Annotated in this window: 226 protein-coding genes, 2 tRNA genes, 1 other RNA gene, 4 pseudogenes and 1 other annotated feature (2 of these 234 running past the window's edge); of the genes and pseudogenes, 124 read left to right on the top strand and 109 right to left on the bottom strand. The window is 54.3% G+C overall.

The features are described 5' to 3' along the window. The 7 genes from urtE to ACQ0PY_RS11585 form a co-directional block, all read right to left on the bottom strand. Positions 1-16 carry the start of an urea ABC transporter ATP-binding subunit UrtE gene (urtE, locus tag ACQ0PY_RS11615; RefSeq protein ID WP_043000729.1) on the bottom strand. The gene continues 683 nt to the left of window position 1, outside the view, so only the first 16 of its 699 coding nucleotides appear in the window; its start codon is at positions 14-16; the stop codon falls past the left edge of the window. A 9-nt stretch (positions 17-25) separates the two neighbouring features. After that, a complete protein-coding gene (gene urtD, locus ACQ0PY_RS11610; RefSeq protein WP_044268069.1) occupies positions 26-823 on the bottom strand; it encodes an urea ABC transporter ATP-binding protein UrtD in 798 nt (265 codons plus the stop codon). Further along, the gene (gene urtC, locus ACQ0PY_RS11605; protein WP_044326677.1) at positions 823-1896 is read right to left on the bottom strand and encodes an urea ABC transporter permease subunit UrtC; all 1074 of its coding nucleotides are present in this window, start codon (positions 1894-1896) and stop codon (positions 823-825) included. Before urtC ends, urtD begins: the two co-directional genes overlap by 1 nt. Continuing rightward, positions 1896-3470 (bottom strand): urea ABC transporter permease subunit UrtB, encoded by a 1575-nt coding sequence (gene urtB / locus ACQ0PY_RS11600; protein ID WP_109740232.1) that lies wholly within the window; start codon positions 3468-3470, stop codon positions 1896-1898. The genes urtC and urtB overlap by 1 nt, the downstream gene beginning before the upstream one ends. 167 nt (positions 3471-3637) lie before the next feature. Then, positions 3638-4909, bottom strand: coding sequence for an urea ABC transporter substrate-binding protein (urtA, locus tag ACQ0PY_RS11595; protein WP_043000733.1), 1272 nt, complete (start codon positions 4907-4909; stop codon positions 3638-3640). Between the two features lie 225 nt (positions 4910-5134). Continuing rightward, complete coding sequence (locus tag ACQ0PY_RS11590) at positions 5135-6238, bottom strand: cobalamin-independent methionine synthase II family protein (protein ID WP_109740231.1); 1104 nt, start codon at positions 6236-6238, stop codon at positions 5135-5137. Between the two features lie 151 nt (positions 6239-6389). Further along, entirely contained in the window at positions 6390-6791 is a 402-nt protein-coding gene (locus tag ACQ0PY_RS11585; RefSeq protein ID WP_109740230.1) for a rhodanese-like domain-containing protein, read from the bottom strand. A 73-nt stretch (positions 6792-6864) separates the two neighbouring features. On the opposite strand from ACQ0PY_RS11585, the gene ftrA reads away from it, so the two are divergent. The 3 genes from ftrA (at position 6865) to ACQ0PY_RS11570 (ending at position 8163) form a co-directional block, all read left to right on the top strand. Continuing rightward, a complete protein-coding gene (gene ftrA / locus ACQ0PY_RS11580; protein WP_109740229.1) occupies positions 6865-7857 on the top strand; it encodes a transcriptional regulator FtrA in 993 nt (330 codons plus the stop codon). 103 nt (positions 7858-7960) lie between these two features. Then, positions 7961-8056 (top strand): protein MgtS, encoded by a 96-nt coding sequence (gene mgtS / locus ACQ0PY_RS11575; RefSeq protein WP_000901367.1) that lies wholly within the window; start codon positions 7961-7963, stop codon positions 8054-8056. Next, the gene (locus tag ACQ0PY_RS11570; protein WP_224267578.1) at positions 8056-8163 is read left to right on the top strand and encodes a hypothetical protein; all 108 of its coding nucleotides are present in this window, start codon (positions 8056-8058) and stop codon (positions 8161-8163) included. The genes mgtS and ACQ0PY_RS11570 overlap by 1 nt, the downstream gene beginning before the upstream one ends. Before the next feature lie 433 nt (positions 8164-8596). Here ACQ0PY_RS11570 and ACQ0PY_RS11565 read toward each other — a convergent pair whose 3' ends face one another. Together ACQ0PY_RS11565 and dcp are read right to left on the bottom strand one after the other, a co-directional pair. After that, positions 8597-9763 (bottom strand): serine hydrolase domain-containing protein, encoded by a 1167-nt coding sequence (locus ACQ0PY_RS11565; RefSeq protein WP_109740228.1) that lies wholly within the window; start codon positions 9761-9763, stop codon positions 8597-8599. 124 nt (positions 9764-9887) lie between these two features. Beyond that, the gene (gene dcp, locus ACQ0PY_RS11560) at positions 9888-11933 is read right to left on the bottom strand and encodes a peptidyl-dipeptidase Dcp (RefSeq protein ID WP_109740227.1); all 2046 of its coding nucleotides are present in this window, start codon (positions 11931-11933) and stop codon (positions 9888-9890) included. Positions 11934-12071: 138 nt separating this feature from the next. On the opposite strand from dcp, the gene ydfG reads away from it, so the two are divergent. The 3 genes from ydfG to ydfZ all read left to right on the top strand — a co-directional run bounded on the left by ydfG (position 12072) and on the right by ydfZ (position 13978). Beyond that, positions 12072-12818, top strand: coding sequence for a bifunctional NADP-dependent 3-hydroxy acid dehydrogenase/3-hydroxypropionate dehydrogenase YdfG (gene ydfG, locus ACQ0PY_RS11555; RefSeq protein WP_043000738.1), 747 nt, complete (start codon positions 12072-12074; stop codon positions 12816-12818). Between the two features lie 86 nt (positions 12819-12904). Next, a complete protein-coding gene (locus ACQ0PY_RS11550; protein WP_043000739.1) occupies positions 12905-13591 on the top strand; it encodes a GntR family transcriptional regulator in 687 nt (228 codons plus the stop codon). 183 nt (positions 13592-13774) lie between these two features. Then, positions 13775-13978, top strand: coding sequence for a putative selenium delivery protein YdfZ (gene ydfZ / locus ACQ0PY_RS11545; protein WP_042319125.1), 204 nt, complete (start codon positions 13775-13777; stop codon positions 13976-13978). A gap of 49 nt (positions 13979-14027) precedes the next feature. Here ydfZ and ACQ0PY_RS11540 read toward each other — a convergent pair whose 3' ends face one another. The 4 genes from ACQ0PY_RS11540 to ACQ0PY_RS11525 all read right to left on the bottom strand — a co-directional run bounded on the left by ACQ0PY_RS11540 (position 14028) and on the right by ACQ0PY_RS11525 (position 18915). After that, complete coding sequence (locus ACQ0PY_RS11540; protein ID WP_109740226.1) at positions 14028-15494, bottom strand: mannitol dehydrogenase family protein; 1467 nt, start codon at positions 15492-15494, stop codon at positions 14028-14030. 213 nt (positions 15495-15707) lie between these two features. Then, positions 15708-17045: an MFS transporter gene (locus tag ACQ0PY_RS11535; RefSeq protein WP_043000741.1), complete on the bottom strand. Its 1338-nt coding sequence runs from the start codon at positions 17043-17045 to the stop codon at positions 15708-15710. A gap of 58 nt (positions 17046-17103) precedes the next feature. After that, positions 17104-18318 (bottom strand): starvation-sensing protein RspA, encoded by a 1215-nt coding sequence (rspA, locus tag ACQ0PY_RS11530; protein WP_043000742.1) that lies wholly within the window; start codon positions 18316-18318, stop codon positions 17104-17106. Positions 18319-18588: 270 nt separating this feature from the next. Continuing rightward, positions 18589-18915, bottom strand: a complete 327-nt coding sequence (locus tag ACQ0PY_RS11525; RefSeq protein WP_044268057.1) for a YnfA family protein — start codon at positions 18913-18915, stop codon at positions 18589-18591. A gap of 152 nt (positions 18916-19067) precedes the next feature. On the opposite strand from ACQ0PY_RS11525, the gene ACQ0PY_RS11520 reads away from it, so the two are divergent. Next, positions 19068-19409 (top strand): DUF1283 family protein, encoded by a 342-nt coding sequence (locus ACQ0PY_RS11520; RefSeq protein WP_043000744.1) that lies wholly within the window; start codon positions 19068-19070, stop codon positions 19407-19409. Between the two features lie 33 nt (positions 19410-19442). Continuing rightward, positions 19443-20003 carry a spermidine N1-acetyltransferase gene (gene speG / locus ACQ0PY_RS11515; protein WP_043000745.1) on the top strand — a complete coding sequence of 187 codons (561 nt, stop codon included), beginning with the start codon at positions 19443-19445 and terminating at the stop codon, positions 20001-20003. A gap of 16 nt (positions 20004-20019) precedes the next feature. Here speG and ACQ0PY_RS11510 read toward each other — a convergent pair whose 3' ends face one another. Continuing rightward, complete coding sequence (locus ACQ0PY_RS11510; protein WP_044258857.1) at positions 20020-20730, bottom strand: YnfC family lipoprotein; 711 nt, start codon at positions 20728-20730, stop codon at positions 20020-20022. Between the two features lie 600 nt (positions 20731-21330). On the opposite strand from ACQ0PY_RS11510, the gene ACQ0PY_RS11505 reads away from it, so the two are divergent. The 11 genes and pseudogenes from ACQ0PY_RS11505 to ACQ0PY_RS11455 all read left to right on the top strand — a co-directional run. Further along, the gene (locus ACQ0PY_RS11505) at positions 21331-23919 is read left to right on the top strand and encodes an autotransporter outer membrane beta-barrel domain-containing protein (protein ID WP_109740626.1); all 2589 of its coding nucleotides are present in this window, start codon (positions 21331-21333) and stop codon (positions 23917-23919) included. 170 nt (positions 23920-24089) lie between these two features. After that, positions 24090-24398: a DUF1161 domain-containing protein gene (locus ACQ0PY_RS11500; protein WP_150547209.1), complete on the top strand. Its 309-nt coding sequence runs from the start codon at positions 24090-24092 to the stop codon at positions 24396-24398. Between the two features lie 270 nt (positions 24399-24668). After that, positions 24669-27103 (top strand): annotated as a pseudogene (gene ynfF / locus ACQ0PY_RS11495) (selenate/tellurate reductase subunit YnfF). A 10-nt stretch (positions 27104-27113) separates the two neighbouring features. Next, the gene (gene dmsB, locus ACQ0PY_RS11490; protein WP_043000749.1) at positions 27114-27731 is read left to right on the top strand and encodes a dimethylsulfoxide reductase iron-sulfur subunit DmsB; all 618 of its coding nucleotides are present in this window, start codon (positions 27114-27116) and stop codon (positions 27729-27731) included. A gap of 1 nt (position 27732) precedes the next feature. Next, entirely contained in the window at positions 27733-28590 is an 858-nt protein-coding gene (locus tag ACQ0PY_RS11485) for a dimethyl sulfoxide reductase anchor subunit family protein (RefSeq protein ID WP_109740224.1), read from the top strand. Between the two features lie 42 nt (positions 28591-28632). Beyond that, positions 28633-29247 carry a Tat proofreading chaperone DmsD gene (gene dmsD, locus ACQ0PY_RS11480; RefSeq protein ID WP_044254600.1) on the top strand — a complete coding sequence of 205 codons (615 nt, stop codon included), beginning with the start codon at positions 28633-28635 and terminating at the stop codon, positions 29245-29247. Positions 29248-29540: 293 nt separating this feature from the next. Continuing rightward, positions 29541-30251, top strand: coding sequence for an osmoprotectant ABC transporter permease OsmY (osmY, locus tag ACQ0PY_RS11475; protein WP_043000752.1), 711 nt, complete (start codon positions 29541-29543; stop codon positions 30249-30251). A 28-nt stretch (positions 30252-30279) separates the two neighbouring features. Next, positions 30280-31182 (top strand): osmoprotectant ABC transporter substrate-binding protein OsmX, encoded by a 903-nt coding sequence (osmX, locus tag ACQ0PY_RS11470; RefSeq protein ID WP_043000753.1) that lies wholly within the window; start codon positions 30280-30282, stop codon positions 31180-31182. 9 nt (positions 31183-31191) lie between these two features. Further along, positions 31192-31839 carry an osmoprotectant ABC transporter permease OsmW gene (osmW, locus tag ACQ0PY_RS11465; protein WP_043000754.1) on the top strand — a complete coding sequence of 216 codons (648 nt, stop codon included), beginning with the start codon at positions 31192-31194 and terminating at the stop codon, positions 31837-31839. Continuing rightward, positions 31839-32984, top strand: coding sequence for an osmoprotectant ABC transporter ATP-binding protein OsmV (gene osmV / locus ACQ0PY_RS11460; protein WP_061070154.1), 1146 nt, complete (start codon positions 31839-31841; stop codon positions 32982-32984). The genes osmW and osmV overlap by 1 nt, the downstream gene beginning before the upstream one ends. Before the next feature lie 2 nt (positions 32985-32986). Further along, a pseudogene (locus tag ACQ0PY_RS11455) lies at positions 32987-33112 on the top strand (hypothetical protein); the annotation flags it as partial. Here ACQ0PY_RS11455 and bioD read toward each other — a convergent pair. The 3 genes from bioD to ACQ0PY_RS11440 all read right to left on the bottom strand — a co-directional run bounded on the left by bioD (position 33068) and on the right by ACQ0PY_RS11440 (position 36137). Beyond that, a complete protein-coding gene (gene bioD / locus ACQ0PY_RS11450; RefSeq protein WP_109740223.1) occupies positions 33068-33763 on the bottom strand; it encodes a dethiobiotin synthase in 696 nt (231 codons plus the stop codon). The pseudogene ACQ0PY_RS11455 and the gene bioD sit on opposite strands and share 45 nt — an antisense overlap. Before the next feature lie 125 nt (positions 33764-33888). Further along, on the bottom strand, positions 33889-35109 hold the full coding sequence (gene mlc / locus ACQ0PY_RS11445) for a sugar metabolism global transcriptional regulator Mlc (protein WP_109740222.1): 1221 nt from the start codon (positions 35107-35109) through the stop codon (positions 33889-33891). A 128-nt stretch (positions 35110-35237) separates the two neighbouring features. Next, complete coding sequence (locus ACQ0PY_RS11440) at positions 35238-36137, bottom strand: LysR family transcriptional regulator (protein WP_044254605.1); 900 nt, start codon at positions 36135-36137, stop codon at positions 35238-35240. 121 nt (positions 36138-36258) lie between these two features. Between ACQ0PY_RS11440 and ACQ0PY_RS11435 the strand changes: the two genes are divergently transcribed. Continuing rightward, positions 36259-37512, top strand: coding sequence for an MFS transporter (locus tag ACQ0PY_RS11435; protein WP_043000759.1), 1254 nt, complete (start codon positions 36259-36261; stop codon positions 37510-37512). A 53-nt stretch (positions 37513-37565) separates the two neighbouring features. Here ACQ0PY_RS11435 and ACQ0PY_RS11430 read toward each other — a convergent pair whose 3' ends face one another. Then, positions 37566-37658: a KPN_01571 family protein gene (locus ACQ0PY_RS11430; RefSeq protein WP_224267594.1), complete on the bottom strand. Its 93-nt coding sequence runs from the start codon at positions 37656-37658 to the stop codon at positions 37566-37568. Positions 37659-37790: 132 nt separating this feature from the next. On the opposite strand from ACQ0PY_RS11430, the gene ACQ0PY_RS11425 reads away from it, so the two are divergent. From ACQ0PY_RS11425 to ACQ0PY_RS11410, 4 genes are all read left to right on the top strand, one after another. Continuing rightward, a complete protein-coding gene (locus ACQ0PY_RS11425; RefSeq protein ID WP_109740221.1) occupies positions 37791-39275 on the top strand; it encodes a carboxypeptidase M32 in 1485 nt (494 codons plus the stop codon). 149 nt (positions 39276-39424) lie between these two features. Beyond that, entirely contained in the window at positions 39425-39751 is a 327-nt protein-coding gene (gene asr / locus ACQ0PY_RS11420; RefSeq protein WP_109740220.1) for an acid resistance repetitive basic protein Asr, read from the top strand. Between the two features lie 94 nt (positions 39752-39845). Further along, on the top strand, positions 39846-39929 hold the full coding sequence (gene ydgU / locus ACQ0PY_RS11415; RefSeq protein ID WP_099434124.1) for a small membrane protein YdgU: 84 nt from the start codon (positions 39846-39848) through the stop codon (positions 39927-39929). 101 nt (positions 39930-40030) lie between these two features. Then, positions 40031-40852, top strand: a complete 822-nt coding sequence (locus ACQ0PY_RS11410; protein ID WP_044254610.1) for a trypsin-like serine peptidase — start codon at positions 40031-40033, stop codon at positions 40850-40852. A gap of 39 nt (positions 40853-40891) precedes the next feature. Here the strand turns inward: ACQ0PY_RS11410 and mdtI are convergent, their stop codons facing one another. The 3 genes from mdtI to ACQ0PY_RS11395 form a co-directional block, all read right to left on the bottom strand. Then, a complete protein-coding gene (gene mdtI, locus ACQ0PY_RS11405) occupies positions 40892-41221 on the bottom strand; it encodes a multidrug/spermidine efflux SMR transporter subunit MdtI (protein WP_043000763.1) in 330 nt (109 codons plus the stop codon). Next, positions 41208-41570 carry a multidrug/spermidine efflux SMR transporter subunit MdtJ gene (gene mdtJ / locus ACQ0PY_RS11400; RefSeq protein WP_044265333.1) on the bottom strand — a complete coding sequence of 121 codons (363 nt, stop codon included), beginning with the start codon at positions 41568-41570 and terminating at the stop codon, positions 41208-41210. The genes mdtI and mdtJ overlap by 14 nt, the downstream gene beginning before the upstream one ends. A 110-nt stretch (positions 41571-41680) precedes the next feature. Beyond that, positions 41681-41851 (bottom strand): protein YdgV, encoded by a 171-nt coding sequence (locus tag ACQ0PY_RS11395; RefSeq protein ID WP_080343303.1) that lies wholly within the window; start codon positions 41849-41851, stop codon positions 41681-41683. 136 nt (positions 41852-41987) lie between these two features. On the opposite strand from ACQ0PY_RS11395, the gene ACQ0PY_RS11390 reads away from it, so the two are divergent. Next, positions 41988-43022, top strand: a complete 1035-nt coding sequence (locus ACQ0PY_RS11390; RefSeq protein WP_109740219.1) for an AI-2E family transporter — start codon at positions 41988-41990, stop codon at positions 43020-43022. A 48-nt stretch (positions 43023-43070) separates the two neighbouring features. On the opposite strand, the gene pntB is transcribed toward ACQ0PY_RS11390, so the two are convergent. Continuing rightward, positions 43071-44459, bottom strand: coding sequence for a Re/Si-specific NAD(P)(+) transhydrogenase subunit beta (pntB, locus tag ACQ0PY_RS11385; RefSeq protein WP_043000766.1), 1389 nt, complete (start codon positions 44457-44459; stop codon positions 43071-43073). Positions 44460-44469: 10 nt separating this feature from the next. Continuing rightward, positions 44470-45999 carry a Re/Si-specific NAD(P)(+) transhydrogenase subunit alpha gene (gene pntA, locus ACQ0PY_RS11380; protein ID WP_044254616.1) on the bottom strand — a complete coding sequence of 510 codons (1530 nt, stop codon included), beginning with the start codon at positions 45997-45999 and terminating at the stop codon, positions 44470-44472. 526 nt (positions 46000-46525) lie between these two features. On the opposite strand from pntA, the gene ydgH reads away from it, so the two are divergent. The 3 genes from ydgH to folM all read left to right on the top strand — a co-directional run bounded on the left by ydgH (position 46526) and on the right by folM (position 49820). Then, positions 46526-47470 (top strand): DUF1471 family protein YdgH, encoded by a 945-nt coding sequence (gene ydgH / locus ACQ0PY_RS11375; protein WP_043000768.1) that lies wholly within the window; start codon positions 46526-46528, stop codon positions 47468-47470. A 186-nt stretch (positions 47471-47656) separates the two neighbouring features. Continuing rightward, positions 47657-49039, top strand: a complete 1383-nt coding sequence (locus ACQ0PY_RS11370; protein ID WP_044265337.1) for an amino acid permease — start codon at positions 47657-47659, stop codon at positions 49037-49039. A 58-nt stretch (positions 49040-49097) separates the two neighbouring features. Further along, positions 49098-49820 carry a dihydromonapterin reductase gene (folM, locus tag ACQ0PY_RS11365; protein ID WP_054176678.1) on the top strand — a complete coding sequence of 241 codons (723 nt, stop codon included), beginning with the start codon at positions 49098-49100 and terminating at the stop codon, positions 49818-49820. On the opposite strand, the gene ACQ0PY_RS11360 is transcribed toward folM, so the two are convergent. Then, positions 49817-50152 (bottom strand): GlpM family protein, encoded by a 336-nt coding sequence (locus tag ACQ0PY_RS11360; protein ID WP_042319174.1) that lies wholly within the window; start codon positions 50150-50152, stop codon positions 49817-49819. The genes folM and ACQ0PY_RS11360 overlap by 4 nt on opposite strands. Before the next feature lie 126 nt (positions 50153-50278). Between ACQ0PY_RS11360 and rstA the strand changes: the two genes are divergently transcribed. The 3 genes from rstA (at position 50279) to tus (ending at position 53330) form a co-directional block, all read left to right on the top strand. Next, positions 50279-51025 carry a two-component system response regulator RstA gene (gene rstA / locus ACQ0PY_RS11355; protein ID WP_109740218.1) on the top strand — a complete coding sequence of 249 codons (747 nt, stop codon included), beginning with the start codon at positions 50279-50281 and terminating at the stop codon, positions 51023-51025. Further along, positions 51026-52327 (top strand): two-component system sensor histidine kinase RstB, encoded by a 1302-nt coding sequence (gene rstB, locus ACQ0PY_RS11350; protein ID WP_044254624.1) that lies wholly within the window; start codon positions 51026-51028, stop codon positions 52325-52327. It abuts the gene before it with no gap. Positions 52328-52400: 73 nt separating this feature from the next. Next, positions 52401-53330 carry a DNA replication terminus site-binding protein gene (tus, locus tag ACQ0PY_RS11345; RefSeq protein ID WP_044265348.1) on the top strand — a complete coding sequence of 310 codons (930 nt, stop codon included), beginning with the start codon at positions 52401-52403 and terminating at the stop codon, positions 53328-53330. On the opposite strand, the gene fumC is transcribed toward tus, so the two are convergent. Together fumC and fumB are read right to left on the bottom strand one after the other, a co-directional pair. Beyond that, positions 53327-54730, bottom strand: coding sequence for a class II fumarate hydratase (fumC, locus tag ACQ0PY_RS11340; RefSeq protein ID WP_043000774.1), 1404 nt, complete (start codon positions 54728-54730; stop codon positions 53327-53329). The genes tus and fumC overlap by 4 nt on opposite strands. A 140-nt stretch (positions 54731-54870) precedes the next feature. After that, positions 54871-56517, bottom strand: coding sequence for a class I fumarate hydratase (gene fumB, locus ACQ0PY_RS11335; RefSeq protein ID WP_044254633.1), 1647 nt, complete (start codon positions 56515-56517; stop codon positions 54871-54873). A 217-nt stretch (positions 56518-56734) separates the two neighbouring features. Between fumB and manA the strand changes: the two genes are divergently transcribed. Both manA and ACQ0PY_RS11325 read left to right on the top strand, forming a co-directional pair. After that, positions 56735-57910 (top strand): mannose-6-phosphate isomerase, encoded by a 1176-nt coding sequence (gene manA / locus ACQ0PY_RS11330; protein ID WP_109740217.1) that lies wholly within the window; start codon positions 56735-56737, stop codon positions 57908-57910. A gap of 101 nt (positions 57911-58011) precedes the next feature. Continuing rightward, complete coding sequence (locus ACQ0PY_RS11325) at positions 58012-59493, top strand: YdgA family protein (protein WP_044254638.1); 1482 nt, start codon at positions 58012-58014, stop codon at positions 59491-59493. Between the two features lie 26 nt (positions 59494-59519). Here ACQ0PY_RS11325 and ACQ0PY_RS11320 read toward each other — a convergent pair whose 3' ends face one another. Further along, positions 59520-60548, bottom strand: a complete 1029-nt coding sequence (locus tag ACQ0PY_RS11320; RefSeq protein ID WP_043000778.1) for a Mal regulon transcriptional regulator MalI — start codon at positions 60546-60548, stop codon at positions 59520-59522. Between the two features lie 176 nt (positions 60549-60724). Between ACQ0PY_RS11320 and malX the strand changes: the two genes are divergently transcribed. From malX to add, 3 genes are all read left to right on the top strand, one after another. Continuing rightward, positions 60725-62317 (top strand): PTS maltose transporter subunit IICB, encoded by a 1593-nt coding sequence (gene malX, locus ACQ0PY_RS11315; RefSeq protein WP_044254641.1) that lies wholly within the window; start codon positions 60725-60727, stop codon positions 62315-62317. 10 nt (positions 62318-62327) lie between these two features. Then, entirely contained in the window at positions 62328-63500 is a 1173-nt protein-coding gene (locus ACQ0PY_RS11310; protein WP_109740216.1) for a MalY/PatB family protein, read from the top strand. A 102-nt stretch (positions 63501-63602) separates the two neighbouring features. Beyond that, complete coding sequence (gene add, locus ACQ0PY_RS11305; protein ID WP_043000781.1) at positions 63603-64604, top strand: adenosine deaminase; 1002 nt, start codon at positions 63603-63605, stop codon at positions 64602-64604. A gap of 40 nt (positions 64605-64644) precedes the next feature. On the opposite strand, the gene ACQ0PY_RS11300 is transcribed toward add, so the two are convergent. Next, entirely contained in the window at positions 64645-65685 is a 1041-nt protein-coding gene (locus ACQ0PY_RS11300; RefSeq protein ID WP_043000782.1) for an oxidoreductase, read from the bottom strand. A gap of 240 nt (positions 65686-65925) precedes the next feature. Between ACQ0PY_RS11300 and blr the strand changes: the two genes are divergently transcribed. The 12 genes from blr (at position 65926) to gstA (ending at position 76380) form a co-directional block, all read left to right on the top strand. Then, positions 65926-66051 carry a division septum protein Blr gene (blr, locus tag ACQ0PY_RS11295; protein ID WP_043001937.1) on the top strand — a complete coding sequence of 42 codons (126 nt, stop codon included), beginning with the start codon at positions 65926-65928 and terminating at the stop codon, positions 66049-66051. A gap of 283 nt (positions 66052-66334) precedes the next feature. Then, positions 66335-66550, top strand: a complete 216-nt coding sequence (ydgT, locus tag ACQ0PY_RS11290) for a transcription modulator YdgT (protein WP_043000783.1) — start codon at positions 66335-66337, stop codon at positions 66548-66550. A 78-nt stretch (positions 66551-66628) separates the two neighbouring features. Then, positions 66629-67069 carry a DUF2569 domain-containing protein gene (locus ACQ0PY_RS11285; protein WP_043000784.1) on the top strand — a complete coding sequence of 147 codons (441 nt, stop codon included), beginning with the start codon at positions 66629-66631 and terminating at the stop codon, positions 67067-67069. Positions 67070-67145: 76 nt separating this feature from the next. Further along, complete coding sequence (gene rsxA / locus ACQ0PY_RS11280) at positions 67146-67727, top strand: electron transport complex subunit RsxA (protein ID WP_003029144.1); 582 nt, start codon at positions 67146-67148, stop codon at positions 67725-67727. Next, the gene (gene rsxB, locus ACQ0PY_RS11275) at positions 67727-68305 is read left to right on the top strand and encodes an electron transport complex subunit RsxB (protein ID WP_043000785.1); all 579 of its coding nucleotides are present in this window, start codon (positions 67727-67729) and stop codon (positions 68303-68305) included. Before rsxA ends, rsxB begins: the two co-directional genes overlap by 1 nt. Beyond that, on the top strand, positions 68298-70541 hold the full coding sequence (gene rsxC / locus ACQ0PY_RS11270) for an electron transport complex subunit RsxC (RefSeq protein WP_109740215.1): 2244 nt from the start codon (positions 68298-68300) through the stop codon (positions 70539-70541). The genes rsxB and rsxC overlap by 8 nt, the downstream gene beginning before the upstream one ends. Continuing rightward, positions 70542-71600, top strand: coding sequence for an electron transport complex subunit RsxD (gene rsxD, locus ACQ0PY_RS11265; RefSeq protein WP_043000788.1), 1059 nt, complete (start codon positions 70542-70544; stop codon positions 71598-71600). 3 nt (positions 71601-71603) lie between these two features. After that, entirely contained in the window at positions 71604-72224 is a 621-nt protein-coding gene (gene rsxG, locus ACQ0PY_RS11260) for an electron transport complex subunit RsxG (RefSeq protein ID WP_044254656.1), read from the top strand. Positions 72225-72227: 3 nt separating this feature from the next. Further along, the gene (locus tag ACQ0PY_RS11255; protein ID WP_044254659.1) at positions 72228-72926 is read left to right on the top strand and encodes an electron transport complex subunit E; all 699 of its coding nucleotides are present in this window, start codon (positions 72228-72230) and stop codon (positions 72924-72926) included. Then, positions 72923-73558 carry an endonuclease III gene (gene nth / locus ACQ0PY_RS11250; RefSeq protein ID WP_044328194.1) on the top strand — a complete coding sequence of 212 codons (636 nt, stop codon included), beginning with the start codon at positions 72923-72925 and terminating at the stop codon, positions 73556-73558. Before ACQ0PY_RS11255 ends, nth begins: the two co-directional genes overlap by 4 nt. 605 nt (positions 73559-74163) lie before the next feature. Beyond that, positions 74164-75669, top strand: a complete 1506-nt coding sequence (gene dtpA / locus ACQ0PY_RS11245) for a dipeptide/tripeptide permease DtpA (protein ID WP_043000792.1) — start codon at positions 74164-74166, stop codon at positions 75667-75669. Between the two features lie 105 nt (positions 75670-75774). Continuing rightward, positions 75775-76380 carry a glutathione transferase GstA gene (gstA, locus tag ACQ0PY_RS11240; protein WP_043000793.1) on the top strand — a complete coding sequence of 202 codons (606 nt, stop codon included), beginning with the start codon at positions 75775-75777 and terminating at the stop codon, positions 76378-76380. Positions 76381-76428: 48 nt separating this feature from the next. Here the strand turns inward: gstA and pdxY are convergent, their stop codons facing one another. From pdxY to anmK, 5 genes are all read right to left on the bottom strand, one after another. Then, positions 76429-77289, bottom strand: a complete 861-nt coding sequence (gene pdxY, locus ACQ0PY_RS11235) for a pyridoxal kinase PdxY (RefSeq protein ID WP_043000794.1) — start codon at positions 77287-77289, stop codon at positions 76429-76431. 66 nt (positions 77290-77355) lie between these two features. Further along, the gene (gene tyrS, locus ACQ0PY_RS11230) at positions 77356-78630 is read right to left on the bottom strand and encodes a tyrosine--tRNA ligase (protein ID WP_043000795.1); all 1275 of its coding nucleotides are present in this window, start codon (positions 78628-78630) and stop codon (positions 77356-77358) included. A gap of 126 nt (positions 78631-78756) precedes the next feature. Beyond that, positions 78757-79413 carry a pyridoxamine 5'-phosphate oxidase gene (pdxH, locus tag ACQ0PY_RS11225; protein WP_043000796.1) on the bottom strand — a complete coding sequence of 219 codons (657 nt, stop codon included), beginning with the start codon at positions 79411-79413 and terminating at the stop codon, positions 78757-78759. Between the two features lie 58 nt (positions 79414-79471). Then, entirely contained in the window at positions 79472-79795 is a 324-nt protein-coding gene (gene mliC / locus ACQ0PY_RS11220) for a C-type lysozyme inhibitor (RefSeq protein WP_044254665.1), read from the bottom strand. 92 nt (positions 79796-79887) lie between these two features. Then, positions 79888-81009: an anhydro-N-acetylmuramic acid kinase gene (gene anmK / locus ACQ0PY_RS11215; protein WP_044265368.1), complete on the bottom strand. Its 1122-nt coding sequence runs from the start codon at positions 81007-81009 to the stop codon at positions 79888-79890. Positions 81010-81280: 271 nt separating this feature from the next. On the opposite strand from anmK, the gene slyB reads away from it, so the two are divergent. Then, complete coding sequence (gene slyB / locus ACQ0PY_RS11210) at positions 81281-81748, top strand: outer membrane lipoprotein SlyB (protein ID WP_043000799.1); 468 nt, start codon at positions 81281-81283, stop codon at positions 81746-81748. Positions 81749-81792: 44 nt separating this feature from the next. Here slyB and slyA read toward each other — a convergent pair whose 3' ends face one another. Further along, positions 81793-82233 (bottom strand): transcriptional regulator SlyA, encoded by a 441-nt coding sequence (slyA, locus tag ACQ0PY_RS11205; protein ID WP_080343305.1) that lies wholly within the window; start codon positions 82231-82233, stop codon positions 81793-81795. Positions 82234-82455: 222 nt separating this feature from the next. Between slyA and ACQ0PY_RS11200 the strand changes: the two genes are divergently transcribed. From ACQ0PY_RS11200 to ACQ0PY_RS11190, 3 genes and pseudogenes are all read left to right on the top strand, one after another. Further along, on the top strand, positions 82456-82665 hold the full coding sequence (locus ACQ0PY_RS11200; protein ID WP_043001939.1) for a DUF1656 domain-containing protein: 210 nt from the start codon (positions 82456-82458) through the stop codon (positions 82663-82665). A 2-nt stretch (positions 82666-82667) separates the two neighbouring features. Beyond that, entirely contained in the window at positions 82668-83525 is an 858-nt protein-coding gene (locus ACQ0PY_RS11195; protein ID WP_043000800.1) for an efflux RND transporter periplasmic adaptor subunit, read from the top strand. Continuing rightward, positions 83526-85599, top strand: a pseudogene (locus ACQ0PY_RS11190) (FUSC family protein). Here ACQ0PY_RS11190 and sodC read toward each other — a convergent pair. The 3 genes from sodC to ACQ0PY_RS11175 all read right to left on the bottom strand — a co-directional run bounded on the left by sodC (position 85542) and on the right by ACQ0PY_RS11175 (position 87327). Beyond that, positions 85542-86063 carry a superoxide dismutase [Cu-Zn] SodC gene (gene sodC, locus ACQ0PY_RS11185; RefSeq protein WP_043000802.1) on the bottom strand — a complete coding sequence of 174 codons (522 nt, stop codon included), beginning with the start codon at positions 86061-86063 and terminating at the stop codon, positions 85542-85544. The pseudogene ACQ0PY_RS11190 and the gene sodC sit on opposite strands and share 58 nt — an antisense overlap. Positions 86064-86141: 78 nt before the next feature. Beyond that, entirely contained in the window at positions 86142-87038 is an 897-nt protein-coding gene (locus ACQ0PY_RS11180; RefSeq protein WP_043000803.1) for an aldo/keto reductase, read from the bottom strand. Between the two features lie 49 nt (positions 87039-87087). Next, a complete protein-coding gene (locus tag ACQ0PY_RS11175; RefSeq protein WP_043000804.1) occupies positions 87088-87327 on the bottom strand; it encodes a DUF1289 domain-containing protein in 240 nt (79 codons plus the stop codon). Between the two features lie 101 nt (positions 87328-87428). Between ACQ0PY_RS11175 and ACQ0PY_RS11170 the strand changes: the two genes are divergently transcribed. From ACQ0PY_RS11170 to ACQ0PY_RS11150, 5 genes are all read left to right on the top strand, one after another. Continuing rightward, positions 87429-88028, top strand: coding sequence for a TetR/AcrR family transcriptional regulator (locus tag ACQ0PY_RS11170; protein WP_109740214.1), 600 nt, complete (start codon positions 87429-87431; stop codon positions 88026-88028). Between the two features lie 57 nt (positions 88029-88085). After that, positions 88086-89183, top strand: a complete 1098-nt coding sequence (locus ACQ0PY_RS11165) for an alkene reductase (RefSeq protein ID WP_044265372.1) — start codon at positions 88086-88088, stop codon at positions 89181-89183. Positions 89184-89281: 98 nt separating this feature from the next. Beyond that, the gene (gene gloA, locus ACQ0PY_RS11160; RefSeq protein WP_043000807.1) at positions 89282-89689 is read left to right on the top strand and encodes a lactoylglutathione lyase; all 408 of its coding nucleotides are present in this window, start codon (positions 89282-89284) and stop codon (positions 89687-89689) included. Positions 89690-89792: 103 nt separating this feature from the next. After that, positions 89793-90440, top strand: coding sequence for a ribonuclease T (gene rnt / locus ACQ0PY_RS11155; protein WP_043000808.1), 648 nt, complete (start codon positions 89793-89795; stop codon positions 90438-90440). Positions 90441-90585: 145 nt separating this feature from the next. Beyond that, positions 90586-95259 carry an ATP-dependent helicase gene (locus tag ACQ0PY_RS11150; RefSeq protein WP_109740213.1) on the top strand — a complete coding sequence of 1558 codons (4674 nt, stop codon included), beginning with the start codon at positions 90586-90588 and terminating at the stop codon, positions 95257-95259. Between the two features lie 65 nt (positions 95260-95324). Here the strand turns inward: ACQ0PY_RS11150 and grxD are convergent, their stop codons facing one another. Beyond that, entirely contained in the window at positions 95325-95672 is a 348-nt protein-coding gene (gene grxD, locus ACQ0PY_RS11145; RefSeq protein ID WP_042319226.1) for a monothiol glutaredoxin 4, read from the bottom strand. A gap of 335 nt (positions 95673-96007) precedes the next feature. On the opposite strand from grxD, the gene ACQ0PY_RS11140 reads away from it, so the two are divergent. After that, positions 96008-96841 carry a C40 family peptidase gene (locus ACQ0PY_RS11140; protein WP_043000810.1) on the top strand — a complete coding sequence of 278 codons (834 nt, stop codon included), beginning with the start codon at positions 96008-96010 and terminating at the stop codon, positions 96839-96841. Positions 96842-96967: 126 nt separating this feature from the next. Continuing rightward, the gene (gene sodB / locus ACQ0PY_RS11135) at positions 96968-97549 is read left to right on the top strand and encodes a superoxide dismutase [Fe] (RefSeq protein WP_109740212.1); all 582 of its coding nucleotides are present in this window, start codon (positions 96968-96970) and stop codon (positions 97547-97549) included. Between the two features lie 46 nt (positions 97550-97595). Here the strand turns inward: sodB and ACQ0PY_RS11130 are convergent, their stop codons facing one another. Next, the gene (locus ACQ0PY_RS11130) at positions 97596-98762 is read right to left on the bottom strand and encodes an MFS transporter (protein ID WP_044265379.1); all 1167 of its coding nucleotides are present in this window, start codon (positions 98760-98762) and stop codon (positions 97596-97598) included. Between the two features lie 167 nt (positions 98763-98929). Then, positions 98930-99019 carry a cytochrome bd-I oxidase subunit CydH gene (gene cydH / locus ACQ0PY_RS11125; protein WP_086512609.1) on the bottom strand — a complete coding sequence of 30 codons (90 nt, stop codon included), beginning with the start codon at positions 99017-99019 and terminating at the stop codon, positions 98930-98932. A gap of 293 nt (positions 99020-99312) precedes the next feature. Here cydH and purR point away from each other — a divergent pair, with 293 nt between their 5' ends. Next, a complete protein-coding gene (gene purR / locus ACQ0PY_RS11120; RefSeq protein ID WP_044265381.1) occupies positions 99313-100338 on the top strand; it encodes an HTH-type transcriptional repressor PurR in 1026 nt (341 codons plus the stop codon). Here purR and punR read toward each other — a convergent pair. Next, entirely contained in the window at positions 100335-101267 is a 933-nt protein-coding gene (gene punR / locus ACQ0PY_RS11115) for a DNA-binding transcriptional activator PunR (RefSeq protein ID WP_109740211.1), read from the bottom strand. The two genes, purR and punR, sit on opposite strands and share 4 nt — an antisense overlap. Positions 101268-101378: 111 nt before the next feature. Here punR and punC point away from each other — a divergent pair, with 111 nt between their 5' ends. Together punC and cfa are read left to right on the top strand one after the other, a co-directional pair. Further along, entirely contained in the window at positions 101379-102584 is a 1206-nt protein-coding gene (gene punC, locus ACQ0PY_RS11110) for a purine nucleoside transporter PunC (RefSeq protein ID WP_109740210.1), read from the top strand. A 291-nt stretch (positions 102585-102875) separates the two neighbouring features. Then, positions 102876-104024 carry a cyclopropane fatty acyl phospholipid synthase gene (gene cfa, locus ACQ0PY_RS11105; RefSeq protein ID WP_043000816.1) on the top strand — a complete coding sequence of 383 codons (1149 nt, stop codon included), beginning with the start codon at positions 102876-102878 and terminating at the stop codon, positions 104022-104024. Between the two features lie 41 nt (positions 104025-104065). Here cfa and ACQ0PY_RS11100 read toward each other — a convergent pair whose 3' ends face one another. Beyond that, complete coding sequence (locus ACQ0PY_RS11100) at positions 104066-104707, bottom strand: riboflavin synthase (protein ID WP_043000817.1); 642 nt, start codon at positions 104705-104707, stop codon at positions 104066-104068. Positions 104708-104926: 219 nt separating this feature from the next. Here ACQ0PY_RS11100 and mdtK point away from each other — a divergent pair, with 219 nt between their 5' ends. The 4 genes from mdtK (at position 104927) to ACQ0PY_RS11080 (ending at position 107268) form a co-directional block, all read left to right on the top strand. Continuing rightward, the gene (gene mdtK, locus ACQ0PY_RS11095) at positions 104927-106300 is read left to right on the top strand and encodes a multidrug efflux MATE transporter MdtK (RefSeq protein WP_109740625.1); all 1374 of its coding nucleotides are present in this window, start codon (positions 104927-104929) and stop codon (positions 106298-106300) included. A 151-nt stretch (positions 106301-106451) separates the two neighbouring features. Beyond that, positions 106452-106528: transfer RNA gene (locus ACQ0PY_RS11090), tRNA-Val, on the top strand. 4 nt (positions 106529-106532) lie between these two features. Further along, positions 106533-106609, top strand: a tRNA-Val gene (locus ACQ0PY_RS11085). A gap of 353 nt (positions 106610-106962) precedes the next feature. Continuing rightward, on the top strand, positions 106963-107268 hold the full coding sequence (locus tag ACQ0PY_RS11080) for a monooxygenase (protein ID WP_044265388.1): 306 nt from the start codon (positions 106963-106965) through the stop codon (positions 107266-107268). A 19-nt stretch (positions 107269-107287) separates the two neighbouring features. On the opposite strand, the gene ACQ0PY_RS11075 is transcribed toward ACQ0PY_RS11080, so the two are convergent. Beyond that, complete coding sequence (locus tag ACQ0PY_RS11075) at positions 107288-108085, bottom strand: MBL fold metallo-hydrolase (protein ID WP_043000819.1); 798 nt, start codon at positions 108083-108085, stop codon at positions 107288-107290. Positions 108086-108251: 166 nt separating this feature from the next. Between ACQ0PY_RS11075 and ACQ0PY_RS11070 the strand changes: the two genes are divergently transcribed. Further along, complete coding sequence (locus tag ACQ0PY_RS11070; protein ID WP_090050041.1) at positions 108252-109862, top strand: FAD-NAD(P)-binding protein; 1611 nt, start codon at positions 108252-108254, stop codon at positions 109860-109862. A gap of 83 nt (positions 109863-109945) precedes the next feature. After that, positions 109946-110086: a hypothetical protein gene (locus ACQ0PY_RS11065; RefSeq protein ID WP_090050030.1), complete on the top strand. Its 141-nt coding sequence runs from the start codon at positions 109946-109948 to the stop codon at positions 110084-110086. Positions 110087-110204: 118 nt separating this feature from the next. Here the strand turns inward: ACQ0PY_RS11065 and ACQ0PY_RS11060 are convergent, their stop codons facing one another. Further along, the gene (locus ACQ0PY_RS11060; RefSeq protein ID WP_044265393.1) at positions 110205-110396 is read right to left on the bottom strand and encodes a hypothetical protein; all 192 of its coding nucleotides are present in this window, start codon (positions 110394-110396) and stop codon (positions 110205-110207) included. A 232-nt stretch (positions 110397-110628) separates the two neighbouring features. Between ACQ0PY_RS11060 and ACQ0PY_RS11055 the strand changes: the two genes are divergently transcribed. Genes ACQ0PY_RS11055 through ACQ0PY_RS11040 form a run of 4 tightly spaced genes read left to right on the top strand, consistent with a single transcriptional unit; the run spans position 110629 to position 113728 of the window. Beyond that, positions 110629-111462, top strand: coding sequence for an ABC transporter substrate-binding protein (locus tag ACQ0PY_RS11055; RefSeq protein ID WP_043000822.1), 834 nt, complete (start codon positions 110629-110631; stop codon positions 111460-111462). A gap of 1 nt (position 111463) precedes the next feature. Then, positions 111464-112282: an amino acid ABC transporter ATP-binding protein gene (locus ACQ0PY_RS11050; RefSeq protein WP_090050027.1), complete on the top strand. Its 819-nt coding sequence runs from the start codon at positions 111464-111466 to the stop codon at positions 112280-112282. Next, complete coding sequence (locus tag ACQ0PY_RS11045; protein ID WP_162300702.1) at positions 112279-113061, top strand: amino acid ABC transporter permease; 783 nt, start codon at positions 112279-112281, stop codon at positions 113059-113061. Before ACQ0PY_RS11050 ends, ACQ0PY_RS11045 begins: the two co-directional genes overlap by 4 nt. After that, positions 113051-113728, top strand: coding sequence for an amino acid ABC transporter permease (locus ACQ0PY_RS11040; protein ID WP_109740208.1), 678 nt, complete (start codon positions 113051-113053; stop codon positions 113726-113728). Before ACQ0PY_RS11045 ends, ACQ0PY_RS11040 begins: the two co-directional genes overlap by 11 nt. A 4-nt stretch (positions 113729-113732) precedes the next feature. Here the strand turns inward: ACQ0PY_RS11040 and ydhT are convergent, their stop codons facing one another. The 9 genes from ydhT to ttrS form a co-directional block, all read right to left on the bottom strand. After that, positions 113733-114542 (bottom strand): protein YdhT, encoded by an 810-nt coding sequence (gene ydhT, locus ACQ0PY_RS11035; protein WP_109740207.1) that lies wholly within the window; start codon positions 114540-114542, stop codon positions 113733-113735. Between the two features lie 3 nt (positions 114543-114545). Beyond that, positions 114546-115331, bottom strand: coding sequence for a thiosulfate reductase cytochrome B subunit (gene phsC, locus ACQ0PY_RS11030; RefSeq protein ID WP_109740206.1), 786 nt, complete (start codon positions 115329-115331; stop codon positions 114546-114548). Continuing rightward, on the bottom strand, positions 115328-115996 hold the full coding sequence (locus ACQ0PY_RS11025; RefSeq protein ID WP_044326967.1) for a 4Fe-4S dicluster domain-containing protein: 669 nt from the start codon (positions 115994-115996) through the stop codon (positions 115328-115330). Before ACQ0PY_RS11025 ends, phsC begins: the two co-directional genes overlap by 4 nt. 50 nt (positions 115997-116046) lie before the next feature. Further along, positions 116047-116697, bottom strand: coding sequence for a YdhW family putative oxidoreductase system protein (locus tag ACQ0PY_RS11020; protein ID WP_044254721.1), 651 nt, complete (start codon positions 116695-116697; stop codon positions 116047-116049). Positions 116698-116706: 9 nt separating this feature from the next. Continuing rightward, positions 116707-118809 carry an aldehyde ferredoxin oxidoreductase gene (locus ACQ0PY_RS11015; RefSeq protein WP_043000828.1) on the bottom strand — a complete coding sequence of 701 codons (2103 nt, stop codon included), beginning with the start codon at positions 118807-118809 and terminating at the stop codon, positions 116707-116709. A 20-nt stretch (positions 118810-118829) separates the two neighbouring features. Continuing rightward, positions 118830-119456 (bottom strand): ferredoxin-like protein, encoded by a 627-nt coding sequence (locus tag ACQ0PY_RS11010; RefSeq protein WP_043000829.1) that lies wholly within the window; start codon positions 119454-119456, stop codon positions 118830-118832. A 446-nt stretch (positions 119457-119902) separates the two neighbouring features. After that, positions 119903-120112, bottom strand: a complete 210-nt coding sequence (gene fumD / locus ACQ0PY_RS11005) for a fumarate hydratase FumD (protein WP_044254724.1) — start codon at positions 120110-120112, stop codon at positions 119903-119905. Positions 120113-120205: 93 nt separating this feature from the next. Beyond that, positions 120206-120808, bottom strand: a complete 603-nt coding sequence (gene ttrR / locus ACQ0PY_RS11000; protein ID WP_446894204.1) for a tetrathionate respiration response regulator TtrR — start codon at positions 120806-120808, stop codon at positions 120206-120208. Next, on the bottom strand, positions 120783-122555 hold the full coding sequence (gene ttrS / locus ACQ0PY_RS10995) for a tetrathionate respiration histidine kinase TtrS (protein WP_090050018.1): 1773 nt from the start codon (positions 122553-122555) through the stop codon (positions 120783-120785). Before ttrS ends, ttrR begins: the two co-directional genes overlap by 26 nt. A gap of 179 nt (positions 122556-122734) precedes the next feature. Here ttrS and ttrB point away from each other — a divergent pair, with 179 nt between their 5' ends. Genes ttrB through ttrA form a run of 3 tightly spaced genes read left to right on the top strand, consistent with a single transcriptional unit; the run spans position 122735 to position 127543 of the window. After that, positions 122735-123463 carry a tetrathionate reductase subunit TtrB gene (gene ttrB / locus ACQ0PY_RS10990; RefSeq protein WP_043000833.1) on the top strand — a complete coding sequence of 243 codons (729 nt, stop codon included), beginning with the start codon at positions 122735-122737 and terminating at the stop codon, positions 123461-123463. Next, positions 123463-124485 carry a tetrathionate reductase subunit TtrC gene (gene ttrC / locus ACQ0PY_RS10985; RefSeq protein ID WP_099434105.1) on the top strand — a complete coding sequence of 341 codons (1023 nt, stop codon included), beginning with the start codon at positions 123463-123465 and terminating at the stop codon, positions 124483-124485. Before ttrB ends, ttrC begins: the two co-directional genes overlap by 1 nt. Next, the gene (gene ttrA / locus ACQ0PY_RS10980) at positions 124478-127543 is read left to right on the top strand and encodes a tetrathionate reductase subunit TtrA (protein WP_446894203.1); all 3066 of its coding nucleotides are present in this window, start codon (positions 124478-124480) and stop codon (positions 127541-127543) included. Before ttrC ends, ttrA begins: the two co-directional genes overlap by 8 nt. Positions 127544-127635: 92 nt before the next feature. Here ttrA and ACQ0PY_RS10975 read toward each other — a convergent pair whose 3' ends face one another. From ACQ0PY_RS10975 to ACQ0PY_RS10965, 3 genes are read right to left on the bottom strand one after another with little or no spacing between them, the layout of a single operon-like run. Further along, the gene (locus tag ACQ0PY_RS10975) at positions 127636-128448 is read right to left on the bottom strand and encodes a MetQ/NlpA family ABC transporter substrate-binding protein (RefSeq protein ID WP_044265416.1); all 813 of its coding nucleotides are present in this window, start codon (positions 128446-128448) and stop codon (positions 127636-127638) included. Positions 128449-128469: 21 nt separating this feature from the next. After that, positions 128470-129138: a methionine ABC transporter permease gene (locus tag ACQ0PY_RS10970; RefSeq protein WP_099434103.1), complete on the bottom strand. Its 669-nt coding sequence runs from the start codon at positions 129136-129138 to the stop codon at positions 128470-128472. Beyond that, complete coding sequence (locus tag ACQ0PY_RS10965) at positions 129131-130153, bottom strand: methionine ABC transporter ATP-binding protein (RefSeq protein WP_054176649.1); 1023 nt, start codon at positions 130151-130153, stop codon at positions 129131-129133. Before ACQ0PY_RS10965 ends, ACQ0PY_RS10970 begins: the two co-directional genes overlap by 8 nt. A gap of 285 nt (positions 130154-130438) precedes the next feature. Between ACQ0PY_RS10965 and ynhH the strand changes: the two genes are divergently transcribed. The 3 genes from ynhH to lpp all read left to right on the top strand — a co-directional run bounded on the left by ynhH (position 130439) and on the right by lpp (position 132634). Then, complete coding sequence (gene ynhH / locus ACQ0PY_RS10960; RefSeq protein ID WP_418219699.1) at positions 130439-130669, top strand: protein YnhH; 231 nt, start codon at positions 130439-130441, stop codon at positions 130667-130669. A 7-nt stretch (positions 130670-130676) separates the two neighbouring features. After that, entirely contained in the window at positions 130677-132089 is a 1413-nt protein-coding gene (pykF, locus tag ACQ0PY_RS10955; protein WP_043000839.1) for a pyruvate kinase PykF, read from the top strand. A gap of 308 nt (positions 132090-132397) precedes the next feature. After that, positions 132398-132634: a murein lipoprotein Lpp gene (gene lpp, locus ACQ0PY_RS10950; RefSeq protein WP_001082307.1), complete on the top strand. Its 237-nt coding sequence runs from the start codon at positions 132398-132400 to the stop codon at positions 132632-132634. A gap of 76 nt (positions 132635-132710) precedes the next feature. Here lpp and ldtE read toward each other — a convergent pair whose 3' ends face one another. From ldtE to ACQ0PY_RS10910, 8 genes are all read right to left on the bottom strand, one after another. Continuing rightward, positions 132711-133706, bottom strand: a complete 996-nt coding sequence (gene ldtE, locus ACQ0PY_RS10945) for a L,D-transpeptidase LdtE (RefSeq protein ID WP_109740203.1) — start codon at positions 133704-133706, stop codon at positions 132711-132713. Between the two features lie 97 nt (positions 133707-133803). Next, positions 133804-134220, bottom strand: a complete 417-nt coding sequence (gene sufE, locus ACQ0PY_RS10940) for a cysteine desulfuration protein SufE (protein WP_043000841.1) — start codon at positions 134218-134220, stop codon at positions 133804-133806. Between the two features lie 12 nt (positions 134221-134232). Continuing rightward, entirely contained in the window at positions 134233-135453 is a 1221-nt protein-coding gene (gene sufS, locus ACQ0PY_RS10935; protein ID WP_044254740.1) for a cysteine desulfurase SufS, read from the bottom strand. After that, positions 135450-136721 (bottom strand): Fe-S cluster assembly protein SufD, encoded by a 1272-nt coding sequence (sufD, locus tag ACQ0PY_RS10930; RefSeq protein ID WP_109740202.1) that lies wholly within the window; start codon positions 136719-136721, stop codon positions 135450-135452. The genes sufS and sufD overlap by 4 nt, the downstream gene beginning before the upstream one ends. After that, positions 136696-137442, bottom strand: a complete 747-nt coding sequence (gene sufC, locus ACQ0PY_RS10925; protein WP_043000844.1) for a Fe-S cluster assembly ATPase SufC — start codon at positions 137440-137442, stop codon at positions 136696-136698. Before sufC ends, sufD begins: the two co-directional genes overlap by 26 nt. Before the next feature lie 9 nt (positions 137443-137451). After that, on the bottom strand, positions 137452-138939 hold the full coding sequence (gene sufB, locus ACQ0PY_RS10920) for a Fe-S cluster assembly protein SufB (protein ID WP_044254746.1): 1488 nt from the start codon (positions 138937-138939) through the stop codon (positions 137452-137454). 8 nt (positions 138940-138947) lie between these two features. Next, on the bottom strand, positions 138948-139316 hold the full coding sequence (gene sufA, locus ACQ0PY_RS10915; protein ID WP_044254749.1) for a Fe-S cluster assembly scaffold SufA: 369 nt from the start codon (positions 139314-139316) through the stop codon (positions 138948-138950). A 473-nt stretch (positions 139317-139789) separates the two neighbouring features. Next, positions 139790-140665, bottom strand: coding sequence for a LysR family transcriptional regulator (locus ACQ0PY_RS10910; RefSeq protein ID WP_044328166.1), 876 nt, complete (start codon positions 140663-140665; stop codon positions 139790-139792). Positions 140666-140788: 123 nt separating this feature from the next. On the opposite strand from ACQ0PY_RS10910, the gene ACQ0PY_RS10905 reads away from it, so the two are divergent. Further along, positions 140789-141640: a Vmh family MBL fold metallo-hydrolase gene (locus ACQ0PY_RS10905; RefSeq protein WP_109740201.1), complete on the top strand. Its 852-nt coding sequence runs from the start codon at positions 140789-140791 to the stop codon at positions 141638-141640. A gap of 68 nt (positions 141641-141708) precedes the next feature. Here the strand turns inward: ACQ0PY_RS10905 and ACQ0PY_RS10900 are convergent, their stop codons facing one another. The 3 genes from ACQ0PY_RS10900 to ydiJ form a co-directional block, all read right to left on the bottom strand. Next, positions 141709-141897 carry a YdiH family protein gene (locus tag ACQ0PY_RS10900; RefSeq protein ID WP_042282711.1) on the bottom strand — a complete coding sequence of 63 codons (189 nt, stop codon included), beginning with the start codon at positions 141895-141897 and terminating at the stop codon, positions 141709-141711. A gap of 99 nt (positions 141898-141996) precedes the next feature. After that, entirely contained in the window at positions 141997-142407 is a 411-nt protein-coding gene (menI, locus tag ACQ0PY_RS10895) for a 1,4-dihydroxy-2-naphthoyl-CoA hydrolase (protein ID WP_043000849.1), read from the bottom strand. After that, positions 142404-145460: a D-2-hydroxyglutarate dehydrogenase YdiJ gene (ydiJ, locus tag ACQ0PY_RS10890; RefSeq protein ID WP_109740200.1), complete on the bottom strand. Its 3057-nt coding sequence runs from the start codon at positions 145458-145460 to the stop codon at positions 142404-142406. The genes menI and ydiJ overlap by 4 nt, the downstream gene beginning before the upstream one ends. Before the next feature lie 206 nt (positions 145461-145666). Here ydiJ and ydiK point away from each other — a divergent pair, with 206 nt between their 5' ends. From ydiK to ACQ0PY_RS10845, 9 genes are all read left to right on the top strand, one after another. Beyond that, a complete protein-coding gene (gene ydiK, locus ACQ0PY_RS10885) occupies positions 145667-146779 on the top strand; it encodes an AI-2E family transporter YdiK (protein WP_043000851.1) in 1113 nt (370 codons plus the stop codon). A gap of 186 nt (positions 146780-146965) precedes the next feature. Then, an RNA gene (rprA, locus tag ACQ0PY_RS10880) (antisense sRNA RprA) lies at positions 146966-147073 on the top strand. 196 nt (positions 147074-147269) lie between these two features. Next, positions 147270-147626, top strand: coding sequence for a YdiL family protein (locus ACQ0PY_RS10875; protein ID WP_054176684.1), 357 nt, complete (start codon positions 147270-147272; stop codon positions 147624-147626). Positions 147627-147755: 129 nt separating this feature from the next. Then, positions 147756-148979 carry an MFS transporter gene (locus ACQ0PY_RS10870; protein WP_043000852.1) on the top strand — a complete coding sequence of 408 codons (1224 nt, stop codon included), beginning with the start codon at positions 147756-147758 and terminating at the stop codon, positions 148977-148979. Positions 148980-149225: 246 nt separating this feature from the next. Continuing rightward, positions 149226-150470, top strand: a complete 1245-nt coding sequence (locus ACQ0PY_RS10865; RefSeq protein WP_109740199.1) for an MFS transporter — start codon at positions 149226-149228, stop codon at positions 150468-150470. Positions 150471-150493: 23 nt separating this feature from the next. Beyond that, positions 150494-151360 carry a quinate/shikimate dehydrogenase gene (gene ydiB, locus ACQ0PY_RS10860; protein ID WP_090050002.1) on the top strand — a complete coding sequence of 289 codons (867 nt, stop codon included), beginning with the start codon at positions 150494-150496 and terminating at the stop codon, positions 151358-151360. 33 nt (positions 151361-151393) lie between these two features. Further along, on the top strand, positions 151394-152152 hold the full coding sequence (aroD, locus tag ACQ0PY_RS10855) for a type I 3-dehydroquinate dehydratase (RefSeq protein ID WP_109740198.1): 759 nt from the start codon (positions 151394-151396) through the stop codon (positions 152150-152152). A gap of 144 nt (positions 152153-152296) precedes the next feature. Continuing rightward, complete coding sequence (locus ACQ0PY_RS10850) at positions 152297-153892, top strand: acyl CoA:acetate/3-ketoacid CoA transferase (RefSeq protein WP_109740197.1); 1596 nt, start codon at positions 152297-152299, stop codon at positions 153890-153892. Between the two features lie 13 nt (positions 153893-153905). Further along, positions 153906-155057 carry an acyl-CoA dehydrogenase gene (locus ACQ0PY_RS10845; RefSeq protein WP_042319326.1) on the top strand — a complete coding sequence of 384 codons (1152 nt, stop codon included), beginning with the start codon at positions 153906-153908 and terminating at the stop codon, positions 155055-155057. A gap of 70 nt (positions 155058-155127) precedes the next feature. Here ACQ0PY_RS10845 and ACQ0PY_RS10840 read toward each other — a convergent pair whose 3' ends face one another. Next, on the bottom strand, positions 155128-156018 hold the full coding sequence (locus tag ACQ0PY_RS10840; RefSeq protein ID WP_044254771.1) for an AraC family transcriptional regulator: 891 nt from the start codon (positions 156016-156018) through the stop codon (positions 155128-155130). 328 nt (positions 156019-156346) lie between these two features. Between ACQ0PY_RS10840 and ACQ0PY_RS10835 the strand changes: the two genes are divergently transcribed. From ACQ0PY_RS10835 to fadK, 5 genes are all read left to right on the top strand, one after another. Beyond that, positions 156347-157114, top strand: coding sequence for an electron transfer flavoprotein (locus ACQ0PY_RS10835; protein WP_090049998.1), 768 nt, complete (start codon positions 156347-156349; stop codon positions 157112-157114). A 20-nt stretch (positions 157115-157134) separates the two neighbouring features. Continuing rightward, complete coding sequence (locus ACQ0PY_RS10830; protein ID WP_044265441.1) at positions 157135-158070, top strand: electron transfer flavoprotein subunit alpha; 936 nt, start codon at positions 157135-157137, stop codon at positions 158068-158070. A 56-nt stretch (positions 158071-158126) separates the two neighbouring features. Then, positions 158127-159416, top strand: coding sequence for an FAD-dependent oxidoreductase (locus ACQ0PY_RS10825; protein WP_104446413.1), 1290 nt, complete (start codon positions 158127-158129; stop codon positions 159414-159416). Beyond that, the gene (locus ACQ0PY_RS10820) at positions 159413-159706 is read left to right on the top strand and encodes a ferredoxin family protein (RefSeq protein WP_043000861.1); all 294 of its coding nucleotides are present in this window, start codon (positions 159413-159415) and stop codon (positions 159704-159706) included. Before ACQ0PY_RS10825 ends, ACQ0PY_RS10820 begins: the two co-directional genes overlap by 4 nt. 94 nt (positions 159707-159800) lie before the next feature. Next, the gene (gene fadK / locus ACQ0PY_RS10815; protein WP_109740196.1) at positions 159801-161441 is read left to right on the top strand and encodes a medium-chain fatty-acid--CoA ligase; all 1641 of its coding nucleotides are present in this window, start codon (positions 159801-159803) and stop codon (positions 161439-161441) included. A gap of 37 nt (positions 161442-161478) precedes the next feature. Here the strand turns inward: fadK and ppsA are convergent, their stop codons facing one another. Beyond that, a complete protein-coding gene (gene ppsA / locus ACQ0PY_RS10810) occupies positions 161479-163857 on the bottom strand; it encodes a phosphoenolpyruvate synthase (protein WP_043000863.1) in 2379 nt (792 codons plus the stop codon). Positions 163858-164190: 333 nt separating this feature from the next. Between ppsA and ppsR the strand changes: the two genes are divergently transcribed. The 3 genes from ppsR to hemP all read left to right on the top strand — a co-directional run bounded on the left by ppsR (position 164191) and on the right by hemP (position 166553). Then, positions 164191-165024, top strand: a complete 834-nt coding sequence (gene ppsR, locus ACQ0PY_RS10805; protein WP_043000864.1) for a posphoenolpyruvate synthetase regulatory kinase/phosphorylase PpsR — start codon at positions 164191-164193, stop codon at positions 165022-165024. A 156-nt stretch (positions 165025-165180) separates the two neighbouring features. After that, complete coding sequence (aroH, locus tag ACQ0PY_RS10800) at positions 165181-166227, top strand: 3-deoxy-7-phosphoheptulonate synthase AroH (protein WP_043000865.1); 1047 nt, start codon at positions 165181-165183, stop codon at positions 166225-166227. A 143-nt stretch (positions 166228-166370) separates the two neighbouring features. Continuing rightward, complete coding sequence (gene hemP, locus ACQ0PY_RS10795; protein WP_044254783.1) at positions 166371-166553, top strand: hemin uptake protein HemP; 183 nt, start codon at positions 166371-166373, stop codon at positions 166551-166553. A 4-nt stretch (positions 166554-166557) separates the two neighbouring features. Here hemP and selO read toward each other — a convergent pair whose 3' ends face one another. The 14 genes from selO to thrS form a co-directional block, all read right to left on the bottom strand. Continuing rightward, positions 166558-168000, bottom strand: a complete 1443-nt coding sequence (gene selO / locus ACQ0PY_RS10790) for a protein adenylyltransferase SelO (protein ID WP_044265451.1) — start codon at positions 167998-168000, stop codon at positions 166558-166560. A 61-nt stretch (positions 168001-168061) separates the two neighbouring features. Continuing rightward, positions 168062-168775 carry an EAL domain-containing protein gene (locus ACQ0PY_RS10785; protein WP_044265454.1) on the bottom strand — a complete coding sequence of 238 codons (714 nt, stop codon included), beginning with the start codon at positions 168773-168775 and terminating at the stop codon, positions 168062-168064. A gap of 221 nt (positions 168776-168996) precedes the next feature. Beyond that, on the bottom strand, positions 168997-169461 hold the full coding sequence (locus ACQ0PY_RS10780) for a C40 family peptidase (protein WP_043000869.1): 465 nt from the start codon (positions 169459-169461) through the stop codon (positions 168997-168999). Between the two features lie 77 nt (positions 169462-169538). Further along, on the bottom strand, positions 169539-170288 hold the full coding sequence (gene btuD, locus ACQ0PY_RS10775) for a vitamin B12 ABC transporter ATP-binding protein BtuD (RefSeq protein WP_109740195.1): 750 nt from the start codon (positions 170286-170288) through the stop codon (positions 169539-169541). Continuing rightward, positions 170288-170839 carry a glutathione peroxidase gene (locus ACQ0PY_RS10770; protein WP_044254791.1) on the bottom strand — a complete coding sequence of 184 codons (552 nt, stop codon included), beginning with the start codon at positions 170837-170839 and terminating at the stop codon, positions 170288-170290. The genes btuD and ACQ0PY_RS10770 overlap by 1 nt, the downstream gene beginning before the upstream one ends. A gap of 63 nt (positions 170840-170902) precedes the next feature. Further along, on the bottom strand, positions 170903-171883 hold the full coding sequence (btuC, locus tag ACQ0PY_RS10765) for a vitamin B12 ABC transporter permease BtuC (RefSeq protein WP_043000872.1): 981 nt from the start codon (positions 171881-171883) through the stop codon (positions 170903-170905). 100 nt (positions 171884-171983) lie between these two features. After that, positions 171984-172283 (bottom strand): integration host factor subunit alpha, encoded by a 300-nt coding sequence (gene ihfA, locus ACQ0PY_RS10760; protein WP_001229265.1) that lies wholly within the window; start codon positions 172281-172283, stop codon positions 171984-171986. Between the two features lie 4 nt (positions 172284-172287). Next, a complete protein-coding gene (pheT, locus tag ACQ0PY_RS10755) occupies positions 172288-174675 on the bottom strand; it encodes a phenylalanine--tRNA ligase subunit beta (protein ID WP_044254795.1) in 2388 nt (795 codons plus the stop codon). A 15-nt stretch (positions 174676-174690) separates the two neighbouring features. After that, positions 174691-175674 (bottom strand): phenylalanine--tRNA ligase subunit alpha, encoded by a 984-nt coding sequence (pheS, locus tag ACQ0PY_RS10750; protein WP_044265459.1) that lies wholly within the window; start codon positions 175672-175674, stop codon positions 174691-174693. Between the two features lie 62 nt (positions 175675-175736). Further along, positions 175737-175860 (bottom strand) — a sequence feature (Phe leader region). Then, the gene (gene pheM, locus ACQ0PY_RS10745) at positions 175811-175855 is read right to left on the bottom strand and encodes a pheST operon leader peptide PheM (RefSeq protein WP_001386830.1); all 45 of its coding nucleotides are present in this window, start codon (positions 175853-175855) and stop codon (positions 175811-175813) included. It overlaps the preceding feature by 45 nt. A gap of 120 nt (positions 175861-175980) precedes the next feature. Next, complete coding sequence (rplT, locus tag ACQ0PY_RS10740; RefSeq protein WP_000124850.1) at positions 175981-176337, bottom strand: 50S ribosomal protein L20; 357 nt, start codon at positions 176335-176337, stop codon at positions 175981-175983. 88 nt (positions 176338-176425) lie between these two features. After that, positions 176426-176623 (bottom strand): 50S ribosomal protein L35, encoded by a 198-nt coding sequence (gene rpmI / locus ACQ0PY_RS10735; protein WP_003030583.1) that lies wholly within the window; start codon positions 176621-176623, stop codon positions 176426-176428. Positions 176624-176718: 95 nt separating this feature from the next. Then, positions 176719-177261, bottom strand: coding sequence for a translation initiation factor IF-3 (infC, locus tag ACQ0PY_RS10730; RefSeq protein WP_043000875.1), 543 nt, complete (start codon positions 177259-177261; stop codon positions 176719-176721). 3 nt (positions 177262-177264) lie between these two features. Then, positions 177265-179193 (bottom strand): threonine--tRNA ligase, encoded by a 1929-nt coding sequence (gene thrS, locus ACQ0PY_RS10725; RefSeq protein ID WP_043000876.1) that lies wholly within the window; start codon positions 179191-179193, stop codon positions 177265-177267. A gap of 366 nt (positions 179194-179559) precedes the next feature. Between thrS and yniD the strand changes: the two genes are divergently transcribed. Further along, positions 179560-179667, top strand: a complete 108-nt coding sequence (gene yniD, locus ACQ0PY_RS10720) for a small membrane protein YniD (protein WP_086512613.1) — start codon at positions 179560-179562, stop codon at positions 179665-179667. 123 nt (positions 179668-179790) lie between these two features. Here the strand turns inward: yniD and ACQ0PY_RS10715 are convergent, their stop codons facing one another. After that, positions 179791-180549 carry a DUF481 domain-containing protein gene (locus ACQ0PY_RS10715; RefSeq protein ID WP_043000877.1) on the bottom strand — a complete coding sequence of 253 codons (759 nt, stop codon included), beginning with the start codon at positions 180547-180549 and terminating at the stop codon, positions 179791-179793. A gap of 286 nt (positions 180550-180835) precedes the next feature. On the opposite strand from ACQ0PY_RS10715, the gene pfkB reads away from it, so the two are divergent. From pfkB to ACQ0PY_RS10700, 3 genes are all read left to right on the top strand, one after another. Then, positions 180836-181768, top strand: coding sequence for a 6-phosphofructokinase II (gene pfkB, locus ACQ0PY_RS10710; protein WP_043000878.1), 933 nt, complete (start codon positions 180836-180838; stop codon positions 181766-181768). A 99-nt stretch (positions 181769-181867) separates the two neighbouring features. Further along, complete coding sequence (ghoS, locus tag ACQ0PY_RS10705) at positions 181868-182158, top strand: type V toxin-antitoxin system endoribonuclease antitoxin GhoS (RefSeq protein ID WP_109740194.1); 291 nt, start codon at positions 181868-181870, stop codon at positions 182156-182158. A 106-nt stretch (positions 182159-182264) separates the two neighbouring features. Beyond that, positions 182265-183125: a fructosamine kinase family protein gene (locus ACQ0PY_RS10700; RefSeq protein WP_043000880.1), complete on the top strand. Its 861-nt coding sequence runs from the start codon at positions 182265-182267 to the stop codon at positions 183123-183125. A 208-nt stretch (positions 183126-183333) separates the two neighbouring features. Here ACQ0PY_RS10700 and ACQ0PY_RS10695 read toward each other — a convergent pair whose 3' ends face one another. Further along, the gene (locus ACQ0PY_RS10695; RefSeq protein WP_043000881.1) at positions 183334-183870 is read right to left on the bottom strand and encodes a YniB family protein; all 537 of its coding nucleotides are present in this window, start codon (positions 183868-183870) and stop codon (positions 183334-183336) included. Positions 183871-184007: 137 nt separating this feature from the next. On the opposite strand from ACQ0PY_RS10695, the gene hxpB reads away from it, so the two are divergent. The 4 genes from hxpB (at position 184008) to tcyP (ending at position 187792) form a co-directional block, all read left to right on the top strand. Beyond that, positions 184008-184676 carry a hexitol phosphatase HxpB gene (gene hxpB / locus ACQ0PY_RS10690; RefSeq protein ID WP_043000882.1) on the top strand — a complete coding sequence of 223 codons (669 nt, stop codon included), beginning with the start codon at positions 184008-184010 and terminating at the stop codon, positions 184674-184676. Positions 184677-184820: 144 nt separating this feature from the next. Then, positions 184821-185582, top strand: coding sequence for a 2-dehydro-3-deoxy-D-gluconate 5-dehydrogenase KduD (gene kduD, locus ACQ0PY_RS10685; RefSeq protein ID WP_109740193.1), 762 nt, complete (start codon positions 184821-184823; stop codon positions 185580-185582). Between the two features lie 95 nt (positions 185583-185677). Next, positions 185678-186268 carry a metal-dependent hydrolase gene (locus ACQ0PY_RS10680; RefSeq protein WP_043000884.1) on the top strand — a complete coding sequence of 197 codons (591 nt, stop codon included), beginning with the start codon at positions 185678-185680 and terminating at the stop codon, positions 186266-186268. 132 nt (positions 186269-186400) lie between these two features. Further along, on the top strand, positions 186401-187792 hold the full coding sequence (gene tcyP, locus ACQ0PY_RS10675; RefSeq protein WP_054176635.1) for a cystine/sulfocysteine:cation symporter: 1392 nt from the start codon (positions 186401-186403) through the stop codon (positions 187790-187792). Between the two features lie 51 nt (positions 187793-187843). Here the strand turns inward: tcyP and cedA are convergent, their stop codons facing one another. Further along, a complete protein-coding gene (gene cedA / locus ACQ0PY_RS10670) occupies positions 187844-188086 on the bottom strand; it encodes a cell division activator CedA (protein WP_043000886.1) in 243 nt (80 codons plus the stop codon). A gap of 214 nt (positions 188087-188300) precedes the next feature. On the opposite strand from cedA, the gene katE reads away from it, so the two are divergent. Continuing rightward, positions 188301-190559, top strand: a complete 2259-nt coding sequence (katE, locus tag ACQ0PY_RS10665; protein WP_109740192.1) for a catalase HPII — start codon at positions 188301-188303, stop codon at positions 190557-190559. 51 nt (positions 190560-190610) lie between these two features. Here katE and chbG read toward each other — a convergent pair whose 3' ends face one another. The 7 genes from chbG to osmE form a co-directional block, all read right to left on the bottom strand. After that, positions 190611-191369, bottom strand: a complete 759-nt coding sequence (gene chbG / locus ACQ0PY_RS10660; RefSeq protein WP_043000888.1) for a chitin disaccharide deacetylase — start codon at positions 191367-191369, stop codon at positions 190611-190613. 11 nt (positions 191370-191380) lie between these two features. Next, positions 191381-192736: a 6-phospho-beta-glucosidase gene (locus ACQ0PY_RS10655; protein ID WP_043000889.1), complete on the bottom strand. Its 1356-nt coding sequence runs from the start codon at positions 192734-192736 to the stop codon at positions 191381-191383. Positions 192737-192855: 119 nt separating this feature from the next. Then, positions 192856-193698: a transcriptional regulator ChbR gene (gene chbR, locus ACQ0PY_RS10650; RefSeq protein WP_080721756.1), complete on the bottom strand. Its 843-nt coding sequence runs from the start codon at positions 193696-193698 to the stop codon at positions 192856-192858. A 10-nt stretch (positions 193699-193708) separates the two neighbouring features. Continuing rightward, positions 193709-194056, bottom strand: a complete 348-nt coding sequence (gene chbA / locus ACQ0PY_RS10645) for a PTS N,N'-diacetylchitobiose transporter subunit IIA (RefSeq protein ID WP_043000891.1) — start codon at positions 194054-194056, stop codon at positions 193709-193711. 52 nt (positions 194057-194108) lie between these two features. Then, the gene (gene chbC, locus ACQ0PY_RS10640) at positions 194109-195467 is read right to left on the bottom strand and encodes a PTS N,N'-diacetylchitobiose transporter subunit IIC (RefSeq protein ID WP_044265468.1); all 1359 of its coding nucleotides are present in this window, start codon (positions 195465-195467) and stop codon (positions 194109-194111) included. Positions 195468-195548: 81 nt separating this feature from the next. Next, complete coding sequence (chbB, locus tag ACQ0PY_RS10635) at positions 195549-195869, bottom strand: PTS N,N'-diacetylchitobiose transporter subunit IIB (RefSeq protein WP_042319411.1); 321 nt, start codon at positions 195867-195869, stop codon at positions 195549-195551. 294 nt (positions 195870-196163) lie between these two features. Next, a complete protein-coding gene (gene osmE / locus ACQ0PY_RS10630; RefSeq protein ID WP_043000893.1) occupies positions 196164-196508 on the bottom strand; it encodes an osmotically-inducible lipoprotein OsmE in 345 nt (114 codons plus the stop codon). A gap of 219 nt (positions 196509-196727) precedes the next feature. Between osmE and nadE the strand changes: the two genes are divergently transcribed. Both nadE and cho read left to right on the top strand, forming a co-directional pair. Next, a complete protein-coding gene (gene nadE / locus ACQ0PY_RS10625) occupies positions 196728-197555 on the top strand; it encodes an NAD(+) synthase (protein ID WP_043000894.1) in 828 nt (275 codons plus the stop codon). Between the two features lie 93 nt (positions 197556-197648). Next, positions 197649-198563, top strand: coding sequence for an excinuclease Cho (gene cho / locus ACQ0PY_RS10620; RefSeq protein ID WP_109740624.1), 915 nt, complete (start codon positions 197649-197651; stop codon positions 198561-198563). On the opposite strand, the gene ves is transcribed toward cho, so the two are convergent. From ves to astC, 7 genes are all read right to left on the bottom strand, one after another. After that, positions 198523-199098, bottom strand: a complete 576-nt coding sequence (gene ves, locus ACQ0PY_RS10615) for an environmental stress-induced protein Ves (protein WP_109740191.1) — start codon at positions 199096-199098, stop codon at positions 198523-198525. The genes cho and ves overlap by 41 nt on opposite strands. 167 nt (positions 199099-199265) lie before the next feature. Then, the gene (spy, locus tag ACQ0PY_RS10610; protein WP_044254826.1) at positions 199266-199751 is read right to left on the bottom strand and encodes an ATP-independent periplasmic protein-refolding chaperone Spy; all 486 of its coding nucleotides are present in this window, start codon (positions 199749-199751) and stop codon (positions 199266-199268) included. A 344-nt stretch (positions 199752-200095) separates the two neighbouring features. Next, positions 200096-201064 (bottom strand): succinylglutamate desuccinylase, encoded by a 969-nt coding sequence (gene astE / locus ACQ0PY_RS10605; RefSeq protein WP_109740190.1) that lies wholly within the window; start codon positions 201062-201064, stop codon positions 200096-200098. Then, a complete protein-coding gene (gene astB / locus ACQ0PY_RS10600; protein ID WP_109740189.1) occupies positions 201057-202400 on the bottom strand; it encodes an N-succinylarginine dihydrolase in 1344 nt (447 codons plus the stop codon). Before astB ends, astE begins: the two co-directional genes overlap by 8 nt. After that, entirely contained in the window at positions 202397-203875 is a 1479-nt protein-coding gene (gene astD, locus ACQ0PY_RS10595; RefSeq protein WP_043000899.1) for a succinylglutamate-semialdehyde dehydrogenase, read from the bottom strand. Before astD ends, astB begins: the two co-directional genes overlap by 4 nt. Then, entirely contained in the window at positions 203872-204906 is a 1035-nt protein-coding gene (gene astA / locus ACQ0PY_RS10590) for an arginine N-succinyltransferase (protein WP_043000900.1), read from the bottom strand. The genes astD and astA overlap by 4 nt, the downstream gene beginning before the upstream one ends. Next, complete coding sequence (gene astC, locus ACQ0PY_RS10585) at positions 204903-206123, bottom strand: succinylornithine/acetylornithine transaminase (RefSeq protein WP_109740188.1); 1221 nt, start codon at positions 206121-206123, stop codon at positions 204903-204905. The genes astA and astC overlap by 4 nt, the downstream gene beginning before the upstream one ends. 445 nt (positions 206124-206568) lie before the next feature. Here astC and xthA point away from each other — a divergent pair, with 445 nt between their 5' ends. The 6 genes from xthA to ACQ0PY_RS10555 all read left to right on the top strand — a co-directional run bounded on the left by xthA (position 206569) and on the right by ACQ0PY_RS10555 (position 212760). Further along, positions 206569-207375, top strand: a complete 807-nt coding sequence (gene xthA / locus ACQ0PY_RS10580; protein WP_043001945.1) for an exodeoxyribonuclease III — start codon at positions 206569-206571, stop codon at positions 207373-207375. Between the two features lie 9 nt (positions 207376-207384). Beyond that, on the top strand, positions 207385-208059 hold the full coding sequence (locus tag ACQ0PY_RS10575) for a TVP38/TMEM64 family protein (RefSeq protein ID WP_044254837.1): 675 nt from the start codon (positions 207385-207387) through the stop codon (positions 208057-208059). A 2-nt stretch (positions 208060-208061) separates the two neighbouring features. After that, on the top strand, positions 208062-209225 hold the full coding sequence (locus ACQ0PY_RS10570) for an ABC transporter substrate-binding protein (protein WP_044254841.1): 1164 nt from the start codon (positions 208062-208064) through the stop codon (positions 209223-209225). Beyond that, positions 209198-210733: an ABC transporter permease family protein gene (locus tag ACQ0PY_RS10565; RefSeq protein ID WP_061070201.1), complete on the top strand. Its 1536-nt coding sequence runs from the start codon at positions 209198-209200 to the stop codon at positions 210731-210733. Before ACQ0PY_RS10570 ends, ACQ0PY_RS10565 begins: the two co-directional genes overlap by 28 nt. Beyond that, positions 210733-211365: an ATP-binding cassette domain-containing protein gene (locus ACQ0PY_RS10560; protein ID WP_061070202.1), complete on the top strand. Its 633-nt coding sequence runs from the start codon at positions 210733-210735 to the stop codon at positions 211363-211365. Before ACQ0PY_RS10565 ends, ACQ0PY_RS10560 begins: the two co-directional genes overlap by 1 nt. 87 nt (positions 211366-211452) lie before the next feature. Further along, a complete protein-coding gene (locus ACQ0PY_RS10555; protein WP_109740187.1) occupies positions 211453-212760 on the top strand; it encodes a rhodanese-like domain-containing protein in 1308 nt (435 codons plus the stop codon). 39 nt (positions 212761-212799) lie between these two features. On the opposite strand, the gene ACQ0PY_RS10550 is transcribed toward ACQ0PY_RS10555, so the two are convergent. Together ACQ0PY_RS10550 and ACQ0PY_RS10545 are read right to left on the bottom strand one after the other, a co-directional pair. Beyond that, entirely contained in the window at positions 212800-213417 is a 618-nt protein-coding gene (locus tag ACQ0PY_RS10550; RefSeq protein ID WP_061070203.1) for a CDP-alcohol phosphatidyltransferase family protein, read from the bottom strand. Next, a complete protein-coding gene (locus ACQ0PY_RS10545; protein ID WP_043000908.1) occupies positions 213410-213979 on the bottom strand; it encodes a carboxymuconolactone decarboxylase family protein in 570 nt (189 codons plus the stop codon). The genes ACQ0PY_RS10550 and ACQ0PY_RS10545 overlap by 8 nt, the downstream gene beginning before the upstream one ends. A 78-nt stretch (positions 213980-214057) precedes the next feature. Here ACQ0PY_RS10545 and ACQ0PY_RS10540 point away from each other — a divergent pair, with 78 nt between their 5' ends. Next, on the top strand, positions 214058-214471 hold the full coding sequence (locus ACQ0PY_RS10540) for a pyrimidine (deoxy)nucleoside triphosphate diphosphatase (RefSeq protein ID WP_044327844.1): 414 nt from the start codon (positions 214058-214060) through the stop codon (positions 214469-214471). On the opposite strand, the gene ACQ0PY_RS10535 is transcribed toward ACQ0PY_RS10540, so the two are convergent. After that, the gene (locus ACQ0PY_RS10535) at positions 214431-214691 is read right to left on the bottom strand and encodes a YnjH family protein (RefSeq protein WP_172961335.1); all 261 of its coding nucleotides are present in this window, start codon (positions 214689-214691) and stop codon (positions 214431-214433) included. The two genes, ACQ0PY_RS10540 and ACQ0PY_RS10535, sit on opposite strands and share 41 nt — an antisense overlap. Positions 214692-214943: 252 nt before the next feature. Here ACQ0PY_RS10535 and gdhA point away from each other — a divergent pair, with 252 nt between their 5' ends. Continuing rightward, entirely contained in the window at positions 214944-216287 is a 1344-nt protein-coding gene (gene gdhA, locus ACQ0PY_RS10530; protein WP_043000911.1) for an NADP-specific glutamate dehydrogenase, read from the top strand. Positions 216288-216303: 16 nt separating this feature from the next. Here the strand turns inward: gdhA and topB are convergent, their stop codons facing one another. The 3 genes from topB to ACQ0PY_RS10515 form a co-directional block, all read right to left on the bottom strand. Next, positions 216304-218250, bottom strand: a complete 1947-nt coding sequence (topB, locus tag ACQ0PY_RS10525; RefSeq protein ID WP_043000912.1) for a DNA topoisomerase III — start codon at positions 218248-218250, stop codon at positions 216304-216306. A gap of 4 nt (positions 218251-218254) precedes the next feature. Further along, on the bottom strand, positions 218255-219298 hold the full coding sequence (gene selD, locus ACQ0PY_RS10520; RefSeq protein ID WP_043000913.1) for a selenide, water dikinase SelD: 1044 nt from the start codon (positions 219296-219298) through the stop codon (positions 218255-218257). 116 nt (positions 219299-219414) lie between these two features. Then, the gene (locus tag ACQ0PY_RS10515; RefSeq protein WP_043000914.1) at positions 219415-219966 is read right to left on the bottom strand and encodes an NAD(P)H nitroreductase; all 552 of its coding nucleotides are present in this window, start codon (positions 219964-219966) and stop codon (positions 219415-219417) included. Between the two features lie 165 nt (positions 219967-220131). On the opposite strand from ACQ0PY_RS10515, the gene sppA reads away from it, so the two are divergent. The 5 genes from sppA to yajD all read left to right on the top strand — a co-directional run bounded on the left by sppA (position 220132) and on the right by yajD (position 225659). Beyond that, entirely contained in the window at positions 220132-221988 is a 1857-nt protein-coding gene (gene sppA, locus ACQ0PY_RS10510) for a signal peptide peptidase SppA (RefSeq protein ID WP_099434083.1), read from the top strand. Positions 221989-222043: 55 nt separating this feature from the next. Further along, the gene (ansA, locus tag ACQ0PY_RS10505; RefSeq protein WP_043000916.1) at positions 222044-223060 is read left to right on the top strand and encodes an asparaginase; all 1017 of its coding nucleotides are present in this window, start codon (positions 222044-222046) and stop codon (positions 223058-223060) included. A gap of 10 nt (positions 223061-223070) precedes the next feature. Next, positions 223071-223712 (top strand): bifunctional nicotinamidase/pyrazinamidase, encoded by a 642-nt coding sequence (gene pncA / locus ACQ0PY_RS10500; protein WP_109740186.1) that lies wholly within the window; start codon positions 223071-223073, stop codon positions 223710-223712. A gap of 183 nt (positions 223713-223895) precedes the next feature. Beyond that, positions 223896-225149, top strand: a complete 1254-nt coding sequence (gene chiD / locus ACQ0PY_RS10495; RefSeq protein WP_043000918.1) for a chitinase ChiD — start codon at positions 223896-223898, stop codon at positions 225147-225149. A 165-nt stretch (positions 225150-225314) separates the two neighbouring features. After that, positions 225315-225659 carry an HNH nuclease YajD gene (gene yajD, locus ACQ0PY_RS10490; protein ID WP_042319478.1) on the top strand — a complete coding sequence of 115 codons (345 nt, stop codon included), beginning with the start codon at positions 225315-225317 and terminating at the stop codon, positions 225657-225659. A 54-nt stretch (positions 225660-225713) separates the two neighbouring features. On the opposite strand, the gene ACQ0PY_RS10485 is transcribed toward yajD, so the two are convergent. Together ACQ0PY_RS10485 and msrB are read right to left on the bottom strand one after the other, a co-directional pair. After that, positions 225714-225989 (bottom strand): YeaC family protein, encoded by a 276-nt coding sequence (locus ACQ0PY_RS10485; protein ID WP_109740185.1) that lies wholly within the window; start codon positions 225987-225989, stop codon positions 225714-225716. A 41-nt stretch (positions 225990-226030) separates the two neighbouring features. Further along, positions 226031-226444, bottom strand: a complete 414-nt coding sequence (msrB, locus tag ACQ0PY_RS10480) for a peptide-methionine (R)-S-oxide reductase MsrB (RefSeq protein WP_043000920.1) — start codon at positions 226442-226444, stop codon at positions 226031-226033. Positions 226445-226787: 343 nt separating this feature from the next. Between msrB and gapA the strand changes: the two genes are divergently transcribed. Further along, positions 226788-227783 carry a glyceraldehyde-3-phosphate dehydrogenase gene (gene gapA / locus ACQ0PY_RS10475; protein WP_043000921.1) on the top strand — a complete coding sequence of 332 codons (996 nt, stop codon included), beginning with the start codon at positions 226788-226790 and terminating at the stop codon, positions 227781-227783. Positions 227784-227868: 85 nt separating this feature from the next. Beyond that, entirely contained in the window at positions 227869-228753 is an 885-nt protein-coding gene (locus ACQ0PY_RS10470; RefSeq protein WP_109740184.1) for a D-hexose-6-phosphate mutarotase, read from the top strand. A 106-nt stretch (positions 228754-228859) separates the two neighbouring features. Here the strand turns inward: ACQ0PY_RS10470 and ACQ0PY_RS10465 are convergent, their stop codons facing one another. After that, positions 228860-229714, bottom strand: a complete 855-nt coding sequence (locus ACQ0PY_RS10465; RefSeq protein ID WP_044265497.1) for an aldo/keto reductase — start codon at positions 229712-229714, stop codon at positions 228860-228862. Between the two features lie 250 nt (positions 229715-229964). Between ACQ0PY_RS10465 and ACQ0PY_RS10460 the strand changes: the two are divergent. Beyond that, positions 229965-230318: pseudogene (locus ACQ0PY_RS10460) on the top strand (hypothetical protein). Continuing rightward, a protein-coding gene (locus tag ACQ0PY_RS10455; RefSeq protein ID WP_044265499.1) for a YqhG/Tai3 family protein crosses the window boundary here: on the top strand, positions 230318-230686 show its 5' portion. The gene runs 135 nt beyond the window's last position; 369 of the gene's 504 nt are visible here — the first part of the coding sequence; its start codon is at positions 230318-230320; its stop codon lies off the right edge, out of view. The pseudogene ACQ0PY_RS10460 and the gene ACQ0PY_RS10455 overlap by 1 nt, the downstream one beginning before the upstream one ends.

Genomic DNA, 230686 nt, shown 5'->3' with positions numbered 1-230686 from the left:
CATTTACCTGTAGCATCTGTACTCCTTAGCGCCCAAGATAGACGTCAATCACCTGCTCGTTGGCCTGCACCTCACGCAGACTGCCTTCCGCCAGTACGCTTCCCTGATGGAGCACCGTGACGTGGTCGGCGATGGTTTCTACAAAGCCCATATCATGCTCCACTACCATCAGCGAATGTTTGCCCGCCAGCGTACGAAACAGTTCTGCAGTATATTCCGTCTCTGCATCGGTCATGCCAGCGGCGGGTTCATCCAGCAATAGCAGGTGCGGCTCCTGCACCAACAGCATACCAATCTCGAGAAACTGCTTCTGTCCGTGTGACAACATTCCGGCGCGACGCCCTCTTTCGGTCCGCAGGCGCAGCAAGCCAAGCATCTCATCGATGCGGTCGCGCTGTTCGCTGTTTAGCTTTGCGCGCAGTGACGCCCACACCGATTTATCGTTTTTCATCGCCAGCTCAAGGTTTTCTGCCACCGTCAGCGCTTCGAACACCGTCGGCTTTTGAAACTTACGGCCAATACCCTGACGGGCAATGGCGATCGGATCCAACGCGGTCAGATCGGTTGACTGGTCATACAGCGCCTTTCCGCTTTGCGGACGCGTCTTCCCGGTAATCACATCCATCAGCGTGGTTTTCCCCGCGCCGTTAGGACCAATGACGCAACGCAGTTCGCCAACGCCAATATTCAGCGTGAGATTGGTTAATGCCTGAAAACCGTCAAAGCTGACGTTGATGTTTTCCAGTTGCAGCACCGGGTCCGTCTGCTGGCGATAGCGATCGCCGGGAACCTGGCGGGTAAAAAGGCCTTCATCCGGCTGCATTATTTGTCTCCTTTACGAAACAGGCCAATCACGCCACGGGGTAAAAACAGCGTGACGCCGATGAAGATCAGCCCCAGAAACAGCTGCCAGTATTCCGGCATGATGACGGTGAAGAGGCTTTTGGCACCGTTTACCATCACCGCACCAATGACCGGGCCGATCAGCGAGCCACGCCCGCCGAGCGCCACCCAGATGGCGGCTTCGATAGAGTTAGTGGGCGACATTTCGCTGGGGTTAATGATCCCGACCTGCGGCACATACAGTGCGCCTGCCAACCCGCACAACACGGCAGAGAGCGTCCAGACCAGCAATTTGAAACCTTTCGGGTCATAGCCGCAAAACATCAGCCGGTTTTCCGCGTCGCGCACGGCGGTGAGGATCCGGCCAAACTTACTGCGCGCCAGCGCAAACCCCAGCCACAATGCCAGTACCAGCAACCCTAGCGTCGCCAGAAACAGTCCGATACGGGTGGTGGTGGCAGTGACCGGCAGCCCCAGAAGCGTGGTAAAACCGGTAAACCCGTTGTTGCCGCCAAAACCGGTCTCATTACGAAAGAACAGCAACATACCGGCGAAGGTCAGCGCCTGCGTCATGATCGAAAAGTAGACGCCTTTAATCTTCGAGCGGAAAGCGAAGTAGCCAAAGATCAGCGCCAGTCCGCCGGGCACCAGTACCACCAGCGCCATTGCCCACGCAAAATGCTGGGTTCCCCACCAGAACCACGGCAACTCGCTCCAGGAGAGAAAGGACATAAACGCGGGCAGCCCTTCACCGGAGGCCTGGCGCATCAGATACATCCCCATCGCGTAACCGCCAAGCGCAAAGAAAAGCCCGTGTCCCAGCGACAGCATCCCGGCATACCCCCAGACCAGATCCAGGGCGACCGCCACCACCGCATAGCAAAGAATTTTCCCGGCAAGCGTCAATGTCCACACGGAAATCGCCAGCGGATGATCGGCGGGCAGCAAGGCAAGAAACGGCAGCACCATCAGCGCCAGCAGGATAATCCCCGCCAGCACCCGACTGATACGCGGCGCTTTACGCGCCAGTGTTAAGGTCATTGGCATGGTCATTATTCGGTGACTCTCCCTTTCAGAGCAAACAGTCCCTGGGGTCGCTTCTGGATAAACAGAATGATCAACACCAGAATGACAATCTTCCCGAGTACCGCACCCATCTGCGGTTCGAGGATTTTGTTGAATACGCCGAGACCGAACGCCGCCGCCACGCTACCGGCAAGTTGGCCGACGCCGCCCAGCACCACCACCAGAAAGGAGTCGATGATATAGCCCTGGCCCAGTTCCGGACCGACGTTACCCAGTTGCGACAGGGCGACGCCGCCAAGTCCGGCAATACCTGAACCCAGACCAAAGGCCAGCATATCCACACGCCCCGTCGGAACACCGCAGCAGGCCGCCATACTGCGGTTCTGGGTCACGGCGCGTACCCGCATGCCCAGCCGCGTTTTGTTCAGCAGCAGCCAGGTGAAGAACAGCACCAGCAGCGCGAACCCCAGCACCACAATGCGGTTCCACGGTAGCACCAGACTGGCGTAAACCTGTACGCCACCCGACAGCCACGCCGGATTCGCCACCTCCAGGTTTTGTGCCCCGAAGGTCATCCGCACAAGCTGGATCAGCATCAGGCTGATACCCCACGTCGCCAGCAGAGTTTCCAGTGGACGTCCGTAAAGATGGCGGATCACCCCGCGTTCCAGAATCATTCCCGCGCCTGCGGTAAACATAAAGGCAACCGGCATGGCAACCAGCGGATAAAAGGCCAGCCACTGTGGGACAAACTGCGCCATCGCCTGTTGCACCATCCACGTACAGTAAGCCCCGAGCATCAGCATTTCGCCGTGCGCCATGTTGATCACTCCCAACAGGCCGTAGGTGATCGCCAGACCGAGCGCCGCCAGCAGCAGCACCGATCCAAGCGACAGCCCCATAAACGCCTGTCCAAGCAGATCGCCAATCGCCATTCGCTGTTGGATACGCGCCAGGCTGTCACTGGCCACCGCGCGCACGCTTGCATCCGGTTCATGCGCTTTGTCAGTAAACGGTTGCAGGCGTGCCTGCATTTCCGGATCGCTGGAGTCGCCCAACAGTATGATCGCCTGACGGCGAATCTCCGCCGATGGACTGGTCAGTTGCAGGTTAGCCAGAACGCGGGTCAGGCGTGATTTCACCTCCGCATCAGTTTCCTGTGCCAGGCGCTGTTGGATAAAAGGCAGCATGGACGGCTGTGCGTCGCGCTGTAGCGTACGGGTAGCCGCCAGCCTTTGTGTGACACTGTCACTAATGAGTTGATGCGTCGCCAGCGCGCCGGCAACAAGAATGCGCAGTCGGTTGGTCAGGCGTAGGGGTTTTACCGTTCCCGTTGGGCTACTGGCCGTTCCCAGAGGCACAACCTGCGTTCCCTCGCGGGTGAAAGCCTGTTTTGTGCTGTCGGTGAGCAGCGCCTCCCGGCTCAGCGCCGTCAGCAGCGGCAAACGCTGAGGGTCAGGTGTTGCCGCCCACTGTTCGAGCAGTTGCGCCTGGACGGTACGGCTGGCGGCGACAAACGCGTCGGCATCGCTGGCCTGAACGAACCCTGGCAGAAGCCCGAACGCCAGCAACAAACCGCGAATAAAGCCCATGGCTTTCATGTCAAGATCTCCAGAAGTCACCCTCTGCGGGAGGGATAAGCACGTTGACAAACCTTGCGACGCTTTCGCCTTATCCGGCCTACATCTGCTTAACCCTGCTCTGTGTAGGCCCGATAAGCTTGCGCCATCGGGCATGTCGCCGTCTGCCCCCGCCGAAGCGGTTGATTTTAGTTGCTGGCGGTTTTCACTGGTTGTTCTGATTTCTTGTCATTACCGGCAATGAACGGGCTCCACGGCTGGGCGCGAACCGGTTCTTCAGTCTGCCAGACGACGTTGAACTGACCATTGCCTTCAATCTCGCCAATCATCACCGGTTTATGCAGATGGTGGTTGGTGGCATCCATCGTCAGCGTAAAGCCCGACGGTGCCGGGAAGGACTGTCCGGCCATTGCCGCCCGAACTTTATCGACATCTGTCGTCCCGGCTTTTTCGACGGCCTGCGCCCACATATGCAGACCCACGTACGTGGCTTCCATCGGATCGTTTGTCACCACGGTGTCAGCATTTGGCAGCTTATGGGCTTTGGCGTACGCACGATAATCGGCAACAAATTTCTGGTTGGTGGCGTTATCGACCGATTCGAAGTAGTTCCAGGCGGCAAGGTTGCCAACCAGCGGTTTGGTATCAATCCCGCGCAGTTCTTCTTCACCCACCGAGAACGCGACCACCGGAACATCGGTGGCTTTCAGGCCCTGGTTTGCCAGCTCTTTATAAAACGGGACGTTGGAATCGCCGTTGATGGTTGAAACGACAGCCGTTTTGCCACCTGCGGAGAATTTTTTGATATTGGCGACAATGGTCTGGTAATCACTGTGACCAAACGGGGTGTAGACCTCTTCGATGTCTTTATCCGCAACCCCTTTCGAATGCAGGAACGCACGCAGGATCTTGTTGGTGGTGCGCGGATAAACATAGTCGGTGCCCAGCAGGAAGAAGCGTTTGGCGCTCCCGCCATCCTCACTCAGCAGGTATTCAACCGCCGGGATCGCCTGCTGGTTGGGTGCCGCGCCAGTGTAGAAGACGTTCGGCGACATCTCTTCCCCTTCGTACTGTACAGGGTAGAACAGCAGGCCGTTCAGCTCCTCAAAAACCGGCAATACTGACTTACGCGACACGGAGGTCCAGCAGCCAAACACTACCGCCACCTTATCCTGGCTCAACAGCTGTCGGGCTTTCTCGGCGAACAGCGGCCAGTTCGAAGCCGGGTCAACCACCACCGGTTCCAGCTTTTTGCCTAATACGCCCCCTTTGGCGTTGATCTCATCAATCGTCATCAGGGCCACATCTTTCAGCGGTGTTTCGGAGATCGCCATCGTGCCGGACAGTGAGTGCATAATGCCCACTTTAATGGTATCGGCGGCCTGAACGCTAAAACTGAGTCCCATCGCAGCCACCGAGGCCGAGAGGGCAAACGCTTTGAGTAAGGTACGACGCTGCATAATTTCACTCCTGAAAATAAAAATGCTGTGAGTTCTGGTGCTACCGACAAACAACACGGCGCAAAAAAGAGTTCAGGAGGAATAAGGCAAAAAGGATGCCAGGACGAAGGCAGAAAGGAAAAAGCGTTGGCGTGCGCGGCCTGCAAGGCTTCGCGCGGGGGATGCTCCACAATGTACCCGCGTTGCATTATTTATGTGCAACGCGGTGTGCATTATTGAGGCAACTTACCAGACCTGTTGAGCTATTTCGGTGATAAGTTTGATTTTGTTCCACTGCTGGGCTTCCGTGAGCGAATTCCCCTCTTCCGTTGAGGCAAAGCCGCACTGCGGGCTGAGACAAATTTGCGCGTGGTCGACATATTGTGCCGCTTCCTGCAGGCGTGCTTTTACGCCATCCGGGTTTTCCAGTTCACCATTTTTCGTCGTCACCAGTCCCAGAACCACCTGCTGATGGCCAGGACGGATAAAACGCAGCGGCGCAAAATCGCCAGAGCGATCGTTGTCGTACTCCAGGAAGAAAGCATCGACATTGACGCTGCCGAACAGGATCTCCGCAACCGGTTCATAGCCGCCTTCAGAGATCCAGGTTGAACGGAAGTTGCCGCGGCATACGTGCAGTCCCACCGTCATGTCGGCAGGTTTATCCGCCAGCGCCCGGTTGATCACATCGGCGTAAATTCGCGCCAGCGCGTCAGGGTCGTCACCACGTTCGCGAATTTGCTGGCGCTGAGCATCGGAACAGAGGTAAGCCCACACCGTGTCATCCAGTTGCAAATAGCGACAACCTGCAGCATAGAAAGCGTGGATCGCATCGCGCCAGGTGGTCGCCAGATCGTCAAAATAGTCCTTCAGATCCGGATAGACCGTGGCATCGATATCTTTACGTCCGCCGCGAAAGTGCAACACGCTGGGGCTGGGAATCGTCATCTTCGGCTGGGCGTTACCGCTAATGCTCTTCAGATAGCGAAAATCTTCCAGCATCGGATGATCGCCGAACGCCAGTTTACCCGTGACCCGAACGCCATGTGCTTTGGTCTGTACGCCGTTAAACTGAATTCCCTGCAGTGAGTCATAACGTTCAACCCCTTGCAAACCATCGAAGAAATCAAAATGCCACCAGGCGCGACGGAACTCGCCGTCCGTCACTACATGCAGACCACAGGCGCACTGCTGTTCGACCACACGACGAATGGCGTCGTCTTCAATGGCGCGCAGCTGCGGTGCGCTTAACTCGCCGCGTGAAAACTGCTGACGAGCCACTTTGATATCGTCGGGACGTAAAAAGCTGCCTACGACTTCTGCGCGAAATGGGGCCTGTTGTCTTTGCATGTGATCTCCTTCGTCGTCAGGCAAAGGTTGCCTGACGTGATAGTTTCTTATTTGAACATTTAGACTTCTGGATGTCTATACATCCAAATTGACATACCCTTGTCGGACAGGCAAACGAGATAAATTCATGGCTAATGAAAAAAATTCATCTTCACTCCGCAAGACAGGAAAACGCGAACCCTTCATCTTCCCATCCGGTGATGCCGCCAATCATGACCTTTACCGGTATGCCCAGTCTGGCGAGCTTTAATGCCGCCCGGTCGGCACCGTTACAGTGAGGTCCGGCGCAGTAAACCACGAACAGCGTATCCGCAGGCCACTGCGCCATCCGTTCGGCGGTCATCATGGCGTGCGGCAGATGAATCGCCCCGGGAAGATGACGACGTGCAAACGCCTCCGGTTTTCCCACCACGTGGAGTAAGACGAAATCGGGTTCCCCCTTGCGCATACTCTCATGGACGTCGGCACAATCGGTTTCCAGACTCAGACGCGACAGGAAATGGTTGACCGCAACGGTGGATGCGGCGGCGGGAAACTCAGTGACATGACTCATTCTACTTTCTCCTCAGTGACGATTATGTTTACAATAATTTAACCATCTCTGAGCTGACGTACCGCCTTCGACCATGCCAAAAAACACCAAGATTCTGCCAAAATCGCCGCGCCCGCTTGTGGTCGTACTCGCCTATGACGGACTGTGCACCTTCGAGTTTGGCGTAGCGGTCGAAGTCTTTGGTCTGCCGCGCCCGGAACTGGGCGCAGACTGGTATCGCTTTGCCGTCGCGTCGGTCGATGCCGGTCCACTCCGCGCGACCGGCGGCGTGCGGTTGATGGTGGATGGGGGACTGGAACTGTTGGCTGAGGCCGATATCGTTGTGGTTCCCGGCTGGCGAGGCAGCGACGCGCCGGTACCCGAAGCCTTGTGTACCGCGCTGCGTGCCGCGTGGGCGCGAGGTTGCCGTCTGTTGTCGATCTGTTCTGGCGTGTTTGTACTGGCAGCGACAGGGTTGCTGGACGGGCGCAAGGCCACCACTCACTGGCGCTACACGGACACGCTCCGTCAGCGTTTTCCGGCTATCGAGGTGCTTGATGACGTTCTCTACCATGATGCCGGACTGTTGCTGACCTCGGCGGGCAGCGCAGCGGGGATCGATCTGTGTCTTTATCTGATCCGCGAGGACTATGGTCTTGAGGTTGCCAACAGCGTTGCCCGACGGCTGGTAGTGCAGCCCCATCGCGATGGCGCACAGCCACAGCAGCTTCTGCGCCCCGTTGCCCGGCAGCGTGAAAGTCAGACGCTGGGCCAGTTGTTTGATTTTCTGCATCAGAATCTGACGGTGAATCACGATACCGCCTCGCTGGCCAAACGCGCCGGGATGAGTCCGCGGACGTTTTTGCGTCGTTTTACCGATTGTACCGGCACCACGCCTGCACGCTGGATCCTCAACGAACGCTTATTACGGGCGCGCGATTACCTGGAAAACTCACCGCTCAGCGTGGAATTGATCGCGGAACAAACTGGTTTTGGCAGCGCCGCGTTATTTCGCCACCATTTTCGCCACATGTATTGTCTGTCTCCTTCACAATATCGAAAGAAATTTACGCTTATCGCTAAATAATCACCTAATTCAGCTTTTGTTTAGGTTAAAGCTGCTATTATCTCTTTCACCAACCAAATTAAGGTAAGCGAGGAAACACACTACTCATTAAATGGAGGCAAACATGCTGGGTAATATGAACGTTTTTATGGCCGTTCTGGGAATTATTTTATTTTCTGGATTTCTGGCCGCGTATTTCAGCCACAAATGGGATGACTAATGAACGGAGAAAGTCCTGAACCGATAAGGCCCCTTGTCGCATCACTGCACAAGGGGCCATTTTTTATGGCTGACGGGCAAAAAAAACCGCCGGATAACCGACGGTGAATGCTTGCATGGATAGATTTGTATTTTACTTTTTCCACCGTCCCGCCACTCCCGGCAGCGACAATGGATCACTTACACCTTACCACGCCGATTCTCAATGAATGTTAAACGGCAGGCGCTAAGATTGAGGCGTTTCTCGTTTCCACTCTTTTTTACTCTGGCAAGATGCAGTACGGGAAGACCACGGCTCAACAGAGCGTGTATTCTGTAAGTCTTGCGTTTCGGGACGGGAATTCCAGCGTTTTCTCTGTAATTTCTTGCCCATGAACAGCTGCATATTACCTCCGGTTGTCACTGCTTTAATCCATTAATCAATTTGTTGAAGGGAATGTAGCATATCGAGTGCAGGTTAATGTCAATAAACCGCCTGTTTTGTAAAGGCGGCAACCCACCACGAATTATTGGCAGCGAAAACGTCAACTAGCGGTTTAATTTACCGCGGCGCTAACTGACTGAGAATGGTGTGCCCCAGATAATTACTCCAGTTAAAACTATTTTGCAGAACCACCACCGCATTCTGGTTCTTTTTATCAAAGCCAATATAACTGGAATAACCGCCAATATATCCGACCTGATATGTGATCTGACGATCGGCTAACGTATCGGTTACCCATGCAATATTTGCGGCTTCTTTCTGACGATAAAACTGGGTTCTGGCGACGTCCGCAAATGCACGGGCAAGCCCGGCATTGTCTTGCGTGGCAAAATGCGCTCGCGCATAGCCCGCCAGATCGCGCGCACTGCTGTATAAACTCGCCGCCCCGACCATATTGTGGTTAAACGTCCAGTCAGGCGTCAGTTCACCGCGTCGAATAAACTTGGGCTGATCTCCCGCGTGACCTAATGCGCGATACGGATAGGCGTTGAGCGTCATGGGCTCAAAACTGCTGTTGTTCATCTGTAATGGCTGGAAAATCAGACGATTCGCCAGCGACGGGATCGACTCGCCGGTACGATGCTGCACGATGAAACCGAGCAGCGCGTAACCGATATTGGAATAGTGCGGCACGCGTGCCTCGGGCGCGGTGAAGTCGGCAAGAGAAGTCAGCACCGTATCGTTATCCAGTTGGGTATAGAAATTCTCCCCCGTACTGAAATAGCGCAGGAGATTTTCCAGAGTCAACAGATCCATCGGCTGTCTGGGCAGACCGGAGGTATGCGTCGCCAGTTGCAGCAGGGTAATCTTTCTGGCGTCATCGCTCAGCGGCGTATCTGCTGGCAGTAGCTGCGCCAGCGTGTCGTTCCAGTGCAGCACGCCCTGATTCACCAGCACGGTAGTGATTTCGGCCGTTACCCCTTTACTCAGCGACCCCAGCGCAAACAGCGTGTCCGGGGTGATCGGATATTGATGTCGGCTGTCGGTCACACCGTAACTGTGGAACTCAGCGGGTCCGTTATGTTGAATGACCGCAACCACCATTCCGCTCACCTGCTTTTCCTGCATATACTGGTGGATCATCGGATCGATACCGCGCGCATAGTACCCCACCACCGCCTGCGCACTCTGTTCGGCAGGCATATTCAACTGCGATAAGGTGCTGTTGCTACAACCAGTCAGCAGCAGAGCAGAAGAAAGAAGGAGTGGCGCGGACGCTTTCATGAGCAGAAAGTCGCCTGAAGGATATCAGCGCAGAAAGGCAGGAAAACAGGCATGTACAATACGGACTCCGGAAAAAGGAGCCCGCATTGTACATCAAGTTGCTAATAATGAAGTGTCGATTGTGTTATCCCGCCAGGCCACGATGTTTGAGCATGTGCTCGATCTGTGGCTCACTACCCCGCCATGCCGGGTAAAGGCGTTCTAAATCTTCACTGTTGCCCCGTGATAAAATCGCGTCACGGAACCGCTGGCCGTTATCACGCGTCAGTCCGCCCTGCTCCACAAACCACTGATAGCCGTCATCCGCCAGCATTTGCGTCCACAGATAGGCATAGTAGCCTGCCGCGTAACCGCCCCCAAAGATATGGGCAAAATAGCTGCTGCGATAGCGCGGCGGCACCGCCGGAAGATCGAGTTGCTCCGCCGCCAGCCGTTGTTTTTCAAATGTTTCAACGTCCTGAGGGGGTTCGTCAACAGACAGACGGTGCCAGCCCATATCCAGCAGCGCGGCGCTAAGCAGTTCGCTCATGTCATACCCCTTATTGAACAGGCTGGCCTTACGCATTTTGTCCTGTAACGCCTCTGGCATTTTTTCGCCGGTGACCGCATGGCGGGCATAGCGGTCAAACACCGTCGGATGGCTCGCCCAGTGTTCATTGATTTGCGATGGAAACTCGACGAAATCACGCGGCGTATTGGTTCCCGACAGCGACGCATAGCGCTGTGATGCAAACAGTCCGTGCAGGGTATGGCCGAACTCATGGAACAACGTGATGACATCATCCCAGAGTAACAGCGCGGGCTGTCCTGAGGCGGGCTTCTGATAATTACAGACGTTGTAAATAACCGGCTGGGTTTCGTTGAGCGTCGACTGCTCGACGAAATTGCCCATCCAGGCACCGCCGCTTTTCGAATCCCGGGCAAAGAAATCGCCGTAAAAAAGCGCCAGCCCAACACCGTTATGATCGAAGATTTCCCAGACGCGCACATCCGGATGGTAGACCGGAATATCAAAGCGCTCGATGAATTTGATGCCAAACAGCTGGTTGGCGGTCCAGAACCCCCCTTCGTGCAGAACGGTATTCAGTTCGAAATACGGTTTGAGCTGTGATTCATCTAACGCGTATTTCGCACGCCGCACCTGCCCGGCATAAAAAGACCAGTCCCAGGCCTGCGCGGTAAACCCACCCTGTTCATCGTCAATTACCTGTTGGATATCGGTCAGTTCACTCAGCGCCCGTTGGCGCGCAGCAGGGACGATCGCGCGCATAAAGGCCAGTGCGGCCTCCGGCGTTTTTGCCATCTGATCGGCGATTTTCCACGATGCATAATCGGCAAACCCCAGCAGTTGCGCCTGGCGGGCGCGCAGGGCTACCAGCCGCTGAATCAGCGCACGCGTGTCATTGTCATCGCCTTTTTCGGCACGACGCCACCCGGCGTTAAACAGATTCTCCCGGGTCTGGCGATCGCGCAGTGCACTTAATGCCGGCTGTTGCGTGGTATTCAGCAGTGGTATCAGCCATCCCTCGGCGAGCCCTTTTTCGCTCGCCGCCTGTCGCGCGCTGGCGATCTCTTCCGCGCTGAGCCCCTCCAGTTGATGGGCGTAATCGACTACCAGTCCGCCAGATTTATTCGCCGCCAGCAGGCGCTGGTTAAACTGGCTGGTGAGCGTCGCGGCTTCGGTATTGAGCGCCCGGAGTTGCGCTTTATCGGCATCGCTCAGTTGGGCCCCGGCGAGAACAAAACGCTGGTGTGTCACCTCGATCAGACGCACGGATTCATCGTCGAGCCCCAGCGCATCACGTTGTTGCCAGACGCAATCAACGCGGGAAAACAACGCGCGGTTCAACCAGATATCATTCGCCAGTTCCGCGAGCTCGGCAGAAAACGCCTCATCGAGACGCTGAAGTTCATCATGCGTATGTGCCGCGGTCATGGCGAAGAAGACGCTGGTGACGCGGGTTAACAGCTCACCACTTTTCTCCAGGGCGAGAACCGTATTGGCAAAATCCGGGGCCGCGCTATTAGCAATTATGGCGGCGATGTCCGCGCGCTTTTGCTTGATCCCTTCGTCAAAGGCGGGACGATAGTGTTCCGTTTTAATCAAATCAAAACGGGGCGCCTGATACGGTAACAGGCTGTGGCTAAAGAACGGATTCGTTAACGACATCTTTCACTCCTGAAAACGATTTGTTCAATAGAGTAGGCTTCAGGGTAAAAGACCGCAATCCTGTAAAACCAGGGTTACCCGTGAGAGCGGATCACATGCTATGGTAGTCAAACGTAAAAAGCGTTGAGGAACAGTGAGATGATCGTTTTAGTAACCGGAGCAACCGCAGGTTTTGGTGAATGCATTACACGTCGTTTTGTTGAGAACGGGCATAAAGTCATTGCCACTGGCCGTCGCCAGGAACGCCTGCAAGAGTTAAAAGAGTCGCTGGGTGATAACGTGCTGATCGCGCAACTGGATGTGCGTAACCGCGCAGCCATTGAAGAGATGCTGGCATCGTTACCTGCCGAGTGGCGTGACATCGACCTGCTGGTCAACAACGCCGGGCTGGCGCTGGGTCTGGAACCTGCGCATAAAGCCAGCGTGGAAGACTGGGAAACCATGATCGATACCAACAACAAAGGGCTGATTTACATGACCCGCGCCGTCCTGCCGGGCATGGTCGAGCGTAACCGTGGGCATATCATCAACATCGGCTCTACCGCAGGCAGTTGGCCTTATGCTGGCGGCAACGTGTATGGCGCGACCAAGGCGTTTGTACGTCAGTTCAGTTTGAACCTGCGTACCGACCTGCACGGCACGGCCGTTCGCGTCACGGATATCGAGCCGGGTCTGGTGGGCGGCACCGAGTTTTCTAACGTGCGCTTTAAAGGCGATGACAATAAAGCGGGAAAAACCTATGAGAACACTACGGCTCTGACGCCGGAAGATGTGACCGAAGCGGTCTGGTGGGTCGCCACCCTGCCTGCCCATGTGAACATCAATACGGTAGAAATGATGCCAGTGACGCAATCTTTTGCCGGACTGAGCGTTCATCGCGGTTAATTTGCCTCCCGGCCCGCGGGCCGGGTATAGCTCGCGACAAAAAAGTGGTAGAATTTGTGGGTTAATTTTCTAAAAAGTAAGAGCGAATGACCGTCGAAACGCAACTCAATCCTACACAGCCCGTAAATCAGCAGATTTATCGCATTCTTCGCCGTGACATCGTGCACTGCCTCATTGCGCCAGGCACGCCGCTGTCCGAAAAAGAGGTGTCTGTTCGCTTCGATGTGTCTCGCCAACCGGTGCGTGAAGCGTTTATTAAGCTCGCGGAAAACGGCTTGATTCAGATCCGTCCGCAGCGCGGCAGCTACGTCAACAAGATCTCCCTCTCGCAGGTGCGAAACGGCTGTTTTGTCCGTCAGGCTATCGAATGCGCGGTGGCGCGGCGGGCCGCAGCCCAAATCACCGACAGTCAGTGCTATCAGCTTGAACAGAATCTTAATCAGCAGCGGATTGCGATTGAGCGCAAACAGCTGAATGATTTCTTCGAGCTGGATGACAATTTTCACCAGAAGCTGGCAACCATTGCGGACTGCCAGCTGGCCTGGGACACCATCGAAAATATCAAGGCCACCATCGACCGTGTGCGTTATATGAGTCTTGATCACGTCTCTCCACCGGAAATGTTGCTCCGCCAGCATCTCGATATTTTTTCAGCCCTGGAAAAGCATGACGCCGATGCTGTCGAGAAAGCCATGACTCAACATCTGCAAGAAATCGGCGAGTCGGTCCTGCTGATCCGCCAGGAAAACAGCGATTGGTTCAGCGAAGAGTAATTCCCCTGCCTCATCTCTCGTGAGATGAGGTCTCTCCCTCCCCCCTGCATGTCTACATCAAAAAAGATGTGAGATTGATCAAAAACAAAAAAAATCCTGACTGATAAGCGTATTTATATAGCGCCCGTTACGTGGGACCTGAGCCCACGGGCTTTGACGGTAAGTTAGAAAGGAGAAAATACCATGATGACATACGATCGTAACCGTAACGCAATCACCACAGGCAGCCGTGTGATGATCAGTGGCACCGGCCATACCGGTCGCATTAAAGCGATTGAGACCGAAGGCCTGGATGCGGCGCAAATTCGTCGTGAAAAAACAGTCGAAGTGGAAGGCTGTGAAGGCAAATTTGCCCCGGTAGAACTGATTCGTCTCGGCATGAACTAATGGTGTGAGTGCCGGATAATGCCTTGATTATCCGGCAGTCCTGAGGCATTTACTTCACGTTTGCTGCATACTTTGCCACGGTGGCTTTCGCCCCTTCCGCCAGCAGCGTCTGATACGCGTCTTTCACGGCCTGCGTGAATAACGCGACCTGCGGCAGTTCGTTACCAAAGATTGCCTCAATAGCCAGCAGCGCTTCAACACGGCTTTCGCCTTCCGCACTGTTTTGTACCGCCTGTTGGATCACTGGCAGAAGCGGATCGTTGACTTCAATGGCATTTCCCTGCTCATCCACGCCGCCGACATAGCGCATCCAGCCCGCCACGCCCAGCGCCAGCAAATCAAAACGACTGTTATGTGCCAGATGCCAGCGTACTGAATCGAGCATCCGCTGAGGTAATTTCTGGCTACCGTCCATCGCAATCTGCCAGGTACGGTGACGCAGCGCCGGGTTGCTGTAGCGTTCAATAAGCAGGTCTGCATAGCGGGTGAGATCCACCCCCTGCACTTTCAGCGTGGGCGCCTGCTCGTTGAGCATCAGTGCGCGGGCAGCTACCCGATAATTTTCATCACCCATGCAGTCGTTGATATGCTGATACCCGGCGAGATAGCCCAGATACGCGAGGAATGAGTGGCTGCCGTTGAGCATCCGCAGTTTCATCTCTTCAAACGGGATCACGTCAGAGACCAGTTCTGCCCCGGCTTTTTCCCACTGCGGACGACCGGCAACAAAGTTATCTTCAATCACCCACTGACGGAATGGCTCGCAGGCCACACCGGCCGGATCGCGCACGCCGGTCAGGTTTTCAATTTTATCCAGCGTGTCAGCGGTGACGGCCGGAACAATGCGGTCAACCATCGTCGACGGGAACGTGACGTGTTGTTCGATCCATGTGGCCAGTTCGGCGTCCACGGCACGCGCGTAAGCGGTGACCACGTTACGCATCACGTGACCGTTTTCCGGCATGTTGTCGCAGGACATCACGGTGAAGGCGGCTAAGCCCGCCGCTTTACGGCGCGCCAGCGCTTCAACCACCACACCCGGCGCAGATTTCGGCTGATGTGGGTTTTGCAGATCGGCTGCGATCATCGGGTGATCCAGCATCAATTGTCCTGTCGCCGGGGAATGGCAATACCCTTTCTCAGTAATCGTCAGTGAAACAATCGCAACCTGTGGTTCACACATCGCCGCCAGCACGCTCTCCAGCCCGTCAACCTGAGCATGCAGCGCCTTTTTCACCACCCCCACGACTCTCGCGGTCCAGGCATCGGCAGACATTTCCGCCACGGTATAGAGATTATCCTGCTGTTTGAGATCGGCGATCTGCTGTTCCCCGCCGATCAGGTTCACTTCGCAATATCCCCAGTCGCTGTTGTGCTCCGCCGCCAGGATATCGGTATAGACGCCCTGGTGCGCACGGTGGAAAGCACCAAAACCAAGATGAACAATACGCGGGATCAGTCGGTTGCGATCGTAGTCAGGAAGCGTCGCTTTTGCCGTTAAGAGCTTGTTTTGCATTGTATGACCTACTTTGAATGAAATCAGGACGGTTCCAGAGTAACGCCTGTATGGTTGTATGTTTTGATTTGAATTAATCTTTTTCCAATTGGTATAACATCATTTGAAAGTTATGTGACAGGATGCAATTCCTGATGCTGAGCCTGACGCCCAGGGCAGGATCCCTGGGCTGAGTGATGGCTGCATCCCTGCAGCCATTAGGTGACAATCTTCTTAATCGTGCTTGCGCCACTCCTGGTATTCACGCTTGAGTCGCTGTGGCGCCGTTTCAGGCATCATGAGCAAGCCGATAACAGAAATGATGCCGAGAACAATCACATAGCTTGCTAACCCGTAGTAATGCCCACCGGTCATCTGCAAAATCTTCACTGCCACCAGCCCCAGCACCCCGCTGCCAATCAGTGAACCCAATTGCCAGATTAAAGCGATGCCGCTGCAGCGAATATGCGTCGGGAACAGCTCCGGGAAGAACGATGCCTGCGGTGCGTAGCACATGCTATGACCAAAGCTAATGACGATGATCATCACCAGCTGCGTCAGCCAGAAATTGTCCTGATTAATGGCCAGGAAGAACGGAATAATCATTATGACCTGAATCAGCGCGCCCATGATATACACCGGCTTACGACCAATTTTGTCACAGAGCGCCCCCATCATGGGTATGGCAAGCACTTCGATCACCACCGCGATGATCATGGTTTCCATTAAGATATTGGCATCCAGATTATTGGCTTTGCCGTACGCCAGGACGATTACCGTGAACATGGCAAACGTACAGGCTTCAATCAGTTTTGCGCAGACGCCTTTTACCACAATGCCAGGAAAATCGCGGATGACTTCAATGAGTGGACGGGACTCTTCTGCTTTCGTCTCACGAATCTGCGCAAAGACAGGAGACTCATCGATTCTCAGGCGAATAAACAGGCCAACGATCACCAGCAGCAGACTAAGCAGGAACGGAATACGCCAGCCGTAATCCATCATTGCTTCAGGAGATAAGGTGGCATTGAGCAGTGCAAACAGTGCCATCGGTAACAAAAAGCCGACCGGCGCACCAATTTGTACCCAACTGGCAAAGAATCCGCGCCGTTTAGGTTCGGCATATTCTGCCGTCATCAAGACCGCCCCGGCCTGTTCACCCCCGACACCAAACCCCTGGAGTACGCGAATGAAGATCAACAGAACGGGTGCCCAGACACCGATTTTTTCGTACGTTGGCAATAAGCCAATGCAGAATGTCCCGAGCCCGACAATCAGTATCGTGATAACCAGCGCTTTTTTACGCCCCACTTTATCGCCGATATGTCCAAAGACAATTCCGCCCAAAGGCCTTGCCAGGAAGCCCACCGCATAAGTGGCAAATGCGGCCAGCGTACTGATTAACGGATCGTCACTGGGGAAAAACAGGTGACCAAAGAACAGCACTGCCGCAGTGCCATAGGCAAAAAAGTCATAGTATTCAGCAGCTGTACCAATCGCTGAAGCAGAAGCGACGCGACGAACTACGGGTTTGCTATCAACATCATTTTTAATATCAACGGAACTAACCATAAATAATTACCTTCGTTGGTTCAGAGGTGAACAACATCCGTGTCGTATAAATGTTAACTTACCAGTTCCACAAGGTGCCATCTTCAAGCCGGGCAACCGGCAGATAGGCGGGGTCATAGGGATATTTCGCCGCCAGTTTTTCATCGAACTCGATACCCAGTCCCGGCTTCTCGCCCGGATGCATATAGCCGTTGTCAAAGGTCCAGTTGTGCGGGAAGACTTCCAGCATCTGTTCGGAATAGCCCATGTATTCCTGCACGCCAAAGTTCGGTACCCATAGGTCAAAATGCAGCGCAGCGGCCATACAAACCGGAGAAAGATCGGACGGGCCGTGTGAACCGGTACGCACCTGGTAGAGCGAAGCGAAGTCGGCGATGCGACGCATGCCGGTGATCCCGCCCGCATGGGTGATCGTGGTGCGGATATAATCGATGAGCTGTTCTTCAATAAGCTGCTTGCAGTCCCAGATGCTGTTGAAGACTTCACCGACGGCAATCGGGGTCACCGTGTGCTGACGGATCAATCGGAAGCACTCCTGGTTCTCGGCAGGCGTCGGATCTTCCATCCAGAAAAGGCGATAATCTTCAATGCTTTTACCAAAGCGCGCCGCTTCTATGGGCGTCAGGCGGTGGTGCATGTCGTGAAGGAGATGCTCGTTAAAGCCGAACGTATTGCGCACCGCCTCGAACAGTTTCGGCGTGAAATCAAGATACTTTTCCGTCGACCACAGTTGCTCTTCCGGCCACTGTCCTTTCGTGGCGGGTTCATAGGCCTGCCCTTTTCCCTTTGCCATGCCGTAGGTGGTTTTCATACCTGGCACGCCGCACTGAACGCGAATGGCTTTGAAGCCCATCTCTTTATGGCGTGCATAGTCTTCCAGCACATCATCCACGGTGTGACCGGTGGTGTGACAATAAACCATCACCCCTTCGCGTGATGCGCCGCCAAGCAGTTGATACAGCGGCATGTTGGCGGCTTTCGCTTTGATATCCCACAGCGCCATGTCGACGGCGGAGATAGCAGACATGGTCACCGGGCCACGACGCCAGTACGCGCCTTTATAAAAGAACTGCCAGATATCTTCGATGCGGTGCGCATCACGACCGATCAACTGTGGGCAAAGATGATCTTTCAGGTAAGACGCGACGGATAACTCACGTCCATTCAGCGTGGCGTCTCCAAGACCGGTGATACCGTCCTCGGTCGTAATCTTCAGTGTGACAAAGTTACGTCCCGGACAGGTGACAAAAACCTCAGCCCCTACAATCTTCATTTTTTCTTCCTGGTTCTGTGTGGTGATGGTGAGAATCTACGCAATACATATACTACCATACAAGTATGAACGGTTTATTTTTCAATCTTGATCACAAAAATCACGGGCTATAAAAAGGAGGCTTTTCAGGGAAAACGTCTGGCGGATGCCTGAACAGAGAAACAGCAGACACCTTAATCCATTGAATTTAAATAAGAATAAAGAGGGATTTACGAGAAATGACACATGTCATATACATCAAGAGCATGACACATCTTGCGCAGAGAACGCTTAGCCGCGCCCCCATCCCGCTACAATAATCAGCATTCCGCACAAAGCGATCAGCGCCCCGCTCCAGTCATACAGGCTGAGTTTGACGCCATCGACCACGCGCAGCCAGATCAGTGCGGTACAGACATAAACGCCACCGTATGCGGCATACACCCGACCGCTGGCGGCAGGATGCAGCGTCAGCATCCAGACGAAAAGCGCCAGCGCAACGCCTGCGGGTAACAACAACCAGACGGTGGCTCCCCGCTTCAGCCAGAGCCAGGGAAGAAAGCAGCCGATAATTTCGCAAAGCGCAGTGGCAAAAAAAAGCAGCGTGGTTTTAAGCATCTGAATCGTTCATTGACCTGAGGTTCAGGCATGATACGCCATAATCCCCCGATCTTATCCATAACCTTGCGGCGGGTATGCCCTGCGCAAGGAATGGTGTAGAATTTGCCTGCAAATGATGCTTTTTGCGTCGCTCATAAAAGGAACTTGCCATGAACATTACGCTTCGCAAACGCCTGTGCCTGACGGCAATGCTGCTGCTGGGTGCTGTCGTCTACACCGCGACCGCGCAGGCTGAGACCAGCCGACTGGTGATTGAATCAGGCGATAGCGCCCTGAGCCGTCAACAGGCGGCCATGCAAAAAGAACAGTGGGATGACACGCGCAGTCTGCGTCAGAAAGTGAACAAACGCGCGGAAAAAGAGTGGGATAAAGCGGATGCCGCCTTTGATAACCGCGACAACTGCGAACAGAGCGCCAACCTGAATGCGTACTGGGAACCGAACACCCTGCGCTGTCTGGATCGTCGCACCGGTCGCGTGATTGCCCCTTGATATAACGCGTTAAAAAGACATTAAGGATTAGGTATGACAAGCGCCCTCAGTGTTAAGCTGCGCCCGCTGGAGCGTGAAGATTTACGTTTTGTCCATCAACTCGACAACAACGCCAGCGTGATGCGCTACTGGTTTGAAGAGCCTTACGAAGCGTTCGTCGAGTTGTCCGATCTCTACGATAAGCACATTCACGATCAAAGCGAACGCCGTTTCGTCGTGGAATGTGATGGCGAAAAAGCGGGCCTGGTCGAACTGGTTGAAATTAACCATGTCCACCGTCGGGCTGAATTTCAGATCATTATTTCCCCGGAATACCAGGGAAAAGGTCTCGCCTCACGGGCCGCTAAACTGGCGATGGACTACGGATTTACCGTACTTAACCTCTATAAGCTGTACCTCATCGTTGATAAAGAGAACGAGAAGGCGATCCACATCTACCGTAAGCTGGGCTTTATGGTCGAAGGCGAGCTGATTCATGAATTCTTTATCAACGGGGAATACCGCAATACGATCCGGATGTGTATCTTCCAGCATCAGTACCTGGCAGAGCATCGCTCGCCGGGATCGACGATGCTAAAACCTACCGCGCAGTAACCGCTGCGCGGTCCTCTCAATAGTAATCGATGGTATTTTTGATCGTGTAGTTGTGCTCGACCGCGGGTTTGACGCTTTCATCAACGATCACCAGCGTACAGTCGGTGGGATTGGCATGACGGTCATAGTCGCAGGTCTGTTTAACGTTCCCCAAAGGGTGATCGTTAAGCAGACTCACCGCCGTGTAATCCAGCTTCTTGCGCGGATCGGTCGAGGGTTTCGCGCTGACGGATAACGTCTGCTCCTTGCTGATCGTGGTCTTGCCGAGCGGATACCCTTCCGCATCATAGCGGTACTGGACTTTCATCTCTTTTCCCGTTGCCGCAACGACAAAACCATTATCATCGGTATCCCAGACGACGCCCGCTGACGGCAGTTCCGCCAACTGACATTTCCCCTGCAAACGCACCTTTTTCTCCAGCGTCTCGGCATCGCGATAATAGTTCGCGTCCAGCACCAGCGCTACAGCGGTATTGTTTTCGAGATCGTGCAACTCAAGCGAGTCAAAACAACCTTCTTCAGACAACGTACCGTTGACGCGCTTCGTCACTTCTCCCTTCTCATTAAGCAACGTCTGGCTGAAATCTTTTACCGGCCCGCGTAAGGGATCAAAGTCAAATTCATTAGAAAAGCTGGCCATTTCCGGCGTAAAGGAGAGCGGCGTTGCGCTGTTGTCACATCCCACCAGCGCAACACCAAGCGACAAAAGAAATATCTGTTTTTTCACAGGTTCCCCAAGAGAAAAAGATGATCTTCAGTCATAGTAGCAAAGACTGTCGTTTACTGTATACCTGCGCGAAAGTGGCATAAACAAGGGTAAATCGTGAGCAGAATTCACGGTTTCCTCTCACGTTAATTGATCAAGATCAAACCAATGTGTATCTGTTTTTTACAGTATTCCTAAAAAATACGCCTCGTGGCATTTAAGTAATGATTACCCGTCAAATGACTAGCCGATGAGTCATTCCTTTGACAATGAAAATGACTCATCCTGCCTATCCATTATCTCATTGTATAAGGATAATTATTTGTACAATTCCTATTATTTTAAATAGCCTTAATAAGATATATTACTTGCAAAAAAAACATATAAGATCTTATATAAGAAAATAAACATTATATTAAATAGATAAAACCTATTAAAGGTTCCAATAATTCAAAGATAAAACCATTTCGTTATTTTCAATGATGCAAATAAAATATGCCTTAGATAAACAATATTTATTTACACATATTATATCGCGTTCAACATAAAAGCATTAAGAGATTGTTTTAAAGACGAAATGTTATTTTCAACACCAGGCACTCTCTTATGGAAGAGACAATTATGAAAATTAAATACTTGCACCACCCAAAATCAATGCTCGCAATCGCTGTGGCACTGGCTGTACAAACTGCCGCCGCAGCGAATGTGGATAATATCAATCTGTTAGCTGTTACCCCTCCGACCGGAGGCAACAGTATTGTCCTTGTTAATAATAATGACACACTCACCCTTTCTAACACAGAAAATACTGAGAGTTACTGGAATAACTTCAGTACATTACGTGTTGGAGACGCTAGCGCCGGATCAATGATCATTGACGGGCGGGATATTCTGACAACAACAGGGGCGGAAATTGGCCGTGCGGCGACAGGCTCCGTGACATTAACCAATGGCGCAACCTGGGAACTGAATAATTCGTTAATTCAAATTGGTCTGGAGGGCGGTACCGGCATACTGAATGTACATAACGGTAGCAAAATCACCGGTATTGCTGGATTACGCGTTGGCGAATTTTACGAAACGGGAGAGGGTCTACTTTCCATCGACGGTGCTAATTCATCCGTTGCGACCAACCATATTATTGTTGGGGATCAGAATCACGGTAAATTATTGATTACCAATGGAGGTAAACTCTCAACGACGGAGCACATGAGTATTGGCTACGTCGGCGTGACAGATAATAGTAATCGCAACGGTTTTGGTGAAACATTGGTCGACGGCTCGGGCTCCACCCTGGATGTGGCAACGGCCATCAATCTGGGCGGATTCTCTACAGCGAATAACACCGCGAAGGGGATCCTCACCGTCAGCAATGGGGCAACCGTTAAGTCCGGATCGTTGATCCGTCTCGCCTATGGCAACGGTAGTACCGGGATTTTAAATATCGGCGGCGCGCAGGGCGAAGCCGAACAGGCGGCGGGTAACATTGAGGCGTCTCGAATTTATCTAATGAATAACAGCGGCTTAAGCACCGCTCTTCTGAACTTTAACCACTCAAGTCAGGACTTCGTGCTGGCATCACGAATCTACGGTAATGGTGAAGTCAATCATGTTGGGTCCGGTATCACCACGCTCACAGGAGCCAATACCTACAGCGGCAACACGCTTGTCTCCAGAGGGACGCTGCGCGCAGGTGCGGAGAATACGTTTAGCGCCGCGTCAGATTACACCGTCAGCGAAGGCGCCAGTCTGGATCTCAATGGTTATTCGCAAACCCTGAACTCGCTGGATCTGGCAGGTACAGTAACGCTCTCCTCCCCATCACAAGCCAGAGCGGCCTTTACGCCGACCACGTTAACCATCGCGGGCAACTACGCGGGTAACAACGGTCTGCTGGCCTTGCGTACCGTACTGGGTGATGACCTTTCCGCGACTGATAAAATGATTGTCCGTGGTGACACCAGTGGCACTACACGTGTCAGCGTCACCAACGCTGGCGGCGGCGGTTCGCAGACGGTAGAAGGCATCCCTATTGTGGAAGTGGAAGGTGCCTCTAACGGGACCTTCGTCAAAGAAGGTCGTATCGTCGCGGGTGCTTACGATTACAACATCATTAAAAAGAACAACCAGAACTGGCATCTGACCAGCGAGGCGATTCCGGATCCGTTACCGCCAGATGAACCCGCGCCAGCCTCACCGGAAACGCCAGAGCAGCCTATTCCCCAGCCTGGTGAACATCAGTATCGCCCGGAAACCGGCAGCTATCTGGCGAACACCCTTGCCGCCAACACGCTGTTCACCACCCGGCTTCACGATCGTCTGGGCGAAACCCAGTACACTGACGTCTTTACAGGCGAGCAGAAGGTTACCAGCCTGTGGATGCGTCATGTCGGTGGGCATAACCGCTTCAAAGACAGTTCCGGGCAGATCAGCACCCAGAGCAACCGCTACGTGATGCAACTGGGAGGCGATATCGCGCAATGGAGCACCGACGGTCTCGATCGCTGGCATCTGGGTCTGATGGCCGGTTACGCCAACAGCAAGAGCCGCAGCCACTCCAGCCTGACCGGATACACCTCTCGCGGGGAAATCAGCGGCTACAGCGCCGGTCTGTACGGCACCTGGTATGCCAACGACGCCGATAAAACCGGTGCGTATGTCGATGGCTGGATGCTCTACAACTGGTTTGACAACACCGTGTCCGGACAGGGCCTGGCGTCTGAAAAGTATGACTCGGACGGCATCACCGCCTCTGTCGAAACAGGCTACACCTGGAAACTGGCCGAATTCAGCGAGCGTAACGCGCTGTACATCCAGCCTAAAGCGCAAATCACCTGGATGGACGTGCAGGCTGATACGCACGTTGAGAAAAACGGCACCCGGGTGGTGGATAAAACCGACGGCAACCTGCAAACGCGTCTTGGCGTCAAAGCCTATCTGCAAGGCCATAACGCCATGGATGACGGCAAAGACCGCACCTTCCAGCCGTTCGTCGAAGTCAACTGGATCCACAACACGCAGAATTACAGCGTACAGATGGACGACATCAACAGCGACGTAAAAGGCAGCCGCAATATTGGCGAGCTGAAGGCGGGTGTTGAAGGCCAACTGACGAAGAACATCACCCTGTGGGGTAACGTTGCCCAACAGATTGGCGATAACGGTTATAAAGATACGCAAGGTATGCTGGGGCTGAAATACAGCTTCTAATCCCTTCCCCCATGGCGACATGGAGATTTATCACAAACCCTGACCTTGTCAGGGTTTGTGTGTTTAGGGAGTAAAGCGATCTTTCAGATTCATCAACAAGGTTGGCGGCCATGACAAATGCTTGCACTCGCAATGCTATGCTTATTATGAGCATCTCAACAATGGAGCTGATGATGAAATTATCCCGAGGACTACTGACAGGCATTCTGCTGACCGCCTCCCCGCTGGTTTTTGCCGCCCCTGACTCCTGCGAACTCGTCAAGAGTGATATTGAGCAGCGCATCATCAATAACGGCGTGCCGGAGGCCAACTTCACCCTGAGCATCGTACCAAACGATCAGGCCGATCAGCCGGACTCACAGGTCGTCGGACATTGCGCCAACGACACACATAAAATTCTTTACACCCGGACCAGCAGTGGTAATGCCCCTGCCAGCACCACGCCTTCTCAGGAAGGTGCCAACGCCGAACCCCAATAATTCCGCCTGTTTTTTCCCCTCCGGCAACGGAGGGTTCCCTCACTTTGATATGCATTAATAACCAATACCCATTAAGGGGTAAAATTCATTTCTGTTTAGCATGTCTCTGATATCGATATAGAAAATATTATACAGCGATCTGTTTTGAAGGTGCGGCATCTGCACAACGCCCTCCACACCACGTTGATTAAAACAGAAAAAATGCGAATGGCTGTTCCCCGGACAAGGAAGCAACCAGGCCAGTTTTTGACATTAGCAAAGTGAGCAACCATGAAAATCACCACGCCTGAGGCCCTCATGAAGGCCAATATCAGCCGCCGTAGTCTGGTGAAATCATCCGCTATTGGCAGCCTTGCGCTTGCCAGTAGCGCTTTCACCCTTCCTTTCACCCGTATCGCCCGCGGCGCCGACGGCATGACGCCAGCGCCGGTCGAAGAAAAAGCGGTCTGGAGTTCCTGTACCGTCAACTGCGGAAGTCGCTGCCTGCTGCGTCTGCATGTTAAAGATGACACCGTTTACTGGGTTGAATCTGACACTACCGGCAACGATGAGTACGGAAACCACCAGGTTCGCGCCTGTCTGCGCGGTCGCTCAATACGTCGCCGCATGAACCATCCGGACCGTTTGAAATATCCAATGAAACGTGTTGGTAAACGCGGCGAAGGGAAATTTGAGCGTATCTCCTGGGATGAAGCGCTGGATACCATCGGCGACAACCTGAAGCGGATCCTGAAAGAGTATGGCAATGAGGCGGTTCACGTACTGTACGGCACCGGCGTCGACGGCGGCAACATTACCAACTCCAACGTCCCTTACCGTCTGATGAACTCCTGTGGTGGCTACCTTAGCCGTTATGGCAGTTACAGTACCGCGCAAATCAGCGCCGCCATGAGCTACATGTTTGGCAGTAACGATGGCAACAGCCCGGATGACATTGCCAACACGAAACTGGTGGTGATGTTTGGCAACAACCCAGCGGAAACTCGCATGAGCGGCGGCGGCGTCACTTATTATGTTGAACAGGCTCGCGAACGTTCAAATGCGCGAATGATAGTGATCGATCCGCGCTATAACGACACCGCCGCCGGACGTGAAGACGAATGGCTGCCCATCCGCCCCGGTACGGATGGCGCACTGGCGGCTGCGATTGCCTGGGTGCTGATTACGGAAGATCTGGTCGATAAACCGTTCCTCGACAAATATTGCGTCGGCTACGATGAAACCACCCTGCCTGCCGACGCGCCGCGTAACGCGCATTACAAGGCCTATATCCTCGGTGAAGGCCCGGACGGCATTGCCAAAACACCGGAGTGGGCTTCTCATATCACCAGTATTCCGGCGGATAAAATCATTCAACTGGCGCGTGAAATTGGTTCGGCGAAGCCGGCCTATATTTGCCAGGGCTGGGGACCTCAGCGTCACTCCAACGGCGAGCAAACCGCGCGGGCGATCGCCATGCTGTCGGTGCTCACCGGTAACGTCGGTATCAACGGCGGCAACTCAGGCGTCCGTGAAGGCACCTGGGATCTCGGTGTGGAATGGTTTTCGATGCTTGATAACCCGGTGAAAACGCAAATCTCCGTCTTCACCTGGACCGACGCTATCGATCACGGCACCGAAATGACCGCCACACGCGACGGCGTGCGCGGTAAAGACAAGCTGGATGTTCCTATCAAATTCATGTGGTGTTACGCCAGTAATACGCTGATTAACCAGCATGGCAATATCGCCCACACTCATGACGTGCTACAGGACGACAGCAAGTGCGAAATGATTGTCGGCATCGAACATTTCATGACGGCATCGGCGAAGTACTGCGACATTCTGCTGCCGGATTTAATGCCGACCGAGCAGGAAGACCTGATTTCTCACGAATCCGCCGGCAACATGGGCTATGTGATCCTCGGTCAGCCCGCGACTTCAGCGAAGTTTGAAAGAAAACCGATCTACTGGATGCTCAGTGAAATCGCCCGCCGACTCGGCCCGGACGTCTACCAGACATTCACTGAAGGACGCTCGCAGCATGAATGGGTGAAATACCTGCATGCGAAGACCAAAGAACGCAATCCAGAAATGCCGGATTACGAAGAGATGAAGCAAACCGGTATCTTCAAGAAAAAATGCCCGGAAGAACATTACGTCGCCTTCCGCGCCTTCCGTGAAGACCCCACTGCTAACCCGCTGAAAACGCCGTCAGGGAAAATTGAAATTTACTCTGCGCGACTGGCCACTATCGCCAATACCTGGGAACTGAAGCAGGATGAGATAATCCACCCTTTGCCGCCTATGCACCCGGTTTTGACGGCTGGGACGATCCGATCCGCAAAACGTACCCGCTGCAGCTCACCGGATTCCATTACAAGGCGCGCACTCACTCCAGTTACGGCAACATTGATGTCCTGCAACAAGCTTGCCCACAGGAGATCTGGATTAACCCGATCGATGCCAGTGCGCGTGGGATTCAACACGGCGACACCGTCCGGGTGTTTAACAATAACGGTCAGATGCTGATCCCTGCCAAAGTGACCCCACGCATTCTGCCCGGCGTCACGGCCATCGGTCAGGGTGCGTGGCTCAAAGCCGACATGTTTGGTGATCAAATAGACCACGGCGGCTCCATTAACATCCTGACGTCGCACCGCCCTTCGCCGCTGGCCAAAGGCAATCCTTCGCACAGTAATCTTGTTCAGGTTGAAAAGGTCTAAGGAGTAACCGATGACAACTCAGTATGGATTTTTTATTGATTCCAGCCGTTGCACCGGTTGTAAAACCTGCGAACTGGCCTGCAAGGACTACAAGGATTTAACCCCGGATGTCAGCTTCCGCCGCATTTATGAATATGCGGGCGGAGACTGGCAGGAAGACAACGGCGTCTGGCACCAGAACGTGTTTGCCTATTATCTCTCTATTGCCTGTAACCACTGTGAAGATCCGGCCTGTACCAAGGTCTGTCCGAGCGGGGCGATGCACAAACGGGAAGACGGCTTTGTGGTGGTGGATGAAGATGTCTGCATCGGCTGTCGTTATTGCCATATGGCCTGTCCGTACGGCGCGCCGCAGTACAATGCCGCCAAAGGCCACATGACCAAATGCGACGGCTGTCATGACCGGGTGGCGGAAGGCAAGAAACCGATCTGTGTCGAGTCTTGTCCGCTGCGTGCGCTGGATTTCGGTCCTGTCGACGAACTGCGTCAGAAACACGGCGATCTGGCGGCGGTTGCTCCGCTGCCTGGCGCACACTTTACGAAGCCGAGTATTGTGATCAAACCGAATGCCAACAGCCGCCCGACCGGGGATACCACCGGTTATCTGGCGAATCCGAAGGAGGTGTAAAATGGGAAATGGATGGCATGAATGGCCGCTGGTGCTGTTTACCGTACTCGGCCAGTGCGTCGTAGGCGCGCTGATTGTTAGTGGACTTGGCTGGTTGGCAATGAAAGACGATGCCGCCGCCCGGCAACGTCTGGTTCGCAGCATGTTTTTCCTCTGGCTGGTGATGGGGCTGGGATTCCTGGCGTCAATCATGCACCTGGGGTCGCCGATGCGGGCATTTAACTCCCTCAATCGCATTGGCGCATCCGGGTTGAGCAATGAAATTGCCGCAGGCTCCGTCTTTTTCGCCGTGGGTGGAATCTGGTGGCTGGTCGCCGTTCTGGGTAAAATGCCGCTTGCGCTGGGGAAATTCTGGCTGCTGGTCAGCATGCTACTGGGGATCGTCTTCGTCTGGGCGATGACCCGCGTTTACCTGATTGATACCGTGCCGACCTGGTATACTGGTTATACGACGCTGGCGTTCTTCTTGACGGTGTTGCTCAGCGGCCCGCTGTTCGCAGCATTGCTGCTGCGGGCGTCCCGCGTCACCTTTAATGGTACCCTGTTTGCCAGTATCAGCGTGCTGGCCTTGCTGGTCAGCGTGGCGGTCATCGTCCTGCAGGGCATGTCGCTGGCAACCATTCACAGTTCGGTTCAGCAGGCTTCCGCGCTGGTGCCGGATTACGCCTCTCTGCAGGTATGGCGCGTGGTGCTGGTCGCTGCCGGACTGGGCTGCTGGATCTGCCCGCTGGTGCGCCGTAAAGAGCCGCATGTCGCCGGGTTGCTGTTGGGGCTGCTCCTCGTACTTGGCGGCGAAATCATTGGCCGCGGCCTGTTTTATGGCCTGCACATGACCGTCGGTATGGCGGTGGCAGGTTAACAAATCCGTGCGGGGAAACCCGCACTTTTCAGGATGTTTCAGATGACTGATTTTACTCAACGTGATGATTTTGCGATGACGGCACGCGTGCTGGGGGCGCTGTTTTACTATGCCCCCGACAGCGCCGAAGCCGCTCCTCTGGTGTCAGCGTTAACCGCTGATGACTGGCAGACACAATGGCCGCTGGCAGCGGAAACCCTGTCCCCGCTGGCAACGGACTTTACACGCGTCAGCGATGAGTCACTTCCCGAGGCATTCCAGCGCCTGTTCGTGGGACCCTACGCGTTACCGTCGCCGCCCTGGGGATCGGTCTGGCTAGATCGTGAAAATGTCCTGTTTGGCGAATCGACGCTGGCCCTGCGTCAGTGGATGCGCGACAACGGTATTCACGTCGAGACAGAGCAGAACGAACCCGAAGATCATTTCGGCTCGTTGTTACTGATGGCGGCGTGGCTGGCGGAAAGTGGCCGACACAGCGAATGCGAACAACTGCTGGCGTGGCATCTGTTCCCCTGGTCATTCCGCTTTCTCGACGTGTTCATTGAGAACGCCGGACATCCTTTTTATCAGGCGCTTGGTGAACTGGCCCGCCATACTCTGGCACAGTGGCAGTCTCAGTTATTGATGCCGATCGCGGAAAAAACGCTGTTCCGCTAACGTTTATAAGGCAGGTTTTTCCTGCCTTTTCTGAGACCTGCATTATTTTTAATTGTTACAGCGTCACTTTTCATCAGCGTTTTTAAGACAATTCTTTACATACCCTGCTTATCCTTTACGGCATAAGGCCAAATCGCGTTTGGCGATTAATCGTCTGCGTATCTAATTCACCTTCCCGCTGGAATCCTTCCCACCCTGTTGCTATAGCTCAAAACACCCTGCCAAACCATGGCATAACAACATGCGACGATTTTTCGCCGCCATAACGCATGCAAACAGGGAGACACACTGCAATGCACACATCCACGTTAACCCGCGTGCTGGGCTTTAGTATTGCCATCATTCTGCTACTGGCGCTGCTGGTATGGGGAATTGGCATCGATACCCTCAAATCGCGTCAGGTTGATTTGCTTTATCTCGGTCAACAGCACCTGATTTTAGTCCTTACCTCGATGTTTTTTGCCCTGCTGGTCGGTATTCCAAGCGGTATTTTGCTTAGTCGCCCCGCCGCCCGCGGTATTGCCGAATATGTCATGCAGATCTTCAATATTGGCAATACCCTGCCCCCGCTGGCCGTTCTCGCGCTGGCGATGGTGATTATCGGCATTGGTGACATGCCTGCCATCGTTGCGCTGTTTCTGGCGTCGTTGCTGCCGATTGTGCGTAACACCTGGGCAGGATTGAGTTCTGTACCGTCGTCGCTGATTGAAGCGGCAAACGGCATCGGTATGACGAAATGGCAACGGTTGCGTCAGGTAGAAATCCCCAACGCCTGGCCGGTAATACTTTCCGGGATCCGCATTGCCACGGCGATCAACGTCGGTACTGCCCCGCTGGCGTTTCTGATTGGCGCCAGCAGCTACGGCGAACTGATTTTCCCTGGCATCTATCTTAACGACTTCCCGACATTGATTCTGGGAGCCACCGCCACCGCGCTATTCGCCCTGATCCTCGACAGTCTGCTCGCCTGGCTTGGGCGCGTCCTGAGCCCACATACGGCCTGATGGCAATGATAAGAACAAGGAGCGCTAAATGAATCTCAAGAAAAAATGGCTGGGATGGTTCGCCGCCGCGCTGTTCATCAGCACCCAGGCTCAGGCGGCCCCGATTATTCTTGCCACCAAAAGTTTTACCGAGCAGCACATTCTCTCGGCAATGACCGTTCAGTATCTGCAAAAAAAGGGATTTCAGGTTCAGCCGCAGACCAATATCGCCACAGTGATTTCGCGTAATGCGATGATCAATAAACAGATTGATATGACATGGGAATACACCGGCACTTCACTGATTATTTTCAACCACATCAATAAGCGAATGAGCCCGCAAGAGTCGTACGACACGGTAAAACGCCTTGATGCCAAACTGGGACTGGTATGGCTGAAACCGGCAGATATGAACAACACCTACGCCTTCGCCATGCAGCGCAAACGTGCCGAAGCGGAGAACATCAACACCATGTCGGAGATGGTGGCGAAAATTGAACACATTCGCCAGACCGATCCCGATAACAACTGGCTGCTGGGTCTCGACCTGGAATTTGCCGGACGTAGCGACGGAATGAAGCCGTTGCAGCAGGCTTATCAGATGGATCTCGACCGGCCGCAAATCCGCCAGATGGACCCCGGACTGGTTTACAACGCCGTACGCGATGGCTTTGTTGACGCCGGTCTCATCTACACCACTGACGGCCGTGTGAAAGGGTTTGATCTCAAAGTACTGGAGGATGATAAGGGCTTCTTCCCAAGTTACGCTGTCACGCCGGTGGTGCGTAAAGAGACGCTGGAAGCCCATCCGGGACTTGCTGAGGCGCTCAATACCCTCTCGGCCCAGTTGAACAATGACGTGATCAGTTCGCTGAATGCGAAGGTCGATATCGATCACCAGTCACCTCAGCAGGTTGCTCGTGAATTCCTGCAACAAAAGAACCTGCTGTAAGGAGCGCATATGGATACGATTCACTACATGATGGATAACGCGGGTTATCTGGCGATGCTCACCTATCAGCATCTGTGGCTAGTGGCGCTGGCGGTTGGGTTGGCGATTGTGATTGGCGTGCCTCTGGGGATCCTGATTGTCCGCCACAAATGGCTGGCAACGCCGGTGTTAAGCGTCGCGACGCTGCTGCTGACAATTCCCTCTATCGCCCTGTTCGGGTTGATGATCCCCCTGTTTTCGCTGATCGGTCACGGAATTGGCGCACTGCCCGCCATTACCGCCGTGTTTCTTTACTCGCTGCTGCCTATCGTGCGTAACACCCATACCGCGCTGGACAACCTCCCGCCGGGCTTACGCGAAGCGGGTCGCGGTATCGGCATGACCTTCTGGCAGCGCCTGCGTTGGGTGGAGATCCCGATGGCATTACCGGTGATTTTCGGCGGTATCCGCACCGCCGTGGTCATGAATATCGGCGTCATGGCAATTGCCGCGGTGATCGGCGCAGGCGGCCTGGGATTACTGTTACTGAACGGCATCGGCGGCAGCGACATTCGCATGCTGATTGCCGGTGCATTGATGATTTGTTTTTTAGCGATTGTGCTCGACTGGCTGTTACACCGCCTGCAAGTCGTTCTGACACCTAAGGGGATACGATAATGATAAAACTGGAAAACCTCACCAAACAATTTTCACAGAAAAAGGGTCAGCCGCTGAAGGCCGTCGATAACGTTAATCTGAACGTGCCGGAGGGAGAAATGTGTGTTCTGCTGGGGCCGTCGGGCTGCGGTAAGACCACCACCCTGAAGATGATTAACCGTCTGATTACCCCGAGCAGTGGCAACATCCTGATAAACGGTGAAAATACCAATGAGATGGATACCGTGACCCTGCGCCGTAATATTGGCTATGTGATCCAACAGATTGGCCTGTTTCCCAATATGACGATTGAAGAGAACATCACGGTCGTCCCCCGCATGCTGGGCTGGGACAAAGCCCGCTGTAAAAGCCGCGCCGAAGAATTAATGGAGATGGTGGCGATGGATGCCAAAAAGTTTCTGCATCGCTATCCAAAAGAAATGTCCGGCGGTCAGCAACAGCGTATTGGCGTGATTCGCGCCCTGGCGGCGGATCCGCCGGTCCTGCTGATGGACGAGCCGTTTGGCGCCGTCGACCCCATCAACCGCGAAGTGATCCAGAATCAGTTCCTTGAGATGCAACGTGCGCTGAAAAAAACCGTGATGCTGGTGAGTCATGATATCGATGAGGCGCTGAAACTTGGCGATCGCATTGCCGTGTTCCGTCAGGGACGGATTGTCCAGTGCGCCAGCCCCGATGAACTGCTGGCCAAACCGGCCAACGATTTTGTCGGTTCATTCGTCGGTCAGGACCGCACGCTTAAGCGTCTGCTGCTGGTTTCGGCGGGCGATGTGACCGATCAACAACCGACGCTGACTGCTCAGCCATCCACGTCGCTGAAGGAAGCCTTTGGCATTATGGATGACAACGATATTCGCGCCATTACGGTGGTGGATGGCGAAGGAAAACCACTGGGCTTTGTGAAACGTCGCGAGGCGCGCCAGGCCAGCGGCACCTGCGCAGATATCATTCATCCCTTCCGTATTACCGGTAAAGCCGAAGATAACCTGCGGATTGTGCTCTCCAAACTGTATGAAAGTAATACCAGTTGGATGCCGATCGTTGACGAGGAAGGACGCTACAACGGTGAGATCTCACAGGATTACATCGCCGATTATCTCAGTTCCGGACGTACCCGCCGGGCGTTGAACATTCACGAAGAGTGAGGGTTTGTGAAATGACCGGGGAGTATCGTCTGCTCCCCGGTTTATTGAAGGCCTGGGTGTTTGCGTCTGTCCTGTCGGGGACGTTACGCCATGATTCTGTCGACCGACAGGACGCTACCCAGCATTGACAGGCGAATGTACTGTCCGAGTTCACGCTGCTCGGCACGCGGTAAATAAGGCAGTTCGCCAATCAGCGGTGCTGGCAGTTTTTTGCTCAGTACATCGATAATCTCTGCGTAATGTGCCAGACCCGGATTAATACGGTTAGCGACCCAACCGATCAGCGGTAAACCGTCATTGGCGATCGTCTGAGCCGTCAGCAGCGCATGGTTAATACAGCCTTCCTGAATACCGACCACCATCAACACCGGTAACTGCTCCTGCACCACCCATTCGGACAGTGGACGCAGATCGTTCATCAGGCTGCGCCAGCCACCCGTGCCTTCAACCACGACATGATCAACCTTTTCGCTCAGGCTAGCCAGCCCGTTAGAAAGCAAGGTGTAATTGATTGGGCCACTGTGGGCCACGCTACTTTCATCTTCGCTCAGGGCGATGGGGTTAACCGCCTCATAGGGTAATTCCAACGTCGACACGCTTTGCAGCACCAGGGCATCCCGGTTGCGCAACCCTTCGGGCGTCTCTTTGCTGCTTTTCGCAACCGGTTTATATCCTGCAACGCTTTTCCCCCCCGACGCTAACGCTTGTAGCAATGCGCGGGAAACAACCGTCTTCCCAACAGAAGTGTCTGTACCTGTAATAAAGAAACGCTTCAGCATCACCAACTCCACCGTTATGCTTCGAAAATATAAGCCAGGAAAATAATACAGTGGAGAAAGTCTAAGGTATGCCCGGTGGAATCAGCTTGAGTTAGCGCAATTTTTGGTAGAACAGTTAAAAAATGTTAACCCTGTAATAGACGAATCAACAAAGAACCATTATACATCGCGTCTTTTACCAGCGCGGCTCCCGCCATTGTCCCCTGATTAGAAAACTGTGTGCTCTCAACGACCATATTTTTGCTGTAGGCCGGTAGCGCCTGCTGGCGGATGCTGTCCGCAATCGCCGGAAACAACACGTCTGCAGCTTTACTGAGCGGCGATCCAATCAGTATTTTTTGCGGATTGAACAGATTGACCATAATGGCAAGGATACGGCCAACGTGGGTCCCCACGCCGCTGATAATGTCTTTTGCCAGCAAATCGCCCTGCAACGCCGCCTGACACAGCGAATCGACCGTCAACGGCTGGCCGTGAAGCGAAGAGCTCATGGATTGCGTCAGTCGCAGTTGCGCCAGCTCCAGCACACTTTCCACGCTGGCGATGGTTTCCAGACAGCCGTGGTTGCCGCAGTAGCAGCGTTTTCCGTAAGGATCGACCTGGGTGTGGCCAATCTCCACCAGGCTGCTGCTACCCGCATGCAGTAAATGACCGTCGGTAATCACCCCGGCGCCAACGTTATGATCGATGACCACCTGAATGACATCGCGCGCACCGCGGGACGCGCCAAACAGCGCCTCTGCCATCGTCCAGGCGCTGATATCATGCTGAATGTAGACCGGCACGCCGGTGTGCTGCGCCAGCGTATCACCGAGCGGCATCTCTTTCACATCGGCATAAAACGGCATACGATGCACGATCCCATTCTCGGTATCGATAATGCCGGGTAAGGTAATGGCAATGGAAGTCAGACGTTCGAGCTTCTGCTGATGACGAATAAAAAACTGATCGACCAGCGTGACAATACGCGCCAGCAACGGCGTTTCATCGTTGAGCGGCAGTTCAAGACAGTCTTCCACGACCAGCTTGCTGCTGAGATCGCGCAGGGCGAGAAAGATTTCTCCACGACTGATGCGAAGGGACAGATAGTGCCAGGCTTCGGTTTCCACCACCAGCCCCACTGCCGGGCGTCCGCGACTCCCCGCTTCTTTAATTTCCAGTTCCTGGACCAGATGCGCTTCCAGCATTTCACGCACAATCTTCGTGATACTGGCGGGTGCCAGTTGCGCAAGACGCGAAAGATCAATACGCGATACCGGTCCCAGCTGATCAATCAGCCGATAAACGGCGCCCGCATTGGTCTGCTTTATTTGATCGATGTGCCCAGGCTGACTATCAGCAACCACCTCTGACTCCCTTTATTTTCGCGCTCCGAAATAATCTGTAGGCTATGGTGAAGCACTTCAATACACAACGTCAACTTTTTACTTAGCCGTGTGATTAACTGCACATTTTCAGCCGTTATTAAATGAATTTAAGCGTTCCTGACGGCCTGAATTAATTGCTGACGAAAGCGTAGCGCCGCCTGGCTTGGTTCATGATGCGCCGACCAGACCAGCCACATTTCCGAAACCGCATCGTCTTCCGCAATCGGTACCCAACACATCTCATTGAGCTGCACTTTTTTAAACGAGGCCGGAAGGATCGACACCCCTAATCCGGCAGCGACCAGCCCAATGATCGTCATCGCCTCACCGACCTCCTGGGTAATCACCGGCGTCAACTGGTAACGGCGCATCATGCCGAGAATATCGTCATAAAGACCCGTTCCGACGTGCGGGTCAAAGAAGACAAACGGCTCTTTCGCCAGTTCGGCCAGCGTCACCACCGGCTTTTGCGAAAGCGGGAAAACCCTGGGGATCATCGCCATCAGCGGTTCATGCAAAATCACCTCATGATGCAAGCTCTCTGGCAACGGGGTATTGCGCATCAGGCCCAGATCCAGCGCCCCTTCGCTCAGCGGCGCCAGCTGTTCTCGGGTATTCATCTCGCGGGTCTGCAAATGCATATCCGGGTATTTCTGGCGGAACAGCGACAGGGTATCCGACACCGCGCGGATAAACGGTGCCGACGAGGTAAAACCGATGCGCAACTCTCCGGCTTCCCCCTGATGCAGACGCTCCGCACGGGCGGCGGCATCATTGACCAACCCGAGGATCTGCCGACTGTCGGCGAGAAATTGCTTGCCAGCGGCGGTCAGGGCGACGCTACGGTTAGTTCGCGCGAGCAGGCGCGCGCCGACCTGCTGCTCAAGCATCTGTATTTGCTGGCTCAGCGGTGGCTGCGAAATGTTCAGTCGGGTTGCGGCGCGCCCAAAATGCAGTTCTTCCGCCACGGCAACAAAGTAACGAAGGTGACGCAGTTCAATATTCATATTTTAAACGTATTATTTGAGACTATTAATATATTAGACAGAATAATGAGATTTTCCTACTCTACTCAACAAGGTTATGCCCGTCCCCTCAAAACACGGGTTTGTTGCGCAAGGATTTCCAGTGAGTCGTACTACTACTGTCAATGACGCGACGGCGAGCGATATTGACGACCAACGCATTTCTCAGCCGGTTCAGTTTATTCAACGCGGTACTTCTGCCTTTATGCGCGTCACGCTGGCGCTCTTTTCTGCCGGACTGGCGACTTTCGCCCTGCTGTACTGCGTCCAGCCTATTCTGCCGGTGTTGTCCCATGAGTTTGGCGTATCTCCCGCCAGCAGCAGTATTTCACTGTCGATCTCCACCGGAATGTTAGCCGTTGGCCTGCTGTTTACCGGTCCGCTTTCGGATGCCATCGGGCGCAAGCCGGTGATGGTGACCGCGTTGCTGCTCGCCTCCTGCTGTACGTTGCTCTCGACAATGATGACCAGCTGGCATGGCATTCTGGTGATGCGCGCGCTGATCGGCCTTTCACTCAGCGGCGTGGCGGCGGTCGGGATGACCTATCTGAGTGAGGAGATTCACCCCAGTTTTGTCGCATTTTCAATGGGGTTGTACATCAGCGGCAACTCGATTGGCGGGATGAGCGGACGTCTGATTAGCGGCGTGTTTACCGATTTCTTTAGCTGGCGTATTGCGCTGGCTGCTATTGGCTGCTTTGCGCTGGCATCAGCCCTGATGTTCTGGAAAATACTGCCAGAATCACGCCACTTCCGGCCCACGTCGCTGCGCCCCAAAACGCTGTTTATTAATTTCCGGATCCACTGGCGCGACCAGGGACTGCCGCTGCTGTTTGCCGAAGGCTTTCTGTTGATGGGGTCGTTCGTCACCCTGTTTAACTACATCGGCTATCGTCTGATGCTTTCACCGTGGGAACTCAGTCAGGCTGTGGTCGGTTTGCTTTCCGTCGCCTATCTGACCGGAACCTGGAGTTCACCGAAGGCCGGTTCGATGACGGTACGTTACGGGCGTGGTCCGGTGATGCTCTTTTCCACCGTCGTGATGCTGTTCGGTTTGTTAATGACGTTGTTCAGTTCGCTGTGGCTGATTTTCGCCGGAATGCTGCTCTTTTCAGCCGGATTCTTTGGCGCGCATTCGGTGGCCAGTAGCTGGATTGGGCCGCGTGCGCGTCGCGCCAAAGGCCAGGCCTCTTCGCTGTATCTGTTCAGCTATTATCTGGGGTCCAGTATCGCCGGTACGCTCGGCGGTGTGTTCTGGCATAACTATGGCTGGAACGGCGTTGGGGGATTTATCGCGATTATGCTGGTACTGGCTATTCTGGTCGGCACACGACTGCATCACCGTCTTCACGTCTAGTCTGAAAGAAAAGCCCGGGCTCACCGGGCTTCTCGCCTCTCAACCAACAGTGGTTACCACATTCCTAAGATTGATGAAAAGCCCATCAATTCTCTGACGGCATCCAGTGCCAGAAGAGCAAAGACAACCCAGTGGAGTGGATTCATTTTGCTGTGTGTGTTTATTGTTATTGAACGGGTACGATGTTCCCGTTGGCTACTATAAAAAAGGCTATCGATAAACATAACTACCCATTATGGTGGGGGAACTCACCCCGCCTGTTACGTCGAAGAGGTTACATGGACAACAAAAACTATCAACAACTTACCCGCACCTTCCTGCGTCTCTCTCGCTTCTCGCACCTCTCTGCCATCGCCAGTTGGGATATGTTCGCCATGATGCCACCCGGCGGCAGTGCGGCGCGGGGTGAAGCGCTGGCGGAACTGAGCGTTCTGGAACATCAAATCCTGACCGAACCGAAAGTGGCGCAATGGCTTGCCGCTGCCGCCCAGGAGGATCTCAATGATGTGGAACAGGCCAATCTGCGGGAAATGACGCGTCTGCATACCCAGGCCGCGTTGTTACCGGAGTCGTTGGTGGAGGCCAAATCTCTCGCCGGCAGTCGCTGTGAACACGCCTGGCGCAGTCAGCGCCCCGCCAACGACTGGCAGGGATTCTCTGCGAATTTAAAAGAAGTCGTGAAACTGAGCCGCGAAGAGGCCAGACTGCGCGCCGACGTGAAAGGTAGTTCTCCCTATGACGCACTGCTGGACATTTACGAGCCGGACATGACCAGCGCACAGCTGGACGGCCTGTTTGCCGATCTCAAATCGTGGCTGCCGGATCTGCTCAACCGCGTGGTTGCCCGCCAGTCGCCGCAGTCGCTGATTGCCCCTGTTGGCCCCTTCCCGACTGCCGTTCAGCGCGAACTGGGACTGGAGACAATGTCTGTACTCGGTTTCGATTTTAACGCCGGTCGCCTCGACATCAGCGCACATCCCTTCTGCGGCGGCGTGCCGGAAGATGTGCGCATCACGACGCGCTATGACGAAAACGAATTACTCAGCGCCCTGTTTGGCGTCATCCACGAAACCGGCCACGCCCGCTATGAGCAAAACCTGCCGCGTAACTGGCTGGGTCAGCCCGTCGCCCTTGCCCGCTCCACCGCGATCCATGAATCCCAGAGTCTGTTTTTTGAAATGCAGGTAGGACGAAGCAATGCATTTTTAAGGCGGCTGCTACCTGCCGTGAAGCGTCATTTTGGCGATCAGGCTGCCTTTGAAGAGCAAAATTTCATTGCCTGGAACCAGCGAGTGAAACCCGGTTTTATCCGCGTGGATGCGGATGAAGTCAGCTACCCGGCGCACGTCATTCTGCGCTATGAGATTGAGCGCGCATTGATCAATGGCGATATTGAGGTGGACGACATTCCGGCGCTGTGGGACGAAAAAATGCAGGCCTGGCTGGGCCTGTCAACAAAAGGGAACTATCGCGACGGCTGCATGCAGGACATTCACTGGACGGACGGCGGGTTTGGTTACTTCCCTTCTTACACGCTGGGCGCGATGTATGCCGCACAGTTGTTCAGCGCCGCGAATCGCGCATTGCCGGATCTTAGTCAGCAGATTGCAGGCGGCGATTTCAGCGCCTTGTTTGACTGGCTGCAACAGAACATCTGGCAGCACGGCAGTCGCTTTACCACGGCGCAGTTGATTACTCAGGCTACCGGAGAAGCATTGAGCAGCCGTCATTTCCGCGCCCATCTTGAATCTCGCTATCTGTAAATCCCCTCGCCGGGCCGCTGCGCCCGGCGTTGTACATATCGTTACACGCCGAAACCAATGACTCACGGAAGCGCACAGCATCCAGCGATATAGTGATTTCAACGGCCCCGCAGTGGGGTTGAATGAAAAACCAAATCGAGGGTATGAGAATGAAAAAAGTATTAGCTCTGGTTGTTGCCGCTGCTATGGGTCTGTCTTCTGCGGCGTTTGCGGCTGACACTACATCAACTGCACCGGCTGCAGCGCCTGCTGCAAAAGCGGCGCCGGCCAAAACCACGCATCATAAAAAACATCACAAAGCGACTACCGAGAAAGCGCCAGAACAAAAAGCGCAGGCCGCGAAAAAACACGTGAAAAAAGCCAAAGCCACGACTGAGCAAAAGGCCCCTGAACAGAAAGCTCAAGCCGCTAAAAAGCACACCAAAAAACACAGCCAGAAACCGGCCGCTAAGACTGCCGCTCAACCGGCTGCTTAAATCCTGACTGTGTAAACTGGCGCGAACCCTTGCGCCATTCTTCAACGGCGCTGAACGCTTTCCCGGTTTAGCGCCGTCCTTTTCGGAGGGTAACATGGTGCGCCGTTATCGCTTTGAGTTCATCCTTATCACGCTTATTTTATGTGCGCTCATAGCCGCCCGCTTTTATCTTTCCTGATCGTAGTACTCTGATTTTTCTCTCACTTTTACGCCGTTACGTCTATAGTAATTACTGAGGGTTCTCTTTTAATAATCATAATTACCCACACAGAGTGTGATATGCGTAAAACCGTTACTGTATTACTGGGTTCGTTGTGCTTTTCATCGGGTATTGCGCATGCGGATAAGCCTGACGCGGATACCGGGACCAGTGAAATCAAAACGTTATTTTTTGGTCAGGACGATCGCGCGCCGGTAAGCGATCCTACTCAATCGCCGTGGGATGCCATCGGACAACTGGAAACCGCCAGCGGTAACCTCTGCACCGCAACGCTCATCTCCCCGCATCTGGCGCTCACTGCCGGACATTGCTTGTTAACGCCGCCAAAAGGGAAACCGGATAAAGCCGTCGTCCTGCGTTTTGTCTCGAAAAAAGGTCTCTGGCGTTATGAAATTCACGGTATTGAAGGCCGGGTGGATCCCGGTCTGGGAAAACGTCTGAAGCCCGATGGCGACGGCTGGATTGTGCCACCAGCAGCCGCGTCATGGGACTTTGGACTGATCGTTCTGCGCTATCCCCCTTCCGGCATCACGCCGTTACCGTTGTTTGAGGGCGATAAAGCGGCACTAACCGCCGCACTCAAAGAGGCCGGACGCAAGGTCACGCAGTCGGGGTATCCGGAAGATCATCTGGATACGCTCTATTCTCATCAGGATTGTATCGTCACCGGCTGGGCGCAAAGTTCGGTGTTATCTCACCAGTGCGACACGCTGCCGGGCGACAGCGGTTCACCGCTGATGCTGAAAACCGAGGCGGGCTGGCAGTTAATCGGCGTTCAGAGTTCCGCCCCGGCGGCGAAAGATCGCTGGCGCGCAGATAACCGGGCGATCTCGGTGACGGGATTTCGGGAAAAACTGGATGCGCTGGCCGGGGAACAATAAGGCGCATTGTACTGCCCGCGAATCGCGGGCAGCGATACATCAGGCCAGTTTAATCATCACCATGCCCGCCAGCAGCAGCACAACGCCGATCCAGCCTTTATGATTCAGACGTTGCCCGAACAGTATCCATCCGGCAGCCAGCGTCGCGGCGATACCAAATCCCCCCCACAGCGCGTAGGCAACGGACAGGTCAATGCCCTTTACCGCCTGTGAAAGCGCACTGAAGGCGGCGAGTACCGCGACCAGCGAGAGAATGCCGTACAATTTCCGACGAAAGCCGTCAGAGAATTTTAAAAAGACGTTGGCGATAATTTCCAGCACGATCGCCATCCCTAACCAGGCGGCGTGAACCCATTCAAACTGTTGCATGGGTCACCTCTTTCGTTGACTGACGCGCCTTGCGGGTACCGGATTTGATCAACACGATCCCCACTACCAGCGTCGCCAGACCGGCAATTTTCATGATCGACAGCGGCTCATCAAATAACAACACGCTAAACAGCGTAATAAATAAAATACCGATCCCTTCCCACAATGCGTAAGCCACACCGAGGGCGATTTTTTTAACGGCAAAAGAGAGGAAAATATACGAGGCGGCGATCATCACCAGCATTAAAATAAACCCGCTGTTGTCATCGCTTACGCTTGCCCATTTCATCGACAATGTGCCGGTAATTTCAGCGGCAATCGCCAGACCTAATAAAATCCAGTAAAACATGGTGCTTCTCCTGCTTGAGAATATAATCCTGTGGGCTTGCACAACGCTGCAAACCAGAAAATAAAATCAGTTAGCCAGACGCGTAGCGTCAGCTCGAACAGAAGAAGGGACTAAAGCGCGTTGCGCCAGTGCTGCTCACCTGCAAGCAGGAAAGAGGAGGAAGTGCGAAGAAGAATTTGTGTAGAAAAAAACGTCCTGAACATATTGTCCATAATATTACAATTATCCGCAGTGTTGCTTCTCGTCATCGCGGATGATAATTGTCCTCGGTAGTTGAACACGCCTGATTTGTATCATAGGCCAGGAATTAACTCAAAACCTTTTCACTTCTTTACCCGAATCGTTTGATTTTTCACAGGACGATTCGACCACAATCACATTATTATACGCGGCAAGCAGAAAAATACAGGACGCTCCATGGCAAAACCAATCATCACGCTGAACGGTCTTAAGATCGTCATTATGCTGGGAATGCTGGTGATCATTCTTACCGGTATCCGCTTTGCGGCGGATATTATTGTGCCATTTATTCTGGCGTTATTTATTGCCGTCGTCCTCAGCCCGCTGGTACAGCGGATGGTGAAACTGCGCGTTCCGCGCGTGCTGGCGATATCCTTGCTGGTGATCATCATCGTCATGGTGATGGTGTTACTGCTGGCTTACCTCGGAACGTCCCTCAACGAACTGGCGCGCACCCTGCCCCAGTATCGTTCCTCACTGGTCATTCCGCTGAAAAACCTCGAGCCCTGGCTGGTCCGCTTAGGCATCGGCGTCTCCGTGGATGAGATGGTGAAGTATATTGACCCCAACGCGGCGATGACCCTGATCACCAATTTGCTGGCGCAATTAACCAATGCCATGTCATCGATATTTTTACTCCTGCTGACAGTGGTCTTTATGCTGCTGGAAGTGCCGCAACTCCCCACTAAATTCCAGCAGATTATGGTCCGTCCGGTCGAGGGGATGGCCGCCATTCAGCGCGCCATTGATAGCGTATCGCACTATCTGGTGCTGAAAACGGCAATCAGTCTGGTCACCGGGCTGGTGGTCTGGGGCATGCTGTCGGCACTGGACGTTCGATTCGCCTTTATCTGGGGGCTGTTGGCCTTTGCACTCAACTACATCCCAAACATTGGTTCAGTGCTGGCGGCGATCCCGCCCATCATTCAGGTGTTGGCGTTTGGCGGCCTGTACGATGCGCTGGTGGTGCTGGCGGGCTATCTGATCATCAACCTGGTGTTCGGCAATATCCTTGAACCACGCATCATGGGACGCGGTCTGGGGCTCTCTACGCTGGTGGTGTTTCTGTCGTTGATCTTCTGGGGTTGGCTGCTGGGTCCGGTGGGGATGCTGCTTTCGGTACCGCTGACCATTATCGTCAAGATTGCGCTGGAACAATCCATTGGTGGGCAAAGTATTGCCATTCTGTTAGGCGATGCAAATAAAAAGTGACCGACGTAAAAACGGCCTCCGCAGAGGCCGTTTCAACAGAACAACGGATTACAACGCTTTCAGAATCGCATCCACGCTGGCTTTGGCATCGCCAAACAGCATATGGGTGTTCTCTTTGAAGAACAGCGGGTTCTGCACACCGGCGTAGCCGGTATTCATCGAACGTTTGAAGACAATTACGTTCTGCGCTTTCCACACTTCCAGCACCGGCATCCCAGCGATAGGACTGTTTGGATCGTCCTGCGCCGCCGGGTTCACGGTATCATTCGCGCCAATAACCAACACGGTGTCGGTATCGGCGAAATCATCGTTGATCTCGTCCATTTCCAGCACGATGTCGTAAGGCACTTTCGCTTCCGCCAACAGTACGTTCATGTGACCAGGCAGACGACCTGCCACCGGGTGGATGCCGAAACGTACCTTGATACCGCGCGCGCGCAGCTTCTCGGTAATTTCCGCGACCGGATACTGTGCCTGCGCCACCGCCATGCCGTAGCCCGGGGTGATGATCACCGTATGCGAGTTTTTCAGCATATCCGCAGTCTCTTCTGCGCTGATCTCACGGTGTTCGCCCACTTCTTCATCACCACTGGACGCCGTACCATCGGTACCAAAGCCCCCTGCAATCACGCTGATGAACGAGCGGTTCATCGCCTTACACATGATGTAAGACAGAATCGCACCGGAAGAACCCACCAGCGCACCGGTCACGATCAGCAGGTCGTTGCTCAGCATGAAGCCCGCCGCCGCTGCCGCCCAACCCGAATAGGAGTTCAGCATGGAGACCACGACCGGCATATCCGCCCCGCCAATGGACGCCACCAGGTGCCAGCCAAACGCCAGCGCAATAATGGTCATCACCAGCAGTGCCAGGACCTGCAAGCCAACGCTTTCGGTACGGACAAAAACCACCAGCAGCAGGAAAGAGACCACCAGCGCCGCGAGGTTCATTTTGTGACGGTTCGGCAGCATCAGCGGTTTAGAAGAGATCTTGCCGCGCAGCTTACCAAATGCCACCACTGAACCGGTAAAGGTCACCGCACCGATAAAGATGCCAAGGAACACTTCGGTTAGGTGAATATTAACCAGAATCGGCTCAAGGCCCGCTTCGTGATACAGATAGCTGTTGAAGCCGACCAGTACCGCAGCCAGGCCGACGAAGCTGTGCAGAATCGCCACCAGTTCCGGCATTTCGGTCATTTCAACTTTCTTCGCCAGACGAATACCAATCGCGCCGCCGATGATCATTGCCACCAGGATCCAGGCAACGTTGCCGGTGTCCGGGCCAAAAATCGTGGCAATCAGCGCAATCGCCATCCCGGCGATACCGAAGTTGTTACCCTGCTGAGACGTTTCATGTTTTGAAAGTCCCGCCAGACTGAAAATAAACAGGATCGCGGCAACAATGTATGCAGCTGTAACTAATCCTCCAGACATGTGTTACCCCTTAGTTTTTCCGGAACATTTTCAGCATGCGCTGAGTCACGGTGAAGCCACCGAAAATATTGATGCTGGCAATCAGGACCGCGATGAAGCTCAGGAAGCTAACCCAGCCCCCCTGGCCAATCTGCAATAGCGCGCCAACCACGATGATCCCCGAAATGGCGTTGGTCACGGACATCAGCGGCGTATGCAGAGCATGAGAGACGTTCCAGACCACGTAGTAGCCTACCACGCAAGACAGTGCGAACACCGTAAAGTGACCGAGGAACTCTTTCGGCGCGACGTCTGCCAGCCAGCCGAACAGAATGATCACCAGTGCCATCAGCGCGTATTTACGCCACGGCGATGCCGGTTTTTCCGGCTCTTTTGCAGCCGGTGCGGCTTTCGCAGCGGCCTGCGGTTGAGCAGATACCTGAATCGGCGGCGCCGGCCAGGTAATTTCGCCGTCACGCACGACCGTGACGCCACGCACGACGACGTCGTCGAAATCAACGGTGATATTGCCGTCTTTCTCTTTGCACAGCAGTTTAAGCAGGTTAACAAGGTTGGTGCCGTACAGCTGTGAAGACTGTGTCGGCAGACGCCCTGGCAAGTCGGTATAACCGATCACCTTAACGCCGTTGGCCGTGGTTGTGACCTGATTGGCGACGGTGTATTCGCAGTTCCCGCCGTTTTGCGCCGCCAGATCGACAATCACGCTGCCCGCTTTCATGGAATCAACCATTTCGCGGGTGATCAGTTTCGGTGCTGGTTTACCCGGAATCAGCGCGGTGGTGACAATAATGTCGACCTCTTTTGCCTGCGCAGCAAACAGCGCCATTTCCGCTTTGATAAACGCTTCAGACATCACTTTAGCGTAACCGTCACCGCTTCCCGCTTCCTCTTTGAAATCCAGTTCGAGGAATTCAGCGCCCATACTCTGGACCTGTTCTTTCACTTCCGGACGGGTGTCAAAGGCACGCACAATCGCGCCCAGGCTGTTCGCAGCGCCTATGGCGGCCAGACCAGCAACACCGGCCCCGATCACCATCACTTTGGCTGGAGGGACTTTACCCGCAGCGGTGATCTGCCCGGTAAAGAAGCGGCCAAACTCGTGTGCGGCTTCCACAATCGCCCGATAACCGGCAATGTTTGCCATCGAGCTTAATGCATCCAGCGACTGCGCACGTGAAATACGCGGTACAGAATCCATTGCCATCACCGTCACATTACGCTCGGCGAGCTTTTGCATTAACTCTGGATTCTGCGCAGGCCAGATAAAGCTGACCAGCGTGGTGCCCGGATTGAGTAACGGAATTTCTGCATCTTCCGGTGCGTTAACCTTCAGAATGATCTCTGATTGCCAGACAGCGCTGCTATCGACAATTTCCGCGCCCGCTTCTACAAAAGCTTTATCGTCAAAACTCGCCAGTCCACCCGCGCCGCTCTCAACCGCGACGGTGAAACCCAACTTCAGCAGTTGCTCAACCGTTTTCGGCGTCGCTGCTACGCGGGTTTCATTGGTAAACCGTTCTTTTGGTATGCCAATTCGCATAATGTTCCCTTCCATCGGTATTTTTGATGATGGTTTGTCAGTTAACGTGGAATTGCGCAGGCAATTTCACGCAGGAGGTATAGGTTACCCCGGAAAAATAAAACAGTAACAAACTCTCTATAACGTACTGAAAATAGCGCTTGTGATCTAGCGCCAAAAAACAGTATTTGTCGGGTTATCAGCAAAACAGGAACGATTCAGCCTTCTGACCGGGATAATGACCTTCAATTCGTGGTGAAAGGCCCATAAATCGCTCATACGATGCGGCAAAACATGATTAAGCGCCACGGCAGATCAACTAATTAACATTAAATTAACTTATAAAATTCAGTACGTTCATCAGTTTTTACTGTGAAATGACCATTTTTTCGACATATCATAATTTGTTATCGACCTTGTGACCTCATCTGCTGTGTCGATTGAAAAATCACGCAGACAGTCACCGGGTTTAAATGCAATAATCAGCCACGTTTCTAGTCAATAACAATACCAGTACCTGGTTTGCGCAAGGCGAAGGATTATTTTTATGAAGCTTAAGAACACACTCCTGGCGTCCGCACTTCTTTCTGCGACGGCTTTTTCCGTAAACGCAGCAACAGAATTGACGCCGGAGCAAGCGGCAGCACTGAAACCTTACGACCGTGTCACGGTCACAGGCCGTTTTAATGCGATTGGCGATGCGGTGAAGGCCGTTAACCGCCGCGCAGATAAAGAAGGCGCCGCCTCATTTTATGTTGTCGATACATCTGATTTTGGTAACAGCGGTAACTGGCGTGTTGTTGCAGACTTCTACAAAGCCGACGCCGAGAAAGCGGAAGCCAGCAAGAACCGCGTGATCAATGGCGTGGTTGAATTGCCAAAATCAGAAGCCGTCATGCTGGAACCGTATGATACCGTTACGGTACAGGGTTTCTACCGCAGCCAGCCGGAAGTGAATGATGCCATCACCAAAGCGGCAAAAGAAAAAGACGCTTACGCCTTCTACATCGTGCGTCAGATCGATGCGAACCAGGGCGGTAACCAGCGCATTACAGCTTTTATCTATAAAAAAGATGCGAAGAAACGCGTGGTGCAGAGCCCTGACGCGATCCCGGCGGATTCCGATGCCGGTCGCGCAGCGTTAGCTGCTGGTGGAGAAGCGGCGAAAAACGTCGAAATTCCTGGCGTTGCAACTACCGCGTCGCCGAGTTCTGAAGTTGGACGTTTCTTCGAAACGCAATCCACGAAAGGTGGGCGTTACACTGTCACTCTTCCGGATGGCACCAAAGTTGAAGAGCTGAACAAAGCCACGGCGGCCATGATGGTGCCGTTCGACAGCATCAAGTTCACCGGCAACTACAGCAGCATGACTGAAGTCTCTTACCAGGTTGCCAAGCGTGCAGCGAAGCAAGGGGCTAAGTATTACCACATTACCCGCCAGTGGCAGGAACGTGGTAACAACATGACCATCAGCGCCGATCTGTATAAATAAGGCTCTCCGGTCATAAAATAAGGCGGCTTTATGCCGCCTTTCGCTTTATCAGGCACAAATTTTCCTCTGATCATTGCATGCAGTCTCTTCTCTCCGTAAAATCCCGCGCCTTAGTGGCTTTCACCATTTTTATGCGCTTTGCCACAATAATTATTCTCCATCGATCGTTTGTACCACGGGATAACCATGGAAAAGAAACTGGGACTGAGCGCTCTCACCGCGCTGGTTTTAAGCTCAATGCTTGGCGCAGGTGTTTTCAGTCTGCCGCAGAATATGGCCGCTGTCGCCAGCCCGTCGGCGTTACTTATTGGCTGGGCGATTACCGGGGCCGGGATATTGCTGCTGGCGTTTGCCATGCTAATCCTGACCCGTATCCGTCCCGAACTGGATGGCGGCATCTTCACCTATGCCCGCGAAGGTTTCGGTGAGCTGATCGGGTTCTGCTCGGCCTGGGGCTACTGGCTGTGCGCGGTGATTGCCAACGTCTCCTATCTGGTCATTGTCTTCTCTGCTCTCAGTTTCTTCACCGATACGCCGGAGTGGCGTCTGTTTGGCGACGGCAATACCTGGCAGGCGATCGTCGGTGCGTCGATTCTGCTGTGGGTGGTGCATTTTCTGGTGCTGCGCGGCGTACAAACGGCGGCCAGCATCAACCTGGTGGCAACGCTGGCGAAATTGCTGCCGCTCGGTCTGTTTATCCTTCTGGCCTTTATGGCGTTTAAGCTTGAGGTTTTCAGCCTCGACTTTACCGGCCTCGCGCTGGGTGTCCCGGTCTGGGAACAGGTTAAGAACACGATGCTCATCACGCTGTGGGTATTCATCGGTGTGGAAGGCGCGGTCGTCGTCTCGGCGCGGGCGCGTAACAAACATGATGTCGGTCGCGCCACGCTGTTAGCGGTGCTCTCTGCGCTTGCCGTTTATCTGCTGGTCACTCTGCTCTCGCTTGGCGTAGTTGCCCGCCCGGAACTGGCGGAGATCCGTAACCCGTCAATGGCAGGTCTGATGGTCAAAATGATGGGGCCGTGGGGTGAGATTATCATTGCGGCGGGTCTGATTGTCTCCGTTTGTGGAGCCTATCTGAGCTGGACGATTATGGCGGCGGAAGTCCCGTTCCTTGCCTCAACGCATAAAGCCTTCCCGCGGATTTTCGCCCGTCAAAATGCGCAAGGCGCGCCATCGGCTTCACTGTGGCTCACCAACCTCTGCGTTCAGGTCTGTCTGGTGCTGATCTGGCTAACTGGTTCGGATTACAACACGCTGCTGACCATCGCCTCAGAGATGATTCTGGTCCCCTATTTCCTCGTCGGCGCCTTCCTGCTGAAAATCGCCACCCGTCCGCTTCATCAGGCGGTAGGTGTCGGTGCATGCATTTATGGCTTATGGTTATTGTATGCTTCCGGGCCGATGCACCTGCTGCTCTCCGTGGTGCTTTATGCTCCGGGTCTGCTGGTGTTCCTGTATGCTCGTAAGACGCATACGCATGATAACGTTTTGAACCGACAGGAAATGGTTCTGATTGGTCTGTTGCTGGTTGCCGCCGTACCGGCGACCTGGCTGCTGGTGGGGTAAACGCATCCCATCGTTTGACGCTAATAGCCTGATTCGCAGGCCCATAAGGAGTTTTTCGATGGGAACCCAACACCCTCTGCCCATTTTAGTGACCGGTGGTGGCCGCCGTATCGGCCTCGCTATTGCCTGGCACTTTATCAACCAGAAACAGCCGGTGATCGTCAGTTACCGGACGCATTATCCGGCGATTGACGGGCTGACCAAAGCGGGCGCCCTGTGCATTCAGGCTGATTTCTCCACCAATGAAGGCATTCTGGCCTTCGCCGATACGGTAAAAGAACGCGCCAGCGGTCTGCGCGCCATCGTCCACAATGCCAGCGCATGGATGGCAGAGAAGCCGGGAACACCGCTCTCTGATGTCCTGGCCTGTATGATGCAAATCCACGTCAATGCCCCCTATCTGCTTAACCATGCGCTCGAAGGCATGCTACGCGGGCATGGTCACGCCGCCGCTGACATCATTCACTTTACCGACTACGTTGTGGAGAAAGGCAGTGACAAGCATATCGCTTATGCCGCCAGTAAAGCGGCGCTGGATAATATGACCCGTTCATTTGCCCGCAAGCTCGCGCCAGAGGTGAAGGTCAACGCCATTGCCCCTTCGCTGATCCTGTTTAACGAGGGTGATGACGCCGAGTACCGCCAGCAGGCGCTAAACAAATCGCTGATGAAAACGGCTCCGGGGGAAAAGGAGGTGATCGATTTAATCGATTATCTGCTAACCAGTTGTTTTGTGACGGGTCGTAGCTTCGCCGTAGACGGTGGCCGTCATCTGCGTTAGTGCAGTTTGACCCAGCAAAAGATCAGCAGCCAGGCGCTCAGGCACCAGCAGATCACTGCCCCGCCCAGCGCCACTGGCAGCTTCAGAAAACCGGTGAAATACCACAGCGAAACGAGATAGACAAAATAGGGAATAATCGACCACATGCTGAAGACAATGGTCGTTCTTAGCGCGTCAATGCCCCGCTCGCTGGCCACGATATAATGGGCAATCAGCGCGAATGTCGGGAACAGCGGGATGAGTCCTGCGATGTAGTAATTCTTCGTTTTTGCCAGCAACCCAATCAACACCACCACCAGCGCACCCAGCGCGGCTTTAATCACGAGTCCCATTACCTTGCCTTTACACATCAATAACATCAGCAACCAGCATAACGGAAGCATCACCGTTTAGGAAAGATTAATGGAAGGTAACGCCCCGGCGGTGTATGTTGACGTTTTTGATCGGCAATCAAGACGATGAACACGATTGTATTTGTTGAAGACGATCCTGAGGTCGGCGCGCTCATTGCGGCCTATCTGGCTAAACATGATTTCGATGTGATTGTCGAGCCGCGTGGCGATCTGGCTGAAGCGCGGATCCTCCAGGTTCAGCCGGACCTGGTATTGCTGGATATTATGCTCCCCGGTAAAGACGGCATGACCCTCTGTCGTGACCTGCAAGGGCAATGGCAGGGCCCGATCGTCCTCCTCACTTCGCTGGACAGCGACATGAACCACATCCTGGCGCTGGAAATGGGCGCCTGCGATTACATTCTGAAGACCACGCCGCCAGCGGTCTTGCTGGCCCGTCTGCGGCTGCATCTGCGACAGAGCGATCAGTCAGGCCATAGCAAAGGGATTCAGCCTGCCGCCGTCACGCCGCATAAAACGCTGCGCTTTGGTTCCCTGACTATCGACCCCATCAACCGTGTCGTTTTGCTCAGTGGTGAACAGGTTATACTTTCCACCGCGGATTTCGAACTGCTATGGGAACTCGCCACGCACGCCGGTCAGATTATGGACCGCGATGCGCTGCTGAAAAATCTGCGCGGTGTAAGCTACGATGGCATGGATCGCAGCGTCGATGTCGCCATTTCGCGTCTGCGTAAGAAACTGCTCGATAATGCGGCTGAACCCTATCGTATTAAAACGGTACGCAATAAAGGCTATCTGTTTGCCCCGCACGCCTGGGATGATGTGCCATCACAGCATTCGGGGATGTAAATGAAGAAACTGTTCGTGCAGTTTTATCTCCTGCTGTTTGTCTGCTTTCTGGTGATGACCCTGCTGGTCGGGCTGGTGTATAAATTCACCGCAGAGCGGGCTGGCAGGCAGTCGCTCGATGACCTGATGAAAAGCTCGCTGTATCTGATGCGCAGCGAGCTACGCGAGATCCCGCCGCGCGACTGGGGTAAAACGCTCAAAGAGATGGACCTCAATCTCTCTTTTGACCTGCGCGTTGAGCCACTGACAAAATTCACGCTGGATGATCAGAGTATGCAGCGTCTGCGTGAAGGCGACATCATTGCACTCGACGATCAGTACACCTTCATTCAGCGCATTCCGCGCAGTCATTACGTGCTGGCCGTGGGTCCCGTACCCTATCTCTATTTTCTCCATCAGATGCGCCTGCTGGATATCGCGCTGATGGCGTTTATCGCCATCTCACTGGCTTTTCCGGTGTTTATCTGGATGCGTCCTCACTGGCAGGAAATGCTGCGACTGGAGGCCGCTGCCCAACGGTTCGGTAAAGGTCATCTCAGTGAACGACTGCATTTTGACAGCGGCTCCAGTTTTGAACGGCTGGGCATTGCTTTTAATCAGATGGCGGACAATATCAATGCGTTGATTGCCAGTAAAAAACAGCTGATCGACGGAATTGCCCATGAATTGCGCACCCCGCTGGTTCGCCTGCGCTACCGACTGGAGATGAGTGAAAATCTCACGGAACAAGAATCTCTGGCGCTCAATCGCGATATCGGACAGCTCGAAGCCTTAATTGAGGAGCTGTTAACCTACGCCCGCCTCGACAGGCCGCAGAATGAACTGCATCTTAGCGAGCCGGATCTCCCGGCCTGGCTCACAGCGCATATTGATGATGTGCAAAGCGTGAATCCTGATCGGACATTGCAGGTTCCGCATCTCGCCCGGGGCAACTACGGTGCGCTGGATATGCGACTGATGGAGCGCGTGCTGGATAATCTGCTGAACAACGCGCTGCGCTACTGCCAGTCCACGGTGCAGATAAGCCTGCAGCTCAGCGATCGTTTCGCCACGCTGACCGTCGACGATGACGGGCCGGGCATTGCCCCGGAAGCCAGGGAGACTGTTTTTGAGCCTTTTGTCCGTCTGGATCCGAGTCGGGACCGCGCCACCGGCGGGTGCGGTCTGGGTCTGGCGATTGTCTATTCCATCGCCCAGGCGATGGGTGGCACGGTGAGCTGCGGGGAAAGTGAACTGGGTGGTGCTCGCTTCAGCTTTTGTTGGCCGATCTGGCACACACTTCCGGAATTAACCGCTGGCTGACGCTATTCGCACGGTAGTCGCAGGCGAGATAACGTGCTATACATTGAGTATGTTGTAACTAATGAGGTGCGCAATGGCCCGTTACGATCTTGTCGACAGACTGAACACCACATTTCGCCAGATGGAGCAGACGCTTGCTGAACTAACGCAAGCGCTCGGAGAACATCATCTGATGATTGCCCGTGTCTTTTCGCTGCCGGAGGTGACCAAAGAGGCCGAGCACGCCCCGCTGGATACCATTGCGGTAAAGCAGCATCTGGGTAAGGAGGCCGAAGCGCTGGCGCTGGCGCACTATCGCCACTTGTTTATTCAGCAGCAGTCCGAAACCCGTAGCAGTAAAGCGGCGGTGCGTCTGCCGGGCGTGCTGTGCTATCAGGTGGGTAGTGCCAGCCAGGCGGCGCTGGAAAATCAGGTACAGCGCATCAATCAGTTGAAAACCACTTTTGAGCATATTGTCACCGTGGAGTCCGGTTTGCCGTCTGCGGCGCGCTTTGAATGGGTCCATCGCCATCTGCCGGGGCTGATTACGCTCAATGCCTATCGGACGCTGACGGTGATAAACGATCCGGCGACGTTGCGTTTTGGCTGGGCGAATAAACATATCATCAAGAATTTGCAACGCGATGAGGTACTGGCGCAACTGGAAAAGAGTCTGAATACGCCGCGCAGCGTACATCCCTGGACCCGCGAGGAGTGGCAGGCAAAACTGGAGCGTGAATATCAGGATATCGCCGCCCTGCCACAACAGGCAAAACTCAAAATTAAGCGTCCGGTCAAAGTCCAGCCCATCGCCAGGGTCTGGTACAAAGGCGAGCAAAAGCAGGTACAGCATGCCTGCCCGACGCCGCTTATCGCGTTGATCAATACGGAAAACAGCGCAGGTATGCCGGATATTGGCGAGCTACTGAACTACGATGCCGAAAACATACAGCATCGATTTAAACCGCAGGCGCAGCCGCTGCGTCTGATAATTCCGCGGCTGCACCTGTATGTGGCGGATTAACGACCTGGTTTCATACTGCCGACCATCTGCTCTGGCCGCACCCAGCTGTCAAACTCCACTTCGGTGAGATAGCCCAGCGCCAGAGCCGCAGCTTTCAGCGTCAGCCCCTCTTTATGTGCTTTCTTGGCGATTTCCGCCGCTTTGTCGTAGCCGATATGGGTATTCAACGCGGTGACAAGCATCAGTGATTCATTGAGCAACTGATTAATCCGCTCACGATTGGGTTCGATACCGACCGCACAATGCTCGTTGAAACTTTCCATACCGTCCGCCAGCAGACGCACCGATTGCAGGAAGTTGTGGATCACCATCGGACGGAAGACGTTCAGTTCGAAGTTACCTGATGCGCCGCCGATGTTAATCGCCACATCGTTCCCCATCACCTGACAACACAGCATCGTCAGCGCCTCACACTGGGTCGGGTTAACCTTGCCCGGCATGATCGAGCTGCCCGGTTCATTTTCCGGGATGGCGATTTCGCCAATGCCACAGCGTGGCCCCGACGCCAGCCAACGCACATCGTTGGCGATTTTCATTAGCGACGCCGCCAGCCCTTTCAGCGCGCCGTGAGCATGAACCAGCGCATCACAGGTCGCCAGCGCTTCGAACTTGTTCGGCGCGGTGACAAAGGGAGCCTGGGTGATGGCCGCCAGTTCATCGGCGACGCGACGGGCATATTCCGGATGCGTATTCAGCCCGGTGCCGACCGCTGTTCCGCCCAACGCCAGTTCCGCCACGTGCGGCAGACTGTTTTCAATGTGCCGCAGGTTATGTTCTAACATCGCCACCCAGCCAGAAATCTCCTGTCCCAGCGTCAGCGGCGTGGCGTCCTGGAGATGAGTACGGCCAATTTTGACAATATCGGCGAAAGCGTCTGATTTCTCGTTCAGCGTCTTCAACAACACCTGCAACTGCGGAATCAAATGATTGCGCAACGCCAGCAGCGCAGCCACATGCATTGCCGTCGGGAAGACGTCGTTCGAACTCTGGCTCTTGTTGACGTCATCATTTGGATGGACTTTGCGCTCCATGCCGCGAACGCCGCCCAACAACTCACTGGCCCGGTTTGCCAGCACTTCGTTCATATTCATGTTGCTTTGCGTACCCGACCCGGTCTGCCAGATAGCCAGAGGGAATTCCTCCGCGTGTTTATCTGCCAGCACCTCATCCGCGGCCTGCATAATGGCGGCAGCTTTGTCGGCGGCCAGCAACCCTAAATCGTCGTTAACCTTTGCCGCTGCGCGCTTGGTGAGCGCCAGCGCGTGGATCAGCGAGACGGGCATTTTCTCGGTGGAGATCCGAAAATGCTCAAGTGAACGTTGGGTTTGTGCCCCCCACAGTTTATCTGCCGGGACATCAATCGCGCCCATCGAATCTTTCTCGCTGCGTACCGTTACCATGACCTGCTCCTTAGATAATGAATTGATTAGGTTATGTTCGACATTGCCCACATGCTTGCGGTCTTATGAGTATCAACGATGACAGCACCACCGTTTGGTGGTTTGTGCGATAAAAAAACCGCCCCGAAGGGCGGCTGACGTTACTTAACGCAGCGTGCGCACTGCGACGTCTGAATCTGCTGGAAGAAGTCGTTTCCTTTATCGTCAACGAGAATAAAGGCCGGGAAATCTTCGACTTCGATTTTCCAGATCGCTTCCATTCCCAGTTCCGGATACTCCACACACTCCAGGCTCTTGATGCTGCCCTGCGCCAGTACGGCCGCCGGACCACCAATGCTGCCGAGGTAGAATCCGCCGTGTTTTTGACAGGCGTCAGTCACCTGCTGACTGCGGTTACCCTTCGCCAGCATGATCATACTCCCGCCCTGCGACTGAAGCTGATCAACATACGAATCCATACGCCCGGCGGTGGTCGGACCGAGTGAACCGGAGGCATAGCCTTCTGGCGTCTTCGCCGGACCGGCGTAGTAAATCGGGTGATCTTTTACATACTGCGGCAGCCCTTCGCCATTATCCATCCGCTCTTTTAATTTAGCGTGCGCGATATCACGAGCAACAATGATCGTGCCGTTCAGGGAAAGACGGGTCGACACCGGGTATTGCGACAGCTGTTCGAGGATCGCTTTCATTGGACGATTCAGGTCAACGCGAACCGCTTCCCCTTCGCCCGCTTTACGCAGTTCTTCAGGAATGTATTTACCCGGATTGTGCTCCAGCTTCTCGATCCAGATGCCTTTACGGTTGATCTTCGCTTTGATGTTGCGATCTGCCGAGCAGGAGACGCCCATCCCGACCGGACAGGATGCGCCGTGGCGCGGCAGACGGATCACGCGAATATCGTGGGCAAAGTATTTGCCGCCAAACTGCGCGCCTAAACCAAGGTTTTGCGCCTCCGTCAGCAGTTCATTTTCCAGCTCGACGTCACGGAACGCCTGACCATGTTCATTCCCTTCGGTCGGCAGTTCGTCATAGTATTTCGCCGACGCCAGCTTCACGGTTTTCAGGTTCGCCTCTGCCGACGTCCCACCGATCACAAAGGCGATGTGGTATGGCGGACATGCTGCGGTTCCCAGCGTCCGCATCTTCTCAACCAGGTAGTTTTTCAGTTTGCCCGGTGTGAGCAGCGCTTTGGTTTCCTGATAGAGATAAGTCTTGTTTGCGGAGCCGCCGCCCTTCGCGATGCAAAGGAATTTGTATTCATCGCCATCGACGCTGTAGAGGTCAATCTGCGCCGGCAGGTTGGTGCCGGTGTTCACCTCTTTATACATATCCAGCGCGGCGTTTTGCGAGTAGCGCAGGTTATCTTCGATGTAGGTGTTGTATACCCCACGCGCCAGCGCCGCCTCATCACCACCACCGGTCCAGACGCGCTGGCCTTTTTTGCCGACAATAATCGCCGTGCCGGTATCCTGGCAGGTTGGCAAAATACCCTTCGCCGCGATGTCAGAGTTACGCAGGAACTGCAGTGCCACATATTTGTCGTTTTCGCTGGCGTCCGGGTCGCGCAGAATATCAGCAACCTGTTGTTGGTGTGCGGGGCGCAGCATAAATGAGGCATCATGGAAGGCCTGGCGCGCGAGCAGTGTTAACGCTTCCGGATCGACTTTAAGGATCTCTTGTCCTTCAAATTCGGCGACGGAGACGTATTCACTGGTCAGCAGGGTGTATTCGGTATCATCCTTTTTAAGGGGAAAAGGATCCTGATAATGAAAGGGTTTGTTTGACATTGTTCTCTCACTTACTGCTCGGTCTGATTTTCTTAGGCTTCAGGGCAGATGTTCCATTGCCCTCGTTAAAAGCGAGTTACACTATCCTACACAATTTTTTAACAAAAACTGAGACAAGTACGACTTTTTGCGCCCACAGGTTACTTCCCACAGGTTTCTTGCTTTAATAGTCGAATTAAGTTCCCACTGATTTCCAACTTGCAACAGGGCATTGAACATGCAAAAACTCATCAACTCCGTGCAGAACTACGCCTGGGGAAGTAAAACGGCGCTGACGGAACTCTATGGTCTGGCGAATCCGCAGCAGTTACCTATGGCAGAGCTGTGGATGGGCGCCCACCCGAAAAGCAGTTCGAAAATTGAAGATGCCAGCGGTCAGGTCGTCTCGCTGCGTGATGTGATTGACGGCAATCAATCCGCGCTGCTGGGTGATGCCGTGGCAGAGCGCTTCGGCGAATTGCCGTTCCTGTTCAAAGTGCTTTGCGCCGCGCAACCGCTGTCCATCCAGGTGCATCCGAACAAGCGCAATTCTGAAATTGGCTTCGCTAAAGAGAACGCCGCCGGTATCCCGATGGATGCCGCAGAGCGCAACTACAAAGATCCCAATCACAAGCCGGAGCTGGTCTTCGCGCTGACCCCGTTCCTTGCCATGAACGCGTTTCGCGAGTTCTCTGAAATCGTTTCGCTGCTGCAACCGGTGGCTGGCGCACACACTGCCATCGCTCATTTTCTCGAACAGCCCAACGCCGAGCGGCTGAGCCAGTTGTTTGCCGCTCTGTTAAGTATGCAGGGTGAGGAGAAATCCCGTGCGCTGGCGATTCTGAAAGCGGCGCTGGAAACCCAGCAAGGCGAGCCGTGGCAGACCATCCGTCTTATCGCGGAGTTTTACCCGGACGACAGCGGCCTCTTCTCACCTCTGCTACTGAACGTGGTGAAGCTCAATCCAGGTGAAGCGATGTTCCTGTTCGCCGAAACGCCACATGCCTATCTGCAAGGTGTGGCGCTGGAAGTGATGGCCAACTCCGATAACGTGCTGCGCGCGGGTCTGACGCCGAAATACATCGACATTCCGGAACTGGTTGCCAATGTGAAGTTTGAAGCAAAACCGGCGAACCAGTTGTTGACCACGCCGGTGAAACATGGCGCGGAACTTGATTTCCCGATCCCGGTTAATGATTTCGCGTTCTCCCTGCACGACCTGTCTGCGCAAGAAACCGCGATTGACCAGCAAAGCGCCGCGATACTCTTCTGCGTTGAGGGCGAAGCTATCCTACGCAAAGGCGAGCAGCGCCTGGTGCTGAAACCGGGAGAATCGGCATTTATCAGCGCCGAAGAGTCGCCGGTGAGCGTCAGCGGCGTGGGCCGTGTGGCGCGGGTTTACAACAAACTCTAGCAACTTACTGAATTTTGTAGTTACTCTTGCTAAGCTTGTAATCGGCTTATGACTTTGCCAGGCGGTCTCTACCGCCTGGTTTCATTTTATGGATAAACAATATGAAAAAATCGCTGGTAGCTGCAGGTGTGATTGTCGCACTCGGCGTCGTCTGGACGGGCGGTGCGTGGTACACAGGTAAAAAGCTGGAAACCCATCTTGCTGAGATGGTCGACCAGGCCAATGCGCAGATTAAACTCACCGCGCCGGAAGCAAACGTGGAACTCGCTTATCAGAACTATCAGCGTGGCATCTTCAGCAGCCAGTTACAGTTGGTGCTCAAGCCGGTGGCCGGAAAAGAAAATCCCTGGCTGAAAGCTGGCCAAAGCGTGGTGCTTGACGAATCCGTCGATCACGGCCCCTTCCCGTTCGCGCAACTGAAAACCTTTAATCTTCTGCCGTCGATGGCCTCGGTGAAGACGACCCTGGTCAACAATGACGTCAGCAAACCGCTCTTTGAGATGGCGAAAGGTGAAACGCCTTTTGAGATCAATTCGCGAATCAGCTACAGCGGCGATACCCGTTCCGCAATGTCGCTGAAACCGCTGAACTACGAAAAAGGGGCGGAGAAAGTCGCCTTCAGCGGCGGCGAATTTATTTTCAATGCCGATAAAGAAGGCAACGTGGTTTCCCTTTCCGGTGAAGCGAAGAGCGGTCTGGTCGATGCGGTGAACGAGTACGATCAAAAGGTCCAGCTCTCCTTTAACGACCTGAAAACAGAAGGTTCCAGCACGCTTGCCAGCTTTGGTGAGCGCGTCGGCGATCAGAAAGTCACGATTGGGAAAATGGCCCTCGCCGTTGAAGGCAAAGAGATGGCGCTGCTGGAAGGCATGGAGATCAGTGGGAAGACCGATCTCGTGGATGACGGTAAAACCATCAACAGCCAACTGGATTACACCCTGAACAGCCTCAAGGTTCAGAATCAGGATCTGGGAAGCGGCAAGCTGACGCTGAAAGTCGGTCAGATTGACGGCGCGGCATGGCATCAGTTTAGCCAGCAGTATAATGCCCAGACCCAGGCGCTGTTATCGCAGCCGGACGTGGCGGACAACCCGGAACTGTATCAGCAGAAAGTGACCGAAGCTTTCTTTGGTGCCCTGCCGCTGTTGATGAAAGGCGAACCGGTCATTACCATTGCGCCGTTGAGCTGGAAAAATGCCAAAGGCGAAACGGCGCTGAATTTGTCCCTGTTCCTGAAGGATCCGGCCACCGCGCAAGGTGAACCGCAAACGCTGGCCGACGAAGTCGACCGCTCGGTGAAATCGCTCGACGGTAAGCTGTCGATTCCGGTGGATATGGCCGTTGAGTTTATGACTCAGGTCGCCCGTCTGGAAGGTTATCAGCAGGATGAAGCCGCTAAACTTGCCAACCAGCAGGTGAAAGGCCTGGCCGCGATGGGACAGATGTTCCGCATTACCACCCTTGAAGACAACACCATTGGCACCAGCCTGCAGTACGCGAATGGTCAGGTGACCTTAAACGGGAAGAAGATGCCGCTGGAGGAGTTTGTCGGAATGTTCGGCATGGTGCTGCCCCAGCCGTAATCACCAGAACCCCTCTGCGGAGGGGTTTATTCTTGCACCACCAGTCGCGCAGATAGCGTCTGACTGCGGGTGTGACTTTCCTCACGCGCAATGCGTTGCAGGATGCGTTCCGCCAGACTGTAGCCCATTTCCCGCGCCGGCATTGTCGCCCAGACAATTGGCAGATCGTCCAGCGCGTTTTCCGCCACATCGGCAAAGGCGCCTAATGAAACCTGCTGCTCAAAGTAGCGATCAACCCCCACTTCACCGCTCTGCCGTCCCGCCCGCATCAGGCCAAACCATGCGCCCATCGCAATCGTTTCGTTGTAGCACACCACGGCGCTGATGGTCGGATTGCGTCGTAGTAACGCGCCGATGGCCTCGGCGGCCTGCTTCTGGCTGGATGCGCATTCCATGACCCAGTCGCTGTGAAACGGTAAACCGTATTTCAGCAGTGTCGCACAGTAGCCGCCGACGCGTTCCGCACGCGTTAATGATGAACTCTGCCCACCCAACCATGCAATGCGCTGATGACCGTGACGAATCAGATGCTCCGTCAACAGTTGCGCGGCCTGCATATTGTCCGGACGCACGGTATCCACGTCGTCCAGATAACTGGCTCGCGAGGCGAAAACCACCGGAATGCCCTTTTCTTCCGCCATCAGGCGCAGGTCATCGCTGCTGCCCGCCGCCCCGGCGATCACCACGCCGTCAACGCCCTGATTCAAGAGCATGGCAAAACGCTGCGCCAGTTGTTCACCATCCTGACCACCATGCAACAAAAACGCCATCCGGCCCTGTGCTTCCAGTGCTTCCGTTAATCCCGCCGTCAGTTCAGCATAAAACGGAGCCGACAGATCGCGGACAATCAATCCAATCACTCCGCTCTGGCCCCCCCGTAACACCGAAGCCTGACGGTTACGCACAAAACCGAGTTGTTCTATCGCCGCATTCACCCGTTCGCCGGTGGCGGTTGAAATACGACCTTTGCCGCTGAGTACCAGTGAAACCGTGCTGACGGAGACGCCCGCCGCCAGTGCAACATCGTGGATAGTGATTTTTTTGGCTATGGCCATAAAAACGCCAGACTCCCTGATAATGTGACAGATAAAACGTTTTATCTATTACCTCTATTTATACGCGTTAATATCGTCTGATAATGTGATTTTCACCGCACTAAAAAGTGATAAAACGTTTTATCTTCTTGATCAAATTTTCTCATTACCGATGGATTTGCACAAGGAGTCGTTAGATGACGGCGAAAACAACACCAAAAATTACGCTGTGGGAATTTTTCCAGCAGTTAGGGAAAACGTTTATGCTGCCCGTGGCGCTGCTTTCGTTTTGCGGGATTATGCTGGGGATTGGCAGTTCGCTAAGCAGCCACGATGTGATCACCCTGCTTCCGGCACTGGGTAATCCGGTGCTACAGGCCATCTTTACCTGGATGAGCAAAGTTGGCTCCTTTGCCTTCAGTTTCCTGCCGGTGATGTTCTGTATTGCGATCCCACTTGGGCTGGCGCGCGAAAACAAAGGCGTGGCAGCGTTTGCCGGTTTTGTCGGTTACGCGGTAATGAACCTCGCCGTCAACTTCTGGCTGACAGCAAAGGGTATTCTGCCGACCACCGATGCGGCGGTCCTGAAAGCCAACAACATCCAGAATATCCTCGGTATTCAGTCAATTGACACCGGGATACTCGGAGCGGTAATCGCCGGTATTATCGTGTGGATGCTGCACGAGCGTTTTCATAACATTCGTTTGCCGGATGCGCTGGCCTTCTTCGGCGGCACCCGCTTTGTCCCAATCGTCTCCTCAGTGGTGATGGGACTGGTTGGTCTGGTGATCCCGTTAGTGTGGCCGGTTTTCGCGATGGGGATCAGCGGTCTGGGTCATATGATTAACAGTGCGGGCGACTTTGGTCCGATGCTGTTTGGTACGGGCGAACGCCTGCTGTTGCCGTTTGGTTTGCATCACATTCTGGTGGCGTTAATTCGTTTTACCGACGCCGGGGGCACCCAGGAAGTGTGCGGTCATACGGTGAGCGGCGCGCTGACCATTTTCCAGGCGCAACTGAGTTGCCCGACCACGCAGGGCTTCTCAGAAAGCGCCACCCGCTTCCTGTCACAGGGTAAAATGCCGGCATTTCTCGGCGGCTTGCCAGGTGCGGCGTTAGCGATGTACCACTGCGCGCGTCCTGAGAATCGTCACAAGATCAAAGGGCTGCTGATCTCGGGTCTGATTGCCTGCGTCGTTGGCGGCACCACGGAACCACTGGAATTCCTGTTCCTGTTTGTCGCTCCGGTGCTGTATGTCATTCACGCATTGCTGACCGGTCTGGGCTTTACCATGATGTCGGTTCTGGGTGTGACTATCGGTAATACTGACGGCAATATCATTGACTTTGTGGTGTTTGGGATCCTCCACGGACTGTCCACCAAATGGTATCTGGTACCGGTCGTCGCGGCAGTCTGGTTCGTGGTGTACTATGCTATCTTCCGCTTCGCGATTACTCGCTTTAACCTCAAAACACCGGGTCGTGACAGTGAGATTGCCAGCTCGATCGAAAAAGCCGTTGCCGGTACGCCGGGAAAATCAGGTTATAACGTACCTGCTATTCTGGCTGCGCTGGGCGGTGCGGATAACATCGTTAGTCTGGATAACTGCATTACCCGGCTGCGTCTTTCTGTTAAGGATATGTCGCAGGTTGATGTGCAGGCGCTGAAGGACAATCGTGCCATTGGTGTCGTGCAGTTGAATCAACATAACCTGCAGGTGGTGATTGGCCCGCAGGTCCAGTCGGTTAAAGATGAAATGGCCGGTCTGATGAACACCGTTCAGGCATAAGGACACGCACATGTTTGATTTTTCACAGGTTGTTGACCGTCACGGTACATGGTGCACGCAATGGGATTACGTAGCCGATCGCTTCGGCACTGCCGACCTGCTGCCGTTTACTATCTCTGATATGGATTTCGCGACGGCTCCCTGCATCCTGGAGGCGCTGAATCAGCGCCTCGCTCACGGTGTGCTGGGCTACAGTCGCTGGCAGAATGAGGCGTTTCTCGGCGCGGTTGCCCACTGGTTTGCCCGGCGCCACAATACGCGTATCGATACCGGATCGCTGGTGTATGGCCCTTCCGTGATCTATATGGTGTCACAGCTCATCCGCCAGTGGTCTTCTGTCGGTGACGGCGTGGTGCTCCATACCCCTGCCTATGACGCGTTCTATAAGGCTATCGAAGGCAATCAGCGCCATGTTGTTCCGGTGGCACTGGAACAGCGCAATGGCCACTGGCATTGCGATATAGAGAAACTGGATGCGGCGCTGGCGCGTCCGGAAAGTAAAATTTTGCTGCTGTGCAGTCCGCATAACCCAACCGGTAAAGTCTGGACGCGCGAGGAACTGGAAGCGATGGCGGAACGCTGCCAGCGTCACGGCGTGCGGGTCATATCTGATGAAATTCATATGGATATGGTCTGGGGCGAACAGCCGCACATCCCCTGGAGCAATGTGGCGCGTGACAATTGGGCGCTGTTTACCTCTGGCTCCAAAAGCTTCAATATTCCGGCGTTGACCGGCGCTTACGGGATGATTGAAGACGCTGACAGTCGTGATACGTATCTCAACGCGTTGAAAGGTCGCGACGGTCTGTCCTCTCCCGCCGTGCTGGCACTGACTGCTCATATCGCGGCCTATGAACAGGGTGAGCCGTGGCTGGACGCGCTACGGGCGTATCTCCGGGACAACCTACGCTACATTGCGGATACGCTGAACGACGCTTTTCCTGAACTTAACTGGCCGGTGCCGCAGTCGACCTATCTCGCGTGGATCGATCTGCGGGTATTAAACGTTGATGATAATGCATTGCAGAATGCGCTGATTCAGCAGGAAAAAATCGCCATCATGCCCGGCTTTACTTACGGTGATGAAGGACGCGGTTTTGTACGACTGAATGCCGGTTGTCCACGTTCAAAACTCGAAAAAGGCGTGAACGGATTAATTAACGCGATCCGATCAATACGCTGACCCCGGTTGCGCAATGGAATTAATCATTGCGCAACATAGCTTTTCCCCTGCTTTTGTTTTTATAATAGCGCGCACTTTTATATACGAATAATGAGTGCGACCATGATTGATAATTCCCTGCCGTTAACTGACATTCATCGCCACCTTGATGGTAACATCCGGGCACAAACCATTCTGGATCTTGGCCGCCAGTTCAATTTGCCCCTCCCCGCGCAAACCCTTGAAACGCTGATCCCTCATGTACAGGTCACGGCCACTGAACCGGATCTCGTTAGCTTCCTGTCGAAACTGGACTGGGGCGTGAAAGTCTTAGCGTCCCTCGACGCCTGTCGCCGCGTCGCGTTTGAAAATATCGAAGACGCCGCGCGCAATGGCCTGCACTATGTAGAACTGCGTTTTTCTCCGGGCTACATGGCAATGACACATCAGCTGCCGGTTGCTGGCGTGGTGGAAGCGGTCATCGCTGGCGTACATGAAGGCTGTAAAACCTTTGGCGTGCAGGCGCAACTGATCGGCATCATGAGCCGGACCTTCGGCGAGGCCGCGTGTCTGCAGGAGCTGGAAGCGCTGCTGGCGCACCGCGATCGGATCACCGCGCTTGACCTTGCCGGTGATGAACTGGGCTTCCCTGGCAGCCTGTTCCTGTCCCACTTCAACCGCGCGCGTGACGCAGGCTGGCACATTACGGTGCACGCCGGAGAAGCTGCCGGTCCGGAAAGCATCTGGCAGGCCATTCGCGAACTGGGTGCGGAACGCATCGGCCACGGCGTGAAAGCGGTTGAGGATCCGGCGCTGATGGATTTCCTCGCGGAACAACGGATTGGCATCGAATCCTGTCTGACGTCGAATATTCAGACCAGCACCGTGGCATCATTGTCCGCGCATCCGCTGAAAACGTTCCTCGAGCATGGCGTCCTCGCCAGCCTGAATACTGACGATCCGGCGGTTCAGGGAGTGGATATCATTCACGAATATACCGTTGCGGCACCGGCAGCAGGACTGAGCCGTGAGCAGATTCGTCAGGCACAGATTAACGGACTGGAAATCGCCTTCCTGAACGCGGCGGAAAAACAGGCGCTGCGAGAAAAAGTGGCGGCGGCATAACGAAAAGAGGCCCGACGTGATTCATCGGGCCTTTCAGACATCAGGCAAGGCATAACGTCGAACGATGTTTCGCCGACTCAATTCCCAGCTCAATCAGTTCCATAATCTGGATAGCCTGGCTCGCCGGTACCGGGTTCTCTCCGTGACCATTCAACGCATCGCGGATCCCGGCATAGTACGCCGGATAATTCCCCGGCACGGTCAGCCAGGTCTCTTCCACCCGTGTTTCGCCTTCAACGCGTGTGACGATGCCATCACGCATATCGTAGCCCCAGTCTTCTTGCGGCAGGCGCTCGCCATTTTTCAGACGCTCTTCCTGCGGATCCAGACCGTACTTCACATAGCTGCCGCGCGAACCATGCACGATGTAACGCGCCGATTCCGCTGCCGCCAGCATCGTACCGTGTAAGATCACCCGACGCTGCGGGTAGGAAAGCGTGGCATGGAAGTAGTCCGTAGACTGTGCCCCCGGGCGCAACTGGGCCAAATCTACCGTCATGCTGACAGGCAGACCGAACAGATTGATCGCCTGATCAAGCAGATGCGGTGCCAGATCGTACCAGATACCGCTTCCCGGTCCCCCTTGCTCACGCCAGCGATCCCGTACCTGCGGACGAAAGCGGTCGAAATGCGATTCAAAATAGGCGACCTCACCCAAAACGCCTTCCGCCAGCATCGCTTTCAGGGTCAAAAAGTCACTGTCCCAACGACGGTTGTGGAAAACAGAGAGCACCCGTCCCAGACTGCGTGCCAGCGCATCCAGTTCGCGCGCTTGTGACAGTGTCACGGTGAAAGGTTTATCAACCACCACATGTTTACCCGCTTCCAGCGCCGCTTTGGCCAGCGGGAAATGGGTATCGTTTGGTGTGGGTATGACGATCAGATCAATATTAGGGTCGTTAAACAGATGCTTCGGCTCAGAGACAACGGCCACGGAAGGCCAGTCCGCCTTCACTTTCGCTGCATCGCTACTGGAAACGACGGCCAGTTCCAGTCCCGGCGTGCCATCAATCAGGGGGGCATGGAACGTTTTACTGGCGTATCCGTAGCCAATCAGTCCTACACGGATGTTGTCACTCATATATATGCCTCTCGTTTCAGTCTGTGACTATTTCACACTATCCATGAACCACTCACAATAGTTTAATAACCCTGAGGCGATAAAGGTCGTTATTTAACTTAAGTCAAATAAATGTCACTTTCGGGCAGTTTGTCGGTATAAAGTCGCTGAAATCGTTCCCGAATCACTTGCCGGGATAATTATTGCTAAGTAACATCTGCTGCCGGTATTTAAGGATAAATCAAGCAAATGTCGTCAGTCATCAATCGTCTTATTGAATTAACAGGTTGGGTGGTTCTTGCGGTGTCCGTGGTCCTCCTTGGCGTTGCCAATCATATCGATAATTATCAGCCTCCCGAACCGACTGCCGCTGTTCAGCAGAAATAGCGCACCAGGCGGCGTATGTCGCCTGAAAAGTCGGTTTTCCCGAATTATTTGCAGAAAAAGCCGAAAAATTATCTGAAAAAGCGAATTGTGCGGCCTCCCATGCCGGCGCTTGTTGCCAGTGATGGCGAAGCGCGTTACCCTTCGCTCTGGTGTCGTCTGGCACTGCAAACATCATTTAAGAAAATACTTTTTCGGCCTTTACCTGCCGGTTCCTTTCACCGGGACAGGTTTATTTTACCTTCACCACTCGTGGCTTTATTTTTATATATAGGGATCCCTGTTTATGACTGTTCAGGATTATTTATTAAAATTTCGCAAAATTAGCTCGCTCGAAAGCCTGGAAAAGCTGTTTGACCACCTGCACTACACCCTGACCGACGATCATGACATTATCAATATGTATCGCGCGGCCGATCATCGCCGCGCAGAACTGGTCTCCGGCGGTCGCCTTTTTGATGTTGGTCAGGTACCGAAATCCGTCTGGCACTACGTACAATAAGAAAGTAGCGCTTGCCGGTAAAAGCTTTATAATAATTGCCCCAAAAACAACGGTACGTCTGGCAATTCCGGAGATTTTATGACCACAACACCGGCACAGCGCATTGGCGGTTGGTTACTGGGCCCGCTGGCCTGGCTTTTAGTCGCCTTGCTGAGTGCGTCGCTGGCCTTGTTCCTGTATGCTACGGCGCTCGCCTCGCCCAAAACGTTAGCGATGCTGGCGGAGCAAAGTACCGGCAACCTGCTGTTGTGGGGCGTCTCTTTTCTCACCGCGATTGCCATGTGGTATTACACCCTGTGGTTGACGATTGCGTTCTTTAAGCGCAGACGCAGTGTGCCGAAGCACTATATTATCTGGCTGCTGGTCTCCGTCTTACTGGCGGTCAAGGCTTTTGCCTTTTCACCGGTGCCCGACGCCTTAGCTGTGCGTCAGTTACTCTTCCCGTTGCTGGCGGCAGCACTGTTAGTGCCCTATTTCAAGCGTTCCTCGCGTGTGAAAACGACCTTTGTGAACCCGTAATAACCTTACAGTTAACCTGTTGTCGCCTGCTGTAGATTGTCAGATAATAGGCGGCTTTTTTATTTCAGGCCGAAAAATGACTGATTACCTGCTGCTGTTTGTCGGAACTGTACTGGTCAATAACTTTGTACTGGTTAAGTTTCTGGGGCTTTGTCCTTTTATGGGCGTTTCCAAAAAGCTGGAAACCGCGATGGGGATGGGGCTTGCGACCACGTTTGTGATGACGCTGGCCTCAATCTGCGCCTGGCTGATTGACACCTGGATCCTGATCCCGCTCAATCTCATTTATCTGCGCACGCTGGCCTTTATTCTGGTTATCGCGGTCGTGGTGCAATTTACTGAAATGGTGGTGCGCAAAACCAGCCCGGCGCTCTATCGCCTGCTGGGGATTTTCTTACCGCTGATCACCACCAACTGCGCGGTTCTCGGTGTCGCGCTGCTGAATATCAATCTCGGCCATAACTTTTTACAGTCGGCGCTGTACGGTTTTTCCGCCGCCGTCGGCTTCTCGCTGGTGATGGTGCTGTTTGCGGCGATTCGCGAGCGTCTCGCCGTTGCAGATGTCCCGGCACCGTTTCGCGGTAACGCCATTGCGCTGATTACTGCCGGGTTAATGTCTCTGGCCTTTATGGGCTTTAGTGGTTTGGTGAAGTTGTAATGAATGCTATCTGGATTGCCGTGGCCGCCGTGAGCCTGCTGGGCCTGGTGTTCGGCGCTATCCTGGGTTACGCCTCCCGTCGTTATGCGGTGGAGGATGATCCTGTCGTTGAAAAAATCGATGAGATTCTGCCGCAGAGCCAGTGTGGGCAATGCGGCTATCCTGGCTGTCGCCCCTATGCGGAAGCGATTGGCAGTCAGGGTGAAAAAATTAACCGCTGTGCGCCTGGCGGCGAAGCGGTGATGTTAAAAATCGCTGAACTGCTGAACGTGGATCCCCAGCCGATTGATGGCGATGAACAGGATGTGGCGCCGGTCCGCATGCTGGCGATGATTGATGAAGCCAACTGTATCGGCTGCACCAAGTGTATTCAGGCCTGCCCGGTGGACGCCATTATTGGCGCAACGCGTGCCATGCACACGGTGATGAGTGATTTGTGCACGGGCTGCAATCTGTGCGTGGATCCCTGCCCGACTCACTGCATTGAACTGCGTCCGGTCGCCGAAACACCTGACAGCTGGAAGTGGGATTTGAACACGATCCCCGTGCGTAATATCCCCGTGGAACAACATGCTTAAGTTATTCTCTGCTTTCAGAAAAGATAAGATCTGGGATTTCAACGGCGGTATCCATCCGCCGGAAATGAAAACCCAGTCAAACGGCACGCCGCTGCGTCAGGTTCCCCTCGCGCAGCGCTTTGTTATGCCGCTCAAACAACATATCGGTGCCGAAGGTGAACTGTGCGTCGCCGAAGGGCAACACGTATTGCGCGGACAAGCGCTGACCCGTGGATGGGGAAGAATGCTCCCGGTTCATGCGCCCACTTCCGGGACGGTGGTCGCCATTGCGCCCCACTCAACGGCGCATCCTTCGGCATTAGCTGAACTTAGCGTGATCATCGACGCCGACGGCGAAGACCGCTGGATTGAACGCGAAGGTTGGCAGGATTACCGTTCGCAGAGCCGCGAAGCCCTAATCGAACGTATTCACCAGTTCGGCGTCGCTGGACTGGGCGGTGCCGGCTTTCCAACCGGCTATAAATTAAAGGGTGGCGGCGACAAAATTGAAACGCTGATCATCAACGCGGCGGAATGTGAACCCTATATCACTGCCGACGATCGGCTGATGCAGGATTGTGCGGCGCAGGTTGTCGAGGGTATCCGTATCCTGGCGCATATTCTGCAACCTCGTGAAGTCCTCATCGGTATCGAAGATAACAAACCGCAGGCCATCTCAATGCTTCGTGCGGTGCTGGCCGACGCGCGGGATATCTCACTGCGTGTCATCCCGACGAAATATCCGTCGGGCGGCGCAAAACAGCTGACCCAAATCCTGACCGGGAAGCAGGTTCCGCACGGCGGTCGTTCTTCCGACATCGGCGTACTGATGCAAAACGTCGGTACGGCGTATGCGGTAAAACGCGCGATCGTCGATGGAGAACCGATTACTGAACGGGTTGTGACCCTCACCGGTGAAGCGGTCAGTCGTCCAGGCAACGTCTGGGCGAGGCTGGGTACACCAGTGAAACATCTGTTAAATGATGCCGGTTTCTGCCCTTCTGCCGATCAGATGGTGATTATGGGCGGCCCGCTGATGGGCTTCACCCTACCGTGGCTCGATGTGCCGGTCGTAAAGATCACCAACTGTTTGCTGGCGCCGTCAGCGACAGAGATGGGTGAACCACAGGAAGAGAAAGGCTGCATTCGCTGTAGCGCCTGCGCCGACGCCTGCCCGGCAGATCTTCTGCCCCAGCAGCTTTACTGGTTCAGTAAAGGGCAACAGCATGACAAAGCCACGGCGCATAACATTGCCGACTGCATTGAATGCGGTGCCTGTGCCTGGGTTTGCCCGAGCAATATTCCGTTGGTGCAATATTTCCGTCAGGAGAAAGCCGAGCTTTACGCAATAAGCCAGGAAGAGAAACGCGCGGCAGAGGCTAAAGCGCGCTTTGAAGCGCGTCAGGCTCGCCTGGAGCGAGAGAAAGCGGCGCGTCTGGAACGTCACAAGAAAGCCGCCGTGCAGCCTGCGGCAAAAGATCAGGATGCCATTGCCGCCGCCCTGGCTCGCGTCAAAGAGAAACAGGCGCAAGCGACTCAACCGGTGATGATCAAAGCCGGTGAAAAACCGGACAATAGTGCGGTGATAGCCGCTCGCGAAGCGCGCAAAGCGCTGGCACGAGCAAAACAGGCCGGGAACGTCACCGCAGTGGATGCCGATCCGCGTAAAGCCGCCGTCGAGGCCGCTATCGCCCGTGCGAAGGCGCGCAAGCAGGAACAGCAGACCAACGGCGAATCTGCTGCACCAACTGAACCGGTGGATCCGCGCAAAGCCGCCGTTGAGGCCGCTATTGCCCGCGCGAAGGCGCGCAAGCAAGAACAACAGGCCAGCGGCGAACCTGCTGCACCAACTGAACCGGTGGATCCGCGCAAAGCCGCCGTTGAGGCTGCTATCGCCCGTGCGAAGGCACGCAAACAAGAACAACAGGCCAGCAGCGAACCTGCCGCACCGGCTGAACCGGTGGATCCGCGCAAAGCCGCCGTCGAGGCCGCAATTGCCCGTGCGAAGGCGCGTAAACAGGAACAGCAGGCCAGCGACGAACCTGCCGCACCGGCTGAACCGGTGGATCCGCGCAAAGCCGCCGTCGAGGCCGCTATTGCCCGTGCGAAGGCACGCAAACAGGCGCAGTTGGCCAGCGACGAACCAGCTGCCCCCTCCCTGGAACCGGTCGACCCACGCAAGGCGGCCATCGCCGCTGCAATAGCGCGCGCAAAAGCTAAAAAAGACGCTCAGCAGCAGGTTGTTAACGAGGAATAAATGGTATTCAGAATCGCAAGTTCTCCCTACACGCATAATCAGCGTCAAACCTCGCGCATTATGCTGCTGGTCTTACTGGCTGCGGTGCCAGGCATCGCCGTGCAATGGTGGTTTTTCGGCTGGGGGACGCTGTTCCAGATCGTACTCGCCTGCGCCAGTGCGCTGCTGGCGGAGGCCGCCGTACTCAGATTGCGTAAACAGCCGGTAGTGGCGATTTTAAAAGATAACTCCGCGCTGCTGACCGGTCTGCTGCTGGCCGTCAGTATTCCTCCCCTCGCCCCCTGGTGGATGGTGATCCTCGGTACGGTATTCGCGGTGATCATTGCCAAGCAATTGTATGGTGGTCTGGGACAAAACCCATTCAACCCGGCGATGATTGGTTATGTGGTGCTGCTAATCTCCTTCCCGGTGCAGATGACCAGTTGGTTGCCCCCGCAGGATATTGCCGCCAGCGCGCCGGGACTGGTCGATGCGCTGCAGGTCATCTTTACCGGGCATACCGCCAGCGGCGGTGATATGAATACGTTGCGTATGGGGATTGACGGGGTAAGCCAGGCCACGCCGCTGGATACGTTCAAAACCTCTCTGCATGCAGGTCATTCTGTTGAGCAGATCATGCAGTACCCCATTTACAACGGTATGTTTGCCGGTGCGGGCTGGCAGTGGGTCAACCTGGCCTGGCTGGCTGGCGGTGTTTTTCTGCTACAGCAAAAAGCTATTCGCTGGCATATTCCGGTAAGCTTCCTGCTCTCATTGGGCGTCTGTGCGACGCTAGGCTGGCTGTTTGCCCCCGAGTCGCTGGCTTCCCCGCAAATTCATCTGCTCAGTGGGGCAACGATGCTTGGCGCATTCTTCATTCTGACGGATCCGGTGACGGCCTCGACGACCAATCGCGGTCGTCTGGTGTTTGGCGCACTGGCGGGCCTGCTGGTGTGGTTAATCCGTAGCTTCGGCGGCTATCCGGATGGCGTGGCCTTTGCCGTACTGTTAGCCAATATTACGGTGCCGCTGATTGACTACTACACGCGCCCGCGCGTGTACGGACACCGCAAAGGATAATCCATGCTGAAAACGATTCGTAAACATGGCATCACCCTGGCGCTGTTTGCCGCTGGCTCGACCGGACTCACCGCCGCCATCAACCAGTTGACCAAAACCACCATTGATGAACAGGCAGCCATTCAGCAAAAGGCGCTGTTTGATCAGGTCTTGCCTGCCGATCGCTATAATAACCGTTTGCAGGATCGCTGCGTCGTGGTCAGCGCCCCTGAGCTTGGCAAAGGCGAGCATCGCGTTTATATCGCTGAGCAGGACGGGACTCCCGTGGCGGCGGTACTTGAGGCGACGGCACCGGATGGTTATTCCGGTGCCATCCAGTTGTTGGTCGGCGCTGATTTCAGCGGTACGATTTTAGGCACTCGCGTGACGGAACACCATGAAACGCCGGGTCTGGGCGATAAAATAGAACGGCGTCTGTCTGACTGGATCACCGGTTTCAGCGGAAAAAAAATCCAGAGTGATAACGACAGCCACTGGGCCGTGAAAAAAGACGGCGGGGATTTTGACCAGTTTACCGGGGCGACGATTACGCCACGTGCGGTGGTCAATGCCGTCAAGCGTGCCGGACTGTATGCCCGGACACTGCCGGCACAACTTCCTCAACTTCCGGCCTGCGGAGAATAAATCATGAGCGAAATTAAAGACGTCATCGTTCAGGGATTGTGGAAAAACAACTCGGCGCTGGTACAACTGTTGGGACTGTGCCCTCTGCTGGCGGTAACCTCTACGGCGACCAATGCGTTGGGGCTGGGCCTTGCCACCACGCTGGTATTGACCCTGACTAATCTGGCGGTCTCGACATTACGTCGCTGGACGCCGGCAGAAATTCGTATCCCAATTTATGTGATGATTATCGCGTCGGTCGTCAGTGTGGTACAGATGCTGATCAACGCCTATGCCTTTGGCCTCTACCAGTCGCTGGGGATTTTTATCCCGCTGATCGTGACCAACTGCATTGTGGTGGGACGTGCTGAAGCCTTCGCCGCCAAAAAGGGTCCGGCGCTCTCTGCGCTCGACGGGTTTTCCATCGGGATGGGCGCAACCGGCGCTATGTTTGTGCTGGGCTCTCTACGTGAGATTATCGGCAACGGAACCTTGTTTGACGGTGCGGATGGGCTGCTCGGTAGCTGGGCAAAGGTACTGCGCGTGGAAATTTTCCACACCGACTCACCTTTCCTGCTGGCAATGCTGCCCCCCGGCGCCTTTATTGGCCTGGGACTCATGCTGGCGGTGAAATATCTCATTGATGAGAAGATGAAAAAACGTCGCGCCAGTGCGTCTGTCGCAACGGAGTTGCCTTCCGGTGAACCAGGGAATGTCTCATGAATAAAGCAAAGCGGTTAGAAATTTTAACCCGATTACGCGCGAATAATCCGCATCCGACGACCGAACTGAATTTCAACTCGCCCTTTGAACTGTTGATCGCCGTGCTGTTATCGGCCCAGGCGACAGATGTCAGCGTGAACAAGGCCACGGCGAAACTCTATCCGGTTGCTAATACCCCCGCCGCCATGCTGGAACTCGGCGTTGAGGGCGTGAAGTCCTATATCAAAACGATCGGCCTGTTTAACAGCAAAGCCGAAAACGTGATTAAGACCTGCCGCATCCTGCTTGAGCAACATCATGGCGAGGTGCCTGAGGATCGTGCGGCGCTTGAAGCTCTGCCGGGCGTGGGTCGCAAGACGGCAAACGTCGTGCTGAATACCGCCTTCGGCTGGCCCACCATCGCCGTCGACACGCATATCTTTCGCGTCTGTAACCGTACCCACTTTGCGCCCGGCAAGAACGTTGAGCAGGTGGAAGAGAAATTGCTGAAAGTGGTGCCCGCAGAGTTTAAGGTCGACTGCCACCACTGGCTGATCCTGCACGGTCGTTACACCTGTATTGCCCGCAAGCCGCGCTGTGGCTCCTGCATCATCGAAGATCTTTGTGAATACAAAGAGAAGGTCGATATCTGACTCGTCGGGGCAACCCCATCCGCCCCGCCATAACTTTTTTTATCCTCTACTTCTTCCTCTTCATTCCGTCAATGATTCCACGTCATCAGGTTTAGACAAATCAATAATCCTGGTGATTAGTGCCTATTCAGGTTAATCCTTTTTTTAATAACGAAAATTTCTATCCAACTGTGATCACGATCATAGTGATAACCCTATGTAAATTATTTTGTTGAATTTGGTTAATTCTACAATCAGATGACAAGGAGTCAGTTTTTATACACAAAACATTACACTGGCTATTTTTTAGATGCTGGCCTTTATCACTACATTAAACGGCACATAGCAGAACATATCGCCATACAGCGATTTTCAGGGCCAGTTGACAGCGTAAAAAACTGCCATTCCGCAATTAAAAAAATTTAACGCTAGATAACATTTATCTACCCCGATGAATTCACCAGATGAGATATATGTAACAGGTTATTACAAAAGACTTGTCTGAAAGTGCAAGATAGTGAACATTACTTGCCGTTTCCCCTCCCACTATAACAATTTCACGGCTACCCAGTGGTATCACGTGACAGAACACCCCCGTTAATATGGGATGTAAAAAAGAGGCTAAAGTGTCTACTGCAAACAAGAAACCAACGGAAAGCGTCAGTCTTAACGCTTTCAAACAACCGAAGGCGTTCTATCTCATCTTCTCGATTGAGCTCTGGGAGCGTTTCGGTTATTACGGCTTACAAGGAATTATGGCCGTTTACCTGGTTAAACAACTGGGTATGTCTGAAGCGGATTCAATCACTCTTTTCTCGTCTTTTAGCGCCCTGGTTTACGGTCTGGTCGCCATTGGTGGCTGGTTAGGCGATAAAATTCTGGGTACCAAGCGCGTCATTATGCTTGGTGCGGTAGTCCTGGCTATTGGTTATGCCCTGGTGGCATGGTCCGGACACGACGCTGGCATCGTTTATATGGGGATGGCCGCCATTGCCGTGGGTAATGGTCTGTTTAAAGCTAACCCGTCCTCGCTACTCTCAACCTGCTATGCAAAAGATGACCCGCGTCTTGATGGTGCATTTACGATGTACTACATGTCCGTCAATATCGGTTCATTCTTCTCAATGCTGGCAACACCGTGGCTGGCCGCGCATTACGGCTGGAGCACCGCGTTCGCGTTGAGCGTTGTCGGTATGCTGATCACCGTGGTGAACTTCGCGTTCTGCCAGCGTTGGGTGAAGAACTACGGTTCTAAACCTGACTTTGAGCCGATTAACTTCCGCAACCTGCTGCTGACCATCGTCGGTGTTATCGCGCTCATCGCGATCGCCACCTGGCTGCTGCATAACCAGCAAATCGCCCGCATGGTTCTGGGTGTGATCGCGCTTGGTATCGTGATTATCTTCGGTAAAGAAGCCTTCTCTATGCAGGGTGCGGCTCGTCGTAAAATGATCGTTGCGTTCATTCTGATGCTGGAAGCGATCATCTTCTTCGTGCTGTACAGCCAGATGCCGACATCGCTGAACTTCTTCGCTATCCGTAACGTTGAGCACTCCATTCTTGGCATCGCGTTCGAACCTGAACAGTATCAGGCGCTGAACCCGTTCTGGATCATCATTGGTAGTCCTATCCTCGCGGCTATCTATAACAAGATGGGCGACACTCTGCCGATGCCGACGAAGTTTGCCATTGGTATGGTGCTGTGTTCAGGCGCGTTCCTGATCCTGCCGCTGGGTGCCAAATTCGCCTCCGATGCGGGCATCGTTTCCGTTAACTGGCTGATCATCTGCTACGGCCTGCAAAGTATCGGTGAGCTGATGATTTCCGGTCTGGGCCTGGCCATGGTGGCACAGCTGGTTCCACAGCGTCTGATGGGCTTCATCATGGGTAGCTGGTTCCTCACCACTGCCGGCGCCAACATCATTGGCGGTTATGTCGCCAGCATGATGGCGGTTCCGGAAAACGTAACGGACCCGCTGATGTCTCTGGAAGTGTATGGTCGCGTGTTCCTGCAGATTGGCGTGGCGACCGCAGTGATCGCTGTTCTGATGTTGCTGACGGCGCCGAAACTGAACCGCATGACTCAGGACGACGAACCTCGCGAGAAAGCGTCTAAAACCGCTACCGCGTAAATTTCTGGGAAACGCATAATGAAGCTGCTAACGTTGCGTTAGCGGCTTTTTTTTTGCCTGAACCCGAACCAGGATACGTTAAACCTCAGTTGAAAGGAGTTATCGATGAAACTGTTCTACAAGCCAGGCGCCTGCTCTCTTGCCTCCCATATTACCCTTCGCGAGAGTGGGAAAGATTTCACACTGGATGGCGTGGATTTGATGAAAAAGCGTCTGGAAAACGGCGATGATTTTTTCGCGGTCAACCCGAAAGGACAGGTTCCCGCTTTGCTGCTCGATGATGGTACGCTGCTGACCGAAGGCGTGGCGATAATGCAATATCTCGCCGACAGCGTTCCTGATCGCCAGTTGCTGGCTCCCGTGAGCAGTATTTCACGCTACAAGACGCTGGAATGGCTTAACTACATTGCGACTGAACTGCATAAAGGCTTCACGCCGCTGTTTCGCCCTGACACTCCAGAAGAGTATAAACCGACCGTTCGCGCGCTTCTTGAAAAGAAAATGCAGTACGTTGATGCCGCTCTCAAAGAGGGACAATGGATTTGTGGCTCGCGTTTCACTATCGCGGATGCCTACCTTTTCACCGTACTGCGCTGGGCGTATGCGGTAAAACTCAATATGGACGGGTTAGAGAATATTGCGGCATATATGAAACGAGTGGCTGAGCGTCCGGGCGTTGCGGCAGCGCTGAAGGCGGAAGGAATACAGTAAGCGAATCAGGCCGGATGGCGGCGGTCAACGCCGCATCCGGCAGGCAAGTCAAAGCTGTGTGGCGCTAAAGTAGTGGTCTGGTTGAGCGATACGATCCTGCGCCGCCACCACCTGCAGTTCATATTCCTGCATTGCTTTGGTAGCAATCATAATCTCATACACCGCCGCCGTCACATGTTCCAGCGCCTGCTGGATTGTCGCCCCCTGCAGCAATTTCACTAACAGTAAACCACTGGTCACATCGCCCACGCCGACCGGCTGACGGACACCGAAATCCACCAGCGGACGACTGATGTGCCAGGCGTCATCGGCAGTAACCAGCAGCATTTCAAAACGATCCTGACTGTAACCCGCACGCGCCAGGTGTTTGACCAGCACAATTTCCGGCCCCTGCGCAATGAGCTCGCGGGCGGCGGTAACCGCTTCATCCACGGTGTTCACCGCGTGTTCACAGAGAATTTCCAGCTCAATCAGATTCGGGGCGATGATGTCGCTGGCAGGTAACGCGTGGCGAACATGAAATTCGGCGACGCCAGGCGCGACAATACACCCCTTTTCCGGATGTCCCATCACCGGGTCACAAAAATATTTCGCCGCCGGATTCGCCGCTTTCACCTGACGCACAATCCCCAGAATATGCTCGCCCTGCTCGGCAGAACCCAGATAACCGCTCAGCACCGCATCACAGCGCTTCAGCTGATCGATATCGGCAATGCCCTGCACAATCTCCGTCAGATGAGAGGGCGGCATGACGCAGCCAGTCCATTTGCCGTATTGCGTGTGATTAGAGAATTGAACCGTATTGAGGGGCCAGACGTTGGCACCGAGGCGGCGCATCGGAAACTCCGCGGCGCTATTGCCAGCATGTCCAAAAACAACGTGGGACTGAATGGCGAGGATATTCTTCATTTTTTGCTTACCACAACCCTGAAAAAATAAAGGGGCGTGGTTTCCCACGCCCCTGCTAACTTTCGATTACTTCCAGCACACCAGACAGTAATTCTTCTTACCGCGACGCAGCAGCGTGTAGCGGCCGTACAGACGATCGCCTTCGGTGAAGGTGTACTCCGGATCCGACTGCTTCTCGCCGTTAATGGTGATCGCGTTTGACGCAATGGTCTTACGCGCCTGACCACGAGACGGCTGCAGTTCGGAATCCACCAGCGCCTGCATCAGATCTGCGCCTTTTTCCATCTCGACCATTGGCACACCGTCCTGCGCCAGTTGTTCGAAGTCCGCTTCACTCAAATCGCTCAGCGTACCGTTGAACAGGCTCTCGGTGATGCGTTTCGCCGCGATAAGGCCCTCTTCGCCATGCACCAGACGCGTGACCTGCTCGGCCAGCACGTACTGCGCACGCGGCGCTTTCCCGCTGTTCTTGTCTTCTTCTTCCAGCGCATTGATCTCTTCAATGTCCATGAAGGTGAAGAACTTCAGGAAGCGATACACGTCGGCGTCCGCCGTGTTGATCCAGAACTGATAGAATTTGTACGGACTGGTTTTCTTCGGATCCAGCCATACTGCGCCGCCTTCGGTTTTGCCGAACTTGGTACCGTCCGCTTTGGTGATCAGCGGAACGGTCAGACCGAAGACCTGATTCTGATGCAGACGACGCGTCAGGTCGATCCCGGAGGTGATGTTACCCCACTGATCGGAACCACCGATTTGCAGCGCCACACCATGCAGTTTATTCAGACAGGCAAAGTCATAACCCTGTAACAGGTTGTAGGAGAACTCAGTGAAGGAGATCCCTTGATCGTCACGGTTCAGACGTTGCTTCACCGCTTCTTTGTTGATCATCTGGTTGACAGAGAAATGCTTACCGATATCGCGCAGGAAGGTCAGCACGTTCATGTTGCCGAACCAGTCATAGTTATTCGCCGCGATAGCGGAGTTGTCGCCGCAGTCGAAATCCAGGAACGGAGCAACCTGTTTACGGATTTTGTCTACCCACTCCTGAACGGTGTCTTCGGTGTTCAGTTTACGCTCGGCGGCTTTAAAGCTCGGGTCGCCAATCAGACCGGTCGCGCCACCGACCAGCGCCACAGGTTTATGACCTGCCTGCTGGAAGCGTTTCAGGCATAACAAGGGAACCAGATGCCCCAAATGCAAGCTGTCAGCGGTAGGATCGAAGCCGCAATAGAGCGCGATCGGGCCTTGCGCCAGTCGCTCTGCTAACGCTTCCTCGTCCGTCACCTGGGCAACCAGCCCCCGCTCTTGCAATTGTTTAATCAAGTTACTGCTTGCCATCAAAATCTCCATGTATAAAACGACTGCACCTTTGCCGGTACACGACTTTTCGCCAGACGCGAAAGCTCTATAGAATAAAGCGCTGGCGCACACAGCGCTAGCGCTTAACGCAACAATTTTCCGGGTTTATGGTGCGAGACGGTCAATTTTCCATGCGTCATTTTCACGCTGGTATAAAAAGCGGTCATGCAGTCGGTGCTCGCCGCCCTGCCAGAACTCCATCTGTTCTATGCTGACGCGGAATCCGCCCCAGAAACTGGGCAGCGGCACTTCGCCTTGCTGGAATTTCTGTTTTAATTCGAGGAATTTACTTTCGAGGATCCCGCGCGCGGAAATGCGGCTGGACTGTTTCGAGACCCAGGCGCCAATCTGGCTGTCACGCGGACGGCTGTGGAAATACTTCACCACTTCCAGGGTCGATAAGCGTTCGGCTTTACCCGTCACCATCACCTGACGTTCCAGCATATGCCAGGGAAACAGCAGGCTGATGCGGGGATTTTTTTCGATTTGATGCGCTTTACGGCTGCCGAGGTTGGTATAGAACACCAGCCCTCTTTCATCGTAGTGTTTCAGCAACACAATACGCTGATACGGTTGGCCATTTTCGTCAACGGTCGCTACAACCATGGCGGTGGGATCCGCCAGTCTGGCGTCACATGCCTGAGCCAGCCAGCGTTCGAAAAGCGTTAACGGCTCAGCGGGAAGATCGCGGCGGCGCAGACCGCCTTTGGTGTATTCACGGCGCAGATGCGCGATTTGCTGCAATTCGTCGTTATCAGACATGGGGTTCGCTACGGATTGTCAGTGGGTGGCGCTATTGTGCGCCGCCCTGCTGGAAATCTCAACGCTTCGGGTTTTGTAACTGGCAGTTATTCAGCACGATACGGTCACGTTTGTAGACGGTCGCGCCGTCGCCTTTCGACCAGAACACATAGATTCCGTCGGTATAGCGCGCGCCTGACGCCGAAATACCCTGCTTCAGATTAAGCAGTTTGTTGTCATAAACAAAATTCACCTCCTGACGGGTATTATTCAATTTTACCGTCAGCGGTTTTTCATCACACTGGTATTCCAGCGTATCCGTTTGCATACGTTCAACAAACTGGTTGTAGACGCTACAACCAGAGAGCATAAGCGGAAAACAGATGAGTAGCAGTTTTTTCATAGACGTATCCTGTAGACTTTCCTGGTCCAGGAGGGGGAATTCACCCTCCTAATCTCCACAGTGTAACGGCAGAAGACAAAAGAAAAATTCAGTTAACTCTGAGTTCGTGGGTTGGCGGGAAACACCGCGCCCAGAATGCTTGCTTCAGAGGCGCCGGTCACCGAGGGCAAATTGCCCGGAAGACCAGCCAGCGTGCGCCACGCCAGCCAGGCAAATGCCAACGCTTCCATATCATCGCCGCTGATCCCGGCCTCATCGGTGGTCGTCACTTCCGTTCCCGGCAGCAGTCCCGCCAGTCGGGTCATTAACAAAGGATTACGACTACCGCCGCCGCAGACCATCAGACGTTCACAGCCCCCACTCAGCAACACCTGTTCAGAGATGGTGACCGCCGTCAGCTCCGTCAACGTCGCCTGAACATCGCGCGGCGCAATCCCCGGGAACGCCGTCAGTTGCCGTTCAATCCAGCCGTAGTTGAAGTATTCACGCCCGGTACTTTTCGGTGCCGGTAGCGAGAACCAGGGATCGCTGAGCATCGTTTGTAGCAACGGAATAATCACCGTCCCACCGCAGGCCCATTGCGCATCTTTATCATAGGGTTTGCCGCACTGCCGCCAGATCCAGGCATCCATCAGCATATTGCCGGGTCCGGTGTCGTATCCACGCACGGGCTGCCCTGGAATCAGCAGCGACAGATTCGCAATGCCGCCAATATTGAGCACCATTCTTCGCTCGGTCGGATGCGCGAGCAGCGCCTGATGAAATGCAGGTACCAGTGGCGCGCCCTGTCCGCCCAGCGCGATATCACGACGACGGAAATCGCCGACTACCGTGATTCCGGTATGCGCCACAATTTGATTGTTATCGCCGATCTGCAGCGTATGCGGCGCCGCGCCGGTGGGTTCATGCCACACCGTTTGCCCGTGGCAACCGATAGCGATAATGTCTTGCGGACGCAATTTTTCCTGCACCAGTAGCGCGTTGACCGCCTCGGCAAACAGTTTGCCCAACCGAACATCCAACTGCCCCAACTGGGAAAGCGTCAGAGATTGCCCCTGGCAAATATCGAGAATCGCCTGTTTAAGGGAAACAGGCATCGGCCAGGTGAGACTCCCCTGTTGGGCCACCATCGTGTCATCTATCGTCGCCAGTACGACATCAACACCATCAAGGCTGGTTCCTGACATCACGCCAATGTAACGGCCCGATTTCATACATGTTCCTTTTTAAGCATGACTTTTTGCCAACACTCCATCATAAACGCGCAGTCAATGCTACGCTTCATTCACGTTTTTCCCGAAAGCACCCTCGCCGCGTTGATTTAATAAATTCACTGAATAGTTCGTTTAAAGTTGGTTAAGCTGCCTGTTATTATGATTTCTGCATCATTCAGACAGAACATGTGACCTTAAACGCGCAAATGCCATATAATTTGACCATGAGGGATGCTTGGGTAGCGTTTCATGGTGAACAGGAGATTTTTAAATGATTAAACGTGTACTGATCGTTTCACTGGCTGGCTTATCTTTAGTGGGTTGTGCCAACACGGATAGCCTTTCAGGCGATGTCTATACCGCTTCTGAAGCGAAGCAGGTTCAGAACGTTACCTACGGGACGATTGTAAACGTGCGTCCGGTAAAAATTCAGGCTGGTGATAATGATAACGTGATCGGCGCCATTGGTGGTGCTGTGCTCGGTGGCTTCCTGGGTAACACTGTGGGTGGTGGTACGGGTCGTTCTCTGGCAACGGCGGCGGGTGCTGTCGCCGGTGGTGTCGCCGGACAAGGCGTGCAGGGTGCGATGAACAAAACGCAGGGTGTTGAACTGGAAATCCGTAAGGATGATGGCAACACCATCATGGTTGTTCAGAAACAAGGTGATACGCGTTTCTCTGCCGGACAGCGTGTCGTACTGGCCAGCAACGGTCGTCAGGTTACCGTTTCTCCGCGCTAAGTGAATTAACGTGTGGTCAGGTCCTGACCACACGTTTCATGACATTAATCGTGCGACTGTAGCTCAATAATATTGTGTTCAAGTCGGGTGATCAGTTTAATCAGCAGGTCAATTTCCTGCGCAGAAATCCCTTCCAGAATTTCACCACGCGTTTTGTTGATAACCGCTTCCATATCAGCAATCAGCGGCTCTGCTTTTTCTGTCAGTTTAATCCGTTTGGCCCGGCGATCGCTGACACAGGTCTGACGTGAAATAAGCCCTTTCTCTTCGAGCTGATCCAGCGTACGTACCAGTGACGGCTGTTCTATGCCAATCGCTTTTGCCAGTTGTATCTGTGATTGATCCGGTGGCAGTTGATGAATATTATGCAGCGTAACCCAGTGCGTCTGCGTCAATTCCAGAGGCTTAAGACGGTGGTCTATCAAAGCACGCCAAATGCGCACCAACCGTGCCAGATCAGAACCTAGTGGCGATTCCAATTTCATCTCCTTATAATTAGCTTGCTAAGATATTATACTGATTTTAGAATAGTGTGCAGCAATTGTATTGCTAAAACAAATGTATTGCTGCATTTGGTTACCGACAGACATATTTTTCAGACATTACGCGAAAAAAGCACGCTTTGTACCAGTTTTTGCTAAACCTGGATAAACGTAGCCTGACGCAAAGGACTATTGCTTGTGACCTCCGCACACAATACAACAGGGATGCCCTTACAGGATTTAGTGATTGGCGCATCTGTTTACTTCCCGCCGCTGTTCAAGGCCTTTGCGCTGGGATTTCTCCTCTGGCTTTTCATCCATCGCCTGCTGCGCGAACGGATTTACTCGGGTGAAATCTGGCATCCTTTATTGATGGATCTGTCAATTTTTGCCCTCTGCGTCTGTTTGGGTCTTCTTTTATTGGTTGCATGGTAATTATGACGCTGAAAACACTGAAATATTTCTCCACCATTGTGGTTGCTACCCTCGCCGTTCTGGCGGGATGGTTTATGTGGAATTATTACATGCAATCCCCGTGGACGCGTGACGGAAAGGTGCGAGCCGAACAGGTCAGCGTTACGCCGCAGGTGTCCGGCGCCATCGTCGATCTCCCGATAAAAGATAACCAGTTCGTCAACGCCGGCGATCTGCTTTTTCGTATCGATAAGACCCCTTTTCATATCGCCGAGCTCAACGCGCAGGCGCAACTGGCTAAAGCACAATCGGAACTGGCGAAAGCCAATAACGAAGCCACTCGCCGTCGTCACTTATCGCAGAATTTTATCTCCGCTGAAGAACTGGACACCGCCAATCTGAACGTCAAAGCGATGCAGGCAAGCGTAGACGTCGCTCAGGCGACGCTCAGACAGGCGCAGTGGCAACTGGCGCAGACGGATGTCCACGCCCCGGTCTCCGGGTGGATAACCAATCTGTCGACGCGTACCGGTGACTTCGCCACCTCCGGTCAACCGTTGTTTGCCCTGGTGGACAGCCACTCCTTCTATGTGATGGGTTATTTTGAAGAAACCAAGCTGCGTCATATCCGCGAAGGCGCACCTGCCCAGATTACACTTTACAGCGGCAACATTAAGTTACAGGGTCACGTATCCAGTATTGGCCGCGCGATTTACGACCAAAGCGTGGAGAGCGATTCCGGTCTGGTGCCGGATATTAAACCCAACGTGCCCTGGGTGCGTCTGGCGCAGCGCGTTCCGGTGCGTATCGAATTTGACCAGCTTCCACGTGACGTAACGCTCGTTTCCGGCACGACCTGTAGCGTAGCGATCGGCAACTAAATGAAGCGACTGCGCGTGTCTCTGGGCAATACGCCGTGGCTGAAAGCGACGGCCGGGCAGTGGCGCTATGCCCTGCGTAATACCCTCGCGATGTGCCTGGCGCTGACGTTTGCCTACTATCTCAATCTGGATGAACCCTATTGGGCGATGACCTCCGCCGCCGTGGTCAGTTTTCCCACCGTCGGCGGCGTAATCAGTAAAAGTCTCGGGCGCATTGCCGGCAGTCTGCTGGGGGCGACCGCAGCGTTAATTCTTGCCGGGCATACGCTCAACGAACCGTGGCTGTTTTTGTTGAGCATGTCCGCCTGGATTGGTTTCTGTACGTGGGCCTGCGCGCAGTTTACCAACAATGTGGCTTATGCCTTCCAGCTCGCGGGATACACCGCCGCCATTATTGCCTTCCCGATGGTGAACATTGTCGACATCACTCAACTCTGGGATATCGCCCAGGCGCGTGTTTGCGAAGTGATTGTCGGGATCCTCTGCGGCGGCACGATGATGATGATTTTGCCCAGCACCTCCGATGGCACCGCGCTACTGACCGCGCTGAAGAACATGCACGCGCGCCTGTTGGAACACGCCAGCCTGCTGTGGCAACCTGAGTCTACTGACGCCATCCGCTCGGCCCACGAAGGGGTGATCGGGCAGATTTTGACAATGAATTTACTGCGTATTCAGGCATTCTGGAGCCATTACCGCTTCCGGCGTCAGAATGCGCTGCTGAACGTCCTGCTGCACCATCAACTGCGCCTGACCAGTGTCATCTCGAGCCTGCGCAGAATGTTATTGAACTGGCCGACGCCTCCGGCCCACACACGTGATGTTATTGACCAACTGTTGACAGCACTGGCCCGTTCACAAACTGACAGTTATGCCGTCGCGCGGATTATTGCGCCACTCGCCCCCACCGACGTAAGCGACTATCGTCACGTCGCCTTCTGGCAGCGGTTACGTTATTTCTGCCGTCTCTATCTGCGTACCAGCCGTCAGCTACGCGTGATTGAAAATGGCGGGCCGCTTACTACCGTTAACATTCCGCGCGCGCCGGCGCTGGCACGGCATACCGACCACGCAGAAGCCCTCTGGAGCGGCCTGCGCACCTTCGTCACGCTAATGGTGATTGGCACATGGAGCATTGTTTCACAGTGGGAATCGGGATCGGCGGCGCTGACCCTGGCGGCCATCAGCAGCGTGCTTTACTCCGTCGTCGCCACACCGTTTAAATCACTCTCACTGCTGATGCGCACGCTGGTATTGCTCTCGCTGTTCAGTTTCGTGGTCAAGTTCGGGCTGATGGTGCAGATTAGTGACCTGTGGGAGTTCCTGCTGTTTTTGTTCCCCTTGCTGACCACCATGCAATTATTAAAATTGCAGATGCCAAAACTGGCGGGGCTTTGGGGGCAACTGATTGTTTTTATGGGTTCGTTTATCGCCGTGACCAACCCGCCGGTCTATGACTTTGCCGATTTTCTGAATGACAATACGGCGAAGATTGTCGGCGTGGCGTTGTCATGGCTGGCGTTCGCGATTTTGCGTCCCGGTTCGGATGCACGCAAAAGCCGGCGTCATATTCGGGCGCTGCGCCGGAGCTTTGTCGATCAGTTGAGCCGTTATCCGACGTACAGTGAAAATGAGTACGAGTCGCTGACCTATCACCATATCAGTCAGTTAAGCAACAGTCAGGATGCGCTGGCACGGCGTTGGCTGCTACGCTGGGGCGTGGTGTTGCTCAACTGTTCGCACGTCGTCTGGCAACTGCGCAGCTGGGAATCGCGTTCTGACCCGCTGTCGCAGGTCAGGGACATCTGTATTGCTTTACTGCATGATGTGATGAGCGAACGCGGCGTCCAGCAACGACCGCTTGCCGCGACGCTGGCTGAACTCCTGCGGATTTGCCAGACGCTGTCTCACCATCATCAACCCGCCGCGCAAGAACTGGCGGCGATCGTCTGGCGACTGTATTGTTCGCTTTCCCAACTGGAACAAGCGCCGCCAGAAGGGTCGCTGACGTCCTGATTATTTGATCACGCCACAAGCGAAACGCGCCCCACCACCGCCCAGGGGTTTGGGCTGATCGGACATATTATCGCCACCGACGTGGATCATCAGCGCTTTGTCTTTGATGTCGTTAAGAGATTTCAGGCGCGTTGCCGTGACAGGAACAATGGCTTTACCTTCGTCATTCACCACCAGCACGGGCAAATCGCCCAGGTGCCCTTCGCCATCCGGTCCGGCGTGTTTACCGGTTTTGTGCGGGTCAAAATGTCCCCCCGCAGACTCAGCAGCAGACGCTTTACCGTCTTTAATGGCAGGCTGACAACTGCCGTTGGCATGGATATGAAAACCATGTTCTCCCGGCGGCAACGCTTTCAGATCTGGTGTAAACTCCAGTCCGTTCTCGGTTTCCGCAATGGTGACTTCCCCGATGGACTGCCCGACACCTTGCGGGGTAACCAGATTCATCTCCACTGTTTCACTGGCGGCTTGCGCCCCCGCACAGGCTAACAGGGTTAACACAGCCAGACTCAATCGCTTCATGGGACCTCCGTTCTGTATGTATGTCGGTTAAGTGTAAACCAGTGACGCGATTTTGAACGGAGATCCGCGATTTTACGTTTACGGGACGTCGTAACCCAGTGCAGCTTTACGGATACGGAACCACTGCTGACGACTCATTTTCAGAGACTCGGCTTTCACTGCCGCACGTACACGCTCGATTTTTCCGGAGCCTATGATCGGCAGCGGCTGCGACGGCAGACGCAGTATCCAGGCGTAAACCACCTGCTCAATGGAAGAGGCATTCAGTTCTTGCGCAATGACCGCCAGTTCGTTACGCAGCGGCTGGAACGCATCGTCATTAAACAGACGTCCGCCACCAAGGCAGGACCAGGCCATTGGGCGAATACGCAGTTGCTGAAGCTGATCGAGGGTGCCGTCTAACAGCAGCGGTTGGTGAACCGGAGAGATCTCCACCTGGTTGGTCGCCAGCGTGAACGGAAGGCGCGATTGCAGCAGCGTAAACTGCGCCGGGGTGAAGTTGGAGACGCCGAAGTGACGCACTTTTCCACTCTGATGCAGATGTTTGAAGGCTTCGGCGACCTCATCGGCATCCATCAGCGGGTCCGGGCGGTGGATCAGCAGCAGATCCAGATGGTCGGTCGCCAGATTGATCAACGACTGTTCCGCACTTTTCACAATATGATCGCGGTCGGTGATGTAGTGGCCGAGCGCGTTTTCCGCACGGGCGGTGGTGGCGATCCCGCATTTGGTGACAATCTGCATCCGCTCACGCAGATGAGGAGCCAGTTTCAGCGCTTCGCCAAAGGCGGCCTCGCACAGATAGCCCCCGTAAATATCCGCATGGTCCACGGTCGTGACACCTAAATCCAGGTGCTCTTCAATAAAGCTCACCAGCTCCCGGGGGGACATATTCCAGTCCATCAGTCGCCAGTATCCCATGACAAAGCGGGAGAATTCCGGGCCTTGTGGCGCAAGAGTAATACGCTGAACCATAACTGCTTCCTCGTGAAGTAAATTACAGCGAGTATATACAATTAGTGGCTTAAAAGAGTGAAGGCTGTTGAGGTTCTTCTGGCGCGGCGGGTTTATTTGCGCGTAATTTACGCAGCAGACGCTGGCGGCATAACCGCAGCACATCTTGTTTTTGTGCGTCGCTCATTTTTTGCCAGTTGAACCGCTCATCCCGACTGCGCAGGCACCCCCGGCAAAAACCGCGTTCATCTGACTGGCAAATTCCCCGACATGGGCTCTGAACGGGAAAAAACTCTAACTGCTCTGCCACGCCCTTTCCTCTTCATTAGGTCTTCACTCTATTGAAGACGTAAACACGATTTCTGGCAAACTGTCTTGCATTAGACCGACTGGTCTATTACACTCCCTGCCATGAACAAGCAAACTGAGTACGATACCCGCGAACACTTACTGGCTACCGGTGAGCATCTTTGCATGCAGCGAGGCTTTACCGGTATGGGACTGAGCGAGTTGCTCAAAACCGCCGGGGTGCCGAAAGGATCGTTTTATCACTACTTTCGCTCTAAAGAAGCCTTTGGCGTCGCAATGCTGGAACGGCATTTTGCCGGTTATCATCAGCGGCTGACGGTGCATTTTGACACGGGTCCAGGCAATTACTGCGATCGCATTCTGGCTTATTATCAGGAAACCCTGAATCAGTTTTGCCAGCAAGGAATCATCAGCGGCTGCCTGACGGTTAAACTCTCCGCCGAAGTGTGCGACCTGTCGGAAGATATGCGCACCGCAATGGACCAGGGGGCCGGGAAAATTATGGTCATCCTGGCGCTGGCGCTGGAAAAAGGACGTGATAGTCATTGTTTGACGTTTGCAGGAGAACCACTGCAGCAGGCGCAAATCCTTTATGCGCTGTGGCTGGGAGCGAATCTGCAGGCCAAAATTTCTCGCAGTGCCACCCCGCTGGAAAACGCGTTGGCGCACGTGAAAAATATTATCGCAACGCCTGGTGCTTAACAGGCGTTTTATTTAACTGCTTACTAGACGACCGGTCTATTCATAACGGAAAACATTATGTCATCAGATAAACTGTTTACCCCACTGAAAGTGGGCGCGATCACCGCACCAAACCGTATTTTCATGGCCCCGCTGACGCGTCTGCGCAGCATTGAGCCTGGCGACATCCCGACTCCGTTAATGGCCGAGTATTATCGCCAACGCGCCAGCGCGGGTCTGATCATCAGCGAAGCGACGCAGATTTCCGCACAGGCGAAGGGTTATGCCGGCGCGCCGGGCCTGCACAGTGATGAGCAGATCGCCGCATGGAAGAAAATCACCGCCGGTGTTCATGCTGAAAACGGCCACATCGCCGTTCAGTTATGGCACACAGGCCGTATTTCTCACGCCAGCCTGCAACCGGGTGGACAGCCGCCGGTATCCGCATCCGCTATCAGCGCCGGGACCCGTACTTCCCTGCGTGATGAAAATGGTCAGGCTATCCGAGTGGATACCTCTATGCCACGCGCGCTGGAAACCGATGAAATCCCGGGAATTGTCAATGATTTCCGCCAGGCTATCGCCAATGCGCGTGAAGCCGGTTTCGATCTGGTTGAACTGCACTCCGCTCACGGTTATCTGCTGCATCAGTTCCTTTCCCCTTCTTCTAACCATCGTACCGATCAGTACGGCGGTAGCGTGGAGAATCGCGCGCGCCTGGTGCTGGAAGTGGTCGATGCCGGTATTAAGGAATGGGGTGCGGACCGTATCGGGATTCGCGTTTCGCCTGTTGGCACCTTCCAGAATGTCGACAATGGTCCGAACGAAGAAGCCGATGCGCTGTATCTGATTGAAGAACTGGGTAAACGCGGCATCGCCTATCTGCACATGTCTGAACCAGACTGGGCTGGCGGCAAGCCGTATACCGACGCGTTCCGCGAAAAAGTACGCGCTCGTTTCCACGGTCCGATTATCGGTGCCGGCGCCTATACGCGTGAAAAAGCAGAGACCTTAATTGAGAAGGGTCTGATCGATGCCGTCGCGTTTGGTCGTGATTACATCGCTAACCCGGATCTGGTGGCGCGTCTGCAACGTAAAGCTGAACTCAACCCGCAACGCAGTGAAAGTTTCTACGGCGGCGGTGCGGAAGGCTACACCGATTACCCGACGCTCTAATTCCCTCCATCGCATTCCTTCATTGATAGCGGCGTAAAAACGCCGCTATACTAAAACAACATTTTGAATGTATTGACCATTTTTTAAGGGGACAAAACATGCGTTTACTTCATACGATGCTGCGCGTTGGCGATCTGCAACGTTCTATTGATTTTTACACTAAAGTGCTCGGCATGAAGCTGCTGCGCACCAGTGAAAACACTGAATACAAATACTCTCTGGCATTTGTCGGTTACGGCGAAGAAAGTGACGAAGCGGTGATTGAACTGACCTATAACTGGGGCGTTGACAAATACGAGCTGGGTACGGCTTATGGTCATATCGCCCTGAGCGTCGATAACGCGGCTGAAGCCTGTGAGCGCATTCGTCAGAATGGCGGTAACGTCACTCGTGAAGCTGGTCCGGTTAAAGGCGGCACGACCGTGATCGCTTTTGTTGAAGATCCGGACGGTTACAAAATCGAGCTGATCGAAGAGAAGGACGCCGGGAAAGGTCTCGGTAACTGATTCCTGCCGGGCGCAGTGGCTTTCTGCGCCCGTTGTTTTACTGCATCACTCCGCTTTTTTTGGCATAATGCGCGCTGCAATTTTTCCGTACTAAGAGACCCTGATGTCCGATAACGCTCAACTTACCGGTCTGTGCGACCGTTTTCGTGGTTTCTATCCTGTCGTCATTGATGTTGAAACGGCCGGATTTAACGCCAGAACCGATGCGCTGCTTGAAATAGCTGCCATCACGCTGAAAATGGATGAACAAGGCTGGCTGATGCCGGACAGCACGCTGCAATTCCACGTAGAACCGTTTGAAGGCGCAAATTTGCAGCCTGAAGCACTGGCGTTTAACGGTATCGATCCATCCAACCCGCTGCGTGGCGCGGTGAGTGAATATGACGCCCTGCACGCCATTTTCAAAATGGTCCGCAAAGGAATTAAAGACAGCGGTTGCAGCCGCGCCATTATGGTCGCCCATAATGCAACGTTCGATCATAGCTTTATGATGGCTGCCGCTGAGCGTGCGTCGCTCAAACGCAACCCGTTCCATCCGTTCGTGACGTTTGATACTGCCGCCCTGAGCGGACTGGCTCTGGGACAAACGGTGCTCTCCAAAGCGTGTCTGGCGGCTGGCATGGAGTTTGACGGTACCCAGGCGCACTCAGCGCTGTACGATACCGAGCGCACCGCCGTGCTGTTTTGTGAAATTGTTAACCGCTGGAAGCGTCTCGGCGGCTGGCCGTTACCTCTGCCCGAAGAAGCCTGATTTGGTGACCTGATAACGTCGGTTATCAGGTCGCTCCCCCTTTCACTCATACTGTATATTTGACCAGTATCAATACACCCTGCGCATTTCCCGCTATTCTGTTAAAAGGTCTTGATTCGCCAACATCGCAAAAGGGACAGGGAACATGTCAGCAAAAAATGCGCCGCCTCCGCTGCCGGATATTTTCTCACCGGCAACCCGCGACTGGTTTACCTCGGCATTTCAGCATCCCACGCCGGTGCAGTCGCAAACGTGGGCCGTGACCGCCGCGAATCAGCACGCGCTGGTGATCGCCCCGACCGGTTCGGGGAAAACCCTTGCCGCGTTTCTCTATGCCCTGGATAGCCTGTTTCGTGAAGGCGAGGCAGCGCACGCCACCTCCTCCTCTGACAAAGAAAAGAAAGTCACCCGAATCCTCTATATTTCCCCGATAAAAGCCCTGGGTACGGATGTCCAGCGCAACCTGCAAATTCCCCTGCTGGGGATTAGCGAAGAACGGAAGAAATCCGGCGCGCCAGAGGTGGCTATTCGGGTTGGGATCCGCACCGGCGATACGTCGCCTCAGGAGCGTGCGAAGCTGAGTCGTCATCCGCCCGATATTCTGATCACCACGCCGGAGTCGCTTTATCTGATGCTCACCTCCCGCGCCAGAGAGACGCTGCGCGGCGTTGAAACGGTGATCGTCGATGAAGTACATGCGGTAGCTGGCACAAAACGCGGCGCGCATCTTGCGCTGAGTCTCGAACGTCTGGATACGCTTCTGGCAACGTCGGCGCAGCGCATTGGTTTGTCGGCGACCGTGCGTTCGGTTACAGCCGTTGCCGCTTTTCTGGGCGGCGATCGTCCGGTTACCGTTATCAATCCGCCTTCTACCCGTCACCCGGATATCCACATCGTCGCTCCAGCCGCCAATCTTGATGATGTCTTAGCGGACAATAGCGACAGCGGCGAGGCCATTCACAAGGGGCGAGAAGGTTCCATCTGGCCGCGCATTGAAGCCGGTATTCTCGATCAAATCCTTAGCCATCGTTCCACCATTGTTTTCACCAACTCGCGTGGGCTGGCGGAAAAGCTGACGGCCCGCCTGAATGAACTGTATCTTTCGCGACAACAAGCGTTGCCCCAACCGCAGGCAGAGCCGGTGCACTTTGACTCGCTAACCGGGTCCACCAGTAACCGGGCGCAGGACGCCGCAGAATACATTGCCCGTTCGCATCATGGTTCGGTGTCCAAAGAACAGCGTGCCGTCACCGAACATGCGCTGAAATCCGGCGAACTTCGCTGCGTGGTGGCGACCTCCAGTCTGGAACTGGGGATCGACATGGGGGCGGTTGATCTGGTGATTCAGGTGGCGACGCCCCTTTCTGTCGCCAGCGGCCTGCAGCGCATCGGGCGCGCCAGTCACCAGGTCGGTGGGGTATCAAAGGGGCTGTTCTACCCCAGAACCCGTCGGGATCTGATTGACTCTGCCGTCATCGTCGAGTGTATGTACGCCGGACAACTGGAAACGCTGACGCCGCCACGCAACCCGCTGGATATTCTGGCGCAGCAAACCGTTGCTGCCGTATCAATGGATCCACTCAATGTTGATGACTGGTATGCCCTCGTCCGCCGGGCTTCACCGTGGCAGGATTTGCCGAGAAGCGCATTTGACGCCACGCTGGATATGCTGGCAGGGCGCTATCCCTCCGGCGATTTTGCCGTCTTCCGACCGCGCATAATCTGGAACCGCGAAACCGGGTTATTAACGGCCCGTCCTGGCGCGCAGCTTCTGGCGGTAACCAGCGGCGGTACCATTCCGGACCGCGGCATGTTCAGCGTGCTGCTTCCCGAAGGGGATGAACAAGCCGGATCGCGTCGCGTAGGCGAACTGGATGAAGAAATGGTGTACGAATCACGCGTCAACGACATCATCACGCTGGGTGCTACCTCGTGGCGAATTCAACAAATCACCCGCGATCAGGTTATCGTTGTCCCCGCGCCCGGACGCTCGGCCAGACTGCCGTTCTGGCGCGGCGAAGGCGTCGGGCGCCCGGCGGAACTGGGAGAACGCATTGGTGATTTTATCCATACCATGTCCGATGACAACGCAGAACGCCGGCTCTCACCCCGACTGCGCGATGACAATGTTCTGTCGAATATCAAAGGGTTAATTGACGATCAAAAAAATGCTACAGGCGTGCTCCCCTGGAGTCGTCATCTGGTGCTTGAGCGCTGTCGCGATGAAATGGGTGACTGGCGGGTTATTCTGCATTCCCCTTATGGTCGTCGGGTACACGCGCCCTGGGCGCTGGCGATTGCCGGACGCCTCCATGCGCAGTGGGGGGCTGACGCGTCGATTGTTGCCAGTGATGATGGGATTGTCGCGCGCATACCGGACAGCGACGGGAAACTGCCCGATGCCGCTATTTTCCTGTTTGAACCGGAAAAACTGCTGCGCATTGTCCGGGAGGCCGTCAGCAGTACGGCGCTGTTTGCTGCCCGCTTCAGAGAATGCGCCGCCCGCGCCCTGCTGATGCCGGGCCGCACGCCAGGGCGTCGTTCGCCGCTCTGGCAGCAACGCCTGCGCGCCAGTCAGCTTCTGGAAATCGCGGCGGGCTATCCTGATTTCCCCATTATTCTGGAAACAGCTCGTGAGTGCCTGCAGGACGTTTACGATCTCGACGCACTTGAGCAGGTCATACGCCGGTTGAACACCGGCGAGATCCAGATTTCTGAAGTGACCACGCCAACCCCCTCACCCTTCGCCACCGATCTACTCTTCGGCTACGTCGCGGAATTTATGTACGCCACCGACGCGCCGCTGGCGGAACGTCGGGCTTCGGTACTGGCGCTGGACAGCGAACTGCTGGGCAACCTGTTAGGCCAGGGCGATCCACTGGAGTTGCTTGACCCGGAAATTATCCGCCAGGTTGAAGATGAACTTCAGCGGCGGGCGGCGGGCAGGAAAGCCCAGGGGATGGAAGGCGTTTACGATTTACTGCGCGAACTGGGACCAATGAGCGTCGACGAAATTGCCGCCAGACACGAAGGAACGCTCGCTGACATCAGGACATGGCTTGATGAGCTGTCCGCTGAAAAACGTATTTTCCCGGTCGTTATCGCGGACACGGCGCAGATGGCCTGCACGGACGATGCAGCCAGACTTCGTGACGCGCTGGGTATTCGCCTGCCTGCGACGATTTCACCGGCGTGGCTGCATCCGGTGAACGCGCCGCTGCGCGATCTTTTCCTGCGCTTCAGCCGTACCCACACGTTGTTTACTCGCACCCAGATTGCGCAGACGTTCGGGTTGGGGGTAGCCGTCGCCGGCGATCAACTGCGTCAATTGCGCGATGAGGGTGTCCTCATTCCGTTGCGTGCCAGTACTTCTTCCACGCCTGACGAAGCGTCAACGTGGGTGAATGAGGACGTATTTCATCGTCTTCGCATCCGCTCGCTGCATGCGGCAAGAGAGGCAACCCGTCCGGTTCCGGCAACGAGCTACACCCGACTGTTGCTGGAGCGTCAGGGACTTATTTCATCCGCCGACGGCAGCCCGGCGCGCTTACCGCCCTCCTCCACGGGTACGCTGGAAGGAAGTGACGGCGTCACGCGTGTTATTGAACAACTGGCCGGAGTCGGCCTGCCTGCCTCGTTGTGGGAAAGCCAGATTTTCCCTGCTCGTGTCCGTGATTATTCACCGGATATGCTCGATGAGTTGCTGGCGACGGGTGAAGTCATCTGGTCAGGACAAAAGAAACTGGGCGACGATGATGGACGGGTGGTACTGCATTTACGGGATTACCTGGCAGAAACGCTTTCCCCGCCATCCGGTGACAGCGAGGCGCTTTCAGACTTACAGCGCGCAATTTTGGACGTTCTTTCTGGTGGTGGCGCATGGTTTGCGCAGCAACTTAGCGCGTTGATTCAGACGCGTGCGGCAGACGCTGGCGGTGACGAGTGGTTAACGCCAGCCACGCTGCATGAGGCACTTTGGGGTCTGGTCTGGCAAGGGTATATAACGACCGATATCTGGGCTCCGCTGCGTGGCCTGACGCGTACTGTCGCCGCATCGCGCCAGCCGTCACGACGTTCGCCGCGTATGCGTCGTGGACGCCCGGCTTATGCCGCGCCGCGCCTCTCGTCCATCGCTGTACCGGTTTCTTACACCACGCCTGCGCTGGCCGGTCGCTGGTCGTTGCTGCCGCGAGAGACGTTGAATGATACTGAAAGGATGCTGGCCTGTGCCGAGAATATGCTCGATCGCTACGGCGTAATTGGTCGCCAGGCCGTGATTGCCGAGAATGTGCCTGGCGGCTTTCCCGCCATGCAGACGCTGTGCCGAAGCATGGAAGATTCTGGGCGAATTCTGCGTGGGCGGTTCGTGGAGGGAATGGGCGGCGCGCAGTTTGCCGAGCGGGACACTGTCGATCGTCTTCGCGATCTGACGTCGTCGACGTCTGAACAACAGGCGTTTACGGCGGTGGCGCTATCTGCGAACGATCCCGCTAATCCCTGGGGAACGCTACTACCGTGGCCGACGCATCCGTCATCTCTGGTCCCCGGGCGGCGTAACGGCGCGTTTGTCGTGATTTCCGCTGGACAGTTGCGGCTGTACCTTGCTCAGGGAGGAAAAAAGATGATGATCTGGACAGAAAATGAGGAAATGCCTTCGCCGGAGATTTTCAGGGCGCTGGCGAGAGCCTTACGCCGTGAACCGCGACTGCGTTTCACACTGTCGGAAGTTAACGATAAACCGGTACGGCAAACCCCTCTCTTTACCCTGCTACGGGAAGTCGGGTTTTCCAGTTCGCCGCAGGGGCTGGACTGGGGATAGGAAGCGCAGAAATGAAAAGGAGCTTAACCTGAGTCAGGAAAAGCTCCCCTTTAACCGTCTACTGATTACTCAGCGTCTGATTCTTCAGATTTGTATTTTGCAGCGGTCTCTTTGATCAACTGCTGCAGTTCGCCGCGCTGGTACATTTCGATCAAAATGTCGCAGCCGCCAACCAGTTCACCGTCAACCCACAGCTGTGGGAAGGTCGGCCAGTTTGCATATTTTGGCAGTTCTGCGCGAATATCCGGGTTTTGCAGAATATCCACATAGGCAAAACGCTCACCACAGGCGGAAAGTGCCTGCACAGCCTGGGCGGAGAAGCCGCAGCTTGGCAGTTTTGGAGAACCTTTCATATACAGGAGAATCGGGTTTTCAGCGATCTGGCGCTGGATTTTTTCGATAGTGGTGCTCATTGTCTTGCTTCCTTAACTTCTTTTACGGCAGTCGACTGACATTGTAGCGTTTCAGAGCGACATCGGAAAATAACATTTTCATTACGCTTTACTATTTTATCGTCTGAACGCATAAGTTGCATTCCCAATAATAGTTTCCTCAGTGCCTGTGTCGAAAGTGTGCGCTAAATAAGCAGATTTAGCTTTGGCTGCTGTTTTTTTTTGCACTCAATAGCGAAACCGTATTTTTAACAATAAAAGCTATTAACTTTATTCGTTTCTATAGATTAGAATCATCAGGTTTTGTAAATCACACGCAGGTATGATTGCGACCTGCCTTAACAGAGGAATGCTCAGTGGCGCGGATAAACCGACTTTCCCTCACGCTCTGTGCTTTGCTATTTACAACGATTCCCTTTATGCCGATGGCACATGCGTCCAAGCAAGCCAGGGATACGGCTGGTCTTACGGATAGTAAGAAAACCAGCAACAAAAAGAAAAGTACGGCAACAGCAAAAAAAACGAATAAAACCAATCAAAAAACCGCCAGGAAAACGACCAGCAAAACCAGCACGAAAACCGCCTCTTCTTCTAAGAAAAAAATCACCGCCTCTGCCAAAACCAGCAAAACAGCCAGTCGCAAAAGTAAAACCGTCGCTGCGAAAAAGACAGCCGCTGTCAGCTGGAGTGAAAAGTGCACCCCGCGTAAAGGACACAAGCCGACGTGTGTGAAAGTGAAGAACACGGCGTCAGGAAAGATTGCGGATGCCCATAAAGTGAAAGTGCAAAAAGCGACCAGCACGGCGATGAACAAATTAATGAGTCAGATTGGCAAGCCGTACCGCTGGGGTGGTACGTCTCCGCGCACCGGTTTCGATTGCAGCGGTCTGGTTTATTACGCTTATAAAGATCTGGTTAAATTCCGTATTCCGCGCACAGCAAATGAAATGTATCACCTGCGTGATGCCGCACCGATTGATCGTGGGGAATTGAAAAATGGCGATCTGGTGTTCTTCCGCACTCAGGGACGTGGTACTGCCGATCACGTCGGCGTTTATGTCGGCAACGGCAAATTTATTCAGTCACCGCGCAGCGGTCAGGAAATCCAGATCACATCGCTCAGCGAAGATTACTGGCAACGCCACTATGTCGGCGCTCGCCGGGTCATGACGCCCAAAACCATTCGTTAAAACTTTACCCTGTTGTTAACGCAACAGGGTAAGTTCATCTTTTGTCTCACCTTTCAATTTGCTACCCTATCCTTACGCACAATAAGGTTATTGCGCGAAATACTATTAATAATAAGGAGAGAAGCAATGTCGTTCGAATTACCTGCACTACCGTATGCCAAAGATGCGCTTGCGCCGCACATTTCCGCCGAGACGCTGGAATATCACTATGGCAAACACCATCAGACCTATGTCACCAACCTGAACAACCTGATCAAAGGCACTGCCTTTGAAGGGAAATCACTGGAAGAGATCGTACGCAGTTCGGAAGGCGGCGTGTTCAATAACGCTGCTCAGGTCTGGAACCACACGTTCTACTGGAACTGCCTGGCACCGAATGCTGGTGGCGAGCCAACCGGCGAACTGGCTGACGCGATTGCCGTCTCTTTCGGCAGCTTTGCCGAGTTCAAAGCGCAATTTACCGACGCGGCGATCAAAAACTTCGGCTCTGGCTGGACCTGGCTGGTTAAAGGAAAAGAGGGCAAGCTGGCTATCGTTTCCACCTCCAACGCTGGCACGCCGTTGACCACCGACGCCACGCCGTTGATGACCGTCGACGTATGGGAGCATGCATACTACATTGACTACCGCAATGCGCGTCCTGGCTACCTGGAACACTTCTGGGCGCTGGTAAACTGGGAGTTTGTAGCGAAGAACTTCGCCGCGTAAAAAAGATAACGCAGAAGGGAATCCCTTCTGCGTTTTTGTCCTGCCGTTAACTGGCGACGCACACCTGTTCAGGTTGTTTTCTCGCCGAGATAAACACCAGCAACAGCGCCATACCCGCCACAATCGCCCCCATCACAGGAACAAAACTGTAGCCTAATCCGCCTGAAATGACGGCCCCGCCAGCCGCAGCGCCCAGCGCATTTCCAAGGTTAAACGCGCCAATGTTCACGGAAGATGAGAGACCCGGCGCTTCATGAGCCACACGCATGACGCGCATTTGTAACGGAGGGACGACCGCAAAGGTTGCCGCCCCCCAGACCACCATGCTGACCGCCGCGCCCAGTTCATTCTGCGCCAGGAAAGGGATCGCCAGCATAATTACCATCAGCAGCAGCAAAAAGCCCTTCAGCGTGCCGTTAACCGAGCGATCGGCCAGTTTCCCTCCGAGGTAGTTGCCAATGGAGAAGCCCACACCGATCAGAACCAGCATCCCGGTCACAAAGGCCGGTGTCGCATGGGTGATGCTTTGCAGAACAGGCGAAATATAGGTATAGAGCGTGAACATGGCGCCCGCTCCCAGTACGGTAGTCAGTAGCGCGGAGAGCACCTGAGGACGCATCAGCACCGCCAGCTCTTTTTTCACTTCCGGGCGCGCCCCGGCACCGCCTTTTGGCAATGATAAGAAGAGACTCAACATCGAGATAACCCCCAGCCCCGCTGTCGCCATAAACGACATTCGCCAGCCGATGGTTTCACCCAGCCAGGTCGCCGCCGGCACACCGCCGATATTGGCGATGGTCAGCCCCATAAACATGGTCGCAACGGCGCTCGCCTGTTTGTGCTTCGGCACCACGCTTGCCGCCACCACCGAGCCCAGGCCGAAGAATGCGCCGTGGTTAAGGCTGGTTAAAATACGTGACAACATCAGCGTGGTGTAATCCGGTGAAATCGCCGAGAGCACGTTACCGAGCGTAAAGATAGCCATCAGAAAAATGAGCGCATTACGGCGTCCGCGATGTGACAGCAACAGCGTCATCAACGGCGCGCCGACCATCACGCCGACCGCATAGGCACTAATCAGCATACCTGCCGCGGGAATAGACACATCAACGCCACGCGCGATGACGGGCAGCAGACCCATTGGCGAGAATTCGGTGGTACCGATGCCAAACGCACCAATGGCCAGCGCCAGTAACGGATAATTGATTTTCATGCAGTGATGACTCCGGCTCTTCGCGACAGGGCGCGATGCTTAACAAAGAGTCAAAAGCATGACATCAATCACAAAAAAAGAGAAGTTAACAAAAATACAAAAGACTTTTGCAGATTCAATAACAATATGGCGGGAGGTTCGAGGGAGCAGGAACTCCCCCGAGGGGATCAGTGCAGTGCCGCCGTCAGGCCGCCCGCAACGATTAAAGCCAGGACAATAAACGTGGTCACTAATGAAAATTTCAGATCGGTGCTCATCAACTTTTCTCCTTTTTATACCCACACAAAAAGTGATATAGCGCATTTTTACACACTTGAGTGTAAAAATCTCCCACGATTTAGAGTGATATGTGCTTTTAATACTTCCCCTTTTCGTAAAGATCAGACAAAATTCGACGCTTACTTGATTAGCGTACCGGCCATTGACCCCTTCCTGACGTTCCGTGTCGTTTCCCGGCGTGCCGCAGCCCAGACGTTGGGCACAGGATGAGTAAAGGCAAACGTTTACTTGGCGTAATTTAATGTTCAGGTTGGGTCTGGAGTGAGATTTAATGGCAACAATTAAAGATGTAGCGAAGCGCGCAAACGTTTCCACTACAACCGTGTCACACGTAATTAACAAAACGCGTTTCGTCGCTGAAGAAACACGCAATGCAGTGTGGGCGGCAATCAAAGAATTGCACTATTCCCCCAGCGCGGTTGCCCGTAGCCTGAAAGTTAACCATACCAAATCTATCGGTTTGCTGGCGACGAGCAGCGAAGCCCCCTATTTTGCTGAAATTATTGAAGCGGTTGAGAAGAACTGCTTCCAGAAGGGCTATACCCTGATCCTCGGCAACGTCTGGAACAACCTGGAAAAGCAGCGTGCCTATCTGTCGATGATGGCGCAAAAACGCGTTGATGGCCTGTTGGTAATGTGTTCCGAATACCCCGATCCCCTGCTCTCGATGCTGGAAGAATATCGTCATATCCCAATGGTGGTGATGGACTGGGGCGAAGCCAAAGCCGACTTCACTGATACGGTGATTGATAACGCCTTCGAGGGCGGCTACATGGCAGGCCGTTACCTCGTCGAGCGTGGACATCGCGAAATTGGCGTGATCCCAGGACTGATGGAGCGTAACACCGGCGCAGGCCGTTTGGCCGGATTTATGAAAGCGATGGATGAAGCGCTGATTAAAGTGCCTGAAAACTGGATTGTTCAAGGCGACTTCGAGCCGGAATCCGGCTACCGCGCCATGCAGCAAATTCTGTCGCAGGCGCATCGCCCAACGGCGGTCTTCTGTGGCGGCGATGTCATGGCGATGGGCGCCCTTTGCGCCGCTGATGAGATGGGTCTGCGCGTCCCGCAGGACGTGTCGCTGATAGGCTACGACAACGTGCGCAACGCCCGCTTCTTTACACCAGCGTTGACCACCATCCACCAGCCGAAAGATTCACTGGGTGAGACGGCCTTTAATATGTTACTGGACCGTATCGTCAATAAACGCGAAGAGTCGCAGTCTATTGAAGTCCACCCGCGCCTGGTGGAGCGCCGCTCCGTGGCGGATGGCCCGTTCCGCGACTACCGTCGTTAAGCCTCTTCTGCGGGAGTCTCATCGGGCTCCCGCAGCCACTCTTTGTTCAGCGTTTCACTGTCTCCCAGATAATCCAGCAGCCAGATCAGCGCAGGTGACATATCATTCTGCTGCCAGGTCAGGCAACAGGCCGCATCCGGGAAAGGATTATCCAGATTTAACGCGACCCACTGCCCCTTGTTGAGATACGACTTGGCGAAATGTGTCGGGACCATGCCGACACAGAGTCCGGCGCTGATACAGGTCGCGGAAGAATCCCAGTCCGGCACCACCACCCGCTTCTGATTGTCCAGCAGCCAGGTCACGCGTTTCGGCAGCGTGCGGGAGGTATCTTCCAGCACCAGCGACGGCCAGTTGCGCAACGTGTCATCGCTTAACGGCCCGCTCATGGCGGCCAGCGGATGCGTACTGGCAACGACACAACACCAGCTCAGCTTACCCATATCGCGGAAAGTGTATCGTCCGCCAACCGGGATCGCCTGGGTTGCCCCGATGGCGAGTTCGACCCGACCATCTGACAGCGCGTCCCAGACGCCATTAAACACCTCCTGGAAGACCAGTAGTTCCACGTCATCAAAGTGGCGGTAGAAATCGACAATCAATTGCCGCGTGCGTTCCGGGCGCACGATATTGTCCACCGCAATGGGGAGTTGCCCACGCCAGCCGTTAGCGATCTGCTGACACTGTTGACGCGTGATCTGCATTTTTTTGATGACAGAGCGGCCTTCTTTCAAAAACCAGGCGCCCGCCGGGGTTAACACCACATCACGATGGCGACGTTCAAAAAGCGGGACGGCCAGCCACTCTTCCAGTTGGCGAACCGTATAGCTGACCGCTGAAGGCACCCGGTGCAACTCCTGGGCCGCGGAACTGAAGCTCCCGTTGCGTGCCACGGCATCGACCACTTCCAGCGCATATTCTGACCACATAATCTGCCTACAAAATTTTTGAATGCAATAAACAAATATTACCGTTTCACAAGCCCAAATTCACTCCCTACACTCTGCGCCAGTGTGATTAATCAAAATTAGAGAACAACTATGCAACCAGGAAAAGGGTTTTTAGTCTGGCTGGCAGGGCTCAGCGTGTTGGGTTTTCTGGCAACCGACATGTATTTGCCCGCTTTTGCCGCCATTCAATCTGACCTGCAAACACCGGCCTCTGCCGTAAGCGCCAGCCTGAGTCTGTTTTTAGCAGGCTTTGCCGTCGCCCAACTGCTGTGGGGACCCCTCTCTGACCGTTATGGCCGTAAACCGATCCTGTTGCTGGGTCTGTCTGTCTTCGCCCTCGGTAGCCTGGGTATGCTGTGGGTGGAGAGCGCAACGGGCCTGTTAGTACTGCGTTTTATTCAGGCCGTGGGAGTCTGCGCGGCGACCGTCATCTGGCAGGCGCTGGTTACCGATTACTATCCTTCGCATAAAATTAACCGCATTTTCGCGACCATCATGCCGCTGGTCGGGCTGTCTCCTGCACTGGCGCCGTTATTAGGCAGTTGGATTCTGACCCATCTTTCCTGGCAGGCGATCTTTGCCACGCTGTTTTTCATCACGCTGCTGCTGATGCTGCCCGCCCTGTTTTTAAAGCCCACCACCCGGGCTCGCGATGACAGCAAGGACAAACTGACGTTCACCACCCTGCTGCGTGCGAAAGCGTACCGCGGCAACGTCCTGATTTACGCCGCCTGTTCTGCCAGCTTCTTTGCGTGGTTGACCGGTTCCCCGTTTATTTTGAGTGAAATGGGCTACAGCCCGGCGGTGATTGGGCTGAGCTACGTACCGCAGACCATTGCTTTTCTGATTGGCGGCTATGGCTGTCGCGCCGCGTTGCAAAAATGGCAGGGACAACAGCTCCTGCCCTGGCTGCTGGTTATCTATGCGCTGAGCGTGGTGGCAACCTGGGCGGCAAGTTTTATCCATCACATCACGCTTGCAGAGATCCTGATCCCCTTCTGCATAATGGCGATTGCCAACGGGGCTATTTACCCGATTGTGGTTGCCCAGGCGCTGCGTCCATTCCCGCAGGCGACGGGTCGTGCCGCAGCCCTGCAAAATACCCTGCAGTTGGGTCTGTGCTTCCTGGCAAGCCTGGTCGTTTCCTGGCTTATCAGCACACCGCTGTTGACCACGACCAGCGTGATGTTGTCTACGGTGGTACTGGCTGGACTGGGCTATAAGATGCAACTGCATCCTTCTAACGACAGTGCGCAGCATGATAATTGCGGGATTGCCCACAGCGAATCCCATTGATATCACTCATAATCACCGTTAATTAGTCGGCTAACAATTTTTGGTTGTATCATCGTTTTTTGAGGCCTATACTAAATTTCGGTTGTTAAAATTACGATAATTATTATGTGTTAACGGGAACCGGAGCGTTCCCGGTTCCCCATGGATGGCCTTTTCGGCAAGGGGTCCTCCCTTCCTCTGTTCTACGTCGGATAATAGACTCGCGGAATGTTTCCGTGAGATTTCTCACTAAGCCCAAAAAGCGTCTACGCTGTTTTAAGGTTCTGATCACCGACCAGTGATGGAGAAACTATGAGTTCATCGTGTATAGAAGAAGTCAGCGTACCGGATGACGACTGGTACCGTATCACTAACGAATTATTAAGCCGCGCGGGCATTGCCATCAACGGCTCTTCACCAGCAGATATACGCGTTAAAAACCCCGATTTTTTCAAACGCGTTTTACAAGAGGGGTCGCTCGGTCTGGGTGAGAGTTACATGGATGGCTGGTGGGAATGCGATCGGCTGGACCAGTTTTTTAGCAAAGTTCTGCGAGCAGGACTGGAAAACCAACTTCCCCATCATTTCAAAGATACCCTCCGCATCGCGGCCGCTCGCCTGTTCAATCTGCAAAGTAAAAAACGAGCGTGGATCGTCGGTAAAGAACATTACGATCTCGGCAACGATCTGTTCAGCCGTATGCTCGACCCTTTTATGCAGTATTCCTGCGCGTACTGGAAAGACGCGGATACTCTGGAGGCGGCGCAGCAGGCCAAACTGCGGTTAATCTGCGAGAAATTGCAACTGCAACCCGGTATGCGTGTGCTGGATATTGGCTGCGGCTGGGGGGGTTTATCGCACTATATGGCGACGCATTACGGCGTCAGTGTGGTTGGCGTGACGATTTCAGCCGAGCAACAGAAAATGGCTCAGGCCCGCTGTGCCGGGCTGGATGTGTCGATTCTGTTGCAGGATTATCGTGATTTGCACGATCAGTTTGACCGCATTGTCTCGGTAGGCATGTTTGAGCACGTCGGCCCTAAAAATTACGCGACCTATTTTGACGTGGTTGATCGCAATCTGAAACCCGAAGGGCTGTTCTTATTACATACCATCGGTTCGAAGAAAACCGACAATAATGTCGACCCGTGGATCAACAAGTATATCTTCCCGAATGGTTGCCTCCCGTCAGTACGTCAGATAGCCAACGCCAGTGAATCGCACTTTGTGATGGAAGACTGGCATAACTTCGGCGCGGATTACGACAAGACGCTGATGGCATGGTACGAGCGTTTTCTCGCTGCCTGGCCTGAAATTGCCGAGAACTATTCCGAGCGTTTTAAACGGATGTTCAGTTACTACCTCAACGCCTGCGCCGGCGCGTTCCGCGCCCGCGATATTCAGCTCTGGCAGGTGGTATTCTCGCGCGGCGTTGAAGACGGCCTCCGCGTAGCCCGCTAAACTTTCTTATGCCCCCGCCGTCTTGCGGGGGCTGGAGGGTTTTACGCTTCGCTGGCGGTTTTCGTTACCGCCGCTTCACGCGCAGCCAACACGCGTTCTACCGTATCCACCACCGCCTGCGTTTGCGGATCGATTTCGATATTGACGCGCGCGCCCAGTTTTTTCTTACCCAGCGTCGTGCGTTCCAGGGTTTCCGGAATGAGATGCACGCAAAAACGCGTCGCGGTGACTTCTCCGACGGTCAGGCTGATCCCATCAATCCCGATAAAACCTTTGTACAAGATGTATTTCATTAGCGTCGGATCCTGGACTTTGAACCAGATCTGACGGTTGTTTTCGGAGGTTAAAATCTTTGACACTTCCGCGGTGGTCATGATGTGACCGGACATCAGATGCCCGCCAATCTCATCGCTGAATTTTGCCGCACGCTCGACGTTAAGCAGGTCGCCCACCTTCAGATCGCCCAGATTGGTGATCCGCAGCGTTTCTTTCATCAAATCAAAGCTAATGCGATTGCCGTTAATTTCTGTGACGGTCAGGCAGCAGCCGTTATGCGCCACCGATGCGCCCGTTTCCAGCGCGTCCAGCATGTATTCAGGTAATTCCACTACATGGGTGCGAAAATTGGGTTTTTCATCGATCGACACCAGTTTTGCGGTGCCCTGTACAATACCTGTAAACATACCTGCAACTCCTGAATTCAGTTAAGCCATTTCTGCCTGCCACAATAGCAGTTGGAAAATCAGGTTGCCAGTGAAGTGCCCCTTGGCCTGTTTTTTTCACTGGTGAAATTAGCATTCATCGCTACAATAGACTGAAATTTCCCCTTACATCTTCTTCTTGCTGCCACCCGTGGCGGCTTTTTTAGTCTCTCAAATAAAAACAAAATGATAGGTGTACACGTGCAGAAGTATATCAGTGAAGCGCGTCAGTTATTGGCTCTGGCAATACCGGTGATTCTTGCGCAAATCGCCCAAACCGCAATGGGGTTCGTCGATACCGTGATGGCGGGTGGTTACAGCGCCACCGACATGGCGGCCGTCGCCATTGGCACCTCCATCTGGCTGCCCGCCATTCTGTTCGGCCACGGGTTGCTGCTGGCGCTGACTCCGGTGATTGCTCAGCTCAATGGTTCCGGACGCCGCGATCGCATTGCGCATCAGGTGCGTCAGGGCTTCTGGCTAGCGGGTTTCGTCTCACTGCTGATTATGATTGTGCTGTGGAACGCCGGTTATATCATCCGCTCTATGCATAACATCGATCCGGCCCTGGCGGATAAAGCCGTCGGTTACCTTCGTGCATTGTTATGGGGCGCACCGGGCTATCTGTTCTTCCAGGTTGCGCGTAACCAGTGCGAAGGTCTGGCGAAAACCAAACCCGGCATGGTGATGGGTTTTCTTGGCCTGCTGGTCAACATCCCGGTGAACTATATCTTTATCTATGGTCACTTCGGCATGCCGGAACTCGGCGGTGTCGGCTGCGGTGTGGCGACTGCGGCGGTCTATTGGGTGATGTTTAGCGCCATGCTCTGGTACGTGAAACATGCGCGTTCAATGCGCGATATCCGCAACGAACAGCGTTTCAGCAAGCCGGATAACGTGGTGATGAAGCGCCTGGTGCAACTGGGTCTGCCGATTGCGCTGGCACTGTTCTTTGAAGTCACATTGTTCGCCGTGGTGGCGCTCCTGGTTTCTCCGCTGGGCATTGTCGATGTCGCTGGTCACCAGATCGCCCTGAACTTCAGTTCGCTGATGTTTGTTTTGCCGATGTCACTGGCGGCGGCGGTCACTATTCGCGTGGGCTATCGTCTTGGACAAGGTTCAACGCTGGATGCGCAAACCGCCGCGCGTACTGGTTTAGGCGTTGGCGTCTGCATGGCGTGTCTGACGGCTATCTTTACCGTGACGCTGCGTGAGTACATCGCCCTGCTCTATAACGACAATCCTGAAGTGGTGACGCTGGCGGCGCAACTGATGCTGCTGGCGGCGGTTTATCAGATTTCGGACTCCATCCAGGTCATCGGCAGCGGGATCCTGCGTGGTTACAAAGATACGCGTTCGATTTTCTTTATCACCTTTACCGCCTACTGGGTGTTGGGATTACCGAGCGGTTATATTCTTGCCCTGACCGACCTGGTGGTGGACAGGATGGGGCCGGCTGGATTCTGGATGGGCTTTATCATCGGCCTGACGTCGGCGGCGGTTATGATGATGCTGCGAATGCGCTTCTTGCAACGTCTGCCTTCTACGGTGATTCTGCAGCGCGCTGCGCGATAAAACGACGATAGCCGCCAGCTGGCGGCTATTCTCTCGACATTTTGCGCACTTCCTCCGCAATCGAGTGAAATCCGGAAGAAAATTACCATTTCCCTCTTGCCACCTCCCGGCTCTGCCGCTAATATTCGTCCCCGTTGTCACACACAACGTTGCGTTCATAGCTCAGTTGGTTAGAGCACCACCTTGACATGGTGGGGGTCGTTGGTTCGAGTCCAATTGAACGCACCATTTTGCGTCCGTAGCTCAGTTGGTTAGAGCACCACCTTGACATGGTGGGGGTCGGTGGTTCGAGTCCACTCGGACGCACCATTTCACCGCCTGGTGATAGGGTGCCTGTTCTCTTTCCCTGCTCTCCTATTTTTCTCTGGTATTATTTCTCATCACTCAGTTTCGCGTAATAAAAATCAATAAATTACCCATTCATTGATTCATATTCCTGACTTGCGGGTATGGGGGAAGTCTTCGCTTACCTTCCCATTAACCGTGTTGTATTGATGCAGCTTATTAACTACTTTCACTCCTCGCTTGCCATGACCTCCACTGCAGCATGAATGGGGTTTGCGCGCCCTGATTCTGGTACACTCCCCGACATAGTGTCAGGGAGAAGAGTTCAGTTCATTGTCACTGTGAATGATCATTACGTCGTTGAATGGAGAATGGATATGCCGAAATTGTTACAACTTCACTTCGCTTTTACTGGCCCATTTGGCGCAGAAATGGCTGAGCAACTGCGTGGTCTGGCGGAGTCGATTAACCAGGAGCCGGGATTTATCTGGAAGGTGTGGACGGAGAGTGAGCAAAACAAGGAAGCGGGAGGGATCTATCTTTTCGAAAGCGAGGAGACCGCGCTGGCTTATCTGGATAAACATACCGCGCGTTTAAAAAACCTTGGCGTTGACGAAGTCATCGCGAAAGTGTTTGATGTGAATATTCCATTGAGCGAAATCAACAACGCCAGAGTGGTTTAATAATGCCGCAGAGGGGGATTTAACGTGACGCCAGGCTGGAGAGATATTTTTCCCCCGAGCGTTGCACGATTTGACTGGCATTGTGGGTAATATTCTGCCCTTCAAATGCCCCGTACAGACTGGAAAACGTCACCGTGTTTAACCGCTGGATGATCCCACCGACGGTTTTCGATGACAGCGGCAACATGTTCGGATAGCTCCACATAAACGACACCGCGTCAGCACCGGGAGTGACCTGCAAGATATCTCCGGCGAGGATCGTCCCTTCCCCCTCCTCCAGATACAGAACCGTTCCCCCCGCAAAATGGCCGCCCAGACGCAATAAGCTGACGCCAGGAAGCACGTTGTGTTCTTCCCCTTCCCATAGCCGAATCCAGGGGCTGTCGCGCATGATCCAGTCCCTGTCAGCCGCGTGGAGCCAGACGGGAGCGTCAAACGCCTCCGCCCAGTCCTGCATGGTGGTGTAGTAATGAGGATGCGAAATCGCGATGGCGCTCAATCCCCCCATAGCGCGGATGAGCGTTCGGGTTGCCGGATCCAGATTCGCAACGCAATCCCAAAGGATATTTCCCACCGGCGTCCTGAGCAGAAACGCCCGCTGGTTTATGGCAAAGGAAGGAACCGTTTTCAGACTGAAAAGTTGCGGCGTATGCTGCTGCCACTTATTGGTATGGCTGGCGATGAGCTCATCAAAGTCCATCCAGGCCTGCCCGGATACAGGGATATATTGCCGCTCATCGTCGCAGATTTTACAACGTTTAACGTTGCCGTGGTGGTTATCGTATGAGGTGCCACAGGCTTTACACAGCGTTATCATCGTCACTCCTTTCCTCACAATAAACACCGTTAAGTATGGCAGAGGACACCGCTCGTCAGGCACGTAAGCGATTCCAGACCGAAACATCCGGGCCTTCCTCAACTACACTGACATGATGTAACCGCAATCCCAGCGGCAAAATAAAAATAACAGGACGGACAGGAGTATGAAAAAAATCGCGATTATCGGAGCTGGCCCCACAGGCGTCTATACCTTTTTCTCATTACTAAAAGAGGAGCAGCCACTGGAGATCGTCGTTTTTGAACGCGGAAACCGGGCAGGAATTGGTATGCCTTACACCCATTCTGATAATAGTCCAATGATGTTGGCAAATATTGCCAGTATTGAGGTCCCACCTCTTTTTGACACCTGGCTTGAGTGGTTGCAAACCCAGGAAGCGCAGTACCTTGCACAGTTTGCCGTTAAGAAAGAAACGCTGCACCAGCGTCAGTTTCTGCCACGCATTCTGCTCGGCGACTATTTTCGCGCGCAGTTTTTGCAAGCCGTCCACCACGCAGAAAATCGAGGATTTAAGGTGAGGTTGTACGAATCCTGTGAAGTCACGGATGTCTCAGCTGTGTCCACTGGCGTACAACTCTGGACCGATCAACACACGGAGCCGCTGCATGTCGACTTAGCAGTGATTGCCACGGGACACGTCTGGCCGGACGATGACGAATCCACGCACGCATTTTATCCCAGCCCCTGGTCCGGCTTGATGGACGCGGACGTGCCCGCCGCCAGAGTGGGCATTCTTGGAACCTCATTGAGCGCTCTGGATGCCGCAATGGCGGTTGCGGTACAGCATGGAACCTTTCACGAAACAGAGGAACATCAGGTCAATTTCACACTGAATAAAGGCAGTGAAGCGCTGGAGATTACGCTGATGTCCCGTTCCGGCATTTTGCCGGAAGCCGACTTCTATTGTCCTATACCCTATGAACCGCTGGAGTACGTTACCGATGAGGCTATTCAGCGCGAAATCGCTGCCGGTTCAACAGAACTCCTCGATCGCGTTTTTAGACTGATGCAGCAAGAACTCGCCTTAGCCGATCCCAAATGGGCCAGGCAAATGTCGCTCTCCTCACTGGATGCGGATAGCTTTCCCGTCGCGGTGTTTGCCGACAGAGCGCGCAGCGATCCGTTCGAATGGGCGGCTGCAAATCTGAAAGAGGTCGACGAGAATAAGCGTAACAAACACACCGTTGCCTGGCGCTATACCTTGCTGCGTTTACATGAAAAGGTTCAGGAGATCGTTACGCACCTGAATGAACAGGATAGTGAACGATTTAACGTCGGTCTCGCTCGCGTATTTATTGATAATTATGCGGCGATCCCCTCAGAGTCAGTTCGCCGAATGCTGGCGTTGCACGCAGCCGGTATTCTGCGCATTCTCACGCTGGGACAGGATTACAGGAAAGAGATAAAAGCGGATCGCACTGAGATTACGACGCACAACGATCGCCTGTCCTTTGACGTATTCATCGATGCACGTGGCCAAAAACCCCTGAAGACCAAAGACTTACCGTTCCCGCGATTACGCCAGCAATTACTGTCGTGTGGAGATGCAATTCCGGACGTTGGTGACGATTACACGCTTCAGGCACCAGAGAACGTTCGCGGACGAATTGCCTTTGGTGCCTTGCCCTATTTAATGCACGATCGGCCCTTTATCCAGGGACTCGTCGCCTGCCAGGAAATTGGCAACGCGATGGCCAGGGCAGTATCAAAACCGGCTTCCCGCCTGCGCAGACGTTTATCGATTTACGATCGCTAACGCCGCACGCATTGTGGATGCATCCAGATTCCTATTTGCTCTATACTTGTCGGAAGTCAAAAACGAGCGAAGAAAGGTGAATAATGGAAATTGATCTCGATAATCTGGTCTTTAACGGACTGGAAGAGGCGCAGGAACGTAACGCTGAACGTCTGGACGATGCGGACAAAAAAGCAGAATCGGTGATTGCCGATGATGACTGCGGCGACGCCTGCAAAATCTGATTTGTTTCAGCCTACCGCGCAGTTCTGCGCGGTAGTTCCTTCAACGTCTTTTATTTCCTTTGCATCTCCGTGGTGAGTGCAGATTTCATTCCAGTACACCTCGCGCATCCGACGGTGTTCAGCGTGTTGTTTGATCACGAAACCACTCCGGGTCAATGTTAGCAATGTCCACGCCATACAGGCTGGCGACAGGAAGAATGGACTCCACAACGCGCTGCAGATTGACCTCTGCACCGGGCTGTCGGGTCCGCTTTGGCGTGATGGCAACTCGCATCCAACGACGCGCCATCTGCATGTTTACCTTCTCCATCTCCGGCTCCTCTGTTTTGTCAGGTGCTTTTCATTGCAGCGCAAACCGCACAAAAAATGAAATGCGAATTCTGCGCACCGTTATCTGTTTTTGTTCGTTAGTAACCCTTCGTTAACACACTGTTCACTAATAACTTTTTGCATATAAATAAGACTTTTTTCTTCTTTTGCTGCGGGTTCGGGTTGTGGGAGCGTAAAAGGACAAACCAATAATTTCAGGGATATCAAAGAAAATGATGGCAACGAAAACACAACGTACGAAAAAAACGATTCTCGCCCTCGGCGTCATGCTCGCCACGAGTTTTTTGAGCATTCAGGCGCAGGCCGATCAACTCGCTGATATCAAGGCCGCAGGCGTGGTCAAGGTTGCGACGTTTGACGCTAACCCGCCGTTTGGCTCCGTCGATGCGAAAACCCATCAGATCGTGGGTTACGATGTTGATTTCGCTCAGGCGCTGGCAGCATCGCTGGGTGTGAAACTGGAACTGGTCGCCACCAATCCCGCTAACCGTATTCCGCTGCTGCAATCGGGGAAAGCCGATCTGATCGTTGCTGATATTACGATCACCCCCGAGCGCGCCCAGGTCATCGACTTCTCTGTGCCCTACTTTGTCACCGGTCAGCAATTCCTGGTGCCTGCCTCGTCACCCGATAAGCTGGATGAGTACAGCCGCGCACGCATTGGCGCAGTGAAAGGAACCACCGGTGAGCAGGCGCTACATCAGCGGTTCCCGCAATCCCGCGTGCTGGCCTATGACGATATCCCGCTGGCGTTAACTGCCCTGCGCAACGGCAACGTGCAGGCTATCACTCAGGACTCCACTATCCTGGCGGGTTTGCTCAGTGGCGCACCGGACAAAGCGCAGTTTAAAATCCTGCCGGATTTACTCAGCAAAGAGGAAATCGGCGTGGGCGTGAAGAAAGGCGAACCGGCGTTGTTGAAAGCGGTTAACGATGAATTATTGCGACTCGAATCCAGTGGGCAGGCAGGCAAAATTTATGATGTCTGGTTTGGCCCGGAAACGAAAAATCCGCAGCCGCGCGCCTTTAAAATTGAGGCCAGATAAGATGCTGGCTGGTTTATTCACCCCGTCCGCAGCCGGAGCTGCGGATTTCCACACATTGCGCCAGGCGCGAGTTGAGTTACGCGACGTGGTGAAAGCGTACGGCGATCACCGGGTACTCAACGGCGTCAGTCTCACCGTCGAACCCGGTGAAGTTGTGACTATTCTTGGCCCCTCGGGATCGGGGAAATCGACTCTGATCCGCCTGATTAACCAACTGGAATCATTGAGTGGCGGCGATATCTTTATTGATGACAAACCGGTCGGTCAACTTAAGGGGGCCGCGCTGCGACAGCTGCGTAGCCGCATTGGTTTTGTATTCCAGCAGTTCAATCTGTATGCCCATCTGACGGCGCAGCAGAATATCACCCTCGCGCTGGAGTACGTCCACGGCTGGAATAAAACCGACGCCACACAACGCGCCTATGCCCTGCTGGAACAGGTCGGGCTGGAAGAGAAAGCGAGTGCTTATCCGGCACAGCTTTCCGGCGGTCAACAGCAGCGGGTGGCGATTGCCCGCGCGCTGGCCTCTTCGCCGCAAATTCTCCTGTTTGATGAGCCCACCTCTGCTCTCGATCCGGAAATGATCGGTGAGGTGTTACAGGTCATGAAACGTCTGGCGCACAGCGGTATTACAATGATTGTGGTCACCCACGAGATGCATTTTGCCCGTGAAATCGCCGACCGGGTGGTGTTTATCGACGGCGGCGATATTCTCGAAATCGCCTCCCCGGAGGCCTTTTTTACCCGGCCGCAGCACCCGCGCACCCAGCGTTTTCTGCAAAAAGTGCTGGATCCGTTGCATCAGGAGTTATCACGATAATGCCGTCAATGGACTGGCAGGGAGTGCTCACCGGCCTGCCCCTGCAATGGATCCTCTCCGGATTTCTCACCACGCTGTGGGTCAGCGCCGCAGGCATTTTCCTCGCCACGCTGTTGGCCATCTTGCTGTTAGCCCTTCGTCTTTCCGGCCATCGCATGGGCCGTCGCCTGGTGGCTGGTTGGGTATCGCTGTTTCGTAACACCCCGCTGCTGGTCCAGTTGCTGTTCTGGTACTTCGCTGGCTGGAACCTGCTGCCGCGCAGTTTTATTGCTTTTGTCAACGCAGAGCATGGCTGGTCAATCCTGCCCGGCAACGTCTGGTGGCTGACCCCCGAGTTTCTTTGCTCAGCGTGGGGACTCGGCGTCTTTACCTCGGCATTCCTGGTCGAAGAAGTCGCATCCGGATTGGAGGCGGTCTCCGCCGGACAACGCGAAGCCGCGATCTCACAGGGATTTTCCTCATGGCAGACCTTCCGCCATATCCTGCTGCTGCAGGGACTAACCAATGCCTGGCAACCTGTGGTGGGGCAATATCTCAACCTGATGAAACTATCGTCATTAGCCAGCGGGATTGGCTTTGCGGAACTGACCTACCAGGTTCGCCAGATTGAAAGCTACAACGCCCATGCGCTGGAGGCCTTTGCCGTGGGCACTGCGCTTTATCTGTTCACCGGCGTGGCGTTCGGTCTGCTGTTGACCCATCTGGGGCCCGCCCCCCGACTGGAAAAAAAGTCGCAACTCCGCCGGTTCCGGTTCAGGAGTCCCCAGCATGATCGCTAATATTGCGGTGATAACCGACAATCTGGATTATCTTCTGTGGGGACGACTGGCCGACGGTCAACCTGGCGGTGTATTGTTGACCCTGATGATGGCGCTGGGTGCGGCGGTGCTGGCCTTACCTGCCGGTATTGCCCTTGCCGCTCTCGCCTGGCGTTTTCCGGGCGTCATCCGTAAGGGATTGTTCATCTGGGCAGAGCTCATACGCGGGATACCACTGATCTTCGTTATTTTCTGGATGTGGTATCTGCTCCCTATGCTTACCGGCAGCGATCTGCCCGGTGCGGCAACGGTGACGCTGGCGCTGGCCTGGTTTACCGCTGCGTCGGTGATGCATTCTGTGTACGCGGGACTCAACGCACTACCCGCCGGACAATATGATGCGGCAATGGCGCAGGGTTTTAGCCCTGTTCAGGCATTAAGAAGGGTTCTGCTACCGCAGGTGTTACGCCATATCCTGCCCTCCCTGACCGGGATATGCATTGGTCTGCTGAAGGACACATCGCTGGCGTTTATCGTCAACGTGCCGGAACTGACGACGGTGGCGGGACAGGTTAACAGCCGGGAACAGATTTACCCGGCGGCTATCTTCATCTTTACGGGCCTGGTCTACTATCTGCTTTGCTACGGGCTGGAGAAAGCGACCCGGCGACGGTTTGCGCTTCGTTGAACGATCAGCACTCAACAAACTGGTGCGCGTCGTCGAGTCGGTATTTCACACCGGCGCGGATCCCGGCTTCACCTTCAACCGCGACGGCGAAACGCATGCGTTTGCCGTCATGATACGCCAGCGCCGCGCAGCCGCCCGGTCCCAGCACGACGGAATCCACTACCCCGCTACTGGCAACGATCGCGTTATCGCCGTTACAGATGATATGCACATTATCGCCGCTGTTAGCGATTTTCGTATTGGCGCCAAAGCTCACTATCTGGCTCAGGTCACCGTTACTGGCGACATGATTTCTTTCACCGAGCGAACTCACCCGCACACGCATCCCGCTGCTGGCGATCCGCGTTCCGTTACCGGCGCTGCTGATTCGCGTGGAATTTCCTGCGGCGGCCAGCCGCGCGCGATCCCCGGAACTGCTGATATGGCTGTTGTAGCCAACGCTGCCAATGCGCACGCAGTATCCCGCACTGGCAATTTGTGACGCATAGCCTGCGCTGGCGATCTTCATGTTATCACCCGCACAGCCCAGATTCGCGTTATCACCCGCGTTCGCCACCTGCTGATCGCCCATTGAGGCGTCTGGCCGCGCCAGTCGCGACATGGCGGAGATATCCTGGCGGGCAAAATTTTCTTCATCCAGCCAGCGCGACCAGGCGTATTCCACCAGGCTGTTCGCCCAGTCGAGATAACCTTCGCGACTCAACGCCCGATGCACATCAGCGTAGTTGCCGCCTTCAGGAAAACGGCGCAGAAACCAGCGGTACATCACCGCGCCAACCCGCCAGTTGCGTATATCTTCCCGCGTGATCAGCATACGTTAATGCCGGTGATAGCCATCGACCATGCAGCGGAACGTTTCGCCAGGCGTGCGGCCCGTAGTGCACAGGTAGAGGTGACCAAAAATAAAGAACAGGCTGATGATTGCCAGCGCGAAATGCGCCTGCAACAACCAGTAGCGTACGCCGGGGAACAGGTCGCCCACGACCTGCGGATAGAGCGCCAACAATCCGCTCAGCAGCAACAATGGCAACAATCCGTACATCACCCCGACATAGGCCGCCTGCTGTAACGGATTAAACTTCGAACGCGGTGTTGCCGGGAACGGATGCGCTTCCCCCTGCATAATGCCAAACAGATAGAAACGGGTCTGTTTCATCGCTCGCGCCACCCAACCCTGGGGACGGATAATGTAATGATGACCGTTCCCGCCCAACGCATTGATCAGCACGAAACCGACCCAGCACGCCAGCAGCAAAAATCCGCAGACTTCGTGCACCGTCAGCAAGCTTTTCATTACCGTCGCGCTGACCAGAGAGAAATGGTTGATTAGCCCGCTACCGAGCAGGAGTAAAAACAGCAAGGCATTCGACCAGTGCCACAAGCGTACCGCGCGAGAATACAGGTAAACCTTCTCACCATGCCCGGCGGCTGCCTTGTTGGCCGCGCGAAAGCGAAACCAGGCGTGTAACCCCAGCACCAGCCACATCGCTACCAGCAGAAGTCCGGCGATCACCAGCCAGACGGGCCAATACTCGGGAGAAAATACCGGCACATAATTTGCCAGTTGGGCCTGGAACTGTTCAGCATTCTGCGACGCGTTCATACATTATCCTTTTTAATCAAATGTTGACCGAACCGACGATACAGATGGGGTTTGCCCGCGCCCGGAAGTTGATACTGGTAATAGTTATTTTCCTGTAGCCAACGCTGGATGTCCGGGCTGTCTTCGCGTCCAAACAGCAGCGCATGTTCCGGGCAGGCGGTCACGCAAATGGGCGGAAAACCTTTTGCCAGTCGCGACTCGGCGCAAAAATCGCATTTGTCCGCTACTTTGGTTTGCGGATTCAGGTAACGCACCTGATAGGGGCACGCGCCGATGCAGTAACTACAGCCAATGCAGCGCGAACTGTCGACACGAACGATCCCGTTCTCATCGCGCCACGACGCACCGGTCGGGCAAACCTCAATGCAGGGGGCATCATCGCAGTGCTGGCAGGACTGACGGAAGTAGTGATACAGCGTCTCGTTGTCATTATCTGAAACGGGAATATGCGCAATCGACAGGCGACTTCCCTGCGCGGGAACATGATTCGTTTTGCGACAGGCGCGGGTACAGATGTTACAGCCATTACATCGCGATTCATCATGGATCATGACGTAACGAACGGGGCCGCTGGCTGTTGTCTTCGCCAGCAGCGTCTGGCCGGGTCCGCTGAAGAAAATGACCGTTCCCATGCCAAGCACAAATTTTCGTCGAGTGAAGGACATCTTGTTATCCTCTAATGCTGTGGTCGCGCTCGTCCACGCTTTCCATGAATTCAGGGATTCTGAAACTGCTCAACTTCCAGCCATTCGCACAAGCCGTATGCTTTGCCGTAACTCATAAAGCGTTCGCTGAATAAATACGGCACGTCGTTCGACGACGAGACCGGGCGAATATCGGCATAGTCGGGGTGCGTTTCAATCGCGGCCAGCGCGGCTTCTATCTGCTCAGGCGCGAAACCGTAAGGCGATTGTTCCAGCATGGCGATTTTGTACGGACGCGGATAGGTCTGACAGTCAAAGCGCACCGCCAGTGCGATTGCCCGACAGATATCCTTTTCCACCACCTGAACACACATGCCGGCATAGTTGGCGGTCATGGTCTGGGTTGAGTAGTAATATTCATCCTGAGAGCCCTGCACACAGGCGATATCCTCGCCGGCGAGCCCCTCTTTGAGCGTGTCCAGTAGCGGTGTGAGCGCCGCCTCTTCTACGGAGTACGGCGGCTGCAAGAACAGCTCGCGCGCGACAAGCTGGCCGTTCGCCGAATGCTGGCGGATAAAATCCGCCATAATCTCAGCAGGGCTTTCTGCTACCGCCTGTTCATCCGCGCAGGCTATCGGCTCATGTCGCCCCTGCAACCACTGCCGCTTTTCGAGATCGACATCCGGCGCGATAAGTTGGCTCACTTCCTCTGGTTGGCTCATTTTTTTTCCTTACGCCGGCAACAGATTCTGCGCGGCCAGGTCATCGGCGACATCTTCCAGGCCGAGTCGATTCAACGTCTCACGCGTCGGGCAGCCCAATTCAGGGTGCCAGCCCATCTCTTTATAAAACAGCGTCAGGGATTCACGCATATCGTCGCGGTCCATCTTGTCGGTGCCTTCGCTAAAGACCGGAATCTTCGGATCCTTATCAAACACCCACGAGCAGATCAGATCGTGCGCATTGCGCATATCGTTGGTCTGCATCAGTTTCACCGTGTAGGCGCGATGTAGAGTGAAGATACGTTCTGCGGCTAAATCGAGACTGGCCTGAGTGGTTTCATCACCGGTTACGGCCTGAAAGAATTTGGCTTCCAGATCGAGATCCCCGCGATAGTTGCGACTTTTCAGCGGCGACACGGTCATCGGCCAGACCCAGTTACACAGCGTGACGGCGTTATGCAGGCACACTTTCAGCAACGTCCATTTGGCATATTTAATTTTTGCCGCGTTGATGGGCGTGTAATTTTTCGTTTCATCGTAGGCGTCTGGTGAACCAAACAGTTCCGCGGCGACTTCCCGCTGGAGTGTTAAAGGCAAACCCGAGCCGATGAAATTGATGTGGGTGTGGGTCATACAATCGCGGTTGAACATGCAGTTGGTGATGGCCCCCACCTGCGCCGAGGCTTCGTTGGCGTGGTGAACCGGAAAACCAAACGGTGACCACAGTTTATTTTTTTCATACGCCCAGTATTCATCACCCAGTTGCCAGCGCTCGGCAATGGCATACGACCCATCCGCCAGATGGCTAAGTTCACCCACGCGATGCGCCAGACGATAATAGAAATCCTTGATGAAATTCGGATCGCCCGCTTCCAGTTGATCCCAGCGGATCTGGGCATATTCTTCCGCCGGCAGGACGCGTTTAAACACCCCTTTGCTGTAGCAATACGTAAAGTCGCGGTGCAACTGGCCGTAGTTACACCAGATACCGTAGTCATCAAACAGATTCAGACCCACCAGGTTGCCGATGACCCGGCCATCGCCTTTGTCTTCAAAGTCCTTCGGACCGTTCGGGAAAATGGTGGTATGGACGAAGTTCGCCACGCAGGTATTCCCGCCGGTGCTCGGCACGCCAAAGTCCTTCACGCGAGGAATGTTCATCTGCGTCATGCAGCGAATCGGACAAGAATGGCAGCCGCTCATTTTCACCGTGTACTTTTCCGCTGCCGGACCTAAATCGAAGACCGATTTGTAGGTCCTGAAGCCGACGGTGTTCTGATTACCCGGCGGGATCTCGCCGGTCTCGATCGGCCCACCTTCCGCCGCGCCCCAGAACAACCCTTTGCGTGCAGTCCAGCGTGACGCGGGCGAGGAATATTCCGCCCATGCCTGCGGTGTGCTGGGCACAACATGGTTATTATTCGCGCCAATCAGCTCCGTCATCATGTAATCATTCAACCGCTTCATCTCTTTGCGATCGGCAATGTTGACACCTTTGGTCCCTTCCACGGCGATGGCTTTCAGATTTTTCGACCCCATCACCGCGCCGGTCCCTGCGCCACCGCTGTGGTTGCGGCTATTGAGCATACAGGAGAGCGGCACGAGGTTTTCACCCGCCTGACCAATCGCCGCCACGCAGGTTTCTGGTGACGTCATCCGGCAAATTTCTTCCGTGGTTGCACGGGTGCCTTTCCCCCACAGAAAATCGGCTTTTTCAATCGTGACCTTGTCGTCTTTAATATTGAGCCAGACGGGGGATGCCGCCTTGCCTTCAATGATGATGGCGTCATAGCCGGCAAATTTCATTTGTGCGGCAAAAAAACCGCCCATATGTGCATCGACAACCAGATTGCCTTTTGTGAATGTAGAGAGCGACGTGATATTAACGCGAGAACTGCATGGAGCGCCGGATCCGGTAAGCGGTCCCGTCGCAAAAACTAATTTATTGCCTTCATCAAAGGGTTTAGTGCCAGCGGGAACTTCGTCGTACATAATTTTGTAGCCGAACCCCATACCGCCGACAAATTTTTTAAATTTACTGGAATCTTCAAGGGTAATATCGCCTGTTGTAAGATTGACCCGTAAAATATTACCTGTCCAACCGTTAGCCATAATGTTTTCCTTTGCAAGATTCAAACAGTAATATCTTTCCACTCGATGATTTTTAATGCCCCGGTCGGGCAGGCACTGGCGCACTCACCGCATAACACACATTTTGATGATTTCTTCGTTTCGGTATTGACGGTGGCCATCATCCAGGGACACGCGGTAGTACAGGCGCTGCAACCGATACAACGTCGGTGGTCAACGGCAATGCAACCGTCTTCCTGGCTCCAGGTAATCGCCCCAATGGGGCACACCTTCATGCACTGCGGATCTTTGCACTGACGACAGGTGTCCGGGGTGTAGTTCAGATCGCCATACAGGCCGCCGCCGGAGCCTGGTCCCTTGTCGCCAAAGAAATAATGACGGTGAATTTTAATGCGGGAAAAGAAGGTGCCGACGGCACCATCATTGTAATTGGTACAAGAAATTTCACACCGATGGCAACCGGTACAGCGGGCGCGTTGGGTTACCAGCACCCCTTTCGGCGTGGAGATCAACCCCACGGTGCCGCTATCGATATCTTCTTGCTTACAGCCAAAAAGTGACAGTAACGCGGGCGCGATGGTTAACCCTGCCAGGCCTTTTCCTGATATACGCAGGAATTCCAGCCGCGTTAAGCCAGTATCTAATAATGGACGATCAACCTGGTTCATTTATTTTGCATCCTCTTCGCAAACGCAGTGCCGACAACACGTCCCAGGCTGATGCTAATTATGCTGAAACAGAGCCTCTGATGTTGCCTCCCACAGCTGAAGTTCTGCCATAACCGGATTGCATAAATAACGCAACTTAACGCAAATAAACTAATCCTTTAGGGTTAGGCGAAATAAATAATGGGAGTTATTGGTAGGTATGACTTTGATCATTATCAATTAAAAATGGGAAGGGAAATATTAAATGCGTAGTGATATTTATTATCATAAAGACAGTGAAACACTGTTCCACCAGATTACAAATAAATGTGAAATTGTTCCCAACTATAAATTAAAAAGCGGCCGTGATATATTAAAAAATATAGCGAATTAGCCAATAACGGTAATATTGCCCCTGAATAATTCGCGTTTCAGGAAATAAGGGATGCGTTCATCCCCTAATGCGGTTAGCTGGCCAGCGCTTTGATTACCGTTTCCATTGCCTGTTTTTCGAGGTCGCTACGCTGAATACGCTGGTTCGCCAGTGCGGTTCTCAGTACCCCGGCAATCACGATATGTTTGGGTTCCTGTCCCAGATCGCGCATTTCCAGCACCACTTTGCCAACCACTCTGCACATCTCACGGTACAGTTCATCGTCTTTTGTCAGGTTTCCCATTATTGTCTCTCATTGCTGGTCCAGTTAAACAGCATATATCAGACTGCAGGGGATGACAAAAAACAAAGAAAATCAAATAAATAACTCACGGTACTATTCAACGATATGCGTTTCTTTCAATTGTTGCCATTTGTTGACCAGTGCCGCCAGATTTGCCGCCTGCATTTTTTCCATCACCCTGGCGCGATGTACTTCTACCGTGCGTACCGCGATGTTCATCATCTGCGCAATCTCGCGGTTCATCAGTCCATTAACGACGAAACCTGCTAACTCACGTTCTTTTGCCGTAAGTGCGCGATAACAGGTGATGATCTGTTGTCGGGCTACGGCCTGTTCCGATGCCACCAGCGCACGCTCCAGCGCCGTTTGCAGTGGTCTGGCGCTGACCGGTTTTTGCAAAAAGTCTACCGCCCCCTGCTTCATCTGCTCGACGGCCATCGGCACGTCGCCATGTCCGGTCAGAAACACCACTGCCAGCGTACTTTCGCGCTGGCGCAACACCGCATGGACATGCTTACCATCCATGACCGGCATCCGCATATCCAGCAGCAGTACGCCGGTCTGATACAAATCGGCCTGCGCAAGAAAAACAGCCCCTTCTTCCCAGCACGTGACCGGATAGCCCAGGCTCTCCAGAAGAAAGGCGCAGGCATCGGTGACCGCCACATCATCATCCAGTAAATGAATTATCGTCATTGCCGCTCCTGTCCTCCCGTTGAGTAAAATCCAGTACAACCGCCACGCCAGGCAGCCCGTCAGGCGCGGTCTGATTTCGCAGGTTAATCTCTCCCTGACCGTAACGTACCAGCCGCTGACAAATCACCAGCCCCAGTCCCATCCCCTCTTTCCGACTGGTTTTGAAGGGCTGAAAGGCTTGCTGCAATAATGCATCGTTGATACCGCCGCCATTATCCTGCAACGTCATGTGCACGCCCTGTGTCGACGCTGAGGCGTCAATCCACAACGCGGTGGCACCCGCCTGCGCCGCGTTGAGGATCAGATTAGCCAGCACCTGCTCCAGCAAAACCGGCGGCAGCAACATCGTCAACGCGCGATCGATATTGCTGTGTAAAATTAACATCGGAAACTGTTGTGCCATGCGTAACAGTTGCCAGACATGTTGAACCGCCTCGCGGATGCTGATGTTCTCCCACTCTTCCGTGCGGATCGGGCTTCCCTGAGCCTGACTCACCCAGCGTCGCAAATTTCGCAGCGTCTCGGCCCCGCGCTGCGCCTGCCGATCGATATGCTCGAGCGCAGGCAGTAACGCGTGCGCCGGATCCTGAGACTGCAGGCGAATCAGGCTGCCCTGCGCGTAATGGCGAATAGCCGACAGCGGTTGATTCAGTTCGTGCGCGAATCCGGAGGTCATTTCGCCGAGAACGCTCATCTGCCTGGCCGTTTCCAGCGCCTGCTCCTGCTGGCGCAACTGGACGCTGTTGCGTTCAAGTTGTTTACCACGGCGACGAACCAGCAGCATCACCCAGATGTAGTTCAGGGTCAGCAAAAGCAGGATCAGCGCAGTCCCGCCCATCAGCCACTGATGTTGTATCAGCCAGCTTTTCACATCCAGCCATAAGCGTCGCTGCTGTGGATGCTGCTGTACGTCGCGCAGTAACGCCTCCACCTGGCTGGTCGACGCCGGCGCTCCCCAATGGAACGCGGAGGTGTCAGGTGCAGCCAGCAGCGCGCGGGTGACGCGATCGGCCAGCGCATCACTGACCGCAGGCAACGCGGCAAACGACCAGTCAGGATAGAGCGGCGTACTGGCCAAACATGCAATATTTCCGGGACGGTTGAGCACCGCGACAAAATCGGTTTTATCAACCAGTCCCTCTTCGTCCATTTTTTCCAGCAGGCAGACCGGAACAATCACCGCCTGCACCGCGTTTTCACGGAGTAAATAAAGAAGCGCATCGGCTGGAAAACCAGTAAATCGCAGGTTGAGGTCGCGCTCCGGGCGCAGGCCGGCGTCGCTCAACGCTTTGTATCCCAGCAGGTAGCCGCCGAACGCCTGAGGATCAATGGCCCCCACTGTTTTACCGATCAGATCGTGCACGCTGGTGATACCGCTGTCGCGCCGGGCAAGGATCGCACTGCCAATGACGTTCCCCGTGCCGCGCGCAGAACGCAGAGACGCCAACCAGCGCAGCGGTGAATGGCTGTTCAGTTGCACAAACTGTGCCGGGTTGGTCACCACAAATTGTACGCTTGCGTTGTTGACCGCCGCCTGCATCTGGTGCAGATCCAGCGGCAGAATGTGGAACCGTTCTCCGGGAATCTGCTGATTAAGCTGCGTTTCCAGCGCCTGCCAGTGATTACGGGTGGAGACCTCACCCCGCATCGCCAGAATCCCGATATTCCATGCGCCCGCCAGCGAAGCGCCGCTGAACATTAAGGCCGACGCCAGCAGCGTCAGCCTCATCACCTTTTTACCTCTCACACCCTTATCCCCGTTGATTATGTTGTTTTAGATCAACAACCCGCCGGGTATGTGGTTAACCACAATAGAGCTGCCCCCGCCACGATTTTTACACTGTAAATCATCGACATTCTTTATTCATCACACGCAACCCAACGGCGTGACAAATGTTTCGTTGTTGCCTTGAGACGGGAGAAAAAATGGACAGCAGTAAACGGCAGTTTCTCCAGCAACTGGGCGTCCTGACCGCAGGCGCGTCGCTGGTTCCACTGGCGCAGGCGAAATTTTCTTTTTCACCTGAACGCCACGGCGGTTCCACACAGCAGCGTTACGCGATGCTTGTCGATCTGCGCCGCTGCATCGGCTGTCAGGCCTGCACCGTCAGTTGTGCGATTGAAAACCAGACGCCGCAGGGCGAGTTCCGTACCCATGTGAATCAGTATCAGGTCCAGGTGGCGGATGAGGTGACCAATGTGCTGTTACCGCGTCTGTGCAACCACTGCGACAATCCGCCCTGCGTACCGGTTTGTCCGGTGCAGGCCACCTTTCAACGCGAAGACGGCATCGTCGTGGTCGATAACACCCGCTGCGTCGGTTGTGCCTACTGTGTGCAGGCGTGTCCTTATGACGCCCGTTTTATCAATCATGAAACGCAGACCGCCGATAAATGCACGTTTTGCGTCCATCGTTTAGAGGCCGGACTTCTCCCCGCCTGCGTGGAGTCCTGTGTTGGCGGCGCGCGCATCATCGGCGATATCCGCGATCCGCAAAGCCGTATTTCGCAATTAATCCGCACCCATCATGACACCATCAAGGTGTTGAAACCGGAAAACAACACCGTGCCCCATGTCTTCTATCTGGGACTGGATGAGGCGTTTGTCTCCCCGTTGATGGGCCGCGCACAACCCGCACTCTGGCAGGAGGTCTGATAATGTCACCCTTAATCATTGAAGAGGTGCTGACCCGTCCACAGGCGGTGAGTTGGCTTCCCTGGGCAGTACAGTATTTCTTTTTCATCGGTATTGCCGCCTGCGGGGCGCTGTCTGGTGCCGTCCTGCACTGGCGGAAAAAGGATAATCCCGCCCTGGAAAACCTGACGCTGCTGATTACGCTAACCTGCGCAATCACCGCACCGCTGGCGCTAACCGCCGATCTCCACCAGACAGCCCGTGTCTGGCATTTCTATGCGTACCCTACGCCGTGGTCATGGATGCCGTGGGGCGCCCTGTTTTTGCCGCTGTTTACCGCGTTCCTCGGACTCTGGTTTCTGGCGCAGGTTTACAGGCAACTCACTGGTAAAAGTTACGCTGTCACAAAATGGTTCGCGTGTGCCAGCGCGCTGACCGCGATAGGATTGTTGCTCTATACCGGGCGGGAAGTCTCTGTGGTGCAGGCTCGCCCCGTCTGGTTCAGTTATGCCTTTGTGCTGGTGATGTTCCTGAGTGCGCTACAAACCTTTTTAGCGTTGTTAATCGTCGGGCTGCGCGATGATTTTCCAACGCAAAAGCGCCTCGCGCTCGGACAACTGCTGACACTGCTCGCCCTTGCAGCCGTCATTATTTTCTGGGTCTGCGGCGATACGCTTTCCGGTATGGCCATCCGCCAGTGGCTGGCAATCTCCGCATCGGCACGCCATTACGCCTCAGGCTGGCTGGCATTCTGGCTGATCTCATTGCTGTTTAGCGTTATCGCCCTGCGTCGTCCGCTGTCATTGCCTCTGCGTAGCCTGCTGGCGTTGAGCGCGATGGCGCTATGCTGGCTCATGCGCTGGACGCTGCTGATTCAGGGGCAGACGCTGCCGAAATTCAACGCCCAGTTCAACCCATACGCCCTGCCCGCCGGAACCGACGGTTGGCTTGCCATCCTCGGCACCTTCGGCCTGTGGATAGCGCTGCTTATTATTATTCGCGAAAGCGTGAACGGACTCGCAAGGAGACTGCAACATGGCTAATTTAACCCGTCGTCAGTGGCTCAAAGTCGGCCTGGCCGTCGGCGGTATGGCGACGTTCGCCCTTAGCTATCGTGACGTCGCGAAGCGCGCCATTGACGGCTTGATCAACGGCACCTCGGGTAAAATCACCCGCGACCACATCATCGGTAACGCGCTGATCCCGGAAGCCAACGCGCACCCGCGCTGGCAGCAGAATACGCAGCAAACCATCGCCATGACCCAATGTTTCGGTTGCTGGACACAGTGCGGCGTCAGAGTACGCGTTGATCAACAAACCAACCGGGTGCTACGTATTGCCGGCAACCCGTATCATCCGCTTTCTCATGAGCATCATATTGACGCGTCAGTGCCATTCAGCACGGCGATGGCGCAACTGGCAGGCGAGAACGGTCTTGATGCTCGCTCGACGGCCTGCGCCAGGGGCGCGACGCAACTGGAAGGTCTGTACAGCCCGTTGCGTATTCTTGAGCCGATGAAACGCGTCGGTAAACGCGGCGAAGGTAAATGGCAGCGCATCAGCTTTGAACAATTGATCAATGAAGTGGTGGAAGGCGGCGACCTGTTTGGCGAGGGTCACGTTGACGGCCTGCGCGCCATTTATGCCCCGTCGACCCCCATTGATCCGCAACATCCGGGGTTTGGTCCTAAATCCAACCAGCTTCTGGTCACCAATACCGGCGACGATGGGCGAGATACATTTCTACGCCGCTTTGCTCTCAACAGTTTCGGTAGCAAGAACTTTGGCGCGCATGGCTCCTATTGTGGACTGGCCTATCGCGCAGGTTCCGGCGCGCTGATGGGCGATCTCGATAAAAACACCCACGTAAAGCCCGACTGGGATAACGTCGAGTTCGCGCTGTTTATGGGCACCTCGCCCGCACAGTCGGGCAACCCGTTTAAACGCCAGGCCAGACAGCTTTCCAGCGCACGCCTGCGCGGTGATTTCAGCTATGTGGTCGTCGCCCCGGCGCTGCCGTTAACCACCGTGTTAGCTGACGATCACGGTCACTGGTTACCCGTGATCCCCGGCAGCGACTCTGCGCTGGCGATGGCAATGATCCGCTGGATTATCGAAAACCAACGCTACAACGCCGATTATCTGGCGCTGCCCGGCGCAAAGGCCATGCAACACGCTGACGAGAAGAGCTGGACCAACGCCACGCATCTGGTGATCGCCGACGATCTTCCCGGACTGGCGGGACAGCACTTAACGCGTCGCCATCTGGACCCTTCCGCGGCCAATGATCCACTGGTTGTTAATGAACACAACGAGCTGGCCCCCGCCAGTGATTGTCTGCACGCCACGCTGTTTGCCACGCGCCAGGTCACGCTCGCCGACGGACGTAGCGTGACGGTGAAGAGCAGCTTCCAGTGTCTGAAAGAATCGGCGGAAAAAATGACGCTCACGCAGTACAGCCAGCAGTGCGGTGTGGCTGAGGACAACATCATCGCGCTGGCGGATGCCTTTACCCGTCACGGACGTAAAGCGGCGGTCATCACCCACGGCGGCATGATGGCAGGAAATGGTTTCTATAATGCGTGGGCGGTGATGATGCTGAACGCGCTGATCGGCAACCTCAGTCTGGAAGGCGGCGTCTTTGTCGGCGGCGGAAAATTCAACGGCGCAACGGACGGCCCACGCTACAACATGGCGAGTTTTCAAGGAAAGGTGAAGCCTAAAGGGCTGAGCATCGCGCGAAGCAAAACGGCGTATGAATCTTCTGAAGAGTACCGTGACAAGGTCGCCGCCGGGCGTTCCCCCTTCCCGGCTAAAGCACCGTGGTATCCGTTTGTCGCCGGTCAACTGACTGAGTTGCTGAGTTCCGCGCTGGAAGGGTATCCGTACCCGCTGAAAGCGTGGATCTCCAACATGACCAATCCCTTGTATGGCATACCCGGTTTGCGCGCGGTGGCCGAAGAAAAGCTGAAAGATCCGGCACGGTTGCCGCTGTTTATTGCCATCGACGCGTATATGAACGAAACGACGGCCCTTGCGGATTACATCGTACCGGACACGCATAATTTCGAAAGCTGGGGATTCAGCGCGCCGTGGGCTGGCGTCGCCAGTAAAGCCACCACCGCTCGCTGGCCGATTGTTACCGCTGCCACCGCCACAACCGCCGACGGTCAGCCGGTTTCGATGGAGGCATTCTGCATCGCGGTGGCAAAGCAACTGCATCTGCCGGGGTTTGGCGACAATGCGATATCCGACAGCGCAGGGAACCATTATCCGCTCAACCGTGCCGAAGACTACTATCTGCGCGTTGCCGCCAATATCGCGTTTATGGGGAAGGCCCCGGTCGCCGAAGCGGTAACGGAAGATATTGAACTCACAGGCGTCCGCCGCATTATGCCCGTCATTGAGCAGACGCTAAAGGCAGAAGAAGTGCGTCGGGTGGCGTTTATCTACTCACGCGGCGGGCGTTTCGCACCGGACAAGAGCGGACGGGCAGAAAACCGGGTCGGCAACGCGTGGGAAAAACCGCTGCAAATCTGGAACGCCGAGGTTGCCGCTCATCGTCATGCTATCACTGGCGAGCGCTACAGCGGCTGTCCGGCGTGGTATCCGGCAAGACTCTCTGACGGACGTTCGGTGGACGACCTGTTCCCGCTGGCACAGTGGCCGCTCAAACTTATCTCGTTTAAGTCCAATACCATGGCCAGTGCGTCTGCGGTAATCCCACGTTTGCACCACGTTAAGCCGGTCAATCTGGTGGCGTTGAACCCGCAGGACGGTCAGCGTTTCGGGCTTTCCCATGGCGACACGGTGCGGATCACCACACCGGGTGGACAGGTTGAGGCGCAAATTAGTTTGCTGCACGGCGTAATGCCTGGAGTCATCGCGATCGAGCACGGCTATGGGCATCGGGAGATGGGCGGCGCGCAACACACGCTGGACGGTGAACCGCTGCCGTTTGATGCGAAAGTGAAATCGGGGATTAACCTGAATGACCTGGGATTTGCCGATCCGACGCGAAAAATCAGTAACACCTGGCTGGACTGGGTGTCCGGCGCCGCGGTCCGTCAGGGGCTGCCAGCAAGAATTGAGCGGGTCTGACACTTGCACGGATGGCAATGCTCGCGCGTTTTACCCGGCCTACAGGACAACGTAGGCCGGGTAAGGCGAAGCCGTCTCCCGGCAAAAACGGATCAGTTATTCACCGGAATGACCGCACCTTTGTATTTGGTGCGGATCCACTCCTGAATCTCTTTTGAGTGCAGGACGTCAACCAGTGCGACGATATCCTTTTTCTTCTCGTCGCCACGATGCACAGTAATGATGTTGGCATACGGGTTGTTCTCACCGCTTTCCACCGCGATCGGGTCGTGTACCGGATCCAGACCAGCGTCGATAGCGTAGTTGGCGTTAATCACCACCGCATCACCTTCATCGTTGTTGTACATTTGCGGCAACAGCGCGGCTTCCACGTTAGGCAGGAACTTCAGCTTCTTCGGGTTATCCACGATGTCGCTGATGCGTGCGGTCACTTTGTCCACGCCCGGCTTCAGTTTGATTACGCCTTCTTTCTCGAAGATAGACAGAATACGCCCCTCTTCCGACACCGCATCACGCATGATGATTTTGCCGCCTTCCGGCAGATCCTTCAGTGATTTAACTTTTTTCGAATAGATGCCGATAGGCTCAATGTGGATGGCGCCCGCACTGACAAAATCGTAGGTCTTATCCCCGGCATGGTCTTTCAGCACGCTGTTCAGATAGGGAATATGCTGGAAGTAGTTGGCGTCAATCTCACGGCCCGCCAGCGCGGTGTTCGGCAGGATGTAGTCCTGGAACGGTTTAATCTCCAGATCGATCCCCTGTTTCGCCAGGATCGGTTTGGCCTGTTCGAGGATTTCGGCATGCGGTACGTTAGACGCGCCCACGGTCAACGTGTCCGCCCAGGAGGCGAAGCTCAGGGCACTTAAGGTGGCTGCGGCGAGAAGTGTCAGTGATTTTTTCATGATAATGGTTTCCGTATTTTATTAGCGTTTATCTAACAGAGAAGTGATCACATCGCCGCAGAACTGGATAATGAAGACGATAACCAGAATGGTCACTGTCGCCACCAGCGTGACGTCGTTGTGGTTGCGCTGGAATCCTTCCAGATAAGCCAGATTCCCTAAACCACCTGCCCCGATCACCCCAGCCATCGCGCTGTAACTGACCAGCGCAATCAGCGTCACGGTGATACCGGACACCAGAGCGGGTGACGATTCAGGTAACAAAACCCGAAAAATTAAGGTGCTGAGACGAGCGCCCATTGAACGTGTGGCTTCAATGACGCCCTTATCCACTTCGCGCAGGGCGATCTCAACCAGGCGCGCATAGAAAGGTGCAGCACCGACAATCAGCGCCGGTAAGGCGGCATTCGCGCCAAGAATGGTGCCGACAATCGCTTTGGTAAACGGGATCAGTAAGACGATCAAAATAATGAACGGGATCGAGCGGAAAATATTCACCACCAGCGAAATGCCGCTGTACAGCACACGGTTCTGGAACAGCCCGCCGCGTGCGGTAAGAAACAGCGCCAGTCCGAGGACGATACCGAGAACAAAGGTCGCAATCCCGGAGAGCGCGGTCATGTACAGCGTCTCCTGAGTAGCGGCAAACAGTTGATCCCATTTCAGATGGGGAAACAGATTCTCAGCCATGTTGAATCACCTCACCGTCAATGCCGCTTTTTTGCAGGTCGTCCAGAATGTTATTGAGTTGCTCTTCCGACGCCACCACGTGCAGCCACAGCTGGCCGAACACGCCATGCGCCGTCTGGGTCATTTTGCCGTGCAGGATATTGAATGGCAGACCGTAGCGCAGGGTCAGTTCGCCAACGATCGGCTGATGCGTGCTGTGCCCGGTAAAGGTTAATTTAATTACCGTGCCGCCCAGTTCGCTCGCCAGTTGTGGGTTAAAGGCTTCTTCATCAGCATACTGTCCCACCTGGCGGACAAACTGCCGGGTAATCGGCTGTTGCGGATGCGTGAAGACGCTCAAGACGTCGCCCTCTTCCACCACCTGACCGTTCTCCATCACTGCCACACGATCGCAGATTTTGCGCACCACGTGCATTTCATGGGTGATCAACACAATCGTCAGTTGGAAGCGGCGGTTGATATCAAGTAGCAGATCAAGAATTTGATCGGTTGTTTGCGGGTCCAGCGCCGACGTGGCTTCATCGCACAGCAATACATCCGGGCTGTTGGCCAGCGCGCGTGCAATCCCCACGCGCTGCTTTTGCCCGCCGCTCAGCTGTGACGGAAAGGCATTTTCGCGCCCCGTCAACCCTACCAGTTCAATCAGTTCCGCCACGCGAGCCTGAATTTTTGCTTTTGGCGCACCGGCGATTTGCATTGAAAAGGCGATGTTGTCGCGCACGGTGCGCGACCACAGCAGATTAAAATGCTGGAAGACCATGCTGATTTTCAGGCGCGCCTGGCGCAGCGATTCGCCGCGAGCGGCAGTAATATCATGACCGTTGATGGTCACGCTGCCCGTGGTTGGTTTTTCCAGCCCGTTGAGCAGACGAATCAGGGTGCTTTTCCCGGCACCGCTGTAGCCAATAATTCCGTAAATCTGTCCCTGCTCCACGGTCAAATTGACATTATCAACCGCAGTAATGGATAGCCGGCCTGGCGTGAACACTTTCGAAATATTTTTCAGGACAATCATGTCGTTTGGGTATCCGCGGCTGCTTATTGTTATCCTGCCAGCGCTTTCAGCTATTTAGCAGTATGGATGTCCAAACGAGTGTAATCAGGGTAATTTAGATTTGAAATGATTTAAAAGTCATTTGTTATAACTTGAAGGAATAAGTTGGGTTGCGCAACACAGCCTGGTTTTTGCGTTTGCGCAATTGGCAGACACGACTTGTTTAATAACAATTTGTTGTGTAACTGCCTGGATGTATTCTGAAACACCGTTTCCATTTTCCTTTTGTGTCTGTTTCAGCGTATAATGCGTGACAATTGTCACTTGAATGGTTTCAGCACATTGACCTGTCATACTCAGAGACTACAAAACGTCCCTTTTTGTCGGGCTGAACGACGAGCACACATTCCTCTGCACGCTCTATCGATGTCACCTATCCTTAGTGCGAGGCATCACAACTTTCGTAATACAGGTTTAGCTTCCAGTCAGTGCGTTCCGGAAGCCGGCTTTCCATATCCTTCTCAACTTAAAGACTAAGACTGTCATGAAAAAGACGAAAATTGTTTGCACCATCGGTCCGAAAACCGAATCTGAAGAGATGTTAACCAAAATGCTGGACGCGGGCATGAACGTCATGCGTCTGAACTTCTCTCACGGTGACTATGCAGAACACGGTCAGCGTATCCAGAACCTGCGCAACGTGATGAGCAAAACCGGCAAGAAAGCGGCCATCCTGCTCGACACGAAAGGTCCGGAAATCCGTACCATCAAGCTGGAAGGCGGTAACGACGTTTCCCTGAAAGCGGGCCAGACCTTTACCTTCACCACCGATAAATCCGTGGTGGGGAATAACGAAATCGTTGCCGTGACCTACGAAGGTTTCACCTCCGATCTGTCCGTGGGTAATACCGTACTGGTCGACGATGGTCTGATCGGTATGGAAGTCACCGCGATCGAAGGCAACAAAGTCATCTGTAAAGTGCTGAACAACGGCGACCTCGGCGAAAACAAAGGCGTTAACCTGCCAGGCGTTTCTATCGCCCTGCCGGCGCTGGCAGAAAAAGACAAACAGGACCTGATCTTTGGTTGCGAACAAGGCGTTGACTTTGTTGCGGCCTCTTTTATCCGTAAGCGTTCTGACGTGGTTGAAATCCGTGAGCACCTGAAAGCGCACGGCGGCGAGAAGATCCAGATCATCTCCAAAATTGAAAACCAGGAAGGCCTGAACAACTTCGACGAAATCCTCGAAGCGTCTGACGGTATCATGGTTGCCCGTGGCGATCTGGGCGTTGAAATCCCGGTTGAAGAAGTGATCTTCGCGCAGAAGATGATGATCGAAAAATGTATCCGTGCGCGTAAAGTGGTTATCACTGCGACCCAGATGCTGGATTCCATGATCAAAAACCCGCGTCCGACTCGCGCTGAAGCAGGCGACGTGGCGAACGCCATCCTCGACGGCACCGATGCGGTGATGCTGTCAGGCGAATCAGCAAAAGGTAAATACCCGCTGGAAGCGGTCACCATCATGGCGACCATCTGTGAGCGTACCGACCGTGTGATGACCAGCCGTCTGGACTTCAACAATGACAGCCGCAAATTGCGCATCACTGAAGCCGTCTGCCGTGGCGCGGTGGAAACCGCGGAAAAACTGGAAGCACCGCTGATCGTGGTGGCCACTCAGGGCGGTAAATCCGCTCGCGCAGTGCGTAAATACTTCCCGGACGCCACCATTCTGGCGCTGACCACCAACGAAGTCACAGCCCGTCAGCTGGTGCTGAGCAAAGGCGTTGTGGCGCATCTGGTGAAAGAAATCGCGTCTACTGATGATTTCTACCGTCTGGGTAAAGAGGTTGCTCAGCAGAGCGGTCTGGCTCAGAAAGGTGACGTAGTGGTGATGGTTTCTGGTGCTCTGGTACCGAGCGGCACGACTAACACAGCATCTGTTCACGTACTGTAATAATTCTCGAGTGAATTAATTCGATTAAAAAGCGCCCTCGCGGCGCTTTTTTTATTTTTCCAATAGCCACTATTAATAAAAAAGCAAATCGGATTGAGCTATCTAATTACAGATTATCTAAGACGAATCCGATGGAAGCAGCCTGTTTTCACACGGTTTTTTAGCCATTTTTGCGCATTTCGATGCTTCTTTGAGCGAACGATCAAAAATAAGCGTCTTCTCATCAAAAAAATATTCTCAACATAAAAAAGTTTGTGTAATACTTGTAACGCTACATGGAGATTAACTCAATCTAGAGGGTATTAATAATGAATCGTACTAAACTGGTACTGGGCGCGGTAATCCTGGGTTCTACTCTGCTGGCTGGTTGCTCCAGCAACGCTAAAATCGATCAGCTGTCTTCTGACGTTCAGACTCTGAACGCTAAAGTTGACCAGCTGAGCAACGACGTGAACGCAATGCGTTCCGACGTTCAGGCTGCTAAAGACGACGCAGCTCGCGCTAACCAGCGTCTGGACAACCAGGCTACTAAATACCGTAAGTAATAGTACCTGTGTAATAGAAATGGCGCACATTGTGCGCCATTTTTTTGTCTCGCGTTCTTCCTTCCCGCTACTCTCACTACTGCGTCTGCGTCTCTTCCTGTACTGATCCATTTTGCGCTGACTGAACAGCAGGTGTAGCTTCAACCGTTGGCGTTTGCCCGGCAGAGACCGCCACCGGATAACCCGCGCGACGATACAACGCTTTATCCACCAGTCCGTCATCCACCTCTTTCATCGCCTTAAACTGGCTGAACCCGGCAGGCAGCACATACGGCATCGTCTGTACGTTTTGTTCTTCTTCCGGCGACAGTGGTCGGTGGACCTCAACGTAGCGCAGTCCGCTCGGCTCCACAGAATATTTCACCGGTTCATTAATCACTCTCACCGGCGTTCCCGTGCGAACCTGGGAGAACAGCGCTTTGATGTCCGGGGCATTCATCCGGATACAGCCGGAACTGACGCGCAGACCCACGCTGTCTGGTTGACTGGTGCCATGAATGAGATACTCGCCATTACCGTGCGCCAGACGAAGTGCAAAGAGCCCCAGCGGGTTATTCGGCCCGGCGGGGACCACCGGCGGCAACGTAATGCCTCGCTCCAGAGAGCGCTTACGGATGCCTGCCGTTGGCGTCCAGGTCGGATTCGGGATTTTCTGCCCAACGCGGGTTTCCATCACCGGCGTTTCCAGTCCCTGTAAACCAATACCGATCGGATAGACCTGGACGATATTTTCGCCCGGCGGATAGTAGTACAGCCGCAGTTCAGCCAGATTAACGACGATGCCTTCTCGGGGCGCATCGGGCAGCAATAGCTGTGACGGGATCGTTACCAGGGTGCCCGGCTTTGGCACAGGCGCAATGGTATTATTTGCCTCCAGAATAAGCATCGCGGCAGTATCAAAACGACGGGCAATCGCCTGCAGGTTTTTATCGCCTTCCTGCACTGTATACGTTTGATTCTGTCCAACAAGGCGACTGCCTGCTGGCGGTAAGGGGTAATCCACCGCCCAGGCAGCCTGTATGGCGCTGTAAGCGCCGATAAGCATTAGAATAATAAGAGACGCGCGTTTCATACCCAACCTCCTGTATTCACTGGCATGGCCAGAATGCTGATAATCCTGTAAGACAGCCGGCTGCCTTACCTGACAGGATGAAAGCTGTCTATTGAGTTTAGCTAAGCGTTGCTGCTTTGGTACGGATCGCGCGAATCATCGCTTCCAGACCCTGCGACCGAGACGGTGTGAGATGCTGCGCGAGCGCCATCTGTTCAAACCACGGCCGCACATCAAAATTCACGATATCCTGAGCCGTCATCTGGTGATACAGAATGAAGACGACCGCAATCAGCCCTTTCACAATGGCAGCATCACTGTCGCCCTGCAGTTCAATAACGCCTTGCGCATTCTGGCGCATCACTATCCAGACCTGACTCTGACATCCCTGAATCGTATTTTCAGGACAACGGTCCGCTGCGGATATTTCCGGCAATCGCTGTCCCAGCTCAATGATGTACAGATACTTCTCTTCCCAATTAGCGCAACGCTGAAAATTACGCAACAATTTTTCTCTATCCGGCAGCGCAGCCATAGTGCCTCCCTGTTACCCCAGTAAGCGATGAATTCGTTGCAAGCCTGTCACCAGGCGATCCACTTCTTCATGGGTGTTATACATTGCCAGCGACGCCCGGCACATCGCCGGCACCTGATAAAAAGCCATCAGCGGCATCGCGCAATGGTGTCCGGTCCGCACGGCGATCCCGTAATTGTCGAGAAAACTGCCGACGTCATAGGCGTGATGTTTGCCGAGATTAAAGGCAATCACGCCCAGACGGTCAGTGGGGCCGTACAGCGTGAGATCCGGCACCGCCTTCAGTTGCTCCAGCGCATAGTGCATCAGGTTCTGTTCGTATTCGTTAATCGCCTCCAGTCCCAGCGCTGAAACATACTCCAGCGCGGCGCCAAAGCCGATAATCCCGCCGGTATTCGGCGTCCCCGCTTCGAAGCGCCACGGCGCTTTCGTCCAGGTCGTCCCCTGCGTCAGGCTGACGGTGGCGATCATCGACCCGCCCCCTTCCCAGGGCGGCATCTGTTGCAACAGCGCCTCTTTGACATAGAGCACACCAATACCGGTCGGGCCATACAGCTTGTGACCCGAGAAGACGTAAAAATCGCAGTCCAGCGCCTGAACGTCTACCGGGTGGTGCATTACCGCCTGCGCACCGTCCACCAGCACCTTTGCGCCATGCTGATGCGCCAGCGCGATCATTTCGGCGACAGGGTTTTCCGTACCCAGCACATTAGAGACGTGCGTTATCGCCAGCAGCCGGGTTTTCTCATCAAACAGGGTGGGTAGGATCTCCTGTTGCAATGTGCCGTCGGCGTTCAGCGGGATCACCCTCAGCTCAGCGCCCACCCGCGCGCACAGCATCTGCCACGGCACGATGTTGGCATGGTGCTCCATCTCACTGATGATGATGTTATCGCCCGCGTGGACGTTCTCTGGCCCCCAACTGTTGGCGACCAGGTTAATGCCTTCCGTTGTACCGCGCACAAACACCAGCTCTTCCGCAGAGCGTGCGTTAATAAACAGCGATGCCAGCTTGCGCACATTCTCCATTTTTTCGGTGGCCTGAGCGCTGAGCGTGTGGATCCCCCGGTGCACCGCCGCATAACCGTGACGATAAAACTCAGCTTCCGCGTCAATCACCTGCGCCGGTTTTTGCGCGCTGGCGGCGCTGTCGAGATACGCCAGCGGCAGACCATTCACTTCGCGCGTGAGGACTGGAAAATCCGCACGTACTGTGTCGATGGGAAATGTCATGCTACGCCTCCCGGCAGACGTTGGCCGATCCGCGCCAGCACCTGTTGTTTCAATGCCTCGTCGCTCAGCGCTTCCGTCAGTTCTGCGGCAAAGGCATAAAGGATCATCTGTTGTGCATCCCGTTGAGCAATCCCGCGCGAGCGCAGGTAGAACATCTGCTCATCGTCAATACGCCCTACCGTCGCCCCGTGACTACACTTCACGTCATCAGCGTAGATTTCCAACTGCGGTTTGGTATCCACTTCTGCAAGCTTGCCGAGCAGCAGATTATTGTTCGTCATCTGCCCGTCCGTTTTGATCGCGTGTTGGGCAACGTTAATCAGCCCGTTAAATACCGCCCGCCCCTTATCGCTGACGATGGTTTTATGCAACTGTCGGCTGTTGCAATAGCCTTTGTTGTGCTCAAGCCATGTGCGGGTATCGCAGACCTCATTTTTCACCGGCATGGCCAGGCTGTTGATCCTGAGGATCGTGTTCTCGCCGTTCAGTTGTGTGCTGGTGTTGTGACGCAACACCGCATCGCCGAGCAGAAAGCTGTGGCTGTGCGCCGACGCGTCTGCCGCCAGCAAGATATCGTTATGGGCGAAGTGATGGCTGAGCGGGTTTTCAAATACCAGCTTGATGTGATGCAGGTGCGCGTTTGCCGCCACGTTCATGGTCAGGCGCGCGCCGGTGAAATGTCGGGCATCATTCAGACTGACGTAATGCTCGATAATCGTCGCCTCCGCCCCTTCCGCCAGCTCAAGATGGTGACGATAGTGCGCCGTGTTCACCTCTTCTGCGGATACGCCCTGGGTGATGTGCATCAACAGCAGCGGTTTTACCGGGCGCTGGTTACGCTTAACGCGAATATGGGTCACGCTACGCGCCAGGCTTTCGGTGAGATGCAAAAACACTTCCGGTTGTACCGCGACCGGCAGGGTCTGGCGCTCGTCGTTGATCGCCACCTCAAAACCGCTGTTCTCCCAACTGTCGCTGAGCGTCGGGTTGAACTGCCCGTCGACAAACACCAGTCGCAATGCCTCCACGTTAAGCGCTAATGCATCGCGCTGCGCCGGGGAAACATCGGCATAACGACTGACGAACAAGCTGTTGCTGAGTCCTTCCAGCGGTGTGTATTTCCAGTTCTCATGTTTGCGCGTTGGCAGCCCCAGACGCAGAACCTGCTGGAGATGCTGTTGTGCCTGTTCAGAACGCGTCTCACCCTGTGCTTCAAACAGGTGATGCCATTGTTGCAGCGCATTACTGCTGTTCGGTAAGCCAGCCATATCCCTGCTCCTCCAGTTGTTTGACCAGCGTGAAATCGCCAGACTTCACAATCCGTCCCTGATACAGGACGTGGACAAAATCCGGCTTGATATAGTCAAGGATGCGCTGATAGTGGGTGACAATAATGAACGAGCGCTTACCGTCACGCAGTGAGTTGACCCCATCGGCAACCACTTTCAGGGCATCAATATCCAGCCCGGAGTCCGATTCATCGAGAATGCACAGTTCCGGCTCAAGCACCGCCATTTGCAGAATGTCATTCCGCTTCTTCTCGCCGCCGGAAAAACCGACGTTTACCGAGCGGGTTAGCAGATCTTCCGGCATCTTCAGCAGCGCGATTTTCTCTTCCATCAGATCCTGAAAATCGAAGCGATCAAGCGATTCCTGGCCGCGATACGTACGCACCGCATTGAGCGCTGTTTGCAGGAAAAACTGATTGCTGACGCCGGGGATTTCCACCGGATACTGGAAGGCCATAAAGATACCTTCGCCTGCTCTTTCTTCCGGCGCCAGGTCCAACAGGTCTTTCCCTTTAAACATCACCGACCCGCCGGTGACCTCGTAATCTTCACGCCCTGCCAGCGTCGCAGAAAGCGTACTTTTCCCGGAGCCGTTCGGTCCCATAATGGCATGCACTTCCCCCGGACGAACCTCAAGGTTCAACCCACGCAGGATGGCTTTTTCTTCCACACTGACCTGTAAATCTTTAATCGTTAACATGTTTCTTCCTTAACCGACGCTGTGTTCAAGGCTAATGGCTAAAAGTTTTTGTGCTTCGACGGCAAACTCCAGCGGCAACTCGGAGAACACGTCTTTACAGAACCCGTTGACGATCATTGAGATCGCATCTTCTTCGCTGATACCGCGCTGCAGACAATAGAACAGCTGATCTTCACCAATCCGTGAGGTGGTCGCTTCGTGCTCCAACTGCGCGCTGTTGTTGCGGCATTCAACATACGGAAAGGTATGCGCTCCGCAGTCGGCGCCAATCAGCATCGAGTCGCACTGGGTAAAGTTACGGGCATTGGTGGCGGTCGGCATAATTTTGACCAGTCCGCGGTAGCTGTTCTGGCTGTGTCCGGCGGAAATCCCCTTCGAAATAATGGTCGAGCGGGTGTTCTTGCCGATGTGGATCATCTTGGTACCGGTGTCCGCCTGCTGATGACCGCTGGTTAACGCCACCGAATAAAATTCGCCGATCGAGTTGTCGCCGCGCAGAATACAGCTGGGGTATTTCCAGGTGATGGCTGACCCCGTTTCCGACTGGGTCCAGGACATTTTGCTGTTCTCGCCCTCACACAACGCGCGTTTGGTGACGAAGTTCAGAATGCCGCCGGTGTTGTTATCGCCAGGGAACCAGTTCTGGACGGTGGAGTATTTCACCTCGGCGTCTTTATGGATGATGACTTCCACGACCGCCGCGTGCAGCTGATAGCTGTCGCGCACTGGTGCGGAACAGCCTTCGATATAGCTTACATAGCTGCCTTCATCCGCTACCAGGATCGTGCGTTCAAACTGCCCGGTCTTTTCGGCGTTAATGCGAAAATAGGTTGAAAGCTCCATCGGGCAGCGCACGCCTTTCGGCACATAGATAAAAGTGCCATCAGAGGCGACTGCGGCATTCAACGCGGCGAAGAAGTTATCGTTGCCGGGCACGACGGTGCCAAGATACTGTTTCACCAGTTCGGGATGATCGTGTATCGCCTCACCAAAGGAGCAGAAAATGATCCCCTGCTCCGCCAGTTTTTCACGATAAGTGGTGGCAACAGAGACGGAGTCAAAAATGGCATCCACCGCGACTTCACGGCCTTCGCGTACCGGTACGCCAAGTTGTTCAAACGCGGCCTCAACTTCTTTGCTGAGAAAGGCGTTTGCCCCGGTTTGCTGGACCGCCCCCGGCTCAGAGGCGCAGGTCTCATCGCAATTCCCGCACGACGGCGCGGAATAGTAGCTGTAATCCTGATAATTCAGTTTCTCGTAGTGCGCCTTCAGCCAGTGCGGCTCCGGCATGTCGACCCACGCTCTGTACGCATTCAGGCGAAACTCCAGCATCCACTCCGGTTCATTACGTTTGGCCGAAATGGCGCGCACCACCTCTTCGTTGATCCCTTTCGCCAGCTCGTCTGTTTGCAGTTGGGTAAAGAAACCCTCTTTATAATTCAGGGGGCCGCCAGTCCAGGTTTTGACATCGTCAGTTGCTTCAGTATTACGAGACATAGTACCGCCTATACCCCAAAGCTTTCGCCACAACCGCATTCGTTCTGGGCTTTCGGGTTATGAAATTTGAATAACTGATTTAATCCTTCACGGACGTAATCCACTTCCGTGCCGTCGATAAACGGCATCGCCTGTAACGGGACATAGAGCTTCGCGCCTTCAACCTCAAACAGCAGATCGTCTTTTTCCGGATCGCTGACGATATCCAGCACATAGCCAAAACCCGCGCATCCCGTCTGTTTAACGCCCAGGCGCACGCCCAGCATGCCCGGCTGCTTTGCGACCAGTTCGCGAATATGGGCCGCTGCCGCCGGGGTTAGCGTCAATCCGCGCCAGGCAAAATCGTCCGGATTAAATGTTCCTGAATGCAATTCCATAGGGTTACCTCGCATAGTGAGCCATCAGGCTATAACACCATGTTAGTGATAACTATTCTCACTTCAACCCCTCAACAGCAGGGGCATTACGGTGTTTCACCTGTTTTGACCGCTTTTATTAAGCATAGACCCTGCCACGTGGGTTAAAAGGAATGGATGAATTTGTTCAATGTGCTGATTAATAATGACTTTATCGTCTGTCATCGACCGGACTGGTCAAAACAGTAAAGATGTATAGAAAATGACTATTTCAGGGATAGGAATGACGTGAGAAGCGTGAAAGCACAGAAAAACAAAACCCTTAAGGTTGTCAGTAACAGCCCTAAGGGTTCCGGCCCCATCCGGCGCTTATCTCCGGCACTCATGATGGCTTAGCTCTTGAAGGGGCGATAAGAATAGTCTCATATCGGCAAAGGTCATTTTTAACACAAATTGCTATCTGCTGTTTTATACGTCAGATCAATTCATGGATTTTACGGCATGGCGGTCTGGATCGCCTCCAGAAACAACCGAAGCCCGGCGGGCTGATGTTCACGGGAAAGATACAGGCCGTACACGGCAAGGCGTCGGGGTTGCAAGGTTGGTAGCAGGCGAACCAGTCGTCCCTGAGCCAGTCCTTCACGCGCTTCCTTTTCCGGCACCAGCGCTATCCCCATGCCTGCCAGCGCAGATTCACAAAGTAAAGACGAGATCCCGGCACTCAAGTTCCCCTTGATCGCCACCGAGACCGCCTCGCCCTGCTCGTTGAGAAAGTGCCACGATTTTCCTGCAAACCCACTGTAATACAGACAGTTATGCTGAGTGAGATCCTCCAGCGTCTGTGGGGTGCCGTGCTGACGCAAATACGCCTCTGATGCGCAGAGAACCGATTCGCAATCGCCAAGCCGGCGGGCAATCGCGCCAGGCTCCGGGTTATCGGTAATGCGAATGGCGACATCAATACGTTCACCGACCAGACTGACTGGCTGATTGTTTATCTCAACTTCAATGCGCAGTTCGGGATAACGCGCTAAAAATCCCGGCAGCATCGGGGCGAGAATATGCATTGCCGTAAAGTGCGCGCAGGCGACGCGTAGCGTTCCGCTGGGAATGTCTGCCGCCGACGCCGCGCCAATCGCTTGTGAGAGCTGCGCCAGCGTTCGCGTCTTCACCAGCGCCTCCTCCCCGGCGGGGGTAATTGTCAGCCTGCGCGAGGTGCGATGAATCAGCCGCGCCCCGGCCCATTTCTCCATCTCATCAAGATAGCGGCTCACCATCGGCCGGGAGAGACCCAGTGCCCGCGCCGCCGCACTCAGACTGCCTAAATCGCAGATATGATTGAATACCGTCGCCGCCATCACTCTGTCCATCGCCACCCATCCGATCGTTTTATGAAACTCAGCATGTTCTGATACGGGAATTCTAACAGATCTCAATTCCCTTAAAATACCGGCCACACACAAGACCATTTCATCTGCATAAGGCTATTCCTCATGAAAAGTAAACTGCTGGCCCTGCTGTTGCCTGCTGTCGCCTCCCCCCTGTTTGCCGCGCCGCTGCAACTTGACGTCTATAACCCGCAGGAGAACGCCATTTTCCCTGTCTCCTCAACGTTAGTATCCGGTCCGACGGAAGCGATATTGTTTGATGCGCAGTTCAGCACTAAAGACGGTGAAAAGCTGGTGGAGATGATTAAATCCCGTGGCAAGACACTGAAAACCATCGTGATTACCTCCGGCGATCCAGATTTCTATTTCGGCCTGCAGCCGATTGTAAAAGCCTTTCCTGACGCGAAGGTACTGGCCACGCCACGGGTCGTTGAGCATATTCGAGCCACCAAAGAGGCTAAGTTGCAGTACTGGGGACCTCAGATGAAAGAGGGGGCGCCAACGGCGCTGACCGTCCCGCAGGCAACCACAGAAACGCGCTTTCGCATCGATGGTGAAACGCTGGAACTGCGTCATCCCAGTGATTACGCGGCCTATGTTTGGGTGCCAGCGAACCGGACCATTCTCGGCGGCACGGGCGTGGCGTCAGGCATTCACGTCTGGACCGCTGACACCCAGACACCAGCGCAACGCGCATCATGGCGTCATGTTCTGACTGAAATGGATAGTCTAAAGCCTGCACAGGTTATTCCGGGTCATTACCTTGGTGAGCGCCCTGAAGGCGATCGGGCCATCCGCTTCACGCAGGATTATCTGCAATCGTTCGAACAGGCGCTGGCGGCGAAGCAAGGTTCGCCCTGGGTCATTAAAACGATGAAAACGGCGTGGCCGGGACTGGCAGAGGAAAGTTCGCTGGAATTGAGCGCGAAAGTGAATTCTGGCGAGATGGCGTGGTAATACCGCCAGTGAGGAACAAAAAAACCCGACGCGCATGTCGGGTTCTTTTTACGTTAACGATCGCTGAATCAATGAACGCCAAGGCGCCAGGCAAAGTAGATCTCTTCTTTTAATTCTGTGGAAGAGAGCGTCAGTAAATCGGCAAATTCCAGCTCAAGTTGTTTCAGTCTTTTGAGATACTGGGCTGGAGAAAGCTCTGTTTTATCACGACGTAAAAACTCAATTGCCAGTTGGGCCGGGTCTAGTTGGCTAGTCATATCATCCTCGCTTATGGTCAAAACCTGCACAGTATATCACCTTTCGCTGTGCAGATTATGACCAAAAGCAATACTGATCACACTTTTTTGGTGACAACGTCACACAACTGCCGTGGTCAGCCGCGAAGTACAGCACAGTCGCTGCTGCTCATCATAGATGTCAATCTGCCAGACCTGATGACGGGCGCCGGTATGAATCGCCTTACAGATCCCCTTCACGCGCCCTTCCCGCGCAGAGCGAACATGGTTAGCGTTAACTTCCAGCCCCACCACTTTCTGCTCACCCTGGGTGCACAGATAACCGGCAACCGAGCCGATGCTTTCTGCCAGCACGACAGAAGCGCCGCCGTGCAGCAGACCGAACGGCTGCTTCGTGCGTCCGTCGACGGGCATTGACGCTTCAAGCGTATCGTCGCCGATATGCTCAAAGCGAATATCCAGCAGGCCGACCATATTGCCTTCACCCATCGCATTGAGGGCGTCGAGGGTCACTTCACGTTTCCAGATCATCCAATAATCTCCAGTAATGCCTGTACAGGATGACGCACGCCCGTGCCTTCAACCCGTTTCACCTGGCTGCGACAGGAATATCCCGTTGCAAGGCAACGGCTACGCGGTAGCCGTTCCATCGCCTGATGCCATGACAGTTCATAAATGCCCAGCGAACTCGCATGGTTCTTCGCCTCATGACCGTAAGTACCGGCCATGCCGCAACAGCCCACGCTCACGTTTTCCAGCTTCGCGCCAACGCGGGCAAAGATCGACGCCCATTGCGCGGGCGCGCCGGGCAGCGCGGTCACTTCGGTACAATGGCCAAAGAAATACCAGGATTCGCCGCTAACCTCGCGCGGTTCCTGCGAAGCCAGCGCGGTTGCCAGCCACTCATTGGCGAGCTGGACGTGGAAATCGCCGCGCGCGTCGCCTAACGCCAGCTTGTACTCATCGCGATAACAGAGCACCAGCGCCGGATCAACACCGACCATCGGCATCCCCAGTTTTGCCACGCGGTTCAAAAACTCAGAGGTCTTTTTGGCGGTCTTCGCAAAGCGGGTCAGGAATCCTTTAATGTGCTGCGCTTTACCGTTTGGCGAGAACGGCAACAGAACCGGCTGCATCCCCAGCTTCTCAATCAAACGGACGAAATCAGCCACCACCTGCGCATCGTAATAGCTGGTGAACGGGTCCTGCACCACCAGCACCGTATTGGCTTTCTGCACATCCGACAGCGCTTCAAGCTGTTCCAGCGTCATGTTCGCCGATCGATGCCCGACCATCTGTTGTTGCAGCGACGGCGTCGAGAGCAATGGCAGATCGACCATGCCGATATGCTTTGCGGACAGCTTGCGCACCAGCGGCTGATTAATAAAGAAGTTAAAGGTTTTCGGCGCCCGGGCCATCAACGGCGCATAGGTTTCAACCGTCGCCACCAGATGGTCACGCAGCGGACGCAGGTAGCGGGTATGGTAAAGTTGCAGGAAACGCGAACGGAATTCCGGCACATCGATTTTGATCGGACACTGCGTCGAGCACGCCTTACAGGCCAGACAGCCGGACATCGCCTCTTTTACTTCATGCGAGAAATCATACTCGCCCTTGTTGGCGTGCCAGGTGTTACGAGTACGCGCGATCAGAGAACGCAGGCTGGGTCGTTTACTTGCCAGCGCATTTTCCAGTCGCACCGGATCGACACCGCGATCCGCCAACAAACGTAACCATTCGCGCACCAGCGTCGCACGCCCTTTGGGTGAGTGGATACGATTGAGGCTGATTTTCATCGATGGGCACATCGGGCTCTTCGCATCGAAATTAAAGCACAAACCGTTGCCGTTACATTCCAGCGCGCCGCGCCAGGTCTGGCGCACGGCCAGCGGAATTTGCCGGTCCCAGGTGCCGCGTTTGACCGCGTCGACTTTCATCATGGGTGCGTCAATGCCTTCAGGCGGACATATTTTCCCCGGATTCAGCCGGTTTTGCGGATCGAACGCCGCTTTAATCTTCCGCAATTCCGCGAAAAGTTCATCACCGAAAAACGCCGGGCTGTACTCAGCGCGGAAACCTTTGCCGTGTTCCCCCCACAGCAGACCGCCATATTTTGCCGTCAGCGCCACCACTTCATCGGAGATTTGCTTCATCAGCACCTCCTGCTGTGGATCGCACATATCCAGCGCAGGACGCACATGCAGCACCCCGGCGTCAACGTGACCGAACATGCCGTAGCTCAGACCGTGACCATCAAGCAGCGCGCGGAACTCCGCGATGTAATCAGCAAGATGTTCCGGCGGCACACAGGTGTCCTCGGCAAAGGGAATCGGTTTTGCCGCCCCTTTCGCATTACCCAGCAGGCCCACCGCTTTTTTACGCATGGCATAGATACGCTCAACGCCCGCCAGTTCAGTGCATAGCTGCCAGCCAATCACGCCCGCCTCTTCGCGGGCAATCAGTTCGTCAAGCCGTTCGCACAGGGAAGCCACCTGCGCGTCGATAACTGTTTCATCATCCCCGGCGAATTCGACAATGTTCAGGCCGAGCATCTCTTTGTCCGGGACATCGGTAATCAATTCGCTCACTGAATGCCAGACGATGTCTTCACGCGCCAGGTTCAGCACTTTTGAATCAACCGTCTCCACCGACAGCGCGCGCGCGTCCACCATAAACGGCGCATTGCGCAGCGCGGAGTCAAAAGAGTCGTATTTCACGTTCACCAGTCGACGCACTTTCGGCAGCGGCGTAATGTCCAGTCGCGCTTCCGTAATGAACGCCAGCGTCCCTTCCGAGCCGGTGAGAATACGGGTCAGATCGAATTCGCTCATGTCATCGTTAAATACATGACGCAAATCGTAGCCCGTCAGGAAGCGGTTCAGTTTGGGAAATTTATCAATAATTAACTGACGGTTATCGCGGCAGCGTTCAAACACAGTGCGATAGATACGACCAATCGTGGTGTTGCTCTGACCGAGCGTTTCCGCCAGTGCGACCGGCAGCGGCTGCGTGTCGAGAATATCGCCGCCCAGCAGCACGGCCCGCACCCCCAGCACGTGATCGGATGTCTTCCCGTAGACCAGAGAACCCTGTCCGGAGGCGTCGGTATTAATCATCCCGCCCAGCGTTGCCCGGTTACTGGTGGACAGTTCCGGGGCAAAGAAATAGCCATACGGCTTCAGATACTGATTCAGTTGATCCTTGATCACCCCCGCTTCCACCCGCACCCAGCCCTCTTCCGGGTTGATTTCGATGATGCGGCTCATATAGCGGGACATATCGACAATGATGCCCTGATTGAGCGCCTGACCGTTCGTGCCGGTACCGCCGCCGCGCGGTGTGAAAATCAGCGAGGCAAAGCGTGGCAGCGCCGCCAGGCGGGCAATGAGCGCCACATCAGCCGTTGAACGAGGGAAAACCACGGCATCGGGGAGAAGTTGATAGATACTATTATCTGTCGACATTGTCAGACGATCGGCATAACTGGTTGCCGTATCGCCGGTAAATCCTTGTTGCTCCAGCTCTTGCAAAAAATTGAGCACCAGCTGAACGACGCCGGGTGCCTGAGAAATTTGTGGAATCATTATCGTGACCCTTTCCTGCGGTCTGTGTGTTGTGGGAGTTAATCGTTTGCTTATTGTTGTATCACATTTTTTTCTAATACACCCAACAGAAATACTGGCAGAATCCGCCTGTCAAAAACCGCTGAAATTGCTCATCATTATGAGACGTGTTTCGAGCGGTCGCGTCGCGTCAACGATCTGACGCACTACATAGGTGAAAAGAGTTTATGGTCAATATTCGTCAGCCCAGGGATATCGCACAAGTGCTGCTGTCGGTGCTGTTTTTAGCCATCATGATTGTGGCGTGTCTCTGGATTGTTCAACCTTTTATTCTGGGCTTTGCCTGGGCCGGGACGATCGTCATTGCGACCTGGCCCGTTCTACTGCGCCTGCAAAAATTACTCTGGGGCCGCCGTTCGCTGGCGGTTCTGGTGATGACACTTTTATTAGTACTGCTGTTTGTGATCCCGATTGCCCTGCTGGTCAACAGTATCGTTGACGGCAGCGGACCGCTGATCCACGCTGTCACGAGCGGGGATATGACGTTGCCGGACCTGGCCTGGTTGAACAGCATTCCGCTGGTTGGCGCCAAACTGTATGCCGGCTGGCATAACCTGCTGGATATGGGCGGTACGGCGATTATGGCGAAGGTTCGCCCGTACATCGGTACCACAACAACCTGGTTTGTCGGTCAGGCCGCTCACATCGGTCGTTTTATGATGCACTGCAGCCTGATGCTGTTATTCAGCGCCCTGCTGTACTGGCGTGGAGAGACGGTGGCGTTGGGTATTCGTCATTTTGCCTACCGTCTGGCGGCAAAACGCGGAGACGCAGCGATGCTGCTGGCCGCCCAGGCGATCCGCGCGGTGGCGCTGGGCGTGGTTGTCACTGCCCTGGTGCAGGCGGTGCTGGGCGGCATCGGTCTGGCCGTGTCCGGCGTACCCTATGCCACACTGCTCTCCGTGGTGATGATCCTCTCCTGTCTGGTTCAACTGGGGCCGTTACCGGTATTGATTCCGGCTATTATCTGGCTTTACTGGAGTGGCGATACGACCTGGGGCAGCGTGCTGCTGGCCTGGAGTTGCGTGGTGGGCACACTGGATAACGTCATTCGCCCGATGCTGATTCGTATGGGCGCGGACTTGCCGCTGATCCTGATCCTTTCCGGCGTTATTGGCGGCCTGATTGCGTTTGGCATGATTGGGCTGTTTATCGGTCCGGTACTGCTGGCCGTTTCATGGCGACTGTTCTCGGCCTGGGTTAACGAAGCGCCTGTGCCGACCAGCGAACCTGAAGAGATCCTCGAAGAACTGGGTGAAATCGAAAACCTTAAAAAATAGCACGACAGCAGGCGACTGTGGTCGCCTGAATGTTTAGCACGGCTAATCAATAGTGTAGCGCGATGCCTCTGTCTTTCCTGTTCCCGCTTCGTTGTCCCTGATTTGTATCGCAAATTCTTTACAGTCTTTAAACTATTGAGACGAATCTGATCGACGCTAAAACACCCCATACCCTATTATTAGCTCACGGTTATAGATCAAGACATTGATTTATAAGTATGGAAATCCCCTGAGTGAAACAACGAATTGCTGTGTGTAGTCTTTGCCCATCTCCCACGATGGGCTTTTTTTTTTATCCTGACATGGCGGCTGTCTCACCGCAAAATAATCCTTCCCTCTGCCTTTATCCCTCTTTTTTTCATGGGAATTCCCCTTTTCACATGCCGATAACAAATAATATTGCACAAGATACTGCGACTCTCTTCACGCCGAAATCAGCCTGATAATGTTATTTATGCTTTACTGTTTTTTAATATGAGGTCATTCAATGATGAACGCTTATGAGCTACAGGCATTACGTCATGTTTTTGCAATGACCATTGAAGAGTGCGTATCGTGGATTGCGCCAGATTATAATGCCGCCGACTGGCAGCAGTGGGAAAATGGCGAATGTGACCCCCCTCCCGCCATTACCGAAACGCTGCTGGAAATGCGTAGAAAAAGAAAATTACGTATTAATGCTATTATAGAGAAGATAAACAATCGCATTGGTAATAATACCATGCGTTTCTTTTCTGATTTAACCGATTTTCAGTCGGTCTATCGTGATGGCAGTTTTCTTGACTGGAAGATTTATCAATCCGTTGCTGCCGAACTCTATGCCCACGACCTGGAACGATTGTGTTAGACCACATATTTCCTGCCACTGGCGATTCATACTAAGAAACTTCAAATATAGAGACCCATTGTACTTTTAAGGCACGGGTATTTACCCCGTACCAGGGAAAATCATTAGCCATTTCGCTGAGCAGGCATCATGAAAAATCACTATTTCCCCACTGCGATGGGGCTGTATCTCAATTACCTGGTGCACGGTATGGGAGTCATCCTGATGAGTCTCAACATGGCATCGCTCGAACAACAGTGGCAGACCAATGCCGCTGGGGTGTCAGTCGTGATCTCCTCATTAGGCATCGGGCGCTTAAGCGTGCTGTTTTGCGCCGGATTATTATCCGATCGGTTTGGCCGCCGCCCCTTCATCATTCTGGGGATGCTTTGTTATGTGACGTTCTTTTTCGGTATTCTGACGACCCATAATATCATCATCGCTTATGCGTTCGGCGTCCTCGCGGGCATGGCGAACAGTTTCCTGGACGCCGGGACCTATCCCAGCCTGATGGAGGCCTTTCCCTCTTCGCCGAGCACCGCCAACATTCTGATTAAGGCGTTTGTCTCCGGCGGACAGTTTTTACTGCCCATCATCATCAGTCTGCTCGTCTGGGCAGAACTGTGGTTTGGCTGGTCATTTATCGTTGCCGCCGCCATCATGCTGGTTAACGGTCTGTTTTTACTGCGCTGCGCCTTTCCACCGCATCCTGGACGCCGCCTCGCGCCGGTCACACCGACACACGAACCGCACCAGCGCCCGGCTGAAAGACATCGCTGCGCATTTATCGACCTTGCCAGCTATACGCTGTACGGCTACATCTCAATGGCGACGTTTTATCTCATCAGCCAGTGGCTGGCGCAGTATGGTCAGTTTGTCGCCGGGATGTCGTATACCCTGTCGATCAAACTGCTGAGTATCTACACCTGCGGTTCGCTGCTTTGCGTTTTGATTACCGCCCCGCTGGTGCGCAAAACGGTGCGTTCAACCACCTTGCTGATGCTGTACACTTTTGTTTCGTTTGTCGCGCTATTGACGGTGTGCCTGCATCCCACGATGTATGTCGTGATCGTCTTTGCCTTTGTGATCGGCTTTTCATCAGCCGGGGGCGTAGTGCAAATCGGTCTGACCCTGATGGCCGCCCGCTTTCCGCATGCCAAAGGGAAAGCCACCGGCATTTATTACAGTGCGGGCAGCATTGCTACCTTTACGATCCCGCTGGTCACGGCCCATCTCTCACAAAGGAGCATCGCCGATATTATGTGGTTCGATACCGGTATTGCCGCCGTGGGGTTCTTGTTGGCGCTATTTATTGGCTATCGCAGCCGTCTCGAAACGAAACGTCAATTGATGATGTCACCGGTGGCGGAATAAGGCTGAATCCGCCGAATGCAATATTCTTATCACTGACTGCAATATAGTTTGTATAACACCGTTATTAACAATAAAACGTCGCAGGATACGTGGGTTTTCACACTTTCGTCTGCAATATACCTGGTTACGAAAACGTCATGTTATGTAGTTCATGTCGTTTCACCATCGTATATTAATAAAAAATCGCCGGATATAAAAACGCTGGCGAAAGCAGAATTAAATTAACCGGCAAGGAGCTTTGAAAAAATGTCACAGAATAAGGCTTTCAGCACGCCATTTTTCCTGGCGGTCATCTGTATTTATCTCAGCTATTTTCTCCACGGTATTAGCGTCATTACGCTGGCGCAAAATATGACCTCACTCGCCGCGAAGTTTTCTACTGACAGCGCAGGGATCGCCTATTTAATTTCCGGCATCGGACTTGGTCGTCTGGTGAGTATTCTGTTTTTTGGCGTCCTGTCGGATAAATTCGGTCGTCGGGCGATCATTTTGTTGGGTGCCGCGTTATATATTCTCTTTTTCTTCGGCATCCCTGCCAGTCCTAACCTGATGGTGGCCTTTGTCCTCGCCGTCTGCGTTGGCGTGGCCAACTCTGCGCTTGATACCGGAGGCTACCCGGCACTGATGGAATGTTTCCCGAAAGCGTCAGGTTCCGCGGTGATCCTCGTCAAAGCAATGGTCTCCTTCGGACAGATGCTCTATCCGATGCTGGTCGGCTATATGCTGCTCAACAACATCTGGTACGGCTATGGAGTGATCATTCCTGGCATTCTGTTTGTACTGATCACCCTGATGTTACTGCGCAGTCAATTCCCCGGCCAGTTGGTGGATGCCAGCGTCGCTAAAGAGTTACCGCAGATGAACAGCAAACCGCTGGCCTGGCTGGAAGGAGTGGCTTCCGTCATGTTTGGCGTGGCGGCGTTTTCCACCTTTTACGTTATCGTGGTCTGGATGCCGAAATACGCCATGGCCTTCGCCGGAATGGAAGAAGCGGATGCGCTGAAAACCATCACGTATTACAGCCTGGGTTCGCTGGTCTGCGTCTTTATCTTTGCCGCACTGCTGAAAAAAATGGTTCGCCCCATCTGGGCTAACGTCTTTAATGCCGGACTGGCCACCGTTACCGCGGCCGTCATTTATCTCTGGCCGTCACCGCTGGTGTGTAACGCGGGCGCGTTTGTGATTGGCTTCTCTGCCGCGGGCGGGATTTTACAACTGGGCGTGTCGGTGATGTCGGAATTCTTTCCGAAGAGCAAAGCCAAAGTCACCAGCGTTTATATGATGATGGGCGGCCTCGCGAATTTTGTTATTCCGCTGATTACCGGTTACCTCTCCACCATCGGCCTACAATACATCATTTTACTGGATTTCGCTTTTGCCCTGCTGGCCTTTATCACCGGCATTATCGTTTTTGTTCGCTATTACCGGGTCTTTAATATTCCACAAAACGATATCCGTCTGGGCGAACGTTATTTTTCAACAAAAAGTTAAGCGACAATTTAAGGAGTCATGTTATGGATGTAACCGCGAAATATGAACTGATCGGCTTAATGGCTTATCCCATCAGACACAGTTTGTCGCCTGAAATGCAAAATAAGGCGCTGGAGAAAGCCGGATTGCCGTTTACCTATATGGCCTTTGAGGTCGACAACAGCACCTTCGCTGGCGCTATCGAGGGGTTGAAAGCGTTAAAAATGCGCGGGACCGGCGTATCGATGCCCAATAAACAGCTGGCCTGTGAATTTGTTGATGAACTGACCCCGGCGGCGAAGCTGGTTGGCGCGATTAATACCATCGTCAATGATGACGGCTACCTGCGTGGTTACAATACCGACGGCACCGGTCACATTCGCGCAATCAAAGAGAGTGGTTTCGATATCAAGGGTAAAACCATGGTATTACTGGGTGCGGGTGGCGCCTCCACGGCCATTGGTGCGCAGGCAGCCATTGAGGGGATCAAAGCGATTAAACTCTTTAACCGCAATGATGAATTTTTCCAGAAAGCAGTGGACTTCGCTAAGCGGGTGAATGAAAACACCGACTGCGTGGTGACGGTGACAGACCTTGCTGACCAGCAGGCCTTCGCTGACGCGCTGGCGACAGCGGATATCCTGACCAATGGCACCAAAGTCGGCATGAAGCCGCTGGAAAATGAATCGATTGTCAGTGACGTGAGCCTGCTACGTCCGGAACTGCTGGTTACCGAATGCGTTTACAACCCGCATATGACGAAGTTATTGCAACAAGCGCAACAGGCCGGTTGCAAAACAATCGATGGTTACGGCATGTTGTTGTGGCAAGGCGCTGAACAGTTCAAACTGTGGACCGGCAAAGATTTTCCGCTGGAATACGTAAAACAGGTGATGGGGTTTGCGGCCTGACGGCCAGGAACTAAGACTGATAAAAGGTATTAAATGAAAACCGTAACCGTAAAAAACCTCGTGATTGGCGAAGGGGCTCCAAAAATAATCGTCTCGCTGATGGGCAAAGATATCGCCAGCGTCCGCGCAGAAGCGCAGGCCTATCGCGACGCGGATTTCGACATTCTGGAATGGCGCGTTGACCATTTCGCCGATGTCGCCTCTGCTGATGCCGTCCTGGAGGCTGTCCGCGCAATCCGCACTGAACTGCCCCAGACTCCCCTGCTGTTTACGTTCCGTAGTGCGAAGGAAGGGGGTGAACAGGCCATTTCAACCGACGCCTATCTCTCGCTGAATCGCGCGGCGGTCAATAGCGGCCTGGTGGATATGATCGATCTCGAACTGTTTACCGGTGATGAGCAGGTCAAGGCGACGGTAGACTACGCGCACAGCAAAAACGTCAGCGTGATCATGTCCAACCATGATTTCCACAAGACGCCAGCAGAAGAAGAGATCGTTGCACGGCTGCGCAAAATGCAGGAACTGGGTGCCGATATTCCGAAGATCGCCCTGATGCCGCAGAACCACAGAGATGTTCTGACGCTGCTTTCCGCTACGCTGAAAATGCAGGAACAGTACGCTGACCGTCCGGTGATCACCATGTCGATGTCGAAAACCGGTGTGATTTCGCGCCTGGCCGGTGAAGTCTTCGGCTCCGCGGCGACCTTTGGCGCGGTTAAAAAGGCTTCGGCACCGGGACAAATATCCGTTAGCGATCTGCGTACGGTATTAACGATATTACATCAGGCGTAATTAACGAAATAAAGGCGGGACAGATTCTCTCCCGCCATTAAATATATATTTTATTCCACAGTGAATATTCCACATGAATATTCAGCGGAGGCCTGCGCCTGAACACAGCGGCGTAGGGCTTCTGCCGGGTATCCAGGAGTTTATATGAAACCTGAAAGACCACCACGCGTTAATGGTCGCGTGCCTGTGCTCTCGGCCCAGGACGCGGTAAATTATATTAAAGATGAAGATGTACTGTGTATATTAGGCGCAGGCGGCGGTATTCTGGAAGCCACCACCTTAATTACCGCTTTAGCCGATAAATATAAGCAAACGCAAACGCCACGGAATTTATCGATTATCAGTCCGACGGGTCTGGGCGATCGCGCCGATCGCGGAATCAGCCCGCTGGCTCAGGAAGGCCTGGTGAAATGGGCTCTGTGTGGGCACTGGGGGCAGTCGCCGCGTATTTCGGATTTAGCGGAACAAAATAAGATTGTCGCCTATAACTATCCACAAGGGGTGCTGACTCAGGCTCTGCGTGCGTCTGCCGCCCACCAGCCGGGGATCCTCAGCGATATCGGGATTGGCACCTTCGTCGACCCGCGCCAACAGGGGGGCAAGCTCAATGAGGTCACCAAAGAAGACCTTATCAAGCTGGTGGAGATTGATAACAAAGAATATCTCTACTACAAAGCGATTGCGCCTAACGTCGCGTTTATCCGCGCCACCACCTGCGACAGCGAAGGCTATGCCTCGTTTGAAGATGAGGTGATGTACCTCGACGCGCTGGTGCTGGCTCAGGCGGTGCACAACCACGGTGGCATCGTGATGATGCAGGTGCAGAAAATGGTCAAGAAAGCCACGCTGCATCCTAAATCCGTACGTATCCCCGGCTATCTGGTGGATATCGTGGTGGTCGACCCAGACCAGACGCAACTGTACGGCGGCGCGCCGGTGAACCGATTTATCTCGGGCGATTTCACCCTCGACGACAGCACCCAGCTCTCCCTGCCCCTCAACCAACGCAAACTGGTTGCCCGTCGCGCCTTGTTTGAAATGCGTAAAGGTGCGGTCGGTAATGTTGGCGTCGGCATCGCGGATGGCATTGGACTGGTGGCCCGTGAGGAAGGCTGTGCAGATGACTTTGTACTGACCGTTGAAACCGGCCCCGTGGGTGGGATCACCTCCCAGGGTGTCGCTTTTGGCGCAAACGTCAACACTCGCGCCATTCTTGATATGACCTCACAGTTTGACTTCTACCATGGCGGTGGGCTGGACGTCTGCTATCTGAGCTTTGCGGAAGTTGACCGCCACGGCAACGTCGGGGTGCACAAATTTAACGGCAAAATCATGGGAACTGGCGGCTTTATCGATATCAGCGCGACCTCAAAGAAAATTGTTTTCTGCGGCACGCTAACCGCTGGCAGTCTGAAAACAGAAGTGGCCGACGGTAAATTAACCATCGTCCAGGAAGGCCGGGTGAATAAATTCATCAGCGAACTGCCGGAAATCACCTTTAGCGGAAAAATCGCCCTCGAGCGCGGTCTGGACGTGCGCTACATCACCGAACGCGCGGTATTTACGCTAAAAGAGGACGGTCTGCATCTTATTGAAATTGCCCCTGGAGTGGATCTGGAGCGCGATATTCTGGCGAAAATGGATTTCGCACCGGTTATTTCACCAGACCTGAAACTGATGGATGAAAGATTATTTATCGACGCCACCATGGGTTTTGAACTGCCGGAAGCGGCGAATTAAAAGGAGTATGATGATGGACTTTTCTTTAACCGAAGAGCAAGAGCTGCTGCTTGCTAGTATCCGGGAACTGATCACCAGCAATTTTCCGGAAGAGTATTTCCGCACCTGCGACCAGACGGCGACCTACCCCAGAGAGTTTATGCGTGCGCTGGCGGATAACGGGATTTCCATGCTGGGCGTACCGGAAGAGTTCGGCGGTATTCCGGCAGACTATGTCACCCAAATGCTGGCCCTGATGGAAGTGTCAAAATGCGGCGCCCCGGCCTTTCTGATCACCAACGGGCAGTGTATTCACAGCATGCGCCGTTTCGGCTCGCCAGAACAACTGCGGAAAACGGCGGAAAGCACGCTGGAGACCGGCGATCCGGCCTATGCCCTGGCGTTAACCGAGCCAGGTGCGGGTTCTGACAACAACAGCGCCACCACCAGCTACACGCGCAAAGACGGCAAGGTATACCTGAACGGCCAGAAGACGTTTATTACCGGCGCCAAAGAGTACCCATACATGCTGGTGCTGGCGCGCGATCCCGAGCCAAAAGATCCGAAGAAAGCCTTTACCCTCTGGTGGGTGGAGTCCAACAAGCCTGGGATCAAAATCAATCCGCTGCACAAAATCGGCTGGCATATGCTCAGCACCTGCGAAGTCTATCTCGACAACGTTGAGGTGGATGAAAGCGACATGGTGGGCGAAGAAGGCATGGGCTTTCTCAACGTGATGTATAACTTTGAGATGGAACGTCTGATCAACGCTGCGCGCAGTACCGGCTTCGCCGAATGCGCCTTTGAGGATGCCGCACGTTATGCCAACCAGCGCATTGCGTTTGGCAAACCGATTGGACACAACCAGATGATCCAGGAAAAGCTGGCGCTGATGGCAATCAAAGTCGACAACATGCGCAATATGGTGCTGAAGGTGGCATGGCAGGCCGATCAGGAGCAGTCACTGCGTACCAGCGCCGCGCTGGCGAAACTGTATTGTGCCCGCACCGCGATGGAAGTGATTGACGATGCAATTCAGATTATGGGCGGGCTGGGTTATACCGACGAAGCGCGTGTCTCCCGATTCTGGCGCGATGTCCGTTGTGAACGGATTGGCGGCGGGACGGATGAGATCATGATTTATGTCGCAGGTCGGCAGATCCTGAAGGATTATCAGAACAAGTAATCGACAGGCCGGATACGGTACTTGCATCGTATCCGGCCATTCAAACGCTTACCGATGATGACACATATACTCAGACGTCGGACAACAGGCAGGCCTGCTCTGTCAGGCTGTTTTTAAACTGTTTACGATAATCGCCTGGCGAACAGCCGACGTGGCGCAAAAAAAGCTTCGCGAAGTGGTCGACATTTTCATACCCGACGCGCCAGGAAATTTCGGCCTGTGAATAATCAGTATTGGTTAAGGCAAATTTCGCTTCGGTCATCCGCCGCTGAATCACATAATTAATCGGTGAAATATGGTACTCGCGGGTGAATTCGTGACAAATATAGCTGACGCTGGCACGAAATTTTTTTGATAACTGCTCAAGCGTAATTTTCTCCCGATAATTATTATTGAGATAGACCAGAATATCTTTAATCAGAACATCTTTTTTAATATGTCCTTGTTCCGAACGATATGCATTTTTAAAGTTCTCAAAGAAGAGCACCGTCAACGCATAGGCAAAAGCATCGCAGACGGACGACGTCAGGCCATTTTTACTTTGCGGCAGCATCACCCCGAGCTCATTAAAAATACTTTTGATCACTTCTTTTCCCTGGCCGACGGCAACCACCGGACAGGAATGCGATTGTAGCAGTTGGTTTTCCTCCCAGCCCTGAAAGCGAAAGCCATACAGCGCACAGGTGTAGGTGGTGGCTGGCGCGTTCACATCCGATGTCACGGCGTGTAACCGCCCCCGCTCCACCACGACAATATCATCTTCGTGAGCCACATAAAGGGAAGAGTCGATCGTTAATCTGACGATGCCTTTTTTGACATAAATCAGCTCGGTCTCATTGTCATGAACATGATGACCGGACTCCCAACGGGGATCATCACTAATGACAAATCGGGAAAATCGCGGGGTTTTGCCCTGGTCAAAAAGGCTTTCCATGGCATTATCAAAGCAGCGTTGATACATGACAACCTCCACAAGCAGAAATTTATCCTGAACAATATAATGAGGATAAAATAAAGCGAGTATGGCGGTTATACAACTGTATTTAGTAAGGGCAAAACAAGATTATTTCCCTCACCTGCAAGATAATACGTTTAATTTTCTCAAATGATTTTCTACTCATTTCTTTTGTACGAGCGATCCCACTTTTTTTGCAAGATACCTGGTAACGAAAACAGATTGCTCCGTCGATAAAAAGCCGCCGTCTGTCGCACACTATTTCCAGTCAATTTTCACTTTCCGCCGGGGTGGCCTGATTGTCACTGTCGGTATGCGACTCACAGGAGATGCCATGAAAATAATAACCTGCTTTAAGCTGGTGCCTGAAGAACAGGACATTGTTGTTACGCCCGAGCAAGCGCTGAGCTTTGACAATGCGGACGCCAAAATCAGTCAGTTCGATCTCAACGCCATTGAGGCCGCAACGCAGTTGGCCACCGAGGCAGAGGATGAGATCGCGGCACTGACGGTGGGCGGCTTATTATTGCAAAACTCTAAAGTGCGTAAGGATGTGCTCTCCCGCGGGCCACATGCACTGTATCTGATGCAGGATGCACAGCTGGAACACGCGCTGCCAAAAGACACGGCGCAGGCCATTGCCGCCACAGTGGAAAAAATCGGATTCGATCTGCTCCTGTTTGGTGAAGGGTCTGGGGACCTTTATGCACAACAGGTTGGTCTACTGGTCGGTGAGATCCTGCAACTGCCAACCCTTAACGCCGTCAGCAGCCTCCAGCGTCAGGGCGATAAGCTGCTTGTAGAACGTACGCTGGAAGAGGACGTTGAGGTGATAGAACTGACACTTCCGGCCGTTATCTGCGTGACATCGGATATTAACGTGCCACGCATCCCCTCAATGAAAGCCATTCTTGGCGCCGGGAAAAAGCCCGTACACACATGGCAGGCAAGCGACATCGGCTGGAGTCAGGGCGAGCTGCGAGCAGAACTGGTTGCCATTACTGTACCACCACAAACGGCGCGTAAGCACATCATTCTGGATAACGATTCGCCGGAAGCCATCGCCGAACTGGCTGAACACCTGAAAAAAGCCCTGAACTGAGCCCAACGGAGAACACAATCATGAGTCAATTAACCCACGTCTGGGTATTTAGCGATAACGTTGAACGCTACGCAGAGCTGATGGCTGGCGCACGTCAGTGGGGTCAACAGGTCTATGCCATTGTTCAGGGTTCTGAGCAGGCGGCGCAGGTTAAGCCGCTCGGTGCTGACGGCATCATCGTACTGGATAAACCCTCCGACCTGCAGCGAATCGAAAATTACGCTGAAACGCTGGCCGCGCAAATCCGGGAAAAAGGCGACGGTCTGCTGCTGATGGCAGCAACCAAGCGCGGCAAAGCGCTGGGCGCGCGTCTGAGTATTCAACTGGATGCGGCCATGGTTAACGATGCAACGGCAGTGAGCGTTGAAGAGAACGCGCTGTTTGCCGAGCATCGTATGTATGGCGGCCTGGCGTTTGGCAAAGAAAAACTGAACAGCCCGCTGGCCATTATCACTCTCGCCCCTGGTGTACTGGAGCCGATTGAGGCGGATCCCACGCATGACTGCCCGGTGGTTACCGCCGAGTGGGTGGCCCCGCGCCAGGAGATCTTGTGTCAGGAACGTCGCGCCAAATCGCTCAGCAGCGTTGATTTAAGCAAAGCAAAACGCGTGGTAGGCGTCGGTCGCGGCCTGGCGGCACAAGACGACCTGAACATGGTGCGCGAACTGGCCACCGTACTCGGCGCGGAAGTGGGCTGTTCACGCCCTATCGCCGAAGGGGAAAACTGGATGGAGCGCGAGCGTTACATCGGCGTTTCCGGCGTACTGCTGAAGTCCGAACTGTATCTGACGCTGGGTATTTCCGGACAGATCCAGCATATGGTGGGCGGCAATGGCGCGAAAGTGATTGTCGCCGTGAACAAAGATAAAAACGCGCCAATCTTTAACTATGCCGATTACGGACTGGTGGGCGATATCTACAAAGTGGTCCCTGCCCTGATCGCGCAGTTGCGCTAATTCTCACCTTGACCCACATCTCCCGCTGTGCAAACGGCGGGAAGGGAGCTTTAAGCATGTCGGATGAAAAATTTGATGCCATCGTCGTCGGTGCTGGCGTAGCGGGCACGGTGGCGGCGTACATCATGGCAAAAGCCGGACTCGATGTTCTGGTCATCGAGCGCGGTAACAGCGCGGGCAGTAAAAATATGACCGGGGGGCGTCTCTACGCCCATGTGATTGAGCGGATTATGCCCGGATTTGGCGAGAAGGCGCCCGTTGAACGCAAAGTCACCCGCGAGAAAATCTCGTTTATGACGGAAGAAAGCGCGATCACGCTGGATTACCATCGCGAACAGCCGGATGTACCGACTCAGGCATCGTACAGCGTGTTGCGCAACCGTCTCGACCCGTGGCTGATGGAGCAAGCCGAAGCGGCTGGCGCACAATTTATCCCTGGCGTGCGCGTGGATGCGCTGATTCGTGAAGGCAACCAGGTCACAGGCGTACAGGCTGGCGACGATATTCTCGAAGCCAACGTGGTGATCCTCGCTGATGGCGTCAATTCAATGTTGGGCCGTTCGCTGGGCATGGTACCTGCCTCATCGGCGCACCATTACGCTGTCGGTGTGAAAGAGTTGATTGGCCTCTCCCCGGAACAAATCAACGACCGTTTTAATCTGTCCGGAAATGAAGGCGCGGCGTGGTTATTCGCAGGATCACCGTCAAACGGCCTGATGGGCGGCGGGTTCCTTTATACCAATCGCGATTCCGTCTCCCTCGGGCTGGTATGCGGGCTGGGCGACATGCCCCATGCGCAGAAAAGCGTACCGCAGATGCTGGAAGATTTTAAACAGCACCCTGCCGTTCGTCCGTTGATTCAGGGCGGCAAATTGCTGGAGTACTCGGCACATATGGTGCCAGAAGGCGGACTGGCGATGGTGCCGGAGCTGGTAGGCGACGGTGTGATGATTGTCGGTGACGCTGCGGGCTTTTGTCTGAACCTCGGTTTTACGGTACGCGGAATGGATTTAGCCATCGCCTCTGCCGAAGCGGCGGCACACGCCGCGATTGGGGCCAAAGAGCGCAAGGACTTCTCTGCTCGCACGCTTGCGCAATACAAACACGAGCTGGAGAAAGGGTGCGTTATGCGTGATATGCAGCATTTCCGTAAGATCCCGGCGCTGATGGAGAATCCGCGCCTGTTCACCCAGTACCCGCGAATGGTGGCGGACATCATGAATGACATATTCACCATTGATGGCAGCCCGAATCAGCCGATGCGCAAAATGATCCTGTCACATGCAAAACAGATCGGGCTGATGAATCTGCTCAAAGATGGCATTAAGGGAGTCACGGCGCTATGAGCCAGGAAAATCGCGTTAACGTCGACGTCAAACTGGGCGTCAATAAATTCCATGTTGATGAGGGCCATCCGCACATCATTCTGGCGGCGAACCCGGACAGCAAAGAGTTTCAAAAATTGCTGAATGCCTGCCCTGCCGGACTCTATAAGCAGGATGAGGCAGGTACGATTCACTTTGATTCCGCGGGCTGTCTGGAGTGTGGAACCTGCCGGGTGCTGTGTGGTGAGACGATCCTCGAAAAATGGGAGTACCCCGCAGGCACGTTTGGCGTGGATTTCCGCTACGGCTGAAACGACGGATGGGCACAAATGCCGGAGAGTGACGCCAGGCGTCTTATCCGGCCTGCAATCCCCTACTACCCCCTTGATAGACCGGGAACCTCCGATGAGTGTCACATTAACGTTTGACGCCGGGCGGCGGGACGCATACCGCAAGCTTGGCTTTTGGGGCGATGCCTCGCTGGGAGACTACTGGCAACATACCGCACGCAGCGTGCCAGACAAAATCGCCGTCGTGGATAACCACGGTACGGAATTCACTTACGCCGCCCTCGACCACGCGGCAAGCTGTCTGGCGAGCTGGATGTTGGCGAACGGCATTCAGCCCGGCGACCGCGTCGCTTTTCAGCTTCCCGGCTGGTGCGAATTTACCGTTATCTATCTCGCCTGTCTGAAAACCGGCGCCGTATCCGTTCCCCTGCTGCCCGCCTGGCGCGAAGCCGAGCTGGTGTGGGTGCTGAACAAGTGCCAGGCAAAACTGTTTTTCGCCCCAACCGTGTTTAAACAGACGCGCCCGGTCGATTTGATCTTGCCCCTGCAAAACCAGTTGCCACATCTGCAACACGTTATCGGCGTCGATAAACTGGCACCGGCGACAACCTCGCTCGCCCTCAGCCAGATCGTTGCGGACAACGCGCCACTTGCCCGTCACATTCAGGTTCACGGCGACGAGCTGGCCGCCGTGCTGTTTACCTCTGGCACCGAGGGACTGCCAAAAGGCGTCATGCTCAGCCACAACAATATTCTCGCCAGCGAGCGGGCCTACTGCGCGCGTCTGAATCTGACCTGGCTGGACGTCTTTCTGATGCCAGCGCCGCTGGGACACGCCACCGGTTTTTTACACGGCGTGACGGCACCGTTTCTGATCGGCGCGCGCAGCGTGCTACTGGATATTTTTACCCCAACGGCCTGCCTTGCGCTTCTGGAGCAACAGCGCTGTACCTGCGTCTTAGGGGCGACGCCGTTTGTGTACGACCTGCTCTGTACTGTGGAACGGCAGCCTGCCGATCTCTCTTCGCTGCGTTTCTTTTTGTGCGGAGGAACGACCATTCCGCAGCGCATTGCTCGCGACTGCCAGCAGCGCGGCATTAAACTGCTCAGCGTTTATGGTTCGACGGAAAGCTCGCCGCATGCGGTAGTGAATCTCGACGACCCCCCTTCCCGTATGATGAATACCGATGGCTACGCGGCGGCAGGCGTGGAGATCAGAATTGTTGATGAGGCGCGTAATCCCGTGCCTCCGGGCGTTGAAGGGGAAGAGGCATCGCGCGGACCGAACGTCTTTATGGGCTATCTTGACGAGCCTGAGTTAACCGCCCGGGCGCTGGATAGCGAGGGCTGGTACTACAGTGGCGATCTCTGTCGGATAGACGAGGCGGGCTACATTCAGATAACCGGGCGCAAGAAAGATATTATCGTTCGGGGCGGAGAAAACATCAGCAGTCGCGAAGTGGAAGATATTCTGTTGCAGCACCCCCGCATTCACGATGCCTGTGTGGTTGCTATGCCGGACGAACGTTTAGGCGAGCGTTCCTGTGCCTACATCGTGCTGAAAGCGCCGCATCATTCACTGTCGCTGGAAGAAGTGGTTGCCTTCTTTAGCCGTAAACGGGTAGCGAAATATAAGTATCCAGAGCACATTGTGGTGGTCGAAAAGTTACCCAGAACGGCATCCGGGAAGATCCAAAAGTTCCTGTTACGCCAGGATATTATTCAGCGATTAGCGTCGGAATGCCGTGAGGCATAAATTGCCGGATGGCGGCGCATCGCCATCCGGCAGTACCTTACTTCTTCAATTCCGCCAGGCTCAGCCAGGTCTGGACAACGGTATCCGGGTTCAGCGACAGGCTGTCGATCCCCTCTTCCATCAGCCAGGCGGCAAAGTCTTCGTGGTCAGACGGACCCTGACCGCAAATCCCGACGTATTTACCCTGTTTCTTCGCGGCGCGAATCGCCATCGACAGCAGCGCTTTCACCGCGTCGTTACGCTCATCAAACAGCTCAGATACCACACCGGAGTCACGATCCAGGCCCAGCGCCAGCTGTGTCATGTCGTTAGAACCGATCGAGAAGCCGTCAAAGTATTGCAGGAACTGTTCAGCCAGCAGGGCGTTGGACGGAATCTCACACATCATGATGATCTTCAGACCATTTTCGCCGCGTTTCAGCCCCTGACGCGCCAGCTCTTCCACGACCGCTTTTGCCTGCTCAACGGTACGGACGAACGGGATCATGATTTCGACGTTAGTCAGTCCCATCTCATTACGCACGCGTTTCACCGCGTCGCATTCCAGCGCAAAGCAATCACGGAAGCTGTCCGACACATAGCGACCCGCGCCACGGAAGCCCAGCATCGGGTTCTCTTCCTCTGGCTCGTAGCGTTCACCACCCACCAGGTTTGCGTACTCGTTCGACTTAAAGTCGGACAAACGCACAATCACGCGTTTCGGCCAGAACGCCGCGCCGAGGGTGGCGATCCCTTCCGTAAGGCGACCTACGTAAAATTCACGCGGAGAATCAAAGCCTTTCATCATCTCGCGGATTTCGTTTTGCAGTTTGGCATCTTGATCGTCAAACTCCAGCAGCGCACGCGGGTGGACGCCAATCATACGGTTGATGATAAATTCCAGACGCGCCAGGCCAACGCCTTCGTTTGGCAGACAGGCGAAGTCAAACGCCCGATCCGGGTTACCGACATTCATCATCACCTTCAGCGGCAGATCCGGCATCGTATCGACGCTGGAGCTCTTAACGCTGAAGTCGAGCATGTCGGCGTACACGTAGCCTGTATCGCCTTCTGCGCAGGAAACGGTGACCTTCTCGTCATCCTTCATGCGCTCAGTGGCATCGCCGCAGCCTACCACCGCCGGGATCCCCAGTTCACGCGCGATAATGGCCGCGTGACAGGTACGACCGCCACGGTTAGTGACAATCGCCGCCGCTTTTTTCATGATCGGTTCCCAGTCCGGGTCGGTCATGTCGGTGACCAGCACGTCGCCAGGCTCAATGCGGTTCATCTCGCTGATGTCGTGAATGACTTTTACCGGGCCTGCCCCGATGCGGTGACCGATAGCACGGCCTTCCGCAATGATTTTGCCCTGCGCGTGCAGCGTGTAACGCTCCATCACCTGGCCGCGAGAACGCACGGTTTCCGGACGAGCCTGGACGATGAACAGTTTGCCGGTATGACCATCTTTCGCCCACTCGATGTCCATCGGACGACCGTAGTGTTTTTCAATCTGTACCGCCTGCTTCGCCAGTTCCTGCACTTCGTCGTTGGTGAGGGAGAAAATGTCACGGCTTTCCTGCGGCACATCTTCAATGGTGACCTGTTTGCCATGTTCCTGGGTCGGCGCATAGACCATGCGGATTTTTTTCGAGCCCATCGTGCGGCGCACAATAGACGGGCGATTGGCCGCCAGCGTCGGTTTGTGGACATAGAACTCATCCGGGTTTACCGCGCCCTGTACTACCATCTCGCCCAGCCCCCACGCGGAGGTGATAAACACCACCTGGTCAAAGCCAGATTCAGTATCGATGGAGAACATCACGCCGGACGACGCCAGATCGGAACGCACCATCCGCTGGACACCCGCAGAGAGCGCCACGCCACGGTGGTCATAGCCCTGGTGAACGCGATAGGATATTGCGCGGTCGTTAAACAGCGAGGCAAACACGTGCTTCACGGCGACCAGTACGGCGTCAAAGCCCTGGACGTTGAGGAAGGTTTCCTGCTGCCCGGCAAAAGAGGCATCCGGCATATCTTCCGCAGTGGCAGATGAACGCACGGCGAAAGAAGCATGTTGATCGTCCGCGGAGAGTTGTGCGTAGGCATCGCGGATAGCATTTTCCAGCTCAGGCTGGAAAGGAGTGTCGATAATCCACTGGCGGATCTGCGCGCCGGCCTTCGCTAACGCGTTAACATCGTCAATATCCGTTTGATCCAGCAGTTCATAGATGCGCTGGTTTACACCGCTCTGGTCCAGAAACTGGTTAAACGCATCGGCGGTTGTGGCAAAACCATTCGGTACCGATACACCCATACCGGAAAGGTTAGTAATCATTTCACCCAGGGAGGCATTTTTGCCCCCAACTCTGTCTACATCATTCATGCCGAGTTGGTTATACCAAAGCACCAGCGGTGACGAGCCATTGTTGGACATCGAACAATCCTTTTGTGATAAATGAACGAGTTTAGGAAACGCTTAATTACGTATTTATCTTTGCATATTTAACCCGCTTAAAAAAACGGTGAATCGTTCAAGCAAATATATTTTTTATTTTTTCGGACAGTTTACCCATTTGCGCAAACCCGCGAATGGCGGGCGATCCCCACAAAATGTGTCGGTATAAACATCTGTTCCATAAAATGAAATGCACTTTTCATAAAATATAAAAATACCATTTCATTTTCAAAATAAGCGTTATTTTCTACGCTTCAGAGTAATTTTAATTTATGCTTTCAGAGAATTATGACTGACTTTCAGGGTGTGAAAATGGATAATGCTGTAGATCGTCACGTGTTTTATATTTCCGATGGAACGGCAATTACCGCTGAAGTGTTGGGCCATGCGGTGATGTCACAGTTCCCCGTCACTATCAGCAGTATTACGCTGCCGTTTGTTGAAAATGAGAACCGCGCCCGCGCCGTTAAAGACCAAATCGACGCCATTTATCAACAAACCGGCGTGCGCCCTTTGGTGTTCTATTCGATTGTATTACCGGAGATCCGTTCCATCATTCTGCAAAGCGAAGGCTTCTGTCAGGATATCGTGCAGGCGCTGATCACCCCGCTACAGCACGAGATGAAACTCTACCCCACGCCGATTGCTCACCGGACGCACGGGCTGAATCCGGGTAACCTGAACAAGTACGATGCGCGAATCGCCGCCATTGATTATACCCTTGCCCACGATGACGGCATTTCGTTGCGCAACCTCGACCAGGCGCAGGTGATTTTGTTAGGCGTCTCGCGCTGCGGCAAAACGCCCACCAGCCTCTACCTGGCAATGCAGTTTGGCATCCGCGCGGCAAACTATCCTTTTATTGCCGACGACATGGACAATCTGGTTCTGCCTGCATCATTAAAACCCCTGCAACATAAGCTGTTTGGTCTGACGATTGACCCTGAACGACTGGCCGCCATCCGCGAAGAACGCCGGGAAAACAGTCGCTATGCCTCCCTGCGTCAGTGCCGTATGGAAGTGGCCGAAGTCGAGGCGCTCTACCGTAAGAACCAGATCCCGTGGTTGAACAGTACTAACTATTCAGTTGAAGAGATTGCCACCAAAATCCTCGATATCATGGGATTAAGTCGACGCATGTACTAATAAACTAGTTCACGAGTTCTGTTTTTTTGTTATCATACCGTTCTGCCGCGAGGTGTGACGCACCTCGCACTTGAAATCAGCAGGGATTGGTTTAAGGTTGTGCCCATCACTTCCCGGTACCTCTGCCGTAGAAGCCACAAATTTCTGAGAATTGTCATGAACAGAACCGATGAACTGCGTACCGCGCGTATAGACAGTCTGGTCACGCCCGCTGAACTTGCGCAACGGCATCCTGTGTCGCCCGCCGTCGCCAGCCACGTCACCGACTCCCGACGCCGGATAGAAAGAATATTGAATGGTGAAGACCGCCGCTTGCTGGTTATTGTAGGTCCGTGCTCCATTCACGATCTCGATGCCGCACTGGAGTATGCCACGCGTTTACAGGCGCTGCGCACGCAGCATCAGGCGCGCCTGGAAATCGTCATGCGCACCTATTTTGAAAAACCACGTACCGTTGTCGGCTGGAAGGGACTCATTTCCGACCCGGATCTCAACGGCAGCTATCGCGTGAATCACGGCATTGAACTGGCGCGTAAACTGCTGTTGCAGGTCAATGAACTGGGCATACCAACCGCGACGGAATTTCTCGATATGGTGACCGGTCAATTTATTGCCGACTTGATCAGTTGGGGCGCCATTGGCGCGCGGACCACCGAAAGCCAGATCCACCGCGAAATGGCCTCGGCGCTCTCCTGCCCGGTCGGCTTTAAAAACGGGACCGACGGAAATACCCGTATCGCCGTTGACGCGATCCGCGCTTCCCGCGCCAGCCATATGTTCCTCTCCCCCGATAAAACCGGTCAGATGACCATTTATCAGACCAGCGGCAACCCTTATGGCCATATCATTATGCGCGGTGGCAAAAAGCCAAACTACCATGCTGAAGATATTGCTGCAGCCTGCGATACGCTGCATGAATTTGATTTACCAGAACATCTGGTCGTCGATTTCAGCCACGGCAACTGCCAGAAGCAGCATCGCCGTCAACTGGATGTCTGTGATGATATTTGCCAGCAAATCCGTAACGGATCGACAGCCATCGCCGGCATTATGGCGGAAAGCTTCCTGCGTGAAGGTACGCAGAAAATTATCAGCGGGCAGCCGCTGGTGTATGGTCAGTCGATAACCGATCCTTGCCTTAATTGGGAAGACACTGAACTGCTGCTGAGCAAACTGGCCTCGGCGGTGGACAGCCGCTTCTGATCGTCCGCCCATCCGTACAGGGTGGGCATATTCTCCCCCCCTTTTCGCAAACTACCACATTTAATACTTGTTGTTATCGTGCACTTTATTGATAATAAAAATCATTGTTACATTAATTATTATTAATAAATCGTGATACCCGTATGGATAACATTGAGTCACCCCGCCTTAAGGAACGAGAAAACGCGGCTCTCCCACCTGCGCCCATCCGCAAGATCAGCAGTCAGAAACTGTTAGGTGATGACGGTAAAGTGATTATCGATCACAACGGTCAGGAATACCTGCTGCGTCAAACGCAGGCAGGTAAACTCTTGCTGACCAAATAGCGCTTCAGCTTGAACAGCTGACTTCCAGGCGTTTGCCCCAGTCCGGCGGACGCTGGCTGTAGTCATCATCGCGATCGCGGAAAGGCTCGCGCAATATGGCATGTAAGCGATGCAGTTCACTCATGTCGCCTTTCTCCGCCGCCGCAATCGCCCGCTGCGCCAGCCAGTTACGCAGCACCACCGCAGGATTGGCGCTCAGCATTAGCGACTGACGCGCAGCATCATCGACTGCATCGCGCTGCAAACGCGTTCTGTAACGTGTGAACCAGTCATCAAAGGCGGCGCGATCAATAAATTCGTCGCGCAGTGGAGAGGCGGCATTCTGCTGCTCTGTCATGCTTAGCATGCGGAAAGTACGGGTATAGTCACTGTGCTCGCGGGCCATCAGGCTGAACAATTCGTTCAACAGATCGTTGTCATCTTTTTGTTCGGTCATGAACCCCAGTTTCTGCCGCATCCGCTGACCGTAGCGCGTCAGTAGCGCCACCTGGTACCCGTCGAGGGCATCATTGAGCGCCTCAACGGTGATGAAGGGCGACAGACTTTGCGCAAGGCGCTGAAGATTCCACAAACCTACCGCCGGTTGATTGTCAAAGCTGTAGCGCCCCTGGTGGTCAGAATGGTTGCAAATGAAGCCCGGTTCATAGTCGTCCAGGAACCCAAACGGACCGTAGTCCATCGTCAGCCCGAGGATCGACATGTTATCGGTGTTCATCACCCCGTGCGCGAAACCCACGGTTTGCCAGTCGGCGATCAGTGACGCGGTCCGCGCGACCACGTCGCGAAACCAGAGAATGTACTTATCGGCGTCTTGCAGGAGATGCGGCCAGTAATGACGAATGGCGAAATCCGCCAGTTGCTGAACTTTTTCCGGCTCGCGACGGTAATAAAAATGCTCAAAATGACCGAAGCGCAAATGGCTTTGCGCCAGTCGCATCAGCATCGCCCCCGCCTCCACCGTTTCGCGGTAAACCGGTGTTTCGCTGGTGACAATCGTCAGCGCCCGGGTCGTCGGTATCCTCAGGTAGTGCATCGCTTCACTGGCAAGGCTTTCACGGATCGTGGAGCGCAATACCGCACGACCATCACCCATGCGTGAATACGGCGTCAAACCCGCGCCTTTCAGGTGCCAGTCCATTGTGCTGCCATCGGCAAGCAACTGCTCACCGAGCAGAATGCCGCGCCCGTCACCCAGTTGACCCGCCCAGACGCCGAACTGATGACCGCTATAGACCTGCGCCAGCGGAGACATCCCCGGCAACAGCGCCTCGCCGCCCCAGACACCCACCGGGCTGTCAGGATGAAAAAGGGAATCGGGGATGCCCAGTTGTTCGGCAAGCGCATCGTTGTGCCAAATCAGTCGCGAGTGATTCAGCGGTGTTGGCGACAGAGCGGTAAATGTTGCTGGCAGTTCATCGCGCCAGCGGGCTGTGAAAGACAGGGTCATAGGGCCTCCTGCCTGTAGTGTAGACGGTTAATTCCGTCATAAACACCAGCAAACAGAAAGGTTATCCGTGGAGTAATTGGGTGACCTGACTGGCCGAGACGGCAGGCCACAGCCCGCCCTGCATACCGCTAAAACCGAATGGCGTCACGCGGGTCAACATCGCTTCGCTGTCGATACCGGCGATCATCAGCGATTCGCAATAAGGCGACACTTGCGTAAGGATGGCGCGCATGAACGGTTCGAAGGAAAGACGAGTGGCCCGACGATGGACAAAATTCCGGTCCAGGATAATTCGTTTAAATAATCCATCGAATATGGCTTTGTTGGCACTTTCCCCTGCACCGAAATTGGCCAGTACCAGAGGAAAACGTGCAGCCAGCGCATGCAACGTTTTATTCTCTTTGCCTTCAGACAGTTCGGGAAAATTCTCATTAATCATGAGTTCGAGAAACGAAAACCGTTTAACGGCAGAAACGCACTCACTATTGGTTAATAATAACGGTACAACTGCCGGGGTTATATAAATCCAGGCGACAAGTTTATGTTGAATAAAAAAATGTTGGCACGTTTCGATCAGCGCCAGCTTTTCGATAAATAACTGGCACTGTTCTTCGGGAGAAAGTCGCGGAAGCACCAGTTCAGTTGGGATACGAACGTCACCGTCTTCACTGACAAAGTTCGCGATAACGCTTAAACCGATAAGTTTTCGTTGTACATTCCTGGCGGGCTGAAAATAGAGTTCAGAATGATACACATTATCCAGTGAAACATTCATCACGGCAGTCCCACATACAGGGAGTGATTCGGCAACCTATTACACAGGATGTCGTCATCCATCTTTTTTAATGCCAGAAGGAAAATGTTCATGTTGTCCTTTTCACCCGGAGCCCCGGTTCCTTAGTATTCAGCTTATCCTGATTATAAACGCTTATCCAGCATTGTTCTTTTTCGGCAATAAAAGCGAGGGACATCCTCAATCGAAATAACGCCCTACGACTAAATGCGTCTCGCCTGCCAAAAGTTTTTCCGCCAGTAGACATTATCCAGCGACGAACGCATCACACCACGACTGGTTGATGCATGAATAAACTGACCGTTAGTATCATAAATACCCACATGTAAACCGCTCTCTCCCGACCCGGTTTTGAAAAACACCAGATCGCCAGGCAACAAGTCGTCCTTATCGATTTCCGTCCCCAGTTTTGCCTGTTGACGGGTTTCGCGCGGCAGCTGCAAAGAGAACTGATCGCGCATGGTCATCAGCACAAAACCGGAACAATCCACACCACCGCGACTCATGCCGCCGTAACGATAGGGCGTCCCGCGCCAGGTCTGGAGTTGATCATTTAAGCCGGCAATCACGGTAATGGAATCAGAGAGCCGGGCATTGGGCGGCGGCGCTCGGTGGCTACTACATCCGGCCAACAACAGTGCTGTGCAAAAAAGAAACCAGAAACGCATTCAGGCGAATCCTCTGTATTTTTATTCTTCACCCCTTATAGCGGGTATTTACGCGGGTTTTCAAGAAACCATTTCGTTTAAGTGGTTGATATAATCATTCTGTGACCTTCGATGTCAAGACGCCGGAAGTGCAGACCATACGCCTGCGCTAAATGCGCTGGCGTCAGCACTTCATCACGTGGACCGCTGGCGAGCAGTTTCCCCTGTTTGAGCAACCACGCCCGGTGCGCGTGGCGCAAGGTATGATTCAGGTCGTGACTGCTCATCACGATGGCAATCCCCTGCTGACACAAGCGGTGCAGAATGCGATCCAGCGCATTTTGCTGCGCGACATCAAGGCTGTTCATGGGCTCATCGAGGAGCAATAGCTGCCCCTGTGGGTTGGTCTCTGGCGCGATTTGCAGGATCACCGCGGCAAGACGGACGCGCTGCCATTCCCCACCTGAGAGCTCCTTCGCATTGCGTTCAAGTTTGTCCGCCAGCCCCAGCGACTCGGCCACCGCCATCAACTGGTCTGTGCGCATTTTGTCTGGCTGATGTAGCGTCAGGAAGTGCCATACCGGCATCGCGAAGGGCGGATTTTGCTGCTGCGCCAGATAAGCACGATGGCGGGCAAGTTTAGCGGCGGGCCACAACGCCAGCTCAGTCCCCGACAGAGCGATCGTTCCCGCCCCACTGGTTAACCCTGCCATCCGCGCCAGCAGCGTGCTCTTTCCGGCGCCGTTCGGCCCCACAAGATGCAGGATCTCCCCTGCCCGAATCTCGCCGGACAGAGGCCCTAACCGGGTCGATTCCGCCACATCCTGTAACTGCATCACTGAAGACATTATTTAGCCAACGCGAGTTTGATGCTTTCCATCACAATCGGATCTTCCGGCGTCATATCCGGAGAGAAACGCTGTATCACTTTGCCATCACGGCCTACGAGGAACTTCTCAAAGTTCCACAGGATATCGTCAGGATAGAGCGGCGCACGCCCTTTGCTGGCCATTCGCTCATAGAAACCACTCTCTTCAGGGGCTACAGCCGTCGGTGCCGCCTCAATCAGTTTCTGGTACAGCGGATGACGCCCCTCCCCGTTTACCTCAATCTTGCTGAACATCGGGAAGGTCACGCCCCAGGTCGTCGCGCACCAGGTTTTGATCTCGTCATCACTGCCAGGTTCCTGCCCAAGGAACTGATTGCAGGGAAAGCCCAGCACAATAAAGCCACGGTCGGCCCACGCTTTCTGAATATTTTCCAGTTGCTCATACTGTGGGGTAAGTCCGCATTTTGAAGCTACGTTAACAATCAGCAGAACATTACCTGTGTATTTCTCAAGCGTGGTCACTTCGCCATCAATCGTTGTCACTACCGTGTTCAGAATCGAGTCTTGCATAGCCTCTCCAGGATCGTGAGTGATTCAAATACCAGCTTCTAATCATAGACTGTCTTGTCGTACCTAACGTCCGGCTTTGAGTAACAGCCAGATAAAAACCGGTGCGCCGAGCGTCGCGGTGACCACGCCAATCGGCAATTCGGCGGAGGCCAGCGCCAGGCGAGCGACCACATCGGCCAGCAGCAGCGCAATGGCCCCCGCCAGCGCACAGGCAGGTAACAGCACGCGATGGTCCGTTAAGCCGCACAGGCGTAAAATATGGGGGATGACCAGGCCAATAAAACCAATGGCCCCGGCCAGCGCCACGCTGACACCGACCATCCATCCGGTGGCAACCACCAACAGATTTCGCCAGAACCACAAGGGGAGTCCCAGTTGTCGGGCAGAGGTTTCCCCCAACGCCAGCATGTTCATCGCCTGCGACTGGCAGCAGATCCACACCAGCACCGGAATCAGGGCCAGCATCAGCCAGGACTGCTCCCAGTTAACGCCACCGAATCCCCCCATCATCCAGTACATCAACTGACGCAGATCGAATGAGGTAGAAAAATAGATGGCCCAGGTCATCAGCGCACTACAGATAATCCCCAGCGCCACGCCGGCAAGCAGCAGGCGGCTGGTCGAAAGATGACGACGGGCAAAACGCAGGAGGATCAACGTGATGACCAGCGCACCGGCAATCGCGCACAGTCCAAGCGCCCAGTGCGGCAGTATACCCTTCCCCAGCAGCACGGCGGCGATCAGCCCCACGCCCGCACCGTTGGAGACGCCGAGCAACCCCGGCTCCGCGAGCGGGTTTTCAAACAGCGCCTGCATCACTGCGCCGGACAAAGCCAGCGCCGCGCCCACCAGCAGAACCGCCAGCGCGCGCGGAAGGCGAATTTGCCAGACAAAGAGTTCGCCACGGGGCGTCAGCCAGTCAGCGGGCGATATCCACTGCTCTCCGGCGCACAGGCTCAACCACAGTGTCAGTAACATCAGTACCGACAGACTCAGGATCCAGCGCACATGTTGTCGCTGTTGTTGACGGGCAAAAGTCAGCATGATTTCCGTTCAACTGAAAAGGATGTCATTGATTCTACGGTGCGATACCCCCGCAGAAAAGAAAAAAGGCCGCAAAAGCGGCCTTTTTGGTTAGATCTGATTACTCATCTTTGGGCGAAGCGTTTTCGACTCGGCTCTTTAACTTCTGTCCGGGTCTGAAGGTCACCACGCGCCGTGCTGTAATGGGAATATCTTCGCCCGTTTTCGGGTTACGTCCCGGACGTTGATTCTTATCACGCAGATCGAAGTTACCAAAACCAGAGAGTTTTACCTGCTCACCGTTTTCCAGAGCACGACGGATCTCTTCGAAAAACAGTTCGACCAGTTCTTTGGCATCCCGCTTGCTAAGCCCAAGCTTATCAAACAGATATTCTGACATTTCAGCTTTTGTAAGCGCCATAGGTTCAATCCCTCAATGATGCCTGGAATCGCTCTTTTAATGCCTCTACACATTTGGCGACGGTAGCGGCAATCTCCTCTTCTTCGAGTGTACGGCTGGTATCCTGAAGGATCAGGCTAATGGCGAGGCTCTTATACCCCTCCGCAACACCCTTACCACGGTACACGTCAAATAAGTTTACGCCAACTACCTGATTTACGCCAACTTTCTTACACTCGGATAAAATATCAGCAGCGGGAACGTTTTCGGCGACGACCACAGCGATGTCGCGACGGTTCGCCGGGAAGCGTGAAATCTCGCGCGCCTGAGGCACCACGCGGTCTGCGAGCTTGTTCCACTCCAGTTCGAACACCAGAGTACGGCCATTGAGATCCAGCTTACGTTCCAGCTCAGGATGAACAACACCAATGAAACCAATGCGTTCACCTTTCAGATAAATCGCGGCTGACTGTCCCGGATGCAGTGCCGGATTGGCTTCTGCTCTGAACTGAATGTCACCGAGTTTACCGGTCAGATCCAACACCGCTTCCAGATCGCCCTTCAAATCATAGAAATCAACGGTCTCTTTTGCCAGATCCCAGTGCTCATCATAGCGGTTACCGCAAATAACCCCCGCCAGCATCAGATCCTGACGAATGCCCAGATTGGCCTGGGTATCCGGTACAAAACGCAGCCCACTTTCAAAAATACGTACGCGGTTCTGTTGACGATTCTGGTTATAGACCACCGTTGCCAGTAACCCCGTCCACAACGACAGACGCATTGCCGACATTTCACTGGAGATCGGGCTTGGCAGCAGCAGCGCCTCTTCACCCGGATGGAGCAACTGCTGCACTTTCGGGTCAACAAAGCTGTAAGTAATGACTTCCTGGTAGCCTTTGTCATTCAATAGCGTTTTCACACGCTTCAGCGACAAATTCGCTTCACGGTGCGTCCCCATAATCAGACCCGCCTGGATCGGTTCATCAGGGATGTTGTCGTAGCCATACACGCGGGCGACTTCTTCAACCAGGTCTTCTTCAATTTCCATGTCGAAGCGCCAACTTGGCGCAACGGCTTGCCACTCGCCTTGACCTTCGGTCACTTCACAGCCCAAACGGCGCAGGATATCGCTGACCTGTGCATCGGCAATGTGATGGCCAATCAGACGATCCAGCTTGCTGCGACGCAGCGTAATGGTCGCGCGCTTCGGCAGCGTGGTTTCATCCGTCACATCAATGATCGGACCAGCTTCGCCGCCGCAGATGTCAATCAGCAAACGGGTAGCACGTTCCATCGCTTTGTACTGCAGAGCCGGATCCACACCGCGCTCATAACGGTGAGACGCATCGGTATGCAGACCATGACGACGTGCGCGACCGGTAATTGACAGTGGGCTGAAGAAAGCGCATTCCAGCAGCACATTTTGCGTTTCATCATTCACGCCAGAATGCTCACCACCGAAGATACCGCCCATCGCCAGCGCTTTATGATGATCGGCAATCACCAACGTATCAGCGTTAAGCTTTGCTTCTGTGCCATCAAGCAGTACCAGCGTTTCGCCCTCTTTCGCCATGCGCACGACAATCCCGCCTTCAATGCGGTCTTTATCAAAGGCGTGCATCGGCTGACCCAGCTCAAGCAATACATAGTTGGTCACGTCAACCACGGCATCAATGGAGCGGATACCGCAACGGCGCAGTTTTTCTTTCATCCACAGCGGGGTTGGCGCTTTCACATTGATGCCTTTGACGACGCGACCCAGATAGCGCGGGCAGGCGTCGGTGGCGTCTACGGTAATCGGCAGAACATCAGTGATGGTTGCTGCTACCGGCGTGATTTCCGGCTCAACCAGCGGCGCTTTGTTCAGCACAGCCACGTCACGGGCGACACCGATGATGCCTAAGCAGTCAGCACGGTTAGGGGTCACGCTGATCTCAATGGTGTTGTCATCAAGCTTCAGGTATTCGCGGATGTCGGTACCGATCGGCGCATCGGCCGGCAGTTCAATAATGCCGCTGTGATCGTCGGAAATCCCCAGCTCGGAGAAGGAGCACAGCATGCCTTCAGACGGCTCGCCACGCAGCTTAGCGGCTTTAATTTTGAAATCGCCCGGCAGAACGGCACCGATGGTGGCAACCGCCACTTTCAGCCCCTGACGGCAGTTTGGCGCGCCGCAGACGATGTCCAGCAGACGCTCACCACCGACATTCACTTTCGTCACGCGCAGTTTGTCCGCATTCGGATGCTGGCCGCATTCAACCACTTCACCCACGACGACGCCATTAAATGCACCGGCAACCGCTTCAACACCGTCAACTTCCAGGCCTGCCATGGTGATTTGATTCGACAGCGCGTCGCTATCGATAGCCGGGTTAACCCACTCGCGTAACCACAGTTCACTGAATTTCATTGTTTTATCCTGCCTTTATTTAAACTGTTTGAGGAAACGCAGATCGTTTTCGAAGAACGCTCGCAGGTCAGTCACACCGTAACGCAACATGGTTAGACGCTCCATCCCCATCCCAAATGCGAAACCTGAGTAGATTTCCGGGTCGATACCAACGTTACGCAGAACGTTCGGATGCACCATGCCGCAGCCCAGCACTTCCAGCCATTTACCGTTTTTACCCATCACGTCCACTTCGGCAGACGGCTCAGTAAACGGGAAATAGGAAGGACGGAAACGAATCTGCAAATCTTCTTCAAAGAAGTTACGCAGGAAGTCATGCAGCGTCCCTTTCAGATTGGTAAAGCTGATGTTGGTATCCACAATCAGGCCTTCCATCTGATGGAACATCGGGGTGTGCGTCTGATCGTAGTCGTTACGATACACGCGACCCGGCGCGATAATGCGAATCGGCGGCTGCTGATCTTTCATGGTACGGATCTGTACGCCGGATGTCTGGGTACGCAGCAGACGCGTTGCATCAAACCAGAAGGTGTCGTGATCGGCGCGAGCCGGGTGGTGACCAGGAATATTCAGCGCATCGAAGTTGTGGTAGTCATCTTCGATTTCCGGGCCGGTCGCCACGGTAAAGCCAAGCTCGCCAAAGAAGCTTTCAATGCGATCGATGGTACGGGTGACCGGATGCAGACCGCCATTTTCAATGCGACGCCCCGGCAAAGAAACGTCGATGGTTTCCGCTGCCAGACGCGCATTCAGCGCGGCGTTTTCCAGATCTGCCTTACGCGCGTTGAGTGCCTGCTGTACCTGCTCTTTCGCTTCGTTAATCACCGCACCGGCGGCAGGACGTTCTTCAGCTGGCAGCTCGCGCAGCGTCGTCATCTGAAGGGTCAGGTGCCCTTTTTTGCCCAAATATTCGACGCGCACATTGTCTAACGCGGCAACATCTGACGCCTGGTTAATGGCCGCCTTCGCACTGGCTACCAGTTCTGCGAGATGTGACATGGTTTTCCTCATTGTGTCGGTGAAGACACCGGTTCGTTGAACGTAATCTCTCGATTTCGGGCACAAAAAAAGCCTCCATCAGGAGGCTTTTTTGCGCTGTTTTTCGTTTCTTCTTTCACGCGCTAGCCTCCCGAAGTCAGGTGCTAAAGTAAAAAAAGAAGCGGAAAATAGCAGCATTCATGCTTGCGTTACCTTGTGTGGTAAAAACCGGAGAACCTTTATTGAAAAGGGTTACGGATCAATTGTCAACTTATTGACGGAACAACAAATAAAAGAGAGGGAGCCAGGCTCCCTCTTTTCACTGGCTTATGCCAGAGCTGCTTTCGCTTTTTCGACCAGAGCGGTGAACGCTACTTTGTCGAATACGGCGATGTCAGCCAGGATCTTACGGTCGATTTCAACAGAGGCTTTTTTCAGGCCGTTGATGAATTTGCTGTAAGAAATACCGTTCTGACGTGCTGCTGCGTTGATACGCGCAATCCACAGTTGACGGAACTGACGCTTACGTTGACGACGGTCACGGTAAGCATACTGACCTGCTTTGATGACGGCCTGGAAGGCAACGCGGTATACGCGAGAACGCGCACCGTAGTAACCTTTGGCTTGTTTCAAAATTTTCTTGTGACGTGCGCGTGCAATTACACCACGTTTTACGCGAGCCATAGTGCTCTCCTGTATCTATTCTGATTTGCCCCCCTTTCACCACAGTGAAATCGGTTGGGCATTAAAAATTTAAAAAAACGTTAACGGCTTATGCGTACGGCAGGCACGCGATAACCAGACCCAGATCGCCTTTAGAAACAAGGCCTTTTGGACGCAGGTGACGTTTACGCTTAGTTGATTTTTTGGTCAGAATATGACGCAGGTTTGCGTGCTTACGCTTAAATCCACCACCACCGGTTTTTTTGAAGCGCTTAGCAGCACCGCGTACGGTCTTAATTTTTGGCATTTTAATAACTTCCACTTCGCATTGTTAATAAATGAAACCCAGGCGAGCAAAACCTGTGAAGCCCAAAGGCTTCACAGGAAATACTACTTGAAGGCCTACTGTTTCTTCTTGGGAGCGAGCACCATGATCATCTGGCGGCCTTCGATCTTCGTTGGGAAGGATTCGACTACTGCCAGTTCACTCAGATCGTCACGAACGCGCGTCAGCACTTCCATACCAATCTGTTGGTGGGCCATCTCACGACCGCGGAAACGCAGTGTGATCTTGGCCTTATCGCCATCTTCCAGAAAGCGAATCAGGCTGCGGAGTTTTACCTGATAATCGCCATCGTCGGTACCAGGACGGAATTTAATTTCCTTAACCTGGATAACTTTTTGCTTTTTCTTCTGTTCCTTAGAAGACTTACTCTTTTCATAAAGGAACTTGCCGTAGTCCATGATACGACAAACTGGCGGTTCGGCGTTAGGGCTGATTTCAACTAAATCTACTCCAGCCTCTTCAGCTTTTTCGATTGCTTCTCTCAGACTCACAATACCCAGCTGCTCGCCTTCCAGACCTGTTAAGCGAACTTCCTGGGCGCGAATCTCGCCATTGATACGATTCGGACGTGCCGTTTGAACTCGTTTTCCGCCTTTAATACCTTATTCCTCCAGTTGTTGAAGACTGCGGCTGCGAATCTCTTGTTGCAGCTTCTCAATCACTTCACTTACGTCAAGGCTGCCCAGGTCTTTCCCGCGGCGAGTGCGAACGGCAACTTTGCCTGCTTCCACTTCTTTATCACCACAGACCAACATATAAGGGACACGACGTAAAGTGTGCTCGCGGATTTTAAAGCCTATCTTCTCATTTCTCAAGTCTGCTTTTACACGAATGCCCGCATTTTGAAGTTTCTGCGTCAATTCGTTAACGTATTCAGACTGTGAATCAGTAATGTTCATCACCACTACCTGAACCGGCGCAAGCCAGGTCGGGAAGAAGCCTGCGAACTCTTCAGTCAGGATACCGATAAAACGTTCCATAGACCCAAGAATTGCGCGGTGAATCATTACCGGTACCTGACGCTCATTGTTTTCGCCCACATAGGAGGCGCTCAGACGAGACGGCAGGGAGAAGTCCAGCTGTACTGTACCGCACTGCCATGCGCGATCGAGGCAGTCATACAGGGTAAATTCAATTTTCGGACCGTAGAAGGCGCCTTCACCCAGTTGATATTCAAATGGGATATTGTTTTCTTCCAGCGCAACGGCCAGGTCCGCCTCAGCACGATCCCACATTTCGTCGCTACCGATACGTTTTTCGGGGCGAGTGGAGAGTTTGACAACGATTTTCTCGAAGCCAAATGTGCTGTACATATCGTAGACCATACGGATGCAGGCGTTAACTTCATCGCGGATTTGCTCTTCAGTACAGAAGATATGCGCATCATCCTGGGTGAAGCCGCGTACACGCATCAGACCATGCAACGCGCCTGACGGCTCGTTACGGTGGCAGCTACCAAACTCTGCCATACGCAGCGGCAGGTCGCGGTAGGATTTCAGGCCCTGATTAAAGATCTGTACGTGACCCGGACAGTTCATCGGCTTGATGCAGTATTCACGGTTCTCTGAAGAGGTGGTGAACATCGCATCTTTGTAGTTGTCCCAGTGCCCGGTTTTTTCCCACAGCACGCGGTCCATCATGAACGGCCCTTTCACTTCCTGATACTGATACTCTTTGAGCTTGGAACGCACAAAGACTTCCAGTTCGCGGAAAATAGTCCAGCCGTCGTTATGCCAGAACACCATACCCGGCGCTTCTTCCTGCATGTGATACAGGTCAAGCTGCTTACCAATTTTACGGTGGTCACGTTTTGCCGCTTCTTCCAGACGTTGCAGATAAGCGCTGAGGGCCTTTTTATCTGCCCAGGCCGTTCCGTAGATACGCTGCAACATCTTATTGTCGCTGTCGCCGCGCCAGTACGCGCCTGCGGTTTTCATCAGTTTAAAGTGATGGCAGAAGCGCATATTCGGCACGTGCGGACCGCGGCACATGTCGACATATTCTTCATGATGATACAAACCAGGTTTGTCATCATGGGCAATGTTTTCATCAAGAATGGAGACTTTATAGATCTCGCCACGCTTCACGAAGGTTTCACGCGCTTCGTGCCAGCTGACTTTCTTCTTAATGACGTCGTAATTTTTCTCAGCGAGCTCGTGCATCCGCTTCTCGAGCGCATCGATATCTTCCTGGGTCAACGTACGGTCAAGGTCTACGTCATAGTAGAAGCCGTTGTCGACAACCGGACCGATAGCCATTTTGGTATTCGGCCAAAGTTGTTTGATCGCATGACCTAACAGGTGCGCGCAGGAGTGACGAATAATCTCCAGCCCTTCTTCATCTTTTGCGGTGATGATAGAGAGCGTCGCATCATTTTCGATCAGGTCAGAAGCATCAACCAGCTCGCCATTAACACGGCCAGCAAGGGTGGCTTTCGCCAGACCTGGACCAATGTCCAGCGCAACATCCATAGGGCTTACAGCGTGGTCGTAATGGCGTTGACTGCCATCAGGAAGAGTAATAACAGGCATGTTATGTCCTTATTTGCAGTGGTGACCCATACGCAAGATCACATACAAAGAGAAAATTTATTTGTTTACAATTAGTTGTGCAGCCATCTAACCAACAATTGCTAAATTGGCGCACAATCTGGTACACATCCGCTTTCGCTACGCAAGCGCGGCAATGTGGTCGACCGATGGTAACACTAAAAAAAGGGAGAATGCACCCTTCTGTTTTATATTGGGCTGGATCATGACGTCAGCAAGCGTTTTTCGCCTCCTCCTCTCACCTGCCCTGAAGGATTGTCCTGGAGACAGGATGAATATCCATTCACTGACTGGCTGACAGTTTTGTTACACTAGGATTAACCGTCTGAAATCGACAGGATATAAATGATGCCATCAAATCGCTTCGCCAAAAAACACTGGAAAATGGTGGTCGTCCTGATCGTCATCTGTGGCGCAATGTTATTGCTACGCTGGGCGGCAATGATTTGGGGATAGCCGTGAAACGCTGCGCCGTCGTGATTCAGGCAGCGTGCACATTCTGGACAAAAGCGCTGACGGGTAAATCGACGTCAGACACCGTAATAAAAAAGCCAGACTGGCGAACAGTCTGGCCTCAGTTTACATCCGGTAGCCCAGAGAGACGGTAGTACGTCTGTCCGTATGCTCCGGTGCCGTTTCCGGCGGTTCGGAGTTCCACGTCACGTTGTACGCCACCTTCAAACCAAAGTGCTCATTGATTGCCACATTCAGCGCCGTCTCGGAGTTCAGCGTCGTATCTTCAGCACCGAACACCGACACGCCTTGCGTAAATTTGGTGTTGTCTGAAATCTGCCAGGCATACGCGCCAGAGGCATAGCCCAGCGGCTGCGTTTCCGTCGTGCCATCCGTATGTTCGTCGTACCGTACGCCCGGACCGAATTCAAAACGGAAACTGTGTACGGGACCGTTAAGGAACTGGCGACCATAACCGGCAGTGAACACGTCGCGCTCACGGTAGCCGTTATAACGGTCCGTCAGCCAACTCGCCTGGCCAAAAAGATAGTCATAATCGGTCACGTTGTAACGACTACGACCGCCAACCGCATATTTCTCTGAAGAGCGTTCATCATTGGAAGAAGTGTTGCTCGCGTTCCCCCACAGTGACCAGGCCGTTGTTTGGCCGTACCAGGTCATGGTCGTGTCCGCGGTCAAAGAAGAACTTTTCGTGTTGCCTGACTGCGCAAGATAACCGGCATTAAGATTGCCTTCGAAGGGTTTCTTCGCACTTGAGGGGTCATCCATGACAGTAAAAACGGAATCATCGGCAGTTGCATACATCGACGCAAACATGCCCCCCGCCAGCAGAACGGCAGCGGGAACTGTCTTTAAAAGCTTCATTTATAAAGAGTCCGTACAACAAAAAAAGAGACCATTACGGTCCCGGAAACTTTCAGAGGGATCAATGACAAACGCCCCAGGAAAGGTAACAAATTATAAAAAGGCTCGAATAACATAGCAATGAATTCTTATTTCATTTTTTGAATAAGAGAGCTCTCAAAACAATTAAATATTTATATATCCTTACGGTAAATTAAATAAATAAACTTTAATTAATCATATTGTTAATGACTTCACTTTAGGGCTATTCGGTGCCAGACTGAACATAGCCTAACAGGAGGTAACGATGGTACGTATCTATACGTTGACGCTTGCGCCCTCTCTCGATAGCGCAACGATCACTCCGCAAATCTATCCCGAAGGGAAACTCCGCTGTACTGCCCCGGTATTTGAGCCTGGCGGCGGTGGCATAAATGTCGCTCGCGCCATCGCCCATCTGGGCGGAACGGCAACCGCTATTTTCCCCGTCGGGGGGGCAACCGGTGAACACCTGGTGACCCTGCTCGCTGACGAAAACGTTCCGGTCGCAACCATTGATGCAAAAGACTGGACGCGTCAGAACCTGCACGTTCATGTCGAATCCAGCGGAGAACAGTATCGCTTTGTGATGCCCGGCGCGGCTCTGAATGACGATGAGTTTCGCCAGATAGAAGAGCAGGTTCTGGAGATCGAGTCCGGTGCCATTCTGGTGATCAGCGGTAGTCTGCCGCCAGGCGTTAACGTTGAAAAACTCAGCCAGTTAATTACCGCCGCGCAGAAACAGGGGATCCGTTGCATCATTGACAGCTCCGGCGAGGCGCTGACGGCCGCGTTAGCGATTGGCAATATCGAACTGGTTAAACCCAATCAGAAAGAACTCAGTGCCCTGGTTAATCGCGAACTGACGCAACCTGATGACGTGCGCAACGCGGCACAGGAAATTGTCCGCAGCGGCAAGGCACAGCGCGTCGTCGTCTCGCTCGGTCCTCAGGGCGCACTGGGCGTGGACAGTAAAACCTGTGTACAGGTTGTGCCGCCGCCGGTCAAAAGCCAGAGCACCGTGGGCGCGGGCGACAGTATGGTGGGAGCAATGACCCTCAAACTGGCTGAAGGCGCCTCGCTTGACGATATGGTGCGCTTCGGCGTGGCGGCCGGTAGCGCCGCGACCCTCAACCAGGGAACACGCCTGTGCTCCCATGACGATACACAAAAAATCTACGCTTACCTTAGCCAGCCATAATGAACCCCCCTCTCTTCGAGGGGGAATTTTGCGTAAACCTGTCGGCTTACGCGTTCACCGTCTATGCTACAAACTCATGAGATTACAAAGGGGTGTCAAATGGCCAGTGGGGAAATCACCCGATATGTTGTTACTATCACGTTCCACGAGGACTCCTTAACGGAAATAAATGAACTGAATAATCATCTTACCCGTGCCGGTTTTCTACTCACTCTTACGGATGATGACGGTAATGTGCATGAACTGGGAACCAATACCTTTGGGTTGATTAGCGCCCAGAGTCCGGACGAGGTCAAAGCTCTGGCCGCGGGACTGGCTGAAAGTGCGTTAGATAAAATGCCGGAGGTCAGCGTGGTGACCTGGGACGAGTGGGATCTCAGCAGACAATAAATGCCATTACCACGAAAACACGTCCACGGTGTGCGTTAGTTCGTGTTTTTTTACCGCATCTTTGCGCTAACCTTATGATCTGGCAGACAACATGGGGAGAGACATCATGTGGCAGGCTATCAGTCGTCTTTTAAGCGAGCAACTCGGTGAAGGCGAAATCGAACTGCGTAACGAACTGCCTGGCGGAGAAATTCATGCCGCGTGGCATTTACGCTATGCGGGACGCGATTTCTTCGTTAAATGTGATGAGCGAGAACTGCTTCCAGGCTTCACGGCTGAAGCCGACCAATTAGAACTGTTATCACGCAGCCATACGGTGACGGTCCCCAAAGTGTGGGCGGTGGGTGCGGATCGTGATTACAGCTTTCTGGTGATGGATTATCTCCCTCCCCGCCCCCTGGATGCGCACAGTGCATTTATTCTGGGGCAGCAGCTTGCCCACCTGCATGAATGGAGCGATCAGCCGCAGTTTGGGCTGGACTTCGATAACGCGCTCTCGACCACGCCGCAACCCAATGCCTGGCAGCGCCGCTGGTCTACCTTCTTCGCCGAACAGCGCATTGGCTGGCAACTCGAACTGGCGGCGGAAAAAGGGATTGCCTTTGGTAATATCGACGCCATCGTCGAGCACGTGCAACAGCGTCTCGCCTCCCACCAGCCACAACCTTCTTTATTACATGGCGATCTGTGGTCCGGGAACTGCGCGCTCGGGCCAGACGGTCCGTATCTGTTTGACCCAGCCTGTTACTGGGGAGACAGAGAGTGTGACCTGGCGATGTTGCCGCTGCATACTGAACAGCCGCCGCAAATTTATGATGGTTATCAGTCAGTGTCGCCGCTGCCGTTAGATTTTCTCGACCGGCAACCGGTATATCAACTGTATACCTTGCTCAACCGGGCAAGACTGTTTGGCGGCCAGCACCTGGTGATTGCGCAGAAGGCAATGGACAGACTACTCGCGGCGTAATCATGGTTAACATCAATTGGCCGCCGGATGGCGGCCTTTCAGACCGCTAACAAAGAAGGAAAAAACGTGGTTTTTCCTTCTTTGTGGTTATCAGCCGAAAATCAATGAATTGATTTTCCTCGTTTATAATCAGGCGCTCTCGGCTTGTCCGGTAACGGAACGAGGTTTGTCATCACTCTCAAAGACCGCCGGATGGCGGCCTTTTTGTTCAGACAAATCCCAGCAGGGAAAAAAACACATAGCCGGCAATGATGATAATCACCGGCAGGATGTAGAGCGGGAAAAACTGCAGAAAAATCGTGTGATGCGGCACCACGATCCGTGACTCGATCTGCTCGCGTGACAACCCTTCGCTGCCCTTGGCTTTCTCCAGAATCAACTGGTCTTCAACGCCTTCACGTAAAAACCGCGCCTGGCGGCTCATGCGCGCGCCGGAATCCTGCATCGCCAGCCCGATAAAAATCAGCGCAAAAATCAGCCAGAACAGAATGTTCAGGCTATTCTGGAAATCCGGCGTCGGCGAGTTGTACCAGAAGAGGTTCAGAAACGGGGTATTCACTCGCATCATGTCGATCATGACGTGGGCAAAATCGAGCATCACCGCGTTAATCCCTTCCTGCTTTTCGCTGTGCGCGTACATAAATTTCAGGGCTGAAATCAGCGTGGAGAGAAGCGCCGGGATAAATATCACCCATCCTAAGATCCTTTTTAACACTGCAATGCGTCCAGCTTGTTGATACGTCATGAGTTCCCCTTGATGAAGACGCGTCGTTTTGGCTTAAGTCTACCTGCTGATAACCCTTTTCGCCCGATCTTTAAAAACGTTATGATAGCGGCTAACGCTGAATACCCTACATTTAATGCTCAACAGGAGAGGTTGTAATGTCAACCCCGCGTCAAATTCTTGCGGCCATATTCGATATGGATGGATTGCTGATTGATTCCGAGCCGCTGTGGGATCGGGCTGAACTGGACGTGCTGTCCAGCATCGGCGTCGATATCACTCGTCGTCACGAACTCCCGGATACGCTGGGACTGCGCATCGATATGGTTGTCGATCTCTGGTTTGCTCAGCAGCCGTGGAACGGGCCGAGCCGCCAGGAGGTCACCGATCGCGTCATTACCCGTGCCATCACGCTGGTTGAAGAGACGCGTCCGCTATTACCGGGCGTCAAAGAAGCGGTCGCGTTGTGTAAAGCGCAAGGTTTGAAAGTCGGACTGGCGTCAGCATCCCCTCTGCATATGCTGGAAAAAGTACTGGCGATGTTCGACCTGCGGGAGAGCTTTGACGCTATCGCTTCAGCGGAGAAACTACCCTACAGCAAGCCACATCCCCAGGTTTACATCGACTGCGCGGCGAAACTGGGCGTCGACCCGTTATGTTGTGTAGCGCTGGAAGATTCCGTCAACGGTATGGTGGCATCGAAAGCCGCACGGATGCGCTCCATTGTCGTACCGGACAAAGAGGTGCGACACGATCCGCGCTATATCCTCGCTGACGTCAGGCTCAACACACTCACAGAACTGACCATCGCCGATTTACTTGGCTAACCGGGATCGGGCAATGGCCACATTGCCCGTCTTGCCAACAGTCAAAAAATTAAAACAACGTTTCATTTATATTGTATTCTTTCGGTTCCTCTCCTATCCTTCTTTCAGGCACATAACAGATAAAAACGGATAGCCGAGGTCATTATGATTCTGGATGCATTTCGTCTCACAGGTAAAGTCGCCATTGTCACCGGTTGTGATACCGGGCTCGGGCAAGGGATGACGGTTGCGCTGGCGCAAGCCGGTTGCGATATCATCAGCGTGAACCGCAAAGTCCCTCATGACACCGCCGCCAAAGTTGAAGCGCTGGGTCGCCGCTTTTTCGCCATACAGGCCGATCTAAGCCAACAGGCAGTCATCGCGGACGTTATCGCCCAGGCGGTAGAGAAATTCGGTCGCATCGACATTCTGGTGAACAACGCCGGGATCATTCGTCGCGAAGACGCACTCAGTTTTACTGAAAAGGACTGGGACGACGTGATGAACCTGAATCTCAAGTCGCTCTTCTTTCTCTCCCAGGCCGTTGCACGCCAGTTCATCGCCCAGGGCCAGGGCGGAAAAATCATCAACATCGCGTCAATGCTGTCGTTTCAGGGCGGTATTCGCGTCCCGTCCTATACGGCCTCAAAGAGCGGTGTTCTGGGCATTACCCGACTGTTAGCGAATGAGTGGGCGCAGCATCAGATTAACGTCAACGCTATCGCCCCCGGTTACATGACAACCAACAACACCCAACAACTGCGGGAAGATGCTGAACGCAATAAAGAGATTGTCGATCGTATCCCGGCGGGCCGCTGGGGAACGCCAGACGATCTGCAGGGTCCGGTCGTTTTCCTCGCCTCGAAGGCAGCAGATTACATCAACGGTTATACGCTGGCCGTCGATGGCGGTTGGTTAGCGCGTTAAACGCGCATTATTGACAAAGAGTTACAACGTCACCGCTTCCGCCCACTGTATAAAAATCCTATACTGTACGAATTCACAGTTTATCAGGTTTTATCATGACGGCGGAAGGTCACCTCCTCTTTTCCATTGCCTGCGCGGTGTTTGCTAAAAACGCGGAACTCACGCCCGTGCTCGCACAGGGTGACTGGTGGCATATTGTTCCTTCCGCTATTCTGACCTGTCTGTTACCGGACATTGATCACCCAAAGTCATTTCTCGGTCAGCGACTAAAATGGATTTCGAAACCGATCGCCCGTGCGTTCGGCCATCGCGGATTCACTCACAGTCTGCTGGCCGTCTTTGCGCTACTGGCGACCTTCTACCTGAAAGTGCCGGAGAGCTGGGTTATCCCCGCCGATGCCTTGCAGGGTATGGTGATAGGCTATCTGAGCCATATCGCCGCCGATATGCTAACCCCAGCGGGCGTCCCCCTGCTCTGGCCCTGTCGCTGGCGCTTTCGCCTGCCGATTCTGGTCCCGCAGAAAGGTAATCAACTGGAGCGATTTCTCTGCATGGCGCTGTTTGCCTGGGCGGTATGGATGCCCCAGACCTTGCCCCAGAACAGTGCAGTTCGCTGGTCATCCGATATGATTAATACACTGCAATGGCAGTTCAATCGCTTTATAAAGCATCAAATCGACCAGTAAAGCAGCGAAATTATCATTTTTGGCATAAACAATTCCATTTGAATATAAGAGCCAGGTCACAGTTCTGCTAACCTTGCGGCAACAGGATCGCTGTGACACAGCGGGACGAATAATAAAATCAGGAGAACGGGGATGAATTTTCCATTAATCGCGAACATTGTGGTGTTCGTCATTCTGCTGTTTGTGCTGGCGCAAGCCCGTCATAAACAGTGGAGTCTGGCAAAGAAAGTGCTGGTCGGTCTGGTCATGGGTGTGGTCTTTGGCCTTGCGCTGCACACCATCTATGGCTCTGACAGCCAGGTGCTGAAAGATTCCGTCCAGTGGTTCAACATTGTTGGTAACGGCTATGTGCAACTGCTGCAAATGATCGTCATGCCGCTGGTATTTGCCTCGATTCTGAGCGCGGTCGCCCGTCTGCATAACGCCTCACAGTTGGGGAAAATCAGCTTCCTGACCATCGGGACCCTGCTGTTTACCACATTGATTGCCGCACTGGTCGGTGTGCTGGTGACCAATCTGTTTGGCCTGACCGCTGAAGGTCTGGTTCAGGGCGGTGCCGAAACGGCGCGACTGAATGCCATTGAAACCAACTATGTCGGTAAAGTGGCCGATCTCAGTGTCCCGCAGTTGGTGCTCTCCTTTGTACCGAAAAACCCGTTTGCCGATCTGACCGGCGCGAACCCGACGTCCATTATTAGCGTGGTCATTTTTGCCGCCTTCCTCGGCGTCGCCGCGCTGAAACTGCTCAAAGATGACGCGCCGAAAGGTGAACGTGTGCTGACCGCAATCGACACCCTGCAAAGCTGGGTGATGAAACTGGTCCGCCTGGTCATGCAGTTAACGCCTTACGGCGTTCTGGCGCTGATGACTAAAGTGGTAGCGGGTTCTAACCTGCAGGACATCATTAAGCTGGGTAGCTTCGTCATTGCCTCGTATCTCGGTCTCGGCATTATGTTCGTTGTCCACGGCGTACTGCTGGGTGTTAACGGCGTGAGCCCGCTCAAGTACTTCCGCAAAGTGTGGCCGGTTCTGACCTTCGCGTTTACCAGCCGTTCCAGCGCCGCCTCTATCCCGCTGAACGTGGAAGCGCAAACCCGTCGTCTGGGCGTGCCGGAATCTATCGCGAGCTTCGCCGCCTCCTTTGGTGCGACGATTGGCCAGAATGGCTGTGCTGGTTTGTATCCGGCCATGCTGGCCGTTATGGTGGCGCCGACGGTCGGTATTAACCCGCTGGATCCTCTCTGGATTGCGACGCTGGTCGGCATTGTGACCGTCAGCTCTGCCGGGGTAGCCGGTGTCGGTGGCGGTGCCACGTTCGCCGCGCTGATCGTACTGCCCGCGATGGGGCTGCCTGTCACGCTGGTGGCGCTGCTCATCTCCGTTGAGCCGCTGATTGACATGGGCCGTACCGCGCTGAACGTCAGCGGGTCAATGACTGCCGGTACGCTGACCAGCCAGTGGCTGAAGCAAACCGATAAAACCATTCTGGACAGTGAAGACGACGCCGAACTGGCGCATCACTAAACGTCCCCAAAACAGAAAACCGCCCTTCGAGGCGGTTTTTTTATGCCGGAATTAATCCGCTATTTCGTTTTCCTGACGAATCTGATTTGCCCAGCGCTGGGCAGATTCCGCCTCGCTGAACGCCGGCGAGCGCTGGAACGACTCCCCCATTAAGACAAACGCGACATACTTCCCGCGCAAGATCCACACGTCACGAAACGCGTCCATTTTTATTGCATGTTCGGGCGGTGCAGGTTCAACACGCGGAACATAACTAATAACCGGGCGATTTTGTTGGCGAAGAGGTTTCATCATTAATTGCTTCACTAAGACAAATTCAAAAATCAGAAAAGAACTATCTTAGCCGATTTTACCCCCGCCCGTCCTGCTCCTGGCGTGCGCTTTCCCCTGTCAACCAACGCTGCCATCCGCGTTCTGCCCGGCGGGATCACACGAGTGGACTATAGTTAGAGGGTTTTTGACAAAAAAATATCGACCCTTTCAGCAATGAAAAATGGAGACGAGTTCAATGTCGCATAATGAGAAAAATCCCCATCCACATCAATCACCGGTGCACGATCCGCGCGAAGCAAAACCGGGTCTGGACTCTCTGGCTCCTGATAATGAGTCGTATCGCCCTGTTCCTGAACCGACGCCTCCAGGCGCGCAACCTACCGCGCCCGGCAGTCTGAAAGCCCCGGATACCGGCAATAAAAAGCTGAGCGATCTGGAAACGGTACGCAAGGGCAGCGAGAATTTTGCCCTCACTACTAACCAGGGCGTACGCATTGCTGATGACCAGAATTCATTGCGTGCAGGCAGTCGTGGTCCTACGCTGCTTGAAGATTTCATCCTGCGCGAAAAAATCACCCATTTTGACCACGAGCGCATTCCCGAGAGGATCGTCCATGCGCGCGGCTCGGCAGCCCACGGCTATTTCCAGCCCTACAAAAATCTGAGCGACATCACCAAAGCCGACTTTCTCTCTGACCCGGATAAAATCACCCCGGTCTTCGTACGTTTTTCCACTGTTCAGGGCGGCGCAGGCTCGGCGGATACGGTGCGTGATATCCGTGGTTTTGCCACCAAGTTTTATACCGAAGAAGGCATTTTTGATCTGGTTGGCAATAATACCCCTGTCTTTTTTATTCAGGACGCGCATAAATTTCCTGACTTTGTGCATGCGGTAAAACCGGAGCCGCACTTGGCGATACCGCAGGGACAAAGTGCGCATGACACCTTCTGGGATTACGTGTCGTTACAGCCAGAAACCCTGCATAACGTCATGTGGGCGATGTCCGATCGCGGCATTCCGCGCAGTTATCGCACCATGGAAGGCTTTGGCATTCACACTTTTCGGCTGATCAACGCCGAGGGTAAGGCCACCTTCGTTCGTTTCCACTGGAAACCTCTGGCAGGTAAAGCCTCACTGGTATGGGATGAAGCGCAGAAGCTGACCGGTCGCGACCCGGACTTCCATCGCCGGGAACTGTGGGAAGCCATTGAAGCCGGTGATTTCCCGGAATATGAACTGGGACTGCAATTGATCCCGGAAGAGGACGAGTTGAAATTCGACTTTGACTTACTGGATCCGACCAAACTGATCCCCGAAGCGCTGGTTCCGGTGCAGCGCGTCGGTAAAATGGTGCTCAACCGCAACCCCGATAATTTCTTCGCCGAAAACGAACAGGTCGCCTTTCATCCCGGCCATATCGTTCCCGGCATTGATTTCACGAACGATCCGCTGTTGCAGGGGCGTTTGTTCTCCTATACCGATACGCAGATTAGTCGTCTTGGCGGACCTAACTTCCACGAAATCCCAATCAACCGCCCGACCTGCCCGTATCACAACTTCCAGCGTGACGGCATGCACCGCCAGGATATTGATACCAACCCGGCCAACTATGAACCCAACTCCATCAATGACAACTGGCCGCGTGAAACGCCGCCGGGACCGAAACGCGGCGGCTTTGAGTCATATCAGGAACGCATCGAAGGTAACAAAATCCGTGAACGTAGCCCCTCGTTTGGCGAATATTACGCCCATCCGCGTCTGTTCTGGTCAAGCCAGACGCCCGTGGAGCAGTTGCATATCATCGATGCCTTCAGCTTTGAACTGAGTAAGGTTGTTCGTAGCTGGATCCGTGAACGGGTGGTCGACCAACTGGCGCACATCGACATTAACCTCGCGCAGGCGGTCGGGAAGAATCTGGGGATCGCGTTAAGCGATGAACAGACACAAATTGCACCGCCGCCAGAGGTGAACGGACTGAAGAAAGATCCTTCACTCAGTCTGTATGCCGTGCCGGACGGCGATATCAAAGGCCGCGTCGTCGGGATTTTGCTCAACGGAAAAGTGAAATCCGCCGATCTGCTTTCAATACTCCAGGCGCTTAAGGCGAAAGGCGTCCACGCGAAACTGCTCTACTCCCGCATGGGCGAGGTGGTCGCAGATGATGGTTCAACGCTGACCATCGCCGCCACTTTTGCCGGAGCACCGTCTCTCACCGTGGATGCAGTTATTGTGCCGTGCGGTGACATCGCCGATATTGAGGACAACGGCGACGCGCAGTACTACCTGCTGGAAGCCTATAAGCATCTCAAACCTATTGCACTCGCCGGTGAAGCACGACGCTTTAAAGCGCGACTGCATATCGACAGTCAGGGAGAGGAAGGCGTTGTTGAAGGCGCTGATGCGGATAGCCGTTTTATGGATGAGCTGTTTACATTGATGGCAGCTCACCGTGTCTGGTCGCGCACGGCTAAAATCCCGGCCGTACCAGCCTGAGGCAAATCGCGGGCAAAAAAAGCGGCGCACCACGCGCCGCAAACTCAGGAGTCAGACATCAAGAAAACTGCCCAGACGGTAGCCACGTTCTGCAATCGCATACTTGAGCGAGGCCGACGTCAGCACGTCCAGTTCAGTCAAGCGGGGGTAACAATAGGCGCTCTGACGGATGATATTGTCGATAAACGCCGGGTGACACATCACTTCCAGTGAGGATTCTCCACGTTTTGCTGAAGCATCGAGAGCCTGCAGAAACAACGCTTCCGAAATCGCTTCCCCGTAAAACTCACTGCTGAACCCTTGCGAGCTACGCAGCGTCGCCGGAAGATCGCCTGCCTGGAACACCGGCTGACGATCAATGCGCAGCGCAAGATTACGCTCTGCGGCAAATCGCGCGACAAGGGGGAAGATCTGCGGGAACATATGCACATGGTGATGGCTATCCAGGTGCGTCGGCTCCCGTCCGAACAGGTCGATGAAACGCTGGTACTGACTGGCAAGCTCACGGGCGATTGCATCCAACGGCAGCGTATCTTCCTCTGCCATCTGCCAGATCCATTTTCCCAGACGCCCTTCACGGGTTAATCCCGGCATCTCGGTCAGCGGTTTTCCCAGCGTCAGAACAAAGTGCATCCCTACCGCCAGCGTCGGCAGATCGCGGCTTAAGGCGACCGCATGCTCAATGGCATCACCGTTCACCAGCGCCGTGGTCGAGGTCACCACACCGTGGCGACAGGCCTCCACGATGCCGTAGTTTTGCCCTTTGCTCAGGCCAAAATCATCCGCGTTTACAATCAATAAGCGTTCCATAGCCGACCTCTTTAGTGTTGTGCGTCTTTTAGCTTCGCAATGCACCCGGCAAAGTTTGGCAGCCACTTTTCGTGCGCCAGAATCAGTTCACGCGCCAGCCCTTCTGCATCGTGGTCTGAGTGCACCAGCGGGCTCAGGTTCAGCGCCAGCAACACATCGTTAAACTCACCACTCAGCGCTGCGTTACTGGCAGCGACTTCAAAACCTTTGATGGTATAGATCAATCCCAACACTTTCTCGTCAAAATGGGTGATACGCGGCGTCGGCGTTGCCCCATTGCGACCCAGCGTACAGGTCATCTCTACCGCCCAGTCGGCCGGAATGTTATCGACGTGGCCGTGATGCGGAATGTTGACGTAATGCTCGGTTTGCTTGTCATTAAAAATGGCATTAATGACTTCACAGGCGGCGTCAGAGTAGTACGCGCCACCGCGCTGCTCCAGCTCCTTCGGCTTGACGTTCAGCTCCGGGTTCTTATACAGATCGAACAGCTGTTTCTCGACCTTCTGTACCACCTGAGCCCGCGCGCCCCCCTTGTAGTATTCGCCTATCTCAATCGCCAGCATCTCTTTTTGCTTGAAGTAGTACAGCAAATACGAGCATGGCAGCAGATTCAGAGAGCGAATCAGCCCTTCGCTGAACGGCAGATCGAAAATGTTTTTTACCGTGGAGGCTTTAAGTTGGCCCGAGGCTACGCCATCCAGCAGTTCGGCAAAGCGTGACTGCCCGTTGACGATCACGTCTTTAATGAACACCATGTGGTTGAGACCAAACAGGTCGATCGACAGGTCATCACTCTCTTTCAGTGCCAGCACATCGTGGATGAACATCTTCATCCCGACCGGAATGTTGCACACGCCAATAAAGCGTTTGAAGTTCGTATGACGATAGACCGCTTCGGTCACCATGCCTGCCGGGTTAGTAAAGTTGATCACCCAGGCATTCGGGCACAGTTCTTCCACATCGTTAATAATGTCGAAAATCACCGGGATCGTGCGCAGCCCTTTGAACAGACCACCGGCACCGTTGGTTTCCTGGCCCAGGTAGCCGTGACTCAACGGAATACGCTCATCCAGTTCACGCGCTTTCAACTGTCCTACGCGCAACTGCGTGGTCACGAAATCGGCATCTTTCAGCGCTTCACGGCGATCCAGGGTTTTAAACACCTTCATCGGCACGCCTGCTTTTTCGATCATACGCTGGCAAAGTTGATAAATAATATCCAGTTTCTCTTCACCGCCTTCGACGTCAACCAGCCACAATTCGGAAACCGGCAGCTCGTGGTAGCGTTTAATAAATCCTTCCAGCAATTCCGGGGTATAGCTGCTGCCACCACCAATGGTGACGACTTTTAATTTTTGGCTCATCGTTTCTCCCTTCAGTGCTTAACACTGGCGTGAATGATGCTCTGCCCTTCTGTCAGATATGACGCAGACGTCCCGCGTCACTAATGGGCAAGCGTAAACCTGGTTGTTGAGTAAAATAATTACTGATTATATTGCGTGAGTTTTTTTCTGTAGCTATTAGGCGTAAATGACGTCATTTTTTTAAACGTCTTAATAAACAGACTTGGACTACTGTATCCCGCTTCATACGCAATATCTGTTACGGAGTAGTTAGTCATCTCCAGCTGTTTCTTGGCAAAGTTAATGCGAATTTCATTAATCAATTGCATCGGCGTTTTGCTGTAATAACGCTGGGTCGCTCGCGTCAGGTATTCCTGAGATTTTGCCGACAGGGAAACCATATTTTCCAGCGCGTTTTCACCAAACTGCGCTTTATCATGCATGGTTTCCACGGTGGCTTTCAGCCACTGCGGAATATCATCCAGAACCTGTTCTTCACGATAATGGCGCAGGCGGTTGATAATGTAGAAGGTGACCACTTCGACAAACTCTTCCAGCCCGGTATCACGAAAGTTGAGCGAGGCAATAACCGTTTCGACATAGGTTAAAAATGCGCTGTTGGTGCGATAGACCTGCGATGCCACGAAACAGAACGGCATGAGCGGGCTGTAGTGCTGTTCAAAAAAACGTTTACTGATGCCAACGTTGAGAATGCGCGTCGAGCCGAACTCGTAGAAGCTCTGATGGTGCGAACCGAGCGGGACAAACACAAAGTCACCCCGTTCCAGCAGCACGCGTTTACCGTTGATCTCCTGGTAATAGCGCCCCGTGAGCACCAGCGTAAACTCATAGTAATCGTGCTGATGCAGACCACAGGCGCTCTCTGTCTTGTTGTAGATAAAGACATGGAAATTTTTACCGTTAAACAACTGTTGTTCACGGGCAATGGTGATTTCCGGTGCGGTCGTCTGATGTTGCATCATCAACTCCTTACTATTTCAGCTTCTCGTGAAGCTCAATCAACTCTGCCACCAGTTCGCGTGCCAGCATTGACGTCATCAGGTGATCCTGTGCGTGAACCAGAACCAGACTGACTTTCATTTTACCTTCGCCCTGATCGCCTTCAATCAGTTTCGTCTGCACCAGATGGGCTTCGTTCAACGCCATGCGCGACTGCTCCATCATCGTTTTCGCGGCGTCGAAGTCGCCCTGCTTCGCCTGTTTTAAGGCCGCGTAGGCCAGGCTGCGCGCCTGTCCGGAGTTGATGATAAGCCCCATCACCACTTCTTCGAGCTCTTCGGCTTCGGTTTGGGTATCAGTAATATTCTCGAGATCCATCATAAATCATTCCTCTTTGACGGCCCGGCATGCGTTGCCACATGCCGGGTTAAACTTAGAATTTCAGTGCGTTAGCGATATCTTCTTCGCTCTCTTCTTTGTCGATTGCGTTTTGCGCTTTGTTCGCAACCACCACGAACGGCAGGTAAATCAGCGTCGCAATCCCTAAGTTGAACAAGGCGACCAGCAGAGCCGCAACGCTCCCGTTGGTGTTAAAGAACGCCCCCAGCCCGGTTGGCATGGTCCACGGTGCGATGTTCGTAATTGGTGGGATGATCCCCAGGTAATACGCTATCAGCGTGATCGCGGCCAGAATCGGCTGAACCAGAATGAACGGGATGAACATCACCGGGTTCATGATGATCGGCAGACCAAACAGAATCGGTTCGTTAATCTGGAAGATACCTGATGGCAGAGCCAGTTTCGCCACCTGACGGTAATCCGCGCGGCGAGAGGCGATAAAGATAGCCAGGATCAGACCCAGCGTTGCACCACTACCGCCGAGGAAGATAAAGGAGTCGAGCATCGGCTTCGCCCAGACGTGGAACGTCTTACCGGCAGCCAGCGCGGCATCCACTGAACCGTACTGCTGATAGATAGCGATGTTTTCCAGCGCCCATGGGGTCATGATACCGCTGTCGAGCGCCGTCAGCGCCAGGGAGCCGTGGATACCGAAGAACCACAGCAGCGGAACAAAGAGTACATACGCCCAGCCAACCACACTGCCCAGCGAAGCCAGCGGTGTCGAGATGGTGTCCATAATGATCTGGTGGAAGTTTGTTCCCCAGGTCGTCAGCGCCCAGGCGATGATCCCCATAATAGAGAGGATAATAAAGCCTGGAATCAATGCTGAGAATGAACGAGAAACAGATGCCGGTACGCTATCAGGTAATTTAATGACCCAGTTGCGATGGACAATAAAGGTAAACATTTCGGCGACCACCAGACCGATAATAATACCGGAAATGATATTCGCGCCGCCCAGCCAGTTCGCCCCAACCGCATAGGCTTCACCCACGCTATAAGGCGTGACGGTCATAAAGGCCGCGACCGATAACAGGCCGGCCGCCAGGGCGTCGACTTTGCGCTCTTCCGCCAGCGCCATACCGATAAAGAATGGCGCCATCAGTGACATAATACCCAACGTACCGTTATAGACGTTTCCGCCGATGCCCTTCAGACTATTGAGATTTTCAATGGTTGACGCATCCAGCCGAATACCGAGGGAATAAAAAAACGACCCCTCCCCAAAGCTCAGGAAAACGTTATTGATTAATACAAACATAGCCCCCGCGAGGGTTAATGGCATTAAACGAATAAAACCGTTTTTGATTGCATTAACGTGTGGCTGCTTTCCTATTTTGACAGCAAAAGGAAGGAGTACCTTTTCAAGTGAAGCAATGACGTTACTCATAGAAAAATACCCTTAAAAACCGCAATTAATTATTGCGGTATATGTAAATGAAATAACTCTTTGACGGGAAAATTTAAAATATTAATTTGCAGCGGCTTTTTTAATTGCTGCAACTGCAGCCTTAAGCACGCCTAAACCATCGACTTTGCCATACAGCAGCGAGTCAATCACTTCTACAGGTTTGTTCGGTAACAAACGCTGAATTTCGGGCAACATATAACCAATTTGTGGACCTAATAATACAACGTCAGCATTGGGTCCTTTTTCTCCGGCAAGGGTTTCCGGGAATGCTTCAATAATAACCGGGACTTCATACTTTTCCGCCTGCGCGCGCATCTTTGACACTAACAAAGAGGTAGACATACCCGCAGAGCAAAACAGATAAATGTGTTTCTTTTCCATTCAGACCTTCCTCATGTGCGATTATCTGTCAACCAGCCACGCCGCAAGTCTCTACCTGCTTCTATGCTCTGGATAACCTGCGTAACCGAAAACTTATTTCTGTGTCTGAAATGAGTATACGGCATCGCACCTGCTGATGGTATTTCCTTGACCAACTAAATTGTCTCTCATTGACCTGGCGTTATGACCCCCTTCACACTTCGGGTAAATAATTCGCATCAATAAATAAGATCATCTTCGTTACAAAAAAACCGGCCAGGGGCCGGTTCGTTGACTTGTACAGGCAGTAGACAGTTATTGTGACTTCGCTGCCTGCGGGTCGGTATCGTATTCAGCGCAGCTCTGGTAGCCTGAGTTGATCACATGACCGGTATCATCCAGCGCCACGAAATAGGTCTCTGCTTTACCATCACGTTGACCCAGGATGTAGGTCTGGCAGGTACCACGAGCATGGATCATGCTCACCTCAGACGACGGTTTTCCGGCAATCTGTGCAACCTGCGCGCGGCTCATGCCTTTTTTCACATCTTTGACCACAGGCTGGACAAATTGGTCTTTGGTACGGTCGTACGCCGTACACCCTGCCAGCATCGTTAATACAGCTGCTGCACTGAAAATTCCTGCAATAGTCCTGTTCATTTTCCGTCCTCTTGTTTATCAGCGTGTTATATAAGCCTGGAATACATTTTGACATTTTTCAAGCTAACGCTTAGCACGCGAATATTTTGCCAGATTCCGTTCAGACGGCAGGATGTCGTTTTAAGCGCCACTCAGCCTGCGTTCACTTGTCGTTTTCACAGCAAAGGGTTAGCTTTAACACAGTCTGATTTTATTCTTTATACATTGGGGAGGGGGTAAATGACTCTGCAACACGAGATCATCAAAGCGCTTGGTGCAAAACCGCACATTAATCCAGAAGAGGAAATTCGCCGCAGCGTGGATTTCCTGAAGGCATATCTGCAACGTTATCCCTTCCTGAAAAGTCTGGTGCTGGGTATCAGCGGAGGACAAGACTCGACGCTGGCAGGCAAACTTTGCCAGACCGCCATTAGCGAGTTGCGTGCTGAGACCGGTAACGACGCACTGCAGTTTATCGCCGTTCGCCTGCCTTATGGCGTTCAGGCTGATGAGCAGGATTGTCAGGACGCCATCGACTTTATCCAGCCGGACCGCGTGCTGACCGTCAATATCAAAGGTGCGGTACTGGCGAGCGAACAGGCTTTGCGTGAAGCCGGTATTGAACTGAGCGATTTCGTTCGTGGCAATGAAAAAGCTCGTGAGCGCATGAAAGCACAGTACAGTATCGCGGGTATGACCAGCGGCGTGGTGGTGGGTACCGATCATGCGGCGGAAGCCATTACCGGTTTCTTCACCAAATACGGAGACGGCGGTACGGATATTAACCCGCTGTTTCGCCTCAACAAGCGCCAGGGGAAACAACTACTGGCGGCATTAGGTTGCCCGGAGCACCTTTATAAGAAAGCGCCCACCGCCGATCTCGAAGACGATCGCCCTTCTCTGCCGGATGAAGCCGCGCTGGGCGTGACCTATGAGAATATTGATGACTATCTGGAAGGAAAAGCGGTGGATGCCGCTATCGCGAAAATCATTGAAGGCTGGTATCTGAAGACAGAGCATAAACGCCGTCCGCCGATTACCGTGTTTGATGACTTCTGGAAACAGTAAGCATGAACCGGCCGGATGGCAACGCCATCCGGCTTTCGCGCCGCAGTCGCCCACGCCCTCTCTTTTTTAATCGTAATACCACTGTTATACTGGATGCATAACCAGCATCCGGAGTTTACCGTGGCACGGCGTCAATCAGTTCCTCGTCTTGAGTTTGAAGCAGCAGCAGTTTACGAATATCCTGAACATCTGCGCCCTTTCCTGGAGTCGCTCCCGAGCGTGCCTGGTGTTTACCTGTTTCACAGTGAAAGCGACACCCTGCCACTTTACATTGGTAAAAGTGTCAATATCCGCAGTCGGGTACTGTCGCATTTACGCACACCGGAAGAAGCCGCCATGTTGCGCCAGTCCAGGCGTATCTCCTGGATCGGTACCGCCGGTGAAATCGGCGCGCTATTACTCGAGGCACGGCTGATTAAAGAGCAACAGCCGCTGTTTAATAAACGCCTGCGCCGCAACCGCCAACTCTGCGCATTAACGCTCCGGGATGGAAAAGTGGATGTCGTCTATTCGCGTGACGTTGATTTCTCCCACGCTCCGGATCTGTTCGGTCTTTTTGCCAACCGCCGCGCCGCGCTTGCCGCCTTACAGTCACTCGCTGACGAACAAAAATTGTGTTACGGGCGACTGGGTCTTGAACCCCTGAGCCGTGGCCGAGCCTGCTTTCGCGCCGCGCTAAAACGCTGCGCTGGCGTCTGCTGTAATAAAGAATCGCCACAGGAGCACGACGCCCGTTTACAGGCATCGCTGGAAAAACTGCGCGTTATCTGCTGGCCGTGGAAAAACGCCATTGCGCTCAAAGAGAGTCGTGCGCAAATGACGCAGTACCACGTCATTAACAACTGGCTGTGGCTGGGGGCGGTTGATACGCTGGAGGATGCGGCAACTCTGATACAAACGCCAGCCGGTTTTGATCATGACGGTTACAAAATTCTCTGTAAGCCGCTCGTTTCCGGAGCCTGTGAAATTATTGAACTGAATCCGGGGAATGTCCCTGCAGCCAGGTGATCTCGCTGAATAACAGTTTCCCCTCGGCTTTCAACAGCCGTAGCGTATGTTTGCCGTCGTGCCAGCAGGCGCCCTGATCGGCAGTCAGGAGTTTATCGCCCAGTTGCCAGGCTCCGCTAATAACAAACACCACGCCGCCGCGTGAGCCAAACGTGGTAAAAGTACGATCGGCCACCCGCACTTTCGCCTGGCAGGAGTCACGCCGGGTCATGATATTAAAATCCATCGACATCTGCCCTTCCGTCAGTCTGGCCTTCACCACACGCTCGCCGGCAAAGGTAAACGGCTGGTGCTGCTTAAGGGTATGGCTGAAGGCGCCATGACTTTCCAGCATCACTTCGCTGCCTTCCAGCAGGGTAATCACCCGCTCGATACCAGGAAAGAGCGAAAACTCGCCATTACCGGCGATAGAAGCAATGCTGGCACGCCAGTGAAAATCGCGGGTCGCCGGAGGAAAACAGCAAATTTCACGCGTTTCACCAGCACCGTTGCGCCAGAGACTGACCGGCATCTTGCGGATATCAAAGTATTCCATCATCGCTCCTGATAAACATCATGCGGAATAATAAAGCACAACGTCGTTATCGGCAGCCATGATGATTTTCCATAGGGTATGAAAAAGAAAAAACCGCCGATCCTGTCCATCGCCTCAGTGGAGAGGATGGACAAGACCGGCGGTCTTCGAATAAGTCTGCTCAGCGATTACTCAGCAGGTACAGGCATTTTACCGTCACGCGCCGGACGTTCTGTCAGACGCTTCTCAAAATTGGCATTAAACTGTTTTTTCTGTTCCGGGGTCAGAATGTTGTAGATCTTATTCTGCGTTTCCATGTGTGCCAGCATGTTCGCTTTGCGCTGTTCTTCCATCTTCGTAATCTGCGCTTCTGCTTTCGCTTTATCGAAGGTATCGCTGGCAATGATGTCGTGGATTGCGCGGCGTTCTTCAACCGGCGGACGCTTCATCTGGTCACGCTTATCCTTCATGATGTCGCGAATCTGTTGTTTCTGAGCATCGGTCAGATTCAGGTCTTTAAACATCATGTCATGATGTGGGCCGAATTTACCTTTATGCTGCATCATCGGTTTGGCGTCTGCCGGTGCCGCGGTGGTGGTATCCGCTGCGTGAGCCAGGTTCGCAGCGCCCAGTGCCAGAGTTGAAGCCACAAACAGTGCAGTTAATTTACGCATAATCTTTATCCTTCCTTTCAGTTATTTTACGGCTTTCTTGTCACTTATGAAGAAGTACAGTGCCGTGTTGACGAGATTAACTTTAACGGCTTAATCGTCAATTAGTCAGAGCATCAGTAAAACAATGAAAGTGTAAAAAACATTTTTTCGCCAATTGTGGAGAAAAAAAGAAATTATTGCGAAGAGTTGAAAGAAAAAATGACAACAGCATGATTTTGCAGGGAATATGAAGAACTATACCTGAGCGCTGATGATAAATAAAGCAGCTCTCCAGGAATAGTCCGGATTAATTTCCTGGCGCACGATAAATTAACACCCACAGGCCTTCGCCTGCGGGAAACAGGTTAGCGCAATTTCTCCAGCATCAGGCCCGCACGTAATCCCGGCGCCACGCCAGGGTTGGGAAAAAGAACGTATTCCACGTCATGAGTGACGACAAAACGCTCGTCGCCCTCTTCCGCCAGCAGCGTTCCGGCGGTAAAGGGAGTGAAGTTGAGCGTCTGGCTGTCCATGTGCAGTACAAATGCGTCGCTGCGTCGGGTGATCTGCGACGCCACCCGATAGCGGACTGGCGGAGTGCCGTCTGCCTGGTCAATTTGCCCCGACAGTAAACAGGTCAGCGCGGCAGACGTCGGCGCAAACTGGCGGAGATCGTTGTGACCGAATGGCAAGGCTTTGCCAAGCTCCAGGGTACAGGCGAGCGCACCGAAGTGTTGAGCACTAAAGTGGGTAAACGTGCCTCCCGGCGTTTGATGAAACACCAGCGCTTCCAGTCCTGCGGCACCCAGCCAGCCAAGAAACGTCTCATCCCAGGGGATGGGACGCTGTGGCAACACGCCGAAGCGCAAATGGTAAGAACCACGGATGGCGGTATGTAAATCGAGATGCCAGCGCACCGACTCCGTGCCCGTCGCATAAAAATTTTCCAGACACTGTTCCAGTTGACGTGCGCGCTGCGTCTCACCGCTTTCGGCACACTGTTGCCAGCGCCCGCCAAACATCCGGTTCATATCGCTGTGGCAGTAGCGCTTCCCGGCAGCCAGCGCCTGTGGGTTGCCGAGGATCACCAACAGCCGCCAGCGTAGCGTTATCTCCCCCTTAGACAACGCCAACAGCAACGTATTGAGCATCTCCACCGGCGCGGTTTCGTTGCCATGAATACCGGCGGAGATCACCAGCGCGCGGTCTGTCACCGTGACGGGGATGAGTTCGAGAATACCGGCGTCAACCCAATGCCAGCGAAATCCCGCGCCTTCGCCTTCCCGAACCTCCGGCATCGTTCCCGCCAGCGTGGCGGCGAGGAAATCATCCATGCCCGCCTCCCGATTGCTGGAACGGATAGACAGAACCAAGCTGCAACAGTTGAGTCAGTGAATCCAGCGCTTCGCGCCCTTCACGCAGCAGTTGCGGGTCGGCGAGATCCGCGGCGGTCAGGCGGTCGCGATAGTAGCGATCCACCCAGTCGTTGAGCGTCGTAAACAGAACGTCATTCATCATTACCGCCGGATTGACCGCCTGGTATTCTTCTGCGGTCAACACCACCCGCAGCCGCAGGCAGGCTGGCCCACCGCCGTTTGACATGCTCTCGCGCAGGTCAAACACCCGCATGTCGCGGATCGGGTTATCGGCTTCCAGCAGGTTCGTCAGATAGCGCCATACGCCCGCGTGTTCGCGGCACTCCTGTGGCAGGACCAGCATCATCGAACCGTCATCGCGGCTCAACAATTGACTGTTAAACAGATACGTCGCGACCGCATCCGGCACCGACACGTCAGCTGCTGGCACCACAACAGGGGTAAAGCCGGGCACCCGGGCGCGCAGTTGATTCATAACCTCATTTTGTCTCGCAAAGGACTGTTCATGACAGAACAGCACCTCCCGGTTCGCGACCGCAATTACATCGTTATGAAACACACCAAGGTCGATGACATCCGGATGCTGCTGAGCAAAAATACACTGCTGTGGATTCACCTGATTCAGGCGAGCTACCGCCTCGCTGGCTTCACGGGTTTGACGCGCCGGATAGCGTGAAGGTCGCGTATTGCTCCCCTCTTCACGCCCGTAGACAAACAGCTGCATCCCCGGCTCGCCATACTCCCCGCCGAGGCGATTATGGTTAGCCGCCCCTTCATCGCCGAGCATCGCCACCTGCGGCAGCGCGGAATGCACGGCGAAATAACGTTCATCGCGGAAGATCGCCCGCAGCAACGCCTCCGTGGTGGGCGCCTCGAGTGAACGGTGGAATTTATTATTGAGGTTCGCGACCGTCAGGTGCACTTTGCCATCCAGCGTATCCGCCGACGGCGCCACCGTCGCCGCGTTGGCTACCCACATCGGCGACGCGGAGCTGACGCTGGAGAGCCAGTGCGGCGCCTGACGCGCCACTTTCTCAATCACCTGCTCATCGCTACCGCTAAATCCCAACTGGCGTAATGCAGGAATAAACGGCCGTTCGTGCGGCGGGATCACCGCCTGCGGATATCCCGCATCCGCCAGCGCCTTCATTTTAAGCAGTCCCTGTTTCGCCGCCAGACGGGGATTTGAAACCTGATGACGATGCCGGGTGGACGCCTCGTTGCCGAACGACAGCCCGGCATAATGATGCGTCAGCCCTACCAGCCCATCGAAATTGACCTCACGTGCTTTCATACGGACTCCTCACGCGAAAAATCGAGGCCGGGGCTCAGCGTGGCTGGCAACGTCAGCGCCGGGGATTCCAGACTGGCCATCGGCCAGGCGCAATAATCGGCGGCATACCACGCGCTGGCGCGATGGTTTCCGGAAGCGCCTACGCCACCAAACGGCGCGGTGCTGGCAGCGCCGGTGAGCGGCTTGTTCCAGTTGACGATCCCCGCGCGCGCTTCCAACAGTAACTGGTCGAACTGCGCACGATCGGGCGAAACCAGTCCACATGACAAACCAAAGCGGGTGTTATTGGCCATCGCGATCGCCTCGTCGAAACGCTCATAGCGCCAGACGCCAAGCAGCGGACCGAAGACCTCTTCATCGGGCAGATTTGCCACGCCCGTCAGCTCAATAATGCCAGGTGACAGCAGTGAGGTACCGGCCTGTAACAAACGCGGCGCCAGCAGCGTCTGTCCGCCGAGAGATTCAAGCTGTTGCCAGGCATCAAACACATGACGCGCCGCCTGTTCGGTGATCAGACCGCCGATAAACGGCTGTGGCTCATCGTCCCAGCGACCTGGCTGGATACGCTGGCTGACGGCCACCAGCCGGGCGAGAAATGCGTCACCCTGCGCGCCTTTTTTTACCAGCAGGCGACGTGCGCAGGTACAGCGCTGTCCCGCCGTCACAAACGCGGACTGAATAGTCAGGTGCACCGCCGCATCGATATCCTCTGGATCCTCAATAATCAGCGGGTTGTTGCCGCCCATTTCGAGAGCAAGGATTTTTTCCGGTTGTCCGGCAAGCTGGCGATGCAGTTGATAGCCCGTATTCGCACTGCCGGTAAACAGCAGTCCGTCGAGAGCATCCAGCGCGCTCAGCGCCTGTCCTGTTTCCCGACCGCCCTGCAACAGATTCAGCACGCCATTCGGTAGACCGGCCTGTTCCCAGAGCCGCATCACCGCTTCTCCGGTCCACGGCGTCAGTTCGCTGGGCTTAAAGAGGATGGTGTTACCCGCCAGCAGTGCCGGCACAATGTGTCCGTTCGGCAGATGTCCCGGAAAGTTATAAGGGCCAAATACCGCCAGCACGCCATGCGGGCGGTGACGAAGCGTCGCCGCGCCGTCGGGCAACTCACTCTGATGCTCGCCGGTGCGGGCGTGATAGGCCTTGATGGAAATCGCGATTTTGTTGATCATCGCCGTCACTTCCGTCGCCGCTTCCCAGCGTGGCTTGCCGGTTTCACGGGCGATAATGGCGGTCAGATCCGCTTTATTGCTCTCCAGCAGCCCGGCGAATTTTTCCGCAATCGCCTGCCGCTCGCTGAAGGGGCGTCTGGCCCAGGCCGGAAACGCGGTGCGGGCAGCACGAGCCGCCTGCATCACCTGCGCGGCATCGGCATCGTGACCTTCCCAGAGCACGTTGCCCTGCACAGGATCCTTCTTCACCCGACGTTCACCCTGACCGGTCACCCAGTCACCGTTAATCCATAAAGTCATACCGTTTTCTCCTCTGCGCAGAGACGGACAAAACGAACCCGATCGCCTGCGTGACATTTCAGGGCATCCAGCTGCGCGGCGGTCAGTACCAGCCTCTCTGTATGAGGATCGGCGCGCACCAACATGACGCGGAAGTGATGGTAGTTTTCATTCGCCACCAGGCAGGCCGGGAAATCACCGGTTGCGGGTTGCCCTTCGACGACTTCTATCAGACGACTTTTGCGGATCGCCCGCACCCGGTCGATATCACACTCCAGCGTCGGGCCACCGTCGAAAATGTCGATGTAGTTACGATAGCGAAACCCTTCTTTCTCCAGCACCGCGCGCGCCGGAGCGGTTTGCGGGTGCACTTCGCCAATGACTGCCTGCGCCTCGTCAGAGAGGAAGTGGGTATAAATCGGATGCTTGGGCATCAGTTCGGCGATAAACGCTTTCTGCCCGGTACCGCAGAGAAAATCAGCTCGCGTAAACTCCATCGAGAAAAAGCGTTTCCCCAGGCTTTGCCAGAACGGGGAATAGCCGTGCTCGTCGATCACGCCGCGCATTTCCGCGACCACTTTTTCATTAAAACGGTCGCGAAACGCGGCCATAAACATGAAGCGCGATTTCGACAGCAAATAGCCGTTGCCCTCTTTGCGCCAGTCGGGATCGAGGAACAGCGTGCACAGCTCACTGCTGCCGGTGTGATCGTTACTGAGAAACAGCGTCGGCAGCGCGTTATAAACGTTCAGCTCTTTTGAAGCATGCACCAGCGTCCCTACGCGATAGTTATACCAGGGGTCGTTAAGCCCCACGGCGACTTCAATCGCGCAAATCCCCGCCACAGTGCCGGTTTCCAGATCCTCCAGCACAAAGACATAGCCTTGTTCACTTTTCGGCAATTCGCCCCGCCAGGTTTTCAGGGAACGATCAATACGCGCCGCCAACGTGGCTTCATTCGCGGGTAATGAGGTCAGCCCACCGCCGGTTTTACTGGCCAGTTGCATCAGCGCGCTAATATCAGCATGCTCAATGGGACGGATCACCATCATGATGAACCTCCGGCTTTAATCTGTTCGCAGGCCAGCGCAAAACGGTCGAGCCCGCTGGCGACCTCTTCCTGCGTGACGTTCAACGCCGGTGCAAAACGCACCACGTTGCCCCCGGCAATCAGCACCATTACGCCCGCGTTCGCCGCTTCCTGGGAAATCTGTTTGGCTTTTCCGGCGAACGTATCATTCAGCACGCAGCCAATCAGCAGTCCCAAACCGCGGATTTCACTGAACAGTCCGGTGTGCAGGTTAATGGCGTTCAGACGCTCCACAAACCAGTCATGGCGCTGTTTCACCCCGTTCAGCATCGCAGGCGTATTAACGATATCGAGGACTTTTCCGGCGACAGCGGTTGCCAGAGGGTTTCCGCCATAGGTGGTGCCGTGTGTCCCGACGGTCATCACGCTGGCACATTTTTCACTGGCCAACAGCGCGCCAATCGGGAACCCGCCGCCCAGCGCTTTGGCGGTAGTCAACAGATCCGGCGTCACGCCATAGTGCATGTAAGCGTACAGTTCGCCGGTGCGCCCCACGCCAGTCTGTACTTCATCAAAAATCAGCAACGCATTATGTCGATCGCACAGCTCGCGAAGCCCTTGCAGGAAGGCCTGGGTTGCAGGTACAACGCCCCCTTCCCCCTGCACCGGTTCGACGATGACCGCACAGGTGGTATCGTCAATCAGCGTGCTGGCAGAGTTAATGTCGTTGTAGACGGCGTGGCGGATATCCGGCGGCAGCGGCGCGAAATCCTGCGAATAGGCCGGTTGTCCTCCGGCGCTGACCGTGAACAGCGTACGACCGTGGAAGGCGTTCTTGAACGCGACAATGCCGCTCTTATTGCTGCCGTAGTGGTCGTGCGCATATTTGCGCGCCAGTTTCAGCGCCGCCTCGTTGGCCTCAGCCCCGGAGTTGCAAAAGAAGATGCGATCGGCAAAGGTGGCGTCGATTAGCTTTTTCGCCAGTCGTAACGCTGGCTCGTTGGTGTAGCCGTTGCCGGTGTGCCAGAATTTGCTCGCCTGCACATTCAGCGCTTCACGCAGTTCCGGATGCGCGTGTCCCAGGGCATTGACCGCAATGCCTCCCGCGAAGTCGATATACTCTTTACCCTGCTGATCCCACAAGCGTGAACCTTCGCCACGGACCGGAATAAAAGGCGCCGGTGCATAAACGGGCATCATCCATTCATCAAAATTTTCACGCGTAATTGACTGAGACATAGCGACCTCATCGGTAAATAAATAGTTATTTATATGTTAATAAAAAGTAGTGTTTGCGCTGTAAATGTAGATTGCAGTCTTCGTGCCAGCCAGTGGAAAAAATGCATAAACGGGTGTGTGGAACGGAAAATCAACGAGTTATAGCCCAGCGATATTCACTATATGTGCATAGAAAGTGAATATGTTTGCGTGAAAGAGGAATAAATAGAGGAAAAACCGCAATATTATGCACAGTCCAGATATAATTCTGGAAATGTGATCATCTACGAAATTTACAGGAAATTACTGCGCCATTTTGACGCAATCCGCCCTAAAACAGGGCAAGCATTGCCCCATTGTTAACACCATTCACACCCATTGCCGGAATCTCACCATTATGGGCAGTCAGTTTGCGGAAATTCTGCTACCATCCATGCACTATTCATCCTGTAAAATGGCAGCGACTATGAAATTTGTCTCTTTTAATATCAACGGCCTGCGCGCCAGACCACATCAACTGACAGCCATTGTCGAAAAACACCAACCCGATGTCATTGGCCTGCAGGAGACAAAAGTTCACGACGACATGTTCCCGCTCGAAGATGTCGCAAAACTCGGCTACAACGTTTTCTACCACGGGCAAAAAGGTCACTATGGCGTGGCGCTGCTGACCAAAGAGACCCCCATCGCCGTGCGCCGGGGTTTTCCCGATGATGGCGAAGAGGCGCAGCGCCGCATCATCATGGCGGAAATCCCCTCTCCGCTGGGCAACCTGACGGTAATCAACGGCTACTTCCCGCAGGGTGAAAGCCGCGACCATCCGATTAAATTCCCGGCCAAAGCGCAGTTTTATCAGAACTTACAAAACTATCTCGACAACCAACTGAAGCGCGACAATCCGGTGCTGATCATGGGGGATATGAATATCAGTCCGTCCGATCGGGATATCGGCATTGGCGAAGAGAACCGCAAGCGCTGGCTACGCACCGGCAAATGTTCGTTCCTGCCGGAAGAGCGTGAATGGATGGACCGCCTGCTGAACTGGGGCCTGGTTGACACCTTCCGCCACGCGCACCCGGAAACCACCGACAAATTCTCGTGGTTTGATTACCGTTCGAAAGGGTTTGATGATAACCGCGGTCTGCGTATCGATTTGCTGCTGGCAAGCCAGCCGCTGGCGGACCGTTGTCTGGAAACCGGTATCGACTATGAAATTCGCAGCATGGAAAAACCGTCTGATCATGCGCCGGTATGGGCGAAATTTAAGGTCTGATGCTCAACCGTGAACGCCAGAAAAATAGGGCTTGCGGGCGCACTGATCCTCTGTCTTGCCGGGGTGCTCTGGGTGTTGCCCCCCGGCCTGCTCACGCTGGAGACGCTTAAGCGCGAACATTCACTGTTGGCGGACTGGCAACGCCTGTCCCCTTTTCTCAGTGCAAGCCTCTATTTTCTGCTCTATACCGTCGTCGCGGCGCTGTCGATTCCTGGCGCGGCGCTGCTGACGCTGCTTGGCGGCGCGCTGTTTGGCCTCTGGCAAGGCACGTTGCTGGTCTCTTTTGCCTCAACGCTGGGCGCCACGCTCGCCATGCTCACCAGTCGTTACCTGCTGCGTGACTGGGTAGCGCGGCGGTTTTCCCGGCATATGGCCACGGTGAATCACGGGATGGCGCGGGACGGCGTCTTTTATCTTTTTGCGCTACGCCTGATACCCTTGTTTCCATTTGTTGTCGTCAACCTGCTTGCAGGTCTCACCACCGTTGGCGTGCGCCGCTACTGGTGGGTCAGCCAGTTGGGGATGCTGCCTGCCACCGTGGTTTATCTGAATGCCGGACGCCAGTTAAGCCAGTTAACATCAATACGTGACATTATTTCTCCCGCTATGCTGACCGCTTTTGCTCTGTTAGGGCTATTACCACTGGCCTCCCGTTGGCTGGTCACACATTTTTTTCAGGAGTAATTATGCGCTGGGGATTACTACTCGCGAGTCTGTTGCTGGCCGCTCCGGGACACGCCGAACAACGCTGGCAGCAGATCCAGAATGAGGCCAGAGGCCAGACTGTCTGGTTCAACGCCTGGGGCGGTGACAGCGCCGTTAACCAGTATCTTGACTGGGTCAGTGGCGAGATGAAAACCCACTATGCGGTCAATCTTAAAATCGTGCGTCTCGCCGATGCCGCTGATGCCGTGAAGCGCATCCAGACGGAAGCCGCCGCCGGGCGAAAGACCGGTGGTTCTGTCGACCTGTTGTGGGTTAACGGCGAAAATTTTCGCACATTGAAAGAGGCTGGATTGCTGCAAACCCAGTGGGCGGAAACGCTGCCCAACTGGCGCTATGTTGATACGCAAAAACCGGTACGTGAAGATTTTTCAATTCCCACTGACGGGGCTGAGTCTCCGTGGGGGGGCGCGCAGTTGACGTTTATTGCAGATCGCGACGTGACGCCGCAGCCGCCTCAAAGTCCGCAGGCGCTGTTGGCATTTGCCCGGGCACATCCAGGCACCGTCAGTTACCCGCGACCGCCGGACTTTACCGGCACGGCGTTTCTGGAACAGTTATTAATCTCGCTGACTGACAATCCGCACGCGCTCACCGTCGCGCCAGACGCCGCCACCTTTGCCGATGTAACCGCGCCGCTGTGGCGCTATCTCGACGCGCTGCATCCGAGTCTGTGGCGAGAAGGGAAAGATTTCCCGCCATCTCCGGCGCGGATGGACGCGCTACTTAAGAGCGGGACATTGCGCCTGTCGTTGACCTTTAACCCGGCGCACGCTCAGCAAAAGATCACCCGCGGTGAATTGCCAAAACACAGCTACAGCTTTGGTTTTACCGCGGGGATGATTGGCAACGTGCACTTTGTCGCCATTCCGGTTAACGCCCGCGCCAGCGCCGGAGCGAAACTGGTCGCCAACTTCCTGCTCTCTCCTGACGCACAGCTGCGTAAGGCCGATCCAACAGTCTGGGGCGATCCGTCGGTCCTGGATGCGAAAAAACTGCCCGCCGCACAACAGGCCGCGCTGGAAGCGCGCATTCCGGACGGGCTGCCCGCCGTGCTGCCTGAACCTCATGCGGCCTGGGTTAACGCACTGGAGCAAGAATGGCTGCGCCGCTACGGATCGCGCTAATGTTTCTCGCCTGGCTGGGCATGGCGGCGATTTATGCGCCAATACTGCCTGCCGGTATGTTGCTGATCGCGCCCGCGCTGTCACTGGCAAACTGGCAGGCTCTTTTTACCGATCCGCAGTTACCGCAGGCGTTGCTGGCGACCGTGGTGTCGGTATTCATCGCCGCCGCTGGCGCGCTGTTTATTGCGTTAACAATCGTGGTGGCGCTCTGGCCCGGCTTACGCTGGCGACGGTTGAGTACCCGCCTGCCGTGGTTGCTGGCGATTCCCCATGTCGCGTTTGCCAGCGCCGCGCTACTGCTTTTCGCTGAAGGCGGACTGCTCTGGCACGCCCTGCCGTTTCTCTCGCCTGCGATTGATCGCTACGGCATCGGGCTGGGCGTGACGCTGGCCGTGAAAGAGAGCGCTTTCGTGCTGTGGATTTTATCCATTTTACTGAGTGAGAAACGCCTCGCTCAGCAGATCATCGTCCTGGATTCGCTGGGCTACAACCGCCGACAGACGCTCTGCTGGTTGATCTTACCCACTATCGCCCCCGCACTAGGAGCCGTAATGCTGGCCGTGGTGGCGTGGACGATTTCGGCGGTGGATGTTGCCATTATCCTCGGCCCCGGCAATCCGCCGACGCTGGCGGTCCTCTCCTGGCAATGGCTTAGTCAGGGAGACAGCGAACAGCAGATCAAAGGCGCACTGGCAAGCCTGCTCTTGCTGGCGCTGCTCGCCCTTTTTGCCCTCGCGGGTTATCAGCTCTGGCGTAGCTGGCGACGCACGCTTCCTGACGTCAGTGGCGTACGTCAACACCGCGTTTCGCCCCTAACGGGGAAAACGCTGTCATTGTCGCTGCCCGCGACGGGAGTGCTCTGCACGGTATTACTGGCCTTTCTGGCGCAGCAATCTACGCTCAATCTCGATGCGTTAACCCACAGCGTAACAATCGGAGTGGCCGCCAGCGCGCTGGGACTGGTCATTTTGCTGCTATGGCTGGAATGGGGACCGCAACGCGGACATCGTTGGGTCTGGCTGCCAATCCTTCTTCCGGCGCTGCCGCTGGTGATGGGCCAATACGCGCTGGCGTTGCATCTTGAACTGGACGGTCAGTTTGCCTCGCTCATCTGGGGACATCTGCTGTGGGTGGTGCCGTGGATGTTGTTTGTCCTGAAACCGGCCTGGCAACGCATCGACCCTCGTCTGCTGCTGATTGCCCAGACGCTGGGCTGGTCACCGATGAAAATCTTTTGCTGCGTAAAATGTCCGCAGATTTTGCGTCCTGTACTGGTGACGCTGGCCGTCGGTTTCTCCGTCAGCATCGCGCAGTATATGCCGACCCTGTGGCTGGGCGCAGGCCGTTTCCCGACGCTGACGACGGAAGCGGTGGCCCTCAGCAGCGGCGGCAGTACCGGTATTCTGGCCGCGCAGGCGCTCTGGCAATTGCTGTTACCGCTGGTCGCGTTTACGCTAATGGCCGGACTCTCGTTATGGGTCGGCCACCGCCGACAAGGATTGCGCTAATGCTCACCGTTCGCCATCTTTCCCTGTTTCTCCACCAGACCCCGCTGTTTGGCCCGTTAACCTTCGAAGTGGCAAAAGGTGACATTGTCACATTAATGGGTCCCTCCGGCTGCGGCAAGTCTTCGCTGCTGGCCTGGATGGTGGGTGCGCTGACGCCACCGCTGCATGTCCGCGGTGAACTGTGGCTGGGTGAGCAGCGTCTGGATACGCTCCCCACCGCCCGTCGGCAGATCGGTATTTTATTTCAGGATGCCCTGCTGTTTGATCACTTTACGGTGGGACAAAACCTGCTATTAGCGCTTCCTGCCAGTCTGAAAGGCACAGCGCGGCAGGATGCGGTTCAGCACGCGCTTGACCGTGCGGGCATGGCGGGATTGTCTTCTCGCGATCCCGCCACGCTATCCGGTGGTCAGCGCGCACGGGTTGCGCTGCTTCGCGCCCTGCTGGCGCAGCCTAAAGCGTTGCTGCTGGATGAGCCGTTCAGCCGTCTTGATGCTGATCGTCGGGCAGACTTTCGTCAGTGGGTCTTTGATGAAGTGCGTCGGCTGGACATTCCCGTTGTTCAGGTCACCCATGACGCGCAGGATATTCCGCCGGGCGGTCACGTTTTGCCGTTATCTTCCGCCTTGTGAAACTGCTTACATACTGCGTTAACGCAAAGTTTTTCCGCTACCGCGAGCACAGAATGGCACTTTCTTATCTCAACGTCGGGCAATTCGATGAAACGTGTTTCTCAAATGACCGCGCTGGCTCTGGCTTTAGGGCTCGCTTGCGCTTCCACCTGGGCTGCTGATATGGCGCAGGTACTTAACTTCCAACAACTGGCGCAAAAACAGGGTACGGCTATCGATACCCGTCCCTCCGCGTTTTATAATGGCTGGCCACAGTCACTAAACGGTCCGTCCGGACACGAACCTTCCGCCCTCAACCTCTCTGCCCGCTGGCTTGATACCATGAGCGACGAACAGCTCGCGACCTGGATCCAACAGCATCAACTGAAGGCCGACGCCCCTGTCGCGCTGTACGGCAACGACAGCGACGTGCAGGCGGTGAAAAACCGGCTGAAAAAGGCTGGACTGCAACAGGTTGCCACGCTGAGCGACGCGTTGCAGGATCCGGCGCGTCTGCAACGACTGCCGCATTTCGAGCAACTGGTTTATCCGCAGTGGCTGCATGACCTGCAACAGGGTAAAGCGGTCACCGCGAAACCGGCCGGCGACTGGAAAGTGATAGAAGCCGCCTGGGGTGCGCCGAAGTTTTATCTGCTCAGCCATATTCCAGGCACGGATTACATCGACACCAACGAGGTGGAAAGTGAACCGCTGTGGAACAAAGTGCCTGATGACAGTCTGAAAGCGATGCTGGCGAAACACGGTATCCGTCATGACACGACGGTGATCCTGTACGGACGCGATGTTTACGCGGCCGCGCGGGTGGCGCAGATCATGCTGTATGCCGGAGTGAAAGACGTGCGTCTGCTCGATGGCGGCTGGCAGACCTGGTCCGACGCCGGGCTGCCGGTCGAGCGCGGCACGCCTGCGAAAGTTAAACCGGAGCCCGATTTTGGCGTGACCATTCCGGCGCAACCCCAGCTGATGCTTAATATGGAACAGGCGCGCGGACTGTTGCACCGTCAGGATGCGTCGCTGGTCAGTATTCGCTCCTGGCCAGAATTTATCGGCACCACCAGCGGCTACAGCTATATCAAGCCAAAAGGTGAAATTGCCGGGGCGCGCTGGGGACATGCCGGTAGCGACTCGACGCATATGGAAGATTTCCATAACCCGGACGGCACCATGCGCAGCGCAGATGACATCGCCAGCATGTGGAAGCAGTGGCACATTCTGCCGGATCAGCAGGTCGCCTTTTACTGTGGCACCGGCTGGCGCGCGTCAGAGACGTTTATGTACGCCCGGGCGATGGGCTGGAAAAACGTCTCGGTTTATGACGGCGGATGGTACGAATGGAGCAAAGACCCGAAAAACCCGGTCTCCGCAGGTGAGCGCGGCCCGGACAGCAGTCTGTAATGGATTGCCGGATGGCGGCGCTTGCGCGCCATCCGGCGTTCACTGTTGTAACCCCTTCAGCGTCAGATAACCATTCCAGACGCGGGTCAACGTCGTCATCCAGCACAGTGTGCCGAAGATCCACGCCAGCACGGCAAACTTCTCCGGGAAAAGACACGCCAGTACAAACACCAGGATCGTTTCCGTTCCCTCGGTCAATCCCCCCAGATAATAAAACGATTTATGCGCATAGCCGGGGTTGTCGATATTGTGCTTCGCGGCCAGCGCGGCAAAGGCGAGAAAACTGCTGCCGGTGCCGATAAACGCAAACAACAGCCAGCTCCCTGCCAGCGCATTCTGCTGTGGGTCGGCCAGAATGAAGCCGAACGGCACCAGCGCGTAAAACAGAAAATCGAGAGAGATATCAAGAAAACCGCCCGCATCGGTCAATCCTCTGCGTCGCGCCAGCGCGCCGTCAAGCCCGTCCAGCAGACGATTCAGGACAATCGCCACCAGCGCCGCCAGATACCAGCCCAGCGCCAGAAACGGCAACGCCAGTACGCCGAGGCCAAACCCAACCAGCGTCAGACCGTCCGGGGAAACCCCCGGCCTGTCGAGCACGCCTGCGCAACGGTGAAGCAGCGGTTTAAGCCGTGGATGCAGATGCCGGTCAAGCACGCGGCGCTCCTTTGAGACTGTCGCACAGTCCCTGCGAAGGGATATCCAGCGCGGCATTGAAACGCGCCGAGAGGTTCTGAAAAGCCAACAGCGCGGTCATCTCGCTAATAACGTCATCGCTGAAATGCTGCTTCATTTGTGCTTTCAGGGCATCATCTACCCGCGGTGGCGTGGCGGTCACCGCGTCAGCATAAGCCAGCGCAACGCGCTCTTCTGGTGTAAAAAGCGACGATGCCTGCCAGTCCGCCACGGCCAGCACTTTGTCCATCGCGCCGCTACGCTCTGCCAGTCGCAGGCTGTTGGCATCCACGCAGAATGCGCAGTGGCAGACCTGCGACACGCGCGTCATCAATAATGCCCGCATCACCGGCGTCAGACGCGCACGTTTACGCTCAAGAAACCCGACAAACAGCGCCACCAGCCAGAACAAAAACGGCATCCGCCCCCACCAGCGCGTCGGATGTAATACCTCTCCGTAGTGTTTTCTTTGCGTCATCACGAGAGGATTGAGACTGGCGGGGAGACGGGTCAACGGCGTTACCCACAGTTGCGGATCGTTCAAGGCAGACTCCTGGGACTTCAGGTCAATCAAAGATGACGATAGTATGTCACTTTCTGCTGTTGAACATTGACGAATATGATGAAAACCCTCGACGTTGTTGCCGCGATTATTGAACGTGATGGCAAAATTTTGCTCGCCCAGCGCCCGCCGCAGGCGGATCAGGCAGGTTTATGGGAATTTGCCGGTGGCAAAGTGGAAGCGGGCGAAACGCAGCCGCAGGCGCTGGTCCGCGAACTGCGCGAAGAGTTAGGCATTGAGGCCACGGTGGGGCGCTATATTGCCAGCCACCAGCGTGAAGTCTCCGGGCGGTTGATTCATCTGCATGCATGGCATGTCCCGGCGTTCAGCGGAGAAATGATGGCGCATGAGCACCAGCAACTGGTGTGGTGCGAGCCGCACGTCGCGCTCGACTATTCGCTCGCCCCCGCTGATATTCCGCTACTTAACGCCTTTATGGTTTTACGCGACGCCAGACCAGCGGATTCGTACTGAGCGTTTTCTCGTCGCGCTGGCACTGCAACAGCACGCCATCGGCTTTAATTACCGCCCCTTCTGAATAATTCTGATCCTGATAAATGCAGCACTGATTACAGGGCTGCGCGCGCTGTCCACCGGAACTGAAGACCTCCGGCGGCACGTTCACCTGCACATCCGGGCGAAGGTTTTGGTTCGCCAGGCTGGATAAAGAGAGTGTCATCAACGCTGCCGCCATCGCGATAAAACGCATAGGGTTTCCTTACTATTTCGGGTCTGTTCTTAGTATAACGGTAACCCGCGCGGGAAACTTTACTCTCTTCTGTCATCGCTTTTCGTTATGACAGCCGTCTGGTTATTAATTTGTCTGGCACCGGCATTTTTTTCTTGCTATCCGTCACATTCCTGATGGTATAGTCAAAAACTGCAAACACATATCCACAAAAAACACAATTACAACCACATTTAAATATAAGAGGTTTTTATATCTATGGATCAGACATGCTCTCTGGAATCATTCCTCAACCATGTACAAAAGCGCGACCCGAATCAAACCGAGTTCGCGCAAGCCGTCCGTGAAGTTATGACCACCCTGTGGCCATTCATTGAGCAAAACCCGCGCTATCGTGAAATGTCGTTGCTGGAACGGTTGGTTGAGCCAGAGCGTGTGATTCAGTTCCGTGTCGTGTGGCTGGACGATCGTAATCAGGTCCAGGTTAACCGCGCCTGGCGCGTGCAGTTCAACTCGGCGATTGGCCCGTACAAAGGCGGGATGCGCTTCCACCCTTCCGTTAACCTGTCGATCCTGAAGTTTCTCGGCTTTGAGCAAACCTTTAAAAACGCACTGACCACCCTGCCGATGGGCGGTGGTAAAGGCGGTAGCGATTTTGATCCGAAAGGCAAAAGTGAAGGCGAAGTGATGCGTTTCTGTCAGGCGCTGATGACGGAACTGTACCGTCATTTGGGTCCGGATACTGACGTTCCTGCCGGTGATATCGGCGTGGGTGGCCGTGAAGTGGGCTTTATGGCCGGGATGATGCGTAAGCTCTCCAACAACAGCGCCTGCGTGTTTACCGGCAAAGGGCTCTCCTTCGGCGGCAGTCTGATCCGTCCGGAAGCAACCGGTTACGGTCTGGTCTACTTCACCGAAGCGATGCTCAAGCGTCATGGTCTGGGCTTTGAAGGGATGCGCGTAGCGGTTTCCGGTTCCGGTAACGTGGCGCAGTTCGCCATTGAAAAAGCGATGGAATTTGGCGCTCGCGTGGTGACGGCCTCCGACTCCAGCGGCACCGTCGTGGATGAAAGCGGCTTTACGAAAGAGAAACTGGCGCGTCTGTGCGAAATTAAAGCCAGCCGTGACGGCCGCGTGGCGGACTACGCCCGTGAGTTTGGCCTGACCTATCTGGAAGGCAAACAGCCGTGGTCAGTGCCGGTCGATATCGCACTGCCGTGTGCCACGCAGAACGAGCTCGACGTCGAAGCGGCTCGCGTGCTGATTGCTAACGGCGTGAAAGCGGTGGCGGAAGGGGCAAACATGCCAACCACCATCGAAGCGACCGATCTGTTCCTCGAAGCCGGCGTGCTGTTTGCACCGGGCAAAGCGGCGAACGCCGGTGGCGTTGCCACCTCCGGCCTGGAAATGGCACAGAACGCGGCGCGTCTGAGCTGGAAGGCGGAGAAAGTGGATGCCCGTCTGCACCACATCATGCTGGATATTCACCATGCCTGCGTCGAGTACGGCGGTGAAAGCAAACAGACCAACTATGTCCGTGGGGCGAACATCTCTGCATTCGTGAAGATTGCCGACGCCATGTTTGGTCAGGGTGTGATTTAAGTCCCCCCAAACCGAATTACAGGCCCGCCTCTGCTGATGGCGGGCTTTTTTTCGCCGCACGTTTACGAGGCGCGCTCTTCTTCTTCTCTCCACCATCACCACCAGGCGCGACAATGCCACGGAAGCGACGCACCGGCGTACTGCGCGCCTGATCGATCAATTGATACAGCGTGCCCACCAGCGGCTGCATGAAATCCTGATAGCGGCACTGCTTTTCGCTGATTTGCGTCAGAATTGACTCCCAGTGGGCAGTCATGTCCGGACGGGTCGCCATCTCCGGCAGCGAGTGGAACAGCGCTTTCCCGGCATCGGTTGAGTGGATATAGCGCCCTTTTTTGACCAGAAAACCGCGCTTAAACAGCAGTTCGATGATCCCGGCGCGGGTGGCCTCGGTGCCCAGCCCGTCCGTTGCACGGAGGATCTTTTTCAGATCTTTATCCTGCACGAAGCGCGCAATCCCGGTCATCGCCGACAGCAGCGTGGCATCGGTAAAATGGCGTGGCGGCTGGGTCTGACGTTCAACCACTTCGCCCTTTTCACACAGCAGTTCATCGTCTTTCGCCACCACCGGCAGCGGCGTACCGTCGTTCTCTTCATCCCGCTCTTTACTGCCCAGCAGCGTTCGCCAGCCCGCTTCGGCAAGGAATCGGGCCTTAGCGACGAATTTACCCTTCGCAATATCCAGTTCAATCACGCATTTACGGAATACCGCATCCGGGCAAAATTGCATCAGGTATTGACGGGCTACCAGGTTATACACCTTCGCTTCATTGTCCGTCAGAGTGATACTGTTGCTGCGCGCAGTAGGAATAATGGCGTGGTGAGCATCAACCTTTTTATCATCCCAGCAGCGATTACGGGTATCGGGATTTACCGCCGGTTGCGGCAGCAGATCCGGCGCATGCACGCCGATGGCGTTCATTACCGCATGCCGTCCAGCGAAGTGCTCTTCCGGCAGATAGCGACAGTCAGAACGCGGATAGGTAATCAGCTTGTGGGTTTCATACAGCTTCTGGCAGATGTCGAGCACGTTCTGCGCGCTCAGGCCAAAGCGTTTCGCCGCTTCAATCTGTAAAGCTGACAGCGAGAACGGCAACGGCGCAGATTCTGATTCCCGTTTATCGTTATAGCTGGTGACTATCGCCGGTTGGCCGTTGATGCGGTTGACCACATGCTCCGCCAGCGGACGGTGTAACAATCGTCCCTCTTCGTCCTGATACGGTTCGCACGCTTCGCTCGGCTGCCAGATCGCGGTGAAGCGTTCCTCCGCAGGGGTCACGATATGTGCTTTCACTTCAAAAAAATCTTTGGCAACGAAGTTTTCGATCTCTTCATCGCGTCGGACAACCAGCCCGAGTACCGGCGTTTGTACGCGCCCGACGGAGAGCACCCCCTGATAACCGGCGTTACGCCCGAGAATGGTATACGCACGGGTCATGTTGATGCCGTACAGCCAGTCCGCGCGGGCACGGGCCAGCGCCGACACGCATAACGGCACAAATTCGCTGTTTGAGCGCAGACGTTCAATCGCACGTTCAACGGCCTGTGGGTTGAGATCGTTAATCAGACAGCGCTGCACCTGCTGACGCTTTTCCGGTGCCAGTTGCAGGTAATCCAGCACCTCGTCCACCAGCAGTTGCCCCTCGCGATCCGGGTCTCCCGCATGGATAACCTCACTGGCCTCATGCAGAAAACGCTTAATCACGTTGAGCTGTTTGGTCACGGAAGGACGCGGCTGCAATTGCCACTTTTCCGGCACGATCGGCAGATCGGCCAGGTTCCAGCGCGCATAACGACTGTCATAGACATCAGGCTGCGCCTGTTCAAGCAGGTGACCAATACACCAGGTCACCACCTGGCCGTTACCGCATTCAATAAAGCCATCGCCCTTACGGTGCGGTTTAGGCAACACATCAGCAATGGCGCGCGCCAGACTCGGCTTTTCGGCAATAAACAACCGCATTGGGTTAACGGATCTCAACCATGGCGCGACCGCCACGGGCTTCAACCAGCTCACCAATCGCCGTCAGGTCAATGCCAAACTCTGCGGCGGTGGCTTTCACTTCTTCTTCGGCCTCTGGCGTTACCGCCAGCAGCAGACCGCCGGAGGTTTGCGGATCGCACAGCAGGGAGCGCACCGCCTGCGGCATTTCCCCCATCAGGTGGCCGTAGCTGGCAAAGTTACGCTCGGTGCCACCCGGCACAGCCCCCAGGCGGATGTACTCTTCGACGCCCGGCAGTTTAGGGATGTCCTGATAGCGGATCTGCGCCTGGACGCCTGCACCCTGGCACATCTCGCTGAGGTGGCCCAGCAGACCAAAGCCGGTGACATCGGTCATCGCTTTCACGCCGTCAATGTTGGCAAATGACGCTCCAGCAATGTTCATGCGACACATGACTTCCGTCGCCAGCCCCTGATGTTCAGGTTTTAGCAGCGACTTTTTCTCTGCAGTAGTCAACACGCCAATGCCTAGCGGTTTGGTCAGGAACAGTTTGCAACCGGCCTCGGCGGTGCTGTTTTTCTTCACCCGCTCAGTGGGAACAATGCCGGTGACGGCCAGACCGAAGATCGGCTCCGGCGCGTCAATCGAGTGGCCGCCCGCCAGCGCAATGCCCGCCTGACGACAGGCAAAGCGTCCGCCTTCAGTCACCTCACGGGCGATTTCCGGCGACAGCTTGCTGATAGGCCAGCCCAGGATCGCGATCGCCATAATCGGTTTGCCGCCCATCGCGAAAATATCGCTGATGGCGTTGGTCGCCGCAATGCGGCCAAAATCAAACGGATTATCGACAATCGGCATAAAGAAGTCGGTGGTACTGATGACGCTGGTACCATTGCCCAGATCGTACACCGCCGCGTCGTCACGGGTTTCATTTCCCACAAGCAGGTTCGGGTCGACAAACTTCGCCTGCTCGCTGTGCAGGATGGTTTCCAGCACTTTCGGGGAAATTTTACAACCGCAACCCGCTCCGTGGCTGTACTGTGTTAAACGAATAGCATGCTCGCTCATGGACATCTCCTGTCATTGCAATCGGGCTATGGTAGCGCTCATTCCATGACGTGATAAGAGAGAGTGTCCGAATTCCGGCGTCTTTGCTCAGAATCCAGACAGTTTTGCCTGATTAACTAAAATTTCGTCACGAAAGGTGCGGTATCCGGCACGCTAATGGTGGTGGAGGCTTTCAGTTGCGGTGTGCCGAGATAAAGAAATCCGACAATTTTATCCTGTGGGCGACAGTCAAACGCGTCGCGCACCACCGGACTGTCGGTTAAGGCTCCGCTACGCCAGATCCCGCCGAAGCCCTGTGCGATAGCCGCCATTTGCATCGCCATCACCGCGCAGCCTGCGGACATCTCCTGCTCCCAGACAGGGACCTTATGATTTTCATCACATTTTGCGACCACGGTGATGATAAGAGGCGCGCGAAACGGAGCGCTACGCGCTTTTTCGATCCCTTTTTCATCACTTCCGGCGGCAATCGCCCCCTTTTCCAGCACCGCGCTGAAGCGTTCGCGCCCCTCGCCTTCGATAACGAAGAAGTGCCACGGTTGCAGGGTCTTATGATCCGGCGCGCGCATGCCCGCACGGAGAATATTTTGCAGTTGCTCACCGGCAGGTGCAGGCTCGGCCAGGCGAGAAGCGCTACGGCGGTTAACAAGTAATTCAAGTGCATCCATTTGGTTAACTCCTGTCAGGGTGAATATTCACAAAATTAACACGAGAGCAGATTTTGTTACAGCGCCGACAGTGATTCCTGCTGACAAGAGACGGCAGGGTCATTAGGATAGCCACATCTCATACACCTGACTCAGGTGTAGTATTGGTAACGGTAGGGAGAATACATGCGAACCCTGTGGCGATTCATTGCCGGTTTTTTTAAATGGACGTGGCGACTGCTTAATTTTGTCCGCGAGATGGTGCTTAACCTGTTCTTTATCTTCCTTGTCCTGGTGGGTGTCGGGATCTGGATGCAGGTCAGCAGCAATAACACCAGCGATAAAGTCGGTCGCGGTGCCCTGATGTTAGATATTTCCGGGGTGATCGTCGATAAGCCGTCCAGTACCAGTCGTCTTGGCGCTCTTAGCCGTCAACTGCTCGGTGCCAGTTCCGACCGCTTACAGGAAAACTCCCTGTTCGATATCGTCAATACCATTCGTCAGGCCAAAGACGATCGCAATATCACCGGTATTGTGATGGACCTGAAAAACTTCGCCGGTGCCGATCAGCCGTCAATGCAGTATATCGGTAAAGCGCTGCGTGAATTCCGCGACAGCGGTAAGCCAGTCTATGCCGTTGGCGATAATTTTAGTCAGGGTCAGTATTACCTTGCCAGCTTCGCCAATAAAATCTGGCTTTCGCCGCAGGGTTCCGTTGATATCCACGGTTTTGCCACTAACGGACTGTATTACAAGTCCCTGCTGGATAAGCTGAAAGTGTCGACGCATGTGTTCCGCGTGGGCACATATAAATCTGCCGTCGAGCCGTTTATTCGTGACGACATGTCGCCTGCGGCGCGGGAAGCAGACAGCCGCTGGATTGGCGAACTGTGGCAGAACTACCTGAATACCATTGCCGCCAACCGTCAAATCCCGGCAGAGCAGGTCTTCCCTGGCGCTCAGGGCGTACTTGATGCGCTGACGAAAGCCGATGGCGATACGGCGAAGTATGCGCTCGACAGCAAACTGGTCGACGCCCTGCTTTCCAGTGCCGAAGTGGAAAAAGCGCTGACGAAAGAGTTTGGCTGGAGTAAGGCAGAGAATAACTATCGCGCGATCAGCTACTACGATTACACGCTTAATCCGCCTGCGGATACGGGCAGCGCCATCGGCGTGGTCTTTGCCAACGGAGCCATCATGGATGGTGAAGAAACACCGGGGAATGTCGGCGGAGATACCACCGCTGCACAAATTCGTGATGCGCGCCTGGATCCGAAAGTGAAAGCCATCGTTCTGCGCGTCAACAGCCCTGGCGGTAGCGTGACGGCGTCGGAAGTGATTCGTTCGGAACTGGCCGCTGCACGTGCTGCCGGTAAACCGGTGGTCGTATCGATGGGCGGAATGGCCGCCTCTGGCGGCTACTGGATCTCTACGCCTGCCAGTTACATTGTGGCTAACCCGAGCACGCTGACCGGTTCGATTGGTATCTTCGGCGTGATTAATACCGTTGAGAACAGCCTTGACTCAATCGGCGTACACACCGACGGCGTTGCCACGTCACCGCTGGCCGATATTTCGCTGACTAAAGCCCTGCCGCCTGAAGCGCAGCAGATGATGCAGTTGAGCATTGAGAATGGCTATAAGCGCTTTATCACTCTGGTCGCGCAGGCACGTAAATCCACACCTGAGCAGATTGATAAAATCGCGCAGGGCCACGTCTGGACGGGTCAGGACGCCAAAGCGAACGGCCTGGTCGACAGCCTGGGTGACTTCGATGATGCGGTGGCTAAAGCGGCTGAACTGGCGAAACTCAAAGAGTGGCATATCGACTATTATCAGGATGAGCCAACCTTCTTTGATATGATCATGGACGGTATGTCAGGTTCTGTCCGCGCCATGCTGCCACAAGCGATTCAGGCGATGCTCCCTGCGCCGCTGGCCTCAGCGGCCAGTACGGTCAAAGCGGAAGGCGATAAGCTCGCCGCGTTCAACGATCCGCAAAACCGTTATGCGTTCTGTCTGACCTGCGCGAACGTGCGTTAATCCTCACGCCCTCTTCCTGCGAAGAGGGCTTTTCTCTGAGCGACAAGATACTAGCATGCAGAAGAAATCGATTTACGTTGCCTATACCGGCGGGACCATTGGTATGCAGCGCTCCGAACAGGGTTACATTCCGGTCTCCGGACACCTTCAGCGCCAGCTGGCGCTGATGCCTGAATTCCATCGTCCTGAAATGCCCGACTTCACCATTCATGAATATGCCCCGCTGATGGATTCGTCAGATATGACGCCGGAAGACTGGCAGCATATCGCCGATGACATCAAAACCCATTACGATGAGTACGATGGTTTTGTGATCCTACATGGTACCGACACCATGGCGTTTACCGCCTCTGCGCTCTCGTTCATGCTGGAGAATTTAGGTAAACCGGTGATTGTGACAGGGTCACAAATCCCGCTGGCGGAGCTGCGTTCTGACGGACAAATCAATCTTCTCAACGCGCTTTACGTCGCGGCAAATTATCCGATCAACGAAGTCACGCTGTTTTTTAACAACCGTCTGTTTCGCGGCAACCGCACGACAAAAGCGCATGCCGACGGTTTTGACGCTTTCGCCTCCCCTAACCTCCAGCCGCTGCTGGAAGCGGGTATCCACATCCGCCGTCTGGGGACGCCGCTGGCTCCCCGTAGTGAAGGCGAGCTGATTGTTCACCCGATCACGCCACAACCCATTGGGGTCGTCACCATTTATCCGGGGATCTCCGCCGATGTGGTGCGCAACTTCCTGCGCCAGCCGGTAAAAGCGCTGATTCTGCGTTCCTACGGCGTCGGCAATGCGCCGCAAAATAAAGAGTTCCTGAAAGAACTTAGCGAAGCCAGCGAGCGCGGCATCGTGGTTGTGAACCTCACGCAGTGCATGTCGGGGAAAGTGAACATGGGCGGCTATGCCACCGGCAATGCCCTGGCGCATGCTGGCGTCGTTGGCGGTGCGGATATGACCGTTGAAGCAACCCTGACCAAACTGCATTATCTGCTCAGCAAAGGGCTGGATACGGATGCGATTCGCGAGGCGATGACGCAAAACCTGCGTGGCGAACTCACGCCGGACGACTAAGGAGGATCGAATGACACACCGTGCGCTGTTACTGGTCGATTTACAAAACGATTTCTGCGCCGGCGGCGCGCTGGCGGTCCCGGAGGGCGACAGCACCGTTGATATCGCAAACCAGCTGATTGCAGGGTGCCTGACCCGCGGTGATGCGGTCCTCGCAAGCCAGGACTGGCACCCTGCGAACCACGGGAGCTTCGCCAGTCAGCATCGGGCAGAACCTTACAGCCAGGGTCAACTCGACGGCTTGCCGCAAACCTTCTGGCCCGATCACTGCGTGCAGAATACGGACGGCGCGGCGTTTCATCCGTTGCTGAACCGCAAGGCAATAGAGGCCGTTTTTCATAAGGGCGAGAATCCGCTGGTCGACAGCTACAGCGCTTTTTTTGATAACGGACGTCGGCAGACAACCGGACTCGACGCGTGGCTTCGCCAGCATGACGTGCATGAACTGATCGTCATGGGGCTGGCCACCGACTATTGTGTCAGGTTTACGGTGCTGGATGCGCTGCAACTGGGCTATACGGTGAATGTCATTACCGATGGCTGTCGCGGCGTGAACATTCAGCCACAGGACAGTGCCCATGCCTTTATGGAGATGGCAGCAGCAGGCGCTACGTTGTATACCCTCGCTGACTGGGAAGAAACTCAGCGCTAAACCTCTCGCCGGATGACGACCTGCCTTGTCATCCGGCGAAAAATCTTTTCCCTTCCGTCACATAAAATAAACCGAAACCAGCAGTGACGCTGCGCAGGTGCTACGCTTTGATGGCTGTTTTTTCGCCACGCCATTTCCGTGGCGTGTTTGCTTTTGATTTTTTAATGTCAAAGAGGATTAGCCATGAAACGTTTGCCTTTGTTGGCAGCATTACCCTTGCTTTGCGCATCTGTCGCGTCCGCCAGTTCTATGATGTCCGTCGGCTACTTCAATGGCGGCGGAGATGTCACCGCCGGACCCGGTGGCGATATCAACACCCTGGATGTCCGCCAGATTACCCACCTGAACTACTCATTCGGCCTGATTTACAACGCTGAGAAAGACGAAACCAACGCCGCGCTGAAAGATACGACGAAATTGCATCAGATCTGGCTATCGCCAAAAGTGGAGTCTGACCTTGCCCTGATCCCGATACTGCGTAAACAGAACCCACAGTTGAAAGTCCTGCTTTCTGTTGGCGGCTGGGGCGCACGCGGATTCTCAGGCGCTGCCGCAACACCGGAAACGCGTGCGGTGTTTATTCAGTCTGCGCTGGAGATCATGCAGAAATACGGCCTCGACGGTATCGATCTGGACTGGGAATATCCGGTTAACGGCGCCTGGGGACTGGTCGCCAGTCAGCCAGCCGACCGCGAGAACTTCACGCTGCTGCTGAAAGAACTGCGTCAGGCAGTCGGCAATCAGAAACTGGTGACCATTGCCGTCGGGGCGAATGCGGAAAGTCCAAAAAGCTGGGTGGACGTAAAAGCGATTGCACCGCTGCTCGACTACATCAATCTGATGACCTATGACATGGCTTACGGAACGCAGTATTTCAACGCCAACCTGTATGATTCTAAAGACTGGCCAACCGTCGCGGCGGCCGATAAATACAGCGTCGACTTTGTGGTCAACAACTACCTCGCCGCCGGACTGAAGCCCCGGCAGATGAATCTGGGGATCGGTTTTTATGGCCGTGTTCCCAAACGTTCTGTCGAGCCCGGAATTGACTGGACAAAACCGGACGCGCAAAAAAATCCCGTCACGCAACCCTACTTTGGCGAGCAGGAAATCGCGTTGTTTAAATCACTGGGTGTCGATTTGACCAAGGACACCTACGTGAAATACCACGACATCGTCAAAACGTTTCTTAACGATCCGCAGAAACGGTTTACCGAGCACTGGGACGATCAGGCAAAAGTGCCATGGCTGTCCGTTCAGTCTGCTGACGGTAAGCGGCTGTTTGCCCTCTCGTATGAGAATCCCCGCTCGGTGGCAATCAAAGCAGATTACATCAAGAAGCGCGGACTGGCGGGCGCGATGTTCTGGGAATACGGCGCGGACGACCATAACCAGCTTGCAAAACAACTGGCGGAATCCTTAAGCATTGCGCACTAAGCCCCGTTCATGATTAAAAATGCCCTGCATGTCCGCATGGGGCATTTTTTTCGTAAGCGGTGGGATGAAGTGTGTCACACGAAACGGGATCGGTTATGATGGCCCCAACCCGTTGCGTCAGCGTTTGACGCATCGTTTCATTTTCAACTGGAGGCATGGGATTGTATGGCTTTTATCCCTAAAAATTACGCCCGTCTGGAAGTAGGTTACCGGGAAAAGGCGCTGAAACTTTTCCCGTGGGTCTGCGGCCGATGCTCCCGCGAGTTTGTTTACTCAAACCTTCGCGAACTGACGGTGCACCATATCGATCACGATCATTCCAATAACCCGGAAGATGGCAGCAACTGGGAAATGTTGTGCCTGTACTGCCACGATCATGAGCATTCCAAATATACGGAAGCCGACCAGTATGGTTCCACGGTTGTAGCGGGCGAGGATGCGCAAAAGAGCGTCGGCGAAGCCACGTACAACCCTTTCGCAGACCTGAAAGCCATGCTGAATAAAAAATAATCCGCCGCGTTAGCCCGGCAGAGCGACAGAATGCCGGGCTTCCACGGTGCGCTATCAGGATTTGAACGTCGCAATCGGTTCTGGCATGATGCCGAAATCCACTTTCAGCTGCTGTTTGCTCTTCATCACCATCTGCCCATTGGTGTCGATCGTCATATGTTGCGCATCCGTATTGTGGCGCGCCTGCCAGAGCATCACCAGTTGCAGACTATTATCTTTTTGCTCCGGGGTCAGCGCGACGCCGTCCGGCCATTTTCCCAGTTCAACGGCGGTGGATAAACGCTGATACACTTCCGGCGTCATGCTGTTAATTATCTCATCAAGATTCATGATAAGTCCGCTCCTATGGAATAATTTGCTGAATCGTTTTTTCAACCTTTCGTCTGGGCACCGTTTTCGTCGTCGATGAAGCTCAGAGAAGCTGAATTGACACAGTAACGTTCGCCGGTGGGTTGCGGACCATCGGGGAAGACATGCCCCAGGTGCGCATCGCAGTTTCCACAGCGAATTTCAATGCGTTGCATACCGTGTGAAAAGTCCTTGATGTAACGAATCGACTCTTCACTTACCGGCTCGTAGAAGCTCGGCCAGCCACAGCCGGAATCGTATTTGGACTGGGAGGTAAATAGCGGCGCATCGCAGATCAAACAATGATAGACGCCGTCACGTTTGTTATGCAGTAACTGCCCGGTAAACGGCGGTTCTGTACCGTGATTCTGCGTCACGTAGAACTGCATTTCAGACAGGTTTTTTTTCAGATCTTCTGCAGAAGGTTTGTTCGCCATTTTGCTCACATCTCACTTTTCATGACGCTGACATTGCGCGACAGATTCTAACAAAACATTAACACCTGAGTGCAGACTTTTGTTCTAAACTTGATCCTTGCGAAATGGCAGCTTGTGAATCGTGATGCGAATCACATTTTTATCTCGGTTGCCCTTTAAAATTCGGGGCGCCGCCCCCATGTGGTTTCAAGCCCAATGGAAGAGTGAGGCGAGTCAGCCGTGCAAAGCTTGTACAGAGGATTGATTTGTCGCAATGATTGACACGATTCCGCTTGACGCTGCGTAAGGTTTTTGTAATTTTACAGGCAACCTTTTATTCACTAACAAATAGCTGGTGGAATATATGACTATCAAAGTAGGTATCAACGGTTTTGGCCGTATCGGTCGCATTGTTTTCCGTGCTGCTCAGAAACGTTCTGACATCGAGATCGTTGCAATCAACGACCTGTTAGACGCTGATTACATGGCTTACATGCTGAAATATGACTCCACTCACGGCCGTTTCGACGGTACCGTTGAAGTGAAAGACGGTCATCTGATCGTTAACGGTAAAAAAATCCGTGTTACCGCTGAACGCGATCCGGCTAACCTGAAATGGGACGAAGTTGGTGTTGACGTAGTAGCTGAAGCGACCGGTATCTTCCTGACCGACGAGACTGCTCGTAAGCACATCACTGCTGGCGCGAAAAAAGTCGTACTGACTGGTCCGTCCAAAGATAACACTCCGATGTTTGTTAAAGGCGCTAACTTTGACAAATATGCTGGCCAGGACATCGTTTCCAACGCATCCTGCACCACCAACTGCCTGGCTCCGCTGGCTAAAGTCATCAACGACAACTTCGGCATCATCGAAGGTCTGATGACCACTGTTCACGCAACCACCGCTACTCAGAAAACCGTTGATGGCCCGTCTCACAAAGACTGGCGTGGCGGCCGTGGCGCGGCTCAGAACATCATCCCGTCCTCTACCGGTGCAGCTAAAGCTGTAGGTAAAGTACTGCCAGAACTGAATGGCAAACTGACTGGTATGGCGTTCCGTGTTCCGACTCCGAACGTATCCGTTGTTGACCTGACCGTTCGTCTGGAAAAAGCGGCTTCTTACGAAGACATTAAGAAAGCCATCAAAGCAGCTTCCGAAGGCCCGATGAAAGGCGTTCTGGGTTACACCGAAGACGACGTTGTATCTACCGATTTCAACGGCGAAGTTTGCACTTCCGTGTTCGATGCTAAAGCAGGTATCGCTCTGAACGACAACTTCGTGAAACTGGTTTCCTGGTACGACAACGAAACTGGTTATTCCAACAAAGTTCTGGACCTGATCGCTCACATCTCCAAATAAGTTGAGATGAGAATCTGATCTAAAAAGGCGACTTCGGTCGCCTTTTTTTATGGCTTTTCGCTACGGTTGAATCAAGGATTGCATCATGATTAATAAAATTTTCGCTCTCCCTGTCGTTGAACAACTCACCCCTGTCCTCTCCCGTCGTCAGCTTGACGATCTGGAACTGATTGTCGTCGATCACCCACAGGCGAAAGCCTCTTTCGCTTTACAGGGGGCGCACCTGCTCTCCTGGAAACCAGCTGGCGAGGAAGAAGTTCTGTGGCTCAGCAACAATACCCCGTTTAAAACCGGTGTCGCACTGCGTGGCGGCGTGCCTGTCTGCTGGCCATGGTTTGGCCCGGCAGCACAGCAAGGACTGCCTTCTCACGGCTTTGCCCGTAACCTGCCGTGGACGCTGAAAGCACATAATGAAGACGACAACGGCGCAGTGCTGACGTTTGAACTGCAAAGCACTGAAGAGACACTGAAACTGTGGCCACATGATTTCACCCTGCTGGCGCGCTTTAAAGTAGGCAAAACCTGTGAGATTGAGCTTGAAGCGCACGGTGAATTTGAAACGACCTCTGCGCTGCATACCTATTTCAACGTTGGCGATATCGCGACGGTGAAAGTCAGCGGCCTGGGCGATCGTTTCATCGATAAAGTGAATGATGCGAAAGAAGACGTCCTGACTGATGGCGTACAGGCGTTTCCGGATCGTACTGACCGTGTCTATCTGAACCCGGAAGCCTGCAGCGTGATTCACGATGCCGCACTGAACCGTAACATCGACGTTGTACATCATCACCACCTCAACGTGGTCGGCTGGAACCCTGGCCCGGCGCTGTCTGTGAGCATGGGCGATATGCCGGATGATGGCTATAAAACCTTTGTGTGCGTAGAAACGGCGTATGCCACCGCCGCACAGAAGGCCACCGAAGAAAAACCTTCTCGCCTGGCGCAAACCATTCGCGTTGCGAAGCGCTAAGCATGATTGTGGTTGAGATGTCACAGGCCTGACAGGTCGTCATCTGGCATTGTTTGCCGGATGGCGATGCCAGCGCATCTTATCCGGCCAACGAGTCAAAACCTCATCAGACCATATCCAGCGCCGTTTTGCCTCTCGGCGCGGGATACGCCTTATCCAGTGCGGCGAGTTCCTGAGCGGAAAGCGTGATGCTCAGCGCCGCCGCATTTTGCTGTACATGCTCCACACTTGCCGCTTTTGGAATCGCCATCACTCCGTGATGACTGATGACCCACGCCAGCAGGATCTGCGCAACTGATGCATTGTGCGCATGCGCAATCTCATTGACCACCGGATGATTCAATAAACCGCTGCGTAAACGTCCGGCCTGCGCCAACGGGCTGTAAGCCATTACGGGAAGCTGATGTTGCTGACACCACGGTAATAAATCGTATTCAATGCCGCGTGAAGCCAGATGATACAGCACCTGATTGGTCGCACACTGCCTGCCGCCCGGAATCTGCCACAGCGCCTGCATATCGTCGACGTCAAGATTGGACACTCCCCAGCGACGAATTTTACCCTGAGCCATCAGGGTTTCCATCGCCTTGACCGTCTCGGCGAAGGAGAAATTGCCTGACCAGTGCAATAAATAGAGATCCAGATAGTCGGTTTTCAGACGACGCAGACTGGCCTCACAGGCGGCAATCGCTTTTTGCCCACCCGCGTTCCATGGGTAAACCTTCGACACCAGGAACACGTGTTCACGCAGTCCGTTGAGCGCCTCACCGACCACCTCTTCCGCTCCGCCATCGGCATACATTTCAGCGGTATCGATGAGCGTTAGCCCCAGATCCACGCCCGCGCGAAGTGCAGACACTTCCGCCCGGCGGTGACCGGCATTTTCACCCATGTACCATGTCCCCTGCCCGATCGCAGGTAGAACAACGCCACCAGCGAAGACAACCTGTTTATCTGTCATCACGTTCTCCTTAGTTGTGCACCACCGTAATGCAAAACAGGGCGCAAGTGCCCTGTTTTGATGCACAGATTGCACTCTCAGGGCTCAGTTAAAACTTAGGCATATTCACACTTCCAGGGAAGCGCAATTTATGTTGGACAATATTTTTCAGGAGCATCCCCATAATACCACCCGGCACAAAATGACTAACCCTGCTAATTAATAAAGGTGTCTATTGGTTATTCCACATGTTTACTATGGATAATACTTTATGGGATGGAATACCAGGAATGCTGGAAACTGGGCAAAAAACCACGCCGAACCGGGTCCAACCAATAACTGCGCAACATACGTGTGTAGAGCAATTCAGGCGGGCGGAGTTATTGTGACCAATACACATAATGCTAAAGATGACGGCTCGATACTGGAGGCGGCTGGCTTTAGAAAAATTGCACCGACACACGACGTTGGCGTTATCCAGCCATAAAAAGGCGGACATGCCGCTGGCCACATGGCGATATTCGATGGTCAGGACTGGTACTCTGACTTCAAACAAAGGGACTTCTGGGGAGGACCTGGCTATCGCTCATCGAAACCGCCTTATCAAATGTACAGGAAACAGTAATGCGCCTCTTTTTTGTCGTATCCATGGTGTATTTACTCGCGTCCTGCATTTCAGAAAACAATGATGCCGAAAAACGCGTAGCTGATTTTTATCGCTACTATTTACCTGTTTTTGCCAATAGCCCTGGCAAAATAAAGCCAGATCCTGAGAAAATGCATGATCACGTCTCTCGCGAAACGTTAACTCAACTTGATGTTATTTCACATATTTATGAACAAGAAATCATCGACACTGACTATTATACGTACGCGCAGGACTATTCGGTCGACTGGATCCCTTTATTGAAGGTGGGCAAAGCACAAGACGTTGACGATAGTCAATACGTTAATGTTTGGCTTGGATGCGAAAACGGCAAAACCTATCAGTTA

The organism is Citrobacter sp. LST-B2 (assembly GCF_057983045.1).
The sequence above is the reverse complement of the archived record's forward strand: the minus strand, read 5'-3'. Positions and strand labels throughout refer to the sequence as shown.

Coding starts and splice junctions, on each gene's coding strand:
- astA (WP_043000900.1), bottom strand. CDS start 204,906: ATGATGGTGATCCGTCCCATTGAGCATGCTGATATTAGCGCGCTGATG.
- gloA (WP_043000807.1), top strand. CDS start 89,282: ATGCGTTTACTTCATACGATGCTGCGCGTTGGCGATCTGCAACGTTCT.
- sufA (WP_044254749.1), bottom strand. CDS start 139,316: ATGGAATTGCATTCAGGAACATTTAATCCGGACGATTTTGCCTGGCGC.
- add (WP_043000781.1), top strand. CDS start 63,603: ATGATTGATAATTCCCTGCCGTTAACTGACATTCATCGCCACCTTGAT.
- folM (WP_054176678.1), top strand. CDS start 49,098: ATGGGAACCCAACACCCTCTGCCCATTTTAGTGACCGGTGGTGGCCGC.
- pntA (WP_044254616.1), bottom strand. CDS start 45,999: ATGCGAATTGGCATACCAAAAGAACGGTTTACCAATGAAACCCGCGTA.
- ACQ0PY_RS11320 (WP_043000778.1), bottom strand. CDS start 60,548: ATGGCCATAGCCAAAAAAATCACTATCCACGATGTTGCACTGGCGGCG.
- ydiB (WP_090050002.1), top strand. CDS start 150,494: ATGGATGTAACCGCGAAATATGAACTGATCGGCTTAATGGCTTATCCC.
- rsxD (WP_043000788.1), top strand. CDS start 70,542: ATGGTATTCAGAATCGCAAGTTCTCCCTACACGCATAATCAGCGTCAA.
- ACQ0PY_RS10715 (WP_043000877.1), bottom strand. CDS start 180,549: ATGAAGCTTTTAAAGACAGTTCCCGCTGCCGTTCTGCTGGCGGGGGGC.
- ACQ0PY_RS11550 (WP_043000739.1), top strand. CDS start 12,905: ATGACCGTCGAAACGCAACTCAATCCTACACAGCCCGTAAATCAGCAG.
- sodB (WP_109740212.1), top strand. CDS start 96,968: ATGTCGTTCGAATTACCTGCACTACCGTATGCCAAAGATGCGCTTGCG.
- topB (WP_043000912.1), bottom strand. CDS start 218,250: ATGCGGTTGTTTATTGCCGAAAAGCCGAGTCTGGCGCGCGCCATTGCT.
- pheS (WP_044265459.1), bottom strand. CDS start 175,674: ATGTCACATCTCGCAGAACTGGTAGCCAGTGCGAAGGCGGCCATTAAC.
- pheT (WP_044254795.1), bottom strand. CDS start 174,675: ATGAAATTCAGTGAACTGTGGTTACGCGAGTGGGTTAACCCGGCTATC.
- ACQ0PY_RS11025 (WP_044326967.1), bottom strand. CDS start 115,996: ATGTCCTTCACTCGACGAAAATTTGTGCTTGGCATGGGAACGGTCATT.
- ydgU (WP_099434124.1), top strand. CDS start 39,846: ATGGTGCGCCGTTATCGCTTTGAGTTCATCCTTATCACGCTTATTTTA.
- hemP (WP_044254783.1), top strand. CDS start 166,371: ATGGATAACATTGAGTCACCCCGCCTTAAGGAACGAGAAAACGCGGCT.
- ACQ0PY_RS10910 (WP_044328166.1), bottom strand. CDS start 140,665: ATGGACAGAGTGATGGCGGCGACGGTATTCAATCATATCTGCGATTTA.
- osmX (WP_043000753.1), top strand. CDS start 30,280: ATGAATCTCAAGAAAAAATGGCTGGGATGGTTCGCCGCCGCGCTGTTC.
- ACQ0PY_RS10700 (WP_043000880.1), top strand. CDS start 182,265: ATGTGGCAGGCTATCAGTCGTCTTTTAAGCGAGCAACTCGGTGAAGGC.
- ACQ0PY_RS10870 (WP_043000852.1), top strand. CDS start 147,756: ATGAAAAATCACTATTTCCCCACTGCGATGGGGCTGTATCTCAATTAC.
- rplT (WP_000124850.1), bottom strand. CDS start 176,337: ATGGCTCGCGTAAAACGTGGTGTAATTGCACGCGCACGTCACAAGAAA.
- ttrB (WP_043000833.1), top strand. CDS start 122,735: ATGGACAGCAGTAAACGGCAGTTTCTCCAGCAACTGGGCGTCCTGACC.
- ydfG (WP_043000738.1), top strand. CDS start 12,072: ATGATCGTTTTAGTAACCGGAGCAACCGCAGGTTTTGGTGAATGCATT.
- ACQ0PY_RS10570 (WP_044254841.1), top strand. CDS start 208,062: ATGCGCTGGGGATTACTACTCGCGAGTCTGTTGCTGGCCGCTCCGGGA.
- ACQ0PY_RS11430 (WP_224267594.1), bottom strand. CDS start 37,658: ATGAATCCACTCCACTGGGTTGTCTTTGCTCTTCTGGCACTGGATGCC.
- ACQ0PY_RS10830 (WP_044265441.1), top strand. CDS start 157,135: ATGAGTCAATTAACCCACGTCTGGGTATTTAGCGATAACGTTGAACGC.
- ACQ0PY_RS11540 (WP_109740226.1), bottom strand. CDS start 15,494: ATGCAAAACAAGCTCTTAACGGCAAAAGCGACGCTTCCTGACTACGAT.
- btuC (WP_043000872.1), bottom strand. CDS start 171,883: ATGCTGACTTTTGCCCGTCAACAACAGCGACAACATGTGCGCTGGATC.
- btuD (WP_109740195.1), bottom strand. CDS start 170,288: ATGTCTTCAGTGATGCAGTTACAGGATGTGGCGGAATCGACCCGGTTA.
- ldtE (WP_109740203.1), bottom strand. CDS start 133,706: ATGAAACGCGCGTCTCTTATTATTCTAATGCTTATCGGCGCTTACAGC.
- astB (WP_109740189.1), bottom strand. CDS start 202,400: ATGAAAGCACGTGAGGTCAATTTCGATGGGCTGGTAGGGCTGACGCAT.
- chbR (WP_080721756.1), bottom strand. CDS start 193,698: ATGATGCAACATCAGACGACCGCACCGGAAATCACCATTGCCCGTGAA.
- ACQ0PY_RS10900 (WP_042282711.1), bottom strand. CDS start 141,897: ATGACTAGCCAACTAGACCCGGCCCAACTGGCAATTGAGTTTTTACGT.
- dmsD (WP_044254600.1), top strand. CDS start 28,633: ATGACTGATTTTACTCAACGTGATGATTTTGCGATGACGGCACGCGTG.
- ACQ0PY_RS11150 (WP_109740213.1), top strand. CDS start 90,586: ATGTCAGCAAAAAATGCGCCGCCTCCGCTGCCGGATATTTTCTCACCG.
- rsxB (WP_043000785.1), top strand. CDS start 67,727: ATGAATGCTATCTGGATTGCCGTGGCCGCCGTGAGCCTGCTGGGCCTG.
- fadK (WP_109740196.1), top strand. CDS start 159,801: ATGAGTGTCACATTAACGTTTGACGCCGGGCGGCGGGACGCATACCGC.
- kduD (WP_109740193.1), top strand. CDS start 184,821: ATGATTCTGGATGCATTTCGTCTCACAGGTAAAGTCGCCATTGTCACC.
- ves (WP_109740191.1), bottom strand. CDS start 199,098: ATGGAATACTTTGATATCCGCAAGATGCCGGTCAGTCTCTGGCGCAAC.
- ACQ0PY_RS11370 (WP_044265337.1), top strand. CDS start 47,657: ATGGAAAAGAAACTGGGACTGAGCGCTCTCACCGCGCTGGTTTTAAGC.
- sodC (WP_043000802.1), bottom strand. CDS start 86,063: ATGAAGCGATTGAGTCTGGCTGTGTTAACCCTGTTAGCCTGTGCGGGG.
- fumD (WP_044254724.1), bottom strand. CDS start 120,112: ATGGGAAACCTGACAAAAGACGATGAACTGTACCGTGAGATGTGCAGA.
- ACQ0PY_RS11410 (WP_044254610.1), top strand. CDS start 40,031: ATGCGTAAAACCGTTACTGTATTACTGGGTTCGTTGTGCTTTTCATCG.
- ACQ0PY_RS10970 (WP_099434103.1), bottom strand. CDS start 129,138: ATGGCTGAGAATCTGTTTCCCCATCTGAAATGGGATCAACTGTTTGCC.
- ACQ0PY_RS11050 (WP_090050027.1), top strand. CDS start 111,464: ATGCTGGCTGGTTTATTCACCCCGTCCGCAGCCGGAGCTGCGGATTTC.
- aroH (WP_043000865.1), top strand. CDS start 165,181: ATGAACAGAACCGATGAACTGCGTACCGCGCGTATAGACAGTCTGGTC.
- ydhT (WP_109740207.1), bottom strand. CDS start 114,542: ATGCTGATCACGCGGGAAGATATACGCAACTGGCGGGTTGGCGCGGTG.
- gapA (WP_043000921.1), top strand. CDS start 226,788: ATGACTATCAAAGTAGGTATCAACGGTTTTGGCCGTATCGGTCGCATT.
- fumB (WP_044254633.1), bottom strand. CDS start 56,517: ATGTCAAACAAACCCTTTCATTATCAGGATCCTTTTCCCCTTAAAAAG.
- chbB (WP_042319411.1), bottom strand. CDS start 195,869: ATGGAAAAGAAACACATTTATCTGTTTTGCTCTGCGGGTATGTCTACC.
- ACQ0PY_RS10975 (WP_044265416.1), bottom strand. CDS start 128,448: ATGAAAAAATCACTGACACTTCTCGCCGCAGCCACCTTAAGTGCCCTG.
- urtD (WP_044268069.1), bottom strand. CDS start 823: ATGCAGCCGGATGAAGGCCTTTTTACCCGCCAGGTTCCCGGCGATCGC.
- ACQ0PY_RS11425 (WP_109740221.1), top strand. CDS start 37,791: ATGGACAACAAAAACTATCAACAACTTACCCGCACCTTCCTGCGTCTC.
- ACQ0PY_RS10825 (WP_104446413.1), top strand. CDS start 158,127: ATGTCGGATGAAAAATTTGATGCCATCGTCGTCGGTGCTGGCGTAGCG.
- ACQ0PY_RS11325 (WP_044254638.1), top strand. CDS start 58,012: ATGAAAAAATCGCTGGTAGCTGCAGGTGTGATTGTCGCACTCGGCGTC.
- lpp (WP_001082307.1), top strand. CDS start 132,398: ATGAATCGTACTAAACTGGTACTGGGCGCGGTAATCCTGGGTTCTACT.
- rsxC (WP_109740215.1), top strand. CDS start 68,298: ATGCTTAAGTTATTCTCTGCTTTCAGAAAAGATAAGATCTGGGATTTC.
- ACQ0PY_RS10840 (WP_044254771.1), bottom strand. CDS start 156,018: ATGTATCAACGCTGCTTTGATAATGCCATGGAAAGCCTTTTTGACCAG.
- ACQ0PY_RS10535 (WP_172961335.1), bottom strand. CDS start 214,691: ATGGCGGCAGCGTTGATGACACTCTCTTTATCCAGCCTGGCGAACCAA.
- rspA (WP_043000742.1), bottom strand. CDS start 18,318: ATGAAGATTGTAGGGGCTGAGGTTTTTGTCACCTGTCCGGGACGTAAC.
- ACQ0PY_RS11590 (WP_109740231.1), bottom strand. CDS start 6,238: ATGCAAAGACAACAGGCCCCATTTCGCGCAGAAGTCGTAGGCAGCTTT.
- gdhA (WP_043000911.1), top strand. CDS start 214,944: ATGGATCAGACATGCTCTCTGGAATCATTCCTCAACCATGTACAAAAG.
- ACQ0PY_RS10555 (WP_109740187.1), top strand. CDS start 211,453: ATGAAACGTGTTTCTCAAATGACCGCGCTGGCTCTGGCTTTAGGGCTC.
- ACQ0PY_RS10875 (WP_054176684.1), top strand. CDS start 147,270: ATGAACGCTTATGAGCTACAGGCATTACGTCATGTTTTTGCAATGACC.
- katE (WP_109740192.1), top strand. CDS start 188,301: ATGTCGCATAATGAGAAAAATCCCCATCCACATCAATCACCGGTGCAC.
- ACQ0PY_RS11130 (WP_044265379.1), bottom strand. CDS start 98,762: ATGAAAATCAATTATCCGTTACTGGCGCTGGCCATTGGTGCGTTTGGC.
- malX (WP_044254641.1), top strand. CDS start 60,725: ATGACGGCGAAAACAACACCAAAAATTACGCTGTGGGAATTTTTCCAG.
- thrS (WP_043000876.1), bottom strand. CDS start 179,193: ATGCCTGTTATTACTCTTCCTGATGGCAGTCAACGCCATTACGACCAC.
- rstA (WP_109740218.1), top strand. CDS start 50,279: ATGAACACGATTGTATTTGTTGAAGACGATCCTGAGGTCGGCGCGCTC.
- ppsA (WP_043000863.1), bottom strand. CDS start 163,857: ATGTCCAACAATGGCTCGTCACCGCTGGTGCTTTGGTATAACCAACTC.
- ACQ0PY_RS11070 (WP_090050041.1), top strand. CDS start 108,252: ATGAAAAAAATCGCGATTATCGGAGCTGGCCCCACAGGCGTCTATACC.
- ACQ0PY_RS11535 (WP_043000741.1), bottom strand. CDS start 17,045: ATGGTTAGTTCCGTTGATATTAAAAATGATGTTGATAGCAAACCCGTA.
- ACQ0PY_RS10560 (WP_061070202.1), top strand. CDS start 210,733: ATGCTCACCGTTCGCCATCTTTCCCTGTTTCTCCACCAGACCCCGCTG.
- ACQ0PY_RS10485 (WP_109740185.1), bottom strand. CDS start 225,989: ATGAATCTTGATGAGATAATTAACAGCATGACGCCGGAAGTGTATCAG.
- fumC (WP_043000774.1), bottom strand. CDS start 54,730: ATGGTAACGGTACGCAGCGAGAAAGATTCGATGGGCGCGATTGATGTC.
- ACQ0PY_RS10655 (WP_043000889.1), bottom strand. CDS start 192,736: ATGAGCCAAAAATTAAAAGTCGTCACCATTGGTGGTGGCAGCAGCTAT.
- ihfA (WP_001229265.1), bottom strand. CDS start 172,283: ATGGCGCTTACAAAAGCTGAAATGTCAGAATATCTGTTTGATAAGCTT.
- ttrR (WP_446894204.1), bottom strand. CDS start 120,808: ATGACGATAATTCATTTACTGGATGATGATGTGGCGGTCACCGATGCC.
- astC (WP_109740188.1), bottom strand. CDS start 206,123: ATGTCTCAGTCAATTACGCGTGAAAATTTTGATGAATGGATGATGCCC.
- ACQ0PY_RS10850 (WP_109740197.1), top strand. CDS start 152,297: ATGAAACCTGAAAGACCACCACGCGTTAATGGTCGCGTGCCTGTGCTC.
- cfa (WP_043000816.1), top strand. CDS start 102,876: ATGAGTTCATCGTGTATAGAAGAAGTCAGCGTACCGGATGACGACTGG.
- ACQ0PY_RS11055 (WP_043000822.1), top strand. CDS start 110,629: ATGATGGCAACGAAAACACAACGTACGAAAAAAACGATTCTCGCCCTC.
- ACQ0PY_RS10785 (WP_044265454.1), bottom strand. CDS start 168,775: ATGAATGTTTCACTGGATAATGTGTATCATTCTGAACTCTATTTTCAG.
- cydH (WP_086512609.1), bottom strand. CDS start 99,019: ATGAGCACCGATCTGAAATTTTCATTAGTGACCACGTTTATTGTCCTG.
- ACQ0PY_RS11585 (WP_109740230.1), bottom strand. CDS start 6,791: ATGAGTCATGTCACTGAGTTTCCCGCCGCCGCATCCACCGTTGCGGTC.
- ftrA (WP_109740229.1), top strand. CDS start 6,865: ATGCCAAAAAACACCAAGATTCTGCCAAAATCGCCGCGCCCGCTTGTG.
- ACQ0PY_RS10820 (WP_043000861.1), top strand. CDS start 159,413: ATGAGCCAGGAAAATCGCGTTAACGTCGACGTCAAACTGGGCGTCAAT.
- ACQ0PY_RS10680 (WP_043000884.1), top strand. CDS start 185,678: ATGACGGCGGAAGGTCACCTCCTCTTTTCCATTGCCTGCGCGGTGTTT.
- spy (WP_044254826.1), bottom strand. CDS start 199,751: ATGCGTAAATTAACTGCACTGTTTGTGGCTTCAACTCTGGCACTGGGC.
- cho (WP_109740624.1), top strand. CDS start 197,649: ATGCATAACCAGCATCCGGAGTTTACCGTGGCACGGCGTCAATCAGTT.
- rsxG (WP_044254656.1), top strand. CDS start 71,604: ATGCTGAAAACGATTCGTAAACATGGCATCACCCTGGCGCTGTTTGCC.
- slyA (WP_080343305.1), bottom strand. CDS start 82,233: ATGAAATTGGAATCGCCACTAGGTTCTGATCTGGCACGGTTGGTGCGC.
- ACQ0PY_RS11040 (WP_109740208.1), top strand. CDS start 113,051: ATGATCGCTAATATTGCGGTGATAACCGACAATCTGGATTATCTTCTG.
- ACQ0PY_RS11195 (WP_043000800.1), top strand. CDS start 82,668: ATGACGCTGAAAACACTGAAATATTTCTCCACCATTGTGGTTGCTACC.
- ACQ0PY_RS10695 (WP_043000881.1), bottom strand. CDS start 183,870: ATGACGTATCAACAAGCTGGACGCATTGCAGTGTTAAAAAGGATCTTA.
- sufE (WP_043000841.1), bottom strand. CDS start 134,220: ATGGCTGCGCTGCCGGATAGAGAAAAATTGTTGCGTAATTTTCAGCGT.
- ACQ0PY_RS11310 (WP_109740216.1), top strand. CDS start 62,328: ATGTTTGATTTTTCACAGGTTGTTGACCGTCACGGTACATGGTGCACG.
- ACQ0PY_RS11015 (WP_043000828.1), bottom strand. CDS start 118,809: ATGGCTAACGGTTGGACAGGTAATATTTTACGGGTCAATCTTACAACA.
- ACQ0PY_RS11300 (WP_043000782.1), bottom strand. CDS start 65,685: ATGAGTGACAACATCCGTGTAGGACTGATTGGCTACGGATACGCCAGT.
- asr (WP_109740220.1), top strand. CDS start 39,425: ATGAAAAAAGTATTAGCTCTGGTTGTTGCCGCTGCTATGGGTCTGTCT.
- ACQ0PY_RS11180 (WP_043000803.1), bottom strand. CDS start 87,038: ATGGTTCAGCGTATTACTCTTGCGCCACAAGGCCCGGAATTCTCCCGC.
- cedA (WP_043000886.1), bottom strand. CDS start 188,086: ATGATGAAACCTCTTCGCCAACAAAATCGCCCGGTTATTAGTTATGTT.
- ACQ0PY_RS10905 (WP_109740201.1), top strand. CDS start 140,789: ATGAAAAGTAAACTGCTGGCCCTGCTGTTGCCTGCTGTCGCCTCCCCC.
- sppA (WP_099434083.1), top strand. CDS start 220,132: ATGCGAACCCTGTGGCGATTCATTGCCGGTTTTTTTAAATGGACGTGG.
- ttrA (WP_446894203.1), top strand. CDS start 124,478: ATGGCTAATTTAACCCGTCGTCAGTGGCTCAAAGTCGGCCTGGCCGTC.
- mdtI (WP_043000763.1), bottom strand. CDS start 41,221: ATGCAACAGTTTGAATGGGTTCACGCCGCCTGGTTAGGGATGGCGATC.
- ACQ0PY_RS11500 (WP_150547209.1), top strand. CDS start 24,090: ATGATGAAATTATCCCGAGGACTACTGACAGGCATTCTGCTGACCGCC.
- tyrS (WP_043000795.1), bottom strand. CDS start 78,630: ATGGCAAGCAGTAACTTGATTAAACAATTGCAAGAGCGGGGGCTGGTT.
- ACQ0PY_RS11080 (WP_044265388.1), top strand. CDS start 106,963: ATGCCGAAATTGTTACAACTTCACTTCGCTTTTACTGGCCCATTTGGC.
- phsC (WP_109740206.1), bottom strand. CDS start 115,331: ATGAACGCGTCGCAGAATGCTGAACAGTTCCAGGCCCAACTGGCAAAT.
- rpmI (WP_003030583.1), bottom strand. CDS start 176,623: ATGCCAAAAATTAAGACCGTACGCGGTGCTGCTAAGCGCTTCAAAAAA.
- ACQ0PY_RS10515 (WP_043000914.1), bottom strand. CDS start 219,966: ATGGATGCACTTGAATTACTTGTTAACCGCCGTAGCGCTTCTCGCCTG.
- urtC (WP_044326677.1), bottom strand. CDS start 1,896: ATGACCATGCCAATGACCTTAACACTGGCGCGTAAAGCGCCGCGTATC.
- pdxH (WP_043000796.1), bottom strand. CDS start 79,413: ATGTCTGATAACGACGAATTGCAGCAAATCGCGCATCTGCGCCGTGAA.
- menI (WP_043000849.1), bottom strand. CDS start 142,407: ATGATCTGGAAACGTGAAGTGACCCTCGACGCCCTCAATGCGATGGGT.
- ppsR (WP_043000864.1), top strand. CDS start 164,191: ATGGATAATGCTGTAGATCGTCACGTGTTTTATATTTCCGATGGAACG.
- ydiK (WP_043000851.1), top strand. CDS start 145,667: ATGGTCAATATTCGTCAGCCCAGGGATATCGCACAAGTGCTGCTGTCG.
- selO (WP_044265451.1), bottom strand. CDS start 168,000: ATGACCCTGTCTTTCACAGCCCGCTGGCGCGATGAACTGCCAGCAACA.
- ACQ0PY_RS11020 (WP_044254721.1), bottom strand. CDS start 116,697: ATGAGCCAACCAGAGGAAGTGAGCCAACTTATCGCGCCGGATGTCGAT.
- ACQ0PY_RS11440 (WP_044254605.1), bottom strand. CDS start 36,137: ATGAATATTGAACTGCGTCACCTTCGTTACTTTGTTGCCGTGGCGGAA.
- xthA (WP_043001945.1), top strand. CDS start 206,569: ATGAAATTTGTCTCTTTTAATATCAACGGCCTGCGCGCCAGACCACAT.
- ydiJ (WP_109740200.1), bottom strand. CDS start 145,460: ATGATTCCACAAATTTCTCAGGCACCCGGCGTCGTTCAGCTGGTGCTC.
- chbA (WP_043000891.1), bottom strand. CDS start 194,056: ATGATGGATCTCGAGAATATTACTGATACCCAAACCGAAGCCGAAGAG.
- ACQ0PY_RS11525 (WP_044268057.1), bottom strand. CDS start 18,915: ATGCTTAAAACCACGCTGCTTTTTTTTGCCACTGCGCTTTGCGAAATT.
- ACQ0PY_RS10865 (WP_109740199.1), top strand. CDS start 149,226: ATGTCACAGAATAAGGCTTTCAGCACGCCATTTTTCCTGGCGGTCATC.
- ACQ0PY_RS10845 (WP_042319326.1), top strand. CDS start 153,906: ATGGACTTTTCTTTAACCGAAGAGCAAGAGCTGCTGCTTGCTAGTATC.
- mgtS (WP_000901367.1), top strand. CDS start 7,961: ATGCTGGGTAATATGAACGTTTTTATGGCCGTTCTGGGAATTATTTTA.
- dcp (WP_109740227.1), bottom strand. CDS start 11,933: ATGTCGTTAACGAATCCGTTCTTTAGCCACAGCCTGTTACCGTATCAG.
- punC (WP_109740210.1), top strand. CDS start 101,379: ATGCAACCAGGAAAAGGGTTTTTAGTCTGGCTGGCAGGGCTCAGCGTG.
- ACQ0PY_RS11065 (WP_090050030.1), top strand. CDS start 109,946: ATGGAAATTGATCTCGATAATCTGGTCTTTAACGGACTGGAAGAGGCG.
- rnt (WP_043000808.1), top strand. CDS start 89,793: ATGTCCGATAACGCTCAACTTACCGGTCTGTGCGACCGTTTTCGTGGT.
- sufS (WP_044254740.1), bottom strand. CDS start 135,453: ATGACATTTCCCATCGACACAGTACGTGCGGATTTTCCAGTCCTCACG.
- purR (WP_044265381.1), top strand. CDS start 99,313: ATGGCAACAATTAAAGATGTAGCGAAGCGCGCAAACGTTTCCACTACA.
- ACQ0PY_RS10540 (WP_044327844.1), top strand. CDS start 214,058: ATGAAAACCCTCGACGTTGTTGCCGCGATTATTGAACGTGATGGCAAA.
- manA (WP_109740217.1), top strand. CDS start 56,735: ATGCAAAAACTCATCAACTCCGTGCAGAACTACGCCTGGGGAAGTAAA.
- ansA (WP_043000916.1), top strand. CDS start 222,044: ATGCAGAAGAAATCGATTTACGTTGCCTATACCGGCGGGACCATTGGT.
- hxpB (WP_043000882.1), top strand. CDS start 184,008: ATGTCAACCCCGCGTCAAATTCTTGCGGCCATATTCGATATGGATGGA.
- urtB (WP_109740232.1), bottom strand. CDS start 3,470: ATGAAAGCCATGGGCTTTATTCGCGGTTTGTTGCTGGCGTTCGGGCTT.
- ACQ0PY_RS11520 (WP_043000744.1), top strand. CDS start 19,068: ATGAACATTACGCTTCGCAAACGCCTGTGCCTGACGGCAATGCTGCTG.
- astD (WP_043000899.1), bottom strand. CDS start 203,875: ATGACTTTATGGATTAACGGTGACTGGGTGACCGGTCAGGGTGAACGT.
- bioD (WP_109740223.1), bottom strand. CDS start 33,763: ATGCTGAAGCGTTTCTTTATTACAGGTACAGACACTTCTGTTGGGAAG.
- ACQ0PY_RS11485 (WP_109740224.1), top strand. CDS start 27,733: ATGGGAAATGGATGGCATGAATGGCCGCTGGTGCTGTTTACCGTACTC.
- aroD (WP_109740198.1), top strand. CDS start 151,394: ATGAAAACCGTAACCGTAAAAAACCTCGTGATTGGCGAAGGGGCTCCA.
- mdtJ (WP_044265333.1), bottom strand. CDS start 41,570: ATGTTTTACTGGATTTTATTAGGTCTGGCGATTGCCGCTGAAATTACC.
- ydfZ (WP_042319125.1), top strand. CDS start 13,775: ATGATGACATACGATCGTAACCGTAACGCAATCACCACAGGCAGCCGT.
- ACQ0PY_RS11505 (WP_109740626.1), top strand. CDS start 21,331: ATGAAAATTAAATACTTGCACCACCCAAAATCAATGCTCGCAATCGCT.
- ACQ0PY_RS10565 (WP_061070201.1), top strand. CDS start 209,198: ATGGCTGCGCCGCTACGGATCGCGCTAATGTTTCTCGCCTGGCTGGGC.
- ACQ0PY_RS11570 (WP_224267578.1), top strand. CDS start 8,056: ATGAACGGAGAAAGTCCTGAACCGATAAGGCCCCTTGTCGCATCACTG.
- speG (WP_043000745.1), top strand. CDS start 19,443: ATGACAAGCGCCCTCAGTGTTAAGCTGCGCCCGCTGGAGCGTGAAGAT.
- ynhH (WP_418219699.1), top strand. CDS start 130,439: ATGCGTGACAATTGTCACTTGAATGGTTTCAGCACATTGACCTGTCAT.
- ydgT (WP_043000783.1), top strand. CDS start 66,335: ATGACTGTTCAGGATTATTTATTAAAATTTCGCAAAATTAGCTCGCTC.
- ACQ0PY_RS11390 (WP_109740219.1), top strand. CDS start 41,988: ATGGCAAAACCAATCATCACGCTGAACGGTCTTAAGATCGTCATTATG.
- osmE (WP_043000893.1), bottom strand. CDS start 196,508: ATGAACAGGACTATTGCAGGAATTTTCAGTGCAGCAGCTGTATTAACG.
- urtA (WP_043000733.1), bottom strand. CDS start 4,909: ATGCAGCGTCGTACCTTACTCAAAGCGTTTGCCCTCTCGGCCTCGGTG.
- ACQ0PY_RS11060 (WP_044265393.1), bottom strand. CDS start 110,396: ATGGAGAAGGTAAACATGCAGATGGCGCGTCGTTGGATGCGAGTTGCC.
- pntB (WP_043000766.1), bottom strand. CDS start 44,459: ATGTCTGGAGGATTAGTTACAGCTGCATACATTGTTGCCGCGATCCTG.
- ACQ0PY_RS11565 (WP_109740228.1), bottom strand. CDS start 9,763: ATGAAAGCGTCCGCGCCACTCCTTCTTTCTTCTGCTCTGCTGCTGACT.
- ACQ0PY_RS10770 (WP_044254791.1), bottom strand. CDS start 170,839: ATGCAAGACTCGATTCTGAACACGGTAGTGACAACGATTGATGGCGAA.
- ACQ0PY_RS11010 (WP_043000829.1), bottom strand. CDS start 119,456: ATGAACCAGGTTGATCGTCCATTATTAGATACTGGCTTAACGCGGCTG.
- ACQ0PY_RS11100 (WP_043000817.1), bottom strand. CDS start 104,707: ATGTTTACAGGTATTGTACAGGGCACCGCAAAACTGGTGTCGATCGAT.
- tus (WP_044265348.1), top strand. CDS start 52,401: ATGGCCCGTTACGATCTTGTCGACAGACTGAACACCACATTTCGCCAG.
- pykF (WP_043000839.1), top strand. CDS start 130,677: ATGAAAAAGACGAAAATTGTTTGCACCATCGGTCCGAAAACCGAATCT.
- tcyP (WP_054176635.1), top strand. CDS start 186,401: ATGAATTTTCCATTAATCGCGAACATTGTGGTGTTCGTCATTCTGCTG.
- punR (WP_109740211.1), bottom strand. CDS start 101,267: ATGTGGTCAGAATATGCGCTGGAAGTGGTCGATGCCGTGGCACGCAAC.
- dmsB (WP_043000749.1), top strand. CDS start 27,114: ATGACAACTCAGTATGGATTTTTTATTGATTCCAGCCGTTGCACCGGT.
- ACQ0PY_RS10965 (WP_054176649.1), bottom strand. CDS start 130,153: ATGATTGTCCTGAAAAATATTTCGAAAGTGTTCACGCCAGGCCGGCTA.
- nth (WP_044328194.1), top strand. CDS start 72,923: ATGAATAAAGCAAAGCGGTTAGAAATTTTAACCCGATTACGCGCGAAT.
- astE (WP_109740190.1), bottom strand. CDS start 201,064: ATGGATGATTTCCTCGCCGCCACGCTGGCGGGAACGATGCCGGAGGTT.
- msrB (WP_043000920.1), bottom strand. CDS start 226,444: ATGGCGAACAAACCTTCTGCAGAAGATCTGAAAAAAAACCTGTCTGAA.
- anmK (WP_044265368.1), bottom strand. CDS start 81,009: ATGAAATCGGGCCGTTACATTGGCGTGATGTCAGGAACCAGCCTTGAT.
- selD (WP_043000913.1), bottom strand. CDS start 219,298: ATGAGCGAGCATGCTATTCGTTTAACACAGTACAGCCACGGAGCGGGT.
- ydgH (WP_043000768.1), top strand. CDS start 46,526: ATGAAGCTTAAGAACACACTCCTGGCGTCCGCACTTCTTTCTGCGACG.
- chbG (WP_043000888.1), bottom strand. CDS start 191,369: ATGGAACGCTTATTGATTGTAAACGCGGATGATTTTGGCCTGAGCAAA.
- pncA (WP_109740186.1), top strand. CDS start 223,071: ATGACACACCGTGCGCTGTTACTGGTCGATTTACAAAACGATTTCTGC.
- ACQ0PY_RS10465 (WP_044265497.1), bottom strand. CDS start 229,714: ATGACAGATAAACAGGTTGTCTTCGCTGGTGGCGTTGTTCTACCTGCG.
- osmV (WP_061070154.1), top strand. CDS start 31,839: ATGATAAAACTGGAAAACCTCACCAAACAATTTTCACAGAAAAAGGGT.
- ACQ0PY_RS11255 (WP_044254659.1), top strand. CDS start 72,228: ATGAGCGAAATTAAAGACGTCATCGTTCAGGGATTGTGGAAAAACAAC.
- ACQ0PY_RS10780 (WP_043000869.1), bottom strand. CDS start 169,461: ATGCGTTTCTGGTTTCTTTTTTGCACAGCACTGTTGTTGGCCGGATGT.
- ACQ0PY_RS11170 (WP_109740214.1), top strand. CDS start 87,429: ATGAACAAGCAAACTGAGTACGATACCCGCGAACACTTACTGGCTACC.
- ACQ0PY_RS11165 (WP_044265372.1), top strand. CDS start 88,086: ATGTCATCAGATAAACTGTTTACCCCACTGAAAGTGGGCGCGATCACC.
- yajD (WP_042319478.1), top strand. CDS start 225,315: ATGGCTTTTATCCCTAAAAATTACGCCCGTCTGGAAGTAGGTTACCGG.
- chbC (WP_044265468.1), bottom strand. CDS start 195,467: ATGAGTAACGTCATTGCTTCACTTGAAAAGGTACTCCTTCCTTTTGCT.
- sufC (WP_043000844.1), bottom strand. CDS start 137,442: ATGTTAACGATTAAAGATTTACAGGTCAGTGTGGAAGAAAAAGCCATC.
- ACQ0PY_RS10470 (WP_109740184.1), top strand. CDS start 227,869: ATGATTAATAAAATTTTCGCTCTCCCTGTCGTTGAACAACTCACCCCT.
- rsxA (WP_003029144.1), top strand. CDS start 67,146: ATGACTGATTACCTGCTGCTGTTTGTCGGAACTGTACTGGTCAATAAC.
- ACQ0PY_RS11360 (WP_042319174.1), bottom strand. CDS start 50,152: ATGGGACTCGTGATTAAAGCCGCGCTGGGTGCGCTGGTGGTGGTGTTG.
- slyB (WP_043000799.1), top strand. CDS start 81,281: ATGATTAAACGTGTACTGATCGTTTCACTGGCTGGCTTATCTTTAGTG.
- gstA (WP_043000793.1), top strand. CDS start 75,775: ATGAAACTGTTCTACAAGCCAGGCGCCTGCTCTCTTGCCTCCCATATT.
- pdxY (WP_043000794.1), bottom strand. CDS start 77,289: ATGAAGAATATCCTCGCCATTCAGTCCCACGTTGTTTTTGGACATGCT.
- sufD (WP_109740202.1), bottom strand. CDS start 136,721: ATGGCTGGCTTACCGAACAGCAGTAATGCGCTGCAACAATGGCATCAC.
- pfkB (WP_043000878.1), top strand. CDS start 180,836: ATGGTACGTATCTATACGTTGACGCTTGCGCCCTCTCTCGATAGCGCA.
- ACQ0PY_RS11285 (WP_043000784.1), top strand. CDS start 66,629: ATGACCACAACACCGGCACAGCGCATTGGCGGTTGGTTACTGGGCCCG.
- grxD (WP_042319226.1), bottom strand. CDS start 95,672: ATGAGCACCACTATCGAAAAAATCCAGCGCCAGATCGCTGAAAACCCG.
- yniD (WP_086512613.1), top strand. CDS start 179,560: ATGCCATCAAATCGCTTCGCCAAAAAACACTGGAAAATGGTGGTCGTC.
- rstB (WP_044254624.1), top strand. CDS start 51,026: ATGAAGAAACTGTTCGTGCAGTTTTATCTCCTGCTGTTTGTCTGCTTT.
- osmY (WP_043000752.1), top strand. CDS start 29,541: ATGCACACATCCACGTTAACCCGCGTGCTGGGCTTTAGTATTGCCATC.
- mliC (WP_044254665.1), bottom strand. CDS start 79,795: ATGAAAAAACTGCTACTCATCTGTTTTCCGCTTATGCTCTCTGGTTGT.
- sufB (WP_044254746.1), bottom strand. CDS start 138,939: ATGTCTCGTAATACTGAAGCAACTGACGATGTCAAAACCTGGACTGGC.
- ACQ0PY_RS11200 (WP_043001939.1), top strand. CDS start 82,456: ATGCCCTTACAGGATTTAGTGATTGGCGCATCTGTTTACTTCCCGCCG.
- osmW (WP_043000754.1), top strand. CDS start 31,192: ATGGATACGATTCACTACATGATGGATAACGCGGGTTATCTGGCGATG.
- nadE (WP_043000894.1), top strand. CDS start 196,728: ATGACTCTGCAACACGAGATCATCAAAGCGCTTGGTGCAAAACCGCAC.
- ghoS (WP_109740194.1), top strand. CDS start 181,868: ATGGCCAGTGGGGAAATCACCCGATATGTTGTTACTATCACGTTCCAC.
- ACQ0PY_RS10835 (WP_090049998.1), top strand. CDS start 156,347: ATGAAAATAATAACCTGCTTTAAGCTGGTGCCTGAAGAACAGGACATT.
- ACQ0PY_RS11075 (WP_043000819.1), bottom strand. CDS start 108,085: ATGATAACGCTGTGTAAAGCCTGTGGCACCTCATACGATAACCACCAC.
- chiD (WP_043000918.1), top strand. CDS start 223,896: ATGAAACGTTTGCCTTTGTTGGCAGCATTACCCTTGCTTTGCGCATCT.